Annotated in this window: 163 protein-coding genes and 1 pseudogene (1 of these 164 only partly in view); 85 read left to right on the forward strand and 79 right to left on the reverse strand. The window is 62.2% G+C overall.

From position 1 onward, the window contains the following. The 12 genes from ABID58_RS06935 to ABID58_RS06990 all read left to right on the forward strand — a co-directional run. Positions 1-1,635 carry the 3' portion of an aldehyde dehydrogenase family protein gene (locus ABID58_RS06935; protein WP_354032050.1) on the forward strand. 756 nt of this gene lie to the left of the window's left edge, so 1,635 of the gene's 2,391 nt are visible here — the last part of the coding sequence; its start codon lies beyond the left edge, outside the window; its stop codon occupies positions 1,633-1,635. An 81-nt stretch (positions 1,636-1,716) separates the two neighbouring features. Next, a complete protein-coding gene (locus ABID58_RS06940; RefSeq protein ID WP_148755452.1) occupies positions 1,717-2,172 on the forward strand; it encodes an RbsD/FucU family protein in 456 nt (151 codons plus the stop codon). A gap of 5 nt (positions 2,173-2,177) precedes the next feature. After that, on the forward strand, positions 2,178-3,101 hold the full coding sequence (rbsK, locus tag ABID58_RS06945) for a ribokinase (protein ID WP_354032051.1): 924 nt from the start codon (positions 2,178-2,180) through the stop codon (positions 3,099-3,101). Between the two features lie 7 nt (positions 3,102-3,108). Beyond that, positions 3,109-3,984: a carbohydrate ABC transporter permease gene (locus ABID58_RS06950; RefSeq protein ID WP_354032052.1), complete on the forward strand. Its 876-nt coding sequence runs from the start codon at positions 3,109-3,111 to the stop codon at positions 3,982-3,984. Beyond that, a complete protein-coding gene (locus ABID58_RS06955; protein ID WP_354032053.1) occupies positions 3,981-5,018 on the forward strand; it encodes a carbohydrate ABC transporter permease in 1,038 nt (345 codons plus the stop codon). Before ABID58_RS06950 ends, ABID58_RS06955 begins: the two co-directional genes overlap by 4 nt. A 49-nt stretch (positions 5,019-5,067) precedes the next feature. After that, positions 5,068-6,507 carry an extracellular solute-binding protein gene (locus tag ABID58_RS06960; RefSeq protein WP_246230370.1) on the forward strand — a complete coding sequence of 480 codons (1,440 nt, stop codon included), beginning with the start codon at positions 5,068-5,070 and terminating at the stop codon, positions 6,505-6,507. Positions 6,508-6,592: 85 nt separating this feature from the next. Continuing rightward, complete coding sequence (locus ABID58_RS06965) at positions 6,593-7,684, forward strand: ABC transporter ATP-binding protein (RefSeq protein ID WP_354032054.1); 1,092 nt, start codon at positions 6,593-6,595, stop codon at positions 7,682-7,684. 243 nt (positions 7,685-7,927) lie between these two features. Beyond that, entirely contained in the window at positions 7,928-8,878 is a 951-nt protein-coding gene (locus ABID58_RS06970) for a PDR/VanB family oxidoreductase (protein WP_354032055.1), read from the forward strand. A 17-nt stretch (positions 8,879-8,895) separates the two neighbouring features. Continuing rightward, complete coding sequence (locus ABID58_RS06975) at positions 8,896-10,236, forward strand: aromatic ring-hydroxylating dioxygenase subunit alpha (protein WP_354032056.1); 1,341 nt, start codon at positions 8,896-8,898, stop codon at positions 10,234-10,236. Next, the gene (locus ABID58_RS06980; RefSeq protein WP_354032057.1) at positions 10,233-10,709 is read left to right on the forward strand and encodes an aromatic-ring-hydroxylating dioxygenase subunit beta; all 477 of its coding nucleotides are present in this window, start codon (positions 10,233-10,235) and stop codon (positions 10,707-10,709) included. The genes ABID58_RS06975 and ABID58_RS06980 overlap by 4 nt, the downstream gene beginning before the upstream one ends. Before the next feature lie 8 nt (positions 10,710-10,717). After that, positions 10,718-12,328 (forward strand): ATP-dependent acyl-CoA ligase, encoded by a 1,611-nt coding sequence (locus tag ABID58_RS06985; RefSeq protein ID WP_354032058.1) that lies wholly within the window; start codon positions 10,718-10,720, stop codon positions 12,326-12,328. Between the two features lie 2 nt (positions 12,329-12,330). Next, positions 12,331-13,059 (forward strand): SDR family NAD(P)-dependent oxidoreductase, encoded by a 729-nt coding sequence (locus tag ABID58_RS06990; RefSeq protein ID WP_354032059.1) that lies wholly within the window; start codon positions 12,331-12,333, stop codon positions 13,057-13,059. A 4-nt stretch (positions 13,060-13,063) separates the two neighbouring features. Here ABID58_RS06990 and ABID58_RS06995 read toward each other — a convergent pair whose 3' ends face one another. The 4 genes from ABID58_RS06995 to ABID58_RS07010 are packed head-to-tail and all read right to left on the reverse strand — an operon-like array spanning position 13,064 to position 17,755. After that, positions 13,064-13,546, reverse strand: coding sequence for a MarR family winged helix-turn-helix transcriptional regulator (locus ABID58_RS06995; protein ID WP_148755442.1), 483 nt, complete (start codon positions 13,544-13,546; stop codon positions 13,064-13,066). Continuing rightward, positions 13,546-14,037 carry a MarR family winged helix-turn-helix transcriptional regulator gene (locus ABID58_RS07000; RefSeq protein WP_354032060.1) on the reverse strand — a complete coding sequence of 164 codons (492 nt, stop codon included), beginning with the start codon at positions 14,035-14,037 and terminating at the stop codon, positions 13,546-13,548. The genes ABID58_RS06995 and ABID58_RS07000 overlap by 1 nt, the downstream gene beginning before the upstream one ends. After that, positions 14,034-15,599 carry an indolepyruvate oxidoreductase subunit beta family protein gene (locus ABID58_RS07005; RefSeq protein WP_354032061.1) on the reverse strand — a complete coding sequence of 522 codons (1,566 nt, stop codon included), beginning with the start codon at positions 15,597-15,599 and terminating at the stop codon, positions 14,034-14,036. Before ABID58_RS07005 ends, ABID58_RS07000 begins: the two co-directional genes overlap by 4 nt. Continuing rightward, the gene (locus tag ABID58_RS07010) at positions 15,596-17,755 is read right to left on the reverse strand and encodes a thiamine pyrophosphate-dependent enzyme (protein WP_354032062.1); all 2,160 of its coding nucleotides are present in this window, start codon (positions 17,753-17,755) and stop codon (positions 15,596-15,598) included. Before ABID58_RS07010 ends, ABID58_RS07005 begins: the two co-directional genes overlap by 4 nt. Positions 17,756-17,882: 127 nt before the next feature. On the opposite strand from ABID58_RS07010, the gene ABID58_RS07015 reads away from it, so the two are divergent. From ABID58_RS07015 to ABID58_RS07035, 5 genes are all read left to right on the forward strand, one after another. After that, positions 17,883-18,896 carry a carbon-nitrogen hydrolase family protein gene (locus ABID58_RS07015; RefSeq protein WP_148755438.1) on the forward strand — a complete coding sequence of 338 codons (1,014 nt, stop codon included), beginning with the start codon at positions 17,883-17,885 and terminating at the stop codon, positions 18,894-18,896. Positions 18,897-19,086: 190 nt separating this feature from the next. Then, entirely contained in the window at positions 19,087-20,193 is a 1,107-nt protein-coding gene (locus ABID58_RS07020) for a cupin domain-containing protein (protein ID WP_148755436.1), read from the forward strand. Positions 20,194-20,238: 45 nt separating this feature from the next. Next, complete coding sequence (locus tag ABID58_RS07025) at positions 20,239-21,147, forward strand: fumarylacetoacetate hydrolase family protein (protein ID WP_148755435.1); 909 nt, start codon at positions 20,239-20,241, stop codon at positions 21,145-21,147. After that, positions 21,147-21,584, forward strand: coding sequence for an acyl-CoA thioesterase (locus ABID58_RS07030; RefSeq protein WP_354032063.1), 438 nt, complete (start codon positions 21,147-21,149; stop codon positions 21,582-21,584). The genes ABID58_RS07025 and ABID58_RS07030 overlap by 1 nt, the downstream gene beginning before the upstream one ends. A gap of 98 nt (positions 21,585-21,682) precedes the next feature. Then, positions 21,683-22,288 carry a hypothetical protein gene (locus ABID58_RS07035; RefSeq protein WP_246230359.1) on the forward strand — a complete coding sequence of 202 codons (606 nt, stop codon included), beginning with the start codon at positions 21,683-21,685 and terminating at the stop codon, positions 22,286-22,288. Positions 22,289-22,552: 264 nt separating this feature from the next. On the opposite strand, the gene ABID58_RS07040 is transcribed toward ABID58_RS07035, so the two are convergent. Further along, entirely contained in the window at positions 22,553-22,834 is a 282-nt protein-coding gene (locus tag ABID58_RS07040) for a hypothetical protein (RefSeq protein WP_148755432.1), read from the reverse strand. Between the two features lie 237 nt (positions 22,835-23,071). Between ABID58_RS07040 and ABID58_RS07045 the strand changes: the two genes are divergently transcribed. Next, a complete protein-coding gene (locus ABID58_RS07045) occupies positions 23,072-23,260 on the forward strand; it encodes a hypothetical protein (RefSeq protein ID WP_148755431.1) in 189 nt (62 codons plus the stop codon). A 415-nt stretch (positions 23,261-23,675) separates the two neighbouring features. Here ABID58_RS07045 and ABID58_RS07050 read toward each other — a convergent pair whose 3' ends face one another. The 6 genes from ABID58_RS07050 to ABID58_RS07075 all read right to left on the reverse strand — a co-directional run bounded on the left by ABID58_RS07050 (position 23,676) and on the right by ABID58_RS07075 (position 30,905). After that, positions 23,676-23,930 carry a hypothetical protein gene (locus tag ABID58_RS07050; protein ID WP_354032064.1) on the reverse strand — a complete coding sequence of 85 codons (255 nt, stop codon included), beginning with the start codon at positions 23,928-23,930 and terminating at the stop codon, positions 23,676-23,678. Positions 23,931-24,699: 769 nt separating this feature from the next. Next, positions 24,700-25,866 carry a YncE family protein gene (locus ABID58_RS07055; RefSeq protein WP_354032065.1) on the reverse strand — a complete coding sequence of 389 codons (1,167 nt, stop codon included), beginning with the start codon at positions 25,864-25,866 and terminating at the stop codon, positions 24,700-24,702. A gap of 328 nt (positions 25,867-26,194) precedes the next feature. Next, a complete protein-coding gene (locus ABID58_RS07060; RefSeq protein ID WP_354032066.1) occupies positions 26,195-26,908 on the reverse strand; it encodes an ABC transporter ATP-binding protein in 714 nt (237 codons plus the stop codon). After that, a complete protein-coding gene (locus tag ABID58_RS07065; protein ID WP_354032067.1) occupies positions 26,905-28,674 on the reverse strand; it encodes a branched-chain amino acid ABC transporter ATP-binding protein/permease in 1,770 nt (589 codons plus the stop codon). Before ABID58_RS07065 ends, ABID58_RS07060 begins: the two co-directional genes overlap by 4 nt. Next, entirely contained in the window at positions 28,671-29,714 is a 1,044-nt protein-coding gene (locus tag ABID58_RS07070; RefSeq protein ID WP_354032068.1) for a branched-chain amino acid ABC transporter permease, read from the reverse strand. Before ABID58_RS07070 ends, ABID58_RS07065 begins: the two co-directional genes overlap by 4 nt. 42 nt (positions 29,715-29,756) lie before the next feature. Then, a complete protein-coding gene (locus tag ABID58_RS07075) occupies positions 29,757-30,905 on the reverse strand; it encodes an ABC transporter substrate-binding protein (protein ID WP_354032069.1) in 1,149 nt (382 codons plus the stop codon). A 635-nt stretch (positions 30,906-31,540) separates the two neighbouring features. Between ABID58_RS07075 and ABID58_RS07080 the strand changes: the two genes are divergently transcribed. The 7 genes from ABID58_RS07080 to ABID58_RS07110 are packed head-to-tail and all read left to right on the forward strand — an operon-like array spanning position 31,541 to position 38,927. Beyond that, positions 31,541-32,350 (forward strand): aspartate/glutamate racemase family protein, encoded by an 810-nt coding sequence (locus tag ABID58_RS07080; RefSeq protein WP_354032070.1) that lies wholly within the window; start codon positions 31,541-31,543, stop codon positions 32,348-32,350. A gap of 3 nt (positions 32,351-32,353) precedes the next feature. Beyond that, on the forward strand, positions 32,354-32,782 hold the full coding sequence (locus tag ABID58_RS07085) for an organic hydroperoxide resistance protein (protein WP_148749208.1): 429 nt from the start codon (positions 32,354-32,356) through the stop codon (positions 32,780-32,782). A 22-nt stretch (positions 32,783-32,804) separates the two neighbouring features. Beyond that, positions 32,805-33,983, forward strand: a complete 1,179-nt coding sequence (locus ABID58_RS07090) for a thiolase family protein (RefSeq protein ID WP_354032071.1) — start codon at positions 32,805-32,807, stop codon at positions 33,981-33,983. After that, positions 33,980-35,221, forward strand: a complete 1,242-nt coding sequence (locus ABID58_RS07095) for an SDR family NAD(P)-dependent oxidoreductase (RefSeq protein ID WP_354032072.1) — start codon at positions 33,980-33,982, stop codon at positions 35,219-35,221. The genes ABID58_RS07090 and ABID58_RS07095 overlap by 4 nt, the downstream gene beginning before the upstream one ends. A gap of 34 nt (positions 35,222-35,255) precedes the next feature. Then, positions 35,256-36,038: a cyclase family protein gene (locus tag ABID58_RS07100; protein ID WP_354032073.1), complete on the forward strand. Its 783-nt coding sequence runs from the start codon at positions 35,256-35,258 to the stop codon at positions 36,036-36,038. A 57-nt stretch (positions 36,039-36,095) separates the two neighbouring features. Next, positions 36,096-37,253 (forward strand): ABC transporter substrate-binding protein, encoded by a 1,158-nt coding sequence (locus tag ABID58_RS07105; RefSeq protein ID WP_354032074.1) that lies wholly within the window; start codon positions 36,096-36,098, stop codon positions 37,251-37,253. Positions 37,254-37,262: 9 nt separating this feature from the next. Next, positions 37,263-38,927 (forward strand): ATP-dependent acyl-CoA ligase, encoded by a 1,665-nt coding sequence (locus ABID58_RS07110; RefSeq protein ID WP_354032075.1) that lies wholly within the window; start codon positions 37,263-37,265, stop codon positions 38,925-38,927. Between the two features lie 13 nt (positions 38,928-38,940). Here ABID58_RS07110 and ABID58_RS07115 read toward each other — a convergent pair whose 3' ends face one another. Beyond that, positions 38,941-39,447, reverse strand: coding sequence for a MarR family winged helix-turn-helix transcriptional regulator (locus tag ABID58_RS07115; protein ID WP_354032076.1), 507 nt, complete (start codon positions 39,445-39,447; stop codon positions 38,941-38,943). A 357-nt stretch (positions 39,448-39,804) separates the two neighbouring features. Here ABID58_RS07115 and ABID58_RS07120 point away from each other — a divergent pair, with 357 nt between their 5' ends. Both ABID58_RS07120 and ABID58_RS07125 read left to right on the forward strand, forming a co-directional pair. Next, positions 39,805-40,983, forward strand: a complete 1,179-nt coding sequence (locus ABID58_RS07120; RefSeq protein WP_354032077.1) for an acyl-CoA dehydrogenase family protein — start codon at positions 39,805-39,807, stop codon at positions 40,981-40,983. A gap of 18 nt (positions 40,984-41,001) precedes the next feature. Continuing rightward, a complete protein-coding gene (locus ABID58_RS07125) occupies positions 41,002-41,433 on the forward strand; it encodes a RidA family protein (protein ID WP_148749199.1) in 432 nt (143 codons plus the stop codon). 109 nt (positions 41,434-41,542) lie between these two features. On the opposite strand, the gene ABID58_RS07130 is transcribed toward ABID58_RS07125, so the two are convergent. The 6 genes from ABID58_RS07130 to ABID58_RS07155 form a co-directional block, all read right to left on the reverse strand. Then, on the reverse strand, positions 41,543-42,922 hold the full coding sequence (locus tag ABID58_RS07130) for an FGGY-family carbohydrate kinase (protein WP_354032078.1): 1,380 nt from the start codon (positions 42,920-42,922) through the stop codon (positions 41,543-41,545). Positions 42,923-43,058: 136 nt separating this feature from the next. Then, a complete protein-coding gene (locus ABID58_RS07135) occupies positions 43,059-44,174 on the reverse strand; it encodes an autoinducer 2 ABC transporter substrate-binding protein (RefSeq protein ID WP_354032079.1) in 1,116 nt (371 codons plus the stop codon). A 51-nt stretch (positions 44,175-44,225) separates the two neighbouring features. Continuing rightward, positions 44,226-45,215, reverse strand: coding sequence for an ABC transporter permease (locus tag ABID58_RS07140; RefSeq protein ID WP_354032080.1), 990 nt, complete (start codon positions 45,213-45,215; stop codon positions 44,226-44,228). Beyond that, the gene (locus ABID58_RS07145; RefSeq protein WP_354032081.1) at positions 45,212-46,198 is read right to left on the reverse strand and encodes an ABC transporter permease; all 987 of its coding nucleotides are present in this window, start codon (positions 46,196-46,198) and stop codon (positions 45,212-45,214) included. The genes ABID58_RS07140 and ABID58_RS07145 overlap by 4 nt, the downstream gene beginning before the upstream one ends. Beyond that, entirely contained in the window at positions 46,195-47,739 is a 1,545-nt protein-coding gene (locus ABID58_RS07150; RefSeq protein ID WP_354032082.1) for a sugar ABC transporter ATP-binding protein, read from the reverse strand. The genes ABID58_RS07145 and ABID58_RS07150 overlap by 4 nt, the downstream gene beginning before the upstream one ends. A gap of 4 nt (positions 47,740-47,743) precedes the next feature. After that, entirely contained in the window at positions 47,744-48,553 is an 810-nt protein-coding gene (locus ABID58_RS07155; RefSeq protein ID WP_148749193.1) for a DeoR/GlpR family DNA-binding transcription regulator, read from the reverse strand. A gap of 186 nt (positions 48,554-48,739) precedes the next feature. Here ABID58_RS07155 and ABID58_RS07160 point away from each other — a divergent pair, with 186 nt between their 5' ends. The 5 genes from ABID58_RS07160 (at position 48,740) to ABID58_RS07180 (ending at position 57,901) form a co-directional block, all read left to right on the forward strand. Further along, positions 48,740-50,836, forward strand: a complete 2,097-nt coding sequence (locus ABID58_RS07160; RefSeq protein ID WP_354032083.1) for a bifunctional rhamnulose-1-phosphate aldolase/short-chain dehydrogenase — start codon at positions 48,740-48,742, stop codon at positions 50,834-50,836. Continuing rightward, positions 50,833-52,131, forward strand: coding sequence for an L-rhamnose catabolism isomerase (gene rhaI / locus ABID58_RS07165; protein ID WP_354032084.1), 1,299 nt, complete (start codon positions 50,833-50,835; stop codon positions 52,129-52,131). Before ABID58_RS07160 ends, rhaI begins: the two co-directional genes overlap by 4 nt. Positions 52,132-53,213: 1,082 nt before the next feature. Next, positions 53,214-54,371: a calcium-binding protein gene (locus tag ABID58_RS07170; RefSeq protein ID WP_354032085.1), complete on the forward strand. Its 1,158-nt coding sequence runs from the start codon at positions 53,214-53,216 to the stop codon at positions 54,369-54,371. A 204-nt stretch (positions 54,372-54,575) separates the two neighbouring features. Next, positions 54,576-56,402, forward strand: a complete 1,827-nt coding sequence (locus ABID58_RS07175) for a type I secretion system permease/ATPase (RefSeq protein ID WP_148749189.1) — start codon at positions 54,576-54,578, stop codon at positions 56,400-56,402. Beyond that, a complete protein-coding gene (locus ABID58_RS07180; RefSeq protein ID WP_354032086.1) occupies positions 56,399-57,901 on the forward strand; it encodes an HlyD family type I secretion periplasmic adaptor subunit in 1,503 nt (500 codons plus the stop codon). Before ABID58_RS07175 ends, ABID58_RS07180 begins: the two co-directional genes overlap by 4 nt. A gap of 57 nt (positions 57,902-57,958) precedes the next feature. On the opposite strand, the gene ABID58_RS07185 is transcribed toward ABID58_RS07180, so the two are convergent. The 3 genes from ABID58_RS07185 to ABID58_RS07195 are packed head-to-tail and all read right to left on the reverse strand — an operon-like array spanning position 57,959 to position 61,628. Further along, positions 57,959-58,579, reverse strand: a complete 621-nt coding sequence (locus ABID58_RS07185) for a hypothetical protein (protein ID WP_354032087.1) — start codon at positions 58,577-58,579, stop codon at positions 57,959-57,961. Next, entirely contained in the window at positions 58,576-59,598 is a 1,023-nt protein-coding gene (locus ABID58_RS07190; protein WP_354032088.1) for a TAXI family TRAP transporter solute-binding subunit, read from the reverse strand. The genes ABID58_RS07185 and ABID58_RS07190 overlap by 4 nt, the downstream gene beginning before the upstream one ends. Positions 59,599-59,642: 44 nt before the next feature. Further along, positions 59,643-61,628 (reverse strand): coiled-coil domain-containing protein, encoded by a 1,986-nt coding sequence (locus tag ABID58_RS07195; protein WP_354032089.1) that lies wholly within the window; start codon positions 61,626-61,628, stop codon positions 59,643-59,645. Between the two features lie 242 nt (positions 61,629-61,870). Between ABID58_RS07195 and ABID58_RS07200 the strand changes: the two genes are divergently transcribed. Next, positions 61,871-62,383 (forward strand): DsrE family protein, encoded by a 513-nt coding sequence (locus ABID58_RS07200; RefSeq protein ID WP_148749185.1) that lies wholly within the window; start codon positions 61,871-61,873, stop codon positions 62,381-62,383. A gap of 50 nt (positions 62,384-62,433) precedes the next feature. Here the strand turns inward: ABID58_RS07200 and ABID58_RS07205 are convergent, their stop codons facing one another. The 7 genes from ABID58_RS07205 to ABID58_RS07235 form a co-directional block, all read right to left on the reverse strand. Next, on the reverse strand, positions 62,434-63,816 hold the full coding sequence (locus ABID58_RS07205) for an oligosaccharide flippase family protein (RefSeq protein ID WP_354032090.1): 1,383 nt from the start codon (positions 63,814-63,816) through the stop codon (positions 62,434-62,436). A gap of 59 nt (positions 63,817-63,875) precedes the next feature. After that, complete coding sequence (locus ABID58_RS07210; RefSeq protein ID WP_354032091.1) at positions 63,876-64,700, reverse strand: hypothetical protein; 825 nt, start codon at positions 64,698-64,700, stop codon at positions 63,876-63,878. Between the two features lie 53 nt (positions 64,701-64,753). Beyond that, complete coding sequence (locus ABID58_RS07215) at positions 64,754-66,280, reverse strand: hypothetical protein (RefSeq protein ID WP_354032092.1); 1,527 nt, start codon at positions 66,278-66,280, stop codon at positions 64,754-64,756. Beyond that, positions 66,277-68,253 (reverse strand): tyrosine-protein kinase domain-containing protein, encoded by a 1,977-nt coding sequence (locus ABID58_RS07220; protein ID WP_354032093.1) that lies wholly within the window; start codon positions 68,251-68,253, stop codon positions 66,277-66,279. The genes ABID58_RS07215 and ABID58_RS07220 overlap by 4 nt, the downstream gene beginning before the upstream one ends. A 33-nt stretch (positions 68,254-68,286) precedes the next feature. After that, complete coding sequence (locus ABID58_RS07225; RefSeq protein ID WP_354032094.1) at positions 68,287-69,693, reverse strand: O-antigen ligase family protein; 1,407 nt, start codon at positions 69,691-69,693, stop codon at positions 68,287-68,289. Positions 69,694-69,908: 215 nt separating this feature from the next. Beyond that, positions 69,909-70,814 (reverse strand): hypothetical protein, encoded by a 906-nt coding sequence (locus tag ABID58_RS07230; protein ID WP_246229610.1) that lies wholly within the window; start codon positions 70,812-70,814, stop codon positions 69,909-69,911. Continuing rightward, positions 70,799-72,097 (reverse strand): glycosyltransferase, encoded by a 1,299-nt coding sequence (locus tag ABID58_RS07235; protein WP_354032095.1) that lies wholly within the window; start codon positions 72,095-72,097, stop codon positions 70,799-70,801. The genes ABID58_RS07230 and ABID58_RS07235 overlap by 16 nt, the downstream gene beginning before the upstream one ends. A 788-nt stretch (positions 72,098-72,885) precedes the next feature. Here ABID58_RS07235 and ABID58_RS07240 point away from each other — a divergent pair. Both ABID58_RS07240 and ABID58_RS07245 read left to right on the forward strand, forming a co-directional pair. Continuing rightward, positions 72,886-75,027: a type I secretion system permease/ATPase gene (locus tag ABID58_RS07240; RefSeq protein WP_502916387.1), complete on the forward strand. Its 2,142-nt coding sequence runs from the start codon at positions 72,886-72,888 to the stop codon at positions 75,025-75,027. Further along, positions 75,014-76,438 carry an HlyD family type I secretion periplasmic adaptor subunit gene (locus tag ABID58_RS07245; protein WP_354032096.1) on the forward strand — a complete coding sequence of 475 codons (1,425 nt, stop codon included), beginning with the start codon at positions 75,014-75,016 and terminating at the stop codon, positions 76,436-76,438. Before ABID58_RS07240 ends, ABID58_RS07245 begins: the two co-directional genes overlap by 14 nt. 159 nt (positions 76,439-76,597) lie before the next feature. On the opposite strand, the gene ABID58_RS07250 is transcribed toward ABID58_RS07245, so the two are convergent. The 7 genes from ABID58_RS07250 to ABID58_RS07280 all read right to left on the reverse strand — a co-directional run bounded on the left by ABID58_RS07250 (position 76,598) and on the right by ABID58_RS07280 (position 83,722). After that, the gene (locus ABID58_RS07250) at positions 76,598-77,254 is read right to left on the reverse strand and encodes a helix-turn-helix transcriptional regulator (protein WP_354032097.1); all 657 of its coding nucleotides are present in this window, start codon (positions 77,252-77,254) and stop codon (positions 76,598-76,600) included. A 236-nt stretch (positions 77,255-77,490) separates the two neighbouring features. Further along, on the reverse strand, positions 77,491-78,750 hold the full coding sequence (locus ABID58_RS07255; protein ID WP_354032098.1) for a polysaccharide biosynthesis/export family protein: 1,260 nt from the start codon (positions 78,748-78,750) through the stop codon (positions 77,491-77,493). 42 nt (positions 78,751-78,792) lie between these two features. Then, the gene (locus ABID58_RS07260; RefSeq protein ID WP_354032189.1) at positions 78,793-79,800 is read right to left on the reverse strand and encodes an SDR family NAD(P)-dependent oxidoreductase; all 1,008 of its coding nucleotides are present in this window, start codon (positions 79,798-79,800) and stop codon (positions 78,793-78,795) included. Between the two features lie 19 nt (positions 79,801-79,819). Further along, positions 79,820-80,506, reverse strand: a complete 687-nt coding sequence (locus ABID58_RS07265; protein ID WP_148749176.1) for a sugar transferase — start codon at positions 80,504-80,506, stop codon at positions 79,820-79,822. Next, positions 80,503-81,639 (reverse strand): DegT/DnrJ/EryC1/StrS family aminotransferase, encoded by a 1,137-nt coding sequence (locus ABID58_RS07270; protein WP_148749223.1) that lies wholly within the window; start codon positions 81,637-81,639, stop codon positions 80,503-80,505. Before ABID58_RS07270 ends, ABID58_RS07265 begins: the two co-directional genes overlap by 4 nt. A 78-nt stretch (positions 81,640-81,717) precedes the next feature. Continuing rightward, positions 81,718-82,437, reverse strand: a complete 720-nt coding sequence (locus tag ABID58_RS07275; protein WP_148749175.1) for a nucleotidyltransferase family protein — start codon at positions 82,435-82,437, stop codon at positions 81,718-81,720. Positions 82,438-82,915: 478 nt separating this feature from the next. Continuing rightward, positions 82,916-83,722 (reverse strand): LuxR C-terminal-related transcriptional regulator, encoded by an 807-nt coding sequence (locus ABID58_RS07280; protein ID WP_354032099.1) that lies wholly within the window; start codon positions 83,720-83,722, stop codon positions 82,916-82,918. A 677-nt stretch (positions 83,723-84,399) separates the two neighbouring features. Between ABID58_RS07280 and ABID58_RS07285 the strand changes: the two genes are divergently transcribed. After that, a complete protein-coding gene (locus ABID58_RS07285) occupies positions 84,400-85,053 on the forward strand; it encodes a LuxR C-terminal-related transcriptional regulator (RefSeq protein WP_148749173.1) in 654 nt (217 codons plus the stop codon). A gap of 133 nt (positions 85,054-85,186) precedes the next feature. Here ABID58_RS07285 and ABID58_RS07290 read toward each other — a convergent pair whose 3' ends face one another. After that, a complete protein-coding gene (locus ABID58_RS07290) occupies positions 85,187-85,426 on the reverse strand; it encodes a DUF6894 family protein (protein ID WP_148749172.1) in 240 nt (79 codons plus the stop codon). Between the two features lie 627 nt (positions 85,427-86,053). Between ABID58_RS07290 and glmS the strand changes: the two genes are divergently transcribed. Then, positions 86,054-87,880, forward strand: coding sequence for a glutamine--fructose-6-phosphate transaminase (isomerizing) (glmS, locus tag ABID58_RS07295; protein WP_354032100.1), 1,827 nt, complete (start codon positions 86,054-86,056; stop codon positions 87,878-87,880). A 388-nt stretch (positions 87,881-88,268) separates the two neighbouring features. Continuing rightward, the gene (locus ABID58_RS07300; protein WP_354032101.1) at positions 88,269-96,671 is read left to right on the forward strand and encodes a beta strand repeat-containing protein; all 8,403 of its coding nucleotides are present in this window, start codon (positions 88,269-88,271) and stop codon (positions 96,669-96,671) included. A gap of 50 nt (positions 96,672-96,721) precedes the next feature. On the opposite strand, the gene ABID58_RS07305 is transcribed toward ABID58_RS07300, so the two are convergent. From ABID58_RS07305 to ABID58_RS07330, 6 genes are all read right to left on the reverse strand, one after another. After that, a complete protein-coding gene (locus ABID58_RS07305; protein WP_354032102.1) occupies positions 96,722-97,531 on the reverse strand; it encodes an SDR family oxidoreductase in 810 nt (269 codons plus the stop codon). Between the two features lie 36 nt (positions 97,532-97,567). Then, positions 97,568-98,638, reverse strand: coding sequence for a Gfo/Idh/MocA family protein (locus ABID58_RS07310; RefSeq protein WP_354032103.1), 1,071 nt, complete (start codon positions 98,636-98,638; stop codon positions 97,568-97,570). Positions 98,639-98,714: 76 nt separating this feature from the next. Beyond that, the gene (locus tag ABID58_RS07315; protein ID WP_354032104.1) at positions 98,715-99,689 is read right to left on the reverse strand and encodes a Gfo/Idh/MocA family oxidoreductase; all 975 of its coding nucleotides are present in this window, start codon (positions 99,687-99,689) and stop codon (positions 98,715-98,717) included. 137 nt (positions 99,690-99,826) lie between these two features. Then, positions 99,827-100,726, reverse strand: coding sequence for a myo-inosose-2 dehydratase (iolE, locus tag ABID58_RS07320; RefSeq protein ID WP_354032105.1), 900 nt, complete (start codon positions 100,724-100,726; stop codon positions 99,827-99,829). Between the two features lie 45 nt (positions 100,727-100,771). Beyond that, positions 100,772-102,613 carry a 3D-(3,5/4)-trihydroxycyclohexane-1,2-dione acylhydrolase (decyclizing) gene (gene iolD / locus ABID58_RS07325; RefSeq protein WP_354032106.1) on the reverse strand — a complete coding sequence of 614 codons (1,842 nt, stop codon included), beginning with the start codon at positions 102,611-102,613 and terminating at the stop codon, positions 100,772-100,774. A gap of 118 nt (positions 102,614-102,731) precedes the next feature. Continuing rightward, the gene (locus ABID58_RS07330; RefSeq protein WP_148749164.1) at positions 102,732-103,679 is read right to left on the reverse strand and encodes a MurR/RpiR family transcriptional regulator; all 948 of its coding nucleotides are present in this window, start codon (positions 103,677-103,679) and stop codon (positions 102,732-102,734) included. A gap of 460 nt (positions 103,680-104,139) precedes the next feature. On the opposite strand from ABID58_RS07330, the gene iolG reads away from it, so the two are divergent. From iolG to ABID58_RS07345, 3 genes are all read left to right on the forward strand, one after another. Next, positions 104,140-105,132: an inositol 2-dehydrogenase gene (iolG, locus tag ABID58_RS07335; RefSeq protein ID WP_354032107.1), complete on the forward strand. Its 993-nt coding sequence runs from the start codon at positions 104,140-104,142 to the stop codon at positions 105,130-105,132. A 21-nt stretch (positions 105,133-105,153) separates the two neighbouring features. Continuing rightward, positions 105,154-106,275, forward strand: coding sequence for a Gfo/Idh/MocA family protein (locus tag ABID58_RS07340; RefSeq protein ID WP_148749162.1), 1,122 nt, complete (start codon positions 105,154-105,156; stop codon positions 106,273-106,275). A 104-nt stretch (positions 106,276-106,379) separates the two neighbouring features. Continuing rightward, positions 106,380-107,120: an ATP-binding cassette domain-containing protein gene (locus ABID58_RS07345; RefSeq protein WP_354032190.1), complete on the forward strand. Its 741-nt coding sequence runs from the start codon at positions 106,380-106,382 to the stop codon at positions 107,118-107,120. A 24-nt stretch (positions 107,121-107,144) separates the two neighbouring features. On the opposite strand, the gene ABID58_RS07350 is transcribed toward ABID58_RS07345, so the two are convergent. Next, positions 107,145-107,375, reverse strand: a complete 231-nt coding sequence (locus ABID58_RS07350) for a hypothetical protein (protein ID WP_354032195.1) — start codon at positions 107,373-107,375, stop codon at positions 107,145-107,147. Between ABID58_RS07350 and ABID58_RS07355 the strand changes: the two genes are divergently transcribed. The 7 genes from ABID58_RS07355 to ABID58_RS07385 all read left to right on the forward strand — a co-directional run bounded on the left by ABID58_RS07355 (position 107,347) and on the right by ABID58_RS07385 (position 114,793). Then, positions 107,347-108,216, forward strand: a complete 870-nt coding sequence (locus ABID58_RS07355) for an ABC transporter permease (protein WP_354032191.1) — start codon at positions 107,347-107,349, stop codon at positions 108,214-108,216. The two genes, ABID58_RS07350 and ABID58_RS07355, sit on opposite strands and share 29 nt — an antisense overlap. A gap of 51 nt (positions 108,217-108,267) precedes the next feature. Then, positions 108,268-109,272: a substrate-binding domain-containing protein gene (locus tag ABID58_RS07360; RefSeq protein WP_354032108.1), complete on the forward strand. Its 1,005-nt coding sequence runs from the start codon at positions 108,268-108,270 to the stop codon at positions 109,270-109,272. Positions 109,273-109,702: 430 nt separating this feature from the next. Beyond that, complete coding sequence (locus ABID58_RS07365) at positions 109,703-110,587, forward strand: AraC family transcriptional regulator (protein ID WP_148749221.1); 885 nt, start codon at positions 109,703-109,705, stop codon at positions 110,585-110,587. A gap of 214 nt (positions 110,588-110,801) precedes the next feature. Then, positions 110,802-111,887: an ABC transporter substrate-binding protein gene (locus ABID58_RS07370; protein WP_354032109.1), complete on the forward strand. Its 1,086-nt coding sequence runs from the start codon at positions 110,802-110,804 to the stop codon at positions 111,885-111,887. Positions 111,888-111,964: 77 nt separating this feature from the next. Beyond that, positions 111,965-112,786 (forward strand): ATP-binding cassette domain-containing protein, encoded by an 822-nt coding sequence (locus ABID58_RS07375; RefSeq protein ID WP_354032110.1) that lies wholly within the window; start codon positions 111,965-111,967, stop codon positions 112,784-112,786. Continuing rightward, entirely contained in the window at positions 112,783-114,039 is a 1,257-nt protein-coding gene (locus tag ABID58_RS07380) for a sugar ABC transporter permease (RefSeq protein WP_148749157.1), read from the forward strand. Before ABID58_RS07375 ends, ABID58_RS07380 begins: the two co-directional genes overlap by 4 nt. Positions 114,040-114,064: 25 nt before the next feature. Further along, positions 114,065-114,793 (forward strand): SDR family oxidoreductase, encoded by a 729-nt coding sequence (locus ABID58_RS07385; RefSeq protein ID WP_148749156.1) that lies wholly within the window; start codon positions 114,065-114,067, stop codon positions 114,791-114,793. A gap of 266 nt (positions 114,794-115,059) precedes the next feature. Here ABID58_RS07385 and ABID58_RS07390 read toward each other — a convergent pair whose 3' ends face one another. The 6 genes from ABID58_RS07390 to ABID58_RS07415 are packed head-to-tail and all read right to left on the reverse strand — an operon-like array spanning position 115,060 to position 120,615. Continuing rightward, the gene (locus ABID58_RS07390) at positions 115,060-116,364 is read right to left on the reverse strand and encodes an LLM class flavin-dependent oxidoreductase (protein ID WP_354032111.1); all 1,305 of its coding nucleotides are present in this window, start codon (positions 116,362-116,364) and stop codon (positions 115,060-115,062) included. Between the two features lie 4 nt (positions 116,365-116,368). After that, on the reverse strand, positions 116,369-117,127 hold the full coding sequence (locus ABID58_RS07395) for an ABC transporter permease (RefSeq protein WP_148749154.1): 759 nt from the start codon (positions 117,125-117,127) through the stop codon (positions 116,369-116,371). Further along, entirely contained in the window at positions 117,124-117,939 is an 816-nt protein-coding gene (locus tag ABID58_RS07400) for an ABC transporter permease (protein WP_354032112.1), read from the reverse strand. Before ABID58_RS07400 ends, ABID58_RS07395 begins: the two co-directional genes overlap by 4 nt. After that, positions 117,936-118,952, reverse strand: coding sequence for an ABC transporter substrate-binding protein (locus ABID58_RS07405; RefSeq protein WP_354032113.1), 1,017 nt, complete (start codon positions 118,950-118,952; stop codon positions 117,936-117,938). The genes ABID58_RS07400 and ABID58_RS07405 overlap by 4 nt, the downstream gene beginning before the upstream one ends. 23 nt (positions 118,953-118,975) lie before the next feature. Further along, positions 118,976-119,755: a class II aldolase/adducin family protein gene (locus ABID58_RS07410; RefSeq protein ID WP_354032114.1), complete on the reverse strand. Its 780-nt coding sequence runs from the start codon at positions 119,753-119,755 to the stop codon at positions 118,976-118,978. Next, positions 119,752-120,615: an ABC transporter ATP-binding protein gene (locus ABID58_RS07415; protein ID WP_354032115.1), complete on the reverse strand. Its 864-nt coding sequence runs from the start codon at positions 120,613-120,615 to the stop codon at positions 119,752-119,754. The genes ABID58_RS07410 and ABID58_RS07415 overlap by 4 nt, the downstream gene beginning before the upstream one ends. Positions 120,616-120,839: 224 nt before the next feature. Between ABID58_RS07415 and ABID58_RS07420 the strand changes: the two genes are divergently transcribed. From ABID58_RS07420 to ABID58_RS07445, 6 genes are all read left to right on the forward strand, one after another. After that, positions 120,840-121,556 carry a GntR family transcriptional regulator gene (locus ABID58_RS07420; protein WP_354032116.1) on the forward strand — a complete coding sequence of 239 codons (717 nt, stop codon included), beginning with the start codon at positions 120,840-120,842 and terminating at the stop codon, positions 121,554-121,556. Between the two features lie 67 nt (positions 121,557-121,623). Next, positions 121,624-122,403: an SDR family oxidoreductase gene (locus tag ABID58_RS07425; protein ID WP_148749149.1), complete on the forward strand. Its 780-nt coding sequence runs from the start codon at positions 121,624-121,626 to the stop codon at positions 122,401-122,403. Positions 122,404-122,410: 7 nt separating this feature from the next. Beyond that, positions 122,411-123,556, forward strand: coding sequence for a pyridoxal phosphate-dependent aminotransferase (locus ABID58_RS07430; RefSeq protein WP_354032117.1), 1,146 nt, complete (start codon positions 122,411-122,413; stop codon positions 123,554-123,556). A gap of 11 nt (positions 123,557-123,567) precedes the next feature. After that, positions 123,568-124,449 carry an alpha/beta fold hydrolase gene (locus ABID58_RS07435; protein ID WP_354032118.1) on the forward strand — a complete coding sequence of 294 codons (882 nt, stop codon included), beginning with the start codon at positions 123,568-123,570 and terminating at the stop codon, positions 124,447-124,449. Positions 124,450-124,453: 4 nt separating this feature from the next. Beyond that, positions 124,454-125,707, forward strand: a complete 1,254-nt coding sequence (locus ABID58_RS07440; RefSeq protein WP_354032119.1) for a Zn-dependent hydrolase — start codon at positions 124,454-124,456, stop codon at positions 125,705-125,707. A gap of 8 nt (positions 125,708-125,715) precedes the next feature. Beyond that, on the forward strand, positions 125,716-126,231 hold the full coding sequence (locus ABID58_RS07445; RefSeq protein WP_354032120.1) for a flavin reductase: 516 nt from the start codon (positions 125,716-125,718) through the stop codon (positions 126,229-126,231). Between the two features lie 40 nt (positions 126,232-126,271). Here the strand turns inward: ABID58_RS07445 and ABID58_RS07450 are convergent, their stop codons facing one another. From ABID58_RS07450 to ABID58_RS07535, 18 genes are all read right to left on the reverse strand, one after another. Next, complete coding sequence (locus tag ABID58_RS07450; protein ID WP_354032121.1) at positions 126,272-128,641, reverse strand: xanthine dehydrogenase family protein molybdopterin-binding subunit; 2,370 nt, start codon at positions 128,639-128,641, stop codon at positions 126,272-126,274. Between the two features lie 14 nt (positions 128,642-128,655). Then, a complete protein-coding gene (locus ABID58_RS07455; protein WP_354032122.1) occupies positions 128,656-129,114 on the reverse strand; it encodes a (2Fe-2S)-binding protein in 459 nt (152 codons plus the stop codon). Positions 129,115-129,130: 16 nt separating this feature from the next. Then, positions 129,131-129,985 carry an FAD binding domain-containing protein gene (locus ABID58_RS07460; protein WP_354032123.1) on the reverse strand — a complete coding sequence of 285 codons (855 nt, stop codon included), beginning with the start codon at positions 129,983-129,985 and terminating at the stop codon, positions 129,131-129,133. Between the two features lie 26 nt (positions 129,986-130,011). After that, positions 130,012-131,973 carry a hydantoinase B/oxoprolinase family protein gene (locus ABID58_RS07465; protein WP_354032124.1) on the reverse strand — a complete coding sequence of 654 codons (1,962 nt, stop codon included), beginning with the start codon at positions 131,971-131,973 and terminating at the stop codon, positions 130,012-130,014. Between the two features lie 3 nt (positions 131,974-131,976). After that, positions 131,977-134,001 carry a hydantoinase/oxoprolinase family protein gene (locus ABID58_RS07470; RefSeq protein WP_354032192.1) on the reverse strand — a complete coding sequence of 675 codons (2,025 nt, stop codon included), beginning with the start codon at positions 133,999-134,001 and terminating at the stop codon, positions 131,977-131,979. Positions 134,002-134,145: 144 nt separating this feature from the next. Continuing rightward, the gene (locus tag ABID58_RS07475) at positions 134,146-135,126 is read right to left on the reverse strand and encodes an AraC-like ligand-binding domain-containing protein (protein ID WP_354032125.1); all 981 of its coding nucleotides are present in this window, start codon (positions 135,124-135,126) and stop codon (positions 134,146-134,148) included. 129 nt (positions 135,127-135,255) lie between these two features. Beyond that, entirely contained in the window at positions 135,256-136,221 is a 966-nt protein-coding gene (locus ABID58_RS07480; RefSeq protein WP_148749141.1) for a LysR family transcriptional regulator, read from the reverse strand. Positions 136,222-136,432: 211 nt separating this feature from the next. Further along, a complete protein-coding gene (locus tag ABID58_RS07485) occupies positions 136,433-137,413 on the reverse strand; it encodes a 5-oxoprolinase subunit C family protein (RefSeq protein ID WP_354032126.1) in 981 nt (326 codons plus the stop codon). After that, on the reverse strand, positions 137,403-138,278 hold the full coding sequence (locus ABID58_RS07490) for a 5-oxoprolinase subunit B family protein (RefSeq protein WP_354032127.1): 876 nt from the start codon (positions 138,276-138,278) through the stop codon (positions 137,403-137,405). The genes ABID58_RS07485 and ABID58_RS07490 overlap by 11 nt, the downstream gene beginning before the upstream one ends. 43 nt (positions 138,279-138,321) lie before the next feature. Then, positions 138,322-139,722 carry an acetyl-CoA carboxylase biotin carboxylase subunit gene (locus ABID58_RS07495; RefSeq protein ID WP_354032128.1) on the reverse strand — a complete coding sequence of 467 codons (1,401 nt, stop codon included), beginning with the start codon at positions 139,720-139,722 and terminating at the stop codon, positions 138,322-138,324. A 16-nt stretch (positions 139,723-139,738) separates the two neighbouring features. After that, the gene (locus tag ABID58_RS07500) at positions 139,739-139,981 is read right to left on the reverse strand and encodes an acetyl-CoA carboxylase (RefSeq protein WP_354032129.1); all 243 of its coding nucleotides are present in this window, start codon (positions 139,979-139,981) and stop codon (positions 139,739-139,741) included. 36 nt (positions 139,982-140,017) lie between these two features. Further along, positions 140,018-140,746, reverse strand: coding sequence for a LamB/YcsF family protein (locus ABID58_RS07505; RefSeq protein ID WP_148749136.1), 729 nt, complete (start codon positions 140,744-140,746; stop codon positions 140,018-140,020). 89 nt (positions 140,747-140,835) lie between these two features. Continuing rightward, on the reverse strand, positions 140,836-142,023 hold the full coding sequence (locus ABID58_RS07510; protein WP_148749135.1) for an ABC transporter substrate-binding protein: 1,188 nt from the start codon (positions 142,021-142,023) through the stop codon (positions 140,836-140,838). Positions 142,024-142,051: 28 nt separating this feature from the next. Further along, entirely contained in the window at positions 142,052-143,125 is a 1,074-nt protein-coding gene (locus tag ABID58_RS07515) for a branched-chain amino acid ABC transporter permease (protein ID WP_354032130.1), read from the reverse strand. A gap of 3 nt (positions 143,126-143,128) precedes the next feature. After that, entirely contained in the window at positions 143,129-144,043 is a 915-nt protein-coding gene (locus ABID58_RS07520; RefSeq protein ID WP_148749133.1) for a branched-chain amino acid ABC transporter permease, read from the reverse strand. Positions 144,044-144,045: 2 nt separating this feature from the next. Further along, entirely contained in the window at positions 144,046-144,768 is a 723-nt protein-coding gene (locus tag ABID58_RS07525) for an ABC transporter ATP-binding protein (RefSeq protein WP_354032131.1), read from the reverse strand. Then, positions 144,765-145,541, reverse strand: coding sequence for an ABC transporter ATP-binding protein (locus ABID58_RS07530; RefSeq protein WP_354032132.1), 777 nt, complete (start codon positions 145,539-145,541; stop codon positions 144,765-144,767). Before ABID58_RS07530 ends, ABID58_RS07525 begins: the two co-directional genes overlap by 4 nt. A 430-nt stretch (positions 145,542-145,971) precedes the next feature. Then, the gene (locus tag ABID58_RS07535) at positions 145,972-146,226 is read right to left on the reverse strand and encodes an HAD hydrolase-like protein (RefSeq protein WP_354032133.1); all 255 of its coding nucleotides are present in this window, start codon (positions 146,224-146,226) and stop codon (positions 145,972-145,974) included. Positions 146,227-146,576: 350 nt separating this feature from the next. Here ABID58_RS07535 and ABID58_RS07540 point away from each other — a divergent pair, with 350 nt between their 5' ends. The 5 genes from ABID58_RS07540 (at position 146,577) to ABID58_RS07560 (ending at position 154,111) form a co-directional block, all read left to right on the forward strand. Next, positions 146,577-148,139 carry an ABC transporter substrate-binding protein gene (locus ABID58_RS07540; RefSeq protein WP_354032134.1) on the forward strand — a complete coding sequence of 521 codons (1,563 nt, stop codon included), beginning with the start codon at positions 146,577-146,579 and terminating at the stop codon, positions 148,137-148,139. Between the two features lie 72 nt (positions 148,140-148,211). Next, positions 148,212-149,192 carry an ABC transporter permease gene (locus ABID58_RS07545; RefSeq protein ID WP_354032135.1) on the forward strand — a complete coding sequence of 327 codons (981 nt, stop codon included), beginning with the start codon at positions 148,212-148,214 and terminating at the stop codon, positions 149,190-149,192. Between the two features lie 2 nt (positions 149,193-149,194). After that, entirely contained in the window at positions 149,195-150,112 is a 918-nt protein-coding gene (locus ABID58_RS07550; protein ID WP_148749128.1) for an ABC transporter permease, read from the forward strand. 1 nt (position 150,113) lies between these two features. Then, positions 150,114-151,934, forward strand: a complete 1,821-nt coding sequence (locus tag ABID58_RS07555) for an ABC transporter ATP-binding protein (protein ID WP_354032136.1) — start codon at positions 150,114-150,116, stop codon at positions 151,932-151,934. 1,865 nt (positions 151,935-153,799) lie between these two features. Next, on the forward strand, positions 153,800-154,111 hold the full coding sequence (locus tag ABID58_RS07560) for a 1-deoxy-D-xylulose-5-phosphate synthase (RefSeq protein ID WP_354032137.1): 312 nt from the start codon (positions 153,800-153,802) through the stop codon (positions 154,109-154,111). 155 nt (positions 154,112-154,266) lie between these two features. Here ABID58_RS07560 and ABID58_RS07565 read toward each other — a convergent pair whose 3' ends face one another. From ABID58_RS07565 to ABID58_RS07580, 4 genes are all read right to left on the reverse strand, one after another. Then, complete coding sequence (locus ABID58_RS07565) at positions 154,267-154,500, reverse strand: DUF7336 domain-containing protein (RefSeq protein WP_354032138.1); 234 nt, start codon at positions 154,498-154,500, stop codon at positions 154,267-154,269. A gap of 144 nt (positions 154,501-154,644) precedes the next feature. Next, the gene (locus tag ABID58_RS07570; protein ID WP_354032139.1) at positions 154,645-155,133 is read right to left on the reverse strand and encodes a hypothetical protein; all 489 of its coding nucleotides are present in this window, start codon (positions 155,131-155,133) and stop codon (positions 154,645-154,647) included. Positions 155,134-155,270: 137 nt separating this feature from the next. Further along, positions 155,271-155,678 (reverse strand): hypothetical protein, encoded by a 408-nt coding sequence (locus tag ABID58_RS07575; RefSeq protein ID WP_354032140.1) that lies wholly within the window; start codon positions 155,676-155,678, stop codon positions 155,271-155,273. Between the two features lie 293 nt (positions 155,679-155,971). Further along, positions 155,972-156,304 carry a hypothetical protein gene (locus ABID58_RS07580; protein WP_354032142.1) on the reverse strand — a complete coding sequence of 111 codons (333 nt, stop codon included), beginning with the start codon at positions 156,302-156,304 and terminating at the stop codon, positions 155,972-155,974. A gap of 475 nt (positions 156,305-156,779) precedes the next feature. On the opposite strand from ABID58_RS07580, the gene ABID58_RS07585 reads away from it, so the two are divergent. After that, positions 156,780-156,992 carry a hypothetical protein gene (locus ABID58_RS07585; RefSeq protein ID WP_354032143.1) on the forward strand — a complete coding sequence of 71 codons (213 nt, stop codon included), beginning with the start codon at positions 156,780-156,782 and terminating at the stop codon, positions 156,990-156,992. A gap of 135 nt (positions 156,993-157,127) precedes the next feature. Here the strand turns inward: ABID58_RS07585 and ABID58_RS07590 are convergent, their stop codons facing one another. After that, entirely contained in the window at positions 157,128-157,910 is a 783-nt protein-coding gene (locus tag ABID58_RS07590; RefSeq protein ID WP_354032144.1) for a DUF2182 domain-containing protein, read from the reverse strand. Positions 157,911-157,959: 49 nt separating this feature from the next. Continuing rightward, a complete protein-coding gene (locus ABID58_RS07595) occupies positions 157,960-158,592 on the reverse strand; it encodes a DUF1326 domain-containing protein (protein WP_148749122.1) in 633 nt (210 codons plus the stop codon). Positions 158,593-159,031: 439 nt separating this feature from the next. On the opposite strand from ABID58_RS07595, the pseudogene ABID58_RS07600 reads away from it, so the two are divergent. Further along, positions 159,032-159,151: pseudogene (locus ABID58_RS07600) on the forward strand (IS5/IS1182 family transposase); the annotation flags it as partial. Positions 159,152-159,301: 150 nt separating this feature from the next. Here ABID58_RS07600 and ABID58_RS07605 read toward each other — a convergent pair. Continuing rightward, on the reverse strand, positions 159,302-160,708 hold the full coding sequence (locus tag ABID58_RS07605; protein ID WP_354032145.1) for an amidase: 1,407 nt from the start codon (positions 160,706-160,708) through the stop codon (positions 159,302-159,304). Between the two features lie 173 nt (positions 160,709-160,881). On the opposite strand from ABID58_RS07605, the gene ABID58_RS07610 reads away from it, so the two are divergent. Next, the gene (locus ABID58_RS07610) at positions 160,882-161,901 is read left to right on the forward strand and encodes a phosphotransferase (RefSeq protein ID WP_354032146.1); all 1,020 of its coding nucleotides are present in this window, start codon (positions 160,882-160,884) and stop codon (positions 161,899-161,901) included. After that, entirely contained in the window at positions 161,898-162,854 is a 957-nt protein-coding gene (locus ABID58_RS07615) for a phosphotransferase (protein ID WP_354032147.1), read from the forward strand. Before ABID58_RS07610 ends, ABID58_RS07615 begins: the two co-directional genes overlap by 4 nt. Positions 162,855-162,878: 24 nt before the next feature. Here the strand turns inward: ABID58_RS07615 and ABID58_RS07620 are convergent, their stop codons facing one another. The 3 genes from ABID58_RS07620 to ABID58_RS07630 all read right to left on the reverse strand — a co-directional run bounded on the left by ABID58_RS07620 (position 162,879) and on the right by ABID58_RS07630 (position 165,604). Beyond that, positions 162,879-163,670 (reverse strand): inositol monophosphatase family protein, encoded by a 792-nt coding sequence (locus ABID58_RS07620; RefSeq protein WP_148749118.1) that lies wholly within the window; start codon positions 163,668-163,670, stop codon positions 162,879-162,881. Between the two features lie 64 nt (positions 163,671-163,734). Continuing rightward, positions 163,735-164,754 carry a helix-turn-helix domain-containing protein gene (locus ABID58_RS07625; RefSeq protein ID WP_354032148.1) on the reverse strand — a complete coding sequence of 340 codons (1,020 nt, stop codon included), beginning with the start codon at positions 164,752-164,754 and terminating at the stop codon, positions 163,735-163,737. Positions 164,755-164,767: 13 nt separating this feature from the next. Then, positions 164,768-165,604 (reverse strand): DeoR/GlpR family DNA-binding transcription regulator, encoded by an 837-nt coding sequence (locus tag ABID58_RS07630; protein ID WP_148749117.1) that lies wholly within the window; start codon positions 165,602-165,604, stop codon positions 164,768-164,770. 338 nt (positions 165,605-165,942) lie between these two features. Here ABID58_RS07630 and ABID58_RS07635 point away from each other — a divergent pair, with 338 nt between their 5' ends. The 4 genes from ABID58_RS07635 to ABID58_RS07650 all read left to right on the forward strand — a co-directional run bounded on the left by ABID58_RS07635 (position 165,943) and on the right by ABID58_RS07650 (position 171,251). Beyond that, a complete protein-coding gene (locus ABID58_RS07635) occupies positions 165,943-167,286 on the forward strand; it encodes an aspartate aminotransferase family protein (protein ID WP_354032149.1) in 1,344 nt (447 codons plus the stop codon). Positions 167,287-167,305: 19 nt separating this feature from the next. Further along, entirely contained in the window at positions 167,306-168,673 is a 1,368-nt protein-coding gene (locus ABID58_RS07640; RefSeq protein ID WP_354032150.1) for a glutamine synthetase family protein, read from the forward strand. 182 nt (positions 168,674-168,855) lie between these two features. Then, positions 168,856-170,028 carry an iron-containing alcohol dehydrogenase gene (locus ABID58_RS07645; protein ID WP_354032151.1) on the forward strand — a complete coding sequence of 391 codons (1,173 nt, stop codon included), beginning with the start codon at positions 168,856-168,858 and terminating at the stop codon, positions 170,026-170,028. After that, the gene (locus tag ABID58_RS07650; protein ID WP_354032152.1) at positions 170,025-171,251 is read left to right on the forward strand and encodes a Zn-dependent hydrolase; all 1,227 of its coding nucleotides are present in this window, start codon (positions 170,025-170,027) and stop codon (positions 171,249-171,251) included. Before ABID58_RS07645 ends, ABID58_RS07650 begins: the two co-directional genes overlap by 4 nt. A 42-nt stretch (positions 171,252-171,293) precedes the next feature. On the opposite strand, the gene ABID58_RS07655 is transcribed toward ABID58_RS07650, so the two are convergent. Next, on the reverse strand, positions 171,294-171,419 hold the full coding sequence (locus ABID58_RS07655; RefSeq protein ID WP_256468200.1) for a hypothetical protein: 126 nt from the start codon (positions 171,417-171,419) through the stop codon (positions 171,294-171,296). A gap of 93 nt (positions 171,420-171,512) precedes the next feature. On the opposite strand from ABID58_RS07655, the gene ABID58_RS07660 reads away from it, so the two are divergent. From ABID58_RS07660 to ABID58_RS07705, 10 genes are all read left to right on the forward strand, one after another. After that, positions 171,513-172,673: a transporter substrate-binding domain-containing protein gene (locus ABID58_RS07660; RefSeq protein WP_354032153.1), complete on the forward strand. Its 1,161-nt coding sequence runs from the start codon at positions 171,513-171,515 to the stop codon at positions 172,671-172,673. Beyond that, positions 172,670-173,335 carry an ANTAR domain-containing response regulator gene (locus tag ABID58_RS07665; RefSeq protein WP_148749112.1) on the forward strand — a complete coding sequence of 222 codons (666 nt, stop codon included), beginning with the start codon at positions 172,670-172,672 and terminating at the stop codon, positions 173,333-173,335. Before ABID58_RS07660 ends, ABID58_RS07665 begins: the two co-directional genes overlap by 4 nt. Before the next feature lie 10 nt (positions 173,336-173,345). Next, positions 173,346-174,599, forward strand: coding sequence for an urea ABC transporter substrate-binding protein (locus tag ABID58_RS07670; protein WP_354032154.1), 1,254 nt, complete (start codon positions 173,346-173,348; stop codon positions 174,597-174,599). A 114-nt stretch (positions 174,600-174,713) separates the two neighbouring features. Continuing rightward, on the forward strand, positions 174,714-175,586 hold the full coding sequence (locus ABID58_RS07675) for an ABC transporter permease subunit (protein WP_354032155.1): 873 nt from the start codon (positions 174,714-174,716) through the stop codon (positions 175,584-175,586). Positions 175,587-175,601: 15 nt separating this feature from the next. After that, entirely contained in the window at positions 175,602-176,666 is a 1,065-nt protein-coding gene (locus ABID58_RS07680; RefSeq protein ID WP_354032156.1) for a branched-chain amino acid ABC transporter permease, read from the forward strand. Beyond that, the gene (locus tag ABID58_RS07685) at positions 176,666-177,382 is read left to right on the forward strand and encodes an ABC transporter ATP-binding protein (RefSeq protein ID WP_354032157.1); all 717 of its coding nucleotides are present in this window, start codon (positions 176,666-176,668) and stop codon (positions 177,380-177,382) included. Before ABID58_RS07680 ends, ABID58_RS07685 begins: the two co-directional genes overlap by 1 nt. Position 177,383: 1 nt before the next feature. Beyond that, positions 177,384-178,103 carry an ABC transporter ATP-binding protein gene (locus ABID58_RS07690; RefSeq protein WP_148749216.1) on the forward strand — a complete coding sequence of 240 codons (720 nt, stop codon included), beginning with the start codon at positions 177,384-177,386 and terminating at the stop codon, positions 178,101-178,103. Positions 178,104-178,133: 30 nt separating this feature from the next. Then, entirely contained in the window at positions 178,134-179,123 is a 990-nt protein-coding gene (locus ABID58_RS07695; RefSeq protein WP_148749107.1) for an acetamidase/formamidase family protein, read from the forward strand. Positions 179,124-179,136: 13 nt separating this feature from the next. Then, complete coding sequence (locus tag ABID58_RS07700; RefSeq protein WP_354032158.1) at positions 179,137-180,876, forward strand: nitrilase-related carbon-nitrogen hydrolase; 1,740 nt, start codon at positions 179,137-179,139, stop codon at positions 180,874-180,876. Positions 180,877-180,897: 21 nt separating this feature from the next. Next, on the forward strand, positions 180,898-181,659 hold the full coding sequence (locus tag ABID58_RS07705; protein ID WP_354032159.1) for an SDR family NAD(P)-dependent oxidoreductase: 762 nt from the start codon (positions 180,898-180,900) through the stop codon (positions 181,657-181,659). Between the two features lie 529 nt (positions 181,660-182,188). Here the strand turns inward: ABID58_RS07705 and ABID58_RS07710 are convergent. Beyond that, the gene (locus ABID58_RS07710) at positions 182,189-183,253 is read right to left on the reverse strand and encodes a LacI family DNA-binding transcriptional regulator (protein WP_354032160.1); all 1,065 of its coding nucleotides are present in this window, start codon (positions 183,251-183,253) and stop codon (positions 182,189-182,191) included. A gap of 178 nt (positions 183,254-183,431) precedes the next feature. Between ABID58_RS07710 and ABID58_RS07715 the strand changes: the two genes are divergently transcribed. The 8 genes from ABID58_RS07715 to ABID58_RS07750 all read left to right on the forward strand — a co-directional run bounded on the left by ABID58_RS07715 (position 183,432) and on the right by ABID58_RS07750 (position 191,977). Continuing rightward, a complete protein-coding gene (locus ABID58_RS07715; protein ID WP_354032161.1) occupies positions 183,432-184,676 on the forward strand; it encodes an ABC transporter substrate-binding protein in 1,245 nt (414 codons plus the stop codon). Between the two features lie 77 nt (positions 184,677-184,753). Continuing rightward, positions 184,754-185,632: a carbohydrate ABC transporter permease gene (locus ABID58_RS07720; protein ID WP_148749102.1), complete on the forward strand. Its 879-nt coding sequence runs from the start codon at positions 184,754-184,756 to the stop codon at positions 185,630-185,632. Between the two features lie 5 nt (positions 185,633-185,637). After that, positions 185,638-186,522: a carbohydrate ABC transporter permease gene (locus ABID58_RS07725; RefSeq protein WP_354032193.1), complete on the forward strand. Its 885-nt coding sequence runs from the start codon at positions 185,638-185,640 to the stop codon at positions 186,520-186,522. Between the two features lie 6 nt (positions 186,523-186,528). Then, positions 186,529-187,614 carry an ABC transporter ATP-binding protein gene (locus tag ABID58_RS07730; protein ID WP_354032162.1) on the forward strand — a complete coding sequence of 362 codons (1,086 nt, stop codon included), beginning with the start codon at positions 186,529-186,531 and terminating at the stop codon, positions 187,612-187,614. Between the two features lie 25 nt (positions 187,615-187,639). Then, a complete protein-coding gene (locus tag ABID58_RS07735; RefSeq protein WP_354032163.1) occupies positions 187,640-188,401 on the forward strand; it encodes a sugar phosphate isomerase/epimerase family protein in 762 nt (253 codons plus the stop codon). A gap of 13 nt (positions 188,402-188,414) precedes the next feature. Further along, complete coding sequence (locus ABID58_RS07740) at positions 188,415-189,575, forward strand: Gfo/Idh/MocA family protein (RefSeq protein ID WP_354032164.1); 1,161 nt, start codon at positions 188,415-188,417, stop codon at positions 189,573-189,575. Positions 189,576-189,732: 157 nt separating this feature from the next. Beyond that, complete coding sequence (locus ABID58_RS07745; RefSeq protein ID WP_148749097.1) at positions 189,733-190,788, forward strand: sugar phosphate isomerase/epimerase family protein; 1,056 nt, start codon at positions 189,733-189,735, stop codon at positions 190,786-190,788. A 13-nt stretch (positions 190,789-190,801) separates the two neighbouring features. Then, positions 190,802-191,977, forward strand: coding sequence for a Gfo/Idh/MocA family protein (locus ABID58_RS07750; RefSeq protein ID WP_148749096.1), 1,176 nt, complete (start codon positions 190,802-190,804; stop codon positions 191,975-191,977). Positions 191,978-192,285 lie beyond the last annotated feature (308 nt).

Consider the following 192,285-nt stretch of genomic DNA (forward strand, 5'->3'; position numbering starts at 1 on the left):
CGTCAGTCGACCGCCGGGAGCGGCAAATCGCTGACGCTCGAGCTTGGCGGCAAGTCGCCATTCATCGTGTTCGACGACGCCGACCTCGATGGCGCCGTGGAAGGCGTGGTCGACGCGATCTGGTTCAACCAGGGCCAGGTCTGCTGCGCCGGATCGCGGCTGCTGTTGCAGGAGGGCATTGCAGAGACATTCCGCAAGCGCCTGATCCGCCGCATGGAGACGCTGCGCGTGGGTCCGCCGCTCGACAAGGCGATCGACATGGGCGCGGTGGTCGCACCAGTGCAGCTCGAGCGGATCAAGGCGCTGGTCGAAACGGGAGTGAAGGAGGGCGCCGAGAAGTATCAGGCGCCGGGGCCGATCCCCGCCGAGGGATGCTTCTATCCCCCGACCTTGCTCTGGAACGTACATCCGTCATCGACCGTGGCGATCGAGGAGATCTTTGGCCCGGTGCTGGTCGCGATGACGTTCCGGACGCCGGACGAGGCGGTGATGCTCGCCAACAACACGCGCTATGGCCTTGCCGCCAGCGTGTGGAGCGAGACCATCGGCCTGGCGCTCGATATCGCGCCAAAACTTCAGGCCGGCGTGGTCTGGGTCAATGCGACCAATTTGTTTGATGCCAGCGTCGGCTTCGGCGGCTATCGCGAGTCCGGCTTCGGCCGCGAGGGTGGCCGGGAAGGCCTCTACGAATACCTCAAGCCGAAGGCCTGGAGCGGGCGGAAGGCGCGGGCGAAGGTGCCGCCGCCTTCCCCGGCGGCTCCTGCCGACGGCGCCGGATTTGGCACGCCGTCGATCGACCGGACCGCCAAGCTGTTTGTCGGCGGCAAGCAGGTCCGTCCTGACGGAAATTATTCGCGCGCGGTGCTGTCGCCGAAGGGGCGGCAGCTCGGCGAAGCCGGCGAGGGCAATCGCAAGGACATCCGCAACGCGGTGGCTGCCGCGCGCTCGGCCGAAGGGTGGGCGCGGGCGACGACGCATAATCGCGCCCAAATCCTCTACTATCTTGCCGAGAATCTGTCCGCGCGCGGCGACGAGTTCGCCAAGCGCATCGGTGATATGACCGGCGTTTCGCCCGCAAAGGCGCGCGCGGAGGTCGAGGCGAGTATCGAGCGGCTGTTCAGCTATGGGGCGTGGGCCGATAAATACGAGGGGACGATCCATGCGCCGCCGTTGCGCGGCGTGGCGCTTGCCATGCACGAGCCGATCGGCGTGGTCGGGGTGGCCTGTCCGGACGAGGCCCCGTTGCTGGGCTTCATCAGCCTGGTGGCACCGTTGATCGCGATGGGCAACCGTGTCGTCGCCGTTCCGAGCGAGCGGCATCCGCTTGCAGCGACCGATTTCTACCAGGTGCTGGAGACGTCGGACGTGCCGTCAGGCGTGGTGAATATCGTCACCGGCGAGCGCGATGTGCTGGCAAAGGTCCTTGCCGAGCATGACGACGTCGATGCGCTCTGGGTGTTCGGCTCGCAAGAGGCCTCGACGGCCGCCGAGCGGCTGTCGGTCGGCAACCTCAAGCGCACGCTGGTCGACCACGGGCTGGCGCTCGATTGGTACGACCGGGCGGCGAGCGAAGGTCCGATCCTGCTCCGTCATGCGGTGCAGGTGAAGAACATCTGGATTCCCTACGGGGACTGAAGACGTCACCTTGCGGTGATACTGGTTGGCATCCGAACCATCAGAGTTCGGGCGATTTTGACGACAAGGGAGGGACGCAACATGCTCAAGGGCATCAATCCACTGCTCAATGCCGACGTGCTCTATGCCTTGCGCGCGATGGGGCACGGAGACCGCCTCGTGGTGTGCGATACCAATTTTCCTGCTGACTCGATCGCACGCCAGACCGTGTTCGGCGAGCTGCTTCGCATCGACAACGTCAGCACGGCAAAGGCGATCGAAGCCATCCTCTCGGTGCTGCCGCTCGATACGTTCGTCGACGATGCCGCGATCCGCATGGAGATCGTCGGCCAGCCCCAGGAGGTGCCGCCGGTGCAGCGCGAGGTGCAGGCCGCGATCGACCGCGCCGAGGGACGCTCCTGGCCGCTGGTCGGGGTCGAGCGCCATGCCTTCTATGAAAGGGCCAAGACGGCCTATTGCGTGATCGCCACCGGTGAGCGGCGCTTCTACGGCTGCTTCCTGTTCTCCAAGGGCGTCATCGCGCCGGACGAAGAGTGACGACCATGAGCAAGACTGGCGTCGCAGTGCTCGGCATCTTCGTTGTCGATCTGGCCTTTCGGGCCGGCAGCATGCCTGCGATCGGCGAGACGATCGCAGGCTCGGGATTTGCCATGGGACCAGGCGGCAAGGGATCGAACCAGGCCGTGGCCGCTGCGCGCGCGGGCGCGGACGTGACCTTCATCTCCCGGATTGGCCGCGACGCCTTCGGCGATCTTGCCATCAAGACGTGGGAGGCCGAGGGAATTCGCCCGTGCGTGGCCAGGACTGCGGAGGCGCCAACCGGCGCCGCCTTCATCTATGTCCACGAGACACGCGGCGACAACGCCATCATCGTGGTGAGCGGAGCGGCCGACGGTCTCAGCCCTGCCGACGTCGACGCGGCCGCGGATGCGATCCGCACCAGCCGCGTCTTCGTGACCCAGCTCGAGCAACCGGTCGCCGCCGCGCAGCGCGGCCTCGAGATCGCGCGCGCTGCGGGCAGCGTCACCGTGTTCAACCCGGCACCCGCGGGCGCATTCGACGACAGCCTGTTTGCCTTGTGCGACTACGTCGTTCCCAACGAGACCGAGGCGGAAGCGCTGACGGGGATCGCGGTGAGCGATCTCGCCGGCGCGCGCCGCGCCGGAGACGCGTTGCTGGCCAAGGGAGCGGGTACCGCGCTGATCACGCTCGGCGAACGCGGGGCGCTGTTTCACGGCCGAGATCGCTCGCTGCACGTGCCCCCGTTCGCCGCCGGCAAGGTGGTCGAAACTGCGGGCGCGGGCGATGCATTCGTCGGTGGCTTCGCAGCAGCGCTTGCGGGCGGCGCCGATCCACTGGAAGCGGCGCGGTTCGGGTCGGCCACGGCGGGGATTTCCGTGACGCGTGCGGGCACTGCGCCTGCCATGCCGCGGCGTGCCGAGATTGAAGCCCTGTTGAAGCGATGATCTGCTCATGATGCGGAACGATCCGATCAAGCATGTCTTCATCTGGCCGGCGGTGCTCGTCGTGCTGGCGATCTCGATATTTCCGCTGATCTATTCGTTCACCACGAGCTTCCTCAGCTATCGCCTGATTCCGCCGATACCGCCGCGCGTCGTGTGGTTTGGCAATTATGTTTCGCTCCTGCAAGAGCCGCGCTTCTGGAATGCGATCTTCACGACGACGATGATCGCGTTCATCGCCGTCGGTTTGCAATACGTGATCGGGTTTGGCGTTGCGCTCGCGCTGAACGCGCGCATTCCGGGCGAACGGCTGTTTCGCGTGGCCTTGCTCCTGCCCATGCTGCTGGCCCCGGTTGCCGTCGCGCTCGTTGCTCGCATGATCTTCAATCCGACCATGGGGCCGCTCAACCAGCTTTTGTCCATGTTCGGACTGGCGAACCTGCCGTTCCTCACCAACGGACATTGGGCGCTCGCCTGCATCATTGCGGTTGAGATCTGGCAGTGGACGCCGTTCATCATCCTGATGATGCTGGCTGGCCTGCAAACACTCCCCGAAGATGTCTACGAGGCGGCCGAGCTCGAGAATGCCAGCGCCTGGCAGCAATTCTGGGGCATCACGTTCCCGATGATGCTACCGATCTCTGCTGCGGTCGTCTTCATCCGCCTGATCGAGAGCTACAAGATCATGGACACCGTGTTCGTGATGACGGGCGGTGGACCCGGCGTGGACACCGAGACCCTGACCTTGTTCGCCTATCAGGAGGGCTTCAAGAAGTTCAATCTCGGCTACACGTCGGCACTCAGCTTCCTGTTCCTGATCGCGATCACGATCATCGGCGTGACCTATCTGGCGCTGCTGCGGCCGCATCTGGAGAAGCGCCGATGAGCGGGCAGGGCCTGACCGGACTGTCGAGCTGGAGTCGCCGCCTGGTCACGGCCGGCGTGCTCGTCTGGTGCCTGATCACGGCGTTTCCGCTCTATTGGGTGGTGGTGACGGCGTTCAAGACCCCGCCGGGCGTGGTCGGCGGCCCGACCTATATTCCGTTCGTCGACTTCACGCCGACCCTGCAGCCCTTCATCGATCTCTACCAGGGTATCCGTGGCGAGTTCTTCCGAACCTTCCTGAACTCGACGATCGTCGGAATGTCGGCGGCGGCGATCGCGACCGCAGTCGGCGCGATGGCGGCCTATGCACTGGTGCGGTTCGAGTTCAGGGTGCGCTTCGGCGCCGGCCTGATCTTCTTCCTGCTCGCGCTCGGCGGCTATCTGCTGTTCAACAATTCGTTCGGATTCACCCGCCCGCAGGCGCTGCTGCTGGCGTTCCCGATCGCGCTTGCCGCTGCAATCCTGGCCAACCGCCTGCCGCTGCCGGGGCCGATCCTCGGCAATGAGGACATCCTGTTCTGGTTCGTCAGCCAGCGCATGTTTCCGCCGATCGTCACGGCTTTCGCGCTGTATCTGCTCTACAACGAAATCGGCCGGCTCGGCTTCCAGCTCATCGACAGCTATGTCGGCCTGACGCTGTGCTACGTCGCGTTCTCGCTGCCGATCGTGGTCTGGCTGATGCGTGACTTCTTCGAGGCCATTCCGATCGAGGTCGAAGAAGCCGCGATGGTCGACAATGTGCCCAGCTGGCGCATCTTCCTTGGCATCGTGGTGCCGATGTCGATGAACGGGCTGCTGGCGACTTTCATGATCACGCTCGCCTTCGTCTGGAACGAGTTCCTGTTCGCGCTGTTCCTGACCAATTCCAGATGGCAGACGCTGCCTATCTTGGTGGCGGGACAGAACAGCCAGCGCGGCGACGAATGGTGGGCGATCTCGGCCGCGGCGCTCGTCGCCATCATTCCGATGATGATCATGGCGGGTCTGCTCAGCCGCATGATGCGGTCGGGCCTGCTGCTCGGAGCAATCAAATAGCAAAAACTTATGTAGGGAGGACTGGACGATGTTGCGACGGACGTTTCTGATGCTGACCACCTCGCTCGCGATGGCTTGCACCGTGAGCCAGGCGAACGCTGCCTGTAGCCCGGATTACTCCGGCGTCACCTTGACGGTGGCGTCGCAGACCGGACCGTATATCGCCTCCGCGCTCAAGCTCGGCGCGGACGAATGGACCAAGAAGACCTGCGGCAAAGTCAATGTCGTCGAGTTTCCATGGTCGGAGCTCTACCCGAAGATCGTTACATCGCTTACCGGGTCGGACGCGACGTTCGATCTGGTTAGCTTTGCGCCGGCCTGGTTGCCGGACTTTGTCTCCTTTCTCAGCGAGATGCCGAAGGAGATGCAGTCCGGCAAGGATTGGGACGATGTCGAGCCGGCCTATCGCGAGCGCCTGATGGTGTGGGAAGGCAAGATCTATTCGCAGTCGATGGACGGCGACGTCCACACCTACACCTATCGCACCGACCTGTTCAGCGATCCCAAGGAGAAGGACGCCTTCAAGGCCAAGTACGGCTATGATCTGGCACCGCCAAAGACCTGGAAGCAGTATCTCGACATCGCGGAGTTCTTCCAGCGCCCGGACAAGGGGCTATGGGGCACGGCTGAAGCCTTCCGTCGCGGCGGCCAGCAGTTCTGGTTCTTCTTCAGCCACGCGGCGGCCTATACCAACAACCCGAACTATCCGGGCGCGATGTTCTTCGATCCCGAAACGATGGATGCCCAGATCAACAATCCTGGCTGGGTGAAGGGACTCGAGGAATACATCCGGGCTTCAAAGCTTGGCCCGCCCAATGCGCTGAACTTCTCGTTCGGCGAGGTCAATGCCGCCGTGGCCGGTGGCCAGGTGGCCGAGTCGATCGGCTGGGGTGATACCGGCGTGATCGCCGCCGATCCCAAGCAATCGAAGATTTCGGGCAAGGTCGGTTCGGCGATCCTGCCGGGATCGGATGAGATCTGGAATGCCAAGACCAAGAAGTGGGACAAGTTCGCAAGCGTGTTGCCGACGCCATTCATGGCGTTCGGTGGATGGCAGATCGCGGTACCGAAGGTCGGCAAGAACCAGCAGGCAGCGTGGGACTTCGTCAAGACGCTGACGAGCCCCGAAGTGTCGGGGCAGGCGGCGATCACCGGCGGCACCGGGGTCAATCCTTACCGCAAATCGCACACGGCCAATCTGCAATTGTGGAGCAAGAATTTCTCGCCGGAAGAGGCCAAGGAATATCTCGGCGCGCAAGCGGATTCGATCAATGCCAAGAATGTCGCGCTCGACATGCGTCTGCCCGGCTATTTCTCCTACACCGAGGTCGTCGAGATCGAGCTCGGCAAGGCGCTGGCCGGCCAGACCACGCCGCAGGCCGCGCTGGACGCGGTCGCGAAGGAATGGAATCGCCTGACCGATGAGTTCGGCCGCGCGAAGCAACTGGCGGCCTATCGCGCCGCGATGGGTCTTCCACCCAAGAACTAGCTTCCCGCGGAGACTGCCCCGGATGATGCGTAAGCATCATCCGGGCTTTGTTGGCCGTCGATATAAGGGACGGAAAAAGGAATCCATGGCGCACGTCGAGATCGAAAACGTCAGCAAGGCATATGGGCCCTACAAGATCATCGAGGGGCTCGATCTGAACGTAGCCGACGAGGAATTCGTCGTGCTTGTCGGCCCGTCCGGCTGCGGCAAGACCACGACGTTACGCATGATTGCAGGGCTGGAGGCGGTCACCAGCGGAAACATCCGCATCGGCAGCCGCGACGTGACGCAGTTGCGCCCGGGCTTGCGCAATTGTGCGATGGTGTTCCAGAACTATGCGCTCTATCCACATATGACGGTCGGGGAGAACATCGGCTACGGCATGAAGGTGCGGGGCGACTCACGCGCCAGCATCGCGAAAGCAGTCCAGGACGTGGCACGGGTTCTCGAGCTCGAGCAATATCTGGACCGCCGGCCCAAGCAGCTCTCCGGCGGACAGCGTCAGCGCGTGGCGATCGGCCGTGCCATCGTGCGCAGCCCGGACGTGTTTCTGTTCGACGAGCCATTGTCAAACCTCGACGCCAAGCTCCGCATCGAGATGCGGACCGAGATCAAGGCACTGCACCGCCGTCTCGCCAAGACGATCGTCTATGTCACGCACGACCAGGTCGAGGCGATGACCATGGCGGATCGCGTCGTGGTGATGAATCGCGGCCGGATCGAGCAGGCGGCCGACCCGATCACGATCTACGAGAAGCCCAGCAATCTCTTCGTCGCGGGATTCATGGGCGCACCCAGCATGAATTTCATCCATGGCGAGATTGCCGCTCGCGACGGCGCACTGGTCTTCAGCGAGGCGTCGGGTACGGTGCTGAAATTGCCGAAGTCCCGCGAGGCGGCCTATGCCGGGAGCGTCGGCAAGCCGGTTGTGCTCGGCGTGCGGCCCGACCATGTGCTGCGGCAAGATGCGCCGATGGGCTCATCGATCCGCTTGATGGTGAAAGACGTGGAGCCGCTCGGGCCGCATACGCTGGTGATCGGAACCGTAGGCGCATTTCCGTTCACGGCTCAGATGCCGGTCGGTGTCGCCGCCGCGCCGGATCGCTTCATAGACGTCGCTCTTGATCTGGAGCGAACGCACCTTTTCGACAAGGTTTCAGGGAAGGCCATTTCTTAGCCTGCGGCTTTCGCGGGCGTTGCGGGTCAGGCTCCCGGTCGACACCTCCAATCTGGACAGCGCCAGGAATCCGACCAGGGATTTAGGACTGATGGGCTCCAGGCTTTTCAATCGCTTAGGGGCAACGTGCGCAGGAACGGGTGCACCGGACTGCAATCCGGACCTGCACCCGTACTGACGATTGACAGGCAATTATTACATGTCTAAAAATATGCAAATACATATAATTTGTGAGATGCCTGAATGGACGCGCATCCGCTTAAGCTCAAGGTGAGATCGTATGCCGCGGAGACGCCGTTCATACGGAGCCTTGTGCTTGACGTGGAGGACGGCGTCGTGCCGCGATGGCAGGCGGGCGCACATATCCGCGTGGCGCTCCCGAATGGAGGCGACCGGCCGTACTCGTTGATGGCGTTGCCCGGCCTCCCCGAGGGTACGCTGGCGCTCGGGGTGCTGCGCGAGGAGGCTTCGAGCGGCGGCTCGCAGTTCATGCATGCGTTGAAGATCGGCGATGTCGTGCGGGCGAGTGCGCCGATGAACAATTTTCATCTGCACGAGGACGCGGCGCCCGCGCTGCTGTTTGCCGGCGGCATCGGTGTCACGCCGATCCTGTCGATGGCGGCGGAGCTCACCGCCCGCACAACTCCGTTTCGCCTGCACTATTCGGGACGCACGCAAGGGCTGTTGGCGTTCGTGCCGCATCTCCAGGAGATTTGCGCCAAGAGTCTGTCCATTCACTACGACGGCGACGAATCCCGTCTGGACATCGCAATCGCGCTCGGCGATGCAGCCGCAAGCTCCCACATCTACGTCTGCGGTCCGGCGGGCATGATCGAGGCGGTGAGAGCGGCTGCGCTTGCCGCGAGCATTCCGGCCGACCGCATCCACTACGAGCTCTTCAAGGCGGAGCAGCCGTCCTCGCCAGACAGGCCGTTCGAGGTCGAGCTCAAATCGTCGGGGCAGGTCGTCAGCGTCGCGGCCGGTCAGACCATCATCCAGGCGCTGCAGGCGGCGGGTCTCGACGTGCTCTACGACTGCCAGCGCGGCGATTGCGGCATCTGCCAGTGCGGCGTGATTGCAGGCGTGCCCGACCATCGCGACGTCATCCTCAGCGATGACGAGAAGGCCTCCAACAAGGTCATGCAGATCTGCGTGTCACGCGCGAAATCGGAACGTCTGGTGCTGGATCTATGAGGGAGGCGAGGGACGCCATGGCGAAATACGGACGGAATGCCCACGCGGTTGCGGCGCTGGTGCGCGACGCCGAGGTGCACCGCGACGTCTATGTCGACCCCGAGGTCTTCGAGCTCGAGATGGAGCACCTGTTCCCGAACAGCTGGGTCTATGTCGGGCATGCGAGCCAGCTTGCAAAGCCCGGCGATTTCATCACCGCCAATATCGGCCGGCAGCCGGTGCTGGCGAGCCGCCACAGCGACGGCTCCATCCACGTCTTCTACAACCGCTGTCCGCACAAGGGCGTGAAGATCGCGTCCGAGCCCTGCGGCAACACCGGAAAGTTCTTCCGTTGCCCCTATCACGCCTGGTCTTTCAAGACCGATGGGTCGCTGCTCGCGATCCCGCTCAAGAAGGGCTACGAGGGCACCGGCTTTGGCGACACCCAGGCAAATGGGGGGCTGTCGAAAGTCAGGAACGTCGTGATCTATCGCGATTTCATCTTCGCGCGACTGAGCGACAACGGCGTGTCCTTCGAGGACTATTTCGGCGAGAGCCTTTCGACCATCGACAACATGGTCGACCGCTCCCCGGAGGGCAAGCTCGCCGTCGTGGCCACGCCGATCCGCTACATGCATACCTGCAATTGGAAGATGCTGGTCGAGAACCAGACCGATACCTGCCATCCGATGGTCGCGCATGAGAGCTCGGCCGGCACCGCGGTCAAGGTCTGGAAGCGCGAGCAGGGCGATTCCACGGAGACGCCGATGGCGGTGCAGCTCTACGGTCCCTTCATGAGCCCGTACGAGTTCTACGAGCAGAGCGGCATCAGGATCTGGCCGAACGGCCATGGCCACACCGGCGTCGCCAACTCCATCCATTCGAACTATTCGGATATCCCGGGCTATCTCGACCAGATGGTCGCGGCCTATGGCGAGGCGCGGGCGCACGAAATTCTCGGCGAGGTTAGGCACAACACCGTGTATTTTCCCAACATCATGGTGAAGGGCGCCGTCCAGATCCTGCGCAACTTCATCCCGATCGCGGTCGACAGGACGCTGGTCGAGAGCTGGGTCTATCGCCTGGTCGGCGCGCCCGACAAGCTCTACGAGCGCGCGCTGATGTACAACCGTTTCATCAATGCGCCGACCTCGATCGTCGGCCACGACGATCTGGAGATGTACGAGCGGGCGCAGGAAGGGCTGAAGTCCAACGGCAATCAATGGGTCAATCTACGGCGGCTCTACGAGAGCAATGAAGAGCAGAACGTCACCGCCGTCATCAACGGCACCTCCGAGCGCCAGATGCGGAACCAGTTTCATGCCTGGGCCAAGTTCATGACCATGGACATGGACAAGCACATCGAGGCCGCCGAATGATCACCGAGAAGACGATCTCCGACCTGATCTACCGGGAGGCCGAATTTCTCGATACGATGCAATGGCAGGCCTGGCTCGATCTGTTTCACCCCCAGGGGCGTTACTGGATGCCGCTGGAATGGCAGCAGCAGGATCCAGTGCTCCAGCCGTCGCTGATGTACGAGGACCTGCTGCTGCTCAAGGTGCGGGTCGAGCGTCTCACCGGCGAGCGAACCTTCAGCCAGAAGCCGAAGAGCCGCTGCCACCATCTGCTCCAGGCGCCGCAGATCGTGGCCTGCGACACCGCTGCCGGCGTGTTCAAGGCGCGGACGTCCTACATCTACACCGAGACCCGCGGTGATCTGTTGGAGCGCTATTCGGGGTGGGCGTCGCACGAATTCGTAGAGGTCGGCGATACCCTGAAGATCAAGCTCAAGCGGGTCGATCTCGTCAATTTCGATGCGCCGTTCGGAAACATCCAGCTCTTCATGTGAGTAATGCCTTGACCGCTACAGTCTACGCCCGCTTCCGTGAAACCGCACTGCGTCGAGGCGAGGCGGGCTTCCTCAACGTGCTGCCTGAGACGGCCGACATCTACGGCATCCCGGCAGGTGAGATCTCCTATCGCGCCATGCTCGATCGGGTCGAGCACTGGCGGTCGGCATTTGCGAGCCGAGGCTATGGCGATGGCCACCGGGTCGGGTTGCTGCTCCAGAACAGGCCTGTTTTCATCGAGCTGTGGTTTGCGCTGAACGCACTCGGCGTGTCCGTCGTGCCGATCAATCCGGATTTGCGGATGAGCGAGCTTGAATACATCATTGCGCATTCGGAGATGAATGCGGCGTTCGTCCTCGCCGAGCGGCGCGGCGAGGTCGAGACCGCGGCGCGTCAGGCCGGTCGGCCAATTCCAGTCGTGACCGACCGCGACGATATCCCCGCGCCTTTCGGTGGGGCGCGACCTTCGACCGTGGGGGGCGAGGCGAGCGAATGCGCGCTGCTCTACACGTCGGGGACAACAGGACAGCCCAAGGGCTGCGTGCTCACCAACACCTATTTCCTGCATTCCGGAAACTGGTATCGCGATGTCGGTGGGCTGATTGACCTCAAGGCAGACGGCGAGCGCATGATCACGCCGCTGCCGCTGTTTCACATGAACGCGATGGCAGTGTCGCTGATGGCGATGCTGTCGGTCGGCGGCACCCTGACCATGCTCGATCGCTTCCACCCGCGCACCTGGTGGGCTTCCGTCCGCGACAGCCGCGCCACCTGCCTGCATTATCTCGGGGTGATGCCCTCGATGCTGATGAGTGCGCCGCCTTCGGAGCAGGACCGCGCACACACCGTGCGCTTCGGCTTCGGCGCCGGCGTCGACAAGCTTCTGCATGCGCCATTCGAGCAGCGCTTCGGCTTTCCGCTGCTCGAGGCCTGGGCGATGACGGAGACCGGAAGCGGTGGCGTCATCGCCGCCAATGTCGAGCCGCGCAAGATCGGCACCAGTTGCTTCGGCCGCCCGGCGCCCGAAATCGACGTTCGTATCGTCGACGACAGCGGCAACGATGCGCCGGTGGGAATGCCGGGCGAGCTGCTGGTGCGGCGGGGCGGTGCGGATCCGCGCTACGGCTTCTTCCGCGAGTATCTTAAGAACCCGGAAGCGACCGCCGAGGCGTGGGACGGCGGCTGGTTGCACACCGGCGATATCGTGTCGCGCGATGCGGACGGCGATCTCCATTTCGTCGATCGGAAGAAGAACGTCATCCGCCGTTCCGGCGAGAACATTGCAGCAGTCGAGGTCGAGTCCGTCCTCAACCGCCATCCCGCGATCCGGCAGGCCGCGGTCGCGGCCACGCCCGATCAGGTGCGCGGCGACGAAGTTGCAGCGGTCATCATCACTGAGCAGGCCGGCGCTGATCGTGCGGTCGCCGAAGAGATCGTGCGCTGGAGCCTGGAGCAGATGGCCTATTACAAGGCGCCGGGCTGGATCTGCTTCGTCGACAGCCTGCCGCTGACCGCAACCGAGAAGATCCAGCGCGCCGGGCTGAAGGATGTTGTCGCAAGGCTAATGCGCGATGGCGCCTTCTTCGATCTGCGCGACCTCAAGAAGCGGCAGGTTTGACCATGAGCGAGACCCGCACGACACTCATCACTGGCGGCAATTCGGGGATCGGCGAGGCGCTGGCGAAAAAGCTGGTTGAGCGCGGGCAGCGCGTGGTCTCGGTCGGGCTGGAGAAGCCAACCTGGACGCATGATCTGCTCGCGGCCTATTGCGCTGATCTCTCCTCCATCGAGGCGACACGCGAGATCGCGCAAGAAATCTGCCGGGATCACGCCGTCGATCGCCTCGTGCACAATGCCGGCGTGATCCTGCCGAACCTGCTGCCGGACGCCAAGCCGGAAGACATTCTGATGCTGGCGCAGCTGCACCTGGGCGCACCGATGCTGCTGACCCAGGCCGCGCTGGAAGGGATGCGTGCGCGCCGCTTCGGACGCATCGTATTCGTCTCTTCGCGCGCCGCAATGGGCGCGGCGACGCGCTCGGCCTATTCGGCCACCAAGGCCGGCGTGCACGGCATGGCGCGGACCTGGGCGCTGGAGCTTGCCGCGAGCGGCATCACCGTGAATGTCGTCGCACCGGGGCCGATCCTGACCGACAATTTCTGGGGCATCGTCCCGAAGGGCTCCGAGCAGCAGGAGCGGATGGCGCGCAACGTGCCGGTCGGGCGGCTCGGCTCGCGCGAGGATGTCGCGCACGCGATCGAGTTCTTCCTCGACGACCGCTCCGATTTCGTCACCGGCCAGGTGCTCTATGTCTGCGGCGGCACCAGCCTTGTCGGCCTCGGTCCATAGTTCTTCAGATCTGGTTCTGGCGGATATTCTCGACCATCTTGGCCAGGACCCGCGCACAGACCTCGATGTCATCAGGCTCGATGCCTTCGATCAGCTTGTCGTAATTGTTCGCCATGATCGGCCAGATCTTGCGCAGCAGCGCTTCGCCGTCCGGCGTCAGTCCCACGACGCGGCGGCGCTGGTCTTCCTCGGCGATCTCGCGCTTGACGAGGCCCGACGACACCATGGACTCGACCATGCGGCTCGCGGTCGACTGCTCGGTCACCGCGAGAACGGCGACCTCGTTGACGGTGAGGGTCTTGTAGATGAACAGCACCGACAGCGTCCGGAACACGACATTGTTGACGCCGTGCTCGCTCAGGTCGCGGTTCTGATCGAGGTTCCAGCGATTGGCGAGCCGGTTGAACAGATACGGGATGTAGGTTTGCAGCTGGTCCCTTGTCCTGGGCGGACCCGACTTCCACCTGCTCTTGGATTCTCTGGCCATTATCTCTTGCGACTTTGCTTCTTGGTCTCGGTATGAAGTTTTGAAGAAAGCGATTTCAGCACGGACAGCGCGCCGTCCAGCTCCCGGGCCGAAACGTTCTCGAGCCGTTTGCCGAGATGCTTCTTGTGGACGTCGGCGGCCTTCCTGAACAGCGCTTCGCCTTTCGGCGTCAGGCGCACGATGAAGGACCGCCGGTCCTCGCTCGACATCTCCCTGCTGATGAGGCCGTCGGCGAGCAGACGCTGCACCAGCCCCGAGACATTGCCGCCAGTGACCTTCAGGTTTTGCGACAATTGCCCGAGCGCGAGGCCGTCCCTGCAACGATCGAGCTGGGCCAGCACGTCGAATTTTGCGAGCGACAAGCCGAACTCGGAGTTCAGCATCGCACTCAGCGACGCGAACAGTTCGCCATGCAGCGACAGCAATTGCAGCCAGAGCCGGGTTTCAATCTGCCCAGGGACGGGAACAATGTTCTCTTTGAGTGCTGTCATGCAAAAGTCTTGATGGTCTGGATCACGCCATCGAGCTCCTTGCCGGCGCTGTCCTTCAGCGCGGCCTCCCGCAGGCGGCGCGCCCAATCGGCGGCATCGTCGCGTCGCTCGACCAGCTTGATGGCCGCGAGCGTCCGGTCGAATTTCGACAGGCCTCTGGCGTGGGTATCGGAATAGCCTTTCACCAGGCGCCGGCATTGCAGGATCTCGACGCCGAGCTGGTAATTGATGCCGACCGCGTCGGTTGCGGCCTTGAGCCATCCGTCCCTGTGCGCCGTCTCGATGGCGTGACGCAGCGAGCCGCGGCGCAGGCCGCGCAGTCCGCCCACGACATAGAGCGCCAGGAACCAGGGCAGCGAGTAGGTCCGCACCCGGCGCCCCCGGTTGACGCGTCGATCGAGCCAGCCGAGCAGGCGCGGCCTGGTGTCAAGCCAGCGGCCAAAACCCGCGGGCAGCATGCCCATGACCTCCTCCATGCGGGGATGCATGAATTCGGTGGTCTGGAGCACTTGGCCCTGCGACATCTCGAGCTCGCTCTCGATGCGCGCGCGGCGACCGGCGCGCGTCTTGAGGTCGGCGACGCGGATGACGTCGTCATAGGTCATGGCGTTGGCGAGATATTTTGCCGCGGCCTCGGTGAAAGCATAAGCGTGCGCACCACCGCCGGCGTTTCGGTCGGCCGCGTGCAACGTCCTGAGGATGTCGAGATATTCGCCGCCATAGGCGACGTCCTGGAAGTCGACCACCTTCCGCAAGCCCGCGCGCGCCATGGCGAGCGCTGGCTCGGGCAGCTCCTGATTCAATCTTGCGACGAGGGCGGCGAGATCCGGATCGGGTGTCGCCGAAGAAGGGGCGTTGTCAGCCTGTTTCGGTTGCGCGGGCGCTGCGACGTCGGCGGCGCCGGTCTTGACCCGGTCAAAGGCGGCCTCGAAAGTCTCGATGCTGGCCTTCGCGCCTTTCCCACCTGCGCGGATCACGTCGAGATAGCTGTCGCGGCTGAACGGCAGCACACCGGCCGCCGCGAGCGCGCCGAGCATCGCGGCCGAGATGACGCTGCCATGCGCGATCGCCAGCGCGTTCAAATCGAAGATGATCTCGGTCTTGGCGGCAATTCCGATGGCACCGGTGACGGCACCGCCATCGGCAATGCCGTTGCCCGGCGCGATCTTCTCGCCGATCGCAAACGACCGGTGGTTGGAGGCGATCAGCGTGGTGCGATCCGGCGTCACGAGGCCGCGCAGGATGGATCGGCCGGCCTCCATGAACTCCGCCGCCATCACCACGTCGACGTCGCCGGGCGTCGGCATCAGCGACAGGATCGGCTTGCGGCCGTCGAGTGGCGGCATCGCCTCGATGTAGTAGATCGTCGCGCCGGTGCGCTGGGCGACGCCGGGCACCGAAGTCGATTGCGCGACCCAGCCGTGGTTCTCGGCAAGCTGAACGATCCAGTCGGTCAGCACGCCGCCGCCCTGGCCGCCCATCGCGACGATCGCGAGCGAGATCGGCCGCTCGGTCGCTTCACCGGCGGCAGGCAGCGCGAGCCGGACCGTCTCGTCTCTCATGCCAGCGCCTCGAGCGCGGGACGACGCCGGTCGCGCCGCCGCTGCAGCCAGCCGATCACGGCCATGGCGATCTTCGATTTGAAGCTGTCCCAGCGCGTCGGATTATGAATGACGTCGGCACGGTAGAACGAGGGGCAGAGCACGGCGGCTTCCGCGACCTCGCCGCAATTGCCACATCCGACGCAGGAATTATCGATCGCGGCAACCGGATCGTCGCGCAGGGGATCGTCGAGCTGCTTCACCGACAGCGACGGGCAGCCCGAGAGCCGGATGCAGGCGTGATCGCCGGTGCAGACGTCCTCGTCGACGCCGAAGCGCTCCTTGACGGTGCGCAATCCGTCCTTGATCGCCTTGTTCATCTGCGGCTTCACGCGGCGCTGCTTGTTCAGCATGCATTCGGAGGAGGCGACGATGACCTTGGGACCTTCGTCCTTGGTCGTCAGCGCCTCCTTCAGCGTGTCGCGCATCTTGCCGACGTCGTAGGTGCGGTCGAGCTGGCGCACCCATTGGCCGCCGATGCCCTTCACGGCCTTGACGATGGAGTTATTGGTGTCGCGCCGCTTGTTGGTCGCGCGCGACGACAGGATGTCCTGACCGCCGGTGGCCGAGGTGTAGAAATTATCGACGATGACGAAGACGCCGTCATGCTTGTTGAACACGGCATTGCCGATGCCGCTGGTCAATCCGTTGTGCCAGAAGCCGCCGTCGCCCATCACCGCGATCGAGCGCTTGTCGGCCTTGACGTTGAAGGCCGAGGTCGAGGCCGGACCGAGGCCGAAGCCCATCGTGGTCGCGCCGATATTGAACGGCGGCAGGATCGAGAACAGATGGCAGCCGATGTCGGCCGAGACGTGGTGCTGACCAAGCTCTTCCTCGACCAGCTTCATCGCGGCGAAGATCGGCCGCTCCGGACATCCAGTGCAGAGCCCGGGCGGGCGTGCTGGCACCACCTGCTTCAGCCTCTCGACCGCGGGGTGATTGAGCACGGGAGTTGCGTCCGGCGCCGGCGGACGGTTGCCGAGCAGCCGAGGTTCGGTCTTCTCCAAAAACTCCCTGACGCCGCCGAGCAGAACCTGCGCGGTGTAGTCGCCGCCCATCGGCAGCACGTCCTTGCCATGGACGCGCGCCTGGATGTCCTTGCGCCGCAGGACCGTGTTGATGGCCTGCTCCAGATATTCCGGCTGGCCTTCCTCGACGATCAGGACGGCCTCCTTGCCGGCACAGAACTCGGCAACCTCGGTGTCGATCACGGGGTAGGTGACGTTCATGACGTAGAGCGGGACTTGCGTATTGCCATAGGCGTCCGACAGTCCGAGATATTGCAGCGCGCGGATGACATTGTTGTACATGCCGCCCTGCATGATGATGCCGACCTTGCCCTGCGTCGGCCCCATCCACTCGTTCAGTTTATTGTCGCGGACGAATCCAACCGCCGCGGGCATCCGCGTCTTGATCTTCTCCTGCTCGTGCTCATAGGCCGCCGGCGGCAGCACGATGCGGTTGACGTCGCGCCTGGGATTGTTGAGCGCGTCCTTGATGGTGTGAGCCGGCTTGCGGTTGTCCTTGCAGGCGAAGCTGCCGTGCATGTGACAGGCGCGAACACGCACCTCGAGCATGACAGGCGTGTTCGAGAACTCGGAGAGCTCAAAACCCTTCTCGATCAGATTGACGATGCACTCATGATCGGGGCGGGGATCGAGCAGCCAGATCTGCGATTTCATCGCAAACGCATGCGTGCGCTCCTGCATGATCGAGGAGCCTTCGCCATAATCCTCGCCGACGATGATCATGGTGCCGCCGGTGACGCCGCCCGAGGCGAGATTGGCGAGCGCGTCGGAGGCCACGTTGGTGCCGACGGTGGACTTCCACGCAACCGCGCCGCGCAGGGGATACATCACCGACGCCGACAGCATCGCCGCCGCGGCCGCCTCGTTGGCGGAGCTCTGGAACACGACGCCGAGATCGTCGAGCACGTCCTTGGCGTCGGCGAGCACGTCCATCAGGTGCGAGATCGGCGAACCCTGGTAGCCGCCGACATAGGCGACGCCGGATTGCAGTAGCGCCTTGGTGATGGCGAGGATGCCTTCGCCGCGAAAGGTGTCGCCGTTGCCGAGCCGGAGATCCTCGACCTCGCGAGCAAAAGACCGTTCAGCCATTGCACCCTCCAGAAATATGCGATAGCATACGTTTACATGTGAAGTAAGTCAACGCCGCGCCATGTTATCACGCTTGCGGACCTCGGCTCCGACAAGGCGGTCGTGAGCCGGCGACAGGGTAGGGCCAATGCTGAAGCTGCCTCGCTTTAGAGCCGCCGCCGTCCAGGCTTCACCTGTCTATCTCAATCCGAGCGCGACGGCCGACAAGGCGGCTTCACTGGTCCGTGAAGCCGCAGCCAATGGCGCGAAGCTCGTCGCGTTCCCCGAGGTGTTCGTTCCCGGCTATCCCTACTGGAACTGGATCACCGATCCCGTCACCGGCGGCGCATGGTTCGAGAAGCTCGCCAAGGCATCCGTGCTGGTGCCGGGGCCGGAGGTCGATGTCGTTCGCAAAGCGGCGCGCGATTGCGCCTGCTACGTCGTGCTCGGCGTCAACGAGCGCAGCCCGGTGTCGCTGGGGGCGATCTACAACACGATGGTGTTCATCGGGCCGGACGGTGCGCTGCTGGGCAAGCACCGCAAGCTGGTCCCGACCTGGGCAGAGAAGCTGACCTGGACCGGCGGTGACGGATCGAGCCTGCGCGTCTATGATACCGAGATCGGGCGTCTCGGAGGCCTTGCCTGCGGCGAGAACACCAACACGCTCGCGCGCTTTGCGCTGTTGGGTCAGGGTGAGCTCGTGCATGTCGCCAGCTACATCTCGCTTCCGGTCGCACCTCCCGACTACGACATGGCGGAGGCGATCAAGTTGCGCGCGATTGCGCATTCCTTTGAAGGCAAGATTTTTACGGTCGTCTCCTGCTCGACGGTGTCGGAGGAGATCATCACGACGATGGAAACGGTCGTCCCCGACGCGCGTGCGCGCCTGCAGCGCAAATCCAGTGCCTTCTCCGGCATCATCGGGCCGGACGGTCGCGTGGTCGGAGATGCCCTGATCGACGACGAGGGCATCGTCTATGCCGACATCGATCTCGACCGCTGCATCCAGCCGAAGCAGATGCACGACATTGTCGGGCACTATAATCGGTTCGACATTTTTGATCTGCGGATCAACCGGCGTCCGCTGGCGCCGCTGGACCTCGCAGATGGTGATGCCATCGAGCAGGCGAGCTTCTCGTCGATACCACCCAAATCGGAATGATGGGGATGGTTGTTGGGAATGGTAGCACCACAAACTCGTCATGCCCGGGCTTGTCCCGGGCATCCACGTTCTTTGTGCCGCGCGAAAGGTCGTGGATGGCCGGGACAAGCCCGGCCATGACGATGTGGAGACATTCGCGTGCAAATTCATCATGCTTGGTTGAAGCCACTTGACGGACTTGGAGGACAGGATGCGCGAGAACGTCGTCGGCCGGGCCAATGTCGAAGACACCCCCGAGCTCAAGGCCTATTACAAGGACCTCGAAAAATACGAGGCCGGCGCGCTGTGGACGGTCGCCAACAAGATCGAGCCGTGGGCGCCGCAATCGGCCTCCGTTCCCGTGCTCTGGCGCTACAACGATCTGCGCGAGCACGTGCTGCGCTCGGTCGAGCTGGTCTCGCCGGAGAAGGCGGGGCGGCGGGTGATCTATCTCAACAATCCCGGCCGCCGCGACGTCTCGGCCGCGGTCGGCTGGCTCTATTCGGGATTGCAGGTGATGCATCCCGGTGAGGTCGCGACCGCGCACGCGCATTCGGCTTCAGCGCTGCGCTTCATCATGGAAGGATCCGGTGCCTACACCATCGTCGACGGTCACAAGATGACGCTGGGGGCGCGGGATTTCGTGCTGACGCCGAACGGCACCTGGCACGAGCATGGCGTCGAAGCCAACGGCTCCGTCTGCATCTGGCAGGATGGCCTCGATATCCCCCTGGTCAACGCGCTGGAAGCCAACTTCTTCGCGGTCCATCCCAAGGTTCAGCAGGAAGAGTCCGGCTATCCCGTCGACGATATGACCAAAACCTGGGGCAATCCCGGTCTTCGCCCGGCCGGCTCGAAATGGTCGAACGGCTATTCCCCGATGTTCAAATACGAGTGGGAGCCGACCTACGAGTCCTTGCGCAAATATACGGACGCGACCGACGGCTCGCCCTATGACGGCATTCTCATGAACTACGTCAATCCGATCACCGGCGGGCACGTGATGCAGACGATCGGCGCCAGCATGCAGTTGCTGCGGCCGGGCGAACGAACGAAGTCGCACCGCCACACCGGCAGCTTTATCTATCAGGTCGCCAAGGGCCGCGGCTATTCGGTGATCGCAGGCAAGCGTTTCGAGTGGCAGGAGCGCGACATCTTCTGCGTTCCGTCCTGGGCGTGGCATGAGCACGGCAACGCCTCGGAGAGCGAGGATGCCTGCCTGTTCTGCTTCAACGATCTGCCTGTCATCGAAGGCCTCGGTTTCTACCGGGAAGAGGCCTATGGCGACAATGCCGGTCACCAGCCGGTCGCTGCCTGACGTACCTCCAGCAGAATTCAACCGAAACAGCCGGATAGAGATTCGATGCGCCTTGTTACCTACACCTTGGGCTCCAGCGGTGCCCGCCTCGGGGTCCTCGTTGATGGCTTGGTTGTGGACGTCGAACGCCTCGGTGCGTCGCATGGCCTTGCATGGCCGAGCGACATGCTGTCGTTGATCGACAACAGCGTGACGCTGCTGCCGGCGCTCAGGGAGTGCCTGGACAACGCCAATGGACGCTTGCCGCCTGGCTCTGCCGTGCCGGTCGAGGACGGGAAGCTGCAAGCGCCGATCCCGCGGCCGCGAAAGAACATTTTTGGCATCGGGCTGAACTACCGTGCGCACGTCGCAGAGTCCGCCAGGAGCCTGGATACGGAAAAGGATCTGCCGAAGCAGCCGGTCGTCTTCTCCAAGCCGCCCACCTCGGTGATCGGTCCGGGCGGCGCGATCCAGCACAACGCGAAGATGACGCAGCAGCTCGACTGGGAGGTCGAGCTCGCCGTCATCATCGGCAAGACCGCGACCCGCGTCGCGACCGGGAAGGCGATGGACCACGTCTTCGGCTATTCGGTGATGATCGACATTTCCGCGCGCGACAATCGCCGCGCCGGCCAGTGGATCTTCTCCAAGGGCATGGACACCTATGCGCCGTTCGGCCCCTGCATCGTGACGGCGGACGAGATTCCCAACCCGCACGACCTGCGGCTCTGGCTGACCAAGAACGGGATCATGAAGCAGGACTCCAATACCAAATACATGATCTTCGACATTCCGGTTCTGATATCGGACATTTCATCGGGCATGACGCTGGAGCCGGGCGACATCATCGCGACCGGAACGCCGGAAGGCGTCGGCGCCGGCATGAGCCCGCAGGAATGGCTGTGGCCGGGTGACGTGGTGGAGGCAGGGGTCGACGGCGTCGGTGTCATCAGGCACCCGGTCGTTGCGATCTGATGGCGTCGTTCTCGTTCGATCGCGAACTCAGGTTCGGAGACTGCGATCCCTCGGGCATCGCGTACTTCCCCTCCTACCTGAACATCCTCAACGGTGTCGTCGAAGACTTTTGGGCGGCAATCGGTTTTCCATGGCCGGAACTGATCATGGTCCGAAAGATCGGGACGCCGACGGTGCACCTGACCTGCGACTTCTCCCGGCCATCGATGTTCGGCGATCTCCTGACGTTCAAGTTGCAGATCGGCCGGGTCGGTGGATCGTCTCTCCATTTGGAGCACGTGGTCTCGGGCGCGACCGGCATGCGCTGGCGTGCGCGTCAGATCCTTGCCGCGACCTCGCTTGTCGATCATCATGCGATCCCGTGGCCTGATAACATTCGCGCCGCGCTCATGGCGCATGTGAGCGCGGACGAGGGGGCTGAGGTAACGCCGGCATGATCTCGCTCTTCATGACATTCTCAGATCCGGCAGGCGAACGACGGATTGGCCCTAGCGAAATTGCAGCCGTCGCGCAGCTGGTCGGATCGATCCCTGACATGACCGAGGCCTTGCTGTTCACGCCGCTCGAACAGTCGATCGACCATCCCTACAAGACCGACGGCTCCGGTCCCGTGTTTGCGTTTCAATTGCGGTTTCCCGACCTGTTCGCTTGCGAGGCGGCGATGGATCGCGGCGGCATCCTTGCCAATCTCGCGGCGGGAGCCGAACTACCGAGCCTCGCTGGCTTGGATGTCACGCACCAGGTGATGCTGACGCGCGCGTTTCCCGTCGATGTCGCCGAACATCCGGCGGGAACGACAACTCCGTGCAGTTACCTCGTCCACTATCCCGGGCCAGCCGAGGACATGAACGCCTGGAACCTGCATTATCTGGAGCACCATCCGTCGATCATGCGGACCTTCCCGAACGTCCGCCAGATCGAAATCTACACCCGCATCGATTGGGTCGACCGGCTGCCGTCGCAGCGCGTCGAGCACATGCAGCGCAACAAGCTGGTGTTCGACAGCCCGCAAGCCCTCGCGCATGCGCTCGGCTCCGACGTGATCAAGCGCATGCGCGCGGACTTCGTAAAATTCCCGCCGTTCGCGGGCGGCAACAAGCATTTTCCGATGCTGACGCGGGTGGTTCGGCCGAAGCCCTAGAGAACTGAGAGCGTAGAAAAAGGGACCGCGAGTGACAAATTCAGATTGATCGCCAAATGTCCGCTTTGGCGCCGATTTCGGACTCAAGTGGAGCGTCACGGCCCTTCCGAAACGGCCCAAACGGTCCTGACGCCACTTGGGCGGCCTCCCACGCTTTCAACACCTCGACGATATCACCGATTTCCCAAAGCCGCTCGGTCCGTTGCGGCCATGCCATTGGGTCATGGACACTATGTGGGGATGCCAACGAACCCCTGATCCAACTTACATCTCTTCCGAATTGTTGTCCTCTTTGAAGATCGTTTGCAGCAAGCGCCATAGCTCGCGGTGACCAGCAGTTTGACCGCCCTGCTTGAGGTAGTCAGCGATATCCATCGTTGATGATTGGATCTGAATCGTGCCAACAACGCTGGCATCAAAATCCGCCACCTCGCGCTCGACGTATAACTTCTTTGCGTCGGTATCGAAAATGAGTGTGCAACGATCCGCGTGGGTGACCTCAGGGCCTGTCACATGACGATATAATTCGCGCTTTAGGAGAGCCATCTTGTGCTCCTGTCAGAATCGCTGACCAATCAACCCGGCTCAATCATACCAATCTTAACGATCACGCGGCAGCGTCCTGGCCTCCTCGAACAACTTTCCCTCGCGCATAACCCATCGAGACCGCTGCATTTAGTTTCTCCAGATCGGTTTCGAGGTAGTGGTTGGCGACGATCAGCGCCTTGTCTCACGGGTTGAAATCGGCGCAATATGCACCGGGGTGGGGACAAGGAGGCCAACATGCCAGAGTCCCATGGCGATGTTGATTATACGGTCCATGTGAATCAAGGAGAGACGACCTTCCGCGCCAATACTCCTCAGGGAGAGGAGTTTCTTGGTGGTCCCGAGCTGACCTTGTCGAATGAGGAAGCGCATACCTTCATTCAGGACGCCCGAGCGAAGGGCCTAACGGTCAAGCCGTTTTTCTAATGGATCGCGCCGAGTTGAACGGCGATAACGTCCCGGCCAAGTCACCAGACTATGGGATTTGCGGATTTACACCGCGCAGGGATCGAACTCTGTAGCCACTGACAGAATGCGAGGCCAATCACCTAAACGCCCCCCAAGACCAAGGCCGAGCTTCGCGAGATGTTGACCGGGGGCTGTCCGCAAAACGCAACTTGAGCCAAAGCGCCCGGCGTAGGCCGAGAGAGATGGCAAGAAATGGCGCCTAACTCGCATCTGAGTGCAAGACCACAGTTGCCGTTCCTTGCATATCTGGCCACACGCAAAAGCCGCCAAGGTCTCCCTCGGCGGTTCGTGCCGTTGCATTTGCGTAGAGGTACTGCGTCGAGCGGTGCTCGAACGCAGCCCGTGCTCGCTCTTGTTTGGACGCACGCGACCTTCAATGAGGCGGTGGGTGCGTTGCCAATGTATCGGGCCAACGATCCCCGATCCTCTCAACATGTGACCGGCGGCGATGCTCTTCAAGCCAGCACTGCTGTCCCGTTCGATGAAATGGCAATGCAGGTTTTTCGATTGAGCGCCCTTCACCGATTAAGGTCAGCAACTGATCCACCACAACCCGGATACGCGTTTCGAAATTCGTATCGGTGATGATTTCGCCGCGCTCGACGGGCCATTGCCAGATCACCGACAAGCAGGATTGTGCGGCGAGCTCCGGACACTGCCTGCGGCAGGTACCTTCGAGGGCGAGTTCTCCGACGTCACCCGCTCCTAGAGGCGCGGGCTAAGATGGTCGAAACCGATGCTCGTCGAGTTGGATCGACTCCGCAGTTAGGTCGGCGCTTTCAATCCTGGGGAGCCAATCCATTGCTGGAGGGCGGTTTCGCTTATACGCGCCGCTTTCAGGAGAGCTTCGCGTTTCGCTCCGGGCGGTGCTGCCTCGGCGCGCCGGCGGGCTTCGTCCGCCAACTGGGCAAGTCGAACGGTTACGGGAATGGTTTGTTTGGTTCGCATGGGGTGGCTCCGCGTGATAGCGGGAGCACGAGCAGCTCTCAGTCACCGATAGATACCGTGATGGGCCGGTGATGGAATGACTAGGCGCTTGTTCTGCCCGAATAGATACTAAATTCCGCAGTGCAAAGTAGGCCGCAGCGAGATTCAAATTAGACCATTGAGGTCGGAAGCGTGAACCTTCAGAAGAGGCCGCCAACTGGGGCGGCCTTACTTCAACGGAATTACGGGAATTACGGTGGAATTACGGAATTACGGTGACAGTGCACTTAATTGGACGCGAGCGCGATTGAGCGCACTGTCGCTGTAATTCCGGTTCAGGCGTTCCTGGACGAAGGCCGCAAAGAGTAAGAGCGGGCTGCCGGGCTGGTCTGTCCCGTAACCATCGGCGCGGCTCGGCGGCGGCAGCTCTCTTCCATGCTTCCGAGCCGGCGCAGGGGGTGACGCATGGTCTATCGCGCCGGCGCGCGCATGGATGCGGGCTGGCCTGGCAGCTTTAGCCTTGAACCTCCGACTTCGGTGAGCTTCCCGCCGGCGAGCTGAAACACCTGCAGGTCCTTTTCGAAATAATTGGCCACGTACAGGTAATCGCTGTTCGCGCTGTAGACCACGCCTTCCGGGAGGCCGCCGAGCGGCGCGCGCGCTGTCACCGTCAGCTTGCCATCGGTGCCGATGGACATCAGCACGAGTTCGCCGGCTTTGGTCTTGAACCAGTCGCTGTCCTTGGCCGCGGTGCCGAGCAGGAGCGGGGTGGCCGCGGTCTTTCCATCGGGCGCGATCGCGAAGCCTTCCGGTCCGGTCCCAGGGCTCATCACATCGACCACGTGGGGATGTGGGCTGGTCGCTTCGATAATCACCTCGGCGTCAGCGTTGTTCTTCTGTGCGCCGGTGTTCGAGGCGATGACGTATTTGCCGTCCGGGGTGATGTCGATGTTGTACGGATTGAGGGCCGATGGAATGTCCATCGACTTGTCGTACGTCACCTTTTCTCCATCGATCGCCAGCACGCCGATCTTGTTGACGAGATTCATGCAGACAAAAGCGCGCTTGCCGTCGGGTGCGATGACAACGGCGGCAGCCTGCTGCTCCAGCGGGACCTCGCCGACAGGTTTGACCGTCGAGCCCTGAATCGAGACGACAGAAACGCTTTTGCCGTCCCGGTTGGCAATCAACGCGAGGTCGCCCTTCCTGGAAATCGAGAGGCCGGACGGCTGCCGTCCTACGGTCACCGTGTCGATCAGTTTCGGCGGATCGGCGGCGAGATCAATGACGTACAGCTTGTCGTCGGGGACTGATTTCCAGGCGTCGCCGTCCTGGACGTGGACCACGGAATTGGCGACCAGGCCGAGCTTGCCGTCCGGTGTGATCTGCAGGTTGGTCGGCGGTCCGAGCAGGGAATTCGTGAGCGGCAGGCTGGCGCGGATCCTGGGTTTGGCGGGGTCGGAGACGTCCACGACAATGACGGCGTCATTGCCTGGAGCGCCGTTGGTCGGGCCATCGGGACCATAGGTGATCTTGTTGTCGAGCCCGATCAGGATATCGTTGGTTCCGGCGATTGCCGAACTGTTGGCGACAAGGCCAACCAGGCACGTGGCACAAAGAGCACTGCGCAAGTTCATGGCGATTTCCCTCCGCCCGGTCCATTCTGAAAGCCGGTTGCTCTACCTTACCGTGCGCCGCTTGCGGCTGCTAATTATTCACGCGCCGAGACGAAATGTAACCGCCAGAATTCAATACGTGGAAGAGCAAGTTCGGCGGGGGTGCAAGCCACCTCCATGCGCGGCGATGATGGCATTGTGCCACTGTTTTGCCCGACGGATCAAGTGGATTTCGTAAAATCCGCATGTCAGCGATTAAACCATTGATATCGCTGTCGCCGGCCACTGTGCATGGGGTTGTTTTCGATTGTTTTGTTGCGCGGGCCGCCGGGTGTGATCCCGGCCCGCTCTAATGTCCGCCGAGATAGGCCGTGATCAGCCTGGGATCGTGGATCAGATCCTTGGCGGGGCCGGACTGCACGACCTCGCCCGTCTCGAGCACGTAGCCGTAGTCGGCCGTCTCCAGCGCGGCGCGGGCGTTCTGCTCGACCAGCAGGATCGACACGCCGAGGTCGCGCAAGGACGCGATGGTGCGAAAGATCTCGCGCACGATTAGCGGCGCAAGGCCGAGGCTGGGTTCGTCCAGCATCAGCAGTTTCGGCTTGGCCATCAGCGCGCGTCCCAGTGCGAGCATCTGGCGCTCGCCGCCGGAAAGAGTGCCGGCGGCCTGGCGCTGTCGCTCCTTCAGGCGCGGGAAGCGATCATAGACTTCATCCAGGGTTTTCCGGACACCCGTGCGGTCGCGCAGGCTGTAGGAGCCGAGCAGGAGATTGTCCGCGACCGACATGTCGGAGAACAGCTCGCGCTTCTCCGGCACCAGGCACAGCCGGCGCTCGACGCGGTCCTCGACCGACATCCTGCCGATGTCGTTGCCCTGGAAGACGAGGCGGCCGCGCGAGGCGAGCAGCCCGATGGCGGCCATCAAGAGCGTGGTCTTGCCGGCGCCGTTCGGGCCGATGACGGTGACGATCTGGCCTTCCTCGATCGACAGCGACACATTGCGAACCGCTTCGACATTGTCGTAGCAGACGGTCACGTCCGTCATGGAAAACATCTCGCTCACGCGACGCCTCCGAGATAGGCCTCTTGAACCCGCTCGTCGCTGCGGATCGCCGCTGGTGCGCCTTCGCAGAGTTTTGAGCCGAAATCGAGCACCACGATGCGGTCGACCAGCGACATCACGAACTCCATGTCGTGCTCGACGATCAGGATGGTCAGGTGATCCGCCCGCAGCGACCTGAGCAGCTCCGCAAGCCGCAGCTTCTCTTGGCGGCGAAGTCCCGCCGCAGGCTCGTCCAGCACCAGCAGCGCCGGGTCGGCGGCCAGCGCACGCGCGATCTCGAGGATGCGCTGGTTGCCGAGCGGCAAATTGCCCGCGAGCTCGAACGGCTTTTCGCCGAGCCCGACGCGTTCGAGCTGCATCAGCGCTTCGTGTCGCGCACTGGCCTCCTCGCGCTGGTTGAGGCGGAAGGCGCCGGCGAGCAGGCCGCTGCGGGTGCGGGCGTAGGTGCCGAGCATCACGTTTTCCAGCAGGCTCATGCGCGGCCTCAGCTTCACATGCTGGAAGGTCCGCGCGACGCCGGCTTTGGCGATGCGGGATTGTGCATCATGCGTGATGGGACGCCCCGCAAAGACGATCTCGCCCTTGTTGACCCTGAGCGCGCCGGTCAGGCAGTTGAACATCGTGCTCTTGCCCGCGCCATTCGGGCCGATGACGGCAAGGATCTCGCCGGACCGGACCTCGAAGCTGACATTGTTGACAGCGACCAGGCCGCCGAACCGGCGCTCGGCGCCGTCGACCTTCAGAAGCAGCTCGCCCGGCGTCGGCTGGGGGCGTCGCGGCAGCGGCGGCGCGGGCTGCGGCCGCTCGCGTTTGATCTTCGGCAGGTAGCGCGCAACGAACGGCACGATGCCCTGCCGCGCCCATTGCAGGAACAGGATGAACAATGCGGAGAAGGCGACGATCTCGAGCTGTCCGGAAGCGCCCTTGGCGATCAGCGGCAGATAATCCTGCACGCTGTTCTTGAGCAGGGTGACGACGGCGGCACCAACGACACCGCCGAGCAGGCTGCCGGCGCCGCCGACCATCGACATCATCAGATATTCGATGCCCATGCCGGCATCGAACGGGCCCGGGCTGATGAAGCGGCTCATATGAGCGTAGAGCCAGCCCGAGAGCGAGGCCAGGAAGGCTGCGATCACGAAGGTCACGAGCTTGATCCGGAAGGCGTTGATGCCGAGGCTCTCGACCAGTGTATTGCCGCCGCGGAGCGCGCGCATGGCACGACCAAGCCGCGAGTCCAGCAAATTGTATCCGAGCAGGAGGACCGCGGCGACGATGCCCCAGATCAGGAAATAGATCTGCGAGCTCGAGACAAGCGCGAACGCCCCGATGCTGATCGGCGGAATCGACGAGATGCCGTTGAAGCGGCCGAGCCCCTCGACATTGCCGAACAGGAAGCCGATCGCAAGGCCCCATGCGACGGTCGAGAGCGACAGGAAATGCCCCTGAAGCCGCAAGGTGACGACGCCGAGGATGGCCGCGACAGCGCAGGTCATCGCAACGCCAAAGACGAGGCCGAGCCACGGCGAATACCCGTTCAATGCGGAGACCCAGGCGGTGGCATAGGCCGCGATGCCCACGAAGGCGGCCTGTCCGAACGACACGATGCCGCCGACGCCGGTGAGGAGCGCGAGCCCGATCGCGACCAGCGAATAGATCCCGATATAGTTCATCAGCGTGATGCTGAAGGGGCTCAGGACCAGAGGCGCGAGCGCGAGGCACATCACCGCTGCCATTGCCGCAAGCTGAACGTGAAGGCGCGTCATTCCTCGATCTCCTCGTCGGAATGCAGCGAGGCGAGGGATCGCCAGATCAGGATCGGGATCAGCAGCGAGAACACGATGACGTCCTTCAGCGCGCTGCTCTCGAAGGACGCAAAGCTTTCGAGGAGGCCGACGCCGACGGCGCCGATCGCCGCACCGGGATAGCTGGTCATGCCGCCGACGATGGCGCCGACGAAGGCCTTAAGGCCGATCAGAAAGCCGGAATCGTAGAACACGGTATTCACAGGCGCGATCAGGATTCCGGAGACGCCCGCCATCAGCGACCCCAGCAGATAGGCGATGGTACCGGCGCGGGCGGGCCGGATCCCCATCAGGCGGGAGCCGGTCCGGTTCACGGCGGTGGCGCGCAGCGATTTTCCGACCAGCGTGAAGTCGAAGAAGAGATAGAGGAGGCCGGAGAAGACGAGGGCCGCGATCACGATCAGCATGGTCTGGCCCGAGACCAGCACGCCGGCGAACTCGGTCGAGAGCGACGTCAGCGGTTCGGTCCTGACACCTTCAGGTCCGAAGAACAGCAGCCCCAGGCCGACCAGTGCGAAATGCAGAGCGACGGAGACCGTCAGCAGCAATAGCACCGTTCCGTCTGCGATCGGACGGAACACGATCCGATCCAGCAGCGGGGCGATCGGCGTGATCAGCATCAAGGCAAGCACGAGCCTGACGGCGAGCGGCGGCTCGGCGCGCATCGCGAGCCAAGCGAGGCCGACCACGGCGAGCGGAAGCGCGAGATAGAACAAGAGCGCGCGTGGCAGCAAGCGAAGCTCGCCGGAGCGTACCATCGAGATGATCTCGATCAGCGTCGCAAGGCAGGCCAGGATGACGACCAGCGCTCCCGTGCCCGGAAAGCGCTTCGCATCGAGGGCGGCCAGCGTCAGCGCGGTGAACGCGGCGATGTCGCCGAAGGGAATGAAGATGACCCGTGTCACCGTGAAGATGAGGACGGTCCCGATCGCCACCAGCGCATAGACTGCGCCGGTGGCGATCCCGTCGATCGCAAGGATGGCTGCGATGTCGCTCGTCATTGAGACGCCGTTCCTCCGCCCTGACTGTCTGCCGCCTTCGGACTACGGCGCATACTTCCAGGCGCCGCCGCTCAGGCGCACCACGACGAGCGAGCGCTCGTCGACGCCGGTCACCGAGCCCGGCTTGAAGTTATAGACGGCATGCACGCCCGGCAGCTCCTTGGTGCTGAGGATCGCGTCCCGCAGCGCCGTGCGGAACTCCGCGGTTCCAGGCTTCGCGGTCTTGAGCGCGCGCTCGGCGGCGTTGGCGAAAATCAGCCAGGCATCGAAGGAGTAGGCGGAGAAGCCGTCGGTGGTCGGGATGTTATGGGTCTTCTGGTAGACGCTGCGGAAATCCAGCGCGATCTTCTTGGCGAAGTGCTCATCGGGAAGTTGCTCGGCGACGATCACGGGGCCTGCGGAGACCTGGATGCCGTCAGCGGCCTTGCCGCCGACGTTGACGAAGTCCGGATTGACCAGCGCCACCGTGCCGTAAGTGTTGCCCTTGAAGCCGCGGTCGGCGAGGCTGAGGAGAGGCAGCGCGCCTTGCGTCCCCGAGCCGCCGTCCAGCACGGCGTCCGGCCGGGCGGCAAGCACCTTCAGGATCTGTGCGGTGACCGAAGTGTCGGTGCGAGCGTATCGCTCGTTGGTCTGGATCTTGATGTCACCGGCGGCTTCGGCTGCCTTGGCGCCGTTGTAGACGAGGTCGCCCCATGCGTCGGAGAAGCCGATATAGCCGATATTCTTTATGCCATCGCGCTTCATGCGGTCGGCGACGATCTTGACGAGCAGGGAGGCCGGCTGCGGCACCGACACCACCCACTGCTCGGGAGTTTCCGGCAGCTTGCCGATCGGCGAGACCGCGATCATCGGCACTTTCAGCTCGCTCGCCACCGCCGCCATCGCGATGGTCGAGGGGGCGGTCGCGGTGCCGATCAGCAGGTCGACCTTCTCTTCTTCCACGAGCTTGCGCGCATTGCGGGTCGCGGCCGACGGGTCGGAGCCGTCGTCGAGCTGGATCAGGCGAATGGTCTCGCCGTTGATGGTCTTCTTGTATTCATAGGCCGCATTGATGCCGCGCCCATAGGGGATTCCGATCGACGATCCGTTGCCGCTGAGCGAGGTGACGAAACCGATGGTGATGTCGGCCTGCGCGGCCGGAGCTGCGAAGACACCGGCGACAAGTACAAATAGGCTCAGAGTCTTGCGCATTTGCGTTCTCCTCCGTTGATGCTGGATAGGAATGCTTCAAAGCTGCCGTGCGGGGAGCTTGAACGACGAATGAACCGATTGAAAGCATTGCTGTTTGCGCCGAAATCCGGGCGCGACAGAAGTGAGTTTGTCGGCCGGGCGTCAGCTGCCATGATGTTGCTTGCCGCTCGAACAACGGGCCCACCGGCAAATGCGGGCGGGACTTTTCCGGAGCGATGAAAGGTCGTTGCCGCGGCCGCGATGCGCAACCGGCGACGTTGCTGCCACTGCCGGCTGCTTGAGCACGGCGACTGTCCACACGATTGAGTCTCTCAAAATCGGTGCCCTGCAACATCATTGTCATGGCCACCAGTCCCTGACCGGCGAGGAATTACTTAAAGCCTAAAGTATTGCCGGTGGCGCCGTCAACACGTGTCACGGGGCTGTCAGAAAAAAATGTTGCTGCATACAATTTCGTCAGTGTGCGGCGCTTCTTTGCTGCTCGACCGGACAGAAAAGGCCGTGCTCGCCTTGCCGTGACGGCGCGAGCCGCCGGCGCTGCCGCGCGCATTTGACGCGTGAATTAGTTTATGGTTGAAATATATTCATCGGCAGCCGACGACCGATCCTCCGACCACCGCTTGAGGAGAAGGACGATGCGCATCTTCTGGCAGAGCTTCGTTGATGCGAGCGTCAACGCGCCCTACATGGCGCGGCTGTCGGAATACCTCAACAACATCGCTGCATCAGGCACGACGGTTCACGTCGAGGGCATTACGCCGCCGGACCGGGAGTTCGGACGGCTTGCCGAACTGCGCTGCGCCGTCCAGGCGATCGATAACGGCATCGCGGCGGAGGAGGGCGGGTTCGACGCTTTCGTCATGGGGCATTTCCAGGATCCCGGACTCTACGAGCTGCGCTCGGCGCTCGACATTCCCGTGATCGGGACCGGCGAGGCGACGCTGCTCGCGGCCTCGCAGCTCGGTCGGCGGCTCGGCCTCGTGACGCTCGATCCCGTCTTCGAGGTCTGGCACTACGAGCAGGCAGAGCGTTACGGCCTCCGTGATCGGGTGGTCCACGTGACCGGTCTTGGCTGCAAGCCGGAGGATTTCGCCGATGCGTTCGCCGGAGACGCTGCCGCGCAAGCTCGCATGATCGAGGATTTTGTCGCCTGCGCACGTCCGCTGATCGAGCGCGGCGCGGACGTCGTGATCCCGGCCGGCGTCTTGCCAGGCCTTTTGATCGGGAAAGAGCATGGCCTGAAGGTCGGCCACGCGCCGGTGGTCAACTGCGCGGCGGTGGCGCTGAAGAGTGCCGAGATGTGGGTGCAGCTTCGGCAGCTCAACGGCACCGAGCCCAGCCGTGGGCCGAGCTTCAAGCGGGCCAATGCCCAGGCGCGCGCCGATTTCCGCGCGTTGCTCGCGCGTAACAGTCGCTCGTCCTCGAAAACTATTCCTGGAGAATAAGTCATGATGACTCCCGAAAAGATCCTGTACGAGACCGAGGTGACGGCGACCGGAGGACGGGATGGCAAGGCCGCCAGCGCCGACGGTCTTTTGTCGGTGTCGCTGTCCTTGCCGAAATCGATGGGCGGCCCCGGCGGCGAGGGCACAAATCCCGAGCAGCTCTTTGCGGCCGGCTACGCCGCGTGCTTTCTCGGTGCGGTCAAGCTCGTCGCGCGGACGCGGAAAATTGTGCCCTCTGCCGAACCTTCCGTGACTGCGAAGGTCGCGATGGGGCCGGTTCCCGTCGGATACGCGCTGGCTGTCGAGCTGAAAGTCAATTTGCCAGGTGTCGAAAAGCCGGTGGCCGAGGAGGTCGTCGCCGGTGCGCACGAGCGCTGCCCCTATTCGAACGCAACCCGAGGCAATATTGACGTGAAACTGACGGTGGTCTGAGGATGAACGAGGCGGTCGGTCGGTGACCAATACCTTACGCACACCGTATGATGGCGTCGTGATTGCGGCGCCCGTCACGATTCCCTATGTGCGCTACTCCATCGAAAGCGCGCAGTGGTGGATCGGCCGAGCGCTCAGCGCGCTTGTTGCACAGGCCGGCATCAAGGCCTCCGACATCGACGGCCTGTGCGTTTCCAGCTTCACCATGGGCACCGACAGCGGGGTGGGACTGACGCAGCATTTCGGACTCTGCGTGCGATGGCTGGATACGATTCCGCTCGGTGGCGCCAGCGCCATCGCTGGGTTGCGAAAGGCGGCGCGCGCGGTTCAGGCCCATGACGCTGACATTGTGGCCTGCGTGGCGGGCGACACCAACTATGTCGATTCCTTCCGGCTGACGCTCGAGAACTTCTCGCGCTTCAACCAGGATGCGGTCTATCCTTACGGCGCCGGCGGCGCCAATGCGAGTTTCGCACTGATCGCACGCAACTACATGCGGACCTTCGGCGTCACGCGCGAGGACGTCGGAAGGATCGCCGTCGCCCAGCGCACTAATGCCTTGCGCAACCCGTATGCGTTGATGAAGACGCCGTTGACGCTCGAACAATATCTCGCGGCCCGGCCGATTTCTGATCCGATCCACCTATTCGACTGCGTGATGCCCTGCGCCGGTGCGGAAGCGTTCCTCGTCATGCGCGACGAGACAGCGACATCGTTGGGCCTGCCGGCCGCACGACTGCTCTCGACGATCGAGCGGCACAATGCCTTCGCCGACGATCCGATGCAGGTGCGCGGCGGCTGGGCGATGGACATCGGCGAGCTCTACGCGATGGCTGGCGTGAAGCCTGACGATCTCGATGTCGTGCAGACCTATGACGACTATCCCGTCATAACCATGATGCAGTTCGAGGATCTTGGCTTCTGCAAGAAGGGCGAGGGGGCCGAGTTCGTGCGCCAGCACGACCTCACCATCGATGGTGACTTTCCGCACAATACGTCGGGCGGACAGCTCTCGGTCGGGCAGGCCGGTGCGGCCGGCGCCTATCTCGGTCTCGTCGAGGGACTGCGGCAGGTTCTGGGGACTGCAGGCCCCACCCAGGTCAGCAATGCGAGCGTCGCCCTGGCCTCGGGGTTCGGTATGATCAACTATGACCGCGGTCTCGCCTCGGGCGCCGCTATCCTTGCAGGGCCTTCGCGATGATAGAACCGATCAAGCCGCCCCCGCGCAAGAATCCGCTGCTGCGGACGCGGTTGCCTGCTTCGCCACCGCGGCCGCGCAGCAGGATCTCGCATGGGTTCACGCGGGCGGCAGCCGAAGGCCGCTTTATGCTGCAATGCTGCGCGGCTTGCGGTTCCTTTGCTTATCCGGCGCGGGAGGCGTGTCCGTCTTGCCTTTCGGCCGGCCTTGCATTCGTCGATGCGCCGCGCCGGGGTACGCTGCTCGCCGAGACAACGGCACGCGTGCCAAGCGACGTCTATTTCCGCGAACGGGCGCCGTGGCGGATCGGCCTCGTCAAGATGGATTGCGGTCCGACGATCGTGACCCATCTCCATGCCGACTGCGCGGAGGGCGCAGCCGTTCGCATGTCGTTGCAACTCGACAAGAGCGGTCAGGCGGTGGCCTTTGCCCATCCCGAGGGGGAGACTCCCAACATGGCAGACGACAAGCAGTGGCGGGAAATGACGGCCGATCCGAAATTCCGGCGCGTGCTGGTCACCAACGGCCGCAGCGTGATCGGCCAGGAAGTCGTCGCCGCCTTGAAGGCCGCAGGCGCCAAGACGGTGTTCGTCGGCGTTGCCGAACCATGGCGGCCGTTCGCCGGCGAGAAGCTGCTGCGCGGTCAGGACGGGATCGAGATCGTGACGCTTGACGCGGCCGACGAAAAATCTGCCGCTGATCTCGCAGCCGATATCGGCGGCAAGGTCGATATCCTCGTCAACACAACGGAATATGTTCGGCCCGGCGGCCTGCTTGACCGCAGGGGCACGAGCATCGCACGCGACGAGATCGACCAGGCCTATCTCGGCTTCATCAACTTGGCGCAGGCCTTCGGCCCCGCCATGCGGATGCGCGGCGCCGACGGCATCAGTAACAGCGCCGCATGGGTCAACATCCTGTCGATCTACGCGCTGGCGAACTGGCCTGCCTTTGGCGCTTACTCGGCCTCGCAGGCAGCGTGCCTGTCGCTCTCGCACTGCCTTCGCGCCGAGCTCCGGCCCGGCGGGGTCAGGGTGATGAATCTGTTCACCGGGCCGGTCGAAACCGAATGGTTCCAGACCGTACCGCCGCCGAAGGTCGCGCCGCGCGCGATCGCGCAGGCAATCGTGTCGGGGCTGAAAGGCGGGCTCGAGGAGATGTATGTCGGAGATGTCGCCGAAGAGATCCGGCAACGTCTGGCGGCCAATCCGAAAGCGCTCGAGCGCGAGCTCGACAGGTGACATCGGGATTTCAACCAAGCCGGAGGACGTGACGATGCAAAGCAACAATCTCCTGGAGCTGGCGAGTGCGATTTCTTCCGGCGCGGTGCGCGTCGTCGATCTGACCTTCACACTCAGTCCGGATTTTCCGGTCATCGTGCTGCCGCCGGAGTTCGGCCAAGCAGCGCCGGTCCGCATCCAGGAAATCTCGCGATACGATGGTCGTGGCCCGGCCTGGTACTGGAACAATGTCACGTTCGGCGAACATACCGGCACGCATTTCGACGCGCCGATTCACTGGTTCACCGGCAAGAACCTACCGAACAATGCCGTCGACACCATGCCGGCCAAGGACATGATCGCGCCGGCCTGTGTCATCGACTGCTCCGCGCAGGCGGCTCAGGATCCCGATTTCCTGCTGACGGTCCCGCTCGTCGAAGCCTGGGAAGCCAAGCATGGACGAATCCCGGAGCGGAACTGGGTGCTGCTGCGGACCGACTGGTCGAAGAAGGGTTGGCGCGACTACGCCAATCTCGGGGATGACGGCGCACACACGCCGGGCCCCAACCCGGCCGTCATGAAGTGGCTGGTGGAGGAGCGTGGCATCATCGGGTTTGGCACCGAGACCATCGGCACGGATGCGGGGCAGGCCGGGCATTTCGAGCCGCCTTATCCGGCGCATCACTTTCTGCACGGCGCGGGCCGCTACGGCCTGCAATGCCTGTGCAATCTGGATCAGCTTCCGGCCACCGGCGCCATCATCGTGGCCTCGCCGCTGAAGATCCAGAACGGCTCCGGCAGTCCGCTTCGCGTCATCGCGCTGGTATCGTCAATCTGAACCCAATCCATGGCGCTTGCCAATCAGAACAAGAAACTCCCACGAAAGACAGGTGCCATGAACTTGATCAAGAGCTTGCTGGCCTCGACCGCATTGCTTCTTGCCGTCCCGCAACTTGCGCACGCCGAGATCCTCGTCGGATTCGTCACCGGCCTCAGCGGACCGGTGTCGTCGATCGGAATTCCGAACGCGAAGGGGATCGCGGCGGGCCAGACCTATATCGGCGAGGTCGGCGGCGAGAAGATCCGGGTCATCCAGCTTGATGACGGTTCCGATCCGACCGCGTCGGCGCGCAACGCACGCAAGCTCGTCGAGCAGGAGAAGGTCGATGTGCTCATCGGCACGTCCGGCGCACCCCAGACGCTCGCGATGGCGACTGCGGCCATCGAGATGAAGATTCCGATGATCGCGGTGTCTCCGATCGCGCCGGTGCCGGCCGGTGATGGCGGCCCCTGGGTCGTCCAGACGCCGCAACCAACGCCGCTTCTCGTACAAGGCATCGTCGACCACATGAAGGCACGGGGCCTGAAGACCGTCGCATTCATTGGTTTCTCCGATGCGTTCGGCGATCTCATGTACAATTCGCTCGAGCAAAGTGCGAAGACCGCCGATATCAAGGTCATTGCCAACGAACGCTACGCCAGATCAGACTCGTCGGTCACGGCCCAGGTGCTGCGCGCTCTCGCTGCACGTCCCGACGCCATCATGCTCGGCGGCACCGGGACGCCCGGCGCGCTGCCGGTCATCGCCTTGTCCGACCGCGGATATAAGGGGCCGCTCTACGGCAATCACGGGCTGATCAGCGCCGATTTCCTCCGTCTCGCCGGCAAGGCCGCCAACGGCATCATCTGCCCGACCGGACCTGTGACCGCGGCGGAGCAGCTTCCGGCCAGCAATCCGATCCAGAAGGTTGCCCTGGATTTCCGTGCGGCCTTTGAGAAGGCGAACGGCGAGGCACCGACGGATTCGTTCTCGTCCTATTCCTTCGACGGCTGGCTGGTCTTCGCCGATGCGGGCAAGCGCGCGATGGCGACCGGCGCCAAGCCCGGGTCGCCGGAATTCCGTACCGCGCTTCGTCAGGCGCTGTTCGCGACCAAGGAGGTCGTGGGAACGCAGGGCGTCTACACCTATACGCCGGCGGATCGGCATGGCGTCGACGATCGCTCACGCATCATGGTCCAGATCGAGGACGGCAAATACAAGCTGTTGCCCTGAGGCGGGAGCATGATCGTGACGGAGAACGAGGCGCCGGCGAATATCAGCAAAGCGATCGGCCGGGAGAACGTGACGCCGGCCTGGGCGCGCGCGGTGACGTCGTTTCCGCCGTCGGACCGGATTCTTTCCACCATCCTCACGCGGCAGGCGGAACGCTACGGTGAGCGGATATTGCTGGTTGCGGGTGAGGCACGCTGGACCTTTGCGCAGACCGCGGCGATCGCGGCCGCGTCGGCCCAGGCGCTCATCGACGCGGGGATCAAGCCGGGCGATCGGGTCGCGCTGATGTGCTCGAACCGTCCGGAGTTCTTGCAGGTCTATCTCGGCTGTGCGTGGCTCGGCGCCATTGCGGTCCCGATCAACACCGCGCTCCGCGGCTTCCAGCTCTCCCACATCTTTCGCAATTCGCGTCCCGCGCTCCTCGTCGTCGAGGCCCAGTTCGCTAGCGCGATTGAGAGTGTCGAGGCGGGTGTCGAGCTGCCGCCTCAAACCTGGCTCATCGGAGCTGCTGCCGGGGCCAGCGATGCCAGGCTTTCCGCGGTACAGTTGCCGGCGCTGGGAGCTGCGGCCCTGGCGGGTGCCGTGCGTCCCGGCGACACCGTTGCGATTCTCTATACGTCGGGCACGACGGGGCCTGCAAAGGGTGTGTGTTGTCCGCAGGCACAACTGTTCTGGTGGGGCATCTATTCGGCGCGAGCGCTCGGAATCCGCGAGGGCGATGTGCTGTTCACGACGCTGCCGCTGTTCCACACCAACGCGCTGAATGCGTTCTATCAGGCGCTGCTGAACGGATGCACCTACGTGCTCGAGTCGAAATTCTCCGCTTCCGGCTTCTGGGCTGCCGCGCGGCGGCACGATGCGACGGTCGGCTATCTGCTCGGCGCGATGGCGTCAATGCTTCTGGCGCAGCCGCAGAGCGCCGAGGATTCGACGCATCGCCTTCGCGTTGCGCTTGGCGGCGGCGTGCCGCCGCAGATCCACGGTCCGTTCCGCGAACGTTTTGGCGTGCCGTTGGTCGACGGCTATGGGTCGACCGAGACGAACTTCGTATTTGCAGGCGCGATCCCGTCCGATCGTCCGGGGACGATGGGCTATCTGGCTGACGGGATCGAGGCGCGGATCGTCGACGAGAATGATTCAGCGCTTCCTGACGGTCAGGCCGGCGAGCTCGTGCTTCGCGCCGGAGAGCCCTTTGCTTTCGCCACCGGCTATTTTGGCTTGCCGGAGAAGACGGTCGAGGCCTGGCGAAATCTGTGGTTTCACTCGGGCGATCGTGTGGTTCGAGATCCTGGCGGACACTATCGCTTCATCGACCGCATGAAGGATTCGATCCGCAGGCGCGGCGAGAACGTGTCCTCGTGGGAGGTCGAGCAGACCATCCAGTCCCACCCCGCGGTCGCCGCCTGCGCGATCTACCCGCTGCCGTCGGAGTTGGGCGAGGACGAGGTTGCGGCGGCGATCCTGCTGGAGCCGGGCCAATCGCTCGACCCGGTCGACGTCATCCGCCATTGCGAAGGACAGATCGCTTATTTCGCTATCCCGCGTTACGTGCGCATTTTGAGCCAGATGCCGCTGACGGAGAACGGCAAGATCAAGAAGGGCGTGCTGCGCGACGCGGGCGTCACTGCGGATACATGGGATCGCGAAGCGGCCGGAGTGAAAGTGCGACGCTGACAGTTGCGCCCGCTCAAGGTTTTTGCAGAGCGTCCCTCACAGCGCCCTTGAGCTCGTCGAGCTCGCCGATCAAGCCGTCGAACCGGTCGGCGGGGAAATCCGCCAGCAGCTCGGCGAGCCACGCACCGTGGCTCTTGGCCATTCGCCTGAAGGCCTTGCGGCCTTCGACCGTCATGCAGACAATCTGCACGCGGCGGTCGAGGTTCGACGGCGTGCGGGTGATGTATCGATCCGCGACCAGGCGGTCCACGATCGGCGTGAGGTTCCCGGCCGAGACCATCAGGCGCTTGGGCAGCTCTCCCAGCACAAGCCCGCTCGGCTCGCGGTCGAGCTGAGCCAGAACATCGAAGCGGGGCATCGTGAAATCGAACTCATCGCGAAACCGGCGCCGCAGCTCGCCTTCGATCAGGGTCGTGCAGGCGAGCAGCCGGAGCCAAACTCGCGTTTGAGCCCTGTGCTCGGCCTCCTGATCCACCCCATTCCTGGCTGAAACAGGCGTCGGCTCTTTCGCGAATGCCAATCGAATCTCCCGGGCTTCGTGGCTTGTTGAAAGCTGGCGCAGCTCTCATGGGTCGCTAGCAAGATAGTTCGTGCCAAAAGTAAATTCAAGGCTTAGCCCGGGCGTCTCGGAACCGGCGCTGCTCTGTATCCAATTGGCACTGTATCTCAAGGTCGACACTGCGGAGCCGAACCCGTCGCCCGAGCTCTTTGCAGAACCCACCTTGACAAGGCATGCACCGACAAAATATTTTAGGCTTAAACTAATTGAGGTGAAGGTTCACCACATGGCGTGACCCCGCGAAAGCTATGGGATCACGCGCATAGTCTGTATCGGCGGCGGCCCGGCCGGCTGCTCAGTGAGCGGAGGAGGGATCAGATGAGCTCCGTGGCAAAGGTGATCCGGCGCGAATGGCTTGACTGGCCGTTTTTCGAGCCGCGTCATCATGCGATTGGCGATGCACTCGACCGCTTCGTGCAGTCGGGGGCCCTCGACAAGATCGATCACAGCGACATCGATGGCGCCTGCCGCAGGCTCGTGCGCGCGATGGGTGAGGCGGGGCTGCTCGATTGCGCGGTCGCGGCTCCCGATGGCGATGCAACGACAATCGATTCTCGCTCGATCTGCCTGTCGCGCGAGTCGCTCGCCTATGCCGATGGCCTCGCCGATTTCGCCTTCGCCATGCAGGGGCTCGGTTCAGGCGCGATTGCGCTCGGTGGTGCTGCGGAGCTGCGCAAGGCCGTACTGCCAAAGGTCCGCTCCGGCGAATGGCTTGCGGCCTTCGCGCTGTCCGAGAAGGTGGCGGGGTCGGACGTCGCGGCGATGTCCTGCACCGCGCGCGCCGACGGCAACGACTATGTCATCGACGGCGAGAAGACCTGGATCTCCAACGGCGGCATTGCCGACGTCTACACGCTGTTTGCGCGAACCGGCGAGGCGCCGGGTGCCCGCGGCATCTCGGCCTTTGTCGTCTTTCCCGATGATCCTGGCTTCGGCATCGCCGAGCGCATCGACGTCATCGCGCCGCATCCGTTGGCCACGTTGCGCTTTACCAATTGCCGGATCCCGGCGAGCCGCCGCCTTGGCACGCCGGGCAGCGGGTTCAAGCTCGCGATGCAGACGCTGGATATTTTCCGCGCATCGGTCGCGGCCGCTGCCCTGGGCTTCGCCCGGCGGGCACTCGAGGAGGCGCTATCGCACGCGCGCAGCCGGCACATGTTCGGCGCGACGCTGGGAGATCTGCAACTGACCCAGGCCGCGCTCGGCGACATGGCGACCGACACCGACGCTGCCGCGCTCCTGACCTACCGCGCGGCCTGGCGCCGCGATGTCCGGAAGCTTCCGACGACGCGCGAAGCTGCAATGGCAAAGCTGACCGCAACCGAGACCGCGCAGCGCGTCATCGACCGCGCCGTCCAGATGTTCGGCGGTCGCGGTGTGCGCAAGGGCGAGATCGTCGAAAGCCTCTATCGCGAAATCCGCGCGCTACGCATCTACGAGGGCGCGACCGAGGTCCAGAAGCTGATTGTCGCGCGCGACCTCTTGAAGCCGCGCTGAGAGAATTGAGAATTCCGCATGAGCACGATGAGAAAGCCGGAAGCCGGCGCGACCAGCGGTTTGCAGGTGCTTCAGCCCGGCGGCTGGCCGCAGCCGAAAGGCTATTCTAACGGTATGATGGCCGAGGGACGCCTTGTCGTGACGGGGGGTGTCGTCGGTTGGGACGTTGCGTGCCGATTTGCCGACGGGTTTGTCGCGCAGGTCCGGCTGGCACTCGAAAACATTGTCGCGATCCTGGCAGAGGGCGGCGCAGAGCCCCAACATCTCGTGCGCCTGACCTGGTATGTCGTGGACATGGACGAATACGTGTCCAATCTCAAGGCGCTCGGCAAAGTCTATCGCGAGGTCATCGGCACCCACTACCCGAGCATGGCGCTCGTGCAGGTCGTGCGCCTTGTCGAGCCCTCCGCGCGCCTCGAGATCGAAGCGACGGCCGTCGTGCCGCGCTGAGGAGCGCGCCTCCTCGGTGCCGCGCGAATTCGCGATCTGGATTGGCTTACGGCTTCCGTGAGAATTATTGCCCGTCTCAGCTCCCGCCGGAAGGCGACGGTTCGCGAAATCAAGCATTCGTAGCTCGGCGAGCGATCGAGTTGATGGCCGCGGTCCAGGCATCGCGATACGCATCGAGGCCCGCGATCGAAGCTGCAGGGACGGGCGCCGGCGCCGCAATGGGATAGCTTGGCGGCCAGTGCGCCAGCATTGCGGCGCCGCGCGCCGTGCCCGCCACGTCCTCCGCCGCAAAGACGCGCTGCTTCGGCCGCAATGCCCCGAGCGTCTGACAGAAGGCGAGATTGCCGGCGAAGGTCCCTTCGATGATCAGATCGCCGCTGGTCGCTCCCATGCGCGTCAGCATGAGATCGCCAACCAGGGCGCAATACAGCGTCGCCAGTGCGGTCTGATCGTGCGCCGCAACCTCGCCGCGAATTATGCCCTTGGTCGCCGCATAAGGTCCGCCCTGGCCGGAGAAGCAGGGCAGTGCCATCGCGCCGGAGCCAATGACGCGCTCAACCGCGTCGAGATCCGGATTGCCGCCGCCGCCCGCGATGACGGCGAATTCGCGTCCTCCCATGAAACGCCCGCAGGCGATGGGACGGCCGAGCGCGTCGACGTTGGCGAGCGTGTCATCGCGAGGGTCGAGCTGATCGAGCGAAAGGCCCACACACATCAGGATCACCCAGGTGCCGGTCGACAACACGGTGAACGGTGCCTGGCGCGAGATGAGGTAGGGCAGAAGTGAAGCGTTGGAATCGTGGATACCGCAAAAGACTTGCGTTTCAGGCGCGAGCCCGGTTAGGGCAGCGATGTCCGGCTGAATCGGACCGAGCGGGTCGAAGGCGCGGCGCAGCGGCGGCAGCAAGTGGTGGACGCCAAGAGCTTTGACGAGGCTCGAGACCTGTCCCTGCAGCGGCGCCCAGAGGTCCGTATGGGCGCCGAGCGAGGTGACTTCCGAGGCCGCGACACCGGTCAGGCGCCAAGCCCAATATTGCGGATAGCAAACGAAATACCTTGCTTTGGCGAAAAGATCCGGACGGCGCCACTTCTGATAGGCGAGCTGCCGGCCGAGATTGAGGCCGGCCGGTACTTTCGGCGACAGGCTCTCCAAAAAGGGCGGCCGCAGCCTAGCATAATCGGATTCGATCACTTCTACGCCCGCGAATTCGTAGTCCATGACGGGAGCAGCGAGCTTGCTCTCACCGATCAAAGCGCCGGCTGCGCCATGCGCGGTCGGAACGATCGCGCTGATCTGATGCATGAGCGCGGCCTCACGAAGCGCGTCGAGGAAGAAGTTCCAAGCGCTCTCAACATCTTCATGCGGATAGGGCGGGCCCGGCAGGACGCGGTTGGGCGCCGACTTTTCCCAGAGAAGCCGGCCGTCGTCGAACAAAGCAAGCTTTACGTTGGTCTTGCCGATGTCAAAAACTGCGACCGTCTGGCTCATCGTGAAGCTCAAGGCACATGGAACATCCCGGCAAGCAACGTCGCCATCGCGTTATAGCCGGCTCGTCGCGGCAATGACAACGAAGGCCAAGAGTGTGTCGCCCGGCCGCGTTCGACGGCCGGGCGACGAGCCCAAATCAGAAGTCGAAATCCTTGATGTTCTGTTTCGTGAAGATGAAGGGCGCCCCAAGCAGAATTTCGCTGCCGTTGACGACGTTCAGCTTGCCGAGCTTGCCGGCTTCGACCGAGGTCGCGCCGGGTTTCAGCTTGCCGTCGACCACAGCGCGCATCACGTAGGTTGCTGCATAGCCAAGATCGACCGGGTTCCACAGCACGACGGACTTGACGCAGTCGGCGTTGACATAGGGCTTCATCGCGTTGGGCGTGGCGAGGCCGACCACCGCGACCTTGCCGCATAGCTTAGCTTTGGTCACGGCTTCCGCCGAAGCGGGCGTCGCGACCGAGGTCATGCCGAAAAGACCGGAGAGCTTGTCGCCATATTTGTTGATCAGTGTCGTCGCCTGGTTGAAGGAGAGATTGTTGTCCTCCTGCGCTTCGACCGTCTCGAGCCATTTCAGCTTGGGATGGCACTTCTGCGCGTAGGCCCACATTTCGGCGATCCAGCGCGCCTGATTTGGAGTCGTGAAGGTCGAGGTGACGATCGCGAAGCTCTTGTCCTCGCCGGCCTCGTTGGCCATCGAGTCGATCATCGCCTTGGCGATGCCGTTGAACTCGGCCTGGTTGACGAACCATTCGCGCGCATTCGGTGTTGAGTTGGCGTCATAGCCGACGACATGAATACCCTTCGAGAGTGCTTTCTTCAGAACCGGCGCGATCGCTACCGGATCGTTGGCTGCGAAGAGAATGCCGTCGACGCCGCTGGTGATGTAATTGTCGATGAACTTGATCTGCTCGTCGATCTTGGCTTCGGTCGGGCCGTCGGTCTTCGCTGCGACGTTGCCGAGCGCCTTGGCGGCGTCCTGCATGCCTTTCGTGGTCGCATTGAAATAGCCGATGCCGATCAGCTTCGGCACGTCGACCAGCGAGATCGGCTTGCCGGCCTTGTCGGGCGCATTGGTGGGTTGGCCACCATCGTAAGGTTTGGCCGCAGGCGCGGCGCTGGCCTCGCCAGCCGAACAGGCAAGCGGATTGACCGGTAGATCGTCCGCGCCGTCCCATCTCTTCTCCGCCGCATAGGCCGTCCCGGCCAGCAGCGTCGCGCTCATCAGCGCTATGGCTAATCCGAATTTCATGCTCTTCCTCCCACGTTGCAGCCGCTTTGTGCGGCCTTAAGAAACGGAACGTCAGACGCCGCGGCGTCGCTGGAGCAAGCTCGCGACAAGTGTCGACAGGATCAGCACCGTGCCGATCACGACAATCGTAGCATCGCCCTTGACGCCGGTCAGCGCGAGCCCATTTTTCAGAAGCTGGATCATTGCGAGGCCGACGACGGTGCCCCAGATCGTGCCGACGCCACCGAATATGCTGGTGCCTCCGAGCACCACCGTCGCGATCACGTCGAGCTCATAGCCAATACCCATGTCGGAGCGCGTCGTCGTCACGCGCGAGACGAGGACGACGGCGGAGAGTCCCGCCATCAAGCCGGACAAAGTGTAGATGATTAGCTTGGCGCGATCGACCGGCAAGCCGGAAAAGCGGGCGGCGGTTTCGTTGTTGCCGATCGCATAGAGTGTGCGGCCGAAAGTCGTGCGGTCGAGCGCAATCCCGGCGACGACGATCGCGATCAACAGCAGCCAGAGCTGCGCCGGCACGCCGAAGAGATCGGACTGGCCGATGAAATAGAACCATTCCGGATACCCGCGCACCGAGCGAGCCTGGCTTATGCCCTCGGCAAGGCCGCGATAGAGCGCGAGCGTCGCGATTGTCATGATCAACGGCGGCACTCTGAGCCTGGTGATACCAAGGCCGTTGAAGAAGCCGGCGGTAGCGCCGACGACGAGCGTGAAGGCGATTGCCAGGGGCAATGGAAAACCGAAGGTCTTCCATGAATAGCCAAGCAAGATAGCGCAGAGCCCGACGATCGAGCCGACCGAAAGATCGATGCCGCCGGTGATGATGATGAAGGTCATAGGCAGGGCGATGAGCCCGACTTCGGTCGTCAGCCGGCCCTGATTGAGCAGATTGTCGAGCGTCAGAAAGCGATTGTTCAGTGTGCCGAGAATGATCAACGCGACGAAGAGGATCAGCGCCAGCATGGTCTCGTGTCGCAGGAGCCACCAGGGGGCGACGCGCTTCGCGATCTGGGGAAGGGGGATTTCGCTCATTGCGCTCATGCTCTGGCCATGCGCCGGCGCCGCAAGATATCGGCGATGACGGTTATAAGAATGAGCACGCCCTGCACTGCGCGGATCCAGTACGGCGAGACGTCGGTGAACACAAGCGCGCTGGCGATCTCGGCGATCAGAATCGCGGCGAGAGTAGAGCCGATCACAGTGCCGACGCCGCCGAGAATGCTGACGCCGCCGACGACCGACGCAGTGATGATCGTCAATTCGAGATTCGGCGGCACGGTCGATTGTATGACGCGGAGTTGCGTCGCATAGAGCAGGGCCGCGACGCCCGCGAAGAAGCCGTGCAGCGCGAAAACCATCACCGTGGCCCGCGGCGGCGAGATACCACAGAGACGCGCCGCCTCCGCGTTGCCGCCTACTGCGTAGATCGCACGGCCCGGCGCCGAATAGCGCATCCACCAGGCGGCAAAGAGCGTCGCGACGATCATGAGAAACACTGGCATCGGCACGGCGTCGAAAAGCTCGATGTTGGCGAGATGGAAGCTGTCGGGTAGATCGGTGATCCACTTGCCGCCAGTGACGCCGATCAGCCCGCCTTTGAGGATGGAGAGCATGCCGAGCGTCACGACGATGGCTGGAATGCGCAGATACGCGATGATGGCGCCCTGAAAGGCCATCACGAGGATGCCGACGACGAGCGGCGCCAGCCAGGTGATGATGATCGGCGCGCCTTCCACCGCCAAAGTGCCGCTGACGGTCGCCAGGACGCCGATCAGCGAGCCGACGGAAATGTCGATGTTGCCGGAGATGATCACCATCGACATACCGACCGCGGCGACCGCGATATAGGCGTTGCCGAGCAGAACGTCCGAAAGATTGCGCATCGCCAGAAAGCGCGGATTGTAAAGGCCGACGATGATCGCGAGGCCGATCACTGCGATGGCCAGCAAGGCCTCCTGCGAGGCCAGCGCCTTGAGTAGCCGCCGTGGGCTGGCTTCGGCGTGGATTAATGTCGTCGCGGTCATGCCACTTTCTCCGCGCTCTTGTGGCTGCCCATCATCGCCGCGCCGACCGTTTCCTGCGTTGCGTCTTCGCGCAAGAACTCCGCGACGATACGACCTTCACGCATGACGAGCACGCGGTCGCTCATCCCGAGCACTTCGGGCAACTCGCTCGAAATCATCAGGATCGCGAGCCCCTGTGCCGCGAGCTCGCCCATCAGGCGATGGATCTCCGCCTTAGCCCCGACATCGATGCCGCGTGTAGGCTCGTCAAGAATTAGCAGCTTCGGCTTATTGGCGAGCCATTTTCCGAGCACGATCTTCTGCTGATTACCGCCAGAGAGCTTGCCCGCAATCTGCTCGAGCGAGCTCGTCTTGACCGCAAAGCACTTGACGCCGTCGCTGGCCAGCTTGCGCTCAGCGGCGCGATCGATAAAGCCGCCGAATGCGACCTTGCCTAGCGCGGCGAGGCTGAAGTTCTCGCGCACCGTCATCGGCCTCACCAGCCCCTGCGTGCCGCGGTCTTCCGGCACATAAGCGATGCCGAGCGTGCGGGCCTGCGCGGGGGAACGGATGTAGACTGCCTGGCCGCGGATTTTGATTTCGCCACCTTCGGCAGGCGTCACACCGAAGATCGTCTGCGCCAGCTCGCTTCGGCCCGAGCCAACAAGGCCGGCAAGGCCGACGATTTCGCCGGCGCGCACGGTAAGGCTGATCCTTTTGGTGAGCGGCCGCCGCTCGAGATCTTTGACCTCCAGCACCGGTCCGCCGATCGGAAGCGTGATCTTCGGAAACAGGCTTTCGATCTTGCGGCCGACCATCAATTGCACGAGTTCGGCTGCCGCCGTGTCAGCGACGCGCTTGGTGGCGATATGCGCCCCGTCACGCAGCACGGTGACACGATCGGCGATCGCGAAAATCTCGTCGAGCCGGTGGCTGATATAGATCACCGCGACGCCGCGCGCCTTCAGCTTGCGCACAATATCGAAGAGCCGGGTGACGTCGTATTCGGTCAGGGCCGCGGTCGGCTCGTCCATGATCAAGATGCGGGCATCTTGCGACAGAGCGCGCAGGATTTCGACGCGCTGGCGATTGCCGACGCTGAGCGAGCCGACGACGCGGTCGGCGTGCAGGTCGTGAATCTCCAGTGCAGCGAGCAGATGTCTCGTCTTTTCGCGCATTGCGCGCCAGTCGAGCCGGCCGAGCCCCGCACGCGGCGCATGGCCCATGAAAACGTTTTCGGCGACGCTGAGCTCAGGAAACAGCAGCAGCTCTTGATAGATCGTCGCAATGCCAGCGCGCCTGGCGTCGTCCGGCCGCGCGAGATTGACTGGCTTGCCGTCGACGATCACCTCGCCGCGGTCGGGCGGAAACACGCCGGAGACAATCTTGATCAAGGTCGATTTGCCGGCGCCGTTCTCGCCAAGCAAGGCGTGGACCTCGCCCTTTGCGACGTTGAACGAGACGCCCGAAAGCGCGTTCACACCCGGAAAGGACTTCTCGATGTTGTACACCGAAAGGCGAGGCGGCGCGGCGGTTTCGCGAAGGGCTTGATCGTTCGCCATCGCTTCAAGCCGCCGCGATAGCGTCGGCGCCGGTCGCGACGACGACATGAATGCCCTGTTCGCGCAACATGTCGAGCGCGGCGCCCGGTGCGTCGGCGTCGGTGATCAGCGTGTGGATGCGCGACAGCGGGCAAACGACAAGGCTGCCGCGCTGGTTGAATTTTGAGGAATCGGCGAGGACGGTCAACTTGTTGGCGCGCTTCAACAGCTTGGACTCGGCACGAGCGAGCAGGGGATCGCCCTCGATGACGCCGAGCGGCCCGATCGAGATCGCGCTCATGAACATGCGCGTAGCCGAATAATGCTGGATCGCGTCCTCCTCGAAGGGTGAGACGATCATGCCCTGCTCGCGATAGACCTCGCCGCCCGGCAGAGCGACGCGGCATTTCGATTTGTGGATCAGCACTTCGGCGAGCGGGTAAGAATTGGTCAGCACTTTCAGGTGCCGCTCGCGCAGATATTCACCCATTTGGTAAGTGGTCGTGCCGCCATTGATGATGATCGTCTCGCCGTCGGCGCAGAGCGCGACGGCCGCCTTGGCGATCGCCCGCTTGGCATCGATGTTGAGCGTCTGGCTGACATCGAAAGAGCGGGTCGCAAGGGAGAGGACGTCGCCCTGCGCATTGGTTGCGTCGGACAATGTCTCAAGCCCGCCATGCACCCTGATCGCGACGCCCTGCCCGGCGAGACTGGCGAAGTCCCGCCGGATGGATGCTTCGGAGGCGCCCGTCGCGCGGCAGGCATCGGCGATGCGCACTAGCGACCGCTCTCGCAAGAGCGCCTTGATGACCTGCCAGCGTTCTCGCTCGTGCACGTCGATCTTCCTCCCCTTGCCCGTAAATTGGTCATGCTCCCGAGGACGGGTCAACTCCAAACTTTCAAGATCGATCATTATCGCGCTGCATCAATCATGCTGCATCGCGATGACGGGCATCCATGATTGACCGTGATCGAATGTCGGACATAAGCTGGCTTCAAACGAAGCACAGGAGAACGTCCAATGAGCGAGGCTGCGGGCATGCCGTTGCCCAATCTATGGGACGACGCCGTCGCCGCCGGGCTCGATGAGCCGGGCCAGTTGCTGTATCGCTCGAATTTGCTCGGGGTCGATCTGCGCATCACCAATTTCGGCGGCGGCAACACGTCGGCCAAGGTCGATGCGCGGGATCCGCTGACCCGCGCGAACGTTCGCGTCCTTTGGGTCAAGGGCTCGGGCGGCGACCTCGGCTCGATGAAGCGCGACGGCTTCGCGACGTTGTACCTCGACAAGCTCGAGAGCCTGAAAGGTCTCTATCGGGGTCTCGCCGAAGAGGACGAGATGGTCGCTTTGTTCAATCACTGCACCTTCGATCTCAATCCGCGCGCGACCTCGATCGATACGCCCTTGCACGCCTTCGTGCCGCATCGCCATGTCGATCACGTCCATGCGGACGCGGTGATCGCCGTCGCCGCCTCGGCCGATGCTGAGCGGCTGACCAGAGAGGTTTTCGGCGGGAAGCTCGGTTTCTTGCCGTGGCAGCGGCCGGGCTTCGATCTCGGCTTGAAACTCGGCGAGATGGCCTCGCGACATCCAGAGTATGTCGGCGTGATCCTCGGAGGCCACGGGCTCTTTACGTGGGCCGAGACGTCGAAAGCCTGCTACGAGACGACCTTGCGTATCATTCAGCAGGCCGCCGACTGGCTTGCGGCGCATGAGCAGAAGCCTTCCTTCGGGGGCACCAAGGTCGAAACGGCCGCGCCGGAAAAGCGCTGCGACGTCGCGGCCATACTGATGCCGCTGATCCGCGGCAAGATTTCCGCCGACGAGCGCAAGATCGGTCATTTCACCGACGCGCCGGAAGTGCTGGAATTCGTCAACTCCAATTCGCTGACGAAGCTGGCGCCGCTCGGCACGTCGTGCCCGGATCACTTTCTGCGCACCAAGATCAGGCCGCTGGTTCTCCCTTACGATCCGGGCCGCGACAACCTCGACGAGGTGATCGCCGGTCTCGACGATCTGCTCGCCGCCTACAGGCGCGATTACGCCGCCTATTACGAGCGCTGCAAACATCCGGATTCGCCGGCTATGCGCGATCCCAACGCGGTCGTGTATCTTGCGCCGGGGATCGGCATGTTCACCTTCGCCAAGGACAAGGCTACGGCCCGCATCGCCGGCGAGTTCTATGTCAACGCGATCAACGTCATGCGCGGTGCCTCGGGTGTCAGCGCCTATGTCGGCCTTGCCGAACAAGAGGCCTTCAACATCGAATATTGGCTGCTTGAAGAAGCCAAGCTCCAGCGTTTGCCCAAGCCGAAGCCGCTGGCCGGACGGATCGCCTACGTAACCGGTGGCGCCGGCGGCATTGGTGGGGCAACCGCGCAGCGGTTGCTCGACGAAGGGGCCTGCGTCGTCGTCGCCGATATCGACGAGGAAGCGTTGAAAGAGCGCGTCGCGGCGATCGCGAAACGCTATGGCCGCGACGCGGCGGTCGGCGTGAAGCTTGACGTGACCGACGAGGCGGCGGTGATCGCCTCGTTCGAAGAGACCGCGCTCGCCTTTGGCGGCGTCGACATCGTCGTCTCGAATGCCGGCATTGCCTCGGCGTCGCCGGTCGAGGACACAAGTCTTGCACTTTGGCAGAAGAACATGGACGTTCTCGCGACGGGCTATTTCCTTGTGTCGCGCGAGGCGTTTCGGCTGCTGCAGCGCCAGAAGACCGGCGGTACTATCATCTTCGTTGCCTCGAAAAATGGCCTCGCCGCTTCGGCGGGCGCTTCGGCCTATTGCGCTGCCAAGGCGTCCGAGATCCATCTCGCCCGCTGCCTGGCGCTGGAGGGCGCAGCGCACGGCATCCGCGTCAACACGGTCAATCCCGACGCGGTATTGCGCGGCTCAAAAATTTGGGAAGGCGAGTGGCGCCAACAACGCGCGGCGTCCAACAAGGTCGGGGAAGACCAGCTCGAAGAAGTCTATCGCCAACGCTCGATGTTGAAATTGTCGGTCTTCCCCGGGGACATTGCCGAGGGCATCTACTTTTTCGCTTCCGATCTTTCGGCCAAATCGACCGGCAACATCCTCAATATCGATGCCGGCAATGCCCAGGCGTTCACGCGATGAGCGCGCCATTCTCGATCAGCGCCGATTTCATTGCCGACCACAACGCGCGGCTCGACGGCGCGACGACGGAGGACTATCACGCGCTTGAGCGCACGCTGGCGCGGCGCGGGATCGATGCCGAAGCGCTGGTCCGGAAGGTGACGGACTTCGGCGTTGCCATTCCGACCTGGGGCGTCGGTACCGGGGGCACGCGCTTCGCCCGCTTTCCGGGCCCGGGCGAACCGCGCAACGTCTTCGAGAAGATCGATGATTGCGCAGTCATCCATCAATTGGCGCGGGCGACGCCGGCCGTTTCGCCGCATCTTCCGTGGGACAAGGTCGATGACAGTGCGGCGTTGCGCGAAAAAGCTGCGGCGCATGGCCTTGCCTTCGACGCGGTCAACTCCAACACGTTCCAGGATCAGCCCGGGCAAGCGCTCTCTTACAAGTTCGGTTCGTTGTCGCATACGGACAAGGCGGTGCGCGACCAGGCCGTTGCGCACAACATCGAATGCATCGAGATCGGCCGCAAACTCGGTTCGAAAGCGCTGACGGTCTGGATTGCCGATGGTTCGAACTTCGCCGGCCAGTCTAGTCTGAACAAGGTCCTCGACCGCTATATCGACGCAATGCGTGAGATCGTTGCGGCGCTGCCCGCCGACTGGCGCGTGTTCCTCGAGCACAAGTTCTACGAGCCGGCCTTCTATTCCACGGTGATCCCGGATTGGGGCACCAGCTTCGCCGCCGCGCAGGAGCTCGGGCCCAAGGCCTATTGCCTCGTCGATCTCGGCCATCATGCGCCGAACGTGAATATCGAGCAAATCGTCGCTCGGCTGGTTCGCTTCAAGAAGCTCGCGGGCTTCCATTTCAACGATTCAAGATATGGCGACGACGATCTCGATAGCGGCTCGGTCGATCCGTTTCGGCTGTTTCTGGTCTTCAACGAGCTGATCGACGCCGAGCGCCGCAAAGCGGAAGGCTTCGCGCCCGCTTATATGATTGACCAGTCGCATAACGTCACTGATCCGATCGAGAGCCTGATGCAATCGGCAATCGAATTGCAGCGTGCTTATGCGCAGGCTCTGATCGTCGATCGCGCGGCGCTCGAAGCTGCGCAAGAGACGAATGATGCGCTCGGTGCGCATCTCGAATTGAAACGCGCCTTCACGACAGATGTCTCGCCGCTCCTCGCCGCCGCTCGCCTGCGCACAGGCGGAGCGATCGCGCCAATAGCGGCGTATCGCGCCTCCGGTTATCGGGCGCAAACAGCGAAGGAGCGCCCCGCCGTCGCCGGGACTTCGGTGGGCATCGTCTAAATTAGGCGCTGCGACTTTGTGCTCGGACGAGAGCGTGGCGCCTGCTTCATGTGTCGATCATGGCCACGTAGTCCATATGAAGAGTGATTGGTCCCTTCGATCCGTCCAGAATGACGCGGAGACTCTTCGGGTAGTATCCAGCCCTGATCACGGTCCCGGTCCTTGCAGCCAAGCGAGGACCGGCTCCCGGCTTCACCTGAATCCGTGAGCCCGGTGGAAACTTGAGTTCGGCTTGGACCGATCCTGCCATGACATCCTCGGCAGCGAATGAGCTAGTTCTACTCGAAGAGTTCGCGAACGCGTGCGCTGTGAACGAGGGGTACGCAGGCAGGCGGGAAGTTCGATCGCGGGCGAGACAAAAATGGCAGCTGTCGTACTTCGGCGATAAAAAGAGGTCTCGGACAACAGTGCTGAAAAGACCAAATCATCCGATGCCCAACTGCAGTTCCTAATTCTCTCCGCGTGCTCAACTTCAGCGCCACAATACCTGCTCAACACCAAATCCGCGCCATGAACTCGCATCCGGCCCCCGACGTCCCGGACTGAATCACGGAAACGCTTCGGTGAAAACATCCTTCGTCGGGAGTAATCCGGAGCCATAAATCCAGCCGGTTCGCTTCAACCAACTGCGCGCGATCGCCGGCACCCGAAACGGGCAACGTATTGTCGGCTGTCCGCTGTCGTCTTCGCTCGCTCCCGGAGCGTTAGGTGAACGGTATGATCGTAGATGCGAATGCTCCATTAGAGGTACCTCGCCTGGCCATTCTGCTGGTCTGCTCCCGGTGTAATTCGAGCGGCTCAATCAGGTTGTGAACGTCGGCCATGCACGGAGACGGGGCGCATCTCACGCGCGGCTCTCACCTCAGACTACTGATGCTGCTGGAGAAACGCCTGGAAAGGATGCATCGCGCAAATTGCGGCGCAATTGGGCGCCCAACTTTTCGGCACAATAATCCCTTGGTTCCGCCTGATCGAACCGAGATTCCTGCCTCAAACGTAAACATACGTTCACCCGCAATGAGAGGCCGGTTGCACTCAGACTTGGAGGTGCTGGGGGCACTCACCACGATAGGGGAAGCGATTTGACACTACACTACACCGCAGGTAACAACATCAATGCGCAAGGTACCTACGCGCCAGCCGCGGCTGGCTTCAACCTGGCCGATGTTTCGTCGGTAGACGAGTTGAATGCATTGCCGTCTGGCGTGCGCGGCATGGTCTACCTTGACCAGGGGGACGGCGTCACCCAGAGCTTCATGGATGCTGTGAAGCCCTACATCGGAAATCCGAAAGTCTACGGCTTCTATCTCAAGGATGAGCCGGATCCGACGGGACAGTACAATACGCTGGTGACGGCGGCCAACCTCAAGGCTGAGTCGGACTACATCCACGCCAACGTTCCCGGCGCAAAGACCTTCATCACCATGATGAACATGGGGTCTTCGGAAAATCCGACGTTCGCGAATACTTACAACCCGACCAACACCCACATCGATCTGTTCGGCATCGATCCGTATCCGGTGCGATCGGACATGAGCACGGTCGATTACAGCATGATCGACAAGGCCGTGACCGCCGCCGAATCCGCGGGGATTTCGGCGGACCACATCGTCCCGGTGTTCCAGACCTTCGGCGGCGGCAACTGGGCCGATGACAGCGGAGGCCACTACGTGATGCCGACGGCTGCGCAGGAACAGACGATGCTCGCTCATTGGGCGGCGGCCGTTCCAAATCCGGCCTTCGACTACGCCTATGCGTGGGGCTCGCAGAACGGCGACACGGCACTTGAGGGCTCGTCGGCACTTCAGAGCGTGTTTCTGCAGCACAACACCGCTACGAGCACGACGCCGGCCGGAGGCACCAGCGGAAGCTCGACGGTCAGTTCGGGCGGCAGCACGACACCCGTGACCGGTTCGAGCGGTGGTACAACCACCGGCTCGAGCGGCGGTACCACCACCGGTGGCACGACCACGGGCTCGACCAGCGGCAGTTCGTCCGGTGGTTCGACATCGACGACGACCGATGGTCAGTACCATCATCACCATCACGGGCTCGATTTTTCGCAGCTTGCGACGAGCGCACCGACAGCCTCGTCGGCAATCGTTCCGACGTCGACAACGCCGATTGCGACTGCGAGCGGAAGCGGTGCAACGGATGCCACTTCGACCCACACGGATGCCGCGACTCATATGGCAGATCTGATCAGTCATCACACTGACCATCACGCGTGGCACTTCTGATCTGAGAGACCGTTTTCGTCAACAGAGACATACGCGGGGCACGCCCCGCGTATGAGAATTGCCTAGGGGATCGCTTGCTGCCGCAGTGGCCGCGGGCCGGGGTGCCATTCTGCGCAAGGCGGAATGTTGGAATGCGAGCGATCGCGCTCGATCACATGCAAAATTTCAACTGCTTGCCGCTGCCCGTCCAAGGGCCGCCCGGATATGCACATGTACGCTTCGGCAAAGGTTTCCGCGCTCGCGGATGGATTCCGTCAGATACGTCCTGGCCTGCTTGCGGCCGGTGGACTATCTATCTTCATAAACCTGCTGGTGTTCGTTTCGCCGCTCTACACGATGCAGATCTACGACCGCGTGCTGACCAGCCGGAACGGAATGACCCTCCTGCTGCTCTCGCTGATCGCGCTCGCGGTATTTGTCAGCTATGCGGCACTCGAGCATTTTCGCAGCCGGGTCCTGGTGCAAGTCGGCCTGCAGTTCGACCAGCTCCTTTCCGGGGAAGTCTTCGAGACCGCGCTCGGCCATTCCCTGAGCACGAGCAGCTCGCATCACGTCCAACTGCTTCGTGACGTGGACACTCTGCGCGAGGTCCTGTCGGGTGGTGTGATCACGTCGTTGATGGACGTGCCGTGGACACCGATATTCCTGGCAATATGCTTCCTGCTTCATCCTTTGATTGGCTTGGTCGCTTTGACCGGTGCGGTTGCCATTCTCTTTCTGGCCTTCCTCAATGAGCGCGCCACCAAGGCGCCGCTCATTGCGGCCGCGTCGAAAAACCTTCATGCCCTGGACCGATTGACATCCTCGCTACGCAACGCCGAGGCCATCCGTGCGTTGGGAATGGGACCCGCCGTGCGCAACGCCTGGAGCTCGACACATGGCGAGGCGCTTCTCGACGGCGCCCGCGCGGGCGAACGCGGTGGCACGCTCCTTGCGATCTCCAAATTCCTGCGGATGGCACTCCAGGTGTCGATCATGGGAGTAGGAGCCTATCTCGCAATTCAGCAGGAGATCTCGGGAGGCGTTCTGTTCGCGGCTTCGCTCATCATGGGGCGCGCGCTTGCACCGGTGGAAGCGGCCGTATCGCAATGGAAGGCTCTCGTCGTCGCGCGTACGTCGTATGCGCGGCTCGACGCCGCGCTTCGAACTCGGGCTTCAGAGCGCCCGCCAACCAAGTTGCCGCCACTGGCTGGTGAGGTTTCGGTCGAAGCCGTCACGGTGCTCGTACCCGGATCCCAAATGCCGGCGGTCGCAGATGTTTCTTTCCACTTGGCCCCCGGTGAGATCGTTGCAGTAGTCGGACAGTCTGGCTCCGGGAAATCGTCGCTGGCACGGGCTCTTGTCGGCTCTTGGCCCGTCGTCCGCGGTTGCGTGCGCATCGATGGGAACGACACAAGGCATTTCGATCCTAATTTCCTTGGGCAACGCCTAGGGTATCTTCCGCAGGACGTCGAGCTGTTCGCCGGCACGGTGCGTGACAATATCGCTCGCTTTCGCGACGACGCGACGGATGAATCGGTCATCGAGGCTGCGCAACTGGCGTCCGCGCATGCCATGATTCAGCGGCTTCCGAAGGGCTATGACACCGTCGTCGGCGATAACGGGGCCGGTCTTTCGGGCGGTCAGCGGCAGCGCATCGGGTTGGCGCGCGCGCTGTTCGGCAGGCCCGTGCTGGTCGTGCTCGACGAGCCGAATGCCAATTTGGACGGCGATGGCGACCGCGCACTCGCAGATGCGATCCAGACGCTCCGGAAGCACCGCGTAACGGTCGTGATCATCAATCACCGCCCCAACCTGCTCGCCCTGGTCGACAAGATCGTCTTCATGCACGAAGGACGCCTCGGGCGGGTCGGAACACGCGACGAACTTCTTCCCGTGCTGCTGGGGCAGGCGGTCACGCCGATGCATCGCGATGCGCGAGCGCCGGGTGAGCACCGTCACCAAGTCGAAGCTCATCATCGCGCCGACGGCGCTCCCCTCAACGCGCCTCTTGCGAAGCCGGTGCGCGCAGCTCACGCGACGAGGCAATGATGGACAACATGATGTCGGTCAAAGAAGCCTCTCCTCAAAATGAATTCACGGAGCTTCTGAAGCGCTTGAGCGCGAGCGGCAGGCCTCGGGCGCGCCACATCCTGTCCGACGCCATAGCCAATTTGCGGTCACTGGCAAGGCGGCTTCCTCGTCTTGCGATGGCCATTGGGCCGTTGCTTTCGCTGTGGGGCTCGGGGCAAGCCGCTGGTGGCCCGTCCGGCGATTGGCACACTCCAGCGAGGCGGGGCTTCGCCATCGTGTTCTTCACATTCGTCGTGTTTGGCGGTTGGGCCGCCCTGGCCTCGATCGATGGCGCCGTGGTGGCGACGGGCTCGGTCGTGGTCGAGAGCGACAAGAAGGCCGTGCAGCACCTTGAAGGCGGCATCGTTCAAAGTCTGATGGTGACCGGCGACGCTCATGTCGCAGAAGGGCAGGTCCTGTTGCGACTCGATTCAACCCAGGAACGGGCGAAGGAGGGGATCGCGCGCTCGGCCGTTTATTCGGCGATTGGCGAGGAGGCGCGCTTACAGGCAGAAGCCGAGGGACGCGATAAGATCACGTTTCCCGCCGAACTGACTCAGAATGCTTCCGACCCATCGGCGCAGCGCGCGATGGGCGACCAGAAGCGGCGTTTTGACGAACGCCGCGCCGCGCGAAAAATCGAGGTATCGATTCTTGAAGAGCGCATTGCGCAGGCGCAGCGGCAGATTCAGGGAAATGATGCGCAAAGCAAGGCGACACGGGCGCAGTTCGATAGCGTGAGCCAGGAATATGCCAAGCTCAAGCCGCTCGCCGATCAGGGGATCGTCGCGTTCGCCCGTGTCGCCACCCTCGAGCGCAGCAAGTCCGAGCTCGATGGCAAGATCGGCGCCTACGAGGCCGATATCGCCCGCTACGGGCGCGTGATCGACGAGTCGCGGTTGCAGATCGAGCAGGTCGGACAGAAAGTCCTGGAGGAAGCGACCGGAAAGCTGACCGAGACGAGGGCGCAACTTGCCGACGCGCGCGAGAAGCTGCGGGCCGCTGACGATGTTCTGGCTCGGATGGAGGTGCGTGCACCGCGTTCCGGACGCATTGTGAATTTGAAAGTCCATACGGTGGGAGCGGTGATCAGGGCCGGCGAGGTCCTGATGGAGGTCGTGCCCGACAACGACGTGCTCGTGGTCGCGGCGAAAGTGTCGTCCCTTGATATCAATCATGTACAGGTCGGGTTGCCCACGGAAATCCGGCTTCCTTCGTTCAAGGCGCGCTCCACCCCGATCGCCGTCGGCGAAGTTCTCTCGATCGCAGCCGATGCGGTTCGCGATGAAGCGACGCATCAACCCTATTACGAGGTCAAGGTCTCGGTGCAGGTGGCAAAATTCCCCGAGACGATCCGGGAAAAGCTCAAGCCGGGGATGATGGCCGACGTTCTCATCGCGACCGGGGAACGCACCGTGCTGGCCTATCTCACACAACCGATGACGGACGCGATACGTCGCGGCATGCGGGAGAACTAGTGCGCCGAAGGGAGGAGCGAGGGAGAGAACCGATCTCCGATCAGGTGGGGCGCTTCCTCACGAACCAGACCAATTGCAGGCCGTCGCGAGCTTGCGTCGGACGGAATCCAGGCCGACCAGGTCAAACGTGTTTTCGTATGGGAGAGTCTTTCCCGCGTAGACCTTGATCAGGAGCCGGCCGCCCTCCGGCATCGCGCGCAACAGGCGAACGGCGTCACCCTGAAAGGTAAGACTTCTGCCTCCCTCCGTCGCGCGCCAGCGCTCTTCGACGGATGGCTCGTCGTTGATCTGGTACGCGACCTTCACCTCGGTCTCTGGAGGCTGCTTCCAGGATGGCGAGGTGGGTATTGTCAGCTCGGTCCGACTGCCGCGACAGCGGATCGCGATCGAGGAGGGGGCATCCTTCGTGGCTCGACGTCCCATGGTCTGCGCCGAGATCTGCGGCTTGTAGTCCACCGGCGAGGTCGTCTCGCTGATGATCCAGTCCAGCCCTCGAGGTGGTGCCGTTGTGGTCGGTTCTGCCGCCTCACTCAGCAAATTGTCGACGCATTTCAGCCGTTCCATTCCTTGGAACCGGGCACATTCCTTCAACCGATCGGTAGCATCGCCCGCCTGTGCGCGGGTCGGCAGGCTTAGACTTGCGAATGTAATCAAAGCCACGGCAACCGTGCCCTTCATCGTGACAGTCCCACCGTCGCGCCCGGTGAGCGATCGAGCCATTCCTGTGCGGGGCCGAACCGGGCGAGGCCGGGCACGTTGGCGCGGAGGCTCACATCCTTCCATTTCGGATCGAAGCCGGGCGACTGCAGGCGGTCGAGCCGGCCGAACAACTGATCCACGAAGCGGGCCATGCGCACGTAGCGGTCGGATTGTTTCGGCCAGTTGTAGCCTGCCAAAATGGTGGGGACCGCGATGGTTGAGATGCGTTCTCCTTTCGACACGAGGCTCGGATAGTCCGCCGAGTCGATCGCTGACGGGAGATAGTAGTCCTCGAATCGTGAATCGTATTCCACCGGCAGGAACTTGAATCCCGGCTCCCAACGCCCCTTCAGAAACGCATCGACCGGCTTCGACGTGATGAACACAACCGCCGCGATTTCCCCGCTCTTCATCTGCTGCAATGCGACCTGATGGGGAATGAACATCTTCTCGACATTCAACCCCAGCCGGCTGAAGATCAACGGACCGGAATAAGCGGCCGCTGTGCCTTGCGTGTTGAAGTTGACCTTCTTACCCTTGAGGTCATCGAGCGACTTGATCTCGGGGCGCACGAAGACGTGCAGTTCAGCTGGAAAAAGGTTGAGAATGTAGACGATTCGCCGGTCGATCGACGGGACTTGGGCCTTGTACTCGTCGAGGGCGTCCGTATTGATGATCGCCGCATCCACCCCCCGCAGATAGAGCAGCGAATTGACGTTCTCCGTCGCGCCGGTCGTCACGATCGGGATGACGTGGAGCTTGTCTTCCTCGTTGACGACGCGGGCGATCTCCGCCGCAAGTCGAAGCGGAGCACCCTCGATGAGACCGCCTGCGAGCCCGACGGTCCAAGCATTAATGCGCTCTTTTGCGATCATGTCGGCGTTCTTTGCCGGTGCCGCGGCTGGCGCTGCAGGAGTCCTGACAGACTGGGCGCTCGCCGCCATTTGCAGCCCGACCAGCGCCGATAAAATTGCGGACGCGAACTTGATCATGCCCATGTGTCGTTCTCCGTCGTCTGGCTGCTTCGAGATCTGGTGCGACGCTACTTCAGCGCCTTGATGCGCTCCTCTGCATCGTCAATGCCGCCGGCCTTTGCTCTTTGATACAAGTCGCGCGCTTTGGTCCGATCGCCCGCGACGCCGCGCGCACGCCACGATTCCAGCACGGGCGGATCATAGGTCTCCGCAAGCATGAAGGCGGCCTGCGCGCTGCCGCGCGCAAGAGCCAACTCCAGCAATTGGCGAGCGCTGCTGATGTCGACCTGCCGGAGCAACGCAGTCGCCCGTGCAAGCAGCCTCTGCTCGTCTGCGGGGGCGCGGGGCGTCGCGCTCGCTCGAGCAGAGCGCTCCGATGCCGCAGCGACTTTCGAGCCCGGATCCGCGGGTGGGGCGCGATTTGTCGTTTGCGCCTGCAATGTCGATGAGCCAGGTTTCGAGGTAGATTGTGGGTTGGAGGCGACCGTCCGGGCGGTGTCCTGCTCGCGCGAGCGGCCTCCTTCCTCGCCGTTAGGAGCGAGAACGGGCGCACGCTCCTGTGCGGTCCGCTCCGGCGGCCGATTTGCGGAGGAAGCCGCTGCGGCCAATTTTCCGTTCGCATCCGCGAGCTGGACCCTGGCCGATGCAAGCTCTTGTGCGAGATCGTCGGCGCGCTTGCGCTCACTGACGAGGGCATCGTTCTGCTTCGCAGCCGTCGCGTTGAGGTCCGTGACCCTGAGGATCTCGGCATAGGCAGCGGCGAGGCCCGCAGAACGTTCCTCGACCTCTTTCCGCGTGGAGGTCAGCTCGCGAAGGAGAGCTTCGCTCTTGTCCCTCTGTCTGACTGCTGCCTTCTTGTTCTCGGCCTGGGCGGCATCGGTGGCCCTAGCGGCCTCTCCGGCGGCGGAACGCGCGTCATCACGTTGGTTCGTCAGCGATACCGTTTCGCGTGCGAGCGCGTCTGCTCTATCTCGCTGCTGGCCTACCTCGCGTTCCAGCGCCTCCCTCTGCTCGGTCTCGGTTTTGCGGGTTTTCATAACAGCGGTTTGCGCGGCCTCGAACTCAGCCTGGACGGAGGCGAGCCGCTTCACGGCGGCATCTGCTCGATCTCGTTGTTGCGCCAGTTCTTTCTCCAGGGCGACACTCCGCTCCGACTTTGCAGCGGCCGCCTTCGCAACGTCGGAGGTCTCGGCTCGAGCTGTGCTGGCCGCCGTCCGCAGGGTGACCAGTTCCGTTGCGGCGGCATCCGACCTGTCGCGTTGCAGCTTCAGTTCCTGCTCCATGGCCTGCTTTTGCGTGGCTTCGGCAGCGGCGGCTTTGGAAGAGTCGGTGGCGGCGGTCCGTGCGGTTTCGAGCTCGGCCCTGAGGGAGGCCAGCTCGGTGGCGGCCCCCTCGGATCTGTCGCGTTGCTGCTTCAGCTCGACTTCGAGCGCTTGCTTCTCCGCAACCTCGGCGGCGAGGGCCGTTGTTGCTTCAGTCGCCGCGCTCCGCGCGACGTCGAGGTCCGATCGGAGCGACGCAAGCTCGGCCGCGGCGCTCCCTGTGCCGCTTCCAGGTGCGACTATCGGCTCCTGCTTGGGTTCTGCTGCGGAGATCTGCACCGCTTTTGAGGCTGCGATCCGGGCCGCCGCGAGCTCCGCCCCGAGGAATGAGAGGTCTCGCGCGAGATTGTTCACCTTGTCCCGTTCCAGCTCAAGGGCGTGGGTCTGCCTGATCCCCAGCTCAATGGCTCCCATCGCGTGCGCCCGCTCGAGCTGGGCAGAGTTAAGCTCTGCTCGGACACTTGCCAGTTCACGTGCGAGCCTGTCGGCTCGATCACGCTCCTGTTCAAGTGCCTCGTGCTGCCTGATCCGTTCGGCTTCAACCGCCGGGACGCCGAACTCGATAGCGTCGCGCGGGCCGCCATGCGCGAATCCGACAAGGAGTGCCAGGAGGAATGCCGCCGCAGCGGCTGTCCACACGAGATCTCCGCCAAGCGATCGGCCCTGTCGGAAAGGACGGGGAACGCCGCTCAGCGAGCCGATCATTTCGTGCGCAATTGCCTGTAACTCCATCGTGACAGCTCAGACTAGCCTTAGGCACCTTGTCATTCGGCGTCATCAATGACACCGCCTTGGTCGGTGCTCTGTCGATGTGGCAGTATAGGTAGCCACAAGGAGGTAGAGGCGCGCCGTACCGGGAATAAAGTAGATCGTCGGCGCTGCCGCTGTGCCTTCCTTGACCAACGCAGCCGCTCGCAACAGATTGGACGGGCCAGCCCAGGCTGCGCGTTCCGCACAATTCAGGGGAAAACAGCATGAACAAGACAATCGTCGTTTTCGCCAGTCTGACCTTTACTGGCGCGTTTCTGGTGAGCGCGGTCCAGACAACTCATGCCTCTCAAGCTGGAAGCCCTAAGCTCAACGCCAATGCCAAGATGATCGTCAGTCCCAAGCGTGTGCAGTCGCACCGGCTCGTCGTCCAGGTGGACGTCAATGATCCGGCGCTCATGAACCTCGCGTTGAACAACGTCAGCAACACGGTTCAGCACTATTCGGAAATCGGTCAGAAGGTCGAGGTCGAACTGGTGGCATTCGGACCAGGATTGCACATGTTGCGAGACGACACCTCGCCTGTGAAAGCGCGCATCAGGTCCATGAGCGAGACCATGCCCGAAGTCTCGTTCTCCGCGTGCGGAAACACCAAGGAGAACATGGCGAGGACCGAAGCCAAGGAGATACCTCTGATCTCGCAGGCGAAGGTCACCAAATCCGGCGTGGTTCGGCTGATGGAGCTGCAGGAGCAGGGTTGGAGCTACCTGCGCCCCTGAAACGCGGCCGGCCGGCGCGTCGTTGTGGTGCGCCGGCGAGGTACGAAATCTCAAACGGACGGCGCCTCTACACGGACATCGGGGCGCGCCGTGGCTTTTTCCTTGCGGTTCGGCACGAATACCCCGAGGACGCCGGGCAGCAGCCGCAGGTACCGGAAAATGAAGAAGGCCATGGCGATGTGCCAGATGATCAGCGCGGTTGCGCTGGCGATCGCAGCGCCGGTCAATCCAAGCCAGTAGATGAATGCGATGCTGGCGAGGATGTTGATGGCGGCGCTCAGGGTCAGCAGTACGGCAGCCCCCCGTTCGTGCTCGGTCATCGTCATGATGAGCAGCAGAGATCCGAAGGCGGCTGCGATCACCTGCCCCAGGAGCAAGATGCGCAGGGCGGCGGCGCCAGCCACAAAATCCCCTCCGAACCAGGAGAGAAGTGGCTCGGCCATGATCGCCAATCCGAGCGCGATGCCCACCGAGGTACAGAGCGTCCACAAAGCGGCCTTAGTCACGAGTGCCTGCAAGGTCGCCCGATCGTTCCTTGTGAACAGGCTTGAGATGGTCGGCGCGAACAGGGTATTGATCGCAGTGCGGGGCAATGCCACGAGGAATGCGATATTGAAGACCAGGCTATATATTCCGGCCTCTCTGGTTTCCCCGAACCATCCGAGCAGCACCACGCCGGCGCGGTTGAGCAGAGCTTCTGCGCCCGCGATGATCATGAACGGGACGGCAGTCTGCCGCCAACTTGTGGGCGCATATTGAGGCTCTGCCGCCCTGATTGCGTCTGGACACAATCTCCGAACAGCCTGGCTGGCGAGCACGAGTCCGACGACGGCGCCGGCGACGGTCGCCATCATGATCCCCTGTGCCTCGATGCGCGATCCGAGGAAAAGACCGGCCATGACGACGATGATCACAAGTAATCCGTCCCGCACCACGCGGTCGGGCAACAGTGCCGGCACAACGCCGCCAAAAGCGCGGACGATCGAGCAGCGTATCCATAACAGCGCCAGAATGGGAATGAGAACGAAGCCGACCAGAAAGGTGTTCGTCAACTCCGTTGAGAACGGCCGGGGCCAGATCTCGATAATGCCCGCCCCGATGAACGCGACTAGAAGGCTTATGCCAAGTGAACGTCGCTCCGCGTATTGGATGACGCCTCGCGCAAGGCCGCTGGCTCCCGTGGTTTGATACGCGGACACGAAGCGCAGCAGTGCGATGTCGAAGCCGAGCGCGCAGAAATATGCGAGGATGGTTATCCAGGCGATGACATAGGCGTAGACGCCGTAAGTGTGAGCGCCGACAATTCTGGCTATCAGGAGTTGCGCGCAGGCAGTTACGCCGGCGCTGGCAACGTAGATTGAGAATGCGGCAGCTCCTCCGATCACCACTCGTCTGATCCGCGCGTGGCCAACGCTCCGGTCGTGCATTTCCATTTTCTGTCCTTGCAGTACTGGCTCTATCGAGCGCCCAAAAATCCGGGTCGAAAAACGATTCAAGGAAAATGATTCAACAGGGAATGGTCTGAGAGTTCCGCTTCAACATGTGCTGGTTTGGTCGTGGCGTGCTTCTGTTGCTCGACGATGCTCACGATCTGACGTTCCATTTGTTCGACGGCCGTGGCGAGAGACGCCTGATCGAGCGACGATATGGTCACGACGTTCCGGCCTTTCCTGCGCAGCAATTCGTGCAGGAGGTCGGCGATGCTGCGTGAGCTGAGGCTGGTTTCCACGTCCAGCTCGAGCAGCTGTTCGATCTTGCCCCCGAGATGATGTCGGTCGCGAAGCCGCTCCTCGAGGAGCGTGGTCGGCGCGTCGAGGCGTATCAGAAGGTCCGGTGCGGGAACAAGATCCAGCGCGTACGAGATCAATGCTTCGTCGGCGATGCCGCAAAGCAGTGTCAGAGAGCAAATCGCCTGGACGAACGCCTGATCGAACAAGACGATGTGCGCGATCGCGGATCTGTGAAACCATGCGTGCGACAATCTGGACATGTATTGCAGCAGCCTGAGCGAAGAGAGCGGGTTGGACGGTGGAAGGACCTTGATCAGATTCAATGCTGTCCCGAGATCGCGTGAAATCCCCCGCGGTCGGAATATCATGGACACCAATTCCGCCAGCGGACGCGTCAAGCGCCGCGTCGTGAAGGAGATCTTCCGAAGGGGCGTTGACGGCGTGACGGTCTCGCTTGGCGAGCGTTCCGCCGGCCGATGGCTGAGTACGAGGTCCACGGTGTAGTCACGCTCGCGCAGACGTGCGGCAAGAGTACGAGCAAGAGTGGTCTTGCCGGCGCCTGGAGGACCGAAAAGCTCGATGATCATATCCGAACTCAGACAAATGAAATGATTGAAATTGGACAGTTCTGTCGTTTGCTCTAGAGTATCCGCCACACCTCCTTCTTCACCGCGCGAATGACATCGGCTAGAGGCTGTTGGGCGTCGATCGAGACGACGCGCGCGCCGGAAAACGCTAGTCGCGGGATAGCTGCGATACGCTGCGTGATCACGGCAGGATCCATGTCGGGTTCGCGTTTGGCGCAAACCTCCGGCGGAACGACCAGCTTGATGACGATGTCCGGTGGAAGGCGCTCGGCAAGTGAATAGGCTTTGGCTTCAAACCGACGTAGCCAGAGCGGAATCCCGATCAGGCGTGGCATCAGCGGACCTTCGTTGAAGCCGGCGATCTCGTTCTGCGGGTATCGGTCCGTGACCACGACAAGGCCCCGGCGGGCCCCGCGATGCGCGGCCGACAGCTTGGAGCGCTTTTCGATGGCCGTGGCCGTCGCCCAGATCGCCATGAGAGCGCTGTACACTCGGCTCGGAGGGCGGTCCGAGATCTTGCCATGCGATGAGCCTTTGGGCTTGGTCTTGAACAACGGCGTGACCAGAGGCACCATCAGCTTGAGTGGCCATAAGACGAGAGAGGGGCGTCCTGCCCCGGTACCGAAATAGATGGGAATGACATCCATTTCCTCGCCGAGCCACTGCCGGATTGTCGCGACGATGGTTGATTTCCCACTGCCGTCGACGCCGATGACGGCCACGACGTGCCCACCACCTGGGGCTCGTCGGCTCCATGGTCGCGGTGCCCAGAGAAAGCGCTTGTTCAGGTAACCGGCGACGAGGTGTGTGGCGCGTGTCAGGCTCCGCAGTCCTGCCTCAAGATCGTTGTAGATACGATGCGGCGCGAAGTGCATTCGGATACGCCGCCGCAGATGATGCTGATGTTCCAGCGCGGGTTGGCAATACAGGGCATCGGCGACCATGTCGGCCAGATCGCCGCCCAGAAGTTCAGCCGCTCGCCTTCTGAGTGCCGCGCGAGGAATTCGGCCGGCGAGTTCCGTGCGATCAAGTGCAAATTTGCGCGTCATTGCCTGCCAGTTGCGGAGCACGACCGGATCCGATCGCCTTAGCTCGAGGCAGCCGCGTACGATCAACAGCAATGCCTCGTCCACAGGCTCCAGGATACGGATCGGCAGCTCCGGATGAGCAATCGCTCGCTTCGCCAGGGCCTCTTCCCACGGCAGGTGGTAGTTCTTGAGCAGGCTGGCGCCGGCGACCAGTCGGACATGCAGATGGAGATGCACGATCCGCCCACTCGGTTCGTCATGGCCGAGATAGCTCAGGACCGACGGATGGTCACGATAGGCGACGGCGGGAAAGAGCTTGAGACCGCGCTCGAGGAGAATCGCCTGAGCGCGGTGCTGATCCTGTTTTGCGACAAGCAGATCGAGATCGCCGTCGCCGGTCAGTCCGCGGTAAAGTCGATTGCTGCTCTTCCAGTAGAAGTAGGTGATGTCGTGCCGATCAAAGTCGTTCAAGACCATAAGATTCAGCGGCAAGATCGCGCTCTCGGCGGTCGAGCCGGTCAGGTCTGTCCTGTGCAGGGCATCCTGTCTCATCTTTCGTGCCCTTTTCGGCCGAATGATCTTGCAGCTTGAAGTCCGATGTCCTGCATCCACTGAAACAGGGAGGAGGTGATTGCGAGGAAGCGTTGGCGTATGCCGGCGCGAGGCGCGTCTGCCGCCCCGGCGGCAAATTCGCTCGCATCGCCATAACCGTATTGCGCCTGTTTCTTGAGATCGACCTGTGTCGCGATGGCCGCTGCAAAATCGCCGCGCTCGTTGTCGAAACGCCCGCAGTTGCGAAGGAGACCCAAGGCGTTCTGAGCGACCTCCCGCCTCGTGCTCCCCCATTTGACGACGAAAAGAAGCTTGTCGGCGATCGGCGGGAGCAATCGGGCCTCGATGGCTGCAAGTGCGGGCGGACCATCAATGATCACGCAATCGTAGCGTTCGCGCAGTTGGCGAATGAGTTCTGCCATCTGTTCGATGGCACTTATTGGGTCGAGCCGATAGCCGGGTATCCGGAGGTAGTCGAAGCCGGCCTGCGGAATGTGCCGGATCGAGTCCGCCAGCGATCGGTTCTGTAGACCGACGATTCGTCGCTCGCCGGCGTTGTCGAACTCGGTAACACGCATGCCTCTGTGAAGGTCGATGCCGATCACGAGCGCACGCCGCCCGAGAAGGCCGACATAAGCTGCAAGGCCCCGGGCGAGCGTGGTTTTCCCTTCCCCGGCGATACTGGAGCTGATCAGGACCGTTTTCACATGGCCTGGCTCGGCCAGACGCAACGTCGCAGCCGTTGACCGAAGCGCTTCCGCGTACGGAGAGAATGGCTCGACCCGAACATAGTCTCCTGCGTCAGTCAGATGGCCCACGGGCATTTGCGGGACCAAACCGATGCAGGAGAGTCCGAGCGCATCGGTGATTTCCTTCTCGCTGCGCAGCGATTTGTCGAGGCGCTCCTGGATGAGCGCGACGAAGCTCCCGCAGATGAGCGAGACGATCAGGGCAGGGAGCATGAACAGGATCGGATTCGGAGAACTCGGTCGCGACGGCGGAGAGGCAAGTGAAAGAATGCTGACGTCCGGGTTGACGAGCTCTTCCTGTTCGCGGATCTCCTTCTGGCGCTGGAGAAGACTTGCATAAAGCTGTGCGTTGGCGGCGGTTCGGCGTTCGAGTTCGCGTGGGTCGGCGCTAGCTCCCTGTTCTTCGCCGCCGGCGTTGCGGCCCACATCGGCGCGCCGCTGGATTGCCTGGTGCAGAGCTGCGCTGGTCCGCTCGATGTCGGCCTTGACCGTCGCCATTCGTTCGTCAAGCCGGGCCAGTTCGCCGGCGGTGTAGGCTCGCTGCTGCTCGGCATTGCTCTGAACGTACAGCGCGACGATCCGGTTGACGATGTCGGCGGCTTTCTCGGGACTCGTCCACTGGAAGGTGACGTTGATGATGCGTGAGCGGCGTTCCTGGAGGACCTGCAGACGACGCTGGAGATCGTCGAATTGCAGGCCTGCGTCGGTTCGCCTGTGATGGAATAGCGGTCCAATCCAGACACCCAGCCGTCGCTTGAGCTCATTCAGGCCTAGCGGGCCGGCCTCGCTCGTCTCGGCCTGAGCAGGTTTCGGCACGATGGCCGGATCCACTGCGACGTCGGGCGCCAGTCCGCGAAACTTTGGGTCGTTTCGAAAGCTGTCGAGAACGTGGCGCAGGTGATAGGGAGATGTCAGCATGGTCACCTGAGTGTCGACGGCCTGCTGGAGCGCCTCGGGACTTAGGGAAGTGCCGCCCTGAACCTGGACGACCTGCGCGGTCGCCGTATATTTGGGTGTGATGACCAGGCCGGCGATGCCGGCAAGCATCGCTCCTACGCCGGCGATGGTGAGGATGAACTTGCTCCTCCGACGCAGGATCCCAATCACCTGCTGGAAGCCCGGTTCGAGCGCGATCGTGGTCGGGTCGTCTTGCCGCATGCCTTCGTAATCGGGCCTCAATGGTATGCTGTCGGCGATGAGACCCGTCTTATCCATCAACTGCATCCGTACCTCCCTGCCATCGGTCCATCCTCGCAGCTAGCTCGACCTCGAGCCCAGTTGGCTCGCGCCATATGCCGGTCGCGGACGTGTAAGAGATCGACCCCATGCGTTCGCGAGGCGAGCATGGCAACGCAGTGCGTTGCCTCTGGCGATCGATCGTAGTTGGCCCGCCGGCATCGGCTCTGCGGTCAGGCAGACAGCGATTGCAAACCAGAAGATAGGATGCCGAAGCAGGAAGGTGGCGATGGCGTAAATGCAGAGACCGCACAGTAACGTCGGCAAGCCTGCTTGACCGGTCGCGTAGGCGGACTTGAAAGCCATTACAACGAGCCAGACGAAGCTTAAGACGACCAGGAGCCCGCCCTGGGTAAATAGGTCGAGCATCGTATTGTGCGCCTCGAAGTTCGGCACGAACGAGGGCTTGGGGTGCTCGACAAACTGGGGGTGGATCGTATCCAGGTTCCTTGCCGAGACGATGGAACTCGGAATTTCGAGATGCGGACCAGGGCCTAGGCCGAGCATGCCGGATTGGACTCCCCGCCTGACGGCCTGGCTCCAAAGCTCAAATCGCAATTCCGTCTTCTCTCTAGTTTGCTCGGGGTTTTCCCGTGCCATCGATTTGGCGAGGTCGCTGGCTTCGACTGCAATCGAATAGGCCAGCGGCGCGATCGAAATCACGAGCCCGGGCAAGGCCAGCACAATCACCCAGGCGAACGCCGAACGGAAGCTGATCTGCCGCGCTCGCGAGAACAGCCAGATTCGGCACTTGAACGCCAAGAAGATCGGGCCGGCGAGCACAAGAATGAGGGTAAACGAGTCGCTCCCGGTGATCCGGCCCGTGTAGACTGGGATGATGGCGCAGGCGAGAGCGCCAATCCTCGAGCCGAGCGTGGTGGACGTTTCGGCAAGATGGAGCGATAGAATTCCAAGCACCATGCAGAGAACTGCAAGTTGATGCGGATTCGACGACCAGCCTCGGAATTGATCCCACCACATTGGATCGACCGAAGGTAAATCGTAGAGACCCCAGGCGTCGGCCAGTTGTGCGACGATAACCGGCGTGCCGAGTCCACACAGAAGCCAGGTGATGCGGCGCAACCTGGCTCGGGGGTGCGACCCGACCACGCTCAGGCAACTGATGGCGGCCAACAGGGGATAGGCCATGACATCGTGCATGAACCATTCGGAATCGTGCTCGTCGCCGATGAGCTTTGCCATCAGCGTTCCGAGGCTCTGCGCAAGGACAAACAGCGACCAGAATACCAGTAGCCGCGACAGAGCCGGCGTCAGGAGCAAGCGAAGGCGAGCTGCTTCGCGACCGAGTACGAGGATCACCCAGATAAATAGACAAAGTTCGCCCGGTCCGACTGGCAAGCCTGCAAGCCGCAATTGGGAGGCGGGCGTCAGCAGCAGTCCGAATGCGAACAGGAAGTCCAGGATCATCGACGTACCTCGCGCTGCGTCGATCGATTCCGTAACCGCCGCTCGATCGAAGAGGGCAGTCTTTGAGTGACGATCTGAAAAATCGCGAAGGTCTGCGGTGCAGCAGGCAGGAGTCCAGACCTCCTGTCCGCCCTTCTTATCTTGAGGCGCACATAAGTCTCGCCCGGCTGGCATGTCTTGCGGTTGCGACGCGTTCGGGCGGTTTCCATCGGCCTTCAATTCATTCGGTTCAAAGCGATTGGGTTTCGATTGCGGCTCAAGAACGCTGCCTGCAATTCCGGTGAACCGGCGAGGGCCCAGTCTCCATTCTGCGGTCCCCAGCTGTAGGCGAAGTCGAAAACGGGAGCCGGCAGGAGCGCGTCCCAGCGAGCCAACATCAGCTGCATCTGACTTGCGGTCGGCAGCACGTATCGGCCTCCGCCGTCGTTGATCCAGCGGCCGCCGCCAAAGGTTTGGTAGACCGGGACCATCTTGTCGCGCGGCACTCCCGCGGCCTCGGCCGCCGCGACGTAGCGGTCGATCTGGTGGTAATCGCAGCCGTTCAACTCCGTCCGGCAAGGGTAGGGATCGATGCCGAACAGGTCGACATGCGAGTTGGCAGGGTCGTAGGCGTTCTTGAAGGACGGCGTTCGTGACGACGTCATCGTCATGAGCAGGATGAAAGCCTTTGCGCCTGGCACGTTGGCATGGATCCAGTCCGATTCCGCCTTCAGATTGTCAGCCGTACAAAGCGGGAAGTGCTGTCCGGTCGGATCCGGATCGTCCATCAAATAGAAGCCGAACAGTTTCGCATGGCCGATGAACGGGCGGACGGTATCCACGAATTTAGTGTCCGCGCCGTTGCATTGACCGACCCACACCAGGCCCCTCACACCCTCCGGCAGAGCCTCCATCTGCGCCAGGCTGCTGACGTCCGCCAAATTGAAGCCGGCAGCACCGGGAAGATAGTTGCCGGCCGGGTCGAAATTTCCGTTGGAGGCGAAATGCAACGTGGTTGTGGCCTGCGCGTGCGTGGGCGTATCGAACACGAGCGCCTGCAGGAGCAATGCGCCGGCCCCCAGCAGCACTGCTACCGCGGCCCACGTAACGCACGCGGCACGTTTCCCTACAGGGCGCTGCATGTATCCTCCCTCGCCGCCGCGAGGCTGCGGTCCTTGAACCGGGCTGGGGACGCACGATCGATCAACTGCCTGTAGAGATTGGCATGCTGAGCGACAACGGTCGCGAGCGAGAACTCCCTCCTGACATACTCGGCGGCGCGATCTGCCATGGCCAGGCCCTTCTCTCGATTGGCGAGCAAGTGGAGAATCTTTGCGGCCAATACGGGCGGCGCTCCCGGGGGCACCAGCAAGCCATTCCATCCGTCGCGGATGACTTCAGCGCAACCCGGCATGGTCGTGGTCACGGTTGGCAGGCCGGCGAGTGCGGCCTCGAGGAGAACCCGAGGCACGCCTTCACGATACTCAGTCGGAAACGCGAATACATTTGCGAGCCTGAGCAGGGCCGGGATGTCCGATCTCGGCCCGATCGCCTTCACATAGGGTGCATGCCGATCAATCTCGGCTTGCGTGATGGCGAGGGGGCCTTCGGATTCGCGCGGTCCGACCAGCAGGAAGCGTACATCGGGACGCACCTCGTGCACCCGGGCTGCCGCGTCGAGTAGCGCCGGAATGCCCTTCTGCCTGGTCATCCGCGTCACCGTAATCACGACTTCGGCGTCGCCAAGCCCGAGTTCTTGGCGAAGCTGAGCTGGCGAGGGTCCTGAGCTCAGTGCTCGATCGAACCCCTCGACATCGACGCCCGCACCTCGAATCAGAACGGGCATCTTGCCGGCGATCCCGTGACGCTCGAAGAATGCGCGGTCGTCACCGATCTCGAATACCGTAGCGGCAGCGGTGCGAGCCGCGAGCTTGTGGAGCGCGCGATAAACCGGACGTAGTGTCAGGGCGAGAGGGGAGCGAGATGAATAGAGAAAGGCGCGTCCATTAATCGTACGAATGGCCAGCACACCAGGAGCGCTCCGCGCAGCCAAAGGCAGAAATATCGAGGGTTTGGTGTCAAAGCTTTGCGCGAGATCAGGCTGCTCCTCGACCAGGATTTTCGTAAGGCTTTTGATCGCCGCCCAGTCGGCCCGCGGGTTTACGAACCGGTTGAACTGGAAGTCTCGATAGCGGATGCCTGCTTGCGCAAATGGAGCTGGGTCGCCGCTCGCCACGGCTGTTATGCGGAAGCCGTGGTCGCGCAGCGCGCACATCGCCGGAATGCGCAGATGATGATCTTCGCCCCCGATATAAAGAAGATGGGGCTGCAGCGGATCGCGTCGGGCCCTCGACGTCCCACTTGGATGGTTATCAGGGAGGTGAGAGCCGTATCTTTGATCGCCGCTCAGCCCTAGCTTCAACATTCGCAAAGCTCCCTTATTCGATATCGCCCACGTCTCAATCGCCCACGTCTTGGCAAATGCCGGCAGCCCGTCCGCCGAGACAGGATCTCGTCAATTCATCCATTGGATCGCAGCCCACTTGAACGGCGCCGCGGCCCATCCATCAATCGGAAACCGAAAAATGGTATCCGCTCGAAAGCGCCGACACGCTCAGGGAAGCGTGAACTTAGCCACTCAACCGAGAGGGTTGTCGGGAATCCACTATTATCACGGCACATTTGCGATCGTATCTGAATAAAGGGGTAACCACACGATCCACTCGCGCAATCGGCGGCGGCGCGTTGCGATGCTGCGTCAGGACGATCGCGCGCTTGCGGCGGGAATGGATTTGATAAGGCTGTACTCGATCGATGCCCGGCCGGCAGGTGAGGCTATATGATGCGGCCATCGTTTCGGTACCCCCTTTGGATTACCTCACAGTTCGCCTCTCTGGCCGGACAATTGTTCGCCACAGAGTCTCCCGCTGCGCCACCGAGCGGCGGCCTGTCGATGACGCCGTCCCGGTGCGGGCGCTTGACCTTCTGGGCTACCTATTAGGGCCTAATGAAACTGCACATGTACCGCGTTTTTGCCGCGCGGGTATCTCGTGAGCACGGTTAGAGTCGCGACCGCAGGAGCCGACTTCACTGCAAGACGTGCTTCACGAGCAACCAGCGCTCGCCGGATCGAGCGCGAGACGAGGACCATAAATGGCCACTCGGGTTGCTGCCGGATCTGATGTTATTGATCGCGAGATGTTGGCGAACCACATGCGGGATATCCAAGAAATGGCGTCTCCAGAGAAGTCGGCGCCCTTTGCCCTCGTCTTGTTGCTTAGGTTGCACGGCATTGCAGCCGACAAGGAGCAACTCTGTCACCGATTGGGTACACGTAACATCGGCGTGACGGAGATGGTGCGCTGTGCGAAGGCTTTCGGCCTCAAGGCGCGCACGATTAAGACCGATTGGGCACGGCTTGTGCGCTTACCCTTGCCGGGGATCGCCGTGCTTAATCAAGGCGGCTTCCTCCTGGTCGGCAAGGCGGACGGGGACGAGGTGTTGGTTCAGTGTCCCTCGGACCCCCGTCCGCGCAAACTCAGTCGTGCCGAATTCGAGGCGCTCTGGGATGGCCGCATGGTCTTGATGGCGCGCAGGGCGTCGCTTTCCGATCTGTCTCGCCGATTCGACTTTACCTGGTTTCTCGGTGCAATTCGGAAATATCGGCACCTGCTCGGGGAGGTTCTGCTCGCGTCCTTCTTCCTCCAGGTATTCGCCCTCGTCAGCCCGCTATTCTTTCAGGTGGTCATCGACAAGGTGCTCGTCCACCGCGGGATCAGTACGCTGGAAGTCTTGGTGATCGGTCTGGCCGTGATCGCCGTGTTCGAAGCAGTGCTGGGCGCGTTACGCACTTACCTCTTTTCTCATACTACCAACCGCATCGACGTCGAGTTAGGCGCCCGCCTCTACCGCCATCTGGCGTCATTACCACTCATGTATTTTCAAACCCGAAGGGTCGGCGACTCGGTCGCGCGCGTTCAGGAGCTGGAAAATGTCCGCAACTTTCTGACCAGTTCCGCGCTGACTTTCATTATCGATTTCATGTTCACCGCAGTTTTCATTGCGGTGATGTTCGTTTACTCGCCAATGCTCACGCTGATCGTTCTGGGAGGGTTTCCGTTCTACATCGGCATTTCGGCCATTGCGACGCCGCTGTTCCGTCAGCGGTTGGATGAAAAATTCCGTCGCGGCGCAGAAAATCAGGCCTTCCTGGTCGAGAGCATAACGGGCGTGCAGACGTTGAAGGCCCTGGCCGTTGAGCCCCAGATGAACAGGCGCTGGGAGGAACAGCTCGCTGCCTATGTTTCCGCGAGCTTTCGCGTTGTGAGTCTTGGAAATGTCGCAAGTCAGGCGGTGCAATTGGTGAGCCATCTGGTTACGGTTGCGATCCTGTTCTTCGGCGCGAAGTTGGTGATCGAAGGTCGCCTGACCGTCGGTGAATTGGTGGCCTTCAATATGCTGGCAAACCGCGTGAACATGCCTGTCTTGCGCATCGCCCAGATCTGGCAGGACTTCCACCAGGTTCGTCTCTCGATCGATCGCTTGGGCGATATCCTTAATACGCGGCCGGAGCCGACTGTTGGCATAGGGCGCGCCGTGCTCCCGCCGATCACGGGCGCCGTCACATTCGATCACGTTACATTCCGCTATCGCACCGACGGGCCTGAGACGCTGCACGACATTGGATTCCATGTTCCGGCAGGCCAAGTCGTCGGCATTGTTGGTCCGTCCGGCTCGGGCAAGAGCACGCTGACCAAGCTCCTCGAGCGGCTGTACGTGCCGGAAAGTGGCCGTGTCCTCGTCGATGGTGTTGATCTCGCCTTGACCGATGCCGCCTGGCTGCGGCGGCAGGTCGGCGTCGTTCTGCAGGAGGACGTACTTTTCAACCGAACCGTGGCCGAGAACATCGCGCTTGCCGATTCTGCCATGCCGATGCAGCGGATCATTGATGCGGCCATCCTTGCTGGAGCACATGAGTTCATACTCGAGCTACCTGAGGGCTACGATACCATCGTCGGTGAGCGCGGCTGCAGCCTTTCGGGTGGCCAGCGGCAGCGGATCGCGATTGCCCGCGCGCTGGTCAATGATCCTCGTATTTTAATTTTCGATGAGGCCACCAGCGCCCTCGACTATGAGAGCGAACGCATCATCCAGGACAACATGCGACGCATTTGCGAGAGGCGCACCGTCTTTATCATTGCCCATCGGCTCTCCACGGTACGACGAGCAAATCGGATCATCACCATCGATCGCGGGCGGATCGTCGAGGACGGCACCCATGATGAGTTGATCCGCTCGAATGGGCGCTATGCAAACTTGCACTTGCTCCAGGCAGGGATCAATGACCATCGCTAGAAGCATCGTTCCGTTCCCGGATCGCCGCCGGCGCCGCGAAGAGGAGACCGCCTTTCTCCCAGCCGCGCTGGAGGTTCTCGAGAGGCCGCCGTCGCCGGTCGGCCGCGCCACCGGCATGGTCATTATCCTGCTGTTTTGCGTCACAATGGTCTGGGCGACGCTTTCCAAGGTCGATGTTGTCGCGACCGCGCCGGGCAAGATCGTGGTGAATGGCCGAACCAAAGTAATCCAGCCGGCGGAAACGGGGGTCGTGCGCGCGATTCACGTCAGGGACGGCGCGATGGTCAAGGCGGGTGACGTGTTGATCGAACTGGATCCAACTATCACTGCCGCCGAACTTGATCACGTGAAGAGCGACCTGGTTGCTACGCAGCTTGACAGTGCCAGGTTGCGCGCGGCGCTGGCACCCGGCGATCCGATGGCGGCGTTCGCCCCTCCGATAGGAGCCAGCCAGCAGGCGATCGAGCTGCATCGTCAGTTCCTGGCCAGCCAGATGGCAGAGCACAGCACAAGGCTGTCGGAGCTCGACAGGCAGTTGGGACAGAAAAAGGCTGAGAGCGAGACCATCGCGGCGACGATATCCAAACTCGATGCAACCATCCCCCTCCTCGAGGAGCGTGTGAACGTTCGCAAATATCTCTACGACAAGGCGATCGGGTCCAAGATCACCTACCTGACCGAGGCTCAGGAACTGGTCGGCCAACAGCATGACGTTCTGGTCCAGCAGAGTCGGCTCCGCGAAGCGGAGGCCGCGACGGCGAGTCTCGCGCAGGCCAGATCCAAAGCGGAAGCGGAGTTCCGGCGAGCGCTCTATGACGATCTGTCCAAGGCCGAACAGCGGGCCGCCGGTCTCGCTCAGGACATGATCAAGGCGGAGCAAAAGGCGAAGCTGCAGATTCTCACCGCGCCGGTAGATGGCGTGGTGCAGCAGCTGGCGGTGCACACGATCGGTGGCGTGGTCACACCGGCGCAAACACTGGCGGCCGTAGTTTCATTGAATCCGGATTTCGAGATTGAGGCGCTGATATCGAACCGAGATATTGGCTTTGTCGTTCCGGGGCAGACTGTCGCAATCAAGATCGATACTTTCAATTTTACCCGCTATGGCCTGCTGAATGGTCGGGTGCTCAGCGTTTCACGGGATGCGATCATACGTGATCGGCGTGACGACGGGGCGAGGGATCAGTCCGGCGGAACGGAGATCGCGTCCAGCGAGCCGAAAGGGCAGGAGCTGATCTATGCGGCCCGCGTCAGCCTCGACCGTACCTCGATGGAGATAGAGGGTCGGACCGTCCAGCTGTCGCCCGGAATGGCGGTGACCGTCGAGATCAGGACGGGTTCGCGACGCATCATCAGCTACCTGCTGTCACCGTTGACGCGCTACAATCAGGAAATATTACGGGAAAGATAGCGGCCAGGAGGCTCTGAGGATGGATGAGCAAGCCTCTTTGGCCGTCGGGCGGCGCCCCAGGGCCATGCCGGTGAAACTCGCCGGAGAGTGGCCTCACGACGATCATCGTTGGGATGCGCCCCTCGGCAGCAGAGTAGGTCGGAAACGGAAGTAATGTAGTTAAGGTATCAGGGCGATACGTCCCAAGAGAGAGACAAGCTCCACTTGGCGCCGCGTCTGTGTCTTGACGAACAGCGACGCGAGATGGGAGCGGATTGTCGTTCGGCTCAAGTGTTGAGAACGGGCAATGTCGAGCAAATTGCCGCCGCGTGCCAATTCGATGGCGACATGAATCTCAGCGGTCGTGAGGCCAAACAAGCGTTGCAGCGTTCGGGGCGACGGCTCCGGACGAGCATCGAGGTCGAGCAGGACGATGGCGCAGGTGTCGTCCGACCAGACATTGGCTATCTGATTGACCAGGCTCGTTATGCCTTCGCGGGAGGACGTTGCCAGCCACGCCATCGAACCCGCAGGAACTTCGACGCCCGCGCATTTTACGAGTTCCCTTACAGCGCCGGACAGCGATCTCGTATCCAGAGCGGATCCACAACGGCGCTCCAGTATGGCCCGGCCCGTCGGGCTCACCTCGACCACACGGCCGTGTTTGAGCAAGATGTGCGCGCAGCCGATACGGCCAAGGGCTGCGTACATTTCATCGCGCACGTCGGACCGACGGTCACTGGAGAGGATTGGAGGAGCACGGTTGGAAATGTTGAAAATGGACTCCCTGGATTGGTAACGCGATGCAACCGAGCTGCTCTGGGTCAAGTTCAGCATTCGATGCGCCCTTTTCGTCTACCGGCTCGTTCAAATGAACGATATCTGACGACCATTCTCCAATTGGCGGGCGCGTTGTAAACGTTGAATCGGAGTTAGGAGGTCAACTTGGGAGTAATCCAGCCGATGTTCTCGGGGAAGCGGAGGAGGCTCACGCGGGGTAGGCGGAGATCGCTTGTTGACTGCCCCGGTGGAGGCTCTGCGGGTCGGTGCGATACACGTTTAAGCCGGTGGCGTTATGAGCCGCCCGGGGCGTGCAACGCGATTTCGATGACGTCACCTGGTTCCAGGTCGAAATCTTCGGTTGCGACGATCTTTTCCCAACTCTGGCCGGACTTTCGTACGACGGTGACCTGGGGCTTTAGGTCACCTGTTCCCGCTGGTACCGCCGCGCTTCCGCTTACGGGCTGCAGCTTCTGCGCTAACGACCTCATTCTGATGCGCAGGTCGGTTATGTGGACGTTGGAGTCCCTCAGCTCATGAAGCAACGTGATCGAGCGCTGGCTTGCGGCGCGATCGATCTGCCGGGCGGAATCCTCGCGCTGGCGTTGGAGACGCATGAGCTCGACCATGGTTTGCAGACGGCGCGTCGATGAAAGCAGAAGGGCACGTCGACTTTCAGTGACGCGGGGACTCGGTAGGGAGCCCGAACCGAACAGCTTCGCGACGCGATCGAGTTCTTCCTCATCCGCCTGCACGCCTTTTTCTTCGCCTTCCTGCTGCTTACTGAGCGCCGCGAACTGTCCGTCCGCTTGCTTTACGGCGTTTTCCAGAAACATCCGCTCCTTGCGATAGTCGCGTTGGGCGGTCTTTAGCGACTCTGCCTCAGCCTGCACGATCGGAACGATTGCAGATGACGGCAAAGAGATGTCCTGGGGCGGCGTCTGATCGAAGGTGTCCTTGTCTGCGAGTTCGGCATCGACACGAAGGATATGGAAGTACTCTTTCACGTACTCCGTGGAAAAGGACTGATAGTCGCGCAGAAGATCCGCTGGATCGTTGGCGCCGGGCTGATTGCGGGATCGCAACAGGCTGTAACCGCCGGAAACCGCGACAGCCTGGCGCACGGTCATCGAGGACCTGTATGCCAACTGTCCGGGCGTCAGAACGTCACCGGTAACGTAAATGGGACGATACTCCACCACGCTCGCGATCACGTCGCCAGGCACGACGACGATTGCCTGTTCGCGCCCGTCTGGCAGCCGTTGCCGCAATATCTTCGACTGCAGCAACGTTTCCATCCGGCTCTGTAACTCGGCCGTAGTCAGGCCCGCGACCTCGACCGTGCCGATTCCGGGAAGAGCGATCGTGCCGTCGATCTGGATTTGCGCCCGGTGACGTTGTTCCGACGCACCTCCGATCGACACTTCGACGGTATCACCCGCCGCCAGCCTATACTGTGCTGCGAAGCACGGGCTGCTGGCGAGCAGAACTATCGCCATCCAGCCGGCAATCGAGATGCGGCTGAACGTCCTGACGCCCTTGGTGTCGCCCATAGCGATCTCCTTGCATAATCGAGCATCGGTTGCGCGGCCTCGTCATGTAATAAAATCCGTCTGCTGTCGGATTTTCTTAGTGGAGAGGCGACCGCGCCACCAATTGACGGTTCGCTCCAGTCCCTCGCGCAGCGTGACCTTCGGCGTCCAGCCGGTCGCCCGTACGAACCGGGTGGAGTCGGCAAGGAGCGCGCGCACTTCCGAATTTGTCGGCCGCAGGCGCTTTTCGTCGCGAAGGACCGGCTTGTGACTGGACGTCAGCTCGAGAATGTTGTCGATCAGATCACCAATTGTGATGGCGCGCTGACTGCCGGCGTTGTAGGCATGACCATATTCGACGCCGTCCGCTAGCCCGGCCGCCATGAATGCCGCGGCTGTATCCGTGACGAATGTCAGATCGCGGACGGTGGTCGTATCACCGACCATGATCGCACCGCATTCCGGATCGAGGGCCTGCCGGATGATCGTGCCGATGATCGCGCGTTCGCTTTGCCGAGGTCCGAACGTGTTGAACGGTCTGAGGATTACGACGGGAACGCCGAACGAGCGCGCGAAGGCCTCGGCCATCATGTCTGCGCCGATCTTGGAGGCGGAGTAGGGCGATTGCCCTTGCAGCGGGTGAGATTCATCGATCGGCATCTTCATCGCCGTACCATAGACCTCGCTCGTCGACGTCACGACCAGCCGTTCGATGCCGTGTTGCCGTGCGGCCTCGAGGATGTTCAATGTACCGAGTACGTTGGTCTCCACGTAGGATTGCGGCGCGAGATAGGAATAGGGTATGGCGATCAGCGCCGCGAGGTGAAAGATATAGTGATGGCCCTGGACTAGCCGGCTGACGAAGGCCGCGTCGCGAATGTCGCCGCGCACGAGATTGAGCTTCTGTCGGGTTGTTTGGGGGATATCGTCGAGCCAGCCATGGCTATCGAAGGAGTTGTATTGCGCCAACGCAGTTACGTCAGCTCCTGCCGAAACGAGGTGCTCCGTCAGGTGCGATCCGATGAAGCCGTCGGCTCCTGTCACGAGAACTTTTGCTCCAAGATAGGTCATCATCGCCCCTCTCTTTCTCTCATCTTGATCGAAGCTTCCGCGTTAACGCGCCCCAGCATTCCACGGCGATGACGTGCCCGGCACGGGCGATCCAGCCGAAATCCGATACGAGAGTCCGTCGCGGAAAATAGGCAAGGTCGATCTTCGCCTTGGCTGGAAACAGCACTTTTCGATAGTACTCCGCTGCCGGCGCGTCGGTGGGGTACATCCTGTTTTCGTGTCTGAACAGGACCTGACACGGGCCGAACACACCTGGTTTGTAGTCGAGCAGCTTTTCGAAGCCGTCGCGAAAGCAATCGGAAAAGCTGAGAGACTCCGGTCGGGGGCCGACGAGAGACATGTCGCCGCGCAGGACGTTCCAGAGCTGCGGCAGCTCATCCAGCTTGGTCGCGGCGAGGATTCGGCCGACGGCCGTCAAACGTTCATCCTCCTGCAGCGTCAGGGGCGAGCCGCCGCTTCCGCAGCTCGGTCCGAACTTGCGAAACTTGTACATGCGAAACGGTTCGCCGCTTTGTCCCAGGCGAAGTTGCGAGAACAGGAGTGGCCGCCCGCTCTCGAGCCAAATGACGAACGCGACAACGACGAAGACGGGTGAAAGCGATACCATCGCGGTGCCGGCACAGAGAACATCGATTGCGCGCCGTGCACTCAAGCGAGATGAACGAGATTGCGCGCCCCACCGGTTCGCTATCTCGGGCAGGGTCATGCTACCGCCCCCACTGGGAAATCGGTGGTGAGTGCAGTCGTCAGTGCAACCACGACTTTCTCGACATCCGCCGTCGTCATTCGTGGATGCAAAGGCAGCGTCAATTCGCGTCGAGCAAAATCCTCGGTGCGTGGCAGGAGAATCTCTGGATAGAGATCTCTGTAGAAAGTCAGGCGGTGAACGGGCGGATAGTGAACCGTGGTCTGAATGCCATGCTTGCGCAGGCGATCGATGACGCGCTGCCGGCTGGTTGCCGGCGGCAGCACCACCGGCATCAAATGGTGGGTCGACGGCCAGGGATCTTCAAAAGGTATCATCACCGATGGGCAATGTTCCGCCATGAGCTCACGGTATGTGGCCGACAACCGCCGCCTGATCTCGTTCCATTCCGGCAACTTCTTGAGCTGCACGAGGCCAAGCGCAGCCCGCAGCTCGTCCATCCGGTAGTTGAAGCCGAGAACCGTCACGTCGTAGTCGGGACGGCGGCTGGTGAGGCGTTGCCGTGCACCGCTTGTCATCCCATGAGCGCGGGCCTGCCGGATGGTCTCGCGCAGGGCCCGGCTGCGCGCAATGATCGCGCCTCCTTCGGCCGTGGTCATGTTCTTGTTTCCGTAGAAGCTGAAGGCGGCCGCCTCGCCATAGCTGCCGACCTCGGGCAGTCCGGGTGCATGGGCGGCGTCCTCGATCAAGAGCAGCCCCTTCCGGCGTGCAAAGGATTGCCAGGCATCGCGATGTGCAAGGTAGCCGGCAAAATGAACGAGGATGATGGCCTTGGTCCTGGAGGTGCACCTTGCTTCCGCTTCGTCCAGCGACATCAGTGGAACCTCTGCCGACCCGATATCGACGAAGACTGGTTTGGCGCCGACATAGAGGACGCTGTTGGCGGTCGCTACGAAGGTCAGCGAGGGGACGAGGACCTCGTCGCCGGGGCCAATGCCAAGGGCGTGCAGGATGAGGTGGAGGGCCGCCGTGCAGGAGCCGACGGCGACCGCATCCTCGGCCTCGTGCAGGCGGGCGAACGCCTGCTCGAAGTCGCGAACTCGATCTCCCATCGTCACCCAGCCGCTTTCAATGACCGCGGCGAGAGCGCCCTTCTCCTCTTCGCCCAGGACCGGCTCTGATACCAATAGCATGTTGTTCATCTCCAATTCTGGGCGCGAGCTCGCGCCGCGAGCGCGACTGTTGCGATCACTGCAGGATGAGAATCGGCCTCAGGCGGCGGCGAAACTTGCGAGTGCAGGGGACTGTTCGTCCCATGCGACATCCTGTGCTTTCAGGAAGTCCTCGACGCGTCCGATGTCGAGCCAGAGGCCGCTGTGCTTGAAGACGTTGACTGGCACGTCCTCGTTGAGCATCTGGAACATCAGATCGTCAAACCCGAAGGGAACGCCTGACGGGATCCGCTCGACGATAGACGGGTCCATGCAGTAGATCCCCATGCTGACGAGATGCGTGAGCTCGGGCTTTTCGCGGAAATCGCTCACGCGCCCTTCCATCTCTTCGATCACGCCAAAGTCCATCTTGGTCGGCCGGATCGACGTGGCGATCGAGAGCGGAGAGTTGCTGCGCCGATGGCAGTTCACGAACTGATTGAGATTCAGATCCGTCAGCACGTCGCCATTGAGTACGAGAAACGGCTCGTCGAGTTGGTCGCGCAGCAGCGACAGTGGGCCAATGGTTCCGAGCGGCTCCATTTCCTGCGTATAGTTGATGCGCATGTTCCACTGGTTGCCGTCTCCGCAGACGCTGCGGATAAGGTGGCCCAGATATCCGGTCGTGACGTAGACCTCCCTGATCCCGTTCCGCCTGAGCCACTTGAGAACGAGCTCAAGTACGGGACGCGCACCGATTGGCATAAGTGGTTTCGGCAAAATTGAGGTGTGGGGGCGTAAGCGAGTTCCTTTGCCGCCGCATTGAATAACCGCCTTCATAAGACCCTCCGCATTGCTAGAATTTGCAATCGTTCAATTATGTACTTTCGCCCGCATAAGTCCGATCTCAGCGTGCTGATCGGGCAGGAGCGTGTAAAGAACGTAAGCGCAATTCAGCTGACGCGTCTTCGTGCATTTGCATGAGACGATTTGGGTATGCGGACACGATCAAGTGCATTCAGTGCGACCGTGATCGATTTCGAATGCCGCGCGCAGACGCGCGAGCGCGAAAGGCGATGGCCACGTAGCCGTGCTGGTTGGCGCGTTCAAGCACGGCGGAAATCAAAGCACTATCAGTGCGCTGTGGGTGAACCGGGACGGTCGAGGTCTGCACGACAGACGAACGCCACAGCAGCGTGGCTGCTGTGGCGCGTCGAGAAGATTGCAGACCGCGTGATGGTTGCCGTGCCGCGGGATTAGTCCTTTATCGCATGTCGAGACGCCGTTGCGATGAGGTGGTAGACGCGGCCAGGGTCCGCTAGTCGAGTTTGGTAACGCCCGGAGTTTGATTGGCGTGATTTCGGCGATCGGATCGCAACGCGCTGAAGCCTACGGGTTGAGGGATGATCGAGGGCAAGGTGTGTCCTTTTGCGGAGTGCACCAGTGACCCATTGTTCATTCCCCAGATCGCAGCCTGGGTTCGGTTCTGGACCCGGATCTTGCGCAGGATCGCCTTAACATGAACTTTCACGGTCGCCTCGGCTATGTCGATCTTTCGGGCGATGGATTTGTTCGAACTGCCCTCGATCAAGCAAGACAAGATCGCCTTCTCACGTGGAGAAAGATGTGGCGCAACCGGCTCCCCCGCGGTGAGCACGATGCCATGCTCGACCTCTTCGGTCGGTGCCGCTTCGCGCTCAAGAATGCCGTCAAGCGCGAACGACAGGAATGCCGGAGGAAAGACGGCCTCTCCCATCGTCACGAGCTCAATGGATTTGATGAAGGCATCGCAAGAATTGACGTTCACGAAATAGCCGCTCGCACCAGCCCGATGGGCCGAGACAAGGTCGCTTGGGCAATAATGATCCGATACGACTGCGATCCGAGCATCAGGGCTTCGAGCTCTGACGAAACGGATTTGCTCCAAGGCGACATCGAAGCTATCGCCGTTGTGGATAATGAGAAACAGCAGCTGATGTGATTGGAGCTCGCTTGGTAGCTCATCAGCGCTCGAAGCAGAGAGCACGATCCTGAAATTTGCAGCATGTAGGATCCGTGAAATTCCCTCTCTGACTAAAATGTTCTTTCCAATAAGAATTGTTTCATAAGACTGACGCCTCGGCATTGTACCCTCCAGCACCTACGCTACGACTGCAACGAAACATTTTCGAAACATTTAGAAGTCAAAGTGAACTCCGCCGATCATTCCGCCTGCCTCCTTACAGGTCGCTCAGTTGATCGGTTTTGTTCGGCGGCTACTCTTTCGTGCTACCCCGGCTGTGTGCTTCCAGCCTTTGCCGTTATTTGGCAGGTTCTTGGCCCTTAATTTGTTTGTTAAGGTTTTATGAACGTTAAATCCGGATTTTCGATTTCCATATATACCGTTCGTTATAGGTGCACTTGCGGAATCCACTGGCGTCGCGGAGCGCGATTCACGCAATCTGCAGATGAGCCAACATCAAAATGTTTCCGCACATTGCGTGAATCCCTAGAGCCGCGGGTCGGACTGAAATATCGCCGACCGGCGCAATCGCCGGGACAGGTGTATTGATGAAGCTGCCAGAAGTAGGAAATATGAGTTTCTGGGGCGTCGTTACGGGAATTTCTCGTCGCGAGAACGCAATGTGGCGATCCGCACCGGGGTTCTACGGGCGAGGCGCCCCGGGACAATGATCGTAGTTCTGCGGTAAGATATCGCGCGGGGCCGTATGGCCGGCAGAGACGTGAAACAATGAGAGGTGGGTGAACGTTGACATCGGGGGCGACTGATTGAGAAGCGGGGGCGACTGATTGAGAAGCCCAATGAATTGCACAAGAATAGTGATTGCAGACCGGCATCCGGTGGTCTTGCGAGGTTTGACCAGCGTGCTCGGCTCGGAAGATGACTTCGAAATTGTTGCATCTTGTGGTGATGCTGCTAGCTGCGTGCAGGCGATCGACAGCCTTGCGCCCGATATCGCGATTCTCGATTCAACGATGTCCGAGCTGATCGCACTGGGCTCCTCTGCCCTCAATCCAGCCGATCGCCCGATCCGCCTGGTGTTTTTCATCCCCTCAGAAGTCTACGGGCTGATCTCGCCGGACGCGTTCGATGGCTGCAGCGTGATCCTGAAGGAGACCTTACCCGAAGCGCTGGTGCAATCTTTACGGCAAATCGCAAGCGGCGAAAGAATCGTGCCGCAATCCTCAATTGATCAGGTTATGCCGGCGGGGCACGAGGTGAATTCAGAGAGTGCGCTGGCTGTGCTGACGGACCGAGAGCGTCAGATCATGCGCTTGGTTTCGGAAGGACTATCAAACAAGCAAATTGGACGCCGCTTGAACATTGCCGACGGCACAATCAAAGTCCATCTTCACCACATCTTCCAGAAGCTGGAGATCAGCAACCGGACAGCGCTCGCGGCCTTGGCCATTTCGCGGATTGATCGGGGCACTCCGGCCAAGTCGACGGAATGAATGAGCGGAGAGCTCTGAAAGCCGTTCTTGCTTCCAGTCCCGTGCGCGAGCGATGGTCTGCCGAGGCCAACTGACGTTCGACCGGGATTAATCCGACGCCAGCGGGGTTCTATCAGCAGGTGCTTGCTGCAGGCTATTGCTCGACCGAAAAATGGAGGACAAACAGTGGCAGACTGGTCAGTTCAGGGCTGTCGCTCACCTCGATCCGCCAAGACGGATAGTCCTGAAATGGTCCGACGACGTCACTTCGCAAGATCTCGCGGCTCAACTCAATGGCCGCCGTCCGCGCGGCGTCGATGTCGGGGAGATCCAAGCCGAGGTCGTCTGGTACTGAGTCGCCGCCGTCGTGAACGTGGAAAAAATAGCGGGGCATTGGCGCTTCCGGAAAACGAGTGCATCCCCGGGACAAAACCAAGCGGACGTCGCAGTAGCGTCCCCGAGTGGACCTACGACGAGCTGCCATTCCACGTCCATGATCATTGTTGAGTACCTCAACGTCGAACCGGATTCTCGTGATTGACATGGATTATTGCTTCTTGCGCTCTAAGCTCACGTTGCGCCGCAATTGCCCAATTCGGCGTGTTCGGCGGCCCCGGCTTCCCTGCAAATCAGCCCCCCGCCGGGGCCGCGATCTCTTCGCATCGAAGGTATAGCGACGGCGGAGGGCTTGCCCTGCTGATTCACTTGCAGGCGTTCGCGCCGACTCTCGGGCAGCAATCATTGAACCGGCTCGCGTGAGGCGCCTGGCAGCACGGTCTGGGTCCGGGATCGCGGATCCACCCGCCGTAATCGCATTCACAACATTGATCTGCGCCGCGCGAGCGCCTCCTCGAACAGAGGAGGGCGCTTGCCGCATTCGCTCGCTCGAGCGGAGTACCCCGCGTTTGTTGCTGCAATTCTCCCGATTCGACCGCCTCAATTTGCGCGAACCGTGTATTGGGCGACGATGATCATCGTGCGCGTGCATTTCTGATTGTCGGCGGGGCGAGGGATCTGACAAATGTGCGGAATTATCGGTATTCTAGGACGAACCGCGGTATCGGGGCGATTGATCGATTCACTCAGGCGGCTCGAATATCGGGGGTATGACTCAACGGGCCTGGCAACTCTTGATGACGGTCGTCTCGAATGCCGCCGGGCCGAAGGCAAGCTCAAGAACCTGGAGGCGCGACTGCTTGCCGACCCACTGAGCGGTGATGCCGGAATTGGTCACACGCGCTGGGCCACGCACGGCAAGCCGACCGAGCACAATGCCCATCCACATGCGACCGAGCGCGTCGCCGTAGTGCACAATGGCATTATCGAGAACTTCAGAAAACTGCGCCAGGCGCTGGAAGAGAAGGGCGCCACCTTCACGAGCGATACCGATACGGAAGTCGTCGTACATCTCGTTCATTCCTACCTGCTGATGGGCTATTCGCCTCAGGAAGCCGTGTGGGCGTCGTTGCCGCAGCTGCGTGGCGCCTTTGCCTTAGTGTTCCTTTTCAAGGGATATCGCGATCTTCTGATCGGAGCACGCAGGGGTTCGCCTCTGGCGGTGGGGTATGGCAAAGGCGAGACCTATCTCGGTTCAGATGCGATTGCACTCGCTCCCTTCGCCGACAGCATCAGCTATCTCGAGGACGGTGACTGGGTGGAGCTGTCGCGTGAGAAAGGAGTGATCCGGGACGCGAATGGCGCGGTCGTTGCCCGCGAGGTGCTGAATTCGGGCGGGGCATCGTTCGTCGCCGACAAGGCCAACTATCGCCATTTCATGGCCAAGGAGATTTGCGAGCAGCCGGACGTGGTCGGCCGCACGCTCGCCCACTATGTCGATATGAGAGCCGAGCGGGCAGCGTTGCCGATCAAGCTGCCGTTCCACTTCAGCGACGTGAGGCGCGCGACGATTACGGCCTGCGGCACAGCAAGCTATGCTGGCGCGATCGCGAAGTACTGGATCGAACAGCTGGCACATATCCCGGTTGATGTCGATATTGCCTCCGAATTCCGCTATCGCGAAGCGCCACTCCGCAGAGGCGACCTCGCGATCTTCATCTCGCAATCGGGCGAGACCGCCGACACGCTGGCGGCACTTCGCCATGCCAAGGAAAAAGGGGCGCACACCGTCTCCGTCGTGAATGTGCCGACTTCCACCATTGCGCGTGAGAGCGACATAGTGCTGCCGACGTTGGCTGGTCCGGAAATCGGCGTCGCCTCCACCAAGGCCTTCACGTGTCAACTGATGGCGCTCGCCGCCTTCGCGGTCGCTGCGGGAGCAGCGCGCGGCGAGATCTCCGCTGGCGAGGAGAAGAGGCTGGTCAGAGCGTTGATCGAAGTGCCGCGTTTGATGGCGGCAGCCCTCGCCAGCGAGCCGCAGATCGAGAAGCTGGCTCGCACCATCGCGAAAACGCGGGACGTGCTTTATCTTGGCCGCGGCACCAGCTATCCGCTGGCGCTCGAAGGTGCGCTGAAGCTGAAAGAGATCTCCTACATCCACGCCGAAGGCTATGCCGCAGGCGAACTCAAACATGGCCCGATTGCCCTGATCGATGAGAACATGCCTGTTGTGGTCATCGCGCCGTTCGACGGTGTGTTCGAAAAGACCATGTCGAACATGCAAGAGGTCGCCGCGCGCGGGGGCAGGATCATTCTGATGACTGATGCCAGGGGAGCGGCGGAGGCGGCCGTGGTGCCCGAAGCCACGGTACTGCTGCCGGACATGGTGCCGACCTTCGCGCCGATCGTCTACGCCGTTCCCATCCAGTTGCTCGCCTATCATACGGCCGTGATCATGGGCACCGATGTGGACCAGCCGCGCAATCTCGCCAAATCGGTGACGGTCGAGTAGAAGCAAATGTCCCTTGCGGCACAGTGTCTCGCGGTCGCCCGGCGTCGCCGGTAACGCAACGAAAGTGCGGGCAACACTCGGATCCGATGGGGGGTACTCCCTTTGGGTCGACAGAATAGTCCGTCGTCCTGCTACAAATTCCAGCTTACACGTCGTCCAATATCAAGCGACCCGCCAGAGACAGCGTTAGCTCCGAAGGCGGACAGAGATCATCTATCTGTGGGGCCGGCATGCGCATTGGCGCATCCGGAGGAAAACCTGGATTGCAAAGCTCCGCCAAACGTTGACTTGCGAACTTCACCGAATTTCGCCGCGGCCCGGCCGAATGTTACGCGGCAACGTGAATGTTCAAAAATGATGTGCAGACTCGGACAGAGGGAGCATTAAGGTGACCTATTCCTCGACCATCCAGACATCGTTTTCCGGGCCATCGACCACCAGCACCTATCCGCCGCACAACGGACTTGCCGTCGGGTCGAACTTCGTTGTGATGATCGAGGGATCGCTGATCGAATGGACGAACCTGACCGGCGGGTCGCCGACCCAGCAGTCGGTCTACAGCTTCTTCTCATCGCTGTCGCCGACCGGCGGCCTTTTCGATCAGCGCGTCGTCTACGACAGCGTCAATCAGCGCTTTGTCGCGATGATGGAGTACCTGGCGCCGGACGGCACCACCACCGCCATGGATATTGCCGTCTCCAAGGACTCAAATCCGAACGATGGCTGGACCTTCTCGCAGCTCAATACGACTGTCACGATCAACGGTCAGTCGACTGACTCTGACCGCCCGACATTGGCGGTCGACGGTTCGAACGTCTACATCTCGGCAGCACAGTACAACATCAACGTGTCCGGTTACGCCGGCACGGAAAACTGGGTGATCGGCGATACGGCCGGTGCTGGCGGTGGCATCTATGGCGGCGGCACGTTGAGCGTGACCACAAGCGAAGTCATGCCGTCGACGCAGGACATCTTTGCCGTTGCAGCCGGCAACAATGGCAAGACCTACTACGCGAGCGCCTTCTCTAGCGGAGGCCAGGTCGTCGTTGGCCTGCAGACCTACGACAAGACCACCAATAGTTTCAGCGCCACCAGCACGATCGCCCTTGGCAATATCGACCAGGGCGGCAGCTACACCGCCCAGCAGCAGGGGACGAGCCTCCTGCTCGATGCCGGCGATAACCGCATTGCCAACATGGTCTATGCCAACGGCTTCCTCTATGGAGTGGCCGAGATGAAGCCGAGCGGCTCGAGCGTGCCGCTGGTCCATTGGTTCAAGATCGACGTCAGCAATCCGAGTGCTCCGTCCCTCGTGGCACAGGGCGACATCTCCGGTGCCGCAATCGGAACCGGTGTGGCAACCTTCAATCCGTCCATCGCGGTGGACGCATCGGGCGATGTCGTCATCAATTTCACCGCCAGTGGTCCGAACATGTATCCGGCGGACTACTACGTCTTCCAGGGCGGCAGCGATCCCGCCGGTTCTTTCAGCGCGCCGGTCCTGTATCAGGCGAGTACCAGTTTTTTCAACTCGGGCGATGGAAGCAGCGTGCAGCCATGGGGCTCCAATTCATCAGCCACCGTCGACCCCAACAATCCGAATTCGTTCTGGATATCGAATGAATACGTCGCCAGCGGCTGGTGGCAGACGTCGGTCGCCCGGATAGCCATCCAGAACTCCGTGGCAACCGGCCCGACGATTGCCTCGATTGCCGCTTCCGGGACCGGGATCACCAACGGCGGCGGCGATCTCAATGCCGGCAAGCTGGTTACGCTGACGGTCAACTTCAGTGCGGCCGTGACGGTCAACACCACCGGCGGCGCACCGACGCTGACCCTCAACGATGGCGGCACGGCGAGCTATACCGGCGGTTCGGGCGGCACTGCGCTCACCTTCAGCTACACGGTGGCGGCAGGCCAGAACACCGCCGATCTCGTCATCTCGTCGTTCAACCTTAACGGCGCGAGCATCACCGATGGCGGCAGCCACGCCGCTAACCTGTCAGGCGCCACCAACTACAATCCGACCGGCACCCTTCAGATCGACACGACCGCGCCTACGATTGCCTCGATCGTTGCGACCGGCACCGGAATCACCAACGGCAGCGGCAATGTGAACACCGGCGCGGTCGTCACCTTGACCGTCAATCTCAGCGAAGCCGTGACGGTCAACACCACCGTTGGCGCACCGACGCTGACCCTCAACGATGGCGGCACGGCGAGCTATACCGGCGGCTCGGGCAGCACCGCGCTCACCTTCAGCTACACGGTGGCGGCGGGCCAGGCCACGTCCGATCTCGCCATCTCGGCGTTCAACCTCAATGGCGCGGTCATCAGCGACGGCGCCGGCAACGGCGCCAACTTGGCCGGCGCGACCAGCTACAATCCCGCCGGCATCCTGCAGGTCAACCCGACGGCACCGACGGTTGCTTCGATCGCGGCCTCGGGCACCGGCATTACCAGCGGCGCCGGCGATCTCAACGCGGGCAAGGCGGTCACGTTGACCGTGAACTTCAGTGCGGCCGTGACGGTCAACACCGCGGGCGGAACCCCGACGCTGACCCTCAACGATGGCGGCACGGCGAGCTACACCGGTGGCTCGGGCGGCACTGCGCTCACCTTCAGCTACACGGTGGCGGCAGGCCAGAACACCGCCGATCTCGTCATCTCGTCGTTCAACCTTAACGGCTCGAGCATCACAGATGGCGGCAGCAACGCCGCTAACCTGTCAGGTGCCACCAACTATAATCCGACCGGCACCCTGCAGATCGACACGACCGCGCCTACGATTGCCTCGATCGTCGCTTCCGGCACCGGCATCACCAATGGCAGCGGCAATGTGAGCACCGGCCAGGTCGTCGCATTGACCGTCAATCTCAGCGAGGCGGTGACGGTCAACACCACCGGTGGCGCACCGACGCTGACCCTCAACGATGGCGGCACTGCGAGCTATACCGGCGGCTCAGGCAGCGCAGCGCTCACCTTCAGCTACACGGTGGCGGCCGGCCAGACCACGTCTGATCTCGCCATCTCGTCGCTCAACCTCAACGGCGCGGTCATCAGCGACGGCGCCGGCAACGGCGCCAACTTGGCCGGCGCGACCAACTACAATCCCGCCGGTACCCTGCAGGTCAACCCGGCCGCCACCGCCAGACCTAGCCACATCGTCGTCCTTTCCCTGGAGAACGAGAACTACTCCGACATCGTAGGTAGTTCCCAGGCGCCTTACCTGAACTCGCTGATCGCTCAGGGGATGCTCCTCACCAATTACTACGGTGTGACCCATCCGAGCCAGCCCAACTACATTGCCCTGTTTTCCGGCTCGACGCAGGGCGTCACCAACAACGGCACCTTTCCCCAACTTCCGGCCAGCGTACCGACGCTGGCGAGCACGCTCGCCGCTAGCGGTTACACGTTCGGCGGTTACGCCGAAACCACGGCGGATCCCGAACGCCAACCGTGGATCCACTTCGCCAATTCGGCCAACGATGGTCACGATTTCAGCGCTTTCCCTCAGACCGCGGCCGGCTTCGCCAACCTTCCGACGGTTTCCTATGCTTCGCCCAACGACGCCGACAACATGACGCCGACAAGCGACAACGGCGGCGGGATTCCGGCGGGCGACGCCTGGGTCCAGGCCAATCTCTCTGCCTACGCGGCCTGGGCGCAGGCCAACAATTCGCTGCTGATCGTCACCTTCGACGAAAACAACACCAATCCGGCGGTGACCTACCCCAATCACGTTGCGGCAATCGTCGTCGGCGGAGGCGTTCCGGCAGGGGCCGTCAACGACTCGCCGGCTGACCCCTATTCCCTGCTTGCCACGATCGAAAGCCTTTACGGGGCTGCGCCGATCGGCGCCAGCGCCGGCGTACCGGCACTCAACTTCTATTCGTCGACGCCGGCGAGGGCGTCCGCCTCGGTCACTCGCTCATTTTCCGGATTGTCCGACCGGACCAACAATCCGCCCCAAAATGCGTTAGCGGTAGGGCCGAATTACATTTTCACCGCGGAGACCACGCACTACGAGATAACCGACCTTAGCGGCAATCCAATTGTATCCAACGGATCATTGTATAGCTTGTTCTCGTCGCTTGGCGGCACGCTTGACAACAGCCTCCTCGATGCGCGCGCCGTCTATGACAGTTCGACCGGCCGCTATGTGGTCACTGTGGATAATTTTCAACCAGGAGGCGGGAACTTCGCCACCAATATCGACGTCGCCGTGTCGGTCGATAGCAATCCGAGCGACGGCTGGTATTTGGCTTCGATCGACACGTCCAACGGCACCACGACCCAATCGGACATGCCCTATCTGTCGGTCAGCAACGGCAAAATCTATATCTCCACGCCCGAATTTCTAGACGCGGGAGGCGGCTACAACAATGGCGAATTCGTCGTCAACGAAAGCAGGGTAATAGCCGCTGGAAACGGCGCGATCACGCCTGACGCCAGCAGTAGCGTACCTGGGACCGCCGGCATCATGCGCAACGTCGCCGGCGACAACGGGGTGACCTACTATTTGAGCGCCCATTCGACCGCGAGGGAAACCGCGCTCGCATATCAAACGTACGATCCAACGCATGGCTTCAGCGGGACCCAAACGATCTTCCTCGGCGACGCCGATGTGGGAGGGGGCGGAAGCGACTACACCGCCGCGCAGTTGGGCACGACCAAGAGGATCGGCATTAACGACGGGCGCATCCAAAGCCTTGCCTACACTTCCTCGGGAGGACACAATTACGTTTACGGCGTGAGCGAAGCCATGCCGACCGCAGGGGGGCTCGCTCAAATCGAGTGGTTCAAGCTCGATGTCACCGATCCCACGAATCCGCAATATGTCATCGGGAACGTCATTTCCGGCGCGTCCCTCGGCACGGGTGTGGCTGTGTTCACCCCTTCGATTGCGGTCGACCAGAACGGCGACGTGCTCATCAATTTCTCGGCCTCGGGGCCGAACATGTATCCTTCCGACTACTACATGGTGCTCGGCGCCGGCGCTTCCGCTTTCAGCGGCCCGACGCTTTACCAGGCGAGCACCACGTTTCTTGATACCGGAAGTCTGAACGACCAGCGTTGGGGGACCTATTCGACCGCAATAGCCGATCCGAACAACGCAAACGGATTCTGGATATCGAACGAATACGTGGCCAACGGCTGGTGGCAGACTGTGGTCGCTCAGATCGCCGTCCAGGGTTCCGCGGCAACGGCGCCGACGGTTGCCTCGATCGCGTCCTCGGGCAGCGGCATCACCAGCGGCGCCGGCGATCTCAATGCCGGCAAGCTGGTTACGCTGACGGTCAACTTCAGTGCGGCCGTGACGGTCAACACCACCGGCGGCGCACCGACGCTGACCCTCAACGATGGCGGCACGGCGAGCTATACCGGCGGTTCGGGCGGCACTGCGCTTACCTTCAGCTACACGGTGGCGGCAGGCCAGAACACCGCCGATCTCGTCATCTCGTCGTTCAACCTTAACGGCGCGAGCATCACCGATGGCGGCAGCCACGCCGCTAACCTGTCAGGCGCCACCAACTACAATCCGACCGGCACCCTTCAGATCGACACGACCGCGCCGACGATTGCCTCGATCGTTGCGACCGGCACCGGAATCACCAACGGCAGCGGCAATGTGAACACCGGCGCGGTCGTCACCTTGACCGTCAATCTCAGCGAAGCCGTGACGGTCAACACCACCGTTGGCGCACCGACGCTGACCCTCAACGATGGCGGCACGGCGAGCTATACCGGCGGCTCGGGCAGCACCGCGCTCACCTTCAGCTACACGGTGGCGGCGGGCCAGGCCACGTCCGATCTCGCCATCTCGGCGTTCAACCTCAATGGCGCGGTCATCAGCGACGGCGCCGGCAACGGCGCCAACTTGGCCGGCGCGACCAACTACAATCCCGCCGGCATCCTGCAGGTCAACCCGACGGCACCGACGGTTGCTTCGATCGCGGCCTCGGGCACCGGCATCACCAGCGGCGCCGGCGATCTCAACGCGGGCAGGGTGGTCACGCTGACGGTGAACTTCAGCGCGGCCGTGACGGTCAATACCGCGGGCGGAACCCCGAGGCTCACCCTCAACGATGGCGGCACGGCAAGCTACACCGGCGGCTCGGGGAGCACGGCGCTCACCTTCAGCTACACGGTTGCGGCAGCCCAGAATACCGCCGATCTCATCGTCTCATCGCTCACCCTCAACGGCGCGACGATCACCGGTGGCAACGGCATTGCTGCCAATCTGACGGCGGCCACCAACTACAATCCGGCCGGCACGTTACAGATCGACACGACGGCACCGACGATTGCCTCGATCGTTGCGACCGGCACCGGTATCACCAATGGCACCGGCAATGTGAATACCGGCGCGGTCGTCACCTTGACGGCCAATCTGAGCGAGGCGGTGACGGTCAACACCACCGGCGGCACGCCGACGCTCGCCCTCAACGATGGTGGCACGGCGAGCTATACCGGCGGCTCAGGCAGCGCAGCGCTCACCTTCAGCTACACGGCCGCGGCGGGGCAGACTACAGCCGATCTCGCCATCTCGTCGTTCAACCTCAACGGCGCGGTCGTCAACGACGGCGCCGGCAATGTTCTCAATCTGGCGGGCGCCACCAATTACAATCCGACCGGCATCCTGCAGGTCAACAGGCCGCCCGCGACGATTGCCTCGATCGCGACCTCCGGCACTGGCATCACCAACGGCGTCGGCGATCTCAATGCCGGCAAGGTGGTCACGCTGACGGTCAACTTCAGTGCGGCCGTGACGGTGAATACCGCCGGGGGCGCCCCGCGGCTCACTCTCAACGATGGCGGCACGGCAACCTACACCGGCGGTTCGGGGAGCACTGCGCTCACCTTCAGCTACACGGTCGCGGCAGGCCAGAACACCGCCGATCTCATCGTCTCATCGCTCACCCTCAACGGCGGAACCATCGTCGACGGCAACGGCAACGTCGCCAATCTGGCGGGCGCCATCAACTCCAACCCGGTCGGAATTCTGCAGATCGATACGACGGCGCCGACAATCGCCTCGATCGTCGCGACCGGCACCGGCATCACCAACGGCACCGGCAGTGTGAACACCGGCCAAGTCGTCACCTTGACCGTCAATCTCAGCGAGGCCGTCACAGTCAACACCACCGGCGGCACGCCGACGCTCACCCTCAACGATGGCGGCACGGCGAGCTTCACCGGTGGCTCCGGCGGCACCGCGCTCACCTTCAGCTACACGGTCGCGGCAGGCCAGACCACGTCCGATCTCGCCATCTCGTCTTTGAACCTCAACGGTGGGGCGATCAACGACAGACCCGGCAACGCCGCCAACTTGTCTGGCGCCGCCAACTACAATCCCACCGGCACCCTGCAGGTCAACCCGACCACGACCACCACTGGCGTACCGAAGTACAGCCATATCGTGGTCGTCGTTGAAGAAAACCACAACTATGACCAGATCGCCGGCAATAGCCAAGCACCTTACATCAACAGCCTCATGGCCGGCGGCGCATCGCTAACCAACATGACGTCGGAGGCTCATCCAAGCCAGCCGGACTATTTCGCCCTCTATGCCGGCTCGACATTCGGCACCACCGACGACAACTCCTACAGCCTCCCGGACCCAACACTTTACACGGTCTTGCACAACGCGGGTCTCTCGTTCACGGGCTATGTGGACGAGGGCGGGATCGGCAGTGACTTCAACCATGACCCCTGGGTTTCATTCCCGGAGGGGCGCACGGTTCAAACGGATTTCACCAGCTTCCCGGCGCTTTTTGCCAACGGCAATTATTCGAGCCTGCCGACCGTCTCGTTCGTCATTCCCAGCGTGAGCAACGACATGCACGACGGGACGATCGCCCAGGGTGATACATGGCTTCAGCAAAACCTGAGTGCCTATGCTCAGTGGGCGGTCAACAACAACTCGCTGCTGATCGTGACCTGGGACGAAAATGACGATTCGACTTCCGAGGCTGCTTCCAATCAGGTTCCAACTCTCTTGTATGGCGCCAACGTGGTCGCGGGAAACTACGGCGCCGCCTACAATCACTACAATGTTCTGAGCACGATCACTGATTCATTGGGCTTGACCGCTCCCAACAACGCCGCGACAGCGCCGCCCATTCAAGTGTTTGGGACGGCCGCCGGGGGGGCCGCGCTGGCGGCGGTGGATCAGGACGGGGTGCCCGAGGTCCCGGCACTGACCATCAGCAGCACGTCCCTGACCGTGCAGGCCGGAGGATCCGTGGCGTTGGGCATCACCGCGACGCCCGTCGACTCCGACGACAAGCTGTCGCTGACGATCAGCGGCTTGCCCAGTTACGAGTCGATCACAGCCCCTGCCGGAAACACTGTGACGAGCAGCCTTCAATCCAACGGAACCTATACCTGGTCCATTACCGAGGGCGCCTCCACGACAGGCAATCCACTCACCGGGCTGACGCTGTCGTCGAGCTATACGGGCACCGACCACCCGGTCGCTACGTTCACGGTAACGGCGAGCAACACAACTACGGGCGAAACCGCGACGTCGGTGGCGCAGACCATGCAAGTGACCGATCCTCCGGCGCCAGCGTCGGGTGCAGCGCAGTCTTCATCGGCTGGCCCGAATGACCCTTCGAGCGGGGATGCGGGGCATATTGGTCGCCTTGCAGCCATGATGGATCAATTCGCGGCAGCCGCCAGGTTGCCCGGAGACGCCTCTGGCCCGATCCACCAGGCATTTTATCCGACCGGCTGCTTGCAGGACCCGGCGTTGCTGGCTGCTCCCCATTTTCACACGGGATGAGCACGGTGGATCCGGTCACCCGCTCGGTGGAAAGGATTGCGGCGATCAATCTAGAGCGCAGACTCGGGCTGTGGCGAGGAGCCGTATGCACCCCAGATCGACTGGTCGTAGTTCACCATGGACCCCGTCATCAGACCTGACTCATCCGTCGACAGAAAGGCAACGGCGCGCGCAACCTCATGGGGGTCAATGAGACGGCCAAATGGTTGAACGGCCGACGCCTGTTTCAGCCAATCCGAGCCTGCACCATGATGCTCGATCTGAGTCCGGTCTTCGCCTTCGGTGGCCATCCATCCGATATTCAGCCCGTTGACGCGGATACGATTGCGCATGACGGCATAGGCCGTATTCTCCGTAAGTGTTGCCAGGGCGCCTTTTGACGAGCAATAGGCGGCGATGAAAGGTTGGCCGGCTTTGGCCGACATCGAACCAATATTCACGATGTTGCCCGCGATCTTTTCACGGCGCATGATCTTGATCGTTTCCTGCATCAGGAAAAATGGGCCGCGAACGTTGACATTGAAGATCCTGTCGAACAATTCAGGCGACGTATCGAGGATCGTGCCGCGATCTGTTACTCCAGCGGCATTCACCAGTACGTCGACGCGGCCGAATTCTGCGTCGGCCTTTGCTATGACGGTCCGGCAATCTTCGACCTTGCCCAAATCGGCGGCGACAAACACAACCCTCGTGCCGGTTGCATCCTGAATTTCTCTGGCTTTCGTCTGGCCTTTTGCCGCCGAGCGGCCGCAAGTCACGATGCCGGATGCGCCACGATCGGCAAACAACCTCGCGATGGCTGCGCCGAGTCCCTGCGTGCCACCGGTAATGACCGCAATTTTTCCAGTCAGTCCGCTCATGACGATGTCCTTCGATTTGGTAACCGGCCGTAGCAATCAGACAACGAGGCGACGATCAGTTACGGGAGTAAGCCGCACCATGTCGGGGGTCGGGTGGCGAGAGCGCGGTTGAGCCGAAATCGCTTGCGGTACCCCGGTTGAAGCGGCCCGTTGAATGGCGAGCAGTGCGCGCATGTCCGCCAAGCCCTCGTCGCCATCCGCTTCAGGCGGCGTTCCCGATCTGATGCAGTCCGAGAAATACGCGACCTGCGCGCCAAAATGATCGATTTGCGGAAACCGCGTCTCGGCGATCTTTCCGTCACTGCGCAGCCGCAGCCGTGTCGCAGTCTCGAATCTGAAGCCAGGATCGAGCTCCAGGTCGCCCGTCGTTCCCACGACCCGATAATTGTCGACCGCCGCTGCCGCGAAGCTGGCGACGAATTGTGCGAGGCCGCCCGAGGGAAATCGCAGCGTTGCAGCCACCGAGGCGTCCACCTCGCCAAAGCGCGGGTCGTCGACCGGCCGGTGCGCCGTCGCTATGGCTTCGATCGGCTCTTCCGCAAAGATGTGACGGGCGGCGTTGATGCAATAGACGCCGACGTCCTGAAGCGGGCCACCCCAGGCCGTCGCTTGCAACCGATGATTCCCCAGAGACGTCTGGAAGCTGAACACCGACTGAAAGAACAGCGGTCGGCCGATGGCGTTGGCGCGGATGTGTTCGAGAACGGCGACGGTTCCCGGTTCGTGGTGCAGCCGGTACGCGGTCATCAGAAACACGTTGGCGCTGCGCGCCGCGGCGATCATGGCAAGCGCTTCGTCCTCGCTCACGGCGAGCGGCTTCTCGACCATGACGTGCTTGCCGGCGCGTGCGGCCCGAATGGCGTAATCGGCATGCATGTGGTTCGGCAGGGCGATGTAGACCGCGTCGATCCCGGGGCTGGCGATCAGGGCGTCGTAGCCGTCATAGCCGACAACCGTGCCAATGCCGTAAAAGTCCGCGAGGCGCGCTGCCTTGGCGTGGTCGCCGGTCACGATGGCCGTAACCCGCGAATTTCCGGACTGAACCACGCCGGGCAGGAACGCTTGCTGCGAAATCCAGCCGGCGCCGACGACGGCATAATTGATCATCAATTCTCTCCCTGATGTCGCCGATGGAACGCCTGAAAGGGGATGAAACGTCTCGCCTGTGGCTTGGCGTATGGGTTCAGTCGTACAACGAGGGACGTGACGGGTATTTCAACGTCGTCGCATGGTTCTCGGTTAGACCTGCTGCGATCTGCTCGGCGATGGCCGAGGCCATGTAGCCGTCCCAGGCGCTTGCCCCGACCGGAATTTCTGTCGTCACCGCGCCAATCCAGTCGGTCAATTGCCTGCGATAGGCGTCGCCAAAGCGCGGAATCCAATTGCCGGGATAGGAGACTCCGCCAATGCGGTCCTTGTTGCGCATCGTGAGCGAGGGCAGAGCCAGCGCGACCGTTCCTTCCCGACCCACCAGTTCGGCATGGACATGATAGCCGTAGGCGGCGTTGATATTGACCTCGGTCGACACGATCTCGTCGCGGTCGGTCCGCATCGTGATCATCAGCGGTTCGCCGCCGGGCCCGCTGGCGACATGAGCCGAGACCATTTCCGATCCGGTCAGCCATCGGCTGATGTCGATCTCGTGCACGAATGAATTCGTCACCGCCATCGGTCCGGTAAACCACTCCGGCGCGCTGACGTTTCGGTGGACGTTGTGCAGCAAGACGGTTGCGCCCACAGCGCCTTCGTCCTTTATCCGCTTCATCTCCTGATAGCCGGGATCAAACCGCCGCATATAGCCGACCTGGATCAGCCTGCGCTTCAATGCGACTTCAGTCTGAACCACGCGCAGGGCTTCCGCCGCGGAGAAGGCCAGCGGCTTTTCGCACAGGACGGGCTTGCCCGCCTCCAGGCAGGCCAAGGTCATCTCCGCATGCGTCCCGTCCGGCGATGCGACGATCACCGCTTCAATGCGGTCTGAGGCGATCAGAGATCGAGGGTCAGGAAAGACAGTGGCGCCCGCCGCGGCCGCTTGCGCGCGGGCGGCGTCGGCGTCGAAGACCCCCGCCAGATGCGCGCCGGGGATCTCGCGGCTGACAAGACGCGCATGTTCCGAACCCATCACGCCCGTTCCAATGACACCTACACCAACGCCCATTTCCTTGCTCCTTTAGGCTTCCGCGGTCCAACGCCTTCCGGATGCGTTCGATCGGCTCGCAGTCGTTCTCCCGGGCGAGCGCCGTGATGAGACCCCGCCTCACGCGGCGATCATGCGCACCCTACGACCCAAGCGATTCATCGAACGACCTCATAGCCAGCCAAGGCCATTACGCGCACCAGCTCCGCGTGTCCTTTTTTTGCCATTGCGAGCGGTGGATTGATCTTCGGATCCTGCTCGGCCTCGACGACGAACCAGCCCTCATAGCCATAGGAGGCCAGTCGTCCGACGATGGAGGCGAAGTCAAGCGAGCCGTCGCCAGGCACCGTGAAGGCGCCCTTGACGACCGCGTCGAGAAAACTCTCTCTGGTGCGGTCGAGCTTGTCGATCACATCCATGCGCACATCCTTGGTGTGAACATGCGTGATGCGCTTGTGGTGCTTGTCGATGACGCGCATGACGTCGCCGCCAGCAAAAGCCATGTGGCCTGCATCAAACAGCAGCGGGATGCCTTCGCCGGAATGTCTCATGAACATGTCGAGTTCCGGCTCGGTCTCGATCACAGCGGCCATATGGTGGTGATAGGATAGCGGCATGCCCTGCTCGGCGCACCATTCGCCAAACTTCGTCATCTTGTGGGCATAGACCTTGATTTCGTCCTCCGAAAGCTTGGGCTTCGTTGCCAGAGGCCTCGAACGATCGCCCTGAACAGTACGTGCGCATTCGCCGTAAACGATGCAGGGGGCGTTGACAGCCTTGAACAACGCCATTTGCTCGGTGACGCGTTGCTTTTCCTGTTCCAAATCGCCATCGAGCAACAGACCGGAGAACCAGCCGCCGCATACCTTCATTCTGTGGGCTTTCAGGACGGGGCCAAGCACGTTCGCGTCCATCGGAAAACGGCGGCCCGTCTCCATGCCGGTGAAACCGGCCTCGCTCGCCTGACGCAGACATTCTTCGAGCGAAACATCATCGCTCAGCTCCTCCAGGTCGTCATTCCACCACGCGATCGGAGCGATACCCAATTTCGCCTTCATAGGAGTCTCCGGGAGTTTAACCGCTTGTCACTTGCGCAAACGGCGCTAAACGCCGACACGCTGTTTTTTGCGGCCGTCCAGTTGGCCCTTCGAGGCCTCGAGAACGTCCTCGCGGGCGCTGACTTGCGGCACGCCGACATCCCACCAGGCATCGCCGGGCGTCCAGGTGAAAGCGTCGGAGACGATGGTCAACACCGTGGTACGATCGGTGCCCAAGGCCCAATCCATGGCAGCACCGAGATCGGCGAGGCTTTCGACCTTCCGCACGAGCGCTCCCATGGATTCGGCGTGTTTGGCAAAGTCCACGGCGAACGGTTGCTTGACGCGGCAATCCTTGATCAGGTTGTTGAAGCTTGCGCCGCCCTTGCCGTTCTGCAGGCGATTGATCACGGCATAGCCGCCATTGTCGCAAACGATCACGATGATCTTGTGGCCGGTGAGAACGGTTGAATAGATATCCGAGTTCATCATCATGTAGGTACCGTCACCCACCATGACGATCGGGATGCGGGTTGGGTCCGCCATGGCCGCGCCCCATCCAGCCGCGATTTCATAGCCCATGCAGGAGAAGCCGAATTCGCAGTCGAAAGTATTGGGCGTTTTGACGCGCCAGTTCTTCATTACTTCGCCGGGCAGGCCGCCGGCGGCGGCTATGAGATAGTCGCGCTCGCCAGCATGTGAACTGACGGTACCAACCACCTGCGCATAGGTTGGAATGGGTTCGTTAGTGGGTTTTTGATACGAATCGAGTGCAGCGTTCCATTTCGCAAACTCGGATTTGCCGTGATTGGTCCATGTGACGTCGGACTTCCACCCTTTGAGGGAAGCTGCCAGTTCGGCAAGGGTCTCGCGTGCGTCGCCGATCACCGCGAGGGCTTGATGCTTGGTTGCATCGAAGCGCGCAGCGTTGATCGAGACGAATTTCGCGTCCGGCGCGAAGCACGTCCATGATCCCGTGGTAAAATCCATCAAGCGGGTGCCGATAGCCAGAATGACGTCGGCTTCAGCTGCGAGAGCGTTGGCCGAGGTCGAGCCAACGATGCCGATCGGACCGATATGAGCCGGGTGATGGTGCGTGAACGCACCTTTGCCCGCGATGGTTTCGGCAACCGGAATGCCATGCTCCGTTGCAAAAGCGCCGAGAATTTCCTCGGCGCCGGAATAGCGCACGCCTCCGCCTGAAATGATCAGCGGCCGTTTGGCGCTCTTGAGAATCTCGAGCGCCTGAGCCAGACGATCCTTGTCGGCGCGCGGACGTGCAATGGCATGGACGGTTGGTCTGAAAAAGGCTTCCGGATAGTCCCAGGCCATTTCCTGCACGTCCTGCGGCAGCGCGATGAAAGCCGGGCCGCAATCCGCCGGATCGAGCAGGACAGCGACAGCCTGCGGCAGCGACGAGATGATCTGTTCCGGGTGGGTAATGCGATCCCAATAACGCGTCACGGCACGAAAGGCGTCATTGACGTTGATCGAGGGGTCACCGAAGTGCTCGACCTGTTGCATGACCGGATCGGGGCGGCGATTGACGAATGTATCACCGGACAGCAGCAAGACCGGCAGGCGGTTGGAATGGGCAACTCCGGCGGCAGTTACCATGTTCAGTGCGCCGGGACCGATCGAGGAGGTGGCGACCATGATCTGGCGGCGGCGTTTGGCCTTGGCGAAGCCTATGGCGGCAAGCGCCATCGATTGCTCATTCTGACCACGCCAGGTCGGGAGGGTATCTTTTACGGCTTCCAAGGCTTCCGACAGGCAGGTGACATTGCCATGGCCAAAAATGGCAAAGACGCCGGGAAAAAGCATCTCCTTTCTGCCATCAATGATCGTAAACTGATTGCACAGATAGCGAACCAGGGCCTGCGCCATGGTGCAGCGAACCGTCGACATGCGCGTTCCTCCCGAAATTCTCGATCACCTTCGATGGTGCATATTCGGATTCGGGAATATTTATTGTCATTTCGTGCTTTTAGCAAGATAAATTGCTAAAACGCCGGAGCGCTCAATATCATCGCCTGGAAGAATGCCTTTGCTGCCGTGTTTGCGCGACAGTTCGATTGCGCGCCATCTCGGTCACCGTCGGAATTCGTGGCGTCGAGTCCCGGCCTGGCTGAAGCAGGGCGGCAGTTGCCATCGCAATACACTGGACCAAGCACATCGGTGCCGCGAGCGACCTGGAGAACAGATATTCGTCCTCCGGAATCGTGAAGAGTGTCCGGGCGTCTTTTGCGAGGGGCGACAATTGGCTGTCGGTAATGGCTATGATGTAAGTTCCGTTGGCTACGGCCACCTCGGATATGACGACGACTTCTTTTGCATAATGTCGAAATGCGATTGCGATCAGGACGTCGCGGTCGGTCATGGTCGTCGCCATTTCCTGCGCCAGGCCACCGGCAGGATCGAGAAGGACGACACGGCGGCGCAGCATCGTCAGAAGATACCTGAGCAACGATGCAATAGGTTCGGATCGGAGTTGTCCGGCAATGTAAATCGTTTCCGCCTGCACGAGCAGCTTGGCGGTGTCGGCGAGGGTTTTTTCCGATATGACTTCGAGAAGATCTTGAAGTGCCGCCATGTCGCGCACGACCAGATCCCGCAAATAGCCGAGACTGCCGTGGTCCTTATTTCGTGAAAGTTCACTTTCGAGAGCGCTGATGCGCTCCCGAAATCCGGGGGCGGCAGTGGCAAGTCTGGTTTGAAAAACAGATTGCAGCTGTTTGAAGCCGGAGTAGCCGAGGCTCTGCGCGAAGCGGACGAGGCTCGATGGATGAGTCCGGCATTTGGCGGCGACAGCATTGATCGATTCGAGTGCCACCACATTCGGATTCTGCGTCAGGAATCTCGCGATCTGCTGAAATCCGGTCGATAAGTTTGGGTATTCGCGAGTGATCAGATTGACGATCCCCTCATAATTTTTCGGGATTGTTGCTGCTGGTCCGCTGCGCTTGGTTGGCATTCTCATTCCTCGCCTGCGATTCCATCACCCGCCTGAAAATCATTTCTTTGGCGTATCTCGGAATCCGCGTGGTTCATCAGTGTCAAAAAAGTTCATTTGCCGATCGTGAAATTATTGTTGCAAAAGTAGAATTAAGCAACGATAATTGTTTAGGGCGTATGGAATGCGCCGACAACAGAATTCGAAATGAGGAAACGTCGCTGAAGTCGCAAGAGCGGATTTGCTCGCTGTAAGAACAGTAGACCCGCACAGGCGGTTGCGATCACGGGAGGTAGGCCTGACAGATAGATTCATCGCGTCCCGACCTTGCGCCAACGTGTCGGCTCCTGAGCTTCAATAGCCGCGGAACGTTGTGCAGGACGAGGTTACCCGCGTCACACCAGTGTCCTTTGCGTCAACGCATCAATGCGGGTTTGGCGAAGGAAGTCGCTCAACCCCAGGATGGGCCGGAGTTTCCTACATGTTGCGAGTTGCGGTTCTTGGCGCTGGGCGAATTGGGAAAATCCATGCGGCCAACGTGGCGGGAAATCCCAGGGCAAAGCTTGTGACAGTTGCCGATCCATACGGCACTGCAGCTAAGGAGTTGGCGGATCGCCTCGGTTGCGAGGCCTCGCTTGATCCCGGCGCGGCGATCGAGCGAGGCGATGTCGATGCCGTCATCATCGGCACGCCGACGGATACTCATGTCAGCTTGATGCTGCATGCAGTGCGGAACGGAAAGGCCGTACTTTGCGAGAAGCCGATCGACCTCGACATCACCAAAGTGGACGCTGCTGTCCTTGAGGTCGAGCGGCTCAACGGCCGCGTCATGGTGGCATTCAACCGCCGCTTCGATCCAAGCACCCGACAGCTCCGCAGATCGATCGATGACGGTGAAATCGGCGATGTGCGGCAGGTCATCATCAGCAGCCGGGACCCGGGAATGCCGCCGCGCGAGTACGTACGTCACTCCGGCGGAATCTTTCGCGATATGGTGATTCACGATTTCGACATGGCGCGCTGGCTGCTCGGCGAAGAGCCGATCGAGGTCATGGCGACGGCGAGCCGACTTGTCGATCCGGGATTGGCTGAGTTCGACGATTTCGACACGCTCATGGTTCAGATGCGCACGGCTTCGGGTCGGCAATGTCATATCAACTGCTGCCGCGAAGCGGTCTATGGCTATGATCAACGGATGGAAATCTTTGGATCGACTGGAATGCTGCTGAACGAGAATCTGCGGCCGACCACGGTCCGGCGTTGGGGTAAGGCCGGGACAGAAGCGCGCGACCCGCTCCTGAATTTCTTTCTGGAGCGATATGCCGAGGCCTACAAGGCGGAATTCGATCAATTTGCCGATGCGCTCGAAAGCGGTTCGCCACTGCCTACGACCCCGCATGACGGGCGCCAGGCGCTTCGTTTGGCCGACTGCGCTCTTGAGTCCGCCCTGACGGGCCGAGCCGTCAAAGTGTGATCAGAATGGGATCGGGACGACATGCGGGATATTGGCGTAGGCGTCATTGGCACCGGCTTCATGGGCAAGGCCCATAGCTTTGCCTATCGGGCCGTTGCCGGCATTTTTCCGGACAGTCTGCGTCCGGTTCTGCAGTCGGTTGCAGATATCAATGGAGAAGCCGCAGAGCAGGCCGCCAAACAATTCGGTTTTCGCCGCTGGCGAACCGATTGGCGGGCGCTCGTAGACGACCAGGATATCGAGGTCGTCTCGATCACGGCGCCAAATGCCGTTCACCGCGAAATGGCGCTCGCGGCCATAGCGGCGGGCAAGCACGTCCATTGCGAGAAGCCGATCGCGCCAAATGCCGATGCGGCAAAGGATATGATGGAGGCCGCTGAAGCAGCCGGCGTCGTGACGCAAGTTGGTTATAACTACATCAAAAATCCGATCCTGAAACTTGCCCGCTCCATGGTTGCGGCCGGAGAACTCGGAGAAATCACCGGCTTTCGCGGCATTCACGCCGAAGATTACATGGCGGATCCGGAAGCTCCCTACAACTGGCGCCTGGATGCCAGCGGTGGAGCGGGTGCGATCGCCGATATCGGCAGCCATATTATCGGAATGGCCCGTTTTCTTCTCGGCCCCATCAGCCACGTCGACGCTGATTTGGAAACCGTCGTCAAAAGCCGCCCCGTTCGCGCCGGTTCATCGGAACGCCGCGCCGTCGAAGTCGATGATATTGCGCGCCTCGCCGTGAGATTTGAGCGGGGATGCCGCGGAACGATTGAAGCAAACTGGGTGGCGACAGGACGAAAAATGCAGCTCGGGTTTGAATTGACCGGCGCAAAGGGGTCTCTTGTCTATACGCAAGAACGCCTCAATGAGCTGCTGCAATACCGTACCGACGGCGACCCACGCCACAGCGGTTATACGCGCATCGAGGCAGGGCCCCAGCATCATCCCTATGGGCTGTTTTGCGTCGCGCCGGGTCACCAACTTGGCTTCAACGATCTCAAGACGATCGAGGTTGCGGAATTCCTGGAAGCGATTGCTGGTGGAGAGAGGCGCGGGCCGGATTTTCGCGAAGCCTGGGAAATTCAGAAGATCATCGATACGGCGGTTCGATCATCCAAATCGCGGACGTGGCAAGCGATCGAGTAGACGCGGCGACCATTGCCGCTGGAATGCCAGGGGCGACCCCGGCTATGATAAGATAGTCGAACTTGAAGCAGCCGGAAGAGCTGCATGACAGGGGAGGTGCTGCAGTGGCTCTGCTTGAAGTTCGTAACGTATCGAAGAGTTTTGGCGCTATTCACGCGGTCAACGACATCAGCTGGTCGGTCGAGCCCGGCGAGGTCGTGGGGTTGATGGGTGACAATGGTGCCGGCAAGTCCACTCTGGTCAAGCTGATTGCCGGGAATTTTCCACCAACCGATGGCGAAGTTCTTGTCGACGGCGAGGTCTGCCATTTCCATAAGCCCATCCAGGCGCGCGCCAAGGGCATCGAGGTCGTCTACCAGGATCTCGCGCTTGCGGACAATCTCACGGCCGCGCAGAACGTGTTCCTGGGCCGCGAGCTAAACAAGGGGTTTTGGCCCTTTCGGGTACTCAACAAGCAGGCGATGATCGACCGCTCGGCGAAATTGTTCGACGAGCTGAAATCCGAAACGCGGCCGCGCGATCTGGTCAGGAAAATGTCGGGCGGCCAGCGCCAGGCGGTGGCCATCGCCCGCACCCGGCTTTCCAACGCGAAGCTTGTCCTGATGGACGAGCCGACCGCCGCCATCTCGGTGCGCCAGGTCGCCGAGGTGCTCGAGCTCATCCGCCGTCTGAAGCACCAGGGGGTGGCGGTTATTCTCATCAGCCATCGTATGCCGGACGTGTTCGCGGTGAGCGACCGCATCATTGTCATGCGGCGCGGTACCAAAGTGGCCGACAAGGCAACCACATCGACCTCGCCGGAGGAAATCACCGGCCTGATTACGGGAGCGATCCGTGCAGCATGATCTCGTCAAGGCGGCCGACCCAGGTCATGCCGCAATTTCAGATGTTGCGGAGAACAAGGAGCAGACTTTCGCTGCGCGTGTCTTCGCGAGCCAGCCATTCTGGGTGACGATCGCGCTTATCGCGCTGGTCGTGATCATGGCCATCAATGAACCGAGCTTCGGCACCGTCGAAAATGCCGCCAACGTCACGCGCAACTTCGCGCCGATTGGAATCATGGCGATGGGGATGACCGTGGTCATCATCACCGGCGGCATTGACCTCTCTGTAGGGTCCGTGATGGGCCTGGTGGCGATTGTCGCGGGCCTGTTCCTGACCTGGCACTATCCCTGGTATCTCGCCTTCGCGATGGGGATGATTGCCGGGATTGCTTGCGGCGCGGTCAACGGCTTTTTCGTGGCCTATGTCGGTATGCCTTCCTTCGTCGTGACACTTGGCATGCTGTCAATCGCGCGGTCGCTTGCGGTGGTGTTTTCGGCCAACCAGATGCTCTATCAGTTCGGACCGGACGCGCCCATCGTTAGAGCCATCGGTCAGGCGAAATGGCCCTTGCGCGCGCCGGCCGGTTGGGCGCCGCAGTGGATGCCCGAATTGTCCTCGCATTTCTGGGTCATGGTCGGACTCGCCCTCATCGTCGGCTACGTGTTCAACTCCAAAGCCTGGGGCCGCCATCTCTTTGCAATAGGTGGCAACGAGCAGGCTGCCCGGCTCACCGGTGTTCCCGTCGATTGGATCAAATTTCAAGCCTATGTTTTTTCCGCATTCACCGCGTCGTTAGCCTCGCTTCTGCTGCTCGGTTACAACGGCTCGGCCATCAACGCCATGGGACAGGGCTACGAGCTGCGCGTCATCGCGGCGACCGTGATCGGCGGGGCGAACCTGATGGGTGGGGCGGGTACTGCCTTCGGGGCTTTCATCGGTTCGGCTTTTCTCGAGGTCATTCGCAATGCCTTGTTGATGGCGGGCATCGATTCCAATTGGCAGGGCGCATTTGTCGGCGCCTTCATCATTCTAGCGGTGCTTCTCGGCATGCAAACCGGAGGCAAGGCGATCGTTGCGGCAATTTTGGAGCGGTTGTTGCCGAAGAAGCATCGTTAGAAACCGAATTCACTGCGGGCAATCAGTGAAGGTCAATGAGGAGGAAACGAGATGAAAAGATTTCTTTTAAGCACGGCTATCGCTTTCGGCGCGATGTCGATAGCGATGTCCGGCGCCCAGGCGAAGGATGTCTTCGCTTTGGTGCCAAAGAACATGAACAACCCGTTCTTCGATCAGGCCCGCGACGGCTGCAAGAAGGCCGAAGCAGAATCAAAAGGTGCCTTTGAATGCATGTATATCGGCCCTGGTGAGCACGGCGGCGGCGAGGAGCAAGTGCAAATCCTGCAGGATCTGATTGCCAAGAAGGTGAATGGCATTGCCGTATCGCCATCCAATGCCGCAGCCGTCGCCGTGGCCTTACAAGCTGCCAAGCAGGCCGGTATTCCCGTTCTTACCTGGGACTCCGATCTGCTGCCTGACAGCAAGAGCCTGCGCGTTGCTTATATCGGCACCCACAATTACGAGATCGGCGTGAACCTCGCCAAACTCGCGATGCAGATCAAGCCGAACGGCGGCACCGTGTGCATCCAGTCGGGCGGCGCCGCTGCCGCTAACCACAATGAACGGATGCAGGGAATTCGCGACACATTGTCGGGCAAGAAATCGGCTGCTTCTCCTGGCGACCGCTTGACCGGCCAGAACGGGTGGACCGAGATTCAGGGGTGTCCGCTTTATACCAATGACGACTTCCCGGTATCTGTGCAGCAGTTCACCGACACTATGGCGAAGAACCCGAAACTCGATGCCTTCATCCCGACCGGTGGTTTCCCGCAGTTCATTCCCGACGCAAACCGCGCCGCGGTGGCACCGTATAAGGACAAGATTGCCTCGAAAGCACTTGCCCTCGTGGTGGCGGACACACTGCCGGTGCAGATCGATCAGATGAAGGAGGGCCTGTCACTCGGCCAGGTCGGCCAGCGGCCGTTCGAAATGGGTTACAAGACGATGTTGGCGCTGGAAGCGATGAAATCGGGCAAGCCCGCGCCTGCGGATCCGACTTACACCGGTCTCGATGTCTGCACGCCCGCGACCGTCGCCACCTGTATCGGCAAGTAAGTCTGTCCAATGCGACGGATGGGGCGGGAGGCAACTCCGGCCCCATGGTTTTGTCGCGGCGAATTTCCGGATCGGCTGACGATGGCTGCTCCGGATCGGATTCCGCCGCCCGCATTAGCGGTTACGGAATGACCGTTTGTGGTGCAGGCAGGCCCACGCATTTCGCGCCGGGTTCCGCGACGGTACGCACAAAAATGTTGCCAGGTTCTACTTGAAACCAGTCGTGTTGGCCGGCCAAGACGTGAACTCGCTTTTTGCATCCGGGGGTGTCAGTCAAGTCAAAAAAGTATCACGATTGGCCGCCAAATGTGGTGGTACGCGTCTATTTCGTGACCTACCGTGGCGGTCAAGCAAGAGCCGGTATCAAGAAAATCGGCCAGCTGGGAACGAGGTCGTTGCGGATATCTTGCCCGCGACCGGGAGGAAGGACATGGAGCCGGATCTTGAACTGGTCCAGATAAGGCCGGGGGAGTCGTTCGCCGCCTGGTCGCACGGTTATCCTTTCCGCACCGTACGATGGCATTTTCACCCGGAATATGAGCTGCACATGGTGGCGGCAACCACCGGCCGCTATTTCGTCGGCGATTTCATCGGCGATTTCGCGCCCGGCAACCTCGTGCTGACCGGGCCCAATCTGCCGCACAATTGGGTCAGCGACATTCCGCCGGGGACCAGCATTCCGCTGCGTTGCCGCATTATCCAGTTCAGCGAGGAGTTCATCGACGGCGCCATCAAGGCCCTGCCGGAACTCGCGGCGCTGCAGCCGGTGCTGGAATCGTCGCGGCGAGGTGTGCTGTTCAGCAGCGAAACCAGCCAGCGGCTGTTGCCGCTGCTCGAAGAGACGATGCAAGCCAATGGCATGCGCCGCATCGAGCTGTTCATGCTGATCGCCGGCGTGTTGAGCCGGGCACGGGGATCGCGCGTGCTGGCCAGCGCTAGCTATCTGCCCGATCCGTCCGGCTATATGTCCGCGGGCATCAATAAGGCGCTCGCTTATCTCCGCAAGCATCTGACCAAGCCGTTCAGCGAGATGGATCTCGCCGAGATCGCAGGCCAGACCACAAGCGCCTTCTCGCGTGCGTTCCGCCAGCACACCGGCATGTCGCTGACGCAATATGTCAAACGGCTGCGCATCAATCTTGCCTGCCAAATTCTGATGAGCGACGAGCAGGCTTCGATCGCAAGCATCTGCTATGAAGTCGGCTACAACAACATGTCGAATTTCAACCGACAGTTCCTCGCCGAAAAGGGAATGACGCCATCACAGTTTCGGCGGTTGCTGTTCGACAACATCAACGCGCCCAAAGCTGCATGAGAAAGCACCACGGCATAATCGCGTAGCTGCAAGCGCGGGAGGGAACGCAACATCGACAAATCACGGCCGACCGGCTTCCACCGGTTGCGCCAACGAAGACTGTTGTGTTCAGCGATAGACAAAAAGAAGCGGGATCGTCCGGGATCGCCGGCGCCAACCCTACGCATTCAAAAGGCAACCGGAAAGGTTGCTCTTACACTAGGGAGAAGACCATATGACACGATCATCATTGAACGCGGTTGGGGTGGCGGCGCTAGCCTTGGGCGTCCTGACTGGAGGCTCCGCTTTCGGTCAGAATGCCAAGGTGTCAGGAGCGACCGTCGCCTTTCTGATGCCGGACCAGGCATCGACCCGTTACGAAGAACACGATCACCCCGGTTTCGTGGCTGAAATGAGCAAGCTGTGCCCGACCTGCAAGGTGCTCTATCAGAATGCCGACGCCAATGCGTCGCGCCAGCAGCAGCAGTTCAATTCTGTTATTTCGCAAGGCGCCAAGGTGATTGTCATCGATCCCGTCGATTCCACCGCCGCAGCGTCGCTGGTGAAGCAGGCGCAGGGCCAGGGCGTGAAGGTCATTGCCTACGACCGGCCGATCCCCTCCACGCCAGCGGACTTCTACGTGTCCTTCGACAACAAGGCGATCGGCAAGGCGATCGCCAAATCGCTGGTCGACCATCTCAAGGCGACCAACGTGCCGGCCGACGATGTCGGCGTGCTGGAGATCAACGGCTCACCGACCGATGCCGCGGCCGGGCTGATCAGGGACGGCATCCACGACGGTCTGGCCGGCAGCGGGTACAAGACGCTCGCTGAGTACGACACGCCGGATTGGGCGCCGCCGAAGGCACAGCAGTGGGCGAGCGGCCAGATCACCCGTTTCGGAAAGAAGATCGTGGGCGTTGTTGCTGCCAACGACGGTACCGGCGGCGCCGCGATTGCGGCGCTCAAGGCCGCCGGCGTCAATCCGGTGCCGCCGGTCACGGGCAACGACGCCACGATCGCCGGCCTTCAACTCATTATCGCCGGCGACCAATACAACACCATCAACAAGCCAAGCGAGATCGTCGCCGCAGCAGCGGCCAATGTGGCCGTCCAATTGCTGGCGGGGGAGAAGCCAAAATCTGAGACGACGCTATTCAACACGCCATCGCAGCTGTTCACGCCGACGCTGGTCACGGCCGACAACCTCAAGGCAGAGATCGTAGACAAGCGGATCAACGGCAAGCCGATCCAGACTTCCGAAGTGCTCTGCGCGGGCCGCTATACCGAAGGCTGCAAGAAACTCGGCATTGCGAAGTAGAATTTCGGCAAGGTATCATTTGGCCCGGCGATGCGGTTCGGTTCGCCGCATGGCCGGGACGATCACGGAACGCCCGCATGATCGACCCGGTATCCCAATCCAATTCGCGGAACGGCTTAGTGCTCAGCCTGCGCGGCATTTCGAAGAGCTTCGGCGCCGTCTCCGCCTTGACCAATATCGATCTGGATGTGCACGCCGGCGAGGTCGTCGCGCTAGTCGGCGACAATGGCGCCGGCAAGTCGACCCTAGTGAAGATCCTCGCCGGCGTTCATCTGCCGGATTCGGGCACGATCACCTTCTGCGGTGAAATCGTAGTCCTCGACGATCCGGCCGCGTCGCTGCGGCTCGGAATCGCGACCGTATTCCAGGACCTGGCGCTGTGCGAGAATCTCGACGTCGTCGCTAACATTTTCCTCGGACGGGAACTTGATCCATGGCGTCTCGACGAGGTGGCGATGGAGATTCGGGCCTGGACCCTGCTCAACGAACTGTCGGCGCGCATCCCTAGTGTTCGCGAGCCGGTGGCATCGCTTTCCGGCGGCCAGCGCCAGACGGTTGCGATCGCCCGTTCGCTGCTGCTCGAGCCGAAGCTGATCCTGCTCGACGAACCAACGGCTGCGCTTGGCGTGGCGCAGACCGCCGAGGTGCTGGATTTGATCGAGCGCGTCCGCGATCGTGGTCTCGCCGTGGTGATGATCAGCCACAATATGGAAGACGTCCGCGCGGTCGCGGACCGGATCGTGGTGCTGCGGCTCGGACGCAACAACGGCATCTTCCATCCCGACGCTTCCAACCAGGAACTCGTGAGCGCCATCACGGGGGCCTCGAACAATGCCGTGTCCCGCCGCGCGGAGCGGCGACAGGGCTCACGCGAACATTCAGGGGAGCCGCGGCCGTGAACGGCGACAAGGAACGTCGCGCAACGTCGGCGCCGCTCGATCGCGCGGACGAGCGGATTCGCCATGATGCGGGTCTTGCCGGCGCCACGCGCGCCTTCCTGGACCGGGTCCGCTCCGGCGATCTCGGTGCGCTTCCGGTCGTGATCGGGCTCGTGATCATCTGCACGGCGTTCCAGAGCCTCAATCCCGTGTTCCTGTCGAGCAACAATCTCGTCAACCTGCTGTTCGACTGTTCGACTGTGGGGGTGATCGCGCTTGGGATTGTCTGCGTGCTGATGGTCGGTGAAATCGATCTGTCGGTCGGCTCGGTCAGCGGTTTCGCTTCGGCCGTGGTCGGCGTGCTCTGGGTCAACATGGAATGGCCCGCATGGCTCGCGATTTTCGCGGGCCTCGTCGTCGGCGGAGCCATTGGCGCACTCTACGCGGTGTTGTTTAACCGCTTTGGGATGCCAAGCTTCGTCTCGACACTGGCCGGCCTGCTCGCGGTTCTGGGCTTGCAGCTTTATCTTCTGGGCTCGACGGGCTCGATCAATCTGCCGTATGGCTCGCCGCTTGTGAATTTTGGCCAGACGCTGGTGATGTCGCCTGCTGTCGCCTACACGCTGGCTGCGGTGACCGGCGCGGTGATCTTCGCAACGGCCTTTCGAACGGCTGCCCGCCGCAAGCGGGCTGGTCTGTCGGCGAGATCGCTGGGCAGCCTGTTGCTTCGCGGCATCGTGATCACGATCGTCCTCGAGCTCGTCGTTTACTATCTCAACCAGGATCGCGGCGTGCCCTGGATGTTCGGTCTGTTCGTAGCCCTGGTCGTCGCGATGAATTATGCGTTGACCCGAACGAAGTGGGGACGCTCGATGAATGCCGTCGGCGGCAACCGGGAGGCGGCGCGCCGCGCCGGAATCAACGTGCGTCGGACCCACATGACGGCCTTCGTGCTATGCGCGACCTTCGCGGCCGCTGGCGGCATCCTTTCGGCGGCGCGCCTCGCGTCCGCGAGCCAGCAGGCCGGCACCGGCGATGTCAATCTCAACGCCATCGCTGCCGCCGTGATCGGTGGAACCAGCCTGTTCGGCGGTCGCGGCAGCGCTTATTCCGCGTTGCTTGGCATCATCGTAATTCAATCGATTGCAAGTGGTCTGACGCTGCTCGATCTATCATCTTCGCTCCGGTACATGATCACCGGTGCCGTGCTGGCCGTTGCCGTCATCGTCGATTCGCTGGCCCGCCGCTCGCGCATGTCCCATGGCCGGGCCTGAAATCACCCCAAGCAACAGGAATGCCATGACTCTCACGCTGTCCGGAAAAGTGGCCGCCATCACGGGAGCGGCCTCGGGGATCGGTCTGGAATGCTCCAGGATTTTGCTGCGCGAGGGCGCGCGCGTCGTGCTGGTCGACCGTGACGAGGATGCCTTGAAGTCGGCTTGCGCAATCCTCGGCCAGGAGGCGATCCCGTTGACGATCGACCTCACCATGCCTGAAAGCGTCAGCCGTATGATGCCGCGGATACTGGACCTCGCGGGCCAACTCGACATCTTCCATGCGAATGCAGGAACCTACGTCGGCGGCGATATCCTCGACGGCGATCCCGATATCTGGGACCGCGTACTGAACCTCAACGTCAACGCTGCCTTCCGCTCGGTACACGCCGTCCTGCCACACATGGTTGCGCGCGGGACGGGCGACATTATCGTGACGAGCTCGATTGCGGGTCTGGTGCCGGTGGTATGGGAGCCGATCTACACCGCTTCCAAGCATGCCGTTCAGGCGTTCGTGCATACGGTCAGGCGGCAGGTCGCCAAGCATGGGCTGCGCGTCGGCGCCGTGGCTCCAGGTCCCGTGGTCACGGCCCTGATCAAGGACTGGCCCAAGGACAAGCTCGATGACGAATTGGCCGCCGGAGGCTTGATGCAGCCGGCGGAAGTGGCCGAGGCCGTGCTGTTCATGCTGACGCGGCCGAGGAACGTCACCATCCGCGATCTCGTCATCCTGCCCCAGAGCAACGACTTGTAAGACGCGTCATCGTCAAACACGGTAAGGAAATCACGGAGCATGCCGGAAAAGAATTTCCTCGGCATCTATGTCGGCACGGGAAGTGCGCGGGCCGCAGTGTTCGATGAGGAATGGCGAAGAGATGCTTTCGCTTTTGGGGACTCTTGCGAGCGAAGAGGCCCCCGGAAGAGGGCATGACCATGCTGTGCGTCGCTCACGAGATGGGTTTCGCCCGCGAGGTCGGCAGGCGCTTGAGCGCACCTTGCGGATCGCCAGTGCGGGCTAGACTAGGCCTGGAAGAACGGATTGGCCGGCCGCGATAGGCCGAGGTGATCGCGCAGCGTGGTTCCCTCATAGTCCGTGCGGAACAGCCCGCGCTCCTGCAAGATCGGCACGACGAGCTGGACGAAATCCTCGAAACCTTCGTGGAAATAGGGCGGCATGACGTTAAAGCCGTCGGCGGCATGCCCTTCGAACCAGAGCTGGAGCGTGTCGGCGATGCGCTCGGCCGAGCCGCACAGCACCCAATGGCCGCGGGCGGCAGCTGTGAGGTTGTAGAGGTCGCGCAGCGTCATGTTCTCACGGCGGCCCTTGGCCAGCATGACGCTGGCGAAGCTGTGGTAGCTGTCGGACGGCGCGATGTCGGGGATCGGCCCGTCGAGGTCGTAAGCCGACATGTCGCGCCCGAAGCGGTCGGACAGGATGGCAAGCGCGTTGCTGCCGCTGACAAAGCTCTGGAGCACGTTGAGCTTCTCGAACGCCTCCTTGTCGGTGCGGCCGACGACGGGCATCACGCCGGGCAGCACCGTGACATCCTCGGCCTTGCGGCCGAACGCCGGCAGCCGCGTCTTCAGCGAAGTGTAGCCGGCTTTGGCTTCGTCGATGTCCTGCACCACGGAGAATACGATGTCGGCGGTGCGCGCGGCGAGCGCTTGCCCGGCCTCAGAGCCGCCGGCTTGCAGCACGACGGGGCGGCCTTGCGGGCTGCGGCCGATGTTGAGCGGGCCCTTCACCTTGAAGAACGCGCCGTCATGGTCGATCGCGCGCAGCTTCGCCGGATCGATGTAGACGCCGCTGGCGCGGTCGGCGACGATGGCATCATCCGCCCAGCCGTCCCACAGGCCTTTGACCACGTCGAGGAATTCGCTTGCCATCTCGTAGCGGCGGGCGTGGTCGGGGTGAGCGGTACCGAAATTTGCAGCCGTGGCCGGGTTGGCCGTCGTCACCGCATTCCAAGCCGCGCGTCCCTTGGAAATATGGTCGAGCGAGGCAAAGACGCGCGCGACCGAGAACGGATCGCTGTAGGTGGTCGAGACGGTGGCGCCGAGGCCGATATGGCTGGTCGAGGTCGAAAGCGCGGCCAGCATGGTGAGCGGTTCGAGCCGCAGCGTGTAGGAGGGATGGGCGGCGGCATCGGCATAGAGATTGTCGCCCATGAAGATCAGGTCGAACTTGCCGCGCTCGGCGGTGCGGCCGATCTCCTGGATCGCCGCAAAATCCTGAAAGCTGTCGACCGCGCCGGGATGGCGCCATCCCGCGACATGGCTGCCGGTGCCCAGGATGAACAGGCCGAGACGCATTTGTCGTTTCATGGCGTCATGTCCAGAACAGGATTTTTCGCTCGAGGAAGCCGATCAGGCCGAAGAAGGCGAGGCTCGCGGCGGAGGCGACGAAGATCGCCGACCAGACCTGGACGAAATCGATCTGGAGCACGGCCTGGTAGATCACCCAGCCGAGCCCCCCCTGGGCGCCGAGCATCTCGGTGACGATCGCCACGATCACGCTGCGTACCGTCGAGACGCGCATGCCGGCGAGCAGCAGCGGTAGCGCGGTCGGCAAGCGCAGGCGCCACAGCACGCCAAAACGGCTTGCGCCAAAACTCTTCATGAGGTCGACGGCGCGGCGGTCGACACGGTCGAGCCCGGACAGCATCGACAGCAGGATGGTGAAGCTCACCGCCATTGCCACCATGACGATCTTCGAGCTGACGCCGATCCCGAACCAGAGCAGGATCAATGGCGAATAGCCGACCACGGGCACCGAATTGATCGCGGTTGCGAGCGGCAGGATCGCGGCGCGAAGCGCCGGCACCAACGCGATGGCGACGGCGAGGCCAATGCCGATCAGGCAGCCGAGTCCGTAGCCCACCAGCGCTTCGAGCAGGGTGTAGCCGGCAGCGTCGATGAGCGTTGCACGTTTCGACCATAGTCCGACGAGGATGTCGCTGACCGCGGGAAGAACATAAGCCGGCAGGTGCAGTCCACGCGCTGTGCCTTCCCAGCATGCGATCAGGAGGACGGCGCCCAAAATGCCGCGCTGGACGGCGAGCGAGGGAGAGGCGATTGCGCGGCTCATTGCTCGGCGTTCCAGAACACGAGGCGCCGCTCGACTGCGGCGACCACCGCATAGAAGCCGGTGCCGAGCAGCGCCGAAGCCAGCAGAGCGCCCCAGATCGCCACGACGTTCTCGGTGAACATGGCCTGGAGCAGCAACACGCCGAGCCCCGTGGTGTCGCCGAACCATTCACCGACGATGGCGCCGACGAGGCTCAGCGACGCGGCGAGCCGCAGCGCGACGAAGATCTGCGGCAACGCGGTCGGAAGCTGCAAGCGCAGCAGGAGCTGGCCGTTGGAGGCGCCAAAGCTGCGCATCAGGTCGACCTGCTTGAGGTCGACGGTTTCGAGGCCGAGCAGGGTGTTCACCGTCACCGGAAAGAAGGTCAGGTAGAACGCGATGATGGCCTTGGCGAGCAGCGTGTTGCCGAACCACAGCACGACCAGCGCGCCGAAGGCGATGACCGGAATGGTCTGCGACACCACGAAGATCGGAAACACCATCTCGCGTAGTGCGCGGACGCGGAAGAACACGACGCCCATCAGCACGCCGAACGCGCCGCCGGAGGCGAAGCCGATCAGCGTCTCGGCGAGGGTGCGCAGGAAGCCGTCGACATAGGCGCGGGGCGTCGCCGCCATCGCCATCAGGATCGCGCTGAGGCGCGGCAAATAATAGGGCCGAATGCCGAACAGCAGCACCGCGCCTTCCCAGATCACCGCCGCGATAGCGAGGCCAAGCAGGAGTCGGATCAGCTTGCGCAACGAATCCGGCATCGTGATCGATCGCACGGCAGCGCGGCCGTCACTGAGCGATGTCGCCGCAGGCCTGCTCACGGCAGCCGGTCCGCCGCTGGGATGCTCTGGATGAAGCTGGCGTCATAGGCGGCGGCAAGATCGAGCGGCTTGGAGATCACGCCGTACTTCAGGAAGAAGTCGTGGGCGGTCTTGACCGCGTCGGCGTCGATCCAGAATATGCCGTTCTTCGCCGCTGCGCCCGCTGTCATCAGGCGCTTCACCTCGGTCAGCATGAACTCCTGCTGTGCGCGGTCGAGCGTCGGGGCTGCGGCCATCACGGTGTCGACGGCGCCCTTGGTATCTGAGAACGCGTCCTTCCAGCCCTTCAGCGACGCCCGCAGAAACGCCTTGACCAGCTCCGGCTTCTCCTTGGCGGTCGCCTCGGCCACGATCAGCGTGTCGCGCGGGAAGGTGATGCCGTAATCCTCGGCGACGAAGGTCTTCAGGCTGTCCTTCGGCATGCGCGACTGGATGGTGTAGAACTCATTGTAGTAGGTCGCCGTGATCACGTCGACGTTGCCGTCGACGAAGGGCGTCACCGAAACCTGCTGCGGCTGGATCTTCAGCTCATCCGGCTTGATGCCTTCCTTGGCCAGCATGCCGTTCAGCACATGGTTGGCGCCGGTGAACCATGTGGTGACGGTCTTGCCCTTGAAGTCCTGGAGCGTCTTCACCGGACCGTCCTTGCGGGTGACGAAGATGAATGGCGTGATCTGGTGCGACACGCCGACGCAGACGATCGGCAGCCCCTTGTCGCGCGCCGCGAACACGCTGTCGGTGCCGCCGGACAAGCCGAACATATCGGCGCCGGTCGCGACCAGATTTTCGGTCAGCAGATTGGGTCCGCCGGGATTGATGGTGAGGTCGATGCCCTCGGCCTTGTAGTAGCCCTTGGCCACCGCGACGTAGAAGCCGGCGAACTGCGCCTGCGGCAACCATTTCAGGCGCAAGCTTGCCTTCTGCAACTCGGCGGCGGGCGCGGCCGTGACAAGTGAGCCGGTCGCCAGTGCGAGTGCGGAGAGGACAGAGAAGGCGTAGCGTCGGCTCAACATGGTCATACTCCAGGCGATGAAAATCAATTGCGATAGGATGGATCGGTGCGGTCGAGCTGACGCATCAGTGCCGGCCATTCGCGTTCGCCGGGCACGAGAATGTCGCCCTGCAATTCCCAGAATTGGCGGGCGGCCTTCTCGCAGACCTCGTGCGGTGGCATCACGAGCTTGGCGCCGGCTGCGGCCGCGGCCTGCATCTGGAGCTGGATCCGCGCGGCGCGCTCGAAATAATAGAGCAGCATGAAGGCTTCGCCTGGCGTCCGGCCGACAGTGAGGATGCCGTGATTACGCATCAGCATCACCTTGTGCTGGCCGAGATCGCGTACCAGGCGAACTTGCTCGTCCAGGTCGATGGCGACGCCCTCGTAATCGTGAAAAGCCTGGCGATCGTGGAAGCGCATCGCGAACTGGCTGAGCGGCAGCAGGCCCTTCTCCTGTCCGGAGACTGCAACGCTCGCGTCGGAATGGGTGTGCAGCACGCAGGTCGCATCATGGTTCGAGGTGTGGATCGCGGCATGGATGACGAAGGCGGCGACGTTGACGGCCTGCGGCGTGTCGTCGAGCTTGTTGCCCTTGGTGTCGATCTTCACCAGGCTCGAGGCAGTGATCTCGTCGAACAGAAGCCCATAGGGATTGATCAGGAACTGATCGTCATGGCCGGGAACGCGCATCGAGATGTGATTATAGATCAAATCGTCCATGCCGAGCTTGGCGACCATGCGATAGCAGGCGGCGAGCTTGACGCGGGCGTCCCACTCCGCCGGATTGATCCCCTGCTGTTCTCTCGCTGACATCGCGTTCATTGCGAGTTCTCCTGCGCGATGGAGGATTGGAACGATTTCATGCTTTCCTCCTCGATCGCATCGAGCAGCACGCGCTTGAGGCGCACGAATTCAGGGGAGGTGACCATCTCGGGCTTGCGCGGGCGGGGAAGATCGACGACCTGTTCGAGCTTCACCGAGCCGGGACGTGCGGTCATGACCAACACGCGGTCGCCGAGGAAGATCGCCTCGTCGACGTCGTGGGTGATGAAGAGAATGGTGCGGCGGTATTTCTGCCAGACATCGAGCAGCCAGCGCTGCATCATCGCCCGCGTCAGCGCGTCGAGCGCGCCGAACGGCTCGTCCAGCAGCATCAGGTCGCGCTCGAACAGGAAGGTGCGCATCAGGGCGACGCGCTGGCGCATGCCGCCGGACAATTGATTGGGATATTGCTTCTCGAATCCGGCCAGCCCGAACTCGGGCAGCATCTTGAGCGCCTTGGCACGCGCCTGGTCGCGCGGCATGCCCTCGACCTCGAGCGCGAGGATGGCGTTGTCCACCACGTTACGCCAGGGAAACAAGAGGTCGCGCTGCGGCATGAAGGAGACGCGGCCGAGCAGGTCGGCGGCATGGCAGCTCTTGCCCTCGAAGCGCAGGATGCCGCCGGCGTCCGGCTCCTCAAGGCCGGCGACGATGTTGAAGAGGGTGCTCTTGCCGCAGCCGCTGGGGCCGACGACGGTGACGAACTCGCCCGGGGCGACGCTCGCCTGAAGTCCGGACAGCGCCACGACGGAGCCAAAGGCCTTGTTGATCGCGCGCAGCTCGAGCAGCGGCTCAGGTTTTGGGTGAGCCTGCGGGACTTCGATGGTCGGTCCGGGATTGGGGAGGCGGGCGGCCTGCACCGGCATGTCCTTGTATAATGGCGGCGGCCATTCGCATACGAAAGCGGGCCGCGTCGAAATCTCTTAGCAACTCGTGTGCCAGTGCGATTTCCCCGCAAATCAGGCATAAGACTTGCGAGATCGACGGCGAGAAGGTCGGAGAGATGCGCATCTCCGAGAGAGAATAGGGCATTTCACTGAGATGTGAGTGCCAATATGTATACTGACATTGGTATCGGAGAAACATGATGGCGGATATTAGTGCACAGAGTGGAGGCAAGCGCGTCAAAAATGGGCACGAAACCCTCGCTGCGAGCCCCGGCATGACGCTTGCCGAGAGCCTGCGCCAGAAGCTCGAAGGGGCGATCGCGGCGGGCCATCTCGAACCTGGCAGCCGGCTCGACGAACAAGAAATCGCCCAGCGTTTCGGCGTCTCGCGCACGCCGGTGCGAGAGGCGTTCCGCCTGATGGCCGCCAACAATTTGGTCGAGCTGCGCGGCCGGCAGGGCGCGACGGTTCGCAGCATCAAGGCGCAGGCGCTGATCGAGATGTTTCAGGTCATGGCGGAGCTGGAGGGGCTCTGCGCACGGCTTGCCGCCCGGCGTGTCTCGCAAGCCTGGGGGGCGGAAATTGACGAGATTCACCAGCGGCTTGTGGCGGCGGGCGAAACCGGCGACATCGACATCTTCTACGACATCAACCAGGAATTCCACGAAGCGATCTACGAGGCCTCGCGCAATGCCTTCCTCGCGGATCAAACCCGCAAGCTGCGCAATCAGGTGGCGGCCTATCGCCGCCGGGTGACGCGCATGCCGAACCGGATCGCCGATACGATCCGCGAGCATGAGGCGATCATGCAGGCGATCCTGGCTCACGATCCGGAGCGCGCGCACAGCGCCATGCGGGACCACGTCAACCTGCTCGGCGACAACCTTCTGGACTTTCTCGCCGGCTTCGAATGACCCGGGGATCGGTTGGTATGCAAATTGCTAGACTTTGTATATCTGGATTGCATCCTGGAGACCCGGAGTGGACCTGAAGCTGACGAACAAGACCGCCCTGATCACCGGGGCGTCGAAAGGAATTGGACTTGCGGTGGCCGAGCTCTTCGCCGCGGAGGGCTGTCATTTGCATCTCGCTGCCCGCAACGGCGAGGCGATGCTCGAGGCCAAGAAGCAGCTCGAAGCCCGCCATGGTGTGAAGATCAGCATCCACGCACTCGACCTGTCGAGTACGGCTGCGATGGAGAAGCTCGCGGCCGAAGTCGGCGACATCGACATTCTCATCAACAACGCCGGCGACATCCCGGCCGGCTCGCTGGAGATCCTCGACGATGCCGCATGGCGGCGCGGCTTCGATCTCAAGGTGTTCGGTTACATCACGCTGTCGCGTCTTTATTATCCGCGCATGAAGGGCAAGGACGGCGTCATCATCAACATCATCGGCAATTCGGGTGAGAACTGGGACGCGAGCTACATCGCGGGCTCGACCGGCAATGCGGCGCTGATGTCCTTCACCAAGGCGCTCGGCGGCCGCAGTCTCGATCACGGCGTGCGCGTCGTCGCGGTCAATCCGGGGCCGGTGGCCACCGACCGCATGCTCAAGATCATGAAGCGCAAGGCGATCGACATGCTCGGCGACGAAAGCCGCTGGGAGGAGCTGTTCGACAAATATCCGGGCAAGCGCCCAGCGACGTCGGAAGAAGTGGCCGATCTCGTCGCCTTCCTGTCCTCGCCGCGGTCGGGCTACGTCACCGGCACCGTGGTGACGATCGACGGCGGCATCGCCGCGCGCGGCTCGGTGATCTGAGGCGTCGATGTCGGGACCTCAATCCGCGGCGCTGGTCCGCAATCGCTATTTCGACGAGCTCTCGGCGACGCCGGAACTCTGTTGGCTCGGCCAGAACACCAACCATATCGAGAGCCATCCCGCCGTGCGCGAAGCAATGCTGCGCTCGATCGAGGCGGGCGAGTTCAATGCCTATGCCCCGCCGCTCGGCTTCGAGGCGCTGCGCGCGGCGATCGTCGCCGATCTCGGCACGCCCGGCTGCGAAGCGCTGGTGACTGAGGGTGGCGTCAACGCGCTGGCCATGATCTGCCGCGCCCGCTGCAAGCCCGGCACGACGTTTGTGACGACCGATCCGACCTGGAAATGGCCGTGCCTGTTCGCGCGCCAGCAGGGCGCCGAGGTGATCGAGATTCCGATCTACGATCCGGCCTGCAACTATCGCCTGACGGCTGAGGCGCTGAAGGCCCATGTCGATGAGCGCACCGCGATCATTTATCTGGTCGATCCCAACAATCCGCTCGGCATCCGCTACACGCGCGAGGAGATCGAGAGTTTTGCGGCGATCGCGCGCGACTGCGGCGCGCTGCTGGTGCATGACTGCACCTACCGCGATTTCGCAGACGGCCACACGCCGGCACTTCATGTGGCGCCGAGAGGCTCGGTGGTCTCGACCAGCTTTTCGAAATGGCTCGGGCTCGCCGGCCTGCGCATCGGTGCGCTTGTCGCAGCGCCCGACCTGTTCGAGGAGTTGGCGCAGACCTCCACCAGCGTGCTCGGCGCGAGCGTCATCGCCCAGCGCGCCGCGCAGGCGGGCTTGTCGGTCAAGGCCGAATGGATGAAGAAGGTCCGCAGCACCGACCGCGCCAACAAGGCGATGATCCAGGAAGCGGCGGCCGGTATCGAGGGACTCGCGCTGCCGATCATGCCCTCGCACGGAAACTTCCTGGTGCTCGAAACCATCGCGGCAGGCATCCGCCCCGAGGCGCTGGTCGAATGCTATCGCCGCCAGGGCATCATGATCCGCCAGGGCACTTATCACACCCAGCGCTTCGGCGACCGTTTTGTGAAGATCAGCACCTCGGTGCCGCAGGCCTGGGTCGAAAAGCTCTGCACGCTATTGCCGGAGATGGTCGCGCAGGCACGCACGCTGAACGACCTGCCGCCGCAATTCTAGGGACGATGCCGATGACGATGATCACAACGAAGGACGGTGTGAAGCTTCATGTGGAAGAGGCGGGCGAGGGCACGCCGATCCTCTTCATTCACGAGTTCGGCGGCAATCACGAAAGCTGGGAGCCGCAGCTCCGCTATTTCAGCCGCCGCTACCGCTGCATCAGCTACGCCGCGCGCGGCTATCCGCCGTCGGACGTGCCCGACAGCGTGGAGGCCTATTCGCAGGCGATCGCTGCGGACGATGCGGTCGCCGTGCTCGACGCGCTCAAGATCGAGAAAGCGCACATCGTCGGCCTCTCCATGGGCGGCTTCTGCACGGTGCATTTCGGCCTGCGCACGCCGGCGCGCGCTTTGTCGCTCACCGTCGCCGGCGCCGGCTATGGCTGCGAGAAGGAGTTCGAGGAGTATTTTCGTGGCGTCTCGCGCGAAGTTGCCGACAATTTCGAAAAGCAGGGCGCGAAGGAGTTTTCGAAGATCTATGCGCTCGGCGCGAGCCGCGTTCAGTTCCAGAACAAGGATCCGCGGGGCTGGCAGGAATTCGCCGATCGCCTTGCCACCCATTCCGATCGCGGTGCCGCCAACACCATGCGCGGCGTCCAGGCGCGGCGGCCGTCCTTCTATGACCTCGAAGACGACCTGAAAAAGATGATGGTGCCGACGCTGGTCGTCGTCGGTGACGAGGACGATCACTGCCTCCAGCCCGGCTTCTTCCTGAAGAAGACCATTCCGGCCTGCGGCCTCTCGGTCTTCCCCAAGACCGGCCACACGCTCAATCTCGAAGAACCGGCGGCGTTCAACGCACTGCTCGCCGAGTTCATTGCCCAGGTCGAGGTCGGACACTGGCTGCCACGCGATCCCCGCGCGCTGCCGGGCCAGATTATGCGTACGAAGTAGATCGATGACGAGCCAGCCTCTGATCAACGCCGATCGGCTCTGGACCCGCTTGATGGCGCTCGCCGAGATCGGCGCGACGCCGGCCGGCGGGGTCAACCGCCAGGCGCTGAGCGATGGCGAGATCGCGGCGTGGCGACGGGTCATCGGCTGGGCGCTTGAGGCAGGATTGACACCGTCGACGGATGCCGCGGGAAATCTGTTCCTGGCGCTGGCCGGCCGCGATCGCGTCGCGCTGCCGCTTCTCCTTGGTAGCCATCTCGATAGCCAGCCGACCGGCGGCAAGTTCGACGGTGCGGCCGGCGTGATGGCAGCGTTGGAGGCGGTGGTCTCGCTCGCCGAGCGAGGCGACAAGCCTGCGCGCGACGTCATCGTCGTCGCCTGGATGAACGAGGAGGGCTCGCGCTTCGCTCCGGGCATGATGGGTTCGGAGGCCTTTACGGGCGAGCGCGACATGGACGCGATCCGCGCCGCGCGCGATGCAGACGGCATCAGCGTCGGCGAGGCGCTCGATCGCCTCCATCAGGCTTTTCCCGATATGCCGCATCGACCACTCGGCTTTGCGGTCGGAGCCTATCTCGAATTGCACATTGAGCAGGGACCATTGCTGGAAGCGGCCGCCTGCACCATCGGTGTCGTCGCCGGCATCCAGGGCAAGAAGACCTTTCAGGTGGTGGTCGTGGGTGCCGAGGGCCATGCCGGCACGCTGGCGCAGTTGGAGCGGCGGGATGCGCTCGCGGCCTTTGCCCGGATGGCGACGGCGCTCCATACCGAGATCGGCACCATTGACGCAGACATCAAATTCACCATCGGCCGGGTTACAGTCTCGCCGAATGCGCCGTCCGTGGTGCCGTCGCGCGTCAGCTTCAGTATCGATCTGCGTCACCCTGACAATGCCGTGCTCGATGCGGCCGGTGCGCGTATCAAAGCTCTTTGCGAGGAGAACGCCTCACCGTGCGCGGTCACGGTGACGCCGCTCGTCGATGCGCCGTCGAACGCCTTCGATGAGCGCCTGCGGGCGAGCATCGCACAGGCGGCGCGTGAGCAGGGACATTCCGCCATGACGATCCTTTCCGCGGCCGGTCACGATGCCCGTCATCTCGCCAAAATCTGTCCCGCTGCCATGATCTTCATCCCGTGCCGCGACGGCGCGAGCCATGTCGAGCACGAATGGGCCGAACCTGATCACGTTGCCGCCGGCGCGTCCGTGTTGGTGCAGGTGTTGCGCAGGCTCGCCTTTGCGCCTGCCGTCGAGGCGTAAGAATACCGATGCAGGACGTCGCCCCTCAAGACTACCGCGACGCGATGGCTTGTCTCGGTGCGGCCGTCAGTATCGTCACGACCGACGGCGGCGCGGGCCGTGCCGGATTTGCTGCATCTGCGATTTGCAGCGTCACGGACGATCCGCCGACGCTGCTGGTCTGCATCAACCGCGGCTCCTCGGCCTATGCCGGCGTGACGCGCAACAAGGTGGCGTGCGTCAACGTGCTCTCGGCCCGGCACGAGCCACTGTCCCGCTTGTTCGGCGGCAAGGTGCCAGCGGAGGAACGGTTTGCCGCAGCCGCGTGGTCGACGCTCGAAACAGGCGCGCCGATGCTGGCCGACTGTGCTGCCGCGTTCGACTGCCGGATTGCCGATATCGTCAATGTCGGCACGCATGATGTGCTGTTCTGCCGTGTCGTGGCTGTGCAAAAATCCGGCTGCACCGACAATCTGATCTATTTCGGCCGCGCCTACCATACGGTCGGGGTGACCGATCCGGCCGAGCCTGGGTGCTCGTTTTAGGGGCAAAAGCTCCAAGCGGAATCTTGCCGCCTTTGGTCGTTCAATTCCACCCGTCTGATTTGTGCGGGCGCAGCAGATTGTTTGTCCAGGCTTCGGCGATGTGGGGCAGGGAGAGAGTTGGCCTTTGGTCGAGGAGGAGTTCGAGCACCCGCGGCGGAGTTAGTGGCAGCTCCAGGATCGGTTTTCCGATTGCGTTGGCGACGGCACAAGCGACGGCGGCTGCGACATTCAGGATCGGGACTTCGCCGGCGCCCTTCGTCCCGAGCGGACCGATCGACGGCGCACCTTCGTACAGGTTGATCTCGACCGGCACGACATCGAGGGCCAGCGGCACGCGGTAGGTCTCGAAGCCATTTTGACGGACGCGGCCATTGCTGCCGATCGTCACTTCCTCATGCAGGGCATAGCCCAATCCCTGCACAACGCCGCCCTGGATCTGGCCATGGATTGCGCGCGGGTTCAGCGCGCGGCCGACGTCCTGCACGACGCGATAGCTCAATACCTCGACGTGTCCTGTCTCAGTGTCGACGGCAACCTCACAATCATGGACGGCGAAGACGGGGATGTCGATCGCGTCGATGAAATGGCCGGCGACGCAGCCGGGCATCGCAGGCATACCGGCTCCTGTGAAGGCGCCGGTGCCGGAGATCGGGCCGATCTGCGCCTGGGCGCGGGCTGCAACCTCGGAGATCAGGCGGCCGGAGCCCGGCGCTCCGGCAATTTCAATTCGCCCCGAGCGCATGACCAGATCCTCGGCCGCGGCCTCGATCATCTCCGAGGCGACCTTCAGCAGCTTCGTGCGCACCTCGTGCGCCGCCGACAAGCTGGCTGCACCGAGCGAGACAGTGGTTCGGCCGCCTCCGACTCCGACATCGTAGCCGGCGGCATCCGTGTCGGCTGCGCGGACGATCACATCGTGAGGGCTGAGGCCGAGCGTGCCGGCCACGATCTGAGGCAGAGCTTGCATCATCGAACCCGACCCGATCTCGACCCCCGACGTCACCAGCGTCGCCGTCCCATCGGCATTCATGTTCACGGTCGCGGCCGACGGGCCGACAAAGACGAACCATGTGCCGACGACGGTCGCGCGTCCATAAAGCCGGCCGTCATCACGCCCGGGCGGCGTTGCGGCGGCATCGCGCATCGTATCCATCCGGTCAAGCATCGGGCCGAGCACGTCACCCTCGAACACCTGGCCGGTGGCGCCGAGATCGCCGTCGCCGAGCACGTTGCTGCGGCGGAAGGCAAGGGCATCCATGCCGATCCGGGCCGCGATTTCGTCGGTATGCCGCTCGAGCGCGAAAGTGTTGTAGACGCCGTTGCAGGCACGGAAAGCGCCGTTCGGAGCGGTGTTGGTATAGACCGCGCGCGAGACGAGCCGCACTGCGCCAAGGGAGTAATTTCCGCCAAGCGTGTGAGCGGTCATCGTCGTCAGGAAAATCTGTTCGCCACCATATGCGCCGCAATCCATGAGCACGACGGCTTCCCGTCCGACGATCTCGCCATCGCGCGTCACCGCCGAGCGTATGCGAATCTCGGCGTTTTCGCGAAAGAGACAGGTGAGCATCTCCTCCTCGCGCGAATTGACAAGCCGGACCGGCCGTCCGCTCGCGCGAGCGAGAAGGGCCGCAAAAGGCTCGATCGCGAGATCGAATTTGAGGCCGAAGCCGCCGCCGACCGGCGGTACCGTGACGCGGACCCGCGAGGCCGGCACGCCCAGCAGGCGTGCGGTTGCGTTGCGGATGGTCCAGGGCACCTGGGTGGATGTCTCGATGTGAAAGCGCCCGTCTTCATAACTTGCGACCACTGCGCGCGGCTCGAAGGCGACGTGGTTCTGGCGACCGACCCTGAAGGAGCTATCGATGATCTCGACGTCGCTCCGGGCAAATGCGGCATCGACGTCACCGCGAACGACGGTCGCCTCCCAGGCGATGTTGCCTCCGCGGACACCGCCCTCGAGCAGCACCTCGTAGTTGCGCCAGTCGGGATGCACGAGCGGAGCGTCCGGCGCAAGCGCATCCGCCATGGTGAGAACCACGGGCAGTGGTTCGATCTCGACGTCAATTGCAGCAAGCGCGGCATGAGCCTGCATCAGCGTGTCCGCCGCGATCGCGGCGATCGGCTCGCCGTCGTAGCGGATCACGTCGCGGGCAAAGAGCGGGTGGTCGGCGATGCCGATCCCGATCATGCCGGGCGCATCGGCAGCCGTCACGACGGCGCGCACACCGGGCATGCGGGCAGCTTTGGTGATGTCGAGACGGGCGATCCTGCCTGATGGCACGCCGGCACGCAAGATAGCCGCGTGCAGCATGCCGGGAAGGTAGCGATCGATGGTGTAGCGCGTGCGGCCGCGCAGCTTGTCCGCCGCGTCGCGACGCGCAAAGTTCATGGTTGCGGAGGCATCGGACACTTTTGCGTCTCCCGTCATGTCGTCGCAAGCGCCAGCAGCGCGGCCTCGATGATGCGTTCGTATCCGGTGCAACGGCAGATGTTGCCCGTGAGAGCAGCACGAATATCGTCGCGCGTTGCCCCGGGGCGGGTTGTGAGGAGATGCGTCAGGCTCACCACCATGCCGGGAAAGCACATGCCGCATTGGACCGCGTCGCAGGCCTCGAGCGCGGCCTGGATCGGGTTCAATCCGCCATTGACGGCAAGGCCCTCGACGGTACGGATATCGCAACCCTTGGCGAGCGCGGCCGGCATCAGGCACGACGGGGTGGGATTGCCGTCGATCAACACCATGCAGGCGCCGCAGAAGCCCTCGCGACACACCGGCTTTGCGCCCGTCAGATGAAATTCCTCGCGTAGGACGTCGACGAGTGGCGTGATGGGATCGGCAGTGGAGGTGAGGTGATCGCCGTTGACGGTCAGGCTAAGGCCCATGTTCATCCCCGACGGTTCAAGAGCCAAGCGCGGCGGCTGCACGGCGGACGAGGCCGGGTAGAACACGCACCCGGTACCAGGCAGGCGCGTCGGTACTGTCGCGACCCGTAAATTCATCGGCCAATCCGGCCGCTGCATGCGCAGCCTTCGCCGCGTTCAGCGGATGTCCGACAAGAGCGTCCTCAAGGCGCTCCCATCGGCGCGCAACCGGCTCGACTGAACCGACGGCGACACGTGCCGTCTGAACACGCCCGACATCGTCAAGGCTCACGGCGAGACTGACGATGGCGGTCGGATAGTCGCCGGCCTGTCGCAGCGGCAGGCGAGCGTGAGCGGTCTTGCGCTCCCGCCGCGGCACGATGATGCGTTGGACCAGCCACCCGGGCGCAAGTGTCGATCTCATTGTCAGAAATTGCTCCAGATCGATCCGCTCCCGGCCGCCTCGGCTCGCGATCTCGACTTCGGCATCGAGGCAGAGCAGCGCGGGCACGCAATCGGCCGCGGCAAATGCTGTCGTTGCGAGGTTGCCGCCAATGGTCGCCATCCCGCGGATAGCAGGATTGGCGGAGCGGCCGGCCGCCGCCGTGAGCACATTAAACTCCGAAAGCTCCGCCAGCGCTGCGGCCAGCGTGGCGTGCGTGACCGCCGCGCCGATTTCAACCGCATCGGCATCGATTTTAATGCCATGGAGCTCCGGAATGCTCCCGATTGCGACGTAACGGGGCTTGAGCAGCTCGTGCCGGATTGGGGCGCGCATGATCCAGGTGCCGCCGGCGAAGGGCGCGGCTGCGGCGCCGCCTTCGTCGAGCGCATCGAGCGCGGACGTCAGCGATGGCGCAACGTAGACGGACCTCGAAGCAGGCGTATCCATGTCGTCCGCGCTCTCGGTTCGATCGGTCAGCCCGTGCTCCACTTCGCCACTGAGCGCCGCTCGAACACCTCGCGAAACTGACTTGTGGATTTTGGAAGCAGAGCACCGGTGCCCCAGTCGAGGATCACGGCGTGCTGGCGGATCACGTCGAGCACGCCGATCGCGCCGTTGCGATAATTTTTCGCCACGATCTCAGGATCGAGCCGCACATTGGCGACACGCTCGGCCTTGGTTTTGGTGCGAAGCGCCGCGGTCGCGGCTTTGTCGACCTCATATTCGCAAAGCTCGGCGTCAACGGTATGCACGACAACGCCATAATCCTTCGCAGCCCGCTCGACCGAGACATAGTCGTCCTTGATGTCCTCGATCACGAGGGCCGGGTCGCGTTCGAGCGGATCGCCGAACCCGCCGCCACCGGCTGTCGGGCGCGAGAAGATATCGCCTTCGCCGATCGGGACATCCGAGAAGATCGAGCCGAGCCGCTCTTCGGCTTGGCCACCGGCGCGGGTCAATGTCAGCCCGTGCGGCATGGACGGCAAGCCGCCCTCGATGCCCCACACCACCGCGCGCTCGCGGTCGCAGATATAGGAGATCACGGTCTTCTCGGCCTGGAGCATGCGGGAGGTTTTCACGACCCCGGCGCCGCCGCGCCATTTGCCCGGACCGGGCGAGTCCTTGAGGATTTCGCATTCGGTGGTCAGGATCGGATTGGCGCGCTCCTGGCCCTCGACGGGCTGCGACATCAGGCCGGTGCCGAAGCATGCCGTCGTGACATTGCTGCCGTCCTTGCCGTTGCGCCCGCCCCAGCCGCCGGGCAGCCAGTCGTAGAACATGAAGATGGGCTTGTCCGGGCTGCGGGCGTCGAGACCACCGGTGAGCAGATACTCGAGATTGAAGGCGCAGGCGAGCGCGCGCTCCGGCATCAGCTTCGACCACATTTCGTAGATCGAATTCATGATCTTCTCGAACGGCATCAGGAAGCCGGTGACCGCGATCGGCCATTTGGCATCGACGATCGAGCCTTCCGGCGCGATGATTTCAAAGCAGCGGTAGAATCCGGAGTTGAGCGGGAGATCGGGGAAGAAAGTCTTCATGCCGGCCGCAACGGCCGAGAAGGTCGTACCGAAGGCCGAGTTGTAGATCGAACCGATGGTTGGATGGCTGCCGGTGAAGTCGTAGATGGCGCGGTCGCCCTTGATCGTCAGCTTGATACGGATCGGGATCATGCCTTCGCCGCCGGCGGGGTCGCGGTCGATGAAGTCGACCGTCTCCCATTCGCCATCGGGCAGGGCCGCAATGCGCTGGCGCACCGAACGTTCGACATAGTCCTGCACGGCAGCAAGACCGGTCTCGACCGTGTCGCGACCATATTTGTTGACGAGACGCAGGATCTCGCGCTCGCAGACCTGGGTGGCCTGGGACTGCGCCTGGATGTCGCCGATGATCGAGACCGGGTCGCGGGTGTTCGAGGCGATCAGATGCGCGACGTCCTTGCAGAAGCGGCCCTTGTCGAACAGGCGTACCGGCGTGATGCGCAGCCCCTCGCGGAACATTTCGCGCGCGGAGACGTCGAACGACCCCGGCACGCTGCCGCCGACATCCGACCAATGGCCGTTTGACTGGCTGAAGGCGATGATCTTGCCGTCGGCGAAGATCGGCCGGATCAGGCGAACATCCGGGAAATGCGTGCCGCCGGCGTAGGGGTCGTTGATGGCGAAGACGTCACCTTCATGCATATCCCCGTCGAAGAAGCGCATGACGTCCTTGCAGGTGAAATGCAGCGTACCGACATGGACGGCGATGTCCTGATTGCCCTGTGCGGCGCATTCGCCCTTGGCGTCGTGCAGGGCGCTGGAAAAATCGCGGTTGTAGATGACGAAGGAGTAGCAGGTCCGTAGCACCTGCTCGCCCATCTGGTCGACGCTGGTAATGAAGGAGTTCTTGAGGACCTCGAAGGTCACGGGGTCGAGCGGGAGATCTCCGGCCATGGTTCACTCCTTCACGCGGATGATGATGTTGAGATATTTGTCGACCTCGGCGCTGGCGCCTGGCGGTACGACGGTCGTCGCGTCGACCTGCTCGACGATCGCGGGTCCTTGAAAGGAGAAGCCGCAGGGCAGGTCGTCGCGCTCGTAGACGGGCGTGTCCAACCCGTTGCCGTCGAACCACACCCTGCGGCGGCCAACCGGCTCAGGGATCACGCCGGTCGGTTCATGGATCGCGAACTCCGCCTTGGGGACGACGCCCACCGCCTTGAGATTGAGACGGAAGAAGCTGACCGGGGCGCTGTCACGGCGGAAATTGTACTCACGCTTGTGCTCGGTATGAAAGCTTTGGACGAGGTCCGCGATCGCACCGATGGGGCGCGGTGCATGGACCGCGAGCGACCGCCACTGGCCGCGGTACATCATGTCGATCGATCGCTGGAGCACGATATCCTGTGACGCAATGCCTTCGTGGGTGAGCCGGGCGAGCGCGTCCTTCTCCAGAGCGGCGAACTGTGCTTCGATGTCGGCGGCGTCGGCCTCATCGGCGCCGGTCATGCAGCTCTGCGAAAAATCGTGCTGCATGTCGACCAGGAGACAGCCGAGCGCCGAGGTCACGCCGGGGTTGGGCGGCACGATCACGACCGGGATCGCAAGCTCGCGGGCGACATCGACCCCATGCAGCGCGCCGGCGCCGCCGAAGGCAACCAGGGCAAAGTCGCGCGGGTCGTAGCCGCGGCTGATCGAGATCAGCCGTACAGCATCCGACATGTTGGCGTTGGCGACCTTGACGATCGCGTCGGCTGCCTCGTGCAGGCCGAGGCCAAAGGGCTTTGCGACGCCATCCTCGACCGCCTGGCGTGCCAGCGCGGGGTCGAGTTTCACCTTGCCGCCGGCGAGATTTGTGCCGAGCCGGCCGAGCGTGACGTTGGCGTCGGTATTGGTCGGCTGGGTATTGCCGTTGCTGTAGCAGGCGGGGCCCGGAAAGGCGCCAGCCGATTGCGGGCCGTTGCGCAGGGAGCCGGCCGAGTCGGTCCAGGCCAGCGATCCACCGCCGGCTCCGATGGTGAGGACCTCGATGGACGCAAAGCGGATCGGATAACCGAACTCGATGTGCCAGTCCTTGGTGATGCGCGACTGCCCCTCATAGGCGAGTGAGACGTCGGTCGATGTGCCTCCCATGTCGAGGCCAATGGAGTTGGGAAAGCCACAGAGGCCGGCGATGTAGCGGCTGGCGATGGCGCCGGCAGCAATTCCGGAACCGGCAAGGCGCGCGGCAAAATCCTTGACGCTGGCGGGCGTCATGACACCGCCGCCGGTATGCAGCAGCAGGAGATCGCGGGTATAACCCTCATCGGCGAGACGCTCGCCGAGCCGGCTCGTGTAGCTGACCACGACCGGACTCACGACGGCATTGGCGACCGTGGTCGAGAACCGCTCGTGCTCGAAGATTTCGGGGAGCACCTGCGAGGAGATCGAGACGGGGATGTCGGGCATCTCCTCGACGAGAATATCGCGCATGGCGCGCTCGTTCGCTCCGTTGAGATAGGCGTTCATGAAGCAGACCGCGACCGCGGCAACGCCGCGGCGCTTGAGAATACGCGCGACGTTGCGTGCTGCCTCGACATCGAGCGGCTCGATCACGATGCCGCCGGCGTCGACGCGTTCCGGCACTGTCAGGCGGTCGCGCCGCGGGACGTATGGCTTGACGACGTCCTTGTAGGTATCCCAGAGGTCTTCCTTGTTGGCGCGGCGGATTTCGATGACGTCGCGAAAACCCTTGGTCGTGACCACGGCGGTGCGGGGCAGGCGGCGCGTGATCAGCGCGTTGGTTGCAACGGTGGTGCCGTGGGAGAAGAGCGCCACTTCGGCGAGATCGACACCGGCCTTGGACACACCGCCCATGATCCCGTCGATGGGGTCGGGGGTCGACGCCGTCTTCTCGATGCGGATCAGGCCGGTTGCCTCGTCCATGATGCAGATATCGGTAAAGGTGCCGCCGACGTCGACGGCCACGCGAAGGTTCTGCACCATGCGACTTCCTCATCGAATTGCGATCGACGATCATAGGCAGATCAGGGGCGGCAATTCTTGACGCTGAGCGCAGGAAGATTTGTGCGAGAGAGCACCAACGACCGCCGCACCGGCGCCGGCTGCCGGATGCCTAAAGGTCGGTCAGGCGCGCGAATGAGCTTTCAGGCAAGGGGCGGTGCGCGCCGCCGCGCGAGCCTCGCTCGGGGTGCAGCCGTACCGGCTGCGGTAATTCCGGCTGAACTGCGCCTGGTCGCCGAACCCCCACAGGTAGGCGATTTCCGAAATGCTCTTGCGGCAGCCGGGATCGCGCAGCATGGCGTCGGACATCGACAGGCGTTGGTTCCGGATATAGGCGCAAACGGTGATGCCTTCTCCCTCAAAAACCTGATGGAGATATCTGAGCGAGATGCCACAGCCGTCCGCGATCATTTGCGGCGTGAGTCGCATGTCGTCGAGACGCGTGCGAATGAACTGCTCGCAGCGATGGAGGTGGCCGTTGCGAACGGACGAGGAATGGCCCACCAGCACGCGGTCATCGGACTCGATCACCATCGCCAGGAGATCGATGAGATGCTTGCCCATCACGGCCCGGGCCGCCTCGTCCATGTCCGCGATGCGGTCGCCGGCAAGCCGCAGCGTGTCGACGAACAGTGCACCCACGCTGCGGTTGGCGTCGAATTGCAGGGTTGCGAGGCGTTCGGGACGGGATATCCTTGCGCGCAAGACGGCGCTTGGAATCTTCAGTACCCAGAGCGCCGCCGGATCATCGTGGCTGAATTCATAGGGCAGATGGCTTCGCTCGATCACGAATGCGCCGGGCCGGCACCGGACATCCTTGCCGTCCTGCTCGAAGCGGATTTCGGCGAGCTCCGGGACCGTGATGAGGAAACATTCTTCCCGCTCGTTCACGAGGTGCCGTTCGCGGCGCCTGTAGAGCAGGCCATTCGAGACGTTGCGGGAGACCGAGAGAGGGCCCATGCACCAGGCGCCCAGGCTCGCGTCGAAGTCGCGACCGCCGGGAAAGACGAGATCGAGCGGGAAGTATGTCTTGGAGACAACGTCCTGCCAGTAATGCCGCCGACTTTGCGAGGGAACATCGCTGGTCGCATATGTGGCCTGCATGCCGCACTCCGTCCCTGCCATCGCCCGTTCGGGCCTTGCGCTCTTTCATCGCGCCGACCGCCGTGATCGGCCCAAGCTTGGCTAGGACGACATGACGGCGTCAAATCGAAATAAGCGGGTGCCGATATCTCAGATTTCGATGGCCTCGTCCGATCGTTGTCGGTGGTCGGTGCCGACGGGAGGACGTGCCGGACCAACGCCCGCCACGGCAAAGCGCATGAAATCGCGATACGCTTTCGCAGCATCGGAAAATTCGGTGTCGCGGCGCCAGGCCAGTCCGACGTCCATGCTGGGCACTTCGTTCTCGATGACGCGGGTCTCGATCCGCTGGCCCTCGAGCGACCAGGGCCGGTAGACGAGATCGGACAGGATGGTAATGCCCATTCCGCCCGCAACCATGGATCGGACGGCTTCGACGGAGGAGGTGCGGAAGATCGTTCGCGGTTCGAGCGACAAGGCATTCCAGTAGCGCATCGACGTGTGCTTGGCTTCGTCGACGGTGAGCATGACGTAAGGGTAGGTCGCGATCTCAGCGAGATGGACGCGCTCGGCGCGTGTCAGTGGATGATCGGGAGAAAGCCACAACCGGCGTGGCGACCGCAACAACGTCTCGCTCGCAAGCATGGCGTTGTTGTGCAGGTTCGAGACCAGCATGACCGCAAGGTCGAGCGCACCGTCGACGACGGCGCGTTCGAGCACATCGCGCGGCATCTCGAACAGCTCGACCGTGATCCCGGGAAAGCTTGCCTGGAAACGCATCTGATGCCGCGGCAGAAAATAACCGGAAACGGTATAGGTGACGCCAATGCGCACCGTTCCGAACAGCGGACCGGCGGACATATGCGTCCCGTGGACGGCTTCGGCGACTGAAGCAAGGATCTGGCGTCCTTGCGACAGGAACCGGTTGCCCTCCATGGTGACGGTCACGCCGGTCGGGGTGCGCTCCAGCAGGCGGGCACAGACGATGGCTTCGAGTTGCTGGATCGCGGCGGTGACCGCGGATTGCGAGACATTCAGGTCGATGGCTGCTTGGCTGATACGCCCCGTCTCGGCGGCGGCGACGAAATAGCGGATTTGTTTCAGAGAAACGGACATCACGGTCGATCCGATATTTTGATTTTACCTAACTCACGAGCGGTTGAGCGCTGCTTTTGGGCGCAAAGGACTTCAATGCAACTCCCGTGCCTAGTCTGCGCGCGGGCAACTTGAGCAACACAATAGTGGAATAGCGGACGGTCAGAGCGACCAAGCGCCGTATCGGAGCTTGGTCGACCGGGGGCGCAGATACCGTACGGCCCTTCAGCGCCTACGCCAATAGAGCACTGCGAAGCTTGCCCAGCAAGCCGGCCCGGCTCTTGCGCGCCGCAAGGGCCTCATCCATCCCGACCTTGACGAACTTCACCGGAGTGTTGGGCTGGAGCTGGCCGATCAAATCCATGTCCGCTGCGATGACCGTGCCGACCATGAAATAGCCGCCGCCCGAGACCGCGTCACGATGCAGCACGATCGGCTCAGTGCCGCCGGGAACCTGGATTGATCCGTAGGGGTAGCAGGCATCGGTGATGTTGGAGGGATCAGAACCGGCTCCGAAGGGCGGCTCGCGCGGCACGAATTCGAGCGGCTTGCCGCCCTTGAAGCGGTAGCCGATCCGGTCAGCTTCCGGCGCGACCTTCCAGGTGTCGCCGAAGAACCCAACGCCGGCCGTCTCGGTGATGCGATGCCAGTAAAGTCCGGGCATCACGCGCAGTTCTGTCGGCACCCCCGCCGGCAGGCCGCGCAGCTCCTTCGTAACTGTGCGGCCATCCTTGACAAGTGCGCTGGCCTTGCCGATGGGAAGTTCGTCACCGGCCTCGAGCTTCCGGCCCTTGAAGCCGCCGAGTGCGCCGAGCGCATAGGTGGAGCGGGAGCCCAGGACAAGCGGCACGTCGATGCCGCCAGCGATTGCAATATAGCCGCGGGCGCCCTGCTTGAGGAAATCGAAGGACAGCTTTTGGCCGCGCTTCACCTTGAAGCTCGTCCAGGTCTCGCGCGGCTCGCCATCGAGCTTCGGCGGCAGCTCGGCTCCGGTGATTGCGACCAGGGCGTCATCGGTGAATTCTAGCTCCGGCCCCATGAATACGGCCTCGAGGACCGCAGCGCCTTCCTCGTTGCCCACGAGCAGGTTTGCCGCGGCAAGCGCGTGACGGTCCATGCCGCCGGAGAGCGGGATGCCGATGTGATAGTAGCCGGGACGCCCCAGGTCCTGCACGGTGGTGGCAAGGCCGGGCTTCAAGACTTTAATTGCCATGGAGAACCCCCTCGAGCTTGCGGTTATAGGCGTCGATGTCGTTGTTGAACTCGGTCAGCGAGAATGAGACGTCGCGGATGATCGGCGCGAAGCGGCCGGCATCGACATCGGCCACGGCAGCGTCATAGGCGGGTCGATCGATCGGCTTCCATTTCACGATGTCGCCCGGCCTGAACAGGCACATGAAGTCGCGCAAATAGCTGATCTTCTGGTTGGGATCGTAGATCGGCATCGGCGTGATGCCGAACATCTGGTAGCCGCCGGCGCCGCGTACCGAATAGATGCAGCTGAAGCATCCGCCGTGCCCGACGGTGAGTTTTGGCGTATCCGTGCGTGGGCGCAGATATTTCGGCGCCTGGATCTGCCGCTGGCGCTCCACCATCTGGTAGAGGAACGGCAGGCCTGCGACGAAGCCGACCATCGAGACGAACCATGGCGCGCTGGAATGCGCCTTGATGAAGGCGTCGACCCCGTCGAGCCCGTTGATGCGCGCAGCATATTCGAGATCGGTACCGTTCGGATCCTGGTGGCGCTCGCGGAAGCGCATCAGGGTGTCGTGCGTCCAGGGATCATTGTAGAGCACGGGGATTTCGATGATCCGCGTCTTGATGACCGGTGCGGATGTTTCAGATGCGGAATCCAGCTGTTTCAGCTCGGCAAGCAGGTCGTCGGGCTTGATCTGATCCGGATCGAACTTGACCTGATAGGACGCATTGGCCGGGCAGATCTCGGTCACGCCCTTGATCCTGGCGTCGCGCACCGCATTGGTGACGAACAGGCCCTTGAAGAAAGCCTCCAGTGACATGGACTCAGCGACCTCGGCGAAGATGTGCTCATCGCCGCCGTAGGAAAATCGGGTTTGCATGACTAGCGGCCTCCTGTTGCTGACGGGGCGGGTTCTCTCGCGGTCATTGCGCGACCTTGGCGGTCGGTGACGGCGCCGCGGTGCCGAGCGACGACGCATGGTTTTCCAGCCATGGCTCGAGCCAGGCGGTATGAAAGCGCGCGGCCTGAACGTCGGGATCTCGCGCGAGCGCCTGATGCAGGGGCTTTGTCGTCGCCAGGCCCTCGACGCTGAGCTCGGCAAGAGCGCGCTCGAGCCGCCGGATCGCACGCGGTCTGTCCTCGTCGTGCACGATCAGCTTGCCGAGCAGGCTGTCGTAGAACGGCGGCACCGTGTAGCCCTGATAAAGCATGCTGTCGAAGCGCACGCCTTCACCACTGGGCACGCTGAGCGCGCTGATTGTACCGGGGCTCGGGAGAAAGCCCTTCGCGGGATCCTCGGCATTGATGCGGACTTCGATCGAATGACCGCGGACGCGAACCTGGTCCTGGCGAATGCGGAGCGGCTCGCCGCCGGCGATCCGGATCATCTCGCAGACGAGGTCGATGCCGGTGACCATCTCCGTGACGGGATGCTCGACCTGGATCCGCGTGTTCATCTCCAGAAAGTAGAATTCGTGACTGCGGTCGTCATAGAGATATTCGAGCGTTCCGGCGCCGCGATAGTCCACCGCCTTGGCGAGCGCGACCGCCGACGAACACAGTCTGTCGCGAACCGCCGGCGTCAGCGACGGCGAGGGCGCTTCTTCCCAGACCTTCTGGCGGCGTCGTTGCAGCGAGCACTCGCGCTCGAAACAATGGATGACGTCGCGCCCGTCACCGAGGATTTGTACCTCGATGTGCCGCGCGCCTTCGATCAGCTTCTCGACATAGAGCCCGCCATCGCCGAAGGCGGCGAGTGCTTCCGCCTGTGCCTGAGGCATCAAATGATGGAATTCCTCGGCGGAACGCGCGATGCGGATGCCGCGTCCGCCACCGCCGGCCGCGGCCTTGATCATCACGGGAAAGCCGGTCTTCTCGACCAATGCGAAGGCTGCGTCGGCAGATTCCAGGCGTCCGGCGCTGCCGGGGACGGTCGGCACGCCGGCGGCTTGCGCAGCCTCCCGGGCCGCGACCTTGTCGCCCATCAGCCTGATCGATTGCGCGGTCGGGCCGACGAAGATCAGCCCCGCTGCTTCGACCGCGGCCGCGAACTCGGCGTTCTCGGCCAGGAAGCCGTAGCCGGGATGGATGGCGTCGGCGCCGGTCGTCCCGGCGGCGGCGAGGATCGTTGCCTGGTTGAGGTATGATTTTGAAGCCTGCGGCGGACCGATCTCGATCGACTGGTCGGCCAGCCGGACGGCAAGCGAGTCCTTGTCGGCCTTGCTGTAGACCTGGACGGTCGCAATACCGAGCTCGCGCGCCGCACGAATGATGCGGACGGCGATCTCGCCGCGATTGGCGATGAGGAGCTTCTGGATCGTCATGAACGCGCGAACCGTCTCAAACGTCAATCTCGGCAATCGGCTGGCCCGCCATAATGGCCTCCTCGTTCTCGGCTAGGAAACGCAAGATCTTGCCCGCCGCGCCGGCCTTCACCTCGTTGAATGATTTCATCACCTCGATGAGCCCGATCGTGTCGTTCTCCGTGATCGTGTCTCCGTCGGACTTGTAGTCCGGCTTGTCGGGCGCGGGCTTGCGATAGAATATGCCCGGCAGCGGCGAGAATATCTGTTGAGTTGCCATGGGGTCCTCCTGGTCGTTCGCTTCTTCGGGTCGTTCTCACCGCGCGGTGAGATAGGGGCGGACGGCTTCGCGAACCGCGTGCGCGATCGCGACGGCATTGGGCGTGTCGGAGTGGATGCAGATCGAATCGGCTCCGACCAGGACGTCGTTTCCGGCCACCGATCGGGTCTTGCCTTCATTCACGGCTCGCGTGCACCGCGAGGCCGCGTCGGCCGGATCCTTGGCCTCGTGCTCGCGCGTGATGATGAGGCTGCCGTCGGCATTGTAGTCGAGGTCGGCATAGTATTCGGCGACGAAGGTATGGCCGCGCCGCTCGTAGACCATCTGATGCAGCGTACCCTTCATGCCGAGCAGCGGCACCTTATAGACATCGGCGGCATCCGCGACGGCCTCTGCGATGTTCTCGCTGCGCGCGGCCATGCCATAGAGGGCGCCGTGCGGCTTGATGTGATTGAGCGGCAGGCCCTCGGCATCCAGGAATGCCTTGAGCGCGCCGATCTGATAAAGCAGGCAGTTCGTCAACTCCTCGCGGTCGATCTTCATCTCCCGCCGCCCAAAACCCTGCAAGTCCGGCAGTGACGGATGGGCGCCGACCTTGACGCCGAACTGCTTGGCGAGTTGCACCGTTTGCCGCATGTGATTGAAGTCGGATGCATGGAAGCCGCAAGCCACGTTGGCGACATCGATGTGGGGCATCAGCGCCTTGTCGTCGCCCATTTTGTAGAGGCCATAGGCCTCGCCCATGTCGCAATTAATCACGACCATTCTCCTGTTTCCTCTCAACGGCTTGCGTTCGATCCAAGGGGACGGCCGCCCGCAGGTGCGACAGGCACCGCGGGCGGCACATCGCCGGCTTACTTCGACACCAGATAGTCGACCGGGATCTTCTCCGAGATGGTCCACTGATCGACCATCTTCGGCTTGCCGGCCTCGGTGTCGATGATCAGGTAACGGCCCTGGTTTTGATGGTGGATGTCCTTGTTGAAGGTGCGCGGCCCGAACAGCGTGGCCTCGTTGTTCATCTTTTCCAGTTCAGCGACGACAGCCGGAGCGTCGGTGGTCTTGGCGTGCTCGACCGCCTTGGCCCAGACGTCGATCAGGACATAGCCGGGATAGACGTACTGGCTGGACGGATCGCCGCCCGTCACGTCCTTGTACTTCTTGTTGAACTCGTTGACCTTCGGATTGGGATCGTCGCCGTAGATCGAGCCCTGCACCGGAACGTAGAAGTTCGACAGATCCGGAATGGCGTTCAGCCAGTAGCTGCCGTCCATGCTCGAACCGTTGAGGATCATCGACTTGATGCCGGCGGCCCGGATCTGCTTGATGGCCGACACCGCGCCCGGCATCATCGTGCAGACCATGATGGCGTCGGGCTCCTTCGGCAGGCTCTTGATGCGCGTGATCTGGGACGCAATCGAAGCATCATCATTCTTGAAGGTGTCGCTTCCGGCCAGCGTCGCGTCCTTCAGCTTCGGCATCATCCAGTCGAAGCCGTCGCAGATGCCCTTGTTGTAGACGGTCCAGCTGTCGAGCAGCCGGTAGAAGCTGCGGGCATTCTTCTTGTTGTAGGCCCATTCCGCCATGGTCGCGCCCTGCACGGCCGCCAGAACGGAGCCGGAGAACGAGTAGGGACCGACGCCGGGGATGCCGGCCTTGATCGACTCGGCGCAGAGGAAGAACGAGACCTTGCCGGCCGCCTGCGCCTGGAGTGCCGCCGGCGCGCCGAAATCGTAGTCGCAGGAGACGACCACGAGATCTGCGCCCTGGTCGAGCACGGCAAGGCCGGCCTTGGCGCCCTCGGCCTGGTCGGTCTTGGTATCGGCAAAGACGGCCTTGATCTTCTTGCCGAGCAAGCCGCCCGCCTTGTTGATCTCGTCGATGCGGATCATTGCCGCATCTTGTGCCGGCTTGTCATAGGCCTGCATGAAGCCTGACGCTGCGGTCGCAAATCCGATGACGATCTCGTCGGCCGCCTTGGCCGGTGCGAACCAGAGTGCGGACACCCCAGTCAGGACACCCAGTATTCTCGCAAGACGCATAACCATTCCTCCAGTTGTGTAGTGAACTTCAGTTCAGTTCCTTCATCGCCGTCCGCACCGGGCGTGACAAACGTCGCAGCATCGGCCATCCGCGCCAGGAGAACTCCTGGTTGCGGGTGAGACCGGTCGGCAGATACATCAAGATGACGATGGTGATGATGCCGATCGCGATCTCCTGGACCCCGTTCGGCAGTGCGACCTTGATTGCGCCAAGGCTGATGCCTTTTTCAAGATTGCGGAACAATTCGATCAGCACCGAGATCGTGACGACGCCGGTGACGGCGCCGCTGAGGCTGTACATGCCGCCGACGACCAGCATTGAGAGGGTGATGAAGGTCGTCCGCAGATAGAAGGCACCGGGGTTGACGATGCTCAGGAAGTGCGCGTAGAGCGCACCGGCGATGCCGATGATGAAGGCGCTGACCACGAACGCGACCAGCCGTTCGCGGACAATGTCGATACCCGAGGCGCTGGCGGCAACGGACTCATCGCGTGTGGCCCGAAGCGCGAGCCCGGAGCGGGAAATCGCGTAGAGGTAGGCGATCGCGATCGCAACTGCGGCACCCAGCCAGCCGATCCAGACGTTCATGGTCGGCGGTATGCCGACGATCGAACCTTGTCCGCCCGTGACCGAATCCCAGTTCGAATAGACGTTGTTGATGACGCCGAGCAGTCCGAAAGTCGCGATCGAGGCGGCAATCCCCGACAGGCGCATGATGACGCGTCCGACGACGAGCGCGAACAGGGCGGCGAACACGCCCGAAATCGGCGTGGCCACCCACATCGGCAATTGCGTGTGCAGCAGCCAGGCCGGCAGTCCCTTGAGCGTCATCGACTTCATCACGGGCGGGATCGCGAGCCATGCGGTCATGTAGGCGCCGAGGCACATGAAGCTGATGTGCCCGAACGACAGCAGGCCCGAATTTCCGACAAACACGTAGAGGCCGACGACCACCATGATGTTGATGAACATCTCGACGGCCGTCCGGTTGAACGCGCGGCTGCCGAATTGATAGCTCAGGGCGGCCATGACGAGCAGGACGACGATCAGGACGATCGGTGTCAGCATCGTTTGCCGGATGACGGACGGCCGCTTTGGCATCGATCAGACCCTCTGCTTGGCGGATTTCGGTGCAAACAGGCCTTGCGGCCGCACCAGCAGGACGACGATCACCGCGCCATAGACGAAGGCATCGCGAAAGACGCGCGCGTCGTGCGGCAGTGTCGCCTGGAAGATGACGCTGGCGGCGCCGATGATGAAGCCGCCGGCGACGGCGCCGGGCACGCTGCCGAGACCGCCGATCACCGTGGCGATGAAGGCGATCAGCATGACGTTGGCGCCCATGTTGATGTCGGCGGTGCCGGAGATGGTGGCCAGGATCAATCCGATCGCCGCGGCCAGCATGCCGCTGATGGCAAAGGCCAGCAGGATGACGCCGTTGGCACGGACCCCGAGCATGCGCGCCATGGTGAAGTTTTCGGCTGCGGCGCGCATTTCGAGGCCATAGCGCGTGCGCTTGAGGAACAGCACCAGCACAGCGAGCGCGGCCAGCGTGATGACGATGGTCACGACTTGGAGCATCGGGATGTGGGCGCCGAGAAAATCGACCGGGAGGCCGAGGCTTGGCCACAGCGTGATCGACTTCGGGCGGCTCGAATAGAGCATCAGCATCAAGTGCCGGATGACGAAGCCGAGGGCAAAGGACGCGATCATCATCGTCGCCGGATTGGTGTTGCGGAAACGGCGGAATACGACGATCTCCGACAGGATGGACAGTGTCGCGCCGATGATCAGCAACAGCGGAATCAGGAGATAGAACGGCAGCATGCCGGCGAAAACGACCGCGGTTGCATCGATCGACGGCCATAGCATTGCGAACACGCAGAAGGCGATGAAGTCGCCATGGGCGAAGTTGACCAGCCGCATGACGCCGAAGATCAGCGCGATGCCGAGGGCGCCCAGGGCATAGAGACTGCCGAGGCTCAGTGCGTCGAAGATGATCTGCAGAACCGCCGTCATTCTCAGTGGTCTCCGAAGCCGAAATAGGCTTGCTTCAGACGTTCGTCCTTGATCATGTCGGCCGCGGCGCCCTCGAGGACGATGCGCCCGCCGCGAATCAGGATCATGCGTCCGCCGGTCATCATGGCGCGCGTCGAGCTCTGCTCGACGATCAGCAGCGTCAGCTTGCGCTGCGCCCGTAGCCGCACCAGGATCTCGTAGACCTGATCGATGATCTTGGGTGCAAGTCCCAGCGAAGGCTCGTCGATGGCCATGATGCGCGGAGCCGTCATCAACGCACGACCGATGACAAGCATCTGCTGCTGGCCGCCGGAGAGCATGCCAGCCGTAGTGTGGCGGCGATCGGCCAGCATCGGGAATTCGGCGTAGACGGAGTCCAGGTCGCCGGCGATTCTGTGCCTGTCGGCTCGCATGCCGGTGCCGACCTTCAGATTTTCCTCGATGCTCAGTGCGCCGAAGACGTTGCGTCCTTCCGGCACCAGCGAAAATCCGCGCAGGGCGATGTCCTCCGGCGAGGCACCCGTCACGTTGGCGCCGTCCATGGTGATGGAGCCCGAGCCCGCCGGCACGACGCCGGCGATCGCGTTCAGCAGGGTCGACTTGCCTGCGCCGTTGGGGCCTGTCACGAACAGAACCTCACCTTCGGCGATCTTCAGCGTGACGCCGCGCAACGCCGTCAGGCGTCCGTAGCTGACGGTGATGTCGTCGACGGCGAGCAGCGTCATGATGCGGCGCCCATCTCGGTCGCGGGCGCCGTGATCACTTCGTCGCGCTGCGTGCCCATATAGGCGTGCCGGACCGCGTCGCTGTTGCGGATCTGCGCCGGCGCGCCGACTTCGATGATCTCGCCGGAATCGAGCACGAAGATGCGCTCGCAGAGTTCGAGCACGAGGCCGATGTTGTGCTCGATCAGCAGCACGCCGACGCCGAGTTCGCCGGCGATCCGCCTGATGATGACGGCCAGGTCGTGGCTTTCATGCTCGGACATGCCGGCTGCGGGTTCGTCGAGCAGCAAATAACGTGGCGTGCACATGATGGCGCGGCCGATGGCGACGCGGCGCTCGTCTGTGTAGGGCAGGGCGCCTGCGATCGTGCTGCCGAGATGCGATATGCCAAGCCAGGCCATCACGCGCTCGGCCTCCGCGATCGCCTCGCGCCGCGTCTGGCCCATGCCCACGCCCGTGACCTCGAGATTGTCCACGACCGGCAGGTCGCGGAAAAGTCGGCCGGACTGAAATGTGCGAGCGACGCCCTTGCGTCGAAGCTTGTGGGCCGGGACGCCGTTGAGCATCTCGCCCTCCAGATCGACGGTCCCTGTGCCGACCGGCTGGAACCCCGTCAGCACGTTGATAAGTGTCGTCTTACCGGCGCCGTTGGGGCCGATCAGTCCGGTGATGCGTCCCCGCGGAACGTTGAGCGCGACTTTGGACAGTGCTTTCAAGCCTTCGAATTGGACGCTGACGTCGCGAGCGCCCAACTCCAAGCCACCGGAAGTCATCTCAACGCCTTCTCACTCGCCGCCAATCACAGACGGAGTTTTGCGTTGCGGGAGACGCTTGTAAAATTCGAAATATCGTTCGCGGATATCTGAAATTATGATGACGGTGACATTCCGGGAACGCATCGTGGCGGGGCAACGTCGATTGTCGTGCTCCGGAGTCCCAGAACAGCAAGACTGAAGCGACGGCAGGACTGGAGCTAAAAGACAGGGGCGAAGGCAAGACTTGAGTGAAGGCAAGACTTGAGTGAAGGCAAGACTTGAGAGGAAACGGCCGGATTGAAGGGAAATGAGCAATCCGGATCCGTTACGGGCGACGTCGTGTTCTCGGAATGGCTGAGGAAGGAGAGCGTCGATTGTGAAGCAAGACCCCAGAGCGGCAATGATGCGCCCAGCTGGGTCTGCATGCGCGCGATCAAGCTCGGAGTCATCATGAGAGTGGACCGGTCCGCATGGCCGTGGCGTCGAGCAGATCAAGAAGGCTCGACACGATGCGATCAGGGACGATATCTGCGGCCGTATTGAACGGGACGTCGCTGGCGAGCAGGATGGAGCGCAGGCCCGCGGCGTTGCCGGCCGCGATATCGGTTGCGCCCTGGTCGCCGATCATGATCGTTTCGTGCTTTGCGGTGCCGAGATGCGCGAGCGCCTGTTCGATCAGGGTCGGGGACTCCTGTGTCTTCAAGGCCGGGATTCCGCTCATTTCGAAACATGGGAATTATAGGCTCACCGTCACTGAGCGGCTGTTCCGTGCGTCCATCATTCCTGTCCTGCACAGTGGACAGGCGTGGCTGCCTCGGAGTTGGGCGGTGCGCTCCAGGTGATCAGGAGCCGCCGCGCGCAATCGTCGCATCCGGGAGTGTCAGCAACGGAATCGTGGAGCAGCAGGAATCGGGCAAGCACGGGCTTTGGTCTACGCTTTGCAAGTTGCGGCTAGGCAAGTTGCGGCAAGTTGCGCGACACGATCGAAACGGCTGAGTGCCCCGCGCCCTCGGCAGCAGTTTCAGCATTGGCAAAATCATCGAGGGATAGGACATGATCAACCGTAGAGACGTGATGTTAGGTGGGCTTGCCGGTGCCGCAGCGTTTGGCTTCGGACGGGTCAATCCCGATTTTCTAGTGAACTCCGCCTTTGCAGCCGAAGGCAAGGCACTGCGATTTCTCGGCGCGGAAGCGCTGTCTGGAAATTGGGATCCGACCACGCACACCAATCTCGGTCAGTTGATCGTCGAAGGATTCGTGTTCGGCTATCTGACGCGCGCGCCGATGAAACCGGACAAGCCGGACGAGCTGATCTTCGAATTGGCCGAGTCCATGACGCCGATCGATGCGTCCACGATGGAGGTCAAGCTTCGCAAGGGCGTGAAGTTTCATGATGGCACGCCGTTTACGGCAGCCGACGTCAAGGCGACCTACGAGTATGGCTGCCAGCCCGATCGGCCGGCGCAGTGGTATCCGGGCCTCGTCACCATTGACGTCGTCGACGATTTCACCTGCCGCATCAATACCAAGGCGCACGGTTATCCGGCGGCGCTCTACTACTATCTCTCTTCGTTCCTACCGATCATGTCTGCCAAGGACATCGCCAACAAGGCGCAGTTGTCGGCTCGCATGAACGGCACGGGGCCATACAAATACGTCGAGCAGAAGGGCGACACGACCGTTCTCACCGCCAACGCCGATTTCTTCCTCGGTGCGCCGAAGATTCCCGGCGTCGAATATCATTTCGTCGGCGACACCACGACCCGGACGCTCTCGCTGCTGAACGGCTCGGCGGACATTATCGAGCGGCTGGAGCAGGAGCAGGTCGAGACGATTTCCAAGGATGCTCGCTTCAACATCCACAAGGCGGTGTCGGTCGAGAACAAATATCTGTTCTTCCGTTGCTCCAAAAAGCCGTTCGACGATCCGCGCATCCGGCTGGCGGCGTGCCACTCCATCGATCGCAAACAGGTGCTGGAAGTGCTCGGCGTCTCCGGAACCTACTCCAAGGCGCACATCTCGCCGGTGAAGTTCGGCTATACGGAGGTCGCCGATTATCCGGAGTTCGATCCAGCCAAGGCCCAGAAGCTGCTGGCGGAAGCCGGTTTCCCGAAAGGCCAGGGCCTTCCCGAGCTCACCTATTACACCTCGGTCGGCTTCTATCCGAAGACCAAGGAATATGCCGAACTGATCACCGGCATGCTTCAGGAGCAGGGCTTTAAAGTCAATCTTCAGACCCTCGAAGTCGCGGCTTGGGGCAATTTGCTCTATGACAAGCCGGGTGGCGGTGAAGGCAACATGATCGACTGCGGCTGGTGCACAGGGTCGCCTGAGCCGGATCTGGTGCTGCGCACCCACTTCCACTCGTCGTCGAAGCGTATTACCGGCATCGTCGACAAGGACATCGACGCGGTGCTCGACAAGGAGCGCAACGCCACCTCCATCGAGGAGCGCAAGAAGATCCTCCAGACCGAGACGCTGCCGACCATCGCCAAGAAGGCGCCGGCACTTGCGCTGTTCACGTCAGTCTTCATCCACGCCTACAGCAAGAAGCTCGACGGCCTCTACATCTACCCGAACGGCATGCAGGACATGACCAAGGCCACACTGGCATGATGATTGCTCCGGCAGGTCGGACTTGTCCGACCTGCCGGTACTCCCCGACGAATGCAAGGGTAGCTCTTCCCGATGTTGATCCTGGAATTCCTGGTCAAGCGGATCGCACAGGGCCTCCTGATCGTCTTCATCACCTCGTTGATCATCTTCACGCTGTTGCGCGTGGTTCCAGGCGATCCCGTCCGTCTGATCGTCGGTGGCATGGCGCCACCCGACGTGGTCGAGAAGGTGGCGACCAAGATGGGGCTGCGCGATCCCATCATCGTCCAATACGGCCGCTATATGCGCGGTCTGCTCCAGGGCGACCTCGGACAATCCTATCTGCGGCCGCGTAGCGGCATGATTGCCGCCGGCGGACAATATGTCGATCCGACCAAGTCGGACATGGCGCTGGTGACCGACCTCATTCTCGAGCGTTTGCCATTCACGCTGCAATTGGGCGGCATGGCCTTGTTGTTCGCGCTGTTGATCTCGTTCCCGGTGGGAATAGCCGGCGGCCTGCATCAGCATCGATGGCAGAACGCCCTGGCGTTCGGCATGCAATCGCTGTTCGTGTCGATCCCGAATTTCTGGCTCGCGATCGTTCTGATCCTGTTTCTGTCGATCAAGCTGAAGCTGCTTCCGGCGCTCGGCTACCAGGGCTTCTCTTATGTCATTCTGCCGGCCTTGGTGCTGGCGGTGGAGATCGCGCCCTTCATCATCCGGACGCTGACGACGTCACTCGGCGAAGTGATGCAGGCGCCGTTCATCGATGAAGCCAGGGTTCGCGGCCTGTCGCGCCGCCGCATCGTCTATTCCCATGCTCTGCGCAATGCGGCGGTCCCACTGGTCAACCTGCTCGGGATCCAGCTTTCGACCCTGATCGGCGGCGTGCTGGTGATCGAATACATCTTTGACTATCCGGGTCTCGGCAATCTGACCGTCGTGTCTGTCGTCGGGCGCGATTTCCCAGTGATCCAGGGCATCGCCATCACGACCAGCGCGGTGTTTGTCTTCATCAATATCATCGTGGATCTGGTCGCCTATCTCATCGATCCTCGCGTGGAGATCTGACCATGACGGCCACCACGGTCATTGCTGCGGAGCCCGAGCCTCGATTGGCGCGCATCCGGTCCGTCAATCGGAGGATACTGGCTGCAGCCTGGGGCATGTCGAGCTTCAAGGTCGGCTTCTTCGTCTTCATCGCACTGCTGCTCGCATCCGCGATCTATCCCGAGGTGTCGTCGGTCAGTGCCACCAAGATGGTGGTGAAGGACAAGTTCCTGGCGCCGGTCTATCTGGGCGACAAATGGACCTGGGATCACGTGCTGGGCACCGATCAGCTCGGCCGCGACATCCTGATGCGGAGCCTGATCGGGCTGCGCTATTCGCTGCTGGTCGGCATCGTCACGGTCCTCCTGATCTTCATCATCGGCTGCGGTCTCGGCCTGTTTGCAGGCTTCAAGGGCAAGTGGTGGGACACCATCATCATGCGGATCACCGACGCCCAGCTCTCGATTCCGATGATTATCCTGGCGATCACCATTCTCGGCGTGTCGCGGCCGACTGTCCCGACCATCATCATCGTGCTGGCGCTGTCCGGCTGGCCGCTGTACGCGCGCGTGGCCCGCAGTGCCGCGGTCGCCGAGCGCGGCAAGGAATATGTGCGTGGTCTGCGCGTGCTTGGGGCCGGAGATTGGCGCATCCTGTTGCTATTCGCAGCACCCAACATCCTGCCGCCGATTGCCTTCGTCGCGGTGCTCGATGTTGCCCGCATGATGATCTTCGAGGCGATCCTGGGCTTCCTTGGGCTCGGCATTCAGCCGCCGACTCCGAGCTTTGGCAGCATCATCGCCGATTCCCGCAAGTACCTGCTTAACGCCTGGTGGATCGGGACCATCCCGGGCATCTTCCTCGCCGTCGCGCTCACCTCGATCAATCTCATGGGCTCGGCGCTGGAAAAGGCGCGCAACCGCATCTATGGAGGTCTCTGAGATGGATCTCTCGCGCATTCTCGAAATCGACGATCTGACGGTCGGTGCCACGACGCCGGGCGCGGCTCCAATTCTCGATCACATCAGCTTCAGCCTCAGCACGTCGGAGATTTTCGGCATCTACGGGGAGAGCGGTGCGGGCAAGACGGTGCTCAGCCGCGCGCTGGCGAACTGGTTGCCGGAGAGCCTGGAATATCGCGCCGGACGGGTCGCCTTCGCCGGACACGACATCCTTGGCGCCGGTGCGCGCGAAGTGCGGATCGGACGCGACATCGCCTATATCGGCTCCAAGCCGCAGAGTTCGCTGGATCCGACGGTGCCGGTCGGGGTCCAGATCGCGGAGAAGCTGCACAGCGTCAGGCCTGAATGGAACGGACGCGAGTGTCGTGACCGGGTCATGCAGCTGCTCGGCGAGGTCCGAATCCCGTCGCCAAAGGAACGTTACTGGGACTACCCGTCGAAATTCTCCGGCGGCATGATGCAGCGCGCGATGATCGTGGACGCCATTTGTGCCGAACCCGCCGTGCTCATCGCCGACAACGTGACCCAGCCGCTGGACGTCACCATTGCCGCGCAGATCGTGGCTTTGCTCCATGACCTCTGCACGCGGCACAAGATGGCGACTATCTATCTGTCCTCCTCCTTGCCGACACTCGGGCAATTCGGCGATCGAACGGCGGTGCTGTACCAGGGTCGGTTCGTCGAGCAACAGGCGTTCGCCGAACTGCTGGCTTCACCGCAATCCGACTACACGCGCAAGGCCATCGCGAGCGTGCCGCGGATGTGGGAGACGGCGGAGGGGCCGCTTGCCCGCCGTCAGGATCAAGGCGAAGCCCCGTTGATGAAGGTGGAGAATGTCCATCGCACCTATCGCGCCCGCAAGCGCGGCACCTTCAACACTTACAGCAATGTGCAGGCCGTGCGTGGCGTGACGCTCGACATCATGCCGCGCGAGAATTTCGGCATTGTCGGTGAATCCGGCTGCGGCAAGTCGACCCTGACCCGTCTGCTGGCCTGGCTGGAGACGCCCGACAGCGGCAGTATCGTCTTGAATGGGACCTCGCTCGGCGCGCTGTCATCGCGGGACCTGATCCGCAAGCGCAACGAGTTTCAGCTTCTTTTGCAGGACCCCTACAATGCCTTGCCGCCGCGTACCACGGTCGGCCGCATGATCGAGGAGGGTCTCCTGATCCGTGGGAGTGTCAAGCGCGCAGATTTGCGAAAGCGGGTGATCGCGGCGATGGCTGAAGTCGGTCTCGCCGCCGAGCTGTACGACCAATTGCCGAACGCGCTCTCGACCGGCGAGCGCCAGCGCATTTCGATCGCACGAGCCCTGATTCTCGATCCCAAGCTCCTGATCCTTGACGAGACCCTGTCCGCGCTGGACCAGCGCGAGCAGGGAAGGTTGATCGAGCTGTTCTCGAAACTGCAGGAAAAGAACGACCTCACCTACGTCTTCATCTCGCACGATCTGGCGATGGTGCGGAAGGTCTGCACGCGGATCGCGGTGATGTATCTCGGCGAGATGGTCGAGATTGCCGACAACCACGATCTGTTCTTCGATCCGCAGCATCCCTATACCAAGGCGTTGCTGTCGGCGGCCCCGACGCTGGAGGAGAAGCCGTTTGATCCCTCCGATTTCCTGCTGGAGGGCGAGCCGCCGAGCCCGATCGACATCCCGGCCGGTTGCAGCTTTGCGTCGCGCTGTCCGAAAGCATTCGGCCGTTGCCGGGTGGAGACGCCGAGGCTCGTCGAGCATTCGCCCGGGCGCTTCGCTGCTTGCCATCTTCTCGACGGCGATCACGCGCAGGCGGCGGCTTAAAGACGAGGCCGTGAACTCATAAACCCGCTGGACGGACAGCTTGTCACTGTCCGCCATGCCCCGATAGTTGACGGGTTGCGTAGCAGCGAAACGACGCTATGGGCCAGAAGCGGAAGTTATTCGCATGTCTAGCCGTGGGCGATCCAACCTCCATCGCGAAGACTAGCGGGCAATTAATTAACGATCTTGCCGATGGAGGCAGAGCAAATTTCCGCTTTGGGTCAAAAGCGCAGTTTGGCGCTCATCTGCAAACTTCCGGTCTGCCACTGTGAGCCGACATTTAGCAGCGCGGAATCAAGGGCAGCCATGGACCAACAGGCGACATTGCACGCTTAGGATGATATGAAAGAGTCGCCAACTGAGGCGGTCTAACGGGAGAAGCTGATGCCAAATTGGATAGGACCACTCCTCGCCCTCATAGCTCTTGTCGGGTTTATTGGCTTTGCGGTTCGGCAGGGCACAAAGACGTCACGAGATCGGACAGACAATGGTGGCAGCGATCTGCCGGGGATGGGCGGCGGCGGAGATGGAGCTTAAGCCGCCGCTAGAATGAAACTAGCCCACCGAGGGTCGAGTGCCGACTCTCGACGAGATGCTCATCGATTGTCCGTTATGGGTCAAAAGCGTCGGTCTAGCGCTCGGCCGCGAACTTCCGCTCTGCCCGTCTGAACCGACATGTAGCGGCACTGGGGCAAAGGCAGCGATGGGCCACAAGCGGTCCTCGGCCGGATGCGCACGGCAGGTCAGCTATGGGTCAACAGCGGACTTCGAAATTGTAAGAAGCTGCTGATTGAAGCGGCCTTACCGGACTGCGATTGCCGTCAGGATTGCAGCGGCACCGACGGCCGAACAGCTAAGGAAGAGCACAATATTTGCTCCCTTCCAGGCATTCAGTCGCGTCCGTGTATTTAACGTCCAAATACTGTTGCCGGCTGCATGCAGCTGCTTCGCGGCTAGAACGCAGCTCCACAATCCGCCACACCACGCGAACAGGAAAGCAATTTAGCAAATGGTTCTCACGTAAGCGCTCATGCGACCAGTCCGAAGATGTGCGTCACGTCATGCTACCAGCCACGTCTGATCGTAAAACGGGCGCGTGAACCGTCAATCAAGCCAAATGCTAGAATTTGAATGAATAGGCGAGAGGTCGGCTCAGGTCAAAATGCGAACAACTCATCCTGAGCAAATCTAGTCCGCCTTGCCATACTAAGCGGACCTCAACGAACGCTCCGCTACTTCGCTGATGGGCCAGAAGCTGACTTAATGGTCTGCAAACCCTAATCGTCAGAGAGTTGCCAGTTAAGAGCGTCCTCGTGCTACTCTGACGGGCATGTCGCCTTTCAGCATTCGTTCCACCCTTATGCTCGTCCTCCTCGTCGGAGGCACGTCCAGCATCTACGTGTTCCTCGGCCTCAACCTGATCATGGTACTGATAGTGTTGGGCCTAGCCTGCCTTCTGTACGTTCCGTTCGCTAAGCGCTACGGGTGGGGCAATGAAGGGCGTCTCACGAGGCATCTGAGTCGTCCGCCGTTCGAAGACGAACGATGCAAATCCAACTAATTGCACTGGAATGAATTGGCTTATTGCTCTTGCATTCTTCGGGTTTTGTTGGTGGCGCGCAGCAAAAGCACGCGAACGAGCTGCTGAACTCGCAGCAACGGGAATTGGGTTCTCACCTTTGTATTGGGTATCGAACGCGCTTGTTGCTGTCCTGTTGGGCCTCGTGTTGTACATTGCCCACATACACAATCAGTCGCCCGTTCCAGCTTTTCTCTGGCTCGCCGCCCTCGCGATCATTGTGGCTTTGCTCTTCCTACGCCGCGCATTGAAATGGCGTTACCCTGTATAGCTTTCGAGTTTAAGCATGCCGAAAACGCGCATCATGTATGTCGAGAATAAATCAGCGTCGCTGAACGGCCCGGCGCGGATTGGGCGCGTCACGTTCTCGAAGACGGGCAAATCTATCGGCTATGGAGGGCGCACTTTCCAAAGCCTGAAAGGTAGTGGGTTCAAGGCAAACTACTTCGACGTGGAGACTGGAGAAAGGTTCTGGATTTCAGGTCCACGAAAAGATGGCAAAGATCGCCTCTATGCTGAGAGCTCCGCGCCTATCGTAATCGATCCCGACGTCGCGGAGGAATACTGGCGCGACATTAGAGGAAAGCGCTCCGAATGACGCCACAACAGCCGGCCGTCATGTCGGTTGTGGGTCAAAAGCGCCGTTTGCGAACTCGGCCAGTGACGCCCGGTCCGCCCCGATGAGCGGACCATTCCGGAGGCCGGTCGGACTTCGCATTAGGGCCAGAAGCCGACATCAGCACGGCGATCACTTTACGTCTTCACAGTCACGAACCCTTCGCTCCATGCATCCCTGTCTACTTCATATTTGCTGACAATGAAGCAGTCGGGGTAGTCGCGAAAGCCCTCAAATTGAAGCTTGCGCTTTCTAGCTGCATCCGCTTCGGCAGCGCTGCTGTAGACCCCGATGAGCTTGTCTTCGGTATCGTTCTCATCGAGACCGTCTTCAATTGGTCGAGTGTGCCAGAGCAGAAAAACCGTGCCCATTTTATGTATGCTCCTCGTTTCGCCGTTCATCCCTGACGTCGTATGGGCCTTTCGTGCTTCCGCTACGTTGGCGTGTCGTTAAATGGAAACGCTGCCACCCGGTGGGCCACAACCAGGTAGCGTCCGATTTTTGGCCGCCCGCGATCAATTCCCGAGCTGTTCAGTTTGTGATAATCTTGGCCTTCCCGCCAGCCGTCTCGGATGCCTCAAGGCATGCTTGTACTCGGATCGGGAAATGAACGGCCAAGCATTGTAATCTCCGGCCGCAAGAAACTCGGAGGCTCGATCGTAAGAAATCGAGTTATGCCAACTCAGCCACATCGGGCGAGCACGTCGCATGGGGTGGAGGCCGGGCAATGAAATCTTCGGCCAGCGGTATTCAAAGTCGCCGTCGAGAAACAAAATCCAGCGCAGCACTTCGCGTTTCCAGATCGGAGCGATGCTGTGGCGTCCGACGAAGCGATGCTCCTTCATATCGCTGTAGAGGAGCCACGACATGTCTGTAATCGCCCAGATCGCCGGGTCCCCGTCGTCCACCGGCGTAGCGCGTTCAAACTGATCGTTGGTAATCCCGCCGACAATCAGGTGTCTAAGGTTCCCCGAAAGCTGGTCGCGTGCTGCGCGATCTATCATCCTGCTACTCAGATCCGACCGATGGATCATTCACCCGGCAAAACCTTCCGTCAAGTTAGCAGCTTTGCTTGCAGTTGAGAGAAATCTAGTGAAGGCCGCTTCGGGTCCAAAACCGGACGCGACCAGATGGTTGAATTTCAATATCCCGCGATCAATTCCTGGGCGACCAACACTTCGCCGCCACTGCGCATTTCCAGAGCACAGCGGACAACGCTCCCCGGAGGAAATTTCCAATGCTCGCGACTAGGATCGTACTCTGGCGTTGCTAAAACTCGGTAGACATAGGCGCCGAGCGACAGCCCAAACGTCGGGCGAATTACCTCAGTTCCCTCATCAAGTAGGGGAACATAAATCAGTGTGGTACCGGCGGCATCGTTTTTCTTCGCTACCGGCGCGGGCCGCGTGATGCGTCCAAACCTAGCGTTAGGGTGGTCAAAAGTATGGGGGATCGGCTTCTGGTCGCATTCGCCCATCTGAAACCTGACGCAATGCAGTTGCTGGCGAAAAGCGCAGGTGCAGGGACGGGTCTTGTTATCTCTTTGCATCTCGGCTTCGCGCTGCGGATGGGTGGGGACCTTGGTTGCATAAATGTGATGTCTCTACCATGTGTACGAATAAATGCTCGACTTTGATGAATGGCACCACCTCCGCTATGGGGTCAAAATGCACAGACCTCAACCTTGGGCAAATCTCGTCCGCCATCCCTCAATGAGCCGACCTCGTGGAAAAGTGCCGCCACTTCGCCGATGGGCAAAGCGGAAATGGCTTCGGGCTTACACAGATGTCGAGTTAAGCGCGTGGTCCATCTTCGGGCGCCGCGATGACGGACGCAGGGCAGTTATTCATCACGCGTCTTCGTTTGTCGCCTGAGCAACCGTCGCTCAATCACTTCGCCTAGTGGCGTATCCGGTGATTTGCGAAACGTCTTCAGCTTCTTCATTCGACCTCTGCGCAATGCTTGCGACTGGGCTTCATCGGCGACTTCGTCCGCAACGGCCCCCTGCGCAGCGATGAGGGCTTGTCGCACCGCCCGCCGCTCATCCTGATGCGAGAGCTGCTTGCTGCGCGGCATGTTCTTTCGACTACTCTTCTGATTTTCGCCGTAGGTGTTTCGTCGGTCGTTGGCGTAGCTCAGTTGCTTCTTTTCCCGTGGAGTTTTGACCTTACTCACGGCTTGCCTCCGGGCTAGCCGACATTCTGTTGGCGGATTGCGCGACCAACATCCTGCTTCGCATCTAAATATTTGAGGAGGCACCTCATCAGAAGAACGACAGTCCCGACCGGCAGTAGAATGTACAATGGGAGCGGCAGGAGCATCACGACGATGATCACAGCCGCTTGCCATCCGGTAGCGGGCTTCGAGGAGGCAATGAACTCTTTCAGTGCTCTGAGGGCCATGGTGATTGCGCTCGGTTAGGTAGTTTCACCATACCAAACGTCCCCCAGACCAATTAAAAAACTAGCCCGAAGTTCACTGGCTTTTGATGGGTCGCGAAGTCCGGAATGGACATCGCAGGAGCAAGTGCCAAGGTCTGCTAAGGGCCATTAACGGAATAGTAGCGCTCTCGCTATTTGGAAGGCTTCTTGGTGCAAAGGCAAGTATGCTGCCATTTGCAAGGTAGGCCCTGTTCCCGCGAGATGGTTCTATGGACGCGAAATCAGCCACACGATTTAAACAGCACGCAGAGCGCGTCATTGAGGAGTTGTCCCTAGCGCTCTCGCTCGCCAAAGACGCTTCTCCAGCCAATGAGTTTGCGAGATTGAGGACATCAGTTGGCGATATCATCGCTCGGATAGACACCATGCTTCAGGACAACATCTACAAAGAACATCCCGGTCTGGATGACATGGCAGACTGACCGCTAACGTCCGCTGCGGGTCATGAGCGACCTTCGGAGTGTCGGCCGGCTGCTTCCGGTCTACCTCTATGAGCCGACAATTTAGTGCTCCGCCCCGGCTTCGTGTTCGGGCCATGCGCAGACGCCCTTCGACAATTAAGCAACGAACGCGCGGGCAAGTAGAAACACGCCCGAAGCGCTTAGCGCGACACCGGCGGCGCGGCTGAATGCGCGGCCGTGTGGCAGCAATTTCTCGCATGCGACATAGAGGGCGATGCCCGCAATCCAGACAAGATTCATAACCCCGCTAACGAACAATAGCGCCATCAGGAACCAGCAACAGCCGAGGCAGTAGCCTCCGTGCCGGAGCCCCATGCGTAGTGCGCCCCCTGCACCGTGTTGCCAGTACCGGCTTAGGAATAGTACCGGGCTCTGGCAGTAGCGCAGGCAAGCATGCTTGACCGGCGTGAACTGATAGAGTCCTGCGGCGAGCAGGATGACACCGCCGAGTACCGGGCTGGTGCTTGCCATAGCCATGGACAATAGCCCGACGCGTTCGAGGCCCCACTGCGTCAGGATCGCGAAGAGGCTGAAACCTGCCCACACCAGCAGATAGCCGCCCAAAAAAAACCAGGCCTCCGCCGAGGGATTGACGGAGGTCACTTGCTTGCGGCGGATTGCCGTGAATAGCAGGATCGTGGGAGCAGCGCTCGGCACCATCATGGCGATCATCATGACCCACCACATGACGAACACGAGCGCAGCGTAGAACGGCGACCACGGCATCGGCATATCCATTGCCATGTCGGCCATATCGGCGTCCATGCCTGCCCCGGTGGCCAGATATGCCCACGCCAGCGCCACCACGACAGCCAGCCCGACGCCGACGATAAGGCGGTCGCGCCGCAGCAAGTATTCCAAGGCCAACAGCTCAGCCATTGGGCTCACACACGCCTAGGTCAGATCAAAGACAGAACCTTACATTGCATCAAGCCGCAACACCGTCAGGCGTCTGTACGACGTTTGCGAGAGAGCTGTGCGTGCCTTTCGTGTCGAACTTGATCGCGCCGGTCGAGCGGATGTTGGCCGAGGCCACCTCGGCGGCCTTGTGCTCGAACCCTTCCGGCATCACGACCTGGATGCGATGTGGCGTACCGGTCACCGGGTTCTTGATCGGCTCGACCTCCGTCTCCAGCACGCCCTTGGCGACGAGCTTGGCGACGCGCCCGTTCTTATCGAAGGTGAACTCGAAAGGCACGAAAACCGGATCGTGGATCTTGGTGACGATCAGGCTGAAGATATGGAACAGCGTGCCGTCGGCTGAATGCTTGCCGGAGAAGATGTTGAACAGGGCCTCGCGCTGCTCCGCCGTGGCGCGCTCGTCGATGATCGGCTGCATCTGCCCGTTGCCCTCATGCAGTGCGCCGGGAAAATCGACGGTTGCGGCGAACACCAGGCCGTCGAGCTTGGTACTCCCGAAATGTCCTTTGGTGATTCTCATGCCGACCAAGCCCTTGCAGCTGCCGTGGGTCGGCGGAGCATTGAAATCGCAGGGGCAGCCAAATGCACAATTGCAGTTCTTGATCCATTCGCCTTCGAGACGCCAGTCAGATGCAGCCATGACGCACCTCCCATCGCGTTGTCCGCGGGACCATTAAGCCGCTTGATAATCCATTTGCGTCGAAAAATCCGGAGCAATGCGGGATCGGGACTCGCTCTGAACGACATGCATCATTCCGGGAAGCCATGCGACGGCTAACGGACCGGCGACCATGCTGTCCCAATCATAGAAGCATATCAGCCCGCGTTCTGAGCGTACAGGTGCATTCGACGCTCTTATCGGGCAGAGCCCTTTGGTAGAGCTGGGCCGATTTCCGGTTGCAAACAGCAGTTAGCCGCCAACAATCAGCTCAGGCTCAATGTAAAGGTTCGCCAACGAAACCCCTGGCGGTAAGCGCGGCACAAAAAATAATAAGGCGCACGCTGACCGGACGCATCGCGACGTTCGCAGAACCAGCCTAACGGGCACGTTTCGTGTTTTAACGACGACGCGAATGTCGCTCCTCAGCGCCTTGCTTTCCAAAACCATGTTGCTCGCGGATGGCTATGACGCCGACTGGCTCAGGGAGCTTGCTCGCCAGGAAGGAGCATGGGCGAACACTCCGCCGAAACGAAATCGCAAAGTGTGATGATCGCACTCTGCCAGTGTTTTGCCCGACGTGTCAAATAGATTCGCAAAATCCGCAAAGCCGCGCCGACGATTTTCTACTGTGCATGGGGTTGTTTTCGATTTTCTGTTTTCCGGCCTGGAAGCCTCAATGCTCTAGCGATCAGGGCCGTGGCTTGAACGGCCAATCCATCTTGACGTGACGCATATCCTCCAGCGCCTTGGTCACCTGCAGCACGCCAAGATCGTCGAAGCGATGGCCGATGACCTGGACACCGATTGGCAGATGCCGGGAATCGAACGCCATGCAGACCGTCGAGGCGGGCTGGCAGGTCTGGTTGAACATGGCGGTGAACAGCGTGTGCTCGAGCGGCATCTCGCGGGAGACGCCCGGCTCCTCGGCCGGAAAGTTCACCACCGGCAGCGTCGGTGAGATGACATAGTCCCAGCCTTCGAAGGCCGCCAGCAGCGCCGCTTTCATCTTGGCGATCCGGCCGAGTGCCCGGTAAAGGTCGGTGCCTGAGTGCTTCGCTCCGTCCAGGCTCCACGCGCGGACGTAGGGATTGATGTCGCTTGGCGCGTCGCTGTGTGGGGGCAGGGACGTGTATTCGAGATAGCCGCGGACCTGAAGGAACAAGTCGATGGCCTCATAGGCGTCATGATCGAGCGGCGAGGTGAACGGCTCGATGATCGCGCCTGCTCCGGCCAGCAGCTTTCCGGCCGCCTCGACGGTCTCGCGCACGATCGCCTCGGGCTTCATGCCAAAACCCATGTCGGTGAGGACGCCGATCTTCAATCCCTTCACATCGCGCGCGAGGCGCTCGTGATAGCGCACGCCGTCGGCTGGGAGGCTCCAGGTATCGCGCTCGTCCTGCCGCGTCAGCACGCTCAGCAGGCGGGCGACGTCGTCGACGCTGCGGCCCATGGGACCGGCCATGCGCATCGTATCGGCCGGCAGATGCGGCACGCGTCCGTGCGTTGGTTTCAGCCCGGCGAGGCCGCAATGCGCGGCCGGCAGGCGGACCGAGCCCGCGATATCCGTACCGACGGAGACATATCCGGCGCCGGCCGCGACCGACGCGCCGGCGCCCGCCGACGAGCCGCCGGTGTTCCAGGCAAGTCCCCAGGGGTTGCGGGTGATGCCGTGCAGCGAACTGATGCCTGACGCCATCAGGCCGCAATCCGGCATGGTGGTTTTTGCAAAGATCACAGCGCCGGCTTCGTGCAGCGCGATCGCCGGTGGCGAATCGTAGTTTGAAGGCGGCAGGGCGCGGTTGGCCCCGATACCATGAAAGTAGGGCCAGCCGACCATGGCGACGCTGTCCTTGACGGTCATCGGAACGCCATCGAGCGGACCCAGCGGAGCTCCGGCCTTCCATCGGGCTTCAGACTGTTGCGCGCTGGCCGTGGCCTGCTCTGGACGGAAGCTGAACAGGGCGTTGATCGCGGGATTGACGTCTTCGGAATGGCTGAGGACGGCTCGCAGCACGTCTACCGGCGATAGCGCACGCGAGGCGTAAGCCTCGGTCAACTCGGCAAGGCCCATCCCGATCAGTTCTGCAGCAGACATGGTGGCCTCAATGAGTAGCGTTCCGGATCACTGTCCCGGATAGCGAAAATAGCCTGCGTTGGGGTAGAGCCGCCGCTCGAACGGCATGTTTTGGTGGAGCGCGAGGCATCCCTTTTGCATCTGTCCTGATCAAAATCTGTCCTGATCAAAATCAGTCCTGATCAAAATCTGTCTTGATCAAATTTGGCGGACATGAAGGTCGGCTGAACGGCAATCGCAAGAGATCAGAAGTCGCCATGAGTCAATCTGGAACGGAACCGGCCACCATCCGGAATACCATTGCCGGGCTCCCAGGATGGGGGTCCGGAGACATCGTGATCGAGCCTGCCATCCCGATCCTGGCGTCGCCAAGCTGGCGAGGTGTCGACGGCTTTCCCTGGCGCGCCACCAGGAAAGGCGGTGGCGAAAGCATCTTCATCAAGGCCATGGATCGCGATGCGAAGCTCTATATCGACGTGGCGTGCGCCTTCGAGGCGGCGCAGCGTGCATCCGATCTCGGCATCGGGCCCAAAGTGCTGATGGCTGACCCGAAGGCCGGCCTGCTGGTGATGGAGGATCTCAACCAGGGCTGGCGGGTCGGTACATTGGAACGGATGCTCGAGCCCGACATCGTTGACGCCGTCATTGCGGCGATGCGCCTGTTTCAAGCCGGACCACCGCTGCCACGCCGCAAGAGTGTCTTTGACGAGATTGAGCATTTCTATGCTGCGGCGGCGGCCGCGAAGGCCCAATTGCCGTCGGATGCCGAATGGCTGGTCAAGGAGTTGCGCTTTGCGGCCGACGCCTTCCGAGCGCTGGATATCAAGGCGGTGCCGATCCATGGCGACGGCAATGTGTCGAATATCCTGATCAGCGACGCAGGCGAGGTTCGTCTGATCGATTGGGATCGCGCGACAACGACCGACCCGTTGGAGGATATCGGCAGCTTCCTGGTCGAGGCCTGTGCACAGGAGCCCGAGGCACGCGACGTTTTCACCCGCAGCACCGGGATCTTCGAGGAGGTTGCATTCAACCGTGCGCGGATTTACGGCGTGGCTGATGATCTGCGCTGGGGATTGATCGGCGCGCTGCTCGCCGCCAAATCGGCACGCAACACGCTGGAGTTCTACAAATTTGCCAGTTGGCGCTTCGTGCGTTGCCGCATGGTGGTTCGGGAGCCCCGCTTTGGCGAGATGCTTCGGAGGATAGCATGACCGTTCGTAGAAAAGTTGGTGAGGGGACCACGCTTCACGAACGCAACGTCGAAGCCGCAATCGCTCGCGTCCCGCAATGGCGCGGCAAGTCGGGCGCGTATGCGCCGCTGGTCGGCGGCCTGTCGAACCAGAACTGGCTGGTCGAGATTGCCGGCGACGGGCGTCGCTATTTCGTCAAGGTGCCGGGCGAGGGCTCGGAAATGTTCATCAATCGCGTCACCGCCAACGAGGCCGCGCGCAATGCCCATGCCATGGGTGTCGGGCCGGAGGTCGTCTTCTTCGACGCGGCGGACGGGCTGGAGATCAGCGAATTTCTGGAGGGCTATCGCGCCTGCACCAATGCGGATTTCGGCGATTCCGCCATCCAGTCCGACGTTCTCGATCTCTATCGTCGACTGCATGGCGGCCCCAAGCTTGGCCAGACCAAGACGATCTTCGACATGATCGAGGAACACATCGAGCAAGGCAAGGAACTGGGGTCGCATTTCCCGCAGGACATGCCTTGGCTGATGCACCGTTACAATCAGGCCAAGTCAGCCTTCCTGGCGTCGGGCCTCGATCTCGTGCCGTGCTTCAACGATCCCATGCCGGGAAATTTCCTCATTTCGGCCGAGACCGGCGCGCCCAGGCCGATGAAGCTGATCGACTACGAGTTTGCCTCCAACAATGAGCGCAGCTACGAGCTCGGCGTGTTGTTTGCCGAAATGTTCTTTGACGAGAAGCTGACGGAAGCCCTCATCGAGCAATATCTGGGCGAGGTTCGTCCGCAGATGATTGCCCGCGTCATTCTCAACCGTGCGCTCGCGGACATGAAATGGGCCTCATGGGCGGTCGTCAACCGCAAGCTCAACAGCTGGGATTTTGACTACCAGAAGTACGGCGTCTGGAAATACATGCGCGCCCGGGACGTGATGTATGACCCGCGCTGGGACAGCTGGTTGCGGCTGGCGTGAGCCGGCCCGGGCCGCCTCTCGTGGCTATTGCTTCAGGACGGTCAGGGCCTGTTTGAGCAAGCTGTCGTTCGCTGCGGCGATCACGCGTCCGTCGGAGTCCGGTGTGAGCGGCCGCCCATCCCAGTCGCGTATGATTCCGCCGGCGCCCTCGACCACGGGAATCAATGCCATGAAGTCGAACGACTTGAGCGACGTCTCGACGACGAGATCGCAATGGCCGGACGCCAGCAGCCCATATTGATAGCAATCGCCGCCAAATCGTCGGAACATGGCCTTCTTGCTCAGCAGATCGTAGCGAGCCCAATCCTGCGACGTAAAGAAGTCCGGCGAGGATGTGTAGATCTGCGCGTCTTCCAATCTTGCCGTGCGGCTCACCTTGGCCGGCTTGCCGTTGAACGTGACCCCACGCGGCGTGCCGTACCACCGTTCGGCCAGCGCCGGCATGTCGATCATGCCGGCGACAACCGACCCGTCGCGCTCATCGGCCAGCGCGACAAGCGTGCCGAACAGCGGCATTCCGGAGATGAAGCTCTTCGTTCCGTCGATCGGATCGAGATACCAGGTGTAGCGATCGCCCAGGGTCGATCCCATTTCCTCACCGAGGATGCCGTGATCGGGGAAGCGCGCGCCGATCAGGCGGCGTAATTCCACTTCGATCGCGCGATCGGCGATCGTCACCGGCGTCAAGTCCTGCTTGCGTACGAAATCGACGCTGGACCGAAAGTAGGTCAACGCGATCCGGCCGGCCATTTCGGCGAGTTCATCGAAGAACGAAGCGAGTTCGTTCGCGGAAATCTTGTCTTGAATGTCGTCCAATGCTCGCTCCAGGGGAAAGCGCGTCGCGCAGAGCTGCGCAACGGCTGGCCTTGGGAATTCGGCTCTAAACCGTCTCGCGAAGCTCTTGCTTGTGGACGTCCCAATACGGAGATCCGAAAGCCCTGCGTGAGGAGGCCAATCGTGGCGAAGACGATTCGTTCGGTTCGGCAGCACCGGGCCGGGGCGCGGCTTCCGGCGCCTGGCGAACGTCACGCGGGGCCACCTTGAAGTGGCGGCTGAAGCAACGCGAGAAATGCGAGACGTTCTTGAAGCCCACTTCGTAGGCGACCTCCGACACGGTACGGTGGCCCTTGGGATCGGCAACCAGGATTTCGTAGGCTCGCTGCAGCCGCTTGGTCTGCACGAACTGGCTGACTGTGGTCTCGTTGTCCGTGAACAGACTGTAGAGATAGCTCAGCGAGATTCGGCTGCTGGCCGCAATTTTCTTCGGTGAGAGGGACTGGTCGCCGAGATGGATTTCGATGAAATCAACGATCCTGCGACGCAGATGATAGCGCGCATTGCGGACGTCCGTGGCGGCGCCCCGGTCCTCCGAGCCGATCGTGAGCGCTACGAAGCTGATGACTTCGGTCGCAAGCGCCTGTGGATTCGGCGCCGGAAGCTCGATGAACAGCTCGGCCACGTTTCCGATCATTCCGGCCAGAAGGCGGGTCATCTGTTCGTTTGGCTTGAAGCGCCGGCTGATGTGATCCTCGATCGACACGAGACGTCCGCGCAGCTCCGCGGCCGGGATTCGAAGCATCAGAAAGCGAGCGGCCTTGTCGGTCGACAATTCGTAGAAGGCGAGTTCACTGAGCAGGACATATTCGCCGGCCATGGCAATACCGACGCGGCCGTCCTGGCTGAATGCCACACAGCCCGTCAGGGGAAAGACAAGCGCATAGGAAGCATCGTGGATGCTGGAGGTGCGTTTCCAACTGCAGGTGAAGGCTCGGTGCGGCTCGACGAGTTCGAGATCGAGGCGACCGATCCTGGTTCGCTGGTGCAGCGCAGGACCCTTGTCTCCGTCACCATCAAGGCCGGTATTCTCCTCGCGAGAAGCAAGAGATGTGAGGCTTGCCATGGTTTGGTCTTTCTCAGGGTTGGGCAACAATCAACTCCGTTCCGGCTTCACGGAGTGCCGTTGCCAGAGATCCTTCCGGTTGCCGATCGGTAACCAGACGGTCGATATCGGTCCATTGCGCAAACACGGTCAGAGCGCGCTGGTCGAATTTGCTGTGATCGGCGACCAGGATCGCTTCCGCAGCGCGCTTCACCATCGCGCCATAGATCGCGCCAGCCTCGTCATCCGCATCGTTCGCGCCCCGGGCGCTGATGCCTGTCGCACTCACGATGGCACGGTTGGCCTCGTAGCTGTTGATGTTGGCGATTGTCTGTGTACCGAACACGTAGCCTTCGGTCGGGTGATAGCGGCCCGGGCAGCACAGCACCCTGATGGAGGAGTTGACGGCGAGCGCGCCAGCAATCGCATAGTCGTGCGTGATGACCGTGATGTCGCGCGCGCGCAAAGCCAATCGTCTCGCGACGTGAAACGTCGTGGCGCCCGCGGCCAGCATCAGGACTTCGTTTGGCAGAACGAGGTCGGCGATCACGGCGGCGATCGCTTCGCGTTCGGCGATCATGAGCGCCTTGCGATCGGTGAGAGCCGGCTCGAGCGCAAACGGGCGGGAGGCGCCGCCATAGGTCCGGTTGATGAGCTTCTGTTCCTGAAGCTCAACGAGGTCACGGCGTATGGTTTCGCCGGATACACCAAGCGACGCCGCAATCTCGGAGGCGCGCAGGGTAGGGGCGGCGGTGAGTTGCGCGATGATGTGCTTGTGGCGCGCCAGCTTCGAGAGGCGATCGCCATCGGTCTTTCGTGGCCGCTTGTCGGCCCCGGAGGCGTCGCTGGTCTGTAGCGGCTCGCTCGTCATTGGGGTGTCCTCACCTGCCCAGCCGTCGGCACAAGGAATTCTTTCTCACGGCATATTGGAAAGATACACTAATTTTGTGGCAACTCCCTCAAATTTTGAGCAGCCAAATGCCCGATATCGCCGCAAGTCACGTCGGCATCGGCTTAATATATTGAAAACAAGATAGTATTTCCGAACGCCAGAGGCTGTGTGCCTGAGGCTCTGATGTTTCTTGCCTCTGATCAGCTTGACGTTGTGGGAATTCACACATTTCTCCAAGCTGGTCGTGGAATGGCTGCGGCACGATCGCTGCAGTGATCGCTTTGACTTGCGCAAGGCGCGGTCAGAGGAGGCGTGCGGTGCAGAAGGAACGAGAAATTCTGGCGTTGAACGCCTTCGACCAGAGCCGCGCGTCCGCGATGGGCGCCGAACTCGGGGAGGCGGTGCAACGACGCCTGCGATCCTTCGGCAAGGCTTCGGTCCTGTTTTACGAGGAGCCGATCCGAATGGAGCGCGCCGAAGGCGTCTACATGTTCGACCTCGAAGGCCGCCGATATCTCGATCTCTACAACAACGTCCCGTCAGTAGGGCATTCGCACCCTCGCGTCGTTGAGGCCGTTCGCCGCCAGGTCGGCGTGCTCAACATCCACACGCGCTATCTCAACGACGTGGTCGATGTCTATGCGGAGCGCTTGCTGGCGACCTTTCCATCCGAGATCGATCATCTGGTGCTGACGTGCACCGGGAGCGAGGCTAACGATCTGGCGCTGCGGATCGCGAAGGTCGCAACCGGCCGGACCGGCTTCATCGTCACGGAGACGGCGTATCACGGCAATACTGCAGCCGTGACCGATGTATCGCCGTCCTCACGTCCCGGCCAACCATTGCCGTCCCATGTGCGGGTGGTGCCGGCGCCTGAGATGTTCCGCAATTCCGTTGGCGATCCCGGTCGGCGTTTCGCCGACGGTGTTGCTGCGGCAATTACCGATCTCGAGCGAAGCGGTGTCGGGTTTGCAGGGCTGCTGGTGGATACGATCTTTTCGAGCGACGGTGTCTATTCCGATCCGGCCGGCTTCCTGGCGCCGACCGTGAAACTCGTCCACGAACGCAAGGGCCTGTTCATTGCCGACGAGGTGCAGCCCGGTTTTGGACGCACCGGTGCAGCCATGTGGGGCTTCGCGCGTCACGGTGTTGTCCCCGACGTCGTGACCATGGGCAAGCCCATGGGCAATGGCTTCCCCATGGGAGGCGTCGCTCTGCGTGCACCATTGCTCGATTGTTTTGCGGCGGAAGTGAAGTACTTCAACACGTTCGGCGGCAACCCGGTGGCCGCAGCGGCCGGGCTTGCGGTGCTCGACGTGATCAATGATGAGGGCCTGTTGCAGAATGCGCGCGAGGTCGGACGTCATCTGATGGACGGATTGCGCGAGATCGGCAATCGGCACATCCAGATCGGGGATGTTCGCGGTGCCGGTCTGTTCATCGGGCTCGAGCTCGTAACTGATCGTGACAGCAGGGAGCCGGCGCCGGAGCTCGCAATCACGCTGATCAACCGGCTGCGCCAGCGCGGCTTCCTGATCGGCGCCGCCGGACCATTCGGCAGTACGCTCAAAATTCGTCCGCCGCTGTGTTTCGGCACGGATCACGCGGACATATTCATCACCGCCTGCGACGAAGAGTTGGGCGCGATCTCGGCGGCTTGAGGGGGCTCGTTCGAAGTTCATGGATGCAAGAAACGTAAAATCCGCCGCCGATGCCAGGGCTCTGGTCGAGGAGCGAGGCCTGTCCCACGTCAAGCTTGGGATTGTCGATCTCGACGGCGTCATTCGTGGAAAATATCTCGCGCGTGACAAGTTCTTTGGCGCATTGGAGGGCGGCCTCAGCTTCTGCGACATCATCTTCGGTTGGGATTCCAACGACCAGATGTACGACGCCGGCAAGTTTACCGGGTGGCACACGGCTTTTCCGGACGCCACTGCCCGCATCGATCCGGCGACCTGCCGCGATATCCCGATGGAAGAGAACATGCTGTTCTTCCTCGGCGAGTTCGAGGGCGAAGCGGAAAAGCTGTGCCCGCGCCGGCTGCTCCGCCGGGTCATCGATCGTGCCGAAGGCATGGGATTTGCCCCGTCAGTGGCGGCCGAGTTTGAATTCTTCGTGTTCGATGAAACGCCGCACAGCGTGCGGGAAAAGAGCTTTCGCGGGCTGAGGAATCTCACGCCGGGCTGGTTCGGCTATTCCATGCTGCGCGCCTCGGTGGAGTCGGAATTCCATCGCTCGCTGCTCAAGCTGTGCGACGAGATGGATATGCCAATCGAGGGTCTGCACACCGAGACCGGCCCCGGAGTCCTGGAAGCGGCGATCCTGTACACCGATGCGCTCGCGGCGGCGGATCGCGCGGTGCTGTTCAAGACCTTTTCGAAAGTCTGGGCCGAGCGCCAAGGCAAGATGCTCACCTTCATGGCCAAATGGTCGAACGCGTATCCCGGCCAGTCCGGGCACCTGCATCTCTCGCTGCGCGACAAGGACGGCAATCCGGCATTTTACCAGAGCGGGCGTCCAGGCAACATGTCCGATACCATGCGCTGGTTTGTCGGCGGTCAGCAGGCATTGCTGCCGGATCTGCTTGCGATGGTTGCGTCCACCGTGAACAGCTATTCGCGTCTGGTACCGGGCTTCTGGGCACCGACGGATGCGACCTGGGGAATCGAGAATCGAACCTGTGCGCTGCGGGTCATTCCAGGCAAGCCGGCCAGCCAACGAGTCGAGTACCGGGTCGCCGCCGCCGATATCAATCCGTACCTTGCGATTGCCGCGGCGCTGGGATCGGGGCTCTGGGGGATCGAACACAAGATCGAACCGAGCGAGCCAATCGTCGGGAATGCCTATGAGCGAAGTCACCCGCCCGAGCGTGTGTTTCCGCGCACGCTGTCGGAAGCCGCCGAGCGATTGATGGCTTCGCAGGCGGCCCGCAATCTGTTTGGCGACGTCTTCGTCGATCACTACGCCATGACACGGCAGTGGGAGGAGCGCGAATTCCGCAAGGCCATCACCGATTGGGAGCTTGCTCGCTATTTCGAGATCATCTGATCCCGCTTCTCCTTCCCTCGAACGAGTAACTTTCCGTGAACGACTTTGTCTGCATTTCACCGATCGATGGCAGCGAGGTTGCCCGCCGCCCAATCGCAGCCACCGGCATGTCGCGCCTCGGCTTTGAGGCGCTGACCCGACCAAAATCATTCCACCTTCGCATCGAGCACTGAGAGCCGCATATGGATGTCCAAATCACCGGGGCCTGGAATTTTCCGACCCGCGTCATCGCCGGTCCGGGACGCATCGCCGAGCTTGCCGAGGCGTGCGGGACATACGGCCTTGCCAGGCCTCTGCTGGTGACCGACCATGGTCTTGCCAAGACCGACCTCATCGCCGGCATCGTCAGTCGCGTTCGCGAGGCGGATATCCCGCTCGGCGTATTCTCCGACGTGAAGGCCAATCCGACGGAATCGAATTTGCGTGCGGGTGTTGCGGCATTCAAGGCGGGCGGCCATGACGGCGTGATCGCGGTCGGGGGAGGTTCGGCGCTGGACGTCGGAAAATGCGTTGCGTTCATGGTGGCGCAGTCGCGACCTGTATGGGACTTCGAGGACGTCGACGACTGGTGGACCCGCGCCAACACGAATGGCATCGTACCGATCATCGCCGTGCCGACCACGGCCGGCACGGGTTCCGAGGTGGGCCGTGCCGTCGTGATCACGCGCGAGGACACCCATGAGAAGAAGATCATCTTCCATCCGATGATGATGCCGAAGATCGCGATCGAGGATCCCGAGCTTGCAATTGGGCTCCCGCCGTTTCTGACGATGGCGACCGGCATGGACGCGCTGTCGCACTGCTTCGAGGCTTATTGCGTCAAGGTATTTCATCCGCTCGCCGACGGCATTGCCCTTGAGGGGATGAAGATCGTCGACACCTACCTGCCGCGTGCGGTCGAGAATGGTCGCGATCTCGAAGCCAGATCGTACATGTTCGCGGCTGCGTCGATGGGAGCTACCGCGTTCCAGAAGGGACTGGGCGCAATCCATTCCGTTTCCCATCCGGTCGGTGCGCGCTACGACACCCATCATGGACTGACCAATGCTGTGGTCTTTCCTTACGTCGTTGTCTGCAATAAAGATGCGATCGCCGACAAGATTCCGCACATAGCTCGCGCGCTGAATTTGCCGAACCATGGTTTCGATGCGGTTTTGTCCTGGATCCTGGCCTTGCGAAAGAAGCTTGGCGTGCCGCATACTTTGGCCGAGCTCGGTGTGAAGGAGAGTGACGCCCGGGCAATTGCGGCCGATGCGGTGAAGGATCCGACGGCGGGCGCCAATCCCCGGCGGTTGACCGAAGCGGAGTTCGAGCAACTGACGCTTGCGGCCATTCGCGGCGATCTCGGAACATGATCGCGTTGCACGATCTCATCGCAGGCTTTGCGGTGATTGGTGCGACCGATGACGGCGGCGTCTGCAGGCTTGCAGCAACGGCGCTCGACAAGCAGGCGCGAGATCTGTTTCTGCGCGAGATCGGCGAACGCGGCCTCGCGCCGAGGATCGATGCGATCGGCAACATGTTCGGCGTCGCAATTCTTGCCCCTGCGTCGGACGACGTCGTGATCACCGGCTCGCACCTCGATTCTCAGCCGACGGGCGGTCGATACGATGGTGCCTATGGTGTGTTGGCAGGACTCCTTGCGGTGGAAGCGGTCAGGGAGCGTTGTCTTGCGACCCCCGGCGCCGCACGACGTAATCTGGCTGTCGCAAACTGGACCAATGAGGAGGGAGCCCGTTTTCAGCCCAGCCTGACCGGTAGCTCCGTCTTCGCCGGCAGCTTGAGCTTGCAGAATGCCTATGCCTGCGTAGACGGCGACGGCGTCACGCTCGGCGCTGCGCTGGCCGCGATCGGCTATTGTGGTGTCACGCCACTCGAGCTTCGCCCGGTACGCTATGTGGAACTTCACGTGGAACAGGGCGATCGGCTTGAGCAGGCCTCAGGGGACATTGCCGCGGTTTCCGGCGCCTGGATGACCCGCAAGATATCGGTCGTCTTCGAGGGTGATTATTCGCATACGGGACCGATGCCGATGCCGATGCGCCGAGACGCGCTGCGCGCGGCCGCGCGTGCGATCGAATCCCTCTATGTCGAAGTCGCGCGCGAGAACGCCGGCGCGCATGCCTCGGCGGCTCGCATCAGTGTCTACCCGAATTCGCCGAATGTGGTGGCGGGCCAAGCGAGGGTCTGGTTCGAGATCCGACACGAAGACGAAGCCGTCGTTGTCGCTATCAGTGACCGATTTCTGAAGCGGATCGAGCGAGAGGCTCGCGAGATCGGAGTCAGCATCTCGATAGCCGCCGACGAGAGGCGGTCGGCCCCCTTGCTCGATCCGGCTGGTGTCGAGTTGATCATGGCCGTTGCGAGCGATCTCGGCTGCAAGGCCATGACTCTCAAGACCATCACGGGGCATGATGCCCTGGCGATCCAGAAACGCATTCCGGCTTCACTCATATTCGTGCCCAGCCAAGGCGGCCTCAGCCACAATCCGCGTGAATTCACGGCACCTGAAGCTCTCGACAAGGGCTACGCCGTGCTGGTCGAGACATTGTGGCACATGGTCACTGCGCAAGAGTGACGCCCGAACGGGCCAGCGCTTGAACCACCTTGCACAGTTTTGCTACAGGCCGGCACGAATTGCGGCAATTTCCGCTGCAACAACGCGCTTGACATAATATCCGATCTCAACGACCGTATCGTGCAAGCGTAGGGCAAGACGGCCCATCAACGCGGTGAGTTCAACCATTTCCAACGCCACGCTTTCATCGCGTGTTCGGTTGGCGGCGAGGGCGCCCTCGGCTTCACAGCCGACGGGCGCTTTTTTGTTTTGGATCGAGTGATGGCGCAGAAGCGGTATCGAATTGGCGTGATGTTCTCGACGACGGGCTCCTACAGCGTCGTCGCGCGCTCGATCCTTAACGGCGCATTGCTGGCCTTCCAGGAGGTCAATGCGAGCGGTGGCGGCATCGTATTGGAGCCGGTCGTGGTCAATCCCTCCGGCGATCTCGCTCGTTATCGTTCGCTCAGCCTCGAACTCCTGGGGTCCGGCATTCGCCAGGTGGTCGGCTGCTACACCTCGTCGAGCCGCAAGGAGGTGATCCCGTGCTTCGAGAAGTTCGATGGCCTGTTGTGGTATCCGTCTCACTACGAGGGCTTTGAGAGTTCCGATAACGTCATTTATACCGGCGCTGCACCGAACCAGCACGTACTGCCGTTGGTCGATTACCTGGCGTCCCGGGTCGGCTCTCGCGCCTTCTGTGTGGGCTCCAACTACATCTGGGCCTGGGAGAACAACCGCATCTTTCGCGAGGCGCTGATAGCGCGCGGCGGCGCCGTGCTCGCCGAGCGCTATCTTTCGGTCGGCGATACCGAGGTCGACCAGGTGATCGCGGCCATCATCGATCAGCGACCCGATTTCGTCTTCAACAATCTGATCGGCACGAGTGCCTATGCCTTCTTCCGCGCGTTCCGTGCCGCCTGCCGCGCCCGCGGCATCGACCAGGCCGCCGAAATTCCGGTCGCGAGCTGCACGCTGTCGGAACCGGAATTGCCGGAAATCGGCCCGGACGCGGTCGATGGGCACCTGTCCTCGAGTGTCTATTTCTCCTCGCTGAATTCTCCCGAGAATGCCGCCTTCATTCGCGCCTACACGGCGTCTTTTCCGGATGGACCGGTGTCGTCGGCAGATGCTGAATCCTCCTACATCGCCGTCAAGCTGCTCGCAGCGGCATTGGCGCAGGCCGGGACTGACGACGCCCGCACGGTGCGCGCCGCTGTGGCCGATCAACGACTGCGCGCCCCGCAAGGGGAAGTCCGCATCGACCGGCAGACCTTTCACGCTTGGCTCACGCCACGGATCGGTCGCTCGGCCGCCAACGGGCAGTTCGAGGTGCTGCTGGAATCCCGCGAGCCGATCGCGCCAGATCCGTATCTTGTTCAGTCGTCGCCGCGCTTTGCCAGCGCGATGCGATCTCCGCTGTTGAAGGTGGTGCAATCATGAGCTCCCGACTGCTACAGAACTTCAAGGGCGGCCGCGCCATCGTCGTCACCCGGCGAGGCGGATGGGAAAGCACGCTCGAAACAACGCTCGCCAAGCTCGGGGTCTCCACTGAATATCCGGAGATCATCGATAGCCACGCGCAGATCGACGTTGCGAGCCTTCAGGCCGACCGGGACATCCTGTTCGTCGACGGCGACCTCGAAGGCGCGGTTGCGATCGAGGTCAACCCGGCTTCGCGGCTACCGCCGGTGCCGGTGATCGGGCTCGTCGGCGTCGAGGCGCCAAGCCGGCTCAAGGCGCTGGTTAATCTCGGCGCCACCTCATTCCTGCGCAAGCCGGTGCATGGTGGCGCGGTCTATACGTCGCTTTTCATGGGCATCAACCAGTTCCTGCTGCGCGCTGAAATGTTTGAGCGTCTGCAGGACCTCGAGGAGCGCCGTCGCGGCCGCCGCGCGGTGATCCGGGCCGTCATCCTGCTGATGCAGCAGGATGGCTTTGACGAGGAGGGTGCCTATTCCCGGCTCCGTCGCGAAAGCATGCGCGCGCGGCAGAACATGGAACTCTATTGCGAGGAGTTTCTGAACAAGCGGGCGAAGCCGCCCGATATGACGGGCCGCACGACCGGCATCATGCTGCAAGGCGGCGACAAGCAAGCCATCTAGGAGAAGCAAAATGAGCAAGTCTGTATTGCGGGGGCTGCGTGCCGCAGCCCTCACGGGGACGCTTGTCCTCGGATCCCATCTTGGATCAGCCCCGGCACTCGCCGCGGAAAATCCGATCAAGCTCGGCGTGCTGGAGGATCAGTCCGGCGACTTCGCCGCGGCCACCATCGGCAAGGTCCACGCCATCGAGCTCGCCGCCGAGGAAATCAACAAGGCCGGCGGCATCATGGGTCGGCCGCTTGAGCTCGTTCCTTACGATACCCAATCCGACAACACCCGCTACCAGGAGTTCATGCGGCGCGTGCTCCAGCGCGACAAGGTCGACGTCGTGTTTGCTGGCTTCTCTTCGGCCTCGCGCGAGGCCTATCGCCCGATCGTCGATCAGTTCAACGGCTTCGCCTTCTACAACAATCAGTATGAAGGCGGCGTCTGCGACGGCCACATGATCGTCACCGGCGCGGTGCCCGAGCAGCAGTTCTCCACGCTGATCCCCTACATGATGGAGAAGTACGGCAAGAACGTCTACACGCTGGCGGCCGATTACAATTTCGGCCAGATCTCGGCGGAGTGGGTACGCAAGATCGTCAAGGAGAACGGTGGCAAGATGGCCGGCGAGGAATTCATCCCGCTCGGCGTGTCGCAATTCTCGCAGAGCATCCAGAATATCCAGAAGGCCAAGCCCGACTTCGTGGTCACGCTGCTGGTTGGCACCGCGCAGGCCTCTTATTACGAGCAGGCCGCTTCCGCCAATGTCAACCTGCCGATGGCGTCCTCGGTCAATGTAGGGCAGGGCTACGAACACAAGCGCTTCAAGCCGCCGAGCCTGAAGGACATGTACGTCACCACCAATTACATCGAGGAGATCGCCTCGCCCAAGAGCAAGGCGTTCTACGCCAAGTTCAAGGCGAAGTTCCCGAGCGAGCCCTATGTGAACCAGGAGGCGGAAAACTCCTATCTCGCCGTCTATCTCTACAAGCAGATGGTGGAGCGGGCGAAATCGACCAAGCGGGAGGACATCCGAAAGGTGATCGCGATGGGAGATGTCTGCATGGATGCGCCGGAGGGCAAGGTCTGCATCGACCCCAAGAGCCAGCATATGTCGCACACGATCTATCTGGCCAAGGTGGGTGCCGACCATTCGATCTCCTTCCCGAAGACCTGGGAGGACATCAAGCCGTACTGGCTGGGTGACGCCGGCTGCGATCTCACCAAGAAAGATCCGATGGCCCAATACACGCCGTCGAATCCGCCGCCGAAACCCTGACCCGGCGGCTGATCGCTCCGGCCCTCCGGGCACGCCCCGGCGTTGCCGGCGGGCCGGGGCGATCACGGACATCTGCGGCGGTGACGCCGCGTCTTCCTACAAACTGGTTGGTTCATGGACATCGCGACCCACGTCTTTTCGGCGCTCTATCAATTCGGTGACGCCTTCGCGTTCCTGGTGCTGTCGGCCTGCGGGCTCGCGGTGATCTTCGGCATGATGGGCGTGATCAATCTCGCTCATGGCGAGTTCATCATGTGCGGTGCGTATGTGACGGCGGCGACCGTGCATGCGGGCTTGCCGCTGCCGCTGGGCATACTGGCAGGCACGATCATATCCGCGCTCGTCGGCGTCCTGGTCGAGCTGGCGGTCATCCGCCATCTCTACGACCGGCCGCTCGACACCATCGTCGCGACTTGGGGCCTCAGCCTGATCGCAACGCAGGGCACGTTGATCATGGTCGGATCGACCATGGCCGGCGTCGGCACGCCGTTCGGCAGCTTTCAAGTTGGCGACTATTCCTATTCGATCTATCGCATTGTGCTGTTCTGCGCCGCGCTCGGCGTGCTGGCCGGGCTCTACGCGCTGTTCAACTGGACCCGCTTCGGCGTGCTGGCGCGCGCCACCATTCAGGTCCCGCATATGGCCGCCGCGCTCGGGGTCGACACCCGCCTGATCTATAGCCTCACCTTCGCCTGCGGCGCGGGGCTCGCCGGTCTTGCTGGCGGTCTTTATGCGCCGACCATGACGCTGGTGCCCACCATGGGCGCGACCTTCATCATGGAGGCATTCGTCACCGTGGTAATCGGCGGCGCCGACGTGTTCCTCGGCACAGCGCCGGCCGGCGGCCTGCTTGCGATCGTGAAGTCGGGGATGACGTCCTGGCAAGGGCAGTTATTTGGTCAGATCGGTCTTTTGGTCGCCGTCATCATTGTGGTCCGGGTGCTGCCGAAGGGCATCTCCGGTTTCGTGCTGCGCGAACGAACCTGACGGAGTGATGGCGTCGTGAGCGGTTTCGCCTCTTTCTTTCGTCGTCTCGAAGGCCCGCAGACCGTCGGTCGTGGTCCAGCCTTCTGGAGCCTGTTTGCCGTCGTGATGATGATCGCGGTCGCCTATCCACTGTTCAGCGACGGCTACACGGTCGGCAACACCGTCTACTTCTTCGTCTGGGTGTTCATCGCTCTCAGCCTCTGCCTTATCTGGGGCTATGGCGGCTCACTGTCTTTCGGGCAAACCGCGTTCTTCGGCATCGCGGGTTACGGCTACGGCGTGCTGACGCTCAATTTCGGTTCGGCCTATGGATTCACACTGGTGGCGCTGGTGGCGGCGGTCGCGATTGCGGCGCTCTTTGCGGCCTTGCTCGGCTACTTCATGTTCTTCGGCCGCATCGCCGGCGTATTCCTCGGCATCGTCACGCTCGCCGTGACCTTGATGCTGGAGCGCTTCATGGCGCAGACCGCGGGGCCGGAGTGGCACATTGGTAGCGCCCGGCTCAACGGCTTCAACGGCATGAGCGCGATGCCGCCTCTGACCATCCCCTGGCCGGGCGAGCCGATCGTGCTATTCGCCGATGTTGGGCTCTATTATTTCGTGCTTGGCCTTTTGGTCTTCGTCTATCTGGCCTTGCGCATCCTGATGAACTCGTCGTTCGGCAACGTGATCGTCGCGATTCGCGAGAACCCGGAACGGGCCGAGATGCTGGGCTACGATGTGCGCAAGTACCAGCTCATCACTTTCGTCATCGGCGCCGTGCTCGCGGGGATATCAGGCGTGCTCTACACGGCGTGGGGACAATATATCACACCGTCGAGCATGGGTATGACGGCAGCGGCGCTGCCGCTGATCTGGGTTGCCGTCGGCGGCCGCAGCGATCTGACCTCGACCGTGGTCGGCACGCTGGTCGTGCTGGCGGCATTCCAGGCGCTTACGATCTACGGAAGCCAGTATGCGCTCGTCTTCATGGGTGTGCTGCTGGTGCTGACCGTCCTCATTGCCCCGAACGGCCTCGTGCTCGGAACGATGAACTGGCTCGGACGGCTCGCCGCGCGTATCACCCAAAGGGCTAGCTGATGGCGTTGCTCGAGCTCCGTAAACTGAATAAGCATTTTGGCGGCCTGCACGTCACCAATGCCGTTGACCTCACGTTGGAGGCGGGTGAGATCCACTGCCTGATTGGCCCGAACGGCGCCGGCAAGAGCACGCTGTTCCGCCTGATCCTCGGTGAGCACCATCCCGGCAGCGGCGATGTCCTCTTCGCGGGAGAGAACATCACGGCGCTGAAGTCGTTTGCGCGGATTCGCCGCGGACTGTCGGTCAAGTTCCAGGTGCCTGGAGTCTTTAAGGGCTTATCCGTCCGGCAGAACGTTGAGATCGCCTTGCAGAGCCGGCATCGCGGTAGGGAGCTCGAAGCGGAGATCGACAGACTGCTCGTCTTCCTCGGACTGGAGAGCGAGCACGCGCAGACCGCCGGCAATCTTAGCCACGGCCAGAAGCAGTGGCTTGAGATCGGCATGGCGATCAGCTTGAAACCAAGTCTTCTGTTGCTCGACGAGCCGACCGCCGGCATGTCTCCGGAGGAAACCCATATGACGGGTGAAATGGTGCAGCGGCTCAATGCCGATGGCATGACTGTGCTGGCGATCGAGCACGACATGGCCTTCGTACGCCAGGTCGCCCAGCGCGTGACCGTGTTGCATCTCGGCCAGGTCTTTGCGCAAGGCTCGATCGACGAGATCGTGGCGGACGAGCGTGTGGCGGCGATCTATCTGGGGCAGGCCCATGCTTGATATGCCGCGTAAGGAAGTGATTCTCTCGACGCTGGCTCTGCGCGCCGGCTATGGCGGCAAGCCCGTCCTGCAGGGCCTCGAGATCGAGGTGCGGGAAGGCGAGATCGTCGCTGTCATCGGACGCAACGGTGTCGGCAAGTCCACGCTGATGAAGAGCCTGATCGGGCTGGTGCCAGCAATGAGCGGCTCCATCGTCTATCGCGGCGAGGCGGTGGAATCTCTCCCGGCGCACAAGCGGGCTCGCCTCGGTATGGGTTATGTGCCGCAGGGGCGCGACGTGTTCCCGCGGCTGACTGTCGGCGAGAACGTCGCGGTCGGCGCCGCGATCAAGGGCAGCGGTATCCCCGAGGCGGGTCGGCGCAAGATCGTCGAGGCGTTTCCGATTCTCGCCGAGCGCTGGACCCAGCGTGCCGGCACCATGTCCGGCGGCCAGCAGCAGCAACTCGCGATCGGACGAGTCTTGATTGCTGATCCCAATCTCATCCTGCTCGACGAACCGTCGGAGGGCATCCAGCCCAACATCGTCCAGGACATCGCACGCAATATGGTCGAGCTCAACCGAAGGACCGGTGTGACCATCATCCTGGTTGAGCAGAATCTCGACATGATCCGCGCTATGGCGCAGCGCTGCTACGTCATGGACAAAGGCCGCATCGTCGCAAGCCTCGACCGCTCGGCGCTCGACGATGAGGCGGAGATGCGCCGCCACCTCGCGGTTTGAAAGCGACGCCTATAACCAAGGAGAACAGCAATGGCCTGGCAAAACGACTCGATTATGGCTCGCAAGGGTGTCGCCAAGGGCGAGCGCGGCAGGGAATACACGATCACCGAAACCGAGCAGGGCAAGTACCATTATGTCTACGGCCCCTACGTGAAGCCGGTGCTGACGGTTGATCCGGGCGCGGTCGTTTCCGCCGAGACGCATGACGCGTTCGAAGGCGCAATCAAGCACGAGACCGATAGCCCGTCCAAGATCCTCAACTTCCCGTTCCTCAATCCGCAGAACGGCCCGATCCACGTCAATGGCGCCGAGAAAGGCGACGTGCTGGCCGTTTATATCGAAAGCATTGTGCCACGGGGACCGCAGCCGTGCGGCACCACCGTGGTCATGCCGGACTTCGGAGGGCTGGTCAGCACTGGTCAAACTGCGCTGCTCAATCCCGCGCTCCCCGAGCGAGTTAAAAAGCTCGAGATCGATGCCAAGGCCGGAACGAAGTGGAACGACAAGATCACGCTGCCCTATGAACCCTTCATAGGCACCATCGGCACCTCGCCGGAGATTGAGGCGATCTCGTCGCTGGTTCCGGACTATTACGGTGGCAACATGGACCTTCCTGATGTCGGTGTCGGTGCCGTCATTTACCTGCCGGTCAACACCAAGGGTGCGCTGCTTTATCTTGGCGACTGCCATGCCGCACAAGGCGATGGCGAGCTCTGCGGCGTCGCCATCGAGCATCCGACCGTGACCACGGTTCAGATCGATTTGGTCAAGGGCTGGACCATTGCGTGGCCGCGGCTCGAGACGAAGGAGTTCATCATGACCATTGGCTCGGCGCGGCCGATGGAGGATGCCGCCCGCATCGCCTATCGCGAGCTCTGCCGCTGGATGGCGGCCGACTACGGCTTCGACGAGATCGACGCCTACATGCTGCTAACGCAGGCCGGACGCATGCGTGTCGGCAACATGGTCGATCCCAAATATACGCTAGGCGCCTCCATCAAGAAATCCTATCTCGTCTGAGGGCGGCCGGATCATGTCCACCAAGCACAAGGTCGCCGCCGTCCAGTTCGAGCCGACCATGTTCGAGAAGGAGCGCAACATTACTCGCCTTCTCGATCTCTGCGAGCAGGCGGCGGCTGCCGGCGCAAAGCTGATCGTCACGCCGGAAATGGGAACGACGGGCTATTGCTGGTTCGACCGTGCCGAGGTCGCGCCTTTTGTCGAGACGATCCCGGGGCCAACCACGAACCGTTTCGCGGCACTGGCGCGCAAGCACGCCTGTTACATCGTTGTCGGCATGCCGGAGGTCGATGAGGACGGCATCTACTTCAACACAGCCGTCCTGATCGGCCCCGACGGCGTTGTCGGTCGCCACCGCAAGACGCATCCCTATATCTCCGAGCCGAAATGGGCGGCGGCGGGCGATCTGCACAACCAGGTGTTCGAGACGCCGATCGGGCGGATCGCACTGCTGATCTGTATGGACATCCATTTCGTGGAAACCGCGCGGCTGATGGCGCTCGGGGGCGCGGACGTCATCTGCCATATCTCCAACTGGCTGGCAGAGCGGACGCCCGCGCCTTACTGGATCAGCCGCGCCTTCGAGAACGGCTGCTACGTCATTGAGAGCAATCGATGGGGGCTTGAACGCTCCGTGCAGTTCAGCGGCGGCAGCTGCGTGATCGCGCCGGACGGGCAAGTGACGGCTGTGCTTGACAAGGGCGATGGTGTCCTGCTGTCCGAGATCAGTCTCGACGCTGCTCGCGCGCGCCGCGTGCTCGGCGAAACCGTGTTCGCGCAGCGGCGGCCTGAACTCTATCCGGAGTTGCTCACCGATACCTTCAGCTGGAACCCGCGTGACTTCTTCGGCCTCTACGGCCACGAGCCCTGGCCAGCCGGAAAGGCTTCGCAGGTCAGCGTCGCGCAATTTGCCCCTGGCGATGACCTCAGCCAAAATCTCGCGGAGATCGCAGCACTCGCGCGCAAGGCCAGCGCCGACGGTGCTGAGCTCGTTGTCTTTCCGGAGCTTGCCCTGACGGGACTTGGCGATCCCGCGACATCGGCGCAACCGTTACCGGGACCGGCGACCGACAGCCTTGCTGAGCTTGCAGCGGAACTCGGGCTGTATCTGGTCTGCGGGCTCGCCGAGCGAGACGGCGATACGCTCTACAACAGCGCCTGCCTGGTCACGCCGGATCGGGATATCTCGGTCTATCGCAAGACGCATCTCACCATCGACGAACGAAGCTGGGCCACGGCCGGTGACGGTTGGACCGTCGTTGACACGCCGATCGGCCGCATTGGGCTGCTGATCGGTCACGACGCATCTTTCCCGGAAGCGGGCCGGGTCCTGGCGCTGCGCGGCTGCGATCTCATCGCGTGTCCCGCCGCGATTAGGGGGCGCTTCAGTTCGTCGCATGCCGGGACGGAGGTCGAGCAGCCGAAGCCGATTCCGACCGGTCCGGATCCGCATCATTGGCATCATTTCCGCGTTCGCGCCGGCGAAAACAACTTGTTCTTCGCCTTCGCCAATGTCGTCGATCCCGAGCGCGGCTATCCCGGGTTGAGCGGCGTGTTCGGTCCTGACACGTTCGCGTTTCCGCGGCGGGAGGCGATCGTGGCCGACGCCGCGGGCATTGCAACCGCACTGGTCGATACGACCAATCTGGACAGCATCTATCCGACCAATGTCGTGCGTCGAAAGGATCTGGTTTCGATGCGCATGCCGCACAGCTATCGTGGATTGGTCAAGGTGGCTGCGAACAATTACTGAACCACGAAAAGGAATCCGACCATGGATCTGGGACTGAAGGGCGCCAAGGTTCTCATCACGGGCAGCACCAAGGGAATCGGCCGCGCGATCGCCGAGACATTTGCCGCCGAAGGCGCCGATGTCGGCGTGTGCTCTCGCAATCTGGCCGAGGTCGAGAGCACGACCGCCGCGCTCAGGGCCAATGGCATCGTGGCCTATGGTGGTGCGGTCGACGTCTCCGATGCGGCAGCACTGAAGGCCTGGGTCGGCGATATGGCGGCCAAGCTCGGCGGCATCGATGTCGTCGTCGCTAATGTCAGCGCGCTTGCCATCGGGCAGGACGACGAAAGCTGGGCGAAGGAGTTTTCGACCGACATGATGGGTACGGTTCGGCTCGTGAATGCGGCCATGCCTTATCTAGAGAAGAGTGCCGCCGGCGCGATCGTCACCATTTCCAGCGTCTCAGGGCGCGAGGTCGATTTTGCCGTGGGTCCCTACGGCACCTTCAAAGCGGCGATCATCCACTACACGCAGGGACTGGCCAATCAGCTCGCAGGGAAGGGTATTCGCGCGAACTCGGTCTCCCCGGGCAATACCTACTTCGATGGCGGGGTCTGGAACATGATCAAGGACAACAATCCCGAGCTCTACAAGACTGCATTAGCCCTCAACCCGATGGGTCGGATGGGAACGCCGCAGGAAATGGCTAACGCCGTGGTGTTTCTCGCCAGCCGCGCGGCCAGCTTCATCACGGGCACAAATCTTGTCGTCGACGGCGCACTCACGCGGGGGGTGCAGTTGTAGGAAAACGTATCGGCGTTTGCCTTGCGTTGGACCTCGATAGCTCAAAATTTGCCCATGATGGATTGGAGCGAAAGTCATCGCTTGCTCGCCGAGAGCTCTGCCGCGCTTGAGGCCTACAGCGCGCTTTGGGGAATAGCCGAAAAGACCGGCTTCACAGCGTAGGAGCAAAACGGCGCATACCTCGCCATCATCTTCGAAAACGAGTGTAGCGAATGCCAGCGAGGACCATAATTGGTGTCGGGATTCGCGACGGCAGTGATGTCGATCGTCTCGACGCTCGCGCAGGGAGGGTGTTGAGCCGTCTAGCGAACGTCATGGATTCCAGTCGGGCACGGTGCAGGATCGCGTGGTGACCGGCGCTTCCGATCAATTGCTCGTGTGAGTCTTCCGCCAGACGATCGCGTTCGAAGGTGATGATCCGGTCGGCTGTGCAAATGGTGGAAAGGCTGGGGGGCGATGATAAGCACTGTCCGGTCGGTAGTGATCTGCCGCATATCCTGGCTGTGTCCAGGAGTTGCAGCCGTCCTAGCTAGCCGGACCTCGCGCTTCGGAATGTACGGCCGGGACCCTTCCGAGGCGGGCGCGTGCTGTCGCGCAGCATCAGCTTGGCGGGAAGCTTGATGTGCTTCCGCAGCCCCGCCTTGCCGGTCGTCATCAGCGTGATCAGTTCGGCTGCGGCGGTGGCCCCGAGGTCGCGGCGGGGCTGGACGATGGTCGTCAAGGTCGGCTCGCAATAGTCAGCGTAGGCAATGCCGTCAAAGCCGACGACGGACAGATCGTCCGGGACGTGCAAGCCGGCCGCGTGCACGGTTTTGATCAGGCCGATCGCCATCTCGTCATTGGCTGCAAACAGCGCGGTCGGACGCGCCGCGGGATCGAGCGTCAGAAGCGTCCGGCCGGCCTCGACGCCGGTGCGGAAGGTGAAATCGCCGGGCAGGATCAGGCTCGCATCGGCTGCAATTCCCGCCTCGCGCAAGGCCTGCCGATAGCCTTCGAGACGCTGCTCCTCCAGGATGTTGGAGTTCGGCCCCGACAAATAGGCAATGCTGGCGTGGCCCAACTCGACCAAGTGTCGCACCGCCTCCCGCGCAGTGCCAACATTGTCGATTGTGACCTGCGGGAAGTTTTCGCAGGGGATGTACTCGCAAGCGGCAACCAACGGCACACGCGCGTCGCGTAGGTCGCGGTCCGGGCTGCGCATCACGTGACCGCACAAGAGCAGCACGCCGTCGGCTTGGCCGGCGCAGATCAAGTCGACGTAGCGCGCCTCCTTCTCCGGCGAGCCGGCCAGATTGGCAATGATAAGTCCGTAGCCGGCGGCCGACAGCGTGTCGTCGATACCCTGTAGAACCTCAGCGAAGAACGGGTTGGCGATATCCGGCACCGCCACCAGCACGACCATGGTCTTTCGGACACGCAGGTTCCTTGCGGAAATGTTGGGCATGTAGCCCGTGTCGCGCACGGCGGCGAGTACGCGTGTGCGGGTCTCCTCAATCACGACCTCGGGGCGCGCCAGCGTCCGGCTGACGGTCGCAACCGAGACTCCTGCCAGTCGCGCGACGTCGGCGATTTTGGCCGCCTTTTGACGTGTCACTCCGGTTCGCTTGGCCATATCGAGGCTCGCCCTCTCGGCGTCATGACGGGACTTGCAAAATCTTGAAGTCCTGCTAGGATAAAAATGTAATCGATTACATTCGATGCGTAAAGCCACAACGAGCCCATAAGGGCCGCAAGCCGAATACACAGGTCTGCAAAGGCATATCCGGGAGGGAATGATGAAGCGCGCGCTGTTCGCATCGGTGGCGGTTATCGCCACGGCTTGGGTCTCGGTACCGGTCTCCGCAGAAGAGATGAAGGCCGAGGTCATCCACTGGTGGACCTCCGGCGGCGAGGCTGCCGCGGTCAAGGTATTTGCCGATCAGTTCACCAAGGCCGGCGGAACGTGGATCGACAGCGCTGTAGCCGGTGCCGCCAATGCGCGAAATGCCGCGATCAGCCGTACAGTCGCCGGCAATCCGCCGACCGCAATGCAACTCAACACCGGCAAGCAATTCGACGAACTGGTGGAGGGTGATCTGCTCGCCGATGTCGATGCGGTCGCCGCGGAGGGCAATTGGAACGGCGTTATGCCTGCAGCGTTCGTTGCGGCTGCAACTCGTAACGGCAAGATGTTCGCGGTGCCGATCAACATCCATGGCCAGAACTGGCTCTGGTACAACAAATCCGTGCTCGTGTCGGTCGGCGCCGCCGAGCCGAAGACTTGGGACGACGCCTTTGCTGTTCTCGACAAGCTGAAAGCCGACGGCAAGGTGATCCCGCTGGCCTTCTCGGGTCAGAAGGTATGGGAGCGCAATCTGTTCAGCGCGGTGCTGATCGGCGTCGGCGGCGGGCCGATGTGGGTTGGGATCATGGGCAAGCGCGACGCGGCGCTGGCGCAAAGTGCCGAGTTCAAGGCGGTCGCGGTCGCCTACAAGAAGCTCAAGGCGTATGTCGATGCCGGCGCTCCCGGGCGTAACTGGAACGATGCGACCAATCTGGTCATCCAGGGCAAAGCTGGGATGCAGATCATGGGCGACTGGGCCAAGGGCGAATTCGTTGCTGCCGGCAAGGTCCCCGAGAAGGATTACGGCTGCACCGTGCTGTCCAACCACGGCGGCGGATACATGATGGGCGGGGACGTGTTCGTGTTCCCGAAGACGAAGGACGCTTCGACCACCAAGGCGCAGGTGACGCTCGCAAGGCTGATGCTGAAGCCCGAGACCCAGATTCAGTTCTCGCTGAAGAAGGGATCGATCCCAGTCCGCAGCGACGTCGATGCCTCTCAGCTCGACGCCTGCGCCCAGAAGGGCATGCAATATGTCTCCAATACCGCGCAGCAATTGCCATCGGCCGACATGCTGGCACCTCCTGCACTTATTGGTGCGCTGGAAGATGCGATCTCGCAGTACTGGAACACCAATATGGGCGCAGACGAATTCTCCGCCAAGGTCGCCGGCGTGCTGAAGGCGCAGTACTGACGCGCCCGGCCAGGGGCGGCTGACTAGTCGGCCGCCCCAGACCGTCATCGAAATCTACCCTTGCTCGCGCGGGCCCGATGCGTCTTTCGTTGACCTCACGATTCTCCGCGATTTCCGCGCTCTTGCCGGCGCTGCTGGTGATGCTCGTCGTCTATATCGGTGCCACCAGCTGGACCGTCTGGATGTCGCTGACCAACTCGCGCATGCTGCCGAACAACAATTTCGTCGGGCTTCGGCAATACGAGACGTTGCTCGGCAATGACCGCTGGATCACCTCGGTCCACAACATCGTTATCTACGGTGTGCTGTTCGTGTCGTTCGCGCTCTTGATCGGCTTCCTGTTGGCGGTTGCGATCGATCAGCGGGTGCGTGCCGAGGACACGATCCGCTCGATCTTTCTCTATCCCTATTCGATGTCCTTCGTCGTCACGGGCCTGGTCTGGCAATGGCTGCTCAACCCGACGCTCGGCATCCAGCACGTGCTGCGCAGCTGGGGCTTCGAGAACGCGACGTTCGACTGGATTGTACGGCCGGAGACCGCAATCTATTGCCTGGTCATCGCGGGCGTCTGGCAGGCTTCGGGGTTGGTGATGGCGATCATGCTCGCCGGGTTGCGCGGCGTCGACGAGGAGATCTGGAAGGCGGCGCGGGTCGACGGCCTGCCGAAATGGCGGGTCTATATGTCGATCATCATTCCGATGATGGGTGCGAGCTTTGCGACCGCCGCGGTGTTGCTCTCGACGGGCGTGGTGCGCCTCTACGACCTCTCGGTATCGATGACCAATGGCGGACCCGGCATCGCCTCGGAGGTGCCCGCCAAATTCGTTATGGATCATCTGTTCGAACGCGCCAATATCGGGCTTGCGACGGCGGCGGCCACCACCATGCTGATCACGGTGATCGCGGTCGTCGCGCCCTATCTCTACTGGCGCGCGCGCAAGGGGGAGATGCGATGACCGCGGTGGCACAGCCTTTACCCGCAGCACGGCGGCCGAAGCGCATGACCCCGGCCCGCTGGGGCCTCTATGCCTTCATCTTCATTACCGCGCTCTACTTCCTGCTGCCGCTCTATGTAATGGTCGTCACCTCGCTGAAGCCGATGGCAGAGATCCGGCAGGGCAATCTGTTGGCCTTGCCGATAGCTCCCAGCATCGAAGCGTGGGTCAAGGCCTGGACCTCGGCGTGTACCGGCCTGACCTGCCAGGGCATCAAGATCGGCTTTTTCAACTCGCTGCGCATCCTGGTGCCGTCGGTCGCGATCTCCATCCTGATCGGTTCGCTCACCGGCTATGCGCTATCGCTATGGCGTCTGCCCGGCGCCAACATCCTGTTCGGCGCGATGATGGTGGTCGCCTTCATTCCCTATCAGCTGTTCATCTATCCGCTGGTTCGGGTGTTCTCCTTCACCGGCCTCGGGCAGTCGCTCCTCACCATCGTGATGATCCACACGATTTTTGGCTTACCCACCATGACGCTGCTGTTCCGCAACTATTTCGCTTCGCTGCCGGTGGAGTTGTTCAAAGCCGCCCGTGTCGACGGCGCCGGCTTCTACCAGATCTATGCGCGGATCATGATGCCGATGGCCACCCCCATGATCGTGGTCGCGGTCATCTTGCAGACGACCGGCATCTGGAACGATTTCATTCTGGGGCTTGTCTTCGCCGGCCGCGACAATCTGCCGATGACGGTGCAGCTCAATAATATCGTCAATTCGACGCAAGGCGAGCGCGCTTACAATGTCGATATGGCGGCGACGCTGCTAACCGCGCTGTTGCCACTCGCCGTCTATTTCGGCTCCGGCCGGTGGTTCGTGCGCGGCATCGCCGCCGGCGCAGTGAAAGGCTGACGCAGCATGCAGAAATCGAACGTCGACATCAGGAGCCTTCAGATCGGCTTTGGCGGCCTGAAGGTGCTGGAGAATCTCAATCTCCACGTCGAGGCGTCCGAGTTCCTCGTACTGCTTGGACCGTCCGGTTGCGGCAAGTCGACATTGCTCAACGCGATCGCAGGGCTGATCGACGTCAAGGGTGGCGAGATCCATATCGGCGGCCGCGATGTCACCTGGGCAGAACCGAAGGATCGCGGCATCGCGATGGTGTTCCAGAGCTACGCGCTCTATCCACGCATGAGCGTGCGCCGGAACATGTCGTTCGGGCTGAAGGTCGCGGGAACGCCGCGGGAGGAGATCGAGCGCCGCGTCGGCGAGGCCGCGCAGATGCTGCGGCTCACCAGTCTCCTCGACCGCCGCCCCAGCGAGTTGTCCGGCGGGCAGCGCCAGCGAGTCGCGATTGGACGGGCGCTGGTACGCCATGCCGGCGTGTATTTGTTCGACGAGCCGCTCTCCAATCTCGATGCCCAGCTGCGCGCCGAACTCAGGGTCGAGATCAAGCGGCTGCATGCACGGCTCAGCGCCACCATGATCTACGTGACGCACGACCAGATCGAGGCGCTGACGCTCGCGGATCGGATCGCAGTGATGCAGGGTGGCGTGATCCAACAGCTCGACACGCCGAAGAAGATCTATCGCGAGCCGGTCAACCGGTTCGTCGCCTCCTTCGTTGGCTCGCCCGCGATGAATTTCATTCCCGGCCGGATCGCGTGCGACGGCGAGACCGGATTCATCGCCGGCGCAAACCGGCTCGGACTGAACGGCTACGCCTTCCGCGGCCTGCCGACCGACGCGCCGGCCGTTCTCGGCATCCGTCCCGAGCATATCGAGCTGACTGCGTCCGACGATCCGTCCGCAGTGTCCGCCCGCGTCGAGATGGTCGAGCCGATGGGGGCCGACACGCTGATCTGGTGCCGCCTCGCCGACGGCACGACCTTCTCCTTCCGCGATGACGCCGACGCGAAAATGCGCGAGGGCGACACGCTCGCGCTGCGGTTTCCCGCCGAGGCGCTGTCGCTGTTCGACGAGACAAGCGGACAACGCCTCTAGATCCTCCAGCTACCGAAAGCGCGACATGACCAAGCCGATCGACCGATTTTCCATACAACTGTATTCAGTCCGCTCCATCACCCCGCTCGAGGCGCAGATCGCCCTGCTGTCCAGCCTCGGCTACACGATGGTGGAGCCCTGGGGCGGACTGTTCAACGATCCCGAGACGCTGAAGAGGCTCCTCGATGTCCACGGGATGACCGCGCCGAGCGCCCATGTCGGGCTCGACCGGCTGCGCGGGGACGCGGTCAGCACGGCGAGGATGTGCAAGGGACTCGGCATCGAGACCATCTTTGCGCCGGCCCCACCATTGGGCGAGCGCGAGGGCGGAGAAAAGGAATGGCGCGGCATTGGGCGCGAGCTTGCTGACATCGGAAAGGCGGTGGCCGACGAGGGGCTCAAATTTGGCTGGCACAACCATCATTGGGAATACGGCCGTAGCGGCAGCGGTAAGACCTATCTCGAATGTCTGTTCGAGGAGGCGCCCGACCTCGTTTGGGAGGCTGATCTCGCATGGATCGTGCGCGGCGGCGGCGATCCGGTTGCCGAGATCAAGAAACATGCGCAGCGCCTGGTCGCCTGCCACATCAAGGATCTTGCGCCATCAGGACAGTGCGTCGACGAGGACGGCTGGGCTGATCCCGGCCACGGCATCATGGACTGGCCGGCGCTGCGCGCGGCGATGACGGAGGCCAGGGTCTCCTTGTTCGTCGCTGAACACGACAAGCCGAATGACGTCGCCCGCTTCGCGCGCAGGGCGCTCGAGACCGTGACCGCTTGGACGTAACAGGGAGGGGATCATGAGCAGGCTCGGAGTCGGCATCGTCGGTTGCGGCAACATCTCGACGATCTACATGCACAACTTGCCGAAATTCCGCGATCTTAGGCTGGTCGCCTGTGCCGACCTGCGGCCCGAGGCCGCGCAAGCCCAGGCGGGGCAGTTCGGCATCGAGGCGTTGTCGATCGAGGCGCTGCTGGCGCGTCCTGAGATCCAGATCATCATCAATCTCACCACGCCGAACGCGCACTACGACGTGAGCCAAGCGGCGTTTAACGCCGGTAAGCACGTGTTCGGCGAAAAGCCGATCACTGTGGAGGCCAATGACGCCGCGACCTTGGTCGCGGAGGCGGCGCGTCGCGGCCTGAAGCTCGGCTGCGCGCCGGATACTTTCCTTGGCGGCGGCGGACGGATGGCGCGCGAGTTCGTCGATACGGGGCGGATCGGCAAGGTGCTCTATGGCACCTGTTTTCTGATGTCGCATGGCATGGAGCATTGGCACCCCGATCCAACCTTCTTCTTCAAGCCGGGCGGCGGACCGATCCTCGACATGGGCCCCTACTACCTGGCGGCCCTCATCAACCTGTTGGGTCCCGTTGCACGAGTTCAGGGGCGCGCGAGCGCCGGCTTCGCCACGCGGCTCGTCACCTCGAAGGGGCCGATGAACGGTAAAACCGTCGCGGTTGAAACCCCGACGACGGTCATGTCGCTGCTGCATTTCGAGTCGGGTGCCGACATCATCTTTGCGATGAGCTGGGACGTCTGGAAACACGGACATCCGCCGATCGAGCTTTACGGCACCGAGGGCTCGCTGCGGGTGCCGGATCCCAATTTCTTCGGCGGCGCCGTGCAATACACTGAGAAGGGTGGCGATTGGATCTCGGTCGCAGCCGACGACCGGCCGTTCGGCAAGCCCAACTGGCGCTCGCCGAATTGGGCCGATCACATGCCGAATCAGGCCAACTATCGTTGTCTGGGCGTCGCCGAACTCGCAAGTGCGGTGCTACACGGCACGCCACACCGCTCCTCCGGAGCGCTGGCGAGCCATGCGCTGGAAGTGAAGCACGCGATCCTCAAGGCCGGCGTCGAAGGCGGAGAGATCGCAGTGCGCTCGCGCGTCGAGCGACCGGCCCCGCTGTCCGACCTCGAGGCGATGGCGTTGTGGGCCGGGGAGACGTTCTGAAGCCGGGACAGTCCTCAGCTAAGATTGCCCGATCTGGGTATTGGAGTGAAATGCCCGCCCGGTCTCCGGGAACCAGCAAGGGGAGGCGAGTTTTGGTGGGGTATCGAGCTCAGCGGGCAGGTGCTGCTGGAGCGTCTAGGATAGAAGGAAGCATTCGATGAAGATGATCAAAGGACCAGCGATATTCCTCGCTCAGTTCGCTGCCGACGCGGCGCCGTTCAATTCCTTCGATTCGATCTGCGGATGGGCCGCCTCGCTTGGCTACAAGGGGGTTCAGATTCCGAGCTGGGATGGGCGGCTTTTCGACTTGAAGAAGGCCTCGGAGTCGCAGGACTACGCCGACGAGGTGAGAGGTATCGCAGCCCATCACGGCCTCTGCATCACCGAGCTCTCGACTCATCTTCAGGGTCAGCTCGTCGCCGTTCACCCGGCGTATGATGCGGCATTCGACGGTTTCGCCGTGCCGGAGGTGCGCGGCAATGCCAAGGCGCGCACGACGTGGGCCGTCGACCAGGTCAAGCGCGCGATCTTAGCCTCCAGGCGTCTCGGGCTCACCGCACACGCGACCTTCTCCGGTGCACTTGCCTGGCCCTATGTCTATCCGTGGCCGCAACGTCCGGCCGGCCTCGTCGAAACAGCCTTCGACGAACTCGCGAAGCGCTGGCGGCCGATCCTCGACTATGCGGACGAGCATGGCGTTGATGTTGCATATGAGATCCACCCGGGCGAGGATCTGCACGACGGCGTCTCCTACGAGATGTTCCTGGAGCGGGTCAATAACCATACGCGCGCGAATCTGCTCTACGACCCGTCGCACTTCGTTCTGCAGCAGCTTGACTATCTGGACTACATCGACATCTACCACCAGCGCATCAAGGCCTTCCACGTCAAGGACGCCGAGTTCAACCCGACGGGCCGTCAAGGCGTCTATGGCGGGTTTCAGAGCTGGGCCGACCGTGCCGGTCGCTTCCGTTCGCTGGGCGATGGCCAAGTCGATTTCGGCGCCATCTTCTCGAAGCTCACGCAACACGATTACGGCAGCTGGGCGGTGCTCGAATGGGAGTGCGCGCTGAAGCATCCTGAGCAGGGCGCGCGCGAGGGCGCCGAGTTCATCAAGAGCCATATCATCCGCGTCACTGAGAAAGCCTTCGACGATTTCGCGGGCTCGGGCGCGGACGACACGGCGAACCGCAAGATGCTGGGCCTATCCTGAGCGGGAGGAGAATATGCCGATCAACGCAAGCAATGAACCCGGCGGTCATGCGCGTATCCGACTGGGAATGGTCGGCGGCGGACAGGGGGCCTTCATCGGCGCCGTCCACCGCATTGCCGCTCGCATCGACGACCAGTTCGAGCTGGTTGCCGGCGCGCTCGCGTCCGATCCGGTTCGAGCCAAGGCCTCGGCCAAGGAGCTCGGCATCGCCGACGATCGCGCTTATGGCTCCTTCGAAGAGATGGCGACGGCCGAAGCCGCGCGAGCGGACGGCATCGAGGCGGTCTCGATCGTAACTCCAAACCATATGCATAGCCCGGTCGCGAAGACCTTCCTTGAAGCCGGAATCCACGTCATCTGCGACAAGCCCCTGACGACGACCGTGGCGGAGGCCGAAGAGCTGGTGGCGCTCGTCAAGAAGAGCGGCAAGGTGTTCGTGGTGACGCACAACTATACGGGCTATCCCATGGTCCGGCAGGCGCGCGCTATGGTCGCGAATGGCGACCTCGGGGAGATTCGGCTGGTCCATGCCGAATATCTCCAAGACTGGCTGACCGAGCGATTAGAGGCAAGCAGCCACAAGCAGGCGGCGTGGCGCACGGACCCGGCACGGTCCGGCGCCGGCGGGTGCATCGGCGACATCGGCACTCATGCCTACAATCTCGCCTGCTTCGTCACCGGGCTCGAACTGGACGAGCTGTTCGCCCAGCTGTCGACCTTTGTCGAAGGACGGCGTCTCGACGACGATGTCCAGATCCTCCTCAAGTGGAAGGGCGGCGCCAAGGGCATGCTGTGGGCGAGCCAGGTCGCCGTCGGCAATGAGAATGGCCTCACGCTGCGCGTCTACGGCAGCAAAGGCGGCCTCGAATGGGCGCAGGAGAATCCGAACCATCTCTGGTTCACGCCCTACGGCCGGCCGAAGCAGCTCCTGACCCGCGGCGGGGCCGGCGCCTTGGGCGAGGCGGGCCGCGTCACCCGCGTCCCCTCCGGCCACCCCGAGGGATATCTTGAGGGTTTCGCAACAATCTATGCCGAGGCAGCGCGCGCCATCCGCGCGGCAAGGGCCGGCGGACGGCCGGATCCCGAGGTGACCTTTCCGACCGTTGAGGATGGCCTAGCAGGCGTGAAGTTCATCGATGCTGCGGTGAAGTCCTCGGCACGCAAGGGTGCCTGGGTTCGAATGACGTAACTGCCGACACGTCTATAGCAGTCGGCGGTGGGGTTGTGCTTGCGGCGTCTTACAAGGCAAAAACCCTTGGAGTGCTTGGGACGCGCCTAGTCGTCGGTCCCCTAGCCGCAACGCACTGGGCAGCCGCTCGCCGCGATCAGCATGGGCACCACAATCGAGCGGCTGAATGCCGACCGTTTGCCGATTGTGGTCCAGGTGCTACTAGAGCGTTAGCCGATCAGGTTGCAAGTACCCTGCGGCCACGAAGTAGTTTGTGGATTCTGCGGGCGTGTAGGTGTCGACGATGCGACCAATAGCGTCCCAGAGAC

This window comes from Bradyrhizobium sp. S3.2.6 (assembly GCF_040546885.1).
Taxonomy (GTDB): domain Bacteria; phylum Pseudomonadota; class Alphaproteobacteria; order Rhizobiales; family Xanthobacteraceae; genus Bradyrhizobium; species Bradyrhizobium cytisi.

What these genes read in the sequence shown, in the direction of transcription:
- ABID58_RS07085 (WP_148749208.1), top strand. Translation starts at nt 32,354, where the DNA reads ATGATGACTCCCGAAAAGATCCTGTACGAGACCGAGGTGACGGCGACC.
- ABID58_RS07240 (WP_502916387.1), top strand. Translation starts at nt 72,886, where the DNA reads ATGCGGGATATCCAAGAAATGGCGTCTCCAGAGAAGTCGGCGCCCTTT.
- ABID58_RS07665 (WP_148749112.1), top strand. Translation starts at nt 172,670, where the DNA reads ATGAGCTCCCGACTGCTACAGAACTTCAAGGGCGGCCGCGCCATCGTC.
- ABID58_RS07200 (WP_148749185.1), top strand. Translation starts at nt 61,871, where the DNA reads ATGAACAAGACAATCGTCGTTTTCGCCAGTCTGACCTTTACTGGCGCG.
- ABID58_RS07435 (WP_354032118.1), top strand. Translation starts at nt 123,568, where the DNA reads ATGACGATGATCACAACGAAGGACGGTGTGAAGCTTCATGTGGAAGAG.
- ABID58_RS07305 (WP_354032102.1), bottom strand. Translation starts at nt 97,531, where the DNA reads ATGAGCGGACTGACTGGAAAAATTGCGGTCATTACCGGTGGCACGCAG.
- ABID58_RS07630 (WP_148749117.1), bottom strand. Translation starts at nt 165,604, where the DNA reads ATGACGAGCGAGCCGCTACAGACCAGCGACGCCTCCGGGGCCGACAAG.
- ABID58_RS07280 (WP_354032099.1), bottom strand. Translation starts at nt 83,722, where the DNA reads ATGCCGAGGCGTCAGTCTTATGAAACAATTCTTATTGGAAAGAACATT.
- ABID58_RS07355 (WP_354032191.1), top strand. Translation starts at nt 107,347, where the DNA reads ATGACCGTGGTCATCATCACCGGCGGCATTGACCTCTCTGTAGGGTCC.
- iolG (WP_354032107.1), top strand. Translation starts at nt 104,140, where the DNA reads ATGTTGCGAGTTGCGGTTCTTGGCGCTGGGCGAATTGGGAAAATCCAT.
- ABID58_RS07100 (WP_354032073.1), top strand. Translation starts at nt 35,256, where the DNA reads ATGCAAAGCAACAATCTCCTGGAGCTGGCGAGTGCGATTTCTTCCGGC.
- ABID58_RS07670 (WP_354032154.1), top strand. Translation starts at nt 173,346, where the DNA reads ATGAGCAAGTCTGTATTGCGGGGGCTGCGTGCCGCAGCCCTCACGGGG.
- ABID58_RS07105 (WP_354032074.1), top strand. Translation starts at nt 36,096, where the DNA reads ATGAACTTGATCAAGAGCTTGCTGGCCTCGACCGCATTGCTTCTTGCC.
- ABID58_RS07685 (WP_354032157.1), top strand. Translation starts at nt 176,666, where the DNA reads ATGGCGTTGCTCGAGCTCCGTAAACTGAATAAGCATTTTGGCGGCCTG.
- ABID58_RS07730 (WP_354032162.1), top strand. Translation starts at nt 186,529, where the DNA reads ATGCAGAAATCGAACGTCGACATCAGGAGCCTTCAGATCGGCTTTGGC.
- ABID58_RS07430 (WP_354032117.1), top strand. Translation starts at nt 122,411, where the DNA reads ATGTCGGGACCTCAATCCGCGGCGCTGGTCCGCAATCGCTATTTCGAC.
- ABID58_RS07385 (WP_148749156.1), top strand. Translation starts at nt 114,065, where the DNA reads ATGACTCTCACGCTGTCCGGAAAAGTGGCCGCCATCACGGGAGCGGCC.
- ABID58_RS07475 (WP_354032125.1), bottom strand. Translation starts at nt 135,126, where the DNA reads ATGCAGGCCACATATGCGACCAGCGATGTTCCCTCGCAAAGTCGGCGG.
- rbsK (WP_354032051.1), top strand. Translation starts at nt 2,178, where the DNA reads ATGAGCAAGACTGGCGTCGCAGTGCTCGGCATCTTCGTTGTCGATCTG.
- ABID58_RS07310 (WP_354032103.1), bottom strand. Translation starts at nt 98,638, where the DNA reads ATGATCAATTATGCCGTCGTCGGCGCCGGCTGGATTTCGCAGCAAGCG.
- ABID58_RS07030 (WP_354032063.1), top strand. Translation starts at nt 21,147, where the DNA reads ATGGCGTCGTTCTCGTTCGATCGCGAACTCAGGTTCGGAGACTGCGAT.
- ABID58_RS06950 (WP_354032052.1), top strand. Translation starts at nt 3,109, where the DNA reads ATGATGCGGAACGATCCGATCAAGCATGTCTTCATCTGGCCGGCGGTG.
- ABID58_RS07220 (WP_354032093.1), bottom strand. Translation starts at nt 68,253, where the DNA reads ATGCAGTTGATGGATAAGACGGGTCTCATCGCCGACAGCATACCATTG.
- ABID58_RS06970 (WP_354032055.1), top strand. Translation starts at nt 7,928, where the DNA reads ATGGACGCGCATCCGCTTAAGCTCAAGGTGAGATCGTATGCCGCGGAG.
- ABID58_RS07675 (WP_354032155.1), top strand. Translation starts at nt 174,714, where the DNA reads ATGGACATCGCGACCCACGTCTTTTCGGCGCTCTATCAATTCGGTGAC.
- ABID58_RS07175 (WP_148749189.1), top strand. Translation starts at nt 54,576, where the DNA reads ATGCACATGTACGCTTCGGCAAAGGTTTCCGCGCTCGCGGATGGATTC.
- ABID58_RS07700 (WP_354032158.1), top strand. Translation starts at nt 179,137, where the DNA reads ATGTCCACCAAGCACAAGGTCGCCGCCGTCCAGTTCGAGCCGACCATG.
- ABID58_RS07025 (WP_148755435.1), top strand. Translation starts at nt 20,239, where the DNA reads ATGCGCCTTGTTACCTACACCTTGGGCTCCAGCGGTGCCCGCCTCGGG.
- ABID58_RS07560 (WP_354032137.1), top strand. Translation starts at nt 153,800, where the DNA reads ATGCCGAAAACGCGCATCATGTATGTCGAGAATAAATCAGCGTCGCTG.
- ABID58_RS07745 (WP_148749097.1), top strand. Translation starts at nt 189,733, where the DNA reads ATGAAGATGATCAAAGGACCAGCGATATTCCTCGCTCAGTTCGCTGCC.
- ABID58_RS07505 (WP_148749136.1), bottom strand. Translation starts at nt 140,746, where the DNA reads ATGGTCGTGATTAATTGCGACATGGGCGAGGCCTATGGCCTCTACAAA.
- ABID58_RS07110 (WP_354032075.1), top strand. Translation starts at nt 37,263, where the DNA reads ATGATCGTGACGGAGAACGAGGCGCCGGCGAATATCAGCAAAGCGATC.
- ABID58_RS07460 (WP_354032123.1), bottom strand. Translation starts at nt 129,985, where the DNA reads ATGGATACGCCTGCTTCGAGGTCCGTCTACGTTGCGCCATCGCTGACG.
- ABID58_RS07065 (WP_354032067.1), bottom strand. Translation starts at nt 28,674, where the DNA reads ATGACGCGCCTTCACGTTCAGCTTGCGGCAATGGCAGCGGTGATGTGC.
- ABID58_RS07275 (WP_148749175.1), bottom strand. Translation starts at nt 82,437, where the DNA reads ATGAAGGCGGTTATTCAATGCGGCGGCAAAGGAACTCGCTTACGCCCC.
- ABID58_RS07260 (WP_354032189.1), bottom strand. Translation starts at nt 79,800, where the DNA reads ATGACCTATCTTGGAGCAAAAGTTCTCGTGACAGGAGCCGACGGCTTC.
- ABID58_RS06965 (WP_354032054.1), top strand. Translation starts at nt 6,593, where the DNA reads ATGGCGCACGTCGAGATCGAAAACGTCAGCAAGGCATATGGGCCCTAC.
- ABID58_RS07720 (WP_148749102.1), top strand. Translation starts at nt 184,754, where the DNA reads ATGCGTCTTTCGTTGACCTCACGATTCTCCGCGATTTCCGCGCTCTTG.
- ABID58_RS07020 (WP_148755436.1), top strand. Translation starts at nt 19,087, where the DNA reads ATGCGCGAGAACGTCGTCGGCCGGGCCAATGTCGAAGACACCCCCGAG.
- ABID58_RS07440 (WP_354032119.1), top strand. Translation starts at nt 124,454, where the DNA reads ATGACGAGCCAGCCTCTGATCAACGCCGATCGGCTCTGGACCCGCTTG.
- ABID58_RS07445 (WP_354032120.1), top strand. Translation starts at nt 125,716, where the DNA reads ATGCAGGACGTCGCCCCTCAAGACTACCGCGACGCGATGGCTTGTCTC.
- ABID58_RS07405 (WP_354032113.1), bottom strand. Translation starts at nt 118,952, where the DNA reads ATGTTGAGCCGACGCTACGCCTTCTCTGTCCTCTCCGCACTCGCACTG.
- ABID58_RS07010 (WP_354032062.1), bottom strand. Translation starts at nt 17,755, where the DNA reads ATGGCTGAACGGTCTTTTGCTCGCGAGGTCGAGGATCTCCGGCTCGGC.
- ABID58_RS07510 (WP_148749135.1), bottom strand. Translation starts at nt 142,023, where the DNA reads ATGCGTCTTGCGAGAATACTGGGTGTCCTGACTGGGGTGTCCGCACTC.
- ABID58_RS07495 (WP_354032128.1), bottom strand. Translation starts at nt 139,722, where the DNA reads ATGACGATCCAGAAGCTCCTCATCGCCAATCGCGGCGAGATCGCCGTC.
- ABID58_RS07255 (WP_354032098.1), bottom strand. Translation starts at nt 78,750, where the DNA reads ATGGGCGACACCAAGGGCGTCAGGACGTTCAGCCGCATCTCGATTGCC.
- ABID58_RS07210 (WP_354032091.1), bottom strand. Translation starts at nt 64,700, where the DNA reads ATGATCATCGAGCTTTTCGGTCCTCCAGGCGCCGGCAAGACCACTCTT.
- ABID58_RS07070 (WP_354032068.1), bottom strand. Translation starts at nt 29,714, where the DNA reads ATGACGAGCGACATCGCAGCCATCCTTGCGATCGACGGGATCGCCACC.
- ABID58_RS07190 (WP_354032088.1), bottom strand. Translation starts at nt 59,598, where the DNA reads ATGGGCATGATCAAGTTCGCGTCCGCAATTTTATCGGCGCTGGTCGGG.
- ABID58_RS07660 (WP_354032153.1), top strand. Translation starts at nt 171,513, where the DNA reads ATGGCGCAGAAGCGGTATCGAATTGGCGTGATGTTCTCGACGACGGGC.
- ABID58_RS07125 (WP_148749199.1), top strand. Translation starts at nt 41,002, where the DNA reads ATGAGCACGATGAGAAAGCCGGAAGCCGGCGCGACCAGCGGTTTGCAG.
- ABID58_RS07330 (WP_148749164.1), bottom strand. Translation starts at nt 103,679, where the DNA reads ATGCCAACCAAGCGCAGCGGACCAGCAGCAACAATCCCGAAAAATTAT.
- ABID58_RS07000 (WP_354032060.1), bottom strand. Translation starts at nt 14,037, where the DNA reads ATGACAGCACTCAAAGAGAACATTGTTCCCGTCCCTGGGCAGATTGAA.
- ABID58_RS07080 (WP_354032070.1), top strand. Translation starts at nt 31,541, where the DNA reads ATGCGCATCTTCTGGCAGAGCTTCGTTGATGCGAGCGTCAACGCGCCC.
- ABID58_RS06960 (WP_246230370.1), top strand. Translation starts at nt 5,068, where the DNA reads ATGCTGACCACCTCGCTCGCGATGGCTTGCACCGTGAGCCAGGCGAAC.
- ABID58_RS07640 (WP_354032150.1), top strand. Translation starts at nt 167,306, where the DNA reads ATGGATGCAAGAAACGTAAAATCCGCCGCCGATGCCAGGGCTCTGGTC.
- ABID58_RS07270 (WP_148749223.1), bottom strand. Translation starts at nt 81,639, where the DNA reads ATGCTATTGGTATCAGAGCCGGTCCTGGGCGAAGAGGAGAAGGGCGCT.
- ABID58_RS07530 (WP_354032132.1), bottom strand. Translation starts at nt 145,541, where the DNA reads ATGACTTCCGGTGGCTTGGAGTTGGGCGCTCGCGACGTCAGCGTCCAA.
- ABID58_RS07245 (WP_354032096.1), top strand. Translation starts at nt 75,014, where the DNA reads ATGACCATCGCTAGAAGCATCGTTCCGTTCCCGGATCGCCGCCGGCGC.
- ABID58_RS07420 (WP_354032116.1), top strand. Translation starts at nt 120,840, where the DNA reads ATGATGGCGGATATTAGTGCACAGAGTGGAGGCAAGCGCGTCAAAAAT.
- ABID58_RS07215 (WP_354032092.1), bottom strand. Translation starts at nt 66,280, where the DNA reads ATGAGACAGGATGCCCTGCACAGGACAGACCTGACCGGCTCGACCGCC.
- ABID58_RS07750 (WP_148749096.1), top strand. Translation starts at nt 190,802, where the DNA reads ATGCCGATCAACGCAAGCAATGAACCCGGCGGTCATGCGCGTATCCGA.
- ABID58_RS07315 (WP_354032104.1), bottom strand. Translation starts at nt 99,689, where the DNA reads ATGGGCGTTGGTGTAGGTGTCATTGGAACGGGCGTGATGGGTTCGGAA.
- ABID58_RS07390 (WP_354032111.1), bottom strand. Translation starts at nt 116,364, where the DNA reads ATGAAACGACAAATGCGTCTCGGCCTGTTCATCCTGGGCACCGGCAGC.
- ABID58_RS07205 (WP_354032090.1), bottom strand. Translation starts at nt 63,816, where the DNA reads ATGGAAATGCACGACCGGAGCGTTGGCCACGCGCGGATCAGACGAGTG.
- ABID58_RS07465 (WP_354032124.1), bottom strand. Translation starts at nt 131,973, where the DNA reads ATGGCCGGAGATCTCCCGCTCGACCCCGTGACCTTCGAGGTCCTCAAG.
- ABID58_RS07365 (WP_148749221.1), top strand. Translation starts at nt 109,703, where the DNA reads ATGGAGCCGGATCTTGAACTGGTCCAGATAAGGCCGGGGGAGTCGTTC.
- ABID58_RS07575 (WP_354032140.1), bottom strand. Translation starts at nt 155,678, where the DNA reads ATGCAAAGAGATAACAAGACCCGTCCCTGCACCTGCGCTTTTCGCCAG.
- ABID58_RS07195 (WP_354032089.1), bottom strand. Translation starts at nt 61,628, where the DNA reads ATGGAGTTACAGGCAATTGCGCACGAAATGATCGGCTCGCTGAGCGGC.
- ABID58_RS06980 (WP_354032057.1), top strand. Translation starts at nt 10,233, where the DNA reads ATGATCACCGAGAAGACGATCTCCGACCTGATCTACCGGGAGGCCGAA.
- ABID58_RS07375 (WP_354032110.1), top strand. Translation starts at nt 111,965, where the DNA reads ATGATCGACCCGGTATCCCAATCCAATTCGCGGAACGGCTTAGTGCTC.
- ABID58_RS07625 (WP_354032148.1), bottom strand. Translation starts at nt 164,754, where the DNA reads ATGGCAAGCCTCACATCTCTTGCTTCTCGCGAGGAGAATACCGGCCTT.
- ABID58_RS07545 (WP_354032135.1), top strand. Translation starts at nt 148,212, where the DNA reads ATGTTGATCCTGGAATTCCTGGTCAAGCGGATCGCACAGGGCCTCCTG.
- ABID58_RS07735 (WP_354032163.1), top strand. Translation starts at nt 187,640, where the DNA reads ATGACCAAGCCGATCGACCGATTTTCCATACAACTGTATTCAGTCCGC.
- ABID58_RS07540 (WP_354032134.1), top strand. Translation starts at nt 146,577, where the DNA reads ATGATCAACCGTAGAGACGTGATGTTAGGTGGGCTTGCCGGTGCCGCA.
- ABID58_RS07015 (WP_148755438.1), top strand. Translation starts at nt 17,883, where the DNA reads ATGCTGAAGCTGCCTCGCTTTAGAGCCGCCGCCGTCCAGGCTTCACCT.
- ABID58_RS07235 (WP_354032095.1), bottom strand. Translation starts at nt 72,097, where the DNA reads ATGTTGAAGCTAGGGCTGAGCGGCGATCAAAGATACGGCTCTCACCTC.
- glmS (WP_354032100.1), top strand. Translation starts at nt 86,054, where the DNA reads ATGTGCGGAATTATCGGTATTCTAGGACGAACCGCGGTATCGGGGCGA.
- ABID58_RS07715 (WP_354032161.1), top strand. Translation starts at nt 183,432, where the DNA reads ATGATGAAGCGCGCGCTGTTCGCATCGGTGGCGGTTATCGCCACGGCT.
- ABID58_RS07150 (WP_354032082.1), bottom strand. Translation starts at nt 47,739, where the DNA reads ATGGCGAACGATCAAGCCCTTCGCGAAACCGCCGCGCCGCCTCGCCTT.
- ABID58_RS07645 (WP_354032151.1), top strand. Translation starts at nt 168,856, where the DNA reads ATGGATGTCCAAATCACCGGGGCCTGGAATTTTCCGACCCGCGTCATC.
- ABID58_RS07395 (WP_148749154.1), bottom strand. Translation starts at nt 117,127, where the DNA reads ATGAGCCGCGCAATCGCCTCTCCCTCGCTCGCCGTCCAGCGCGGCATT.
- ABID58_RS07075 (WP_354032069.1), bottom strand. Translation starts at nt 30,905, where the DNA reads ATGCGCAAGACTCTGAGCCTATTTGTACTTGTCGCCGGTGTCTTCGCA.
- ABID58_RS07485 (WP_354032126.1), bottom strand. Translation starts at nt 137,413, where the DNA reads ATGGCAATTAAAGTCTTGAAGCCCGGCCTTGCCACCACCGTGCAGGAC.
- ABID58_RS07045 (WP_148755431.1), top strand. Translation starts at nt 23,072, where the DNA reads ATGCCAGAGTCCCATGGCGATGTTGATTATACGGTCCATGTGAATCAA.
- ABID58_RS06940 (WP_148755452.1), top strand. Translation starts at nt 1,717, where the DNA reads ATGCTCAAGGGCATCAATCCACTGCTCAATGCCGACGTGCTCTATGCC.
- ABID58_RS07490 (WP_354032127.1), bottom strand. Translation starts at nt 138,278, where the DNA reads ATGCAAACCCGATTTTCCTACGGCGGCGATGAGCACATCTTCGCCGAG.
- ABID58_RS07055 (WP_354032065.1), bottom strand. Translation starts at nt 25,866, where the DNA reads ATGAACTTGCGCAGTGCTCTTTGTGCCACGTGCCTGGTTGGCCTTGTC.
- ABID58_RS06955 (WP_354032053.1), top strand. Translation starts at nt 3,981, where the DNA reads ATGAGCGGGCAGGGCCTGACCGGACTGTCGAGCTGGAGTCGCCGCCTG.
- iolD (WP_354032106.1), bottom strand. Translation starts at nt 102,613, where the DNA reads ATGTCGACGGTTCGCTGCACCATGGCGCAGGCCCTGGTTCGCTATCTG.
- ABID58_RS07550 (WP_148749128.1), top strand. Translation starts at nt 149,195, where the DNA reads ATGACGGCCACCACGGTCATTGCTGCGGAGCCCGAGCCTCGATTGGCG.
- ABID58_RS07585 (WP_354032143.1), top strand. Translation starts at nt 156,780, where the DNA reads ATGGACGCGAAATCAGCCACACGATTTAAACAGCACGCAGAGCGCGTC.
- ABID58_RS07350 (WP_354032195.1), bottom strand. Translation starts at nt 107,375, where the DNA reads ATGCCGCCGGTGATGATGACCACGGTCATCCCCATCGCCATGATTCCA.
- ABID58_RS07265 (WP_148749176.1), bottom strand. Translation starts at nt 80,506, where the DNA reads ATGACCCTGCCCGAGATAGCGAACCGGTGGGGCGCGCAATCTCGTTCA.
- ABID58_RS07140 (WP_354032080.1), bottom strand. Translation starts at nt 45,215, where the DNA reads ATGAGCGCAATGAGCGAAATCCCCCTTCCCCAGATCGCGAAGCGCGTC.
- ABID58_RS07655 (WP_256468200.1), bottom strand. Translation starts at nt 171,419, where the DNA reads ATGGTTGAACTCACCGCGTTGATGGGCCGTCTTGCCCTACGCTTGCAC.
- ABID58_RS07500 (WP_354032129.1), bottom strand. Translation starts at nt 139,981, where the DNA reads ATGGCAACTCAACAGATATTCTCGCCGCTGCCGGGCATATTCTATCGC.
- ABID58_RS07590 (WP_354032144.1), bottom strand. Translation starts at nt 157,910, where the DNA reads ATGGCTGAGCTGTTGGCCTTGGAATACTTGCTGCGGCGCGACCGCCTT.
- ABID58_RS07515 (WP_354032130.1), bottom strand. Translation starts at nt 143,125, where the DNA reads ATGCCAAAGCGGCCGTCCGTCATCCGGCAAACGATGCTGACACCGATC.
- ABID58_RS07740 (WP_354032164.1), top strand. Translation starts at nt 188,415, where the DNA reads ATGAGCAGGCTCGGAGTCGGCATCGTCGGTTGCGGCAACATCTCGACG.
- ABID58_RS07230 (WP_246229610.1), bottom strand. Translation starts at nt 70,814, where the DNA reads ATGCAGCGCCCTGTAGGGAAACGTGCCGCGTGCGTTACGTGGGCCGCG.
- iolE (WP_354032105.1), bottom strand. Translation starts at nt 100,726, where the DNA reads ATGAAGGCGAAATTGGGTATCGCTCCGATCGCGTGGTGGAATGACGAC.
- ABID58_RS07005 (WP_354032061.1), bottom strand. Translation starts at nt 15,599, where the DNA reads ATGAGAGACGAGACGGTCCGGCTCGCGCTGCCTGCCGCCGGTGAAGCG.
- ABID58_RS07130 (WP_354032078.1), bottom strand. Translation starts at nt 42,922, where the DNA reads ATGAGCCAGACGGTCGCAGTTTTTGACATCGGCAAGACCAACGTAAAG.
- ABID58_RS07035 (WP_246230359.1), top strand. Translation starts at nt 21,683, where the DNA reads ATGACCGAGGCCTTGCTGTTCACGCCGCTCGAACAGTCGATCGACCAT.
- ABID58_RS07480 (WP_148749141.1), bottom strand. Translation starts at nt 136,221, where the DNA reads ATGTCCGTTTCTCTGAAACAAATCCGCTATTTCGTCGCCGCCGCCGAG.
- ABID58_RS07225 (WP_354032094.1), bottom strand. Translation starts at nt 69,693, where the DNA reads ATGATCCTGGACTTCCTGTTCGCATTCGGACTGCTGCTGACGCCCGCC.
- ABID58_RS07160 (WP_354032083.1), top strand. Translation starts at nt 48,740, where the DNA reads ATGAGCGAGGCTGCGGGCATGCCGTTGCCCAATCTATGGGACGACGCC.
- ABID58_RS07695 (WP_148749107.1), top strand. Translation starts at nt 178,134, where the DNA reads ATGGCCTGGCAAAACGACTCGATTATGGCTCGCAAGGGTGTCGCCAAG.
- ABID58_RS07185 (WP_354032087.1), bottom strand. Translation starts at nt 58,579, where the DNA reads ATGAAGGGCACGGTTGCCGTGGCTTTGATTACATTCGCAAGTCTAAGC.
- ABID58_RS07145 (WP_354032081.1), bottom strand. Translation starts at nt 46,198, where the DNA reads ATGACCGCGACGACATTAATCCACGCCGAAGCCAGCCCACGGCGGCTA.
- ABID58_RS07705 (WP_354032159.1), top strand. Translation starts at nt 180,898, where the DNA reads ATGGATCTGGGACTGAAGGGCGCCAAGGTTCTCATCACGGGCAGCACC.
- ABID58_RS07605 (WP_354032145.1), bottom strand. Translation starts at nt 160,708, where the DNA reads ATGTCTGCTGCAGAACTGATCGGGATGGGCCTTGCCGAGTTGACCGAG.
- ABID58_RS07595 (WP_148749122.1), bottom strand. Translation starts at nt 158,592, where the DNA reads ATGGCTGCATCTGACTGGCGTCTCGAAGGCGAATGGATCAAGAACTGC.
- ABID58_RS07285 (WP_148749173.1), top strand. Translation starts at nt 84,400, where the DNA reads ATGAATTGCACAAGAATAGTGATTGCAGACCGGCATCCGGTGGTCTTG.
- ABID58_RS07410 (WP_354032114.1), bottom strand. Translation starts at nt 119,755, where the DNA reads ATGAACGCGATGTCAGCGAGAGAACAGCAGGGGATCAATCCGGCGGAG.
- ABID58_RS07370 (WP_354032109.1), top strand. Translation starts at nt 110,802, where the DNA reads ATGACACGATCATCATTGAACGCGGTTGGGGTGGCGGCGCTAGCCTTG.
- ABID58_RS07135 (WP_354032079.1), bottom strand. Translation starts at nt 44,174, where the DNA reads ATGAAATTCGGATTAGCCATAGCGCTGATGAGCGCGACGCTGCTGGCC.
- ABID58_RS06975 (WP_354032056.1), top strand. Translation starts at nt 8,896, where the DNA reads ATGGCGAAATACGGACGGAATGCCCACGCGGTTGCGGCGCTGGTGCGC.
- ABID58_RS07570 (WP_354032139.1), bottom strand. Translation starts at nt 155,133, where the DNA reads ATGATAGATCGCGCAGCACGCGACCAGCTTTCGGGGAACCTTAGACAC.
- ABID58_RS07040 (WP_148755432.1), bottom strand. Translation starts at nt 22,834, where the DNA reads ATGGCTCTCCTAAAGCGCGAATTATATCGTCATGTGACAGGCCCTGAG.
- ABID58_RS07360 (WP_354032108.1), top strand. Translation starts at nt 108,268, where the DNA reads ATGAAAAGATTTCTTTTAAGCACGGCTATCGCTTTCGGCGCGATGTCG.
- ABID58_RS07095 (WP_354032072.1), top strand. Translation starts at nt 33,980, where the DNA reads ATGATAGAACCGATCAAGCCGCCCCCGCGCAAGAATCCGCTGCTGCGG.
- ABID58_RS07520 (WP_148749133.1), bottom strand. Translation starts at nt 144,043, where the DNA reads ATGACGGCGGTTCTGCAGATCATCTTCGACGCACTGAGCCTCGGCAGT.
- ABID58_RS06990 (WP_354032059.1), top strand. Translation starts at nt 12,331, where the DNA reads ATGAGCGAGACCCGCACGACACTCATCACTGGCGGCAATTCGGGGATC.
- ABID58_RS07690 (WP_148749216.1), top strand. Translation starts at nt 177,384, where the DNA reads ATGCCGCGTAAGGAAGTGATTCTCTCGACGCTGGCTCTGCGCGCCGGC.
- ABID58_RS06995 (WP_148755442.1), bottom strand. Translation starts at nt 13,546, where the DNA reads ATGGCCAGAGAATCCAAGAGCAGGTGGAAGTCGGGTCCGCCCAGGACA.
- ABID58_RS07290 (WP_148749172.1), bottom strand. Translation starts at nt 85,426, where the DNA reads ATGCCCCGCTATTTTTTCCACGTTCACGACGGCGGCGACTCAGTACCA.
- ABID58_RS07455 (WP_354032122.1), bottom strand. Translation starts at nt 129,114, where the DNA reads ATGGGCCTTAGCCTGACCGTCAACGGCGATCACCTCACCTCCACTGCC.
- ABID58_RS07120 (WP_354032077.1), top strand. Translation starts at nt 39,805, where the DNA reads ATGAGCTCCGTGGCAAAGGTGATCCGGCGCGAATGGCTTGACTGGCCG.
- rhaI (WP_354032084.1), top strand. Translation starts at nt 50,833, where the DNA reads ATGAGCGCGCCATTCTCGATCAGCGCCGATTTCATTGCCGACCACAAC.
- ABID58_RS07250 (WP_354032097.1), bottom strand. Translation starts at nt 77,254, where the DNA reads ATGCTGAACTTGACCCAGAGCAGCTCGGTTGCATCGCGTTACCAATCC.
- ABID58_RS07565 (WP_354032138.1), bottom strand. Translation starts at nt 154,500, where the DNA reads ATGGGCACGGTTTTTCTGCTCTGGCACACTCGACCAATTGAAGACGGT.
- ABID58_RS07615 (WP_354032147.1), top strand. Translation starts at nt 161,898, where the DNA reads ATGACCGTTCGTAGAAAAGTTGGTGAGGGGACCACGCTTCACGAACGC.
- ABID58_RS07180 (WP_354032086.1), top strand. Translation starts at nt 56,399, where the DNA reads ATGATGGACAACATGATGTCGGTCAAAGAAGCCTCTCCTCAAAATGAA.
- ABID58_RS07555 (WP_354032136.1), top strand. Translation starts at nt 150,114, where the DNA reads ATGGATCTCTCGCGCATTCTCGAAATCGACGATCTGACGGTCGGTGCC.
- ABID58_RS07650 (WP_354032152.1), top strand. Translation starts at nt 170,025, where the DNA reads ATGATCGCGTTGCACGATCTCATCGCAGGCTTTGCGGTGATTGGTGCG.
- ABID58_RS07525 (WP_354032131.1), bottom strand. Translation starts at nt 144,768, where the DNA reads ATGACGCTGCTCGCCGTCGACGACATCACCGTCAGCTACGGACGCCTG.
- ABID58_RS07340 (WP_148749162.1), top strand. Translation starts at nt 105,154, where the DNA reads ATGCGGGATATTGGCGTAGGCGTCATTGGCACCGGCTTCATGGGCAAG.